General features: G+C 39.6%; 186 protein-coding genes, 2 pseudogenes and 1 riboswitch (1 of these 189 only partly in view). Of the genes and pseudogenes, 100 read left to right on the forward strand and 88 right to left on the reverse strand.

All coding sequences use genetic code 11. The features are described from left to right. The 4 genes and pseudogenes from ESV85_RS06310 to ESV85_RS06325 form a co-directional block, all read right to left on the reverse strand. On the reverse strand, window positions 1–749 hold the 5' portion of the coding sequence (locus ESV85_RS06310) for a DUF1080 domain-containing protein (RefSeq protein ID WP_146915819.1). 52 nt of this gene lie to the left of the window's left edge; only the first 749 of its 801 coding nucleotides appear in the window; it begins with the start codon at window positions 747–749; its stop codon lies off the left edge, out of view. Window positions 750–780: 31 nt separating this feature from the next. Continuing rightward, complete coding sequence (locus tag ESV85_RS06315) at window positions 781–1,542, reverse strand: PIG-L deacetylase family protein (protein ID WP_146915820.1); 762 nt, start codon at window positions 1,540–1,542, stop codon at window positions 781–783. A gap of 5 nt (window positions 1,543–1,547) precedes the next feature. Further along, window positions 1,548–2,306, reverse strand: a complete 759-nt coding sequence (locus ESV85_RS06320; protein WP_146915822.1) for an SDR family NAD(P)-dependent oxidoreductase — start codon at window positions 2,304–2,306, stop codon at window positions 1,548–1,550. A 102-nt stretch (window positions 2,307–2,408) separates the two neighbouring features. After that, window positions 2,409–2,636 (reverse strand): annotated as a pseudogene (locus tag ESV85_RS06325) (MazG nucleotide pyrophosphohydrolase domain-containing protein); the annotation flags it as partial. Window positions 2,637–3,039: 403 nt separating this feature from the next. Here ESV85_RS06325 and ESV85_RS06330 point away from each other — a divergent pair. Continuing rightward, a complete protein-coding gene (locus ESV85_RS06330) occupies window positions 3,040–4,290 on the forward strand; it encodes a protoporphyrinogen/coproporphyrinogen oxidase (protein ID WP_146915826.1) in 1,251 nt (416 codons plus the stop codon). Window positions 4,291–4,365: 75 nt separating this feature from the next. Beyond that, entirely contained in the window at window positions 4,366–4,707 is a 342-nt protein-coding gene (locus ESV85_RS06335; RefSeq protein ID WP_146915828.1) for a zinc ribbon domain-containing protein YjdM, read from the forward strand. A gap of 81 nt (window positions 4,708–4,788) precedes the next feature. Here the strand turns inward: ESV85_RS06335 and ESV85_RS06340 are convergent, their stop codons facing one another. Beyond that, window positions 4,789–5,715, reverse strand: coding sequence for a ThuA domain-containing protein (locus tag ESV85_RS06340; RefSeq protein WP_146915830.1), 927 nt, complete (start codon window positions 5,713–5,715; stop codon window positions 4,789–4,791). Window positions 5,716–5,795: 80 nt separating this feature from the next. On the opposite strand from ESV85_RS06340, the gene ESV85_RS06345 reads away from it, so the two are divergent. The 5 genes from ESV85_RS06345 to ESV85_RS06365 all read left to right on the forward strand — a co-directional run bounded on the left by ESV85_RS06345 (window position 5,796) and on the right by ESV85_RS06365 (window position 12,217). Then, window positions 5,796–6,764, forward strand: a complete 969-nt coding sequence (locus ESV85_RS06345) for a PmoA family protein (protein WP_146915832.1) — start codon at window positions 5,796–5,798, stop codon at window positions 6,762–6,764. A 101-nt stretch (window positions 6,765–6,865) separates the two neighbouring features. Next, a complete protein-coding gene (locus tag ESV85_RS06350) occupies window positions 6,866–8,236 on the forward strand; it encodes a Gfo/Idh/MocA family protein (protein ID WP_146915834.1) in 1,371 nt (456 codons plus the stop codon). 12 nt (window positions 8,237–8,248) lie between these two features. After that, window positions 8,249–9,619: a putative oxidoreductase C-terminal domain-containing protein gene (locus ESV85_RS06355; RefSeq protein WP_223275922.1), complete on the forward strand. Its 1,371-nt coding sequence runs from the start codon at window positions 8,249–8,251 to the stop codon at window positions 9,617–9,619. A 54-nt stretch (window positions 9,620–9,673) separates the two neighbouring features. Continuing rightward, window positions 9,674–11,080: an NAD-dependent epimerase/dehydratase family protein gene (locus ESV85_RS06360; protein ID WP_146915835.1), complete on the forward strand. Its 1,407-nt coding sequence runs from the start codon at window positions 9,674–9,676 to the stop codon at window positions 11,078–11,080. Between the two features lie 183 nt (window positions 11,081–11,263). Further along, the gene (locus ESV85_RS06365) at window positions 11,264–12,217 is read left to right on the forward strand and encodes an aldo/keto reductase (RefSeq protein WP_146915837.1); all 954 of its coding nucleotides are present in this window, start codon (window positions 11,264–11,266) and stop codon (window positions 12,215–12,217) included. A gap of 79 nt (window positions 12,218–12,296) precedes the next feature. Here ESV85_RS06365 and ESV85_RS06370 read toward each other — a convergent pair whose 3' ends face one another. Then, window positions 12,297–12,917, reverse strand: coding sequence for a phosphoribosylanthranilate isomerase (locus ESV85_RS06370; RefSeq protein WP_146915839.1), 621 nt, complete (start codon window positions 12,915–12,917; stop codon window positions 12,297–12,299). Between the two features lie 128 nt (window positions 12,918–13,045). Here ESV85_RS06370 and ESV85_RS06375 point away from each other — a divergent pair, with 128 nt between their 5' ends. The 10 genes from ESV85_RS06375 to ESV85_RS06420 all read left to right on the forward strand — a co-directional run bounded on the left by ESV85_RS06375 (window position 13,046) and on the right by ESV85_RS06420 (window position 27,387). Then, complete coding sequence (locus ESV85_RS06375) at window positions 13,046–13,705, forward strand: hypothetical protein (protein ID WP_146915841.1); 660 nt, start codon at window positions 13,046–13,048, stop codon at window positions 13,703–13,705. Next, window positions 13,692–15,356 carry a S8 family serine peptidase gene (locus tag ESV85_RS06380; RefSeq protein ID WP_146915843.1) on the forward strand — a complete coding sequence of 555 codons (1,665 nt, stop codon included), beginning with the start codon at window positions 13,692–13,694 and terminating at the stop codon, window positions 15,354–15,356. The genes ESV85_RS06375 and ESV85_RS06380 overlap by 14 nt, the downstream gene beginning before the upstream one ends. A 54-nt stretch (window positions 15,357–15,410) precedes the next feature. Next, window positions 15,411–16,070: a ribulose-phosphate 3-epimerase gene (gene rpe, locus ESV85_RS06385; protein ID WP_146915845.1), complete on the forward strand. Its 660-nt coding sequence runs from the start codon at window positions 15,411–15,413 to the stop codon at window positions 16,068–16,070. 113 nt (window positions 16,071–16,183) lie between these two features. Then, on the forward strand, window positions 16,184–16,693 hold the full coding sequence (locus tag ESV85_RS06390; RefSeq protein WP_146915847.1) for a hypothetical protein: 510 nt from the start codon (window positions 16,184–16,186) through the stop codon (window positions 16,691–16,693). A gap of 94 nt (window positions 16,694–16,787) precedes the next feature. Beyond that, on the forward strand, window positions 16,788–17,810 hold the full coding sequence (locus ESV85_RS06395) for a hypothetical protein (RefSeq protein ID WP_146915849.1): 1,023 nt from the start codon (window positions 16,788–16,790) through the stop codon (window positions 17,808–17,810). Between the two features lie 96 nt (window positions 17,811–17,906). Then, window positions 17,907–20,477 carry a DNA gyrase subunit A gene (gyrA, locus tag ESV85_RS06400; protein WP_146915851.1) on the forward strand — a complete coding sequence of 857 codons (2,571 nt, stop codon included), beginning with the start codon at window positions 17,907–17,909 and terminating at the stop codon, window positions 20,475–20,477. A gap of 27 nt (window positions 20,478–20,504) precedes the next feature. Further along, window positions 20,505–21,716 carry a tetratricopeptide repeat protein gene (locus tag ESV85_RS06405; protein ID WP_146915853.1) on the forward strand — a complete coding sequence of 404 codons (1,212 nt, stop codon included), beginning with the start codon at window positions 20,505–20,507 and terminating at the stop codon, window positions 21,714–21,716. 176 nt (window positions 21,717–21,892) lie between these two features. Then, complete coding sequence (locus ESV85_RS06410) at window positions 21,893–23,023, forward strand: acyloxyacyl hydrolase (RefSeq protein ID WP_191321950.1); 1,131 nt, start codon at window positions 21,893–21,895, stop codon at window positions 23,021–23,023. Window positions 23,024–23,105: 82 nt separating this feature from the next. Further along, window positions 23,106–25,562 carry a PIG-L family deacetylase gene (locus ESV85_RS06415; protein WP_146915857.1) on the forward strand — a complete coding sequence of 819 codons (2,457 nt, stop codon included), beginning with the start codon at window positions 23,106–23,108 and terminating at the stop codon, window positions 25,560–25,562. Window positions 25,563–25,665: 103 nt separating this feature from the next. Next, entirely contained in the window at window positions 25,666–27,387 is a 1,722-nt protein-coding gene (locus ESV85_RS06420; protein WP_146915859.1) for a sodium:solute symporter, read from the forward strand. A gap of 190 nt (window positions 27,388–27,577) precedes the next feature. Here the strand turns inward: ESV85_RS06420 and ESV85_RS06425 are convergent, their stop codons facing one another. From ESV85_RS06425 to ESV85_RS06445, 5 genes are all read right to left on the reverse strand, one after another. Continuing rightward, complete coding sequence (locus tag ESV85_RS06425; RefSeq protein WP_146915861.1) at window positions 27,578–28,369, reverse strand: queuosine precursor transporter; 792 nt, start codon at window positions 28,367–28,369, stop codon at window positions 27,578–27,580. Next, window positions 28,366–29,283: a ribonuclease Z gene (locus ESV85_RS06430; RefSeq protein WP_146915862.1), complete on the reverse strand. Its 918-nt coding sequence runs from the start codon at window positions 29,281–29,283 to the stop codon at window positions 28,366–28,368. The genes ESV85_RS06425 and ESV85_RS06430 overlap by 4 nt, the downstream gene beginning before the upstream one ends. Further along, window positions 29,280–29,660, reverse strand: coding sequence for an STAS domain-containing protein (locus tag ESV85_RS06435; protein ID WP_146915864.1), 381 nt, complete (start codon window positions 29,658–29,660; stop codon window positions 29,280–29,282). Before ESV85_RS06435 ends, ESV85_RS06430 begins: the two co-directional genes overlap by 4 nt. A gap of 125 nt (window positions 29,661–29,785) precedes the next feature. Continuing rightward, on the reverse strand, window positions 29,786–30,724 hold the full coding sequence (locus ESV85_RS06440) for a phosphoribosylaminoimidazolesuccinocarboxamide synthase (protein ID WP_146915866.1): 939 nt from the start codon (window positions 30,722–30,724) through the stop codon (window positions 29,786–29,788). Window positions 30,725–30,784: 60 nt separating this feature from the next. Beyond that, window positions 30,785–31,870 (reverse strand): toxin-antitoxin system YwqK family antitoxin, encoded by a 1,086-nt coding sequence (locus ESV85_RS06445; RefSeq protein WP_146915868.1) that lies wholly within the window; start codon window positions 31,868–31,870, stop codon window positions 30,785–30,787. 606 nt (window positions 31,871–32,476) lie between these two features. Between ESV85_RS06445 and ESV85_RS06450 the strand changes: the two genes are divergently transcribed. From ESV85_RS06450 to ESV85_RS06460, 3 genes are read left to right on the forward strand one after another with little or no spacing between them, the layout of a single operon-like run. Further along, complete coding sequence (locus ESV85_RS06450; RefSeq protein ID WP_146915870.1) at window positions 32,477–33,871, forward strand: TolC family protein; 1,395 nt, start codon at window positions 32,477–32,479, stop codon at window positions 33,869–33,871. A gap of 15 nt (window positions 33,872–33,886) precedes the next feature. Further along, window positions 33,887–37,156, forward strand: coding sequence for an efflux RND transporter permease subunit (locus ESV85_RS06455; RefSeq protein ID WP_146915872.1), 3,270 nt, complete (start codon window positions 33,887–33,889; stop codon window positions 37,154–37,156). 46 nt (window positions 37,157–37,202) lie between these two features. Then, window positions 37,203–38,315, forward strand: a complete 1,113-nt coding sequence (locus tag ESV85_RS06460; RefSeq protein ID WP_146915874.1) for an efflux RND transporter periplasmic adaptor subunit — start codon at window positions 37,203–37,205, stop codon at window positions 38,313–38,315. Window positions 38,316–38,353: 38 nt separating this feature from the next. Here the strand turns inward: ESV85_RS06460 and ESV85_RS06465 are convergent, their stop codons facing one another. The 4 genes from ESV85_RS06465 to ESV85_RS06485 all read right to left on the reverse strand — a co-directional run bounded on the left by ESV85_RS06465 (window position 38,354) and on the right by ESV85_RS06485 (window position 41,845). Beyond that, a complete protein-coding gene (locus ESV85_RS06465) occupies window positions 38,354–39,532 on the reverse strand; it encodes an acetyl-CoA C-acyltransferase (RefSeq protein WP_146916142.1) in 1,179 nt (392 codons plus the stop codon). A 92-nt stretch (window positions 39,533–39,624) separates the two neighbouring features. Further along, entirely contained in the window at window positions 39,625–40,245 is a 621-nt protein-coding gene (locus tag ESV85_RS22220) for a hypothetical protein (RefSeq protein WP_191321951.1), read from the reverse strand. Continuing rightward, the gene (locus ESV85_RS06480) at window positions 40,235–40,879 is read right to left on the reverse strand and encodes a hypothetical protein (protein WP_092897752.1); all 645 of its coding nucleotides are present in this window, start codon (window positions 40,877–40,879) and stop codon (window positions 40,235–40,237) included. Before ESV85_RS06480 ends, ESV85_RS22220 begins: the two co-directional genes overlap by 11 nt. Next, entirely contained in the window at window positions 40,880–41,845 is a 966-nt protein-coding gene (locus tag ESV85_RS06485) for a VWA domain-containing protein (RefSeq protein ID WP_146915880.1), read from the reverse strand. Between the two features lie 142 nt (window positions 41,846–41,987). On the opposite strand from ESV85_RS06485, the gene ESV85_RS06490 reads away from it, so the two are divergent. The 9 genes from ESV85_RS06490 (at window position 41,988) to ESV85_RS06530 (ending at window position 51,346) form a co-directional block, all read left to right on the forward strand. Continuing rightward, window positions 41,988–44,390 (forward strand): TonB-dependent receptor, encoded by a 2,403-nt coding sequence (locus ESV85_RS06490; protein ID WP_146916143.1) that lies wholly within the window; start codon window positions 41,988–41,990, stop codon window positions 44,388–44,390. 1 nt (window position 44,391) lies between these two features. Next, the gene (locus ESV85_RS06495) at window positions 44,392–45,228 is read left to right on the forward strand and encodes a DUF4249 family protein (protein WP_146915882.1); all 837 of its coding nucleotides are present in this window, start codon (window positions 44,392–44,394) and stop codon (window positions 45,226–45,228) included. Window positions 45,229–45,474: 246 nt separating this feature from the next. Beyond that, window positions 45,475–45,849, forward strand: coding sequence for a BlaI/MecI/CopY family transcriptional regulator (locus ESV85_RS06500; protein ID WP_092897761.1), 375 nt, complete (start codon window positions 45,475–45,477; stop codon window positions 45,847–45,849). Then, a complete protein-coding gene (locus ESV85_RS22475; protein WP_146915884.1) occupies window positions 45,846–47,117 on the forward strand; it encodes a TonB family protein in 1,272 nt (423 codons plus the stop codon). Before ESV85_RS06500 ends, ESV85_RS22475 begins: the two co-directional genes overlap by 4 nt. Window positions 47,118–47,282: 165 nt before the next feature. After that, complete coding sequence (locus tag ESV85_RS06510; RefSeq protein WP_146915886.1) at window positions 47,283–47,708, forward strand: energy transducer TonB; 426 nt, start codon at window positions 47,283–47,285, stop codon at window positions 47,706–47,708. Window positions 47,709–47,815: 107 nt separating this feature from the next. Then, on the forward strand, window positions 47,816–48,253 hold the full coding sequence (locus ESV85_RS06515) for an energy transducer TonB (RefSeq protein ID WP_146915888.1): 438 nt from the start codon (window positions 47,816–47,818) through the stop codon (window positions 48,251–48,253). Between the two features lie 170 nt (window positions 48,254–48,423). Continuing rightward, complete coding sequence (locus ESV85_RS06520) at window positions 48,424–48,873, forward strand: copper resistance protein NlpE (RefSeq protein WP_146915890.1); 450 nt, start codon at window positions 48,424–48,426, stop codon at window positions 48,871–48,873. Between the two features lie 228 nt (window positions 48,874–49,101). Next, window positions 49,102–49,869 carry a DUF1080 domain-containing protein gene (locus ESV85_RS06525; RefSeq protein ID WP_146915892.1) on the forward strand — a complete coding sequence of 256 codons (768 nt, stop codon included), beginning with the start codon at window positions 49,102–49,104 and terminating at the stop codon, window positions 49,867–49,869. A 136-nt stretch (window positions 49,870–50,005) separates the two neighbouring features. Next, window positions 50,006–51,346, forward strand: a complete 1,341-nt coding sequence (locus tag ESV85_RS06530; protein WP_146915894.1) for a Gfo/Idh/MocA family protein — start codon at window positions 50,006–50,008, stop codon at window positions 51,344–51,346. A gap of 213 nt (window positions 51,347–51,559) precedes the next feature. Here the strand turns inward: ESV85_RS06530 and ESV85_RS06535 are convergent, their stop codons facing one another. Further along, window positions 51,560–52,231: a CAP domain-containing protein gene (locus ESV85_RS06535; protein WP_191321952.1), complete on the reverse strand. Its 672-nt coding sequence runs from the start codon at window positions 52,229–52,231 to the stop codon at window positions 51,560–51,562. 345 nt (window positions 52,232–52,576) lie between these two features. On the opposite strand from ESV85_RS06535, the gene ESV85_RS06540 reads away from it, so the two are divergent. Continuing rightward, window positions 52,577–55,831: a S41 family peptidase gene (locus ESV85_RS06540; RefSeq protein WP_146915898.1), complete on the forward strand. Its 3,255-nt coding sequence runs from the start codon at window positions 52,577–52,579 to the stop codon at window positions 55,829–55,831. Between the two features lie 201 nt (window positions 55,832–56,032). Here ESV85_RS06540 and ESV85_RS06545 read toward each other — a convergent pair whose 3' ends face one another. Continuing rightward, the gene (locus ESV85_RS06545) at window positions 56,033–56,389 is read right to left on the reverse strand and encodes a DoxX family protein (protein WP_146915900.1); all 357 of its coding nucleotides are present in this window, start codon (window positions 56,387–56,389) and stop codon (window positions 56,033–56,035) included. A 114-nt stretch (window positions 56,390–56,503) separates the two neighbouring features. Here ESV85_RS06545 and ESV85_RS06550 point away from each other — a divergent pair, with 114 nt between their 5' ends. Continuing rightward, window positions 56,504–56,896: a winged helix-turn-helix transcriptional regulator gene (locus ESV85_RS06550; protein WP_146915902.1), complete on the forward strand. Its 393-nt coding sequence runs from the start codon at window positions 56,504–56,506 to the stop codon at window positions 56,894–56,896. A gap of 1 nt (window position 56,897) precedes the next feature. On the opposite strand, the gene madM is transcribed toward ESV85_RS06550, so the two are convergent. Genes madM through ESV85_RS06565 form a run of 3 tightly spaced genes read right to left on the reverse strand, consistent with a single transcriptional unit; the run spans window position 56,898 to window position 59,492 of the window. After that, complete coding sequence (madM, locus tag ESV85_RS06555; RefSeq protein ID WP_146915903.1) at window positions 56,898–57,656, reverse strand: malonate transporter subunit MadM; 759 nt, start codon at window positions 57,654–57,656, stop codon at window positions 56,898–56,900. A gap of 1 nt (window position 57,657) precedes the next feature. Then, entirely contained in the window at window positions 57,658–58,017 is a 360-nt protein-coding gene (gene madL, locus ESV85_RS06560; protein WP_146915905.1) for a malonate transporter subunit MadL, read from the reverse strand. After that, entirely contained in the window at window positions 58,017–59,492 is a 1,476-nt protein-coding gene (locus ESV85_RS06565; protein WP_146915907.1) for an acyl-CoA synthetase, read from the reverse strand. Before ESV85_RS06565 ends, madL begins: the two co-directional genes overlap by 1 nt. A gap of 230 nt (window positions 59,493–59,722) precedes the next feature. Between ESV85_RS06565 and ESV85_RS06570 the strand changes: the two genes are divergently transcribed. The 5 genes from ESV85_RS06570 (at window position 59,723) to ESV85_RS06590 (ending at window position 66,368) form a co-directional block, all read left to right on the forward strand. Further along, window positions 59,723–60,184, forward strand: coding sequence for a GbsR/MarR family transcriptional regulator (locus ESV85_RS06570; protein ID WP_146915909.1), 462 nt, complete (start codon window positions 59,723–59,725; stop codon window positions 60,182–60,184). A 70-nt stretch (window positions 60,185–60,254) separates the two neighbouring features. Next, the gene (locus ESV85_RS06575; protein ID WP_223275923.1) at window positions 60,255–61,622 is read left to right on the forward strand and encodes a TolC family protein; all 1,368 of its coding nucleotides are present in this window, start codon (window positions 60,255–60,257) and stop codon (window positions 61,620–61,622) included. A 123-nt stretch (window positions 61,623–61,745) separates the two neighbouring features. Continuing rightward, window positions 61,746–62,798 (forward strand): efflux RND transporter periplasmic adaptor subunit, encoded by a 1,053-nt coding sequence (locus tag ESV85_RS06580; RefSeq protein ID WP_146915911.1) that lies wholly within the window; start codon window positions 61,746–61,748, stop codon window positions 62,796–62,798. A gap of 3 nt (window positions 62,799–62,801) precedes the next feature. Further along, entirely contained in the window at window positions 62,802–65,960 is a 3,159-nt protein-coding gene (locus ESV85_RS06585; RefSeq protein ID WP_146915913.1) for an efflux RND transporter permease subunit, read from the forward strand. A 177-nt stretch (window positions 65,961–66,137) separates the two neighbouring features. Further along, window positions 66,138–66,368, forward strand: coding sequence for an acyl carrier protein (locus ESV85_RS06590; protein ID WP_146915914.1), 231 nt, complete (start codon window positions 66,138–66,140; stop codon window positions 66,366–66,368). Window positions 66,369–66,469: 101 nt separating this feature from the next. On the opposite strand, the gene pckA is transcribed toward ESV85_RS06590, so the two are convergent. Continuing rightward, complete coding sequence (pckA, locus tag ESV85_RS06595; RefSeq protein WP_146915916.1) at window positions 66,470–68,068, reverse strand: phosphoenolpyruvate carboxykinase (ATP); 1,599 nt, start codon at window positions 68,066–68,068, stop codon at window positions 66,470–66,472. 346 nt (window positions 68,069–68,414) lie between these two features. Between pckA and ESV85_RS06600 the strand changes: the two genes are divergently transcribed. Beyond that, the gene (locus ESV85_RS06600) at window positions 68,415–69,914 is read left to right on the forward strand and encodes a peptide MFS transporter (RefSeq protein ID WP_410488851.1); all 1,500 of its coding nucleotides are present in this window, start codon (window positions 68,415–68,417) and stop codon (window positions 69,912–69,914) included. A gap of 117 nt (window positions 69,915–70,031) precedes the next feature. Here the strand turns inward: ESV85_RS06600 and ESV85_RS06605 are convergent, their stop codons facing one another. The 8 genes from ESV85_RS06605 to ESV85_RS06640 form a co-directional block, all read right to left on the reverse strand. Further along, window positions 70,032–70,733 carry a TetR/AcrR family transcriptional regulator gene (locus tag ESV85_RS06605; protein WP_146915920.1) on the reverse strand — a complete coding sequence of 234 codons (702 nt, stop codon included), beginning with the start codon at window positions 70,731–70,733 and terminating at the stop codon, window positions 70,032–70,034. Between the two features lie 147 nt (window positions 70,734–70,880). Then, window positions 70,881–72,173, reverse strand: a complete 1,293-nt coding sequence (gene tyrS / locus ESV85_RS06610) for a tyrosine--tRNA ligase (RefSeq protein ID WP_146915922.1) — start codon at window positions 72,171–72,173, stop codon at window positions 70,881–70,883. A 443-nt stretch (window positions 72,174–72,616) separates the two neighbouring features. Further along, complete coding sequence (locus ESV85_RS06615; protein ID WP_146915924.1) at window positions 72,617–73,582, reverse strand: c-type cytochrome; 966 nt, start codon at window positions 73,580–73,582, stop codon at window positions 72,617–72,619. 403 nt (window positions 73,583–73,985) lie between these two features. Next, entirely contained in the window at window positions 73,986–74,831 is an 846-nt protein-coding gene (locus tag ESV85_RS06620) for an alpha/beta hydrolase (protein WP_146915926.1), read from the reverse strand. After that, the gene (locus ESV85_RS06625; RefSeq protein WP_146915928.1) at window positions 74,831–76,030 is read right to left on the reverse strand and encodes a C45 family autoproteolytic acyltransferase/hydolase; all 1,200 of its coding nucleotides are present in this window, start codon (window positions 76,028–76,030) and stop codon (window positions 74,831–74,833) included. The genes ESV85_RS06620 and ESV85_RS06625 overlap by 1 nt, the downstream gene beginning before the upstream one ends. Before the next feature lie 103 nt (window positions 76,031–76,133). Next, window positions 76,134–76,583 (reverse strand): GNAT family N-acetyltransferase, encoded by a 450-nt coding sequence (locus tag ESV85_RS06630; RefSeq protein ID WP_146915930.1) that lies wholly within the window; start codon window positions 76,581–76,583, stop codon window positions 76,134–76,136. Between the two features lie 40 nt (window positions 76,584–76,623). After that, a complete protein-coding gene (locus tag ESV85_RS06635) occupies window positions 76,624–78,063 on the reverse strand; it encodes an alpha-L-fucosidase (RefSeq protein ID WP_146915931.1) in 1,440 nt (479 codons plus the stop codon). Between the two features lie 592 nt (window positions 78,064–78,655). Then, the gene (locus ESV85_RS06640) at window positions 78,656–79,366 is read right to left on the reverse strand and encodes a hypothetical protein (RefSeq protein WP_146915933.1); all 711 of its coding nucleotides are present in this window, start codon (window positions 79,364–79,366) and stop codon (window positions 78,656–78,658) included. A gap of 48 nt (window positions 79,367–79,414) precedes the next feature. Here ESV85_RS06640 and ESV85_RS06645 point away from each other — a divergent pair, with 48 nt between their 5' ends. Further along, window positions 79,415–79,942 (forward strand): HEAT repeat domain-containing protein, encoded by a 528-nt coding sequence (locus tag ESV85_RS06645; protein ID WP_146915935.1) that lies wholly within the window; start codon window positions 79,415–79,417, stop codon window positions 79,940–79,942. A 127-nt stretch (window positions 79,943–80,069) separates the two neighbouring features. Beyond that, on the forward strand, window positions 80,070–80,627 hold the full coding sequence (locus ESV85_RS06650; RefSeq protein ID WP_146915937.1) for a hypothetical protein: 558 nt from the start codon (window positions 80,070–80,072) through the stop codon (window positions 80,625–80,627). Here ESV85_RS06650 and hrpB read toward each other — a convergent pair. Then, entirely contained in the window at window positions 80,624–83,110 is a 2,487-nt protein-coding gene (gene hrpB / locus ESV85_RS06655) for an ATP-dependent helicase HrpB (RefSeq protein ID WP_146915939.1), read from the reverse strand. The two genes, ESV85_RS06650 and hrpB, sit on opposite strands and share 4 nt — an antisense overlap. A 337-nt stretch (window positions 83,111–83,447) precedes the next feature. Here hrpB and ESV85_RS06660 point away from each other — a divergent pair, with 337 nt between their 5' ends. The 4 genes from ESV85_RS06660 to ESV85_RS06675 all read left to right on the forward strand — a co-directional run bounded on the left by ESV85_RS06660 (window position 83,448) and on the right by ESV85_RS06675 (window position 88,104). Continuing rightward, on the forward strand, window positions 83,448–84,074 hold the full coding sequence (locus ESV85_RS06660) for an ion transporter (RefSeq protein WP_146915940.1): 627 nt from the start codon (window positions 83,448–83,450) through the stop codon (window positions 84,072–84,074). 386 nt (window positions 84,075–84,460) lie between these two features. Further along, window positions 84,461–85,690, forward strand: a complete 1,230-nt coding sequence (locus ESV85_RS06665; RefSeq protein ID WP_191321953.1) for an FAD-dependent oxidoreductase — start codon at window positions 84,461–84,463, stop codon at window positions 85,688–85,690. A 6-nt stretch (window positions 85,691–85,696) separates the two neighbouring features. Continuing rightward, on the forward strand, window positions 85,697–86,659 hold the full coding sequence (locus tag ESV85_RS06670; RefSeq protein ID WP_191321954.1) for a glycosyltransferase family 2 protein: 963 nt from the start codon (window positions 85,697–85,699) through the stop codon (window positions 86,657–86,659). A 680-nt stretch (window positions 86,660–87,339) separates the two neighbouring features. Continuing rightward, window positions 87,340–88,104, forward strand: a complete 765-nt coding sequence (locus tag ESV85_RS06675; RefSeq protein ID WP_146915946.1) for an SDR family NAD(P)-dependent oxidoreductase — start codon at window positions 87,340–87,342, stop codon at window positions 88,102–88,104. Window positions 88,105–88,332: 228 nt separating this feature from the next. Here ESV85_RS06675 and ESV85_RS06680 read toward each other — a convergent pair whose 3' ends face one another. The 3 genes from ESV85_RS06680 to ESV85_RS06690 are packed head-to-tail and all read right to left on the reverse strand — an operon-like array spanning window position 88,333 to window position 90,652. Beyond that, the gene (locus ESV85_RS06680; protein WP_146915948.1) at window positions 88,333–89,178 is read right to left on the reverse strand and encodes a glycosyltransferase family 2 protein; all 846 of its coding nucleotides are present in this window, start codon (window positions 89,176–89,178) and stop codon (window positions 88,333–88,335) included. Continuing rightward, window positions 89,175–89,822, reverse strand: coding sequence for a hypothetical protein (locus ESV85_RS06685; RefSeq protein ID WP_146915950.1), 648 nt, complete (start codon window positions 89,820–89,822; stop codon window positions 89,175–89,177). Before ESV85_RS06685 ends, ESV85_RS06680 begins: the two co-directional genes overlap by 4 nt. After that, complete coding sequence (locus ESV85_RS06690) at window positions 89,819–90,652, reverse strand: 3-keto-5-aminohexanoate cleavage protein (protein WP_146915952.1); 834 nt, start codon at window positions 90,650–90,652, stop codon at window positions 89,819–89,821. The genes ESV85_RS06685 and ESV85_RS06690 overlap by 4 nt, the downstream gene beginning before the upstream one ends. Before the next feature lie 445 nt (window positions 90,653–91,097). Between ESV85_RS06690 and ESV85_RS06695 the strand changes: the two genes are divergently transcribed. Continuing rightward, window positions 91,098–92,714 (forward strand): M28 family metallopeptidase, encoded by a 1,617-nt coding sequence (locus tag ESV85_RS06695; RefSeq protein ID WP_146915954.1) that lies wholly within the window; start codon window positions 91,098–91,100, stop codon window positions 92,712–92,714. Between the two features lie 213 nt (window positions 92,715–92,927). Then, entirely contained in the window at window positions 92,928–95,453 is a 2,526-nt protein-coding gene (locus tag ESV85_RS06700) for a cation-translocating P-type ATPase (RefSeq protein ID WP_146915956.1), read from the forward strand. Between the two features lie 212 nt (window positions 95,454–95,665). Here the strand turns inward: ESV85_RS06700 and ESV85_RS06705 are convergent, their stop codons facing one another. The 19 genes from ESV85_RS06705 to ESV85_RS06795 form a co-directional block, all read right to left on the reverse strand. Beyond that, window positions 95,666–96,172, reverse strand: a complete 507-nt coding sequence (locus ESV85_RS06705) for a DUF2911 domain-containing protein (protein WP_146915958.1) — start codon at window positions 96,170–96,172, stop codon at window positions 95,666–95,668. A 281-nt stretch (window positions 96,173–96,453) separates the two neighbouring features. Continuing rightward, window positions 96,454–97,602 (reverse strand): Gfo/Idh/MocA family protein, encoded by a 1,149-nt coding sequence (locus tag ESV85_RS06710; RefSeq protein ID WP_146915960.1) that lies wholly within the window; start codon window positions 97,600–97,602, stop codon window positions 96,454–96,456. A 267-nt stretch (window positions 97,603–97,869) separates the two neighbouring features. Then, the gene (locus tag ESV85_RS06715) at window positions 97,870–99,003 is read right to left on the reverse strand and encodes an MBL fold metallo-hydrolase (protein ID WP_191321957.1); all 1,134 of its coding nucleotides are present in this window, start codon (window positions 99,001–99,003) and stop codon (window positions 97,870–97,872) included. Window positions 99,004–99,252: 249 nt separating this feature from the next. After that, window positions 99,253–101,178 (reverse strand): c-type cytochrome, encoded by a 1,926-nt coding sequence (locus ESV85_RS06720; RefSeq protein WP_146915961.1) that lies wholly within the window; start codon window positions 101,176–101,178, stop codon window positions 99,253–99,255. Window positions 101,179–101,196: 18 nt separating this feature from the next. Beyond that, window positions 101,197–102,984 carry a DUF1080 domain-containing protein gene (locus ESV85_RS06725; protein WP_146915963.1) on the reverse strand — a complete coding sequence of 596 codons (1,788 nt, stop codon included), beginning with the start codon at window positions 102,982–102,984 and terminating at the stop codon, window positions 101,197–101,199. A 294-nt stretch (window positions 102,985–103,278) separates the two neighbouring features. After that, on the reverse strand, window positions 103,279–103,842 hold the full coding sequence (locus ESV85_RS06730) for a helix-turn-helix domain-containing protein (RefSeq protein ID WP_146915964.1): 564 nt from the start codon (window positions 103,840–103,842) through the stop codon (window positions 103,279–103,281). 162 nt (window positions 103,843–104,004) lie between these two features. Continuing rightward, the gene (locus ESV85_RS06735) at window positions 104,005–104,322 is read right to left on the reverse strand and encodes an antibiotic biosynthesis monooxygenase family protein (RefSeq protein WP_146915966.1); all 318 of its coding nucleotides are present in this window, start codon (window positions 104,320–104,322) and stop codon (window positions 104,005–104,007) included. An 85-nt stretch (window positions 104,323–104,407) separates the two neighbouring features. Beyond that, window positions 104,408–106,960, reverse strand: coding sequence for a PAS domain S-box protein (locus ESV85_RS22480; protein ID WP_146915968.1), 2,553 nt, complete (start codon window positions 106,958–106,960; stop codon window positions 104,408–104,410). Between the two features lie 15 nt (window positions 106,961–106,975). Beyond that, the gene (locus ESV85_RS06745; RefSeq protein ID WP_223275924.1) at window positions 106,976–107,413 is read right to left on the reverse strand and encodes a response regulator; all 438 of its coding nucleotides are present in this window, start codon (window positions 107,411–107,413) and stop codon (window positions 106,976–106,978) included. 585 nt (window positions 107,414–107,998) lie between these two features. Next, window positions 107,999–109,276 carry a TIM barrel protein gene (locus ESV85_RS06750; RefSeq protein WP_146915970.1) on the reverse strand — a complete coding sequence of 426 codons (1,278 nt, stop codon included), beginning with the start codon at window positions 109,274–109,276 and terminating at the stop codon, window positions 107,999–108,001. A gap of 199 nt (window positions 109,277–109,475) precedes the next feature. Continuing rightward, window positions 109,476–109,667 carry a hypothetical protein gene (locus ESV85_RS06755; RefSeq protein ID WP_146915972.1) on the reverse strand — a complete coding sequence of 64 codons (192 nt, stop codon included), beginning with the start codon at window positions 109,665–109,667 and terminating at the stop codon, window positions 109,476–109,478. 2 nt (window positions 109,668–109,669) lie between these two features. Next, window positions 109,670–111,097 carry a purine-cytosine permease family protein gene (locus tag ESV85_RS06760; RefSeq protein ID WP_146915973.1) on the reverse strand — a complete coding sequence of 476 codons (1,428 nt, stop codon included), beginning with the start codon at window positions 111,095–111,097 and terminating at the stop codon, window positions 109,670–109,672. 257 nt (window positions 111,098–111,354) lie between these two features. Next, window positions 111,355–114,135, reverse strand: a complete 2,781-nt coding sequence (locus ESV85_RS06765; RefSeq protein ID WP_146915975.1) for a glycosyl hydrolase — start codon at window positions 114,133–114,135, stop codon at window positions 111,355–111,357. A gap of 11 nt (window positions 114,136–114,146) precedes the next feature. Continuing rightward, window positions 114,147–114,464 carry an L-rhamnose mutarotase gene (gene rhaM / locus ESV85_RS06770; protein WP_146915977.1) on the reverse strand — a complete coding sequence of 106 codons (318 nt, stop codon included), beginning with the start codon at window positions 114,462–114,464 and terminating at the stop codon, window positions 114,147–114,149. A gap of 57 nt (window positions 114,465–114,521) precedes the next feature. Continuing rightward, window positions 114,522–116,024, reverse strand: a complete 1,503-nt coding sequence (locus tag ESV85_RS06775; protein WP_146915978.1) for a rhamnogalacturonan acetylesterase — start codon at window positions 116,022–116,024, stop codon at window positions 114,522–114,524. 228 nt (window positions 116,025–116,252) lie between these two features. Continuing rightward, on the reverse strand, window positions 116,253–117,326 hold the full coding sequence (locus ESV85_RS06780; protein WP_146915980.1) for an acyl-CoA dehydrogenase: 1,074 nt from the start codon (window positions 117,324–117,326) through the stop codon (window positions 116,253–116,255). Next, the gene (gene pnuC / locus ESV85_RS06785) at window positions 117,304–117,930 is read right to left on the reverse strand and encodes a nicotinamide riboside transporter PnuC (RefSeq protein WP_146915981.1); all 627 of its coding nucleotides are present in this window, start codon (window positions 117,928–117,930) and stop codon (window positions 117,304–117,306) included. Before pnuC ends, ESV85_RS06780 begins: the two co-directional genes overlap by 23 nt. A gap of 31 nt (window positions 117,931–117,961) precedes the next feature. Beyond that, a riboswitch (TPP riboswitch) is annotated at window positions 117,962–118,074 on the reverse strand. Window positions 118,075–118,248: 174 nt separating this feature from the next. After that, window positions 118,249–120,615: a S9 family peptidase gene (locus tag ESV85_RS06790; RefSeq protein ID WP_146915983.1), complete on the reverse strand. Its 2,367-nt coding sequence runs from the start codon at window positions 120,613–120,615 to the stop codon at window positions 118,249–118,251. 27 nt (window positions 120,616–120,642) lie between these two features. Continuing rightward, the gene (locus ESV85_RS06795; RefSeq protein WP_146915985.1) at window positions 120,643–120,978 is read right to left on the reverse strand and encodes an Hpt domain-containing protein; all 336 of its coding nucleotides are present in this window, start codon (window positions 120,976–120,978) and stop codon (window positions 120,643–120,645) included. A gap of 180 nt (window positions 120,979–121,158) precedes the next feature. Here ESV85_RS06795 and ESV85_RS22245 point away from each other — a divergent pair, with 180 nt between their 5' ends. Then, window positions 121,159–121,317: a hypothetical protein gene (locus ESV85_RS22245; RefSeq protein WP_191321958.1), complete on the forward strand. Its 159-nt coding sequence runs from the start codon at window positions 121,159–121,161 to the stop codon at window positions 121,315–121,317. Window positions 121,318–121,387: 70 nt separating this feature from the next. Beyond that, window positions 121,388–122,035: a hypothetical protein gene (locus ESV85_RS06800; protein ID WP_146915987.1), complete on the forward strand. Its 648-nt coding sequence runs from the start codon at window positions 121,388–121,390 to the stop codon at window positions 122,033–122,035. A gap of 681 nt (window positions 122,036–122,716) precedes the next feature. On the opposite strand, the gene ESV85_RS06805 is transcribed toward ESV85_RS06800, so the two are convergent. Further along, window positions 122,717–123,334 carry a deoxynucleoside kinase gene (locus ESV85_RS06805; RefSeq protein ID WP_146915989.1) on the reverse strand — a complete coding sequence of 206 codons (618 nt, stop codon included), beginning with the start codon at window positions 123,332–123,334 and terminating at the stop codon, window positions 122,717–122,719. 6 nt (window positions 123,335–123,340) lie between these two features. Beyond that, window positions 123,341–124,231: a 3-hydroxybutyryl-CoA dehydrogenase gene (locus ESV85_RS06810; protein ID WP_146915991.1), complete on the reverse strand. Its 891-nt coding sequence runs from the start codon at window positions 124,229–124,231 to the stop codon at window positions 123,341–123,343. Between the two features lie 282 nt (window positions 124,232–124,513). On the opposite strand from ESV85_RS06810, the gene ESV85_RS06815 reads away from it, so the two are divergent. After that, window positions 124,514–125,350, forward strand: coding sequence for a S1 RNA-binding domain-containing protein (locus ESV85_RS06815; RefSeq protein WP_146915992.1), 837 nt, complete (start codon window positions 124,514–124,516; stop codon window positions 125,348–125,350). Here ESV85_RS06815 and ESV85_RS06820 read toward each other — a convergent pair. Further along, the gene (locus tag ESV85_RS06820; protein ID WP_146915994.1) at window positions 125,328–125,702 is read right to left on the reverse strand and encodes an arsenate reductase family protein; all 375 of its coding nucleotides are present in this window, start codon (window positions 125,700–125,702) and stop codon (window positions 125,328–125,330) included. The genes ESV85_RS06815 and ESV85_RS06820 overlap by 23 nt on opposite strands. A 110-nt stretch (window positions 125,703–125,812) precedes the next feature. Here ESV85_RS06820 and ESV85_RS06825 point away from each other — a divergent pair, with 110 nt between their 5' ends. Both ESV85_RS06825 and ESV85_RS06830 read left to right on the forward strand, forming a co-directional pair. Beyond that, complete coding sequence (locus tag ESV85_RS06825; protein ID WP_146916151.1) at window positions 125,813–126,301, forward strand: YkgJ family cysteine cluster protein; 489 nt, start codon at window positions 125,813–125,815, stop codon at window positions 126,299–126,301. A 46-nt stretch (window positions 126,302–126,347) separates the two neighbouring features. Further along, a complete protein-coding gene (locus ESV85_RS06830; protein ID WP_146915996.1) occupies window positions 126,348–127,280 on the forward strand; it encodes an ROK family protein in 933 nt (310 codons plus the stop codon). On the opposite strand, the gene ESV85_RS06835 is transcribed toward ESV85_RS06830, so the two are convergent. Next, window positions 127,261–127,647, reverse strand: a complete 387-nt coding sequence (locus tag ESV85_RS06835) for a hypothetical protein (RefSeq protein ID WP_146915998.1) — start codon at window positions 127,645–127,647, stop codon at window positions 127,261–127,263. The genes ESV85_RS06830 and ESV85_RS06835 overlap by 20 nt on opposite strands. A gap of 2 nt (window positions 127,648–127,649) precedes the next feature. Further along, the gene (locus ESV85_RS06840) at window positions 127,650–128,882 is read right to left on the reverse strand and encodes a sterol desaturase family protein (RefSeq protein WP_146915999.1); all 1,233 of its coding nucleotides are present in this window, start codon (window positions 128,880–128,882) and stop codon (window positions 127,650–127,652) included. A gap of 115 nt (window positions 128,883–128,997) precedes the next feature. Here ESV85_RS06840 and ESV85_RS06845 point away from each other — a divergent pair, with 115 nt between their 5' ends. From ESV85_RS06845 to ESV85_RS06870, 6 genes are all read left to right on the forward strand, one after another. Then, window positions 128,998–129,492 (forward strand): DNA topoisomerase IV, encoded by a 495-nt coding sequence (locus ESV85_RS06845; RefSeq protein ID WP_146916001.1) that lies wholly within the window; start codon window positions 128,998–129,000, stop codon window positions 129,490–129,492. A gap of 23 nt (window positions 129,493–129,515) precedes the next feature. Beyond that, the gene (locus tag ESV85_RS06850; RefSeq protein WP_146916002.1) at window positions 129,516–131,417 is read left to right on the forward strand and encodes a DNA topoisomerase IV subunit B; all 1,902 of its coding nucleotides are present in this window, start codon (window positions 129,516–129,518) and stop codon (window positions 131,415–131,417) included. Window positions 131,418–131,518: 101 nt separating this feature from the next. After that, on the forward strand, window positions 131,519–132,148 hold the full coding sequence (locus ESV85_RS06855; protein WP_146916003.1) for a SatD family protein: 630 nt from the start codon (window positions 131,519–131,521) through the stop codon (window positions 132,146–132,148). Beyond that, entirely contained in the window at window positions 132,132–132,461 is a 330-nt protein-coding gene (locus ESV85_RS06860) for a hypothetical protein (RefSeq protein WP_146916004.1), read from the forward strand. The genes ESV85_RS06855 and ESV85_RS06860 overlap by 17 nt, the downstream gene beginning before the upstream one ends. Then, window positions 132,458–135,079: a DNA gyrase/topoisomerase IV subunit A gene (locus ESV85_RS06865; RefSeq protein WP_146916005.1), complete on the forward strand. Its 2,622-nt coding sequence runs from the start codon at window positions 132,458–132,460 to the stop codon at window positions 135,077–135,079. Before ESV85_RS06860 ends, ESV85_RS06865 begins: the two co-directional genes overlap by 4 nt. A gap of 17 nt (window positions 135,080–135,096) precedes the next feature. Then, a complete protein-coding gene (locus ESV85_RS06870) occupies window positions 135,097–135,801 on the forward strand; it encodes a TrmH family RNA methyltransferase (protein WP_146916007.1) in 705 nt (234 codons plus the stop codon). Here the strand turns inward: ESV85_RS06870 and ESV85_RS06875 are convergent. From ESV85_RS06875 to ESV85_RS06885, 3 genes are all read right to left on the reverse strand, one after another. Further along, the gene (locus tag ESV85_RS06875) at window positions 135,798–136,403 is read right to left on the reverse strand and encodes a hypothetical protein (protein ID WP_146916009.1); all 606 of its coding nucleotides are present in this window, start codon (window positions 136,401–136,403) and stop codon (window positions 135,798–135,800) included. The two genes, ESV85_RS06870 and ESV85_RS06875, sit on opposite strands and share 4 nt — an antisense overlap. Before the next feature lie 133 nt (window positions 136,404–136,536). After that, window positions 136,537–136,974: a peptidylprolyl isomerase gene (locus ESV85_RS06880; RefSeq protein WP_146916011.1), complete on the reverse strand. Its 438-nt coding sequence runs from the start codon at window positions 136,972–136,974 to the stop codon at window positions 136,537–136,539. A 534-nt stretch (window positions 136,975–137,508) separates the two neighbouring features. Continuing rightward, window positions 137,509–138,039, reverse strand: a complete 531-nt coding sequence (locus ESV85_RS06885; protein WP_146916013.1) for a PRC-barrel domain-containing protein — start codon at window positions 138,037–138,039, stop codon at window positions 137,509–137,511. A 436-nt stretch (window positions 138,040–138,475) separates the two neighbouring features. On the opposite strand from ESV85_RS06885, the gene ESV85_RS06890 reads away from it, so the two are divergent. The 15 genes from ESV85_RS06890 to ESV85_RS06960 all read left to right on the forward strand — a co-directional run bounded on the left by ESV85_RS06890 (window position 138,476) and on the right by ESV85_RS06960 (window position 163,887). Beyond that, window positions 138,476–138,937 carry a hypothetical protein gene (locus ESV85_RS06890; RefSeq protein WP_146916014.1) on the forward strand — a complete coding sequence of 154 codons (462 nt, stop codon included), beginning with the start codon at window positions 138,476–138,478 and terminating at the stop codon, window positions 138,935–138,937. Window positions 138,938–139,575: 638 nt separating this feature from the next. Beyond that, window positions 139,576–140,163, forward strand: coding sequence for an RNA polymerase sigma factor (locus ESV85_RS06895; RefSeq protein ID WP_146916016.1), 588 nt, complete (start codon window positions 139,576–139,578; stop codon window positions 140,161–140,163). A 94-nt stretch (window positions 140,164–140,257) separates the two neighbouring features. Next, window positions 140,258–141,241, forward strand: coding sequence for a FecR family protein (locus ESV85_RS06900; protein WP_146916018.1), 984 nt, complete (start codon window positions 140,258–140,260; stop codon window positions 141,239–141,241). A 117-nt stretch (window positions 141,242–141,358) separates the two neighbouring features. Beyond that, window positions 141,359–144,877: a SusC/RagA family TonB-linked outer membrane protein gene (locus ESV85_RS06905; protein ID WP_223275925.1), complete on the forward strand. Its 3,519-nt coding sequence runs from the start codon at window positions 141,359–141,361 to the stop codon at window positions 144,875–144,877. Between the two features lie 19 nt (window positions 144,878–144,896). Next, on the forward strand, window positions 144,897–146,645 hold the full coding sequence (locus tag ESV85_RS06910; protein ID WP_146916019.1) for a RagB/SusD family nutrient uptake outer membrane protein: 1,749 nt from the start codon (window positions 144,897–144,899) through the stop codon (window positions 146,643–146,645). Window positions 146,646–146,665: 20 nt separating this feature from the next. Further along, window positions 146,666–147,832 (forward strand): Sb-PDE family phosphodiesterase, encoded by a 1,167-nt coding sequence (locus tag ESV85_RS06915; RefSeq protein ID WP_223275926.1) that lies wholly within the window; start codon window positions 146,666–146,668, stop codon window positions 147,830–147,832. Window positions 147,833–147,848: 16 nt separating this feature from the next. Continuing rightward, window positions 147,849–148,622, forward strand: a complete 774-nt coding sequence (locus ESV85_RS06920) for an endonuclease/exonuclease/phosphatase family protein (RefSeq protein WP_146916021.1) — start codon at window positions 147,849–147,851, stop codon at window positions 148,620–148,622. A gap of 31 nt (window positions 148,623–148,653) precedes the next feature. After that, window positions 148,654–149,490, forward strand: coding sequence for an endonuclease/exonuclease/phosphatase family protein (locus tag ESV85_RS06925; RefSeq protein WP_146916156.1), 837 nt, complete (start codon window positions 148,654–148,656; stop codon window positions 149,488–149,490). 333 nt (window positions 149,491–149,823) lie between these two features. After that, a complete protein-coding gene (locus ESV85_RS06930; RefSeq protein ID WP_146916022.1) occupies window positions 149,824–150,009 on the forward strand; it encodes a hypothetical protein in 186 nt (61 codons plus the stop codon). A gap of 12 nt (window positions 150,010–150,021) precedes the next feature. After that, the gene (locus ESV85_RS06935) at window positions 150,022–150,273 is read left to right on the forward strand and encodes an ArdC family protein (protein WP_146916023.1); all 252 of its coding nucleotides are present in this window, start codon (window positions 150,022–150,024) and stop codon (window positions 150,271–150,273) included. Window positions 150,274–150,310: 37 nt separating this feature from the next. Then, window positions 150,311–150,526, forward strand: a complete 216-nt coding sequence (locus ESV85_RS06940; RefSeq protein WP_223275937.1) for a hypothetical protein — start codon at window positions 150,311–150,313, stop codon at window positions 150,524–150,526. Further along, window positions 150,523–150,771: a hypothetical protein gene (locus ESV85_RS06945; protein WP_191321960.1), complete on the forward strand. Its 249-nt coding sequence runs from the start codon at window positions 150,523–150,525 to the stop codon at window positions 150,769–150,771. The genes ESV85_RS06940 and ESV85_RS06945 overlap by 4 nt, the downstream gene beginning before the upstream one ends. Before the next feature lie 73 nt (window positions 150,772–150,844). After that, window positions 150,845–151,444: a hypothetical protein gene (locus ESV85_RS06950; RefSeq protein WP_146916026.1), complete on the forward strand. Its 600-nt coding sequence runs from the start codon at window positions 150,845–150,847 to the stop codon at window positions 151,442–151,444. Between the two features lie 360 nt (window positions 151,445–151,804). Further along, a complete protein-coding gene (locus ESV85_RS06955; RefSeq protein ID WP_146916028.1) occupies window positions 151,805–154,495 on the forward strand; it encodes a cation-translocating P-type ATPase in 2,691 nt (896 codons plus the stop codon). Window positions 154,496–155,196: 701 nt separating this feature from the next. Continuing rightward, on the forward strand, window positions 155,197–163,887 hold the full coding sequence (locus ESV85_RS06960) for a GH36-type glycosyl hydrolase domain-containing protein (RefSeq protein ID WP_146916030.1): 8,691 nt from the start codon (window positions 155,197–155,199) through the stop codon (window positions 163,885–163,887). A gap of 449 nt (window positions 163,888–164,336) precedes the next feature. Here ESV85_RS06960 and ESV85_RS06965 read toward each other — a convergent pair whose 3' ends face one another. The 3 genes from ESV85_RS06965 to ESV85_RS06975 all read right to left on the reverse strand — a co-directional run bounded on the left by ESV85_RS06965 (window position 164,337) and on the right by ESV85_RS06975 (window position 167,864). Beyond that, window positions 164,337–166,640, reverse strand: coding sequence for a DNA topoisomerase 3 (locus tag ESV85_RS06965; RefSeq protein ID WP_146916032.1), 2,304 nt, complete (start codon window positions 166,638–166,640; stop codon window positions 164,337–164,339). A 140-nt stretch (window positions 166,641–166,780) separates the two neighbouring features. Then, window positions 166,781–166,921 (reverse strand): cation transporter, encoded by a 141-nt coding sequence (locus ESV85_RS22740; RefSeq protein ID WP_410488852.1) that lies wholly within the window; start codon window positions 166,919–166,921, stop codon window positions 166,781–166,783. A 43-nt stretch (window positions 166,922–166,964) separates the two neighbouring features. Next, a complete protein-coding gene (locus tag ESV85_RS06975) occupies window positions 166,965–167,864 on the reverse strand; it encodes an LEA type 2 family protein (RefSeq protein WP_146916035.1) in 900 nt (299 codons plus the stop codon). Between the two features lie 122 nt (window positions 167,865–167,986). Between ESV85_RS06975 and tnpA the strand changes: the two genes are divergently transcribed. Both tnpA and ESV85_RS06985 read left to right on the forward strand, forming a co-directional pair. Continuing rightward, complete coding sequence (tnpA, locus tag ESV85_RS06980; protein WP_146916037.1) at window positions 167,987–168,361, forward strand: IS200/IS605 family transposase; 375 nt, start codon at window positions 167,987–167,989, stop codon at window positions 168,359–168,361. Window positions 168,362–169,094: 733 nt separating this feature from the next. Further along, on the forward strand, window positions 169,095–170,063 hold the full coding sequence (locus ESV85_RS06985; RefSeq protein ID WP_146916039.1) for a hypothetical protein: 969 nt from the start codon (window positions 169,095–169,097) through the stop codon (window positions 170,061–170,063). Window positions 170,064–170,152: 89 nt separating this feature from the next. Here ESV85_RS06985 and ESV85_RS06990 read toward each other — a convergent pair whose 3' ends face one another. The 5 genes from ESV85_RS06990 to ESV85_RS07010 form a co-directional block, all read right to left on the reverse strand. After that, window positions 170,153–171,481, reverse strand: coding sequence for an MFS transporter (locus tag ESV85_RS06990; RefSeq protein ID WP_146916041.1), 1,329 nt, complete (start codon window positions 171,479–171,481; stop codon window positions 170,153–170,155). A gap of 300 nt (window positions 171,482–171,781) precedes the next feature. Then, window positions 171,782–173,053: a hemolysin family protein gene (locus ESV85_RS06995; protein WP_146916043.1), complete on the reverse strand. Its 1,272-nt coding sequence runs from the start codon at window positions 173,051–173,053 to the stop codon at window positions 171,782–171,784. Window positions 173,054–173,343: 290 nt separating this feature from the next. Further along, complete coding sequence (locus tag ESV85_RS07000) at window positions 173,344–174,294, reverse strand: TerC family protein (protein ID WP_146916045.1); 951 nt, start codon at window positions 174,292–174,294, stop codon at window positions 173,344–173,346. Window positions 174,295–174,507: 213 nt separating this feature from the next. Continuing rightward, a complete protein-coding gene (locus tag ESV85_RS07005; RefSeq protein ID WP_146916046.1) occupies window positions 174,508–175,140 on the reverse strand; it encodes a DedA family protein in 633 nt (210 codons plus the stop codon). A 41-nt stretch (window positions 175,141–175,181) separates the two neighbouring features. Continuing rightward, window positions 175,182–176,627: a dicarboxylate/amino acid:cation symporter gene (locus tag ESV85_RS07010; RefSeq protein WP_146916048.1), complete on the reverse strand. Its 1,446-nt coding sequence runs from the start codon at window positions 176,625–176,627 to the stop codon at window positions 175,182–175,184. Between the two features lie 2,053 nt (window positions 176,628–178,680). Here ESV85_RS07010 and ESV85_RS07015 point away from each other — a divergent pair. The 3 genes from ESV85_RS07015 to ESV85_RS07025 all read left to right on the forward strand — a co-directional run bounded on the left by ESV85_RS07015 (window position 178,681) and on the right by ESV85_RS07025 (window position 181,865). Then, window positions 178,681–180,174 (forward strand): TrkH family potassium uptake protein, encoded by a 1,494-nt coding sequence (locus ESV85_RS07015; protein ID WP_223275927.1) that lies wholly within the window; start codon window positions 178,681–178,683, stop codon window positions 180,172–180,174. 7 nt (window positions 180,175–180,181) lie between these two features. After that, window positions 180,182–180,874, forward strand: a complete 693-nt coding sequence (locus ESV85_RS07020) for a potassium channel family protein (protein ID WP_146916052.1) — start codon at window positions 180,182–180,184, stop codon at window positions 180,872–180,874. A 724-nt stretch (window positions 180,875–181,598) separates the two neighbouring features. Continuing rightward, entirely contained in the window at window positions 181,599–181,865 is a 267-nt protein-coding gene (locus ESV85_RS07025; protein WP_317130771.1) for a hypothetical protein, read from the forward strand. A 60-nt stretch (window positions 181,866–181,925) separates the two neighbouring features. On the opposite strand, the gene ESV85_RS07030 is transcribed toward ESV85_RS07025, so the two are convergent. The 12 genes from ESV85_RS07030 to ESV85_RS07085 form a co-directional block, all read right to left on the reverse strand. Then, window positions 181,926–183,596: a bifunctional metallophosphatase/5'-nucleotidase gene (locus tag ESV85_RS07030; protein ID WP_146916053.1), complete on the reverse strand. Its 1,671-nt coding sequence runs from the start codon at window positions 183,594–183,596 to the stop codon at window positions 181,926–181,928. A gap of 641 nt (window positions 183,597–184,237) precedes the next feature. Next, entirely contained in the window at window positions 184,238–185,737 is a 1,500-nt protein-coding gene (locus tag ESV85_RS07035; protein WP_317130772.1) for a vitamin K epoxide reductase family protein, read from the reverse strand. Between the two features lie 41 nt (window positions 185,738–185,778). Then, on the reverse strand, window positions 185,779–186,816 hold the full coding sequence (locus ESV85_RS07040) for an NAD-dependent epimerase/dehydratase family protein (RefSeq protein WP_146916057.1): 1,038 nt from the start codon (window positions 186,814–186,816) through the stop codon (window positions 185,779–185,781). 114 nt (window positions 186,817–186,930) lie between these two features. Continuing rightward, the gene (locus tag ESV85_RS07045) at window positions 186,931–187,335 is read right to left on the reverse strand and encodes a hypothetical protein (RefSeq protein ID WP_146916059.1); all 405 of its coding nucleotides are present in this window, start codon (window positions 187,333–187,335) and stop codon (window positions 186,931–186,933) included. Window positions 187,336–187,597: 262 nt separating this feature from the next. Continuing rightward, window positions 187,598–188,182 (reverse strand): hypothetical protein, encoded by a 585-nt coding sequence (locus tag ESV85_RS07050; protein WP_146916061.1) that lies wholly within the window; start codon window positions 188,180–188,182, stop codon window positions 187,598–187,600. A 281-nt stretch (window positions 188,183–188,463) separates the two neighbouring features. Then, a complete protein-coding gene (locus tag ESV85_RS07055) occupies window positions 188,464–189,846 on the reverse strand; it encodes an NAD-dependent succinate-semialdehyde dehydrogenase (protein ID WP_146916063.1) in 1,383 nt (460 codons plus the stop codon). 1,084 nt (window positions 189,847–190,930) lie between these two features. Continuing rightward, window positions 190,931–192,223 carry an APC family permease gene (locus ESV85_RS07060; RefSeq protein ID WP_191321961.1) on the reverse strand — a complete coding sequence of 431 codons (1,293 nt, stop codon included), beginning with the start codon at window positions 192,221–192,223 and terminating at the stop codon, window positions 190,931–190,933. Between the two features lie 915 nt (window positions 192,224–193,138). Continuing rightward, window positions 193,139–194,635, reverse strand: a complete 1,497-nt coding sequence (locus ESV85_RS07065; RefSeq protein ID WP_223275928.1) for a trypsin-like peptidase domain-containing protein — start codon at window positions 194,633–194,635, stop codon at window positions 193,139–193,141. Between the two features lie 209 nt (window positions 194,636–194,844). Further along, window positions 194,845–197,142: a catalase/peroxidase HPI gene (gene katG / locus ESV85_RS07070; RefSeq protein WP_146916066.1), complete on the reverse strand. Its 2,298-nt coding sequence runs from the start codon at window positions 197,140–197,142 to the stop codon at window positions 194,845–194,847. A 59-nt stretch (window positions 197,143–197,201) separates the two neighbouring features. Further along, on the reverse strand, window positions 197,202–197,753 hold the full coding sequence (locus ESV85_RS07075; RefSeq protein WP_146916068.1) for a ferritin: 552 nt from the start codon (window positions 197,751–197,753) through the stop codon (window positions 197,202–197,204). A gap of 367 nt (window positions 197,754–198,120) precedes the next feature. Then, a complete protein-coding gene (locus tag ESV85_RS07080) occupies window positions 198,121–198,435 on the reverse strand; it encodes an HPF/RaiA family ribosome-associated protein (RefSeq protein WP_146916070.1) in 315 nt (104 codons plus the stop codon). 30 nt (window positions 198,436–198,465) lie between these two features. Beyond that, window positions 198,466–199,548, reverse strand: a complete 1,083-nt coding sequence (locus ESV85_RS07085) for a hypothetical protein (protein WP_223275929.1) — start codon at window positions 199,546–199,548, stop codon at window positions 198,466–198,468. Between the two features lie 1,078 nt (window positions 199,549–200,626). Between ESV85_RS07085 and ESV85_RS07090 the strand changes: the two genes are divergently transcribed. The 3 genes from ESV85_RS07090 to ESV85_RS07100 all read left to right on the forward strand — a co-directional run bounded on the left by ESV85_RS07090 (window position 200,627) and on the right by ESV85_RS07100 (window position 203,119). After that, window positions 200,627–201,922 (forward strand): serine hydrolase domain-containing protein, encoded by a 1,296-nt coding sequence (locus tag ESV85_RS07090; RefSeq protein WP_146916074.1) that lies wholly within the window; start codon window positions 200,627–200,629, stop codon window positions 201,920–201,922. 256 nt (window positions 201,923–202,178) lie between these two features. Then, window positions 202,179–202,538, forward strand: coding sequence for a hypothetical protein (locus ESV85_RS07095; RefSeq protein WP_146916076.1), 360 nt, complete (start codon window positions 202,179–202,181; stop codon window positions 202,536–202,538). 284 nt (window positions 202,539–202,822) lie between these two features. Beyond that, the gene (locus tag ESV85_RS07100; RefSeq protein WP_146916078.1) at window positions 202,823–203,119 is read left to right on the forward strand and encodes a hypothetical protein; all 297 of its coding nucleotides are present in this window, start codon (window positions 202,823–202,825) and stop codon (window positions 203,117–203,119) included. A gap of 169 nt (window positions 203,120–203,288) precedes the next feature. Here ESV85_RS07100 and ESV85_RS22485 read toward each other — a convergent pair. Both ESV85_RS22485 and ESV85_RS07110 read right to left on the reverse strand, forming a co-directional pair. Then, window positions 203,289–203,522: pseudogene (locus ESV85_RS22485) on the reverse strand (type I restriction-modification system subunit M N-terminal domain-containing protein); the annotation flags it as partial. Between the two features lie 305 nt (window positions 203,523–203,827). Further along, window positions 203,828–204,682, reverse strand: a complete 855-nt coding sequence (locus ESV85_RS07110) for an ice-binding protein (protein ID WP_146916080.1) — start codon at window positions 204,680–204,682, stop codon at window positions 203,828–203,830. Window positions 204,683–204,940: 258 nt separating this feature from the next. Between ESV85_RS07110 and ESV85_RS22250 the strand changes: the two genes are divergently transcribed. From ESV85_RS22250 to ESV85_RS07135, 5 genes are all read left to right on the forward strand, one after another. Beyond that, entirely contained in the window at window positions 204,941–205,324 is a 384-nt protein-coding gene (locus ESV85_RS22250) for a hypothetical protein (protein WP_191321962.1), read from the forward strand. 304 nt (window positions 205,325–205,628) lie between these two features. Then, complete coding sequence (locus ESV85_RS07120) at window positions 205,629–207,419, forward strand: restriction endonuclease (RefSeq protein WP_146916082.1); 1,791 nt, start codon at window positions 205,629–205,631, stop codon at window positions 207,417–207,419. Between the two features lie 357 nt (window positions 207,420–207,776). Beyond that, window positions 207,777–208,655, forward strand: a complete 879-nt coding sequence (locus ESV85_RS07125; RefSeq protein ID WP_146916084.1) for a hypothetical protein — start codon at window positions 207,777–207,779, stop codon at window positions 208,653–208,655. Between the two features lie 207 nt (window positions 208,656–208,862). Further along, window positions 208,863–209,750, forward strand: coding sequence for a DUF488 family protein (locus ESV85_RS07130; RefSeq protein ID WP_146916086.1), 888 nt, complete (start codon window positions 208,863–208,865; stop codon window positions 209,748–209,750). Window positions 209,751–209,753: 3 nt separating this feature from the next. Next, window positions 209,754–210,596 (forward strand): hypothetical protein, encoded by an 843-nt coding sequence (locus tag ESV85_RS07135; RefSeq protein WP_146916087.1) that lies wholly within the window; start codon window positions 209,754–209,756, stop codon window positions 210,594–210,596. Window positions 210,597–211,191: 595 nt separating this feature from the next. Here the strand turns inward: ESV85_RS07135 and ESV85_RS07140 are convergent. Beyond that, window positions 211,192–211,635 (reverse strand): hypothetical protein, encoded by a 444-nt coding sequence (locus ESV85_RS07140; protein ID WP_146916089.1) that lies wholly within the window; start codon window positions 211,633–211,635, stop codon window positions 211,192–211,194. Further along, entirely contained in the window at window positions 211,619–212,242 is a 624-nt protein-coding gene (locus ESV85_RS07145) for a hypothetical protein (RefSeq protein ID WP_146916091.1), read from the reverse strand. Before ESV85_RS07145 ends, ESV85_RS07140 begins: the two co-directional genes overlap by 17 nt. 85 nt (window positions 212,243–212,327) lie before the next feature. Between ESV85_RS07145 and ESV85_RS07150 the strand changes: the two genes are divergently transcribed. Beyond that, a complete protein-coding gene (locus tag ESV85_RS07150; protein ID WP_146916093.1) occupies window positions 212,328–212,534 on the forward strand; it encodes a helix-turn-helix domain-containing protein in 207 nt (68 codons plus the stop codon). Between the two features lie 82 nt (window positions 212,535–212,616). Continuing rightward, window positions 212,617–212,781, forward strand: a complete 165-nt coding sequence (locus ESV85_RS22640) for a very short patch repair endonuclease (protein WP_262713334.1) — start codon at window positions 212,617–212,619, stop codon at window positions 212,779–212,781. Here ESV85_RS22640 and ESV85_RS22495 read toward each other — a convergent pair. Next, window positions 212,713–212,910, reverse strand: a complete 198-nt coding sequence (locus tag ESV85_RS22495) for a hypothetical protein (RefSeq protein WP_223275940.1) — start codon at window positions 212,908–212,910, stop codon at window positions 212,713–212,715. The two genes, ESV85_RS22640 and ESV85_RS22495, sit on opposite strands and share 69 nt — an antisense overlap. A gap of 157 nt (window positions 212,911–213,067) precedes the next feature. On the opposite strand from ESV85_RS22495, the gene ESV85_RS07160 reads away from it, so the two are divergent. Continuing rightward, window positions 213,068–215,062, forward strand: a complete 1,995-nt coding sequence (locus ESV85_RS07160) for a T9SS type A sorting domain-containing protein (protein ID WP_146916094.1) — start codon at window positions 213,068–213,070, stop codon at window positions 215,060–215,062. A 646-nt stretch (window positions 215,063–215,708) separates the two neighbouring features. After that, complete coding sequence (locus ESV85_RS07165; RefSeq protein ID WP_223275931.1) at window positions 215,709–216,179, forward strand: very short patch repair endonuclease; 471 nt, start codon at window positions 215,709–215,711, stop codon at window positions 216,177–216,179. Here ESV85_RS07165 and ESV85_RS07170 read toward each other — a convergent pair. From ESV85_RS07170 to ESV85_RS07180, 3 genes are all read right to left on the reverse strand, one after another. After that, a complete protein-coding gene (locus tag ESV85_RS07170) occupies window positions 216,169–216,453 on the reverse strand; it encodes a hypothetical protein (protein WP_146916096.1) in 285 nt (94 codons plus the stop codon). The genes ESV85_RS07165 and ESV85_RS07170 overlap by 11 nt on opposite strands. Before the next feature lie 260 nt (window positions 216,454–216,713). Next, window positions 216,714–218,540 carry an AIPR family protein gene (locus tag ESV85_RS07175; RefSeq protein ID WP_146916098.1) on the reverse strand — a complete coding sequence of 609 codons (1,827 nt, stop codon included), beginning with the start codon at window positions 218,538–218,540 and terminating at the stop codon, window positions 216,714–216,716. Further along, a complete protein-coding gene (locus ESV85_RS07180) occupies window positions 218,537–218,809 on the reverse strand; it encodes a hypothetical protein (RefSeq protein WP_146916099.1) in 273 nt (90 codons plus the stop codon). The genes ESV85_RS07175 and ESV85_RS07180 overlap by 4 nt, the downstream gene beginning before the upstream one ends. A gap of 374 nt (window positions 218,810–219,183) precedes the next feature. Between ESV85_RS07180 and ESV85_RS07185 the strand changes: the two genes are divergently transcribed. The 12 genes from ESV85_RS07185 to ESV85_RS07235 form a co-directional block, all read left to right on the forward strand. Beyond that, window positions 219,184–219,378: a hypothetical protein gene (locus ESV85_RS07185; protein ID WP_146916101.1), complete on the forward strand. Its 195-nt coding sequence runs from the start codon at window positions 219,184–219,186 to the stop codon at window positions 219,376–219,378. A 245-nt stretch (window positions 219,379–219,623) separates the two neighbouring features. Beyond that, window positions 219,624–219,794, forward strand: coding sequence for a hypothetical protein (locus tag ESV85_RS22255; RefSeq protein ID WP_191321963.1), 171 nt, complete (start codon window positions 219,624–219,626; stop codon window positions 219,792–219,794). A 36-nt stretch (window positions 219,795–219,830) separates the two neighbouring features. Further along, window positions 219,831–220,265 (forward strand): DUF6266 family protein, encoded by a 435-nt coding sequence (locus tag ESV85_RS07190; RefSeq protein ID WP_146916103.1) that lies wholly within the window; start codon window positions 219,831–219,833, stop codon window positions 220,263–220,265. Window positions 220,266–220,392: 127 nt separating this feature from the next. Next, complete coding sequence (locus ESV85_RS07195; protein WP_146916105.1) at window positions 220,393–221,139, forward strand: hypothetical protein; 747 nt, start codon at window positions 220,393–220,395, stop codon at window positions 221,137–221,139. Between the two features lies 1 nt (window position 221,140). Beyond that, the gene (locus tag ESV85_RS07200) at window positions 221,141–221,605 is read left to right on the forward strand and encodes a DUF5675 family protein (protein ID WP_146916107.1); all 465 of its coding nucleotides are present in this window, start codon (window positions 221,141–221,143) and stop codon (window positions 221,603–221,605) included. Beyond that, window positions 221,581–221,814 (forward strand): hypothetical protein, encoded by a 234-nt coding sequence (locus ESV85_RS07205; protein ID WP_146916108.1) that lies wholly within the window; start codon window positions 221,581–221,583, stop codon window positions 221,812–221,814. Before ESV85_RS07200 ends, ESV85_RS07205 begins: the two co-directional genes overlap by 25 nt. A 110-nt stretch (window positions 221,815–221,924) precedes the next feature. Next, complete coding sequence (locus tag ESV85_RS07210) at window positions 221,925–222,167, forward strand: hypothetical protein (protein WP_092897962.1); 243 nt, start codon at window positions 221,925–221,927, stop codon at window positions 222,165–222,167. A gap of 504 nt (window positions 222,168–222,671) precedes the next feature. Then, window positions 222,672–223,340: an RNA polymerase sigma-70 factor gene (locus tag ESV85_RS07215; RefSeq protein ID WP_146916110.1), complete on the forward strand. Its 669-nt coding sequence runs from the start codon at window positions 222,672–222,674 to the stop codon at window positions 223,338–223,340. A 294-nt stretch (window positions 223,341–223,634) separates the two neighbouring features. Then, window positions 223,635–224,528: a FecR family protein gene (locus ESV85_RS07220; RefSeq protein ID WP_146916112.1), complete on the forward strand. Its 894-nt coding sequence runs from the start codon at window positions 223,635–223,637 to the stop codon at window positions 224,526–224,528. Window positions 224,529–224,676: 148 nt separating this feature from the next. Next, a complete protein-coding gene (locus ESV85_RS07225; protein WP_223275932.1) occupies window positions 224,677–228,015 on the forward strand; it encodes a SusC/RagA family TonB-linked outer membrane protein in 3,339 nt (1,112 codons plus the stop codon). A 10-nt stretch (window positions 228,016–228,025) separates the two neighbouring features. Continuing rightward, window positions 228,026–229,528 carry a RagB/SusD family nutrient uptake outer membrane protein gene (locus ESV85_RS07230; RefSeq protein WP_146916114.1) on the forward strand — a complete coding sequence of 501 codons (1,503 nt, stop codon included), beginning with the start codon at window positions 228,026–228,028 and terminating at the stop codon, window positions 229,526–229,528. Between the two features lie 147 nt (window positions 229,529–229,675). Then, window positions 229,676–230,228, forward strand: a 553-nt coding sequence (locus ESV85_RS07235; RefSeq protein WP_317130773.1) for a DUF2231 domain-containing protein, incomplete at its 3' end; no start/stop codon positions are given.

Below are 230,228 nucleotides of genomic sequence, written 5' to 3' on the forward strand. Positions count from 1 at the left end.
CCCTCAGATTGAATTTGAATGCGACCTTTACTTGGTTTTACATTGGAAGCATGATTTACCAAAATCCCATTGAGGTAAATCGTTATTTCGTTTCCCTCAACTATACATTCCACTTTATTCCACTCACCCACCGGTTTCTCCACATCCTGAGCACCACGGAAATCAATCACATCTTTCCAGTTTGGATCACGTCCATACCAATTGATCCGGCCACCATTTATAGTTGCGAGTTCCCCGTCGGGTTGAAAAATATAAGAACTGCCCTGCTTTTCCGGAGCTACAGGACTCGTAATGCTGAAATTTTCACTTCCATCTCCAACCACAATAAAATCCCCCGTTCCACCTTCAATCAGCTGGCATTCGATGGAATGCATCCATATTCCATCTGACGCTCCATCTTCTCCTACTGAATGCAAGAGAATTCCAGAATCTCGGGCATTTTCCAGTCTGGGAGCAAAGGTTTTTCCGCCCCATTTGAACTCAACGATGAGCCGATAATTCTCAAATTCCTCATTGGAAGTGATCCCTCCCCACTCTTCACCAGAAATCCGGATCATCCCATCCTGGACAGTGAATACCTTTTTCGGATCAATGTCACGTCCTCTATTTTGCACAAAAGTGTACCAGCCATCGAGGTTTTTACCGTTGAAGAGGGTGACTTTATTTTTGATGTCTGATTTTGATTGGCTTTGGGAAAAGACTGTTGAAGTCACAATCAACAAAAGCGATAAGAGAATAATTTTTTTCATTAGTTGTATTGGGTTTTAAAGCAAAGGTCAATTACAGGATTGAGGAGGGAGAGTTTTTGCCATTGAGTTTGACAAAAGCTTCGGCAGCTGGCACACCGGCTTCCATCCCTCGAAACTTCTCCATCGCTTCATGCCCGCAGGCATAGATTCCGACAGGATCCTGACTTACATGACAGAATAAAGCCTTTCGTTTGGTTTCCTGTTCATTCGAAATATCCACATAATCTGTGGGATGAAATGTCATTGTTTGCTCACCGGTACAAACTTCGTAAAAATAAATCTGGAATTCCCTCTTAGTTCTCAATCCTGCTTGCATGGTCAGCATACTTGCTGCCTGATGATCTCTATGAGAATCTATGGGCCACTGCGTAAAAACCAAATCCGGTTTTTCGTTTTCCATGAACTCAGTCATCTTGGCTATCCACTCATTATTTACCATCGTGTTGCCATCTACCTGGCCGAGAAAGGAATGCTGCACTTTTAGAATCGCACAAGCTGCTTCCGCTTCTTTGGTTCGGATACTTGCAGCCTCATTGGCTGATTTTCCTTCAATTCCTCCTTCTCCACGGGTCAGATACAAGACTTTCACATCATGGCCTTTTGCACTAAACTTTGCCAAAGTACCTCCACAGCCGCTTTCCGGATCGTCCGGATGGCCACCGACACAAATCACTTTCAGTTTGGTGATTTGATTTTCTGGTTTTGTCTGAGCAAGCGCAGAAAGAGGCAAAGTCGCCAAACTTACCAGTGATGCTTTTTTGAAGAATTGTCTTCGTGTAGTTTTTTGATTCATGGCTCTTACTTTACTAAAATTCCCCCATCAATTGTGTAAGCCGAACCGGTTATCCAGGATGCTTCATCGGAAACCAGAAACAAAGCCAGCGAAGCAATATCTTCCGGACGTCCAAGGCGCTTCATCAATGTATTATTGGCTGTTTGCTGCACGATGGTATCAGGGTCGTCAAATGCTTTGGCTGAATCCCAAATCAAAGGGGTATCGACCGGACCGGGACAAATTGTATTCACACGGATTGTTGGTCCATAATCCAATGCCATTTCTTTCACCAACGCAACCAAAGCTGCTTTGCTCGCACAATAGGCTGCATGGTTGGGGAAACTTTTAAACGCTGCAATTGAACTATTCGCGAGGATAACTCCCTTGCCATTTTTCTGCATCTCAGGAATCGCGAACCGACTCAGATAAAATACGGAATTCAGATTGGCACTTATGGTTTCATTCCATTCTTCAAAGGAAATATCCGTCACCGATCCCAATCCTAACTTTCCGGCATTTGTTACGACTATATCCAGCTTACCGAAATTTTGAATAGCCTCTCGAACCAACGTTTCATTTATAGCTATTTGAGAAATATCCCCTTCAATAAAAACGGCCTTTCCACCCTGTTGAATTAGATTTTTTTCCAAATCCTTACCTCGAAGCTCATCACGACCACTCAAAATTACGGAAGCCCCTTCGCTGACAAATCGTTCGGCCATGGCCTTTCCCATTCCACTTGTAGCTCCGGTTATGATGGCTGTTTTTCCTTTCAATCTCATTTTTTGGGGTTTATTAAGAAATGACTTTTTATCCTAAAGTCGTGTAGTGACATGTGCAATAGTCTCGTGCCAGCATGTAATTTACTTCAATTTCTCATTATTCTAATAACGATCCAGATCACGGACATTTTCCTTCTCGAAGTTCTTTTTCAAAGCTTCGGTCAGATCCACACCTGTCTGATTGGTAAGACAAATCAAAACCCAAAGCACATCAGCCATTTGATCGCCCAGGTCTTTTCGGTTGTTCGATTCTTTGAAGGATTGTTCTCCATAAGTTCTCGACATAATCCGAGCGAGCTCCCCTACTTCCTCCATCAGGATCGTCATATCCTGATAAAGTAAGTACTGAGGCAAATCTATCATTGTCTCAGTGTTCGCTAGAAATTGCAAAGAAAAAGGAGGTCTGCAGTATTGCTTCTCTGATTTTGGAAATCTTACAATACGATATTGAAAATCTGGGAAATGTTTTAGTACAATATTATTTGTTAGGGATTCCTTAGGGGAGTGGTGATTTTTATAGATAATTTACCTTGAGATGCTGAAGTTCTTTATGATCGGAAATACAATAGTTATGGGATAGAGCATCTTATGAGACTTTCTCATGGCTTTAAGTACTCTTCAATAATTATCTTTTTTGAATGGTAGAATTCAATAAACAATAGCTACAGGAATGTGTTAGGTTTTAGATTAAACAAAGCACCCTAATCGGCTTATTTACTTAGAATATGAATTCATGAAAGATCAAAAAATATATATTATCGGTGCTGGTGTAGCAGGCTTGGTTGCTGCAATAGAATTGGAGAAAGCTGGGTACTCGCCGGTGATTTTGGAAGGAAGTCAAGGGATTGGTGGTCGCATGAAAACTGATGAAGTGGATGGTTTCCTCTTGGATCATGGCTTTCAGGTACTATTAACAGCCTATCCCGAAGCAAGAAAGTATCTGGATTTTGCGGCTTTAAATCTTAAGTATTTCGAGCCAGGAGCAATAATATTTGGACCTACCGATACTTTCATAGTTTCTGATCCCCTCCGAAACCCGCTTAAAGTGGTGAACATGGCATTTTCACATGTAGGTAGTTTTTTTGACAAGGTGAAAATATTTAGCCTTACTCAGTTGCTCAAGAAAAAGAGCTTGGAAGAAATATTCAATGAACCTTCCATTCCTACCTATCAGTATTTGAAGGAGTATGGTTTCACAGAGCAGATTATTACTAATTTTTTCAAGCCATTTTTTCGCGGGATATTCTTGGAAAAAGATCTGAAAACTTCCTCCAGAATGTTCGAGTTTACCTTCAAAATGTTTTCGGAGGGAATGGGAGCGATACCTTCAAATGGTATGATCGAGATTCCAAAAATGCTCAAGAAGCGTTTGTACTCAACAGAGTTCTTATTCAATACTAAAGTAAAAGCCATTCAAGGAACACAGATTGATTTGGAAAATGGAGAGCGTATTCAAGCTGATCGCATAATCATCGCGACACAGCCAGATAAGTTTATGGCGCAATTGGATGGTCAATTTTCTCAGCCTAAGTCAGTAATCACTCTTTATTTTTCCTTACATAAATCATTCGTGAATAGAGCGATGTTAGGTCTGATACCTGGAGAAAACCATCTGATCAATAACTTGGTGTTTATGAGTGATGTTTCACCTGCATATTCCAAAAATGGAAGAGCATTGCTTTCTGTATCAATCTTAGCAACTGATCTGAAAGAGAAAGAGTTGATTAAAGCCGTGCAGTTAGAGTTGGAAACACTTTCCCGTATCAATGCGGAGTACTTCAAATTTGTAAAGTCTTATTATATCAACTATGCTATTCCTACGGTTGACGATGTGAAGGGTACTATTCCATTTACGGAGTGTAAGATTTCTGATCAGGTATTCTTGGCGGGTGATTACCTATTGAACGGTTCGATAAATGCAGCAATGGCTTCAGGAAGAATAGCGGCCGAGGCTGTGGTGCATAGCTACATGCCAGTTTATTAAGGTTTTTGACGCGTAGAATCTAATTGGGCCTAGCCAATTTCCTCGGCTACTGAAATTTTCCATTAACTTCGCGGCATGGAAAATATACCTCCTTGCCCCGCATGTAACTCGCCTTATGGCTACGAATTGGATGAAAAGCTAATCTGCCCAGAGTGCGGTTTTGAATGGACTCATGGCGAAGTTCAAGAAGAAGTAGCTGAAGGACTAGTAGTTAAAGATGCGAATGGAACTGTACTGGCTGATGGTGATGCGGTGACTATAGTCAAGGATTTGCCGGTAAAAGGAGCTCCAAAACCAATCAAAGCAGGTACAAAAGTAAAGAGTATTCGCCTAGTAGAGGGTGATCACAACATCGACTGTAAGATCGACGGTTTTGGTTCTATGGCGCTGAAGAGTGAGTTTGTGAAGAAAGCTTAATCCAAATAAAAAGTTTGAATTACGAAGTAGGAATTTTATAGCTCGTACCTCGTATTTCAAACTTCTCTTTTTTAATTTTTTTTACTTACCAATCGGTGTTTCATCCACTTTTAAATCTCCAGCTACATACTGAAGTGCATCCAAGAAATAGGCAAGAATAGCAGCATTTTCAAAGCTTTGCGCATTGTGAGAAGTAGAAATGTACATCGCTCTTCCTTTGCCGTCTTTTCTGATCCAAGACACATAAGTTTTGCCTGAAGTTTTCTCCTGACCCTTTCTCTGACCTTCGATCTCAGCATTGTTGAAATATGTCAATGGATGGAAATCCAATTCATCATATGCATTCTTGTAGAAGTAAGGCTCGTCCACGTGATTATAACCATCAGCTGGAAGTGATTTAGTCAATGGATGAGTAGGATCTTCAATTCTTACTTGGAATGCTTGCTGTTTCGTATGATAATCGAAGCTACCACCTGTTAGTTTGGAGAACTCCATAGAGTTATTAAGCATGGTATCACCGCCGTGAACAAGCAGGATTCCTCCTCCTTTTTTCACATATTCTATGATGTTGTTCTCCAATTTATTTGCTTGAGCCCATACTGTAGCGCTATCCAATGAAGCATCTTCACTGATCTTATCGACGAATAAGTTTCTGTATTCAGGCTTGGAATTAGTATTGTTAAAAACGACTGCGTCAAATTCCTTGAGTTTGTCTTTTTCCATCATAGCGATGTCCGTACTGGTAGTCACATCGAATGTCCCGCTTTTGTCAGAAATAATCTGAATCATCGCTTGCGTGTGGGGATTCACCCAATGCCAGAAGCCTGTATGCATTGAGAAGACAAGGATTTTCTTTTTCTTTTTAAATGGAAAATTGGCCTTTTCTGGAGCTAGTTCACTGATTTTGTCTTTCCAGGCTTGATCCAACGGAATCTCTTTTGGGTTTTGTGCAAGAGCAATATTGACACTGGCTAGGAAAACGATTCCGTAGATAATAATCTTCTTCATGAGGTAATTGGATGAATGGGTTAATCGATAATTTAGAATTCTATATCTTTAAAATTCAATCCCAATAACCTGATTTTTATATGATATTCAAAAGAATTTTCTGTGTACCAGCGATTTACCTATGTTTAATGGGGGTCGCTTATGGGCAAAAAGTAGAGTTAAAAGAGACAACTAACGGAATTGATTTCGTGATTGGTAATCAGTCTGTTCTGACTTATCAAACGGCTACTGAAGACGTACCTGAAGGCATTAAAAAAGATTTTGCAAAATCCGGATTTATACACCCATTAAAATCCCCATCAGGACAAGTTCTCACTAGAATCCAGCCAAAAGACCATTATCATCACTATGGAATTTGGGGTCCATGGACCCGTGCTACCATCAGTGGGAGAGAAGTTGATTTCTGGAATCTAGGAGATGGAAAGGGGAGAGTTGACTTTTCCCATGTGCTTTCTAAAAAAGAAGCAGGTGGAGCAGCTGAACTTAATGTGAGACAAAATCACATTGACCTTAAAGCTCCAGAGTCTGAGCGTTTAGCTATTGCTGAAGATCTTCGCATCAAAGTAAAACCGGCTGACAAAGGTCGATATATGGTGGATTATACAAGTACCATTGAGACTAAAATACCAGGAGGGATCCTTCTCGATGATTATCGCTATGGAGGTGGAATAGGATTCCGTGCCACTGAAAGATGGGGGAAAGATAATAGTACCGTTCTCACTTCAGAAGGGGATCAAAGAAAGACAGCAGACGGTACCAACGCCAAATGGGTCATCGTACAAGGTGAAACAGATGATGCATCTGGAGAAAGTGGTATTTTGTTTCTAAGTCACAACACCAATAAATCCCACCCTGAGCCACTTCGTGTTTGGCCGGAAGATCAATATGAGGGAGAAAGTAATATGTTTGTTGAATTCACGCCGATCAGACATGAGTCTTGGGAGATAAAGCCTAATCAACGCTACACGCTAAAATACCGGATGATTGTCTATGACGGTAAGATGACCGCAGATGAAGCAGAGTCCTATTGGAGAGCATTTGTAAAATAGTTCTGACACTAAATAGCGCAGCCCTTATTCCTAGTATTGATTTGCGCATGTGTTACCAAGAAAAAATAACAATAAAACCGCACTAGTAACCCCTATCAACTATGAAAAGAAGAGAATTTATTAAGAACAGCGCCCTAGCTAGTGCAGTAATCGGATTTCCTACGATTGTTCCGGCTTCAGTTTTCGGAAAAAATGCACCTAGTAATAAAATCAATATAGGTCAAATTGGTTGTGGTAGAATAGCTCGTGAACATGATTTACCAGGTGTGTTGCGCCATGATGTGGCGCGAATTATTGCTGTATCAGATTTGGATAGTAACCGTATGGCTGACGGTAAAAAGCTAGTGGAAGATTACTACACCAAAAAAATGGGTAAAGCATACCTTGACGTAACTCAATACGGAGACTACAAGGATATGCTTCAGAATAAGGATATAGATGCAATCGTAATAAGTACCCCGGATCACTGGCATTCCCAGCCAGCCATGGAGGCTTCCTTGGCAGGTAAGCATGTCTACGTGCAAAAGCCAACTTCCTTGACTATTCGAGAAGGTAGACAACTAGTAGATGCTGTGAAAAAATCTGGAACTGTACTACAATTGGGTACACAGCAAAGATCCAGTGAGCAATTTAGAATCGCTGCAGAACTAGTAAGAAATGGTAGAATTGGAAGACTTCACACAGTGAAAGTTGGTCTTCCTGGAGATCCAGCAGGACCTGAAGCTGCCGCAATGCCAATTCCTTCAAATTTGAATTACGACATGTGGTTGGGGTCAACTCCAGAAGTACCTTACACTGAAATAGGTGTTCATCCAGCTACAGGCTATGGCAGACCAGGTTGGTTGAGAAGAGAGCAGTTTGGTGCAGGGATGATCACTGGCTGGGGTCAGCATCATTACGATTCTGCAGCTTGGGGAATGGATACAGAATTGACTGGTCCGCGATATATTCAAGCCGTAGCTGAGTTTCCACAATCAGGACTTTGGGATGTCCATGGGGATTTCATGGCTAAAGCTGAATACGACAATGGCATCACCATGTATACTAGTGGTGGTTATCCAAATGGTATCCGCTACGAAGGTACAGAAGGATGGATTTGGGTGTCTCGTGGTAGTTATGTAGCTTCTTCTTCTGATCCAGTAGCCCAAGGAAATAGCGCCAAAGCGTTAGACGCTTCTGATCCTAAGATCTTGCAATCGGTGATTGGTCCTGACGAAATTCAGTTGATAAGAAGTGATGAGCATCATGGCAACTGGCTTGGAGCTATTCAGGGTAATAATGAATTGCTTTCTCCGGTAGAAATTGGTCATCGCTCTTGTTCTGTTTGTTTGCTTACTCATATCTCTATGAAGTTGGGTAGAAAGCTAGAGTGGGATGCTAAAGCGGAGAAATTCATTAACGATGCCGAAGCAAACTCAATGTTGGAAAGACCACAGAGAGCACCTTATGGTACTAATTATGTGAAAGTTTAATTATAAATTATTTTGAAAAATACTACTCTAGTAGCTATTGCAGCAGGAATATTATTTTCCTGCGAAAATAAAGAAAGCGTGAGTCAAGCAACTGAATCAACTTCTGAGATCACGATTATGTCCTTGGATCCGGGGCATTTTCACGCAGGCCTGATTCACAAATCCATGTATCCACAAGTAGATTCTACCGTCTACGTTTTTGCGCCTGAAGGAGCAGAACTGAAGGACTATATGAATCGCCTTGCTGGCTACAATAATCGTGAAGTAGAGCCTACTGCCTGGAATTTGCAGGTGAGCACTGGTGATGATTATTTGGAGAAAATGATCTCTACCAAGCCTGGAAATGTAATGATGGTAGCAGGTAAGAATGATCGAAAGATTGATTATATCTCTGCCGCCATTTCTAATGGAATCAACGTCTATGCTGATAAGCCTTTGGTGATTAATAAAAGTGGGTTTCAGAAGTTGGTAAAGACTTTTGAAGAAGCTGGCAAAAAGGATCTGCTGCTTTACGATATCATGACTGAGCGTTTTGAGATCAGTACTATATTGCAGAAGGAGCTTTCTATGGTTCCTGACGTTTTCGGAGAATTGGAAAAAGGAACCCTTGAGAATCCTGCGATTACTAAAGAGTCTGTGCATCACTTCTTCAAGTATGTCTCTGGAAATCCCTTGATCAGACCAGATTGGTTCTTTGATACGGATATAGAAGGAACAGGTATCGTGGATGTGACTACTCACTTGGTGGATTTGATCCAGTGGGAGGCTTTTCCAGGCGTCACACTAGACACAGCTGATGTGCAGATGCAGACGGCAAGGCTTTGGTCTACAGATCTGGATTTGGATCAATTTAAGCTCGTAACTGGCGAGGCTGAGTTTCCTGAGTTTCTGCAGAAAAACGTATCGGATAATAAGCTCAGCGTCAACAGTAACGGTGAGATGAATTATACCCTGAAAGGAGTTCATTCCAAAGTAAGTGTGATCTGGAATTATCAGGCACCGGAAGGAGCTGCGGATACACATTATAGCCTGATGCGTGGCACAAAGGCGAATCTGATTATTCAGCAGGGTGCTGCAGAGAAATATGTCGCTACTTTATATGTAGAGCTTTTGGATGGACAGGACGAAGCATTGAATAGCCTTGTGAAGGAGAAACTTCAAGGTCGTTTTCCAGGTTTGGATTTAGAGAAAATCAGTACTGGAAAATACAAAGTGATTATCCCAGCAACCTATCACAATGGCCATGAAGCTCATTTTGCTCAGGTCACTGAGAAGTATTTGGAGTATTTCACCAAAAAGAATATGCCTTCTTGGGAGGTTCCAAATATGATAGTAAAGTATTTTACTACTACAGAAGCTTTAGTAAAAGCTGAAGAAAACTAAGGTTATCCTAAACATGAACACCAATTAATAGGTTGGTTAGTTAAGCTATTACTTATGGAATTAACTGATCAACCTATTTCTTTGTCTAAACCAACTGTAGCCATAGCAGGTGCGGGAGGATATGTGGGCCGTTGGTTCATTCATCATTTTCGCCACAAATACAATATCGTTGCCTTAAGTAGAAGCAAGGTCAAGGATAATCCATATCCGGAAGTGACTTGGAAACAGGTAGAATTGTATTCAATATCCAGTACGGTTGAGGTTTTGAAAGGAGTGGATGTAGCAATTTATTTAGTGCATTCTATGAATGCGTCTACTCGTTTGAATCAAGGAAGTTTTGAGGATACTGATTTACTTTTAGCGGATAATTTTAGTCGTGCTGCGCATATAAATAATGTAAAGCAGATTATTTATCTGGGTGGTCTTTTGCCCAAGGAAACTGGTGAAAGTCTATCCAGACATTTGAAAAGTCGCTTGGAAGTAGAGCAAACCTTAGGAGCTCGATCCGCCAAGCTTACTGCTATTCGTGCTTCAATCATCGTAGGTCCTGGTGGTTCCTCTTTTGATATGATTAAGAATCTGGTAAAAAACCTACCGGTTCTTATGTGCCCGCAGTGGACTGAGTCTTTGACTCAGCCAATCTCACTTCGGGATACTTTGGATATTATTGATACCTGTGTTGGTAATGAAAATGTATTTGGGAAGGCAATAGAAATAGGAAATCCCGAAGTGATTTCTTACAGAAATATGCTGGAAGTCACAGCCAAAGAGTTGGGTAAAAAGAGATTGGTTTTTTCCGTTCCAGTCTTCTCTTTAGGGCTTTCCAAGCTCTGGGTCGGTTTTTTTGGTGAATCCCCACCTCAATTGGTTTCTCCATTAGTGGAAAGTTTAAAGCATACTTTGACGGTGTCAGAGGAATTGAAGTTCAAGGAAAAGCCTATTGATTACCTATCCTATGAGGAGTCAGTAAGAGCAGCACTTGATTCAGATATCGAACTGAAAAATCCAAGTTTTTATCCTTTGGAAAAAGTCAAGAATACGGTTCGCAGTATTCAGCGTATGCCAAATCCTCATGGAGACTCTGCGACTTGGGTTGCACATAGATACAACATCTGGCTTCCTACATTTTTCAAGTTTTGGATCAATGGAAAAATGATGGATAGTGGAGAAATTGCTTTTTTTCTCCTCTGGAGTAAAAAGCCAATGCTACAGCTGACGCTCATCCCTGATAGAAGCGAGGTAAATCGTCAGTTGTTTTACATATCCGGAGGCTGGCTTGTGCAGAGATTTGATCATGGTTGGTTGGAGTTTCGTGGAGTATTGGACAATAGATATATTATTTCAGCCATCCATGAGTTTGTGCCAAGATTACCTTGGCTTATCTATGTAAATACCCAGGCTAAAATTCACCTTTGGGTAATGAATAGATTTAAGAAATATTTGGAGAATCGAGTGAACTAAGAACAGGGTTATTTGCTTTATATTAAACTCATACCAAAAATCTAAATTTTTAAAAACATGAAATCGAGCCTGCATGAGGCAGACAGGCATGACTCAGGACTCATACACGGGAATTATTATTTAGCATGCGAGATTCCTCGCGATGGTTATCGAGATGGCCTTTAAAAAACAAATTTTAAACATATGAAATATTTAAGCTTTAAAAACGGAGATAAACTTCCGATTGTAGGATTAGGGACTTGGAAAAGTAAGACTGGAGAAGTTAGTCAGGCCGTTTACTGGGCTATTGAGGCTGGCTATCGACATATAGATTGTGCGGCAGTTTATCAGAATGAAAATGAAGTAGGAGAGGGCATAGCAAAAGCAATTTCCGAAGGACTAGTGAAGCGGGAAGAGCTTTTTGTGACTTCCAAGCTTTGGAATAATTCGCATAAAAAAGATCAGGTACTTCCAGCTTTGGGAAAAACACTTTCTGATCTAAAATTGGATTATGTGGATTTGTATTTGATTCACTGGCCGATAGCCTTTAAGGCAGAAGTTGGATTTCCAGGCAGCAGAGAGGACTTTTATACCTATGATGAAGTGTCTATTTCTGAGACTTGGAAAGGCATGCAAGAGTTAAAAGAAAAGGGTCTTGTAAAGCATATTGGTGTTTCGAATTTCAACAAAAACAAGCTCAATGAATTGTTTGAGGTAGGTGGTCAAAAGCCTGAAATGAATCAAGTAGAAATGCAACCTTATCTTCCTCAAAAAGGCTTGGTTGAGTTTTGTGCTGAGCATGGAATATTGATGACTGCATATTCACCTTTAGGTTCTCCTGATTCTAGGGCTGAGAGACATGAAAACGACCCGAAGTTATTGGTAGATCCAGTCGTTAAAGAAATAGCAAATAAGCACAAAGTTGGTGTGGGCCAGATTCTTATTGCTTGGTCAATAGCCAGAGATATAGCAGTGATTCCAAAGTCAGTAAACCAAGAGCGAATTATCGGCAACTTGGCAGCTGCTGAAGTCAAGCTTGATGATCACGATATGATGGAGTTACGTGACATTGGAGTTAATCACAGGTTTATAGATGGTGCATTATTCATAGGCGATAATAGCCCTTATGAATCTTCGGATTTGTTCGATCAAGAGTAGTTTTCAAAGTAAAACGATATCAAAAAAGGCTATTGGATCCAATCCAATAGCCTTTTTACTGATATGTACTAATGAGAAATTAATCCTCAATCTCCAGTGCTTCCAAAATATCCGCAAGCTCATCAAAGTCTTTCAGGCCAGGTTTGATTTCATTTCCGCCGGTAAGAGAGATGCCATATAGATTTAGCGTATCAATTAACTCCTGTACATTCTGAGCAGTTATTCCTACTCCCAATACAACTCTGCAATGTGCGCTGATTAGCTTGATCGCATTCAAGTCCTCTTCATCCAGTTCTTCGTGATCTGAGGTGATATGAAAAATGATTCCGGATTCATTGAGTTTCTCAGCCACTTCTTGTTCTATTTGTCTGACTTCTTGCAAATCCATTTTATAGATCAAACCGTATCCTTTGCCTTCAAACTCTACAAGAGGTTCGATTCTATCGTGTTCGATCCATTTTACACTTGGGTAATTCACCAGCGTTTCCTGAACTTCAGGTAATTTGTAGGTGACAAATTCGCCGACAAATTCAAGACCGGAAACCCATCCCGTAATTTCATTAAACTGAGCAGGGGTGATGAATATATCAGATTCTCTTTCTAGGGAAAAGCCCAGTAAATCCACATACATTCCGGCACAATACCTAGCATCAGAAAGATTGGTAATACCGCTTATTTTTACAAAAGTGCTTAAAGCCATGGTTCAAATTTTGAATCGGCTAAGATAATCAGGATGATTGGCTAGAAAAAAGTATTTCGAAACTGTATCAATTCGTCCTTACCTGATAATTGAGAAAATCCTAGTATTTTTAGTCATTGAAAGGCACAATGAATAAACTCCTATCCATACTTGTATTAGTAGTACTTACATTTTTCACCGCTTGTGATCGGGAAATAGAAGAAGGACAAGTGGATCAAGGCTATGAATTCCAGCCTTTGGAAATTGGCTTGTTTTGGGTCTATGAGGTAGATCAGACTACTTATTTTGGTGAAAATGATTCAGAACAGATGCAGTTTTATTATAAAGATCGGATCAGGAGTTTTTATACAAACGAGGAAGGCGAAGTAGTGTACATAGTGCAACGTTCTAAGTCTTCTACGAATACAGAATGGAGTAATATCTTGGAATACACACTGATTCAGCGGGATCGTGGACTGGTGAGGACTATAGAAAATCAACCATTGGTTACCTTGGTGTTTCCACCGAAAAATGGATCAGTCTGGAACGGAAATGTATACAGAAATCAAGCAGAAGATGAATTTGAACTTATCAGTTCCGGTAATTCTATTCGGGTGAATCAGGAGGAGAGTGATGACCTGGTGACGTATAGAGATATCCGTTATGAAGTGTATGAGAAAGGTGTAGGATTAGCGGAAAAGTATGATGAAGTATTGACTTACTGCTCTAGAAATGATTGTTTGGGAGATATGTTGATAGATTCAGGTTTTAAAGTTCATATGAAATTGATCGAAAATGGGAAAGATTAAATTTTTAACCTGTTTCTTGATTGGAATAGCATTTTCTTGGAATGCAGCTGCGCAGGATCGTTATGCTGTGTTCTACAAGTTTAAGCCTCAGGAAAGTCTTTCCCTTTCCCAACCATCGGAATTTTTAAGTCAAAAAGCATTGAATCGTAGAAGTAGAGAAGCTGTGGCTCCTGATAGTTTGGATCTTCCTGTTTCGCAGAAATATGTGGATGCCGTCTCCGAGAAGGCAACTTATATCCTCTACTCCAGCAAGTGGTTTAATGCTACCCTGCTCGTGACAGATGAAGCCGGAGTAGCAGAACTAGAAGCCTTGCCGTTTGTGGATAGAGTAGAGTTGGTGGGTAGAGGCTTTGTTCCCAATCCAAATGCTAAAATTGAAGCAAATAGTAATATTGCTGGTAAGAGTAAACTTCGTATGCCAACTAGCGAAAGCGCACGTGTTTTGGCAACAAATGAAGAAACATATGACTTCCAAAATTCACTGCTTGGGATAGATAAAATGCATGAGGAAGGTTATACCGGCAAAGGTGTAACCATCGCAGTTTTTGACGCAGGATTTCCGGGTGCCAATACTGCTAGTCCTTTGGTTCATTTGCAAACAAATGGACAGATCATCGCCACCAGAGATTTTGTGAGACCATGGAATCAGAATGTGTATTCCGACAATCAGCACGGGACAAATGTACTCTCTCTCATCGCTTCCAAAGAACCAGGGAAAATGCTGGCTGGAGCACCTGATGCAACTTACATACTTGCGATGACCGAGGAGATTGCTACGGAATATTGGGTGGAAGAATACAACTGGGTTCGTGCCGCAGAATATGCAGATAGCCTAGGTACAGATATAATCAGTAGTTCTGTTGGGTATTGGGACTTCGATGATCCGACGATGAACTACACAGTGGCAGATTTGGACGGGGAGACTACTATCATCGCGAGAGGAGCCACTATCGCAGCGAGCAAAGGAATACTTATAGTAAACAGTGCAGGAAACAGTGGTCCATCCCAATCGACATTAAATTCACCTTCAGATGCCAAAGGAATTCTAGCGATTGGATCTGTTAATAAAGAGCTGAATGTTTCTAGTTTCAGTTCTCGCGGACCGACTGGAGATGGAAGAATCAAGCCTGACTTGGCAGCTTTTGGAGATGGTACAGCATTGATCAGATCAACTGGTGATGTAGGGTTTTCGAACGGAACATCCTTTTCTGCTCCTCAGATTTCGGCTATGGCTGCAGGACTTTGGGGAGCTAAACCTGAGTGGACAAAGGATGAATTAATAGAAAGTTTGTTGAATAGTGGAACACAAGCCTCAGAGCCAGATAATATGTTAGGCTTTGGTATTCCAAATTTCCTAGCGGCACTTTATGGAGAAATACTGGCTGTGGATGATAATGAAGAAGTAGTGTCCTGGAAAGTCTATCCCAACCCGATTCTAAGTGATGAGTTGAATATCCACTTTGGTACTAGTCTAAGAGCAGAATTTTCGCTTATCGATCTTAACGGTCGAACATTACAAAGTGAAACTCTTAACAGATCAACTGTCCAAGAACCTTTCAGAATTCTTTTGGAGGGAGTCAAGTCAGGAATATATGTGATTCAGATGCATGACTCCACTTTGATCAAGCGAAGCAAATTAATAAGACAGTAAGAATTTGGGCACGGCCTAATATTTTACCTTTTTTACAGAAACAAAAACATACGCATGTCTCCTTTAATAGCCCCATCCATTCTAGCTGCTGATTTTGCAAATCTTCAAAGAGAAGTAGAAATGCTGAATTTATCTGAGGCTGATTACATCCATGTGGATATAATGGATGGCGTCTTTGTTCCGAATATTTCATTTGGTATTCCAGTGACGGAGGCAATTCATCGTCATGCCAAAAAGCCTCTGGATATACATTTGATGATTGTGAATCCTGACAATTACTTGGAAGCTTTTAGAAATGCAGGCGCAGAAGTGATATCAGTCCATTATGAGGCATGTAATCATCTTCATCGCACGCTACAAGCCATTCACGATTTAGGAGCAAAAGCTGGTGTAGCCATCAATCCTCATACGCCAGTGGAATTACTCTCGGACGTAATTCAGGATATTGATCAAGTAATTATCATGTCGGTAAACCCTGGGTTTGGCGGACAGAAATTTATTGAAAATACCTATTCGAAAGTATCGAGATTGAAGGATTTGATTCTTGCCAAAGGAGCTAAGACAAAGATTGAAATTGATGGGGGAGTGAATCTTCAAAATGCTCCCAAGCTGCTTACCGCAGGAGCTGATGTATTTGTAGCAGGAAGTTTTGTGTTCAATTCCTCTGATCCCGTTCAGACTATCAGCCAGCTTAAATCAATTCGCTTGGTTTGACCTTCACACTGACCATTTATCATAAAAAACCTTAAAAAGCATCATCATTATTTGAATTTTTGGCTTCAGAGCTTTTTATTGAGCATTATACAGAAATTAAAATCAGATAGTTTATGAAAAAAGTATTGTTGTTTGGAGCGCTATTCGCGTTCCTTGGACTTGCTGCTTACGCACAAGATGAGGAGAAAGTCACAGATGAAGACTTGGCTAAATATGCAAGTATGGAGGTTCAATTTTATGATTTTCTAAATTCTAGAACTGAAAAAATGAAATCCATGATTATGGAAAACGAGATTTTCCAAGGTGGTGCAAGATATAATGAGATCAAGGCTGCTTGGGGTGATGAGGCAAAAATGACTGAAGCTAAAGTTACTGATGAAGAAAAAGCTGCTTATGAGGAAATTCAAGCTTTTCAAGATTCTCAACAAGGAGTTTTAAAAGAATTTAAAACAAATTTGATTATGGACGAGGAAGTCCTTGGAGCAGGTACTTACAATAAAGTATTGGCTGCAACTAAAGAGGATCCAGCTGTAAAAGAGAAATTAGACAGTATGATAGCTGAAATGAAAGCTAAGCAAGAAGCTGAGAAAGAAGATACTCCTGAGCCTAAAGACGGAAATTAGGATTTAATTCAAGATATTATGAAGATGCCTCCCAATTGGGAGGCATTTTTTTTTAATTTCACACCAAGAGTATCAAGCCTTCGTTTATAAAAGTATGAATTTCAAAAAGCTACCCCTTTCCATTATTCTTTGTTTTGTTCTAACAGCTGTGTTTGCACAGGATGACGATATTTTTGGGATATCCCAGAAAGCCAAAAGCCCTAAAAGTGAGTCTGGCCTAGGCAATGTTGCTAGGAACGTGTTGGAAATGTTCAGTGTCGAGCTTTCTGGAGGTGGTGCCTACCAGCAATTTGGTACTAGCTTTTATTCAGAAGCACCAGCCCTTTACCCTTTTTCTCGCTATCAAAATTTAGAAGGGGATCCTTTGGATATTTCTGAAGAAAAACCGCTTGATATGACAGGTGGAGATTGGGTAATTCCAAACTGGAACGGTGGAATGAGAATTAACCTTTTCAATCTTTTGACTATTGGTGGAGGTTTTGGTCAGGAATGGGGAAATCTGGCACCGATGCAAGGCGGAGATTATCAGTTTGATTTTGAAGGTGCTACATACCAGGTGAACAAACTCTACGGTACTGTGGGACTCGTGCTTTATGATGCCAATAGAAGAAGGGCATTTTTGAATTGGAGGTATAGAAATTACTCTTCTTCCAATCTTTACATGATGTCGGAACTAAAGCAGAGAGCTAGACAGAATTATCCTTGGCGTTTTGTGTTTGAAGCAGAATTTGGAAAGTTGAAGCTGAAGAACGCTTATGATGCAGCATTAGACGGTGGCCCTAATCCTTATGTGCCAAGACTGGCCGTATCTGACAAGAATTACTATGGACTTGGACTTAGAATCGAACGTGATTTCTCTGACTACACCAAAGTCTTTATAAAAGGAGGAGCAGATTTCCGCAAATTCACCTACGCGGCATCTGATTTTTCGGAGGTTCAAGACCTTGATCAAAAAGTATATGCAATGCAAGTTGGGGTGGCAGTTACATTTCCTGGAACTAAGCGTTGCAAAATTGGAGGCTGTGGAGTTGTGATGAAACATATGCACAATGGAATCGAGGTTAGAGGTAGCGGAATTTTCAATTTTCAGAACAGGAAAGTCGGACAGTGGTACTAAAGTCCTGATTATCCTGTTTGGTCTTTGTAATCTCTTTTCAAAACCAGTCTGTTTTTACTATCTTGCAGCCTTAATCGACCCCGTGAATAGCATTATATGGCTCAAGGAGAAAACGAGAACATCATACCCATTAACATTGAAGAGGAAATGCGTGGTGCCTACATCGATTATTCGATGTCGGTTATTGTTTCAAGAGCGCTTCCTGATGTCCGTGACGGACTAAAACCAGTACACCGTAGAATCCTTTTTGGGATGCAGGAACTGGGAGTATTACATAACAAGCCCCATAAGAAATCGGCCAGAATTGTCGGTGAGGTACTCGGTAAGTATCACCCACATGGTGACTCTGCTGTTTACGAAACGATGGTTCGTATGGCACAGCCTTGGTCTCTGAGATATCCTTTGGTGGATGGCCAGGGTAACTTTGGTTCTGTCGATGGAGATAATCCTGCAGCGATGCGTTATACCGAAGCTAGACTGAAGCGTATTGCCGAGGAGCTTTTGGTGGATATCAACAAGGAGACAGTAGATTTCCAATTCAACTTTGATGACTCCCTAAAGGAGCCAGTTGTATTGCCAGCAAAAATTCCAGCACTTCTATTGAACGGTGCATCAGGTATTGCTGTAGGTATGGCGACAAATATGGCCCCTCACAATCTTGGAGAAGTAATTGACGGGATTGCAGCCTACATCGACAACAATGATATTACTATCGAAGAATTGATGGTGCATATCGTTGCTCCTGATTTTCCTACTGGAGGAATTATCTACGGTTATAATGGAGTGAAAGCTGCGTTTGAAACTGGTCGTGGAAGAGTAGTGATGCGTGGCAAAGCCAATGTGGAAGTCAAAGATGGTGGAAGCAAGGAGATGATTATCATCACCGAGATTCCATACATGGTGAATAAGGCTAGCATGGTAGAGAAAACTGCTGCGCTAATCAATGAAAAGAAAATCGAAGGGATCTCTGCAATTCGTGATGAGTCTGATCGCTCAGGAATGCGAATTGTTTATGAACTGAAGCGCGACGCTATATCTAGTGTTGTACTAAATAACCTTTATAAGCATACACAGCTACAGACTTCATTCTCAGTGAATAATGTTGCCTTGGTAAAAGGCAGACCTTATACGCTGAACTTGAAGGATATGATTGTTCACTTTGTCAATCACCGCCATGAGGTAGTGATTCGTAGAACTGAATATGAATTAAGAGAAGCAGAGAAAAGAGCACACATACTCCAAGGTTATTTGATCGCATTAGATCATTTGGACGAAGTGATTTCATTGATCAGAAATTCTGCAGATCCTGAGACAGCTAGAAATAGCTTGATGGAGAGATTTGAATTGAGTGAAATTCAAGCAAGAGCTATCCTCGATATGAGACTACAGCGATTGACTGGAATGGAGCGCGACAAGATCATTAAAGAGTATGACGATATCATGGCTCTGATCGGAGAACTCAAAGAGATTCTTGCCAGCGAAGATAGGAGAATGGAGATCATCAAAGAGGAGCTTGCAGAAATGAAAACTCGCTATGCTGATGATAGAAGAACTGAAATAGAGCATAATGCGGAAGATTTCAGCTATGAAGATATGATTCCAAATGAGGAAGTGATTATCACTGTTTCTCATGAAGGATATGTGAAGCGTACTGCGCTTTCAGAATATAGAACACAAGGTAGAGGAGGAGTTGGATCGCGTGGTGTAAGTACCAAGCAAGATGATTTCACGGAGTATTTATTTACTGCATCTACGCATAATTACCTATTGATCTTTACAGATAAAGCGAAATTATTCTGGTTAAAAACCTACGCTATTCCTGAAGGATCAAAGACTTCTAAAGGAAGACCAATTCAGAACTTGATTAGTATCGAGCAGGATGATAAGATACGTTCTATCATTCAGGTAGCAGATTTGAATAATCAGGATTATCTGAACAACCACTTCCTAGTGATGGTGACTAAGCGTGGTATTATCAAGAAGACTACGCTAGAACAATATAGCCGTCCAAGAACCAACGGTATCATTGCATTGAATATACGTGAAGATGATCAATTGGTGAAGGTAGAGATGACGAATGGCAATCAGCATATTGTGATTGCTGCTAAATCCGGAAGAGCCATTCATTTCAACGAAACAGCTGTGAGACCTATGGGGCGTACAGCTACAGGGGTAAAGGCTATCAAGTTAAATGATGATAACGATTATGTTATTGGCATGGTATGTGCATCTGAAGAAAATGCAACGTTGCTCGTAGTTTCCGAAAAAGGTTACGGTAAGCGCTCTAGTCTCGACGAATATAGAATCACCAATCGTGGAGGTAAAGGAGTGAAAGCAATGAGTGTAACAGAGAAAACCGGAACGCTAGTTGCAATCAAAGAAGTAGTAGAGACTGATGATTTGATGATCATCAACAGATCGGGGATCACCATTCGTATTTCTGTGGATGGACTTCGAATCATGGGAAGAGCTACTCAAGGAGTAAGATTGATTAAAATCGGAGAAAATGATGAAATTTCTTCCGTAGAGAAAATATCAAAAGAAGAAGTGGAGGAAGTGGAAGATGCAACAATAGTTACAGATGAAAATTCTGAAACAGCTACTGATGAGTCTTCAACTGATGAATCCGAAGACTCTTCCGATGAGCCAAATGAAATAATCGAATAACCAACCAAACAAGAAAAATACGCTAAAATGAAGAAGCTAATTCTATCAATGGCCTTGATCGGTGCAACGACTCTGGCTTTTGCACAAAAAAAAGTGGTTCGCTCCGCTGAGAAGAACTTCAAATCTGGAGATCTTGCTGCTGCGATGACCGATGTGGAGGCTGCAAGTAACGATCCGGAAACTGGAAGTGATCCTACCACCTATCTATTAAAAGCTCAGATCGAAACCAAAATGTTTGGTTCTGATTCTTCCAATACAGAATCAACTTTAAAAATAGGAGAAGCTGCATTGGCTACCTTTATGAAGGCATTCGAAATGAGTGGAAGTAACAAATCAGAAGGTGTAGGTAAAGATATCTATGCTGATGATCTACCAGGTGTTCCTGAAAACCTTAGACCTTACACGATCAATACATTTAAAAATGTAGCGTTCGATAAAGGAGGAGAAAGATATAATGAAGATGATAAAGAAATGGCTTACCAATTCTTTGACTTAGCTGGCCAAGTAGATCTAAGTGATACGACCATTCATTACAATGCTGGTTTCATTGCAAATGATCTAGGGATGTTTGACGAAGCAAAGAAACACTTCGAATACCTACTTGAAGTTCCAGAATATAACAAATTGACTGTTTACTACTTACTGGTTCAAATTTTAAGTGGTGAAGAGCAAAATCCAGAAGCATCTTACGATATGGTAATGGCTGCTAGAGAAGAATATCCTGAAGATAAAATCCTTGCTGAGTATGAGATCCAACTATTGCTTCAATTGAACAAAATGGATGAGGCAATGGCGTCAATTCAAGAGGCTTTGAAGAATGATCCAAATAATGCTGGAATCCTTTTGAGATCAGGTTATTTGAAAGAGCAGTCTGGAGATATAGATGGTGCGCTTGAAGATTACAAAAAGTCTGTTGTAGCTGATCCAACTTTCTACGATGGTAACTATTACACTGGTGCACTATTGTTGGAGAAGTCAAGAGAAATTCTTGCTGAATTGAATTCGCTTTCTGATGATCAATGGGAAGCTAGATCTAAATCAATGGGAGAGGAAGCAAACCTTCACTACCAAGAGGCGGTTCCATATTTCGAAAAAGCATTGGAAATCAGACCTGATAATACTGACTTGATGGCCATATTATTTAGAGTTCATGCTCGATTGAAAAACGATGCGGAAGCTGATAAGTACAACAAGATGTTGATCGAATTGAAAGGTGCCAACTGGCAAGAAAATATGTAATTCTTATATTACTATTTGAATTAAAGCCTCTGAATATAATTCAGAGGCTTTTTTATGTGGGGATATTTCCAAAATCAGTTAAGTCAAGCACTCTATTGACTTTGGGTAGCGTATAAAATTGATAGGCTGGCTTTTACAATATCTATATCTTTACCAACAGAATGTTCACAGTATCTATGCGATTGCAAATAGGGCCGATTTTAACTTGTATACTTTTTGGATTAATTTCCTGTCAAGTTGCTGCGCAATCAAAGAAGTTTATTGAAGTTTCTTACGATCAAGGACCAATTGTCGGAAACCAAAAGGATTGGGCTGAAGAACTGATTAATAAAATTGCCTATTCAGGAGTGGATGCTAGACTTGGCTGGAGGAGTGATAAGAACACTTACCTCAATTACATTAATAGATACCCAAGCTATGGCTTAGGCTTTACGTCTGCCCTAAATTACTACTCTGAAATAGGCAGGCCCATGGGAGTTTACGCGTTTGGCGAATTTCCCTTTGGCAGGAATGATTTCCATCGTAAACTCAATTTTAGCTATTATGCTCAAATTGGATTGGGTTTCAATATGAATCCATACGATGCTGAAACAAATCCTATGAATGGCTTCGTAGGTACGGCAGTTAATGCACACATTCACTTTGGGTTTAAAGCTTCTTATCAATTTTCTGATTCTTTTGGAGCCTTCACTTCTGTGGGTACCAAGCACTATTCTAATGGTTCGATTAATAAGCCAAACGCAGGTATTAATTTTATTCCCATTGCGATTGGACTTCGAATGAATCTAGATAAGGAAGAGTTCAATCCCGGTCCTAAGCCTCAGTTTCCTGCATTAGAGAAAAGAGGATATTGGAATATTGCCGCTTACACAGGAGTGAAAAGCTATGATGTGGGACAGAGAGCTTATTTCAGAGGTGGTTTGGGTGTGAATTACCTATGGGAACTTTCTCATAAATATAGAGGTGGACTTGGAGTAGATTGGTTTTATGGAGCCGGAGCGCGAGACAGATATCCTAACGAGAATATTACATTTTTAGACTCTAACTCCTTCGCAGTGGTAGGCTCTTGGGAATGGAAACTAACAGACCGATTGTATATGCCCGTAGCAATAGGTGTTTATGTAAACAAAGCGCATTATAATCAGGAAACAACCAGCTACTACGAGAGAATAGGTGTGAGATATAGGATAAATACAAACGTGTTCGCAGGGGTTCAGATCAAAGCACATAAAGCAAAGGCTGACTTTTTTGAATTTACTTTAGGGTATACCATTCCAGGTAAAGTGCAAGAAATTATACATCGTTAAGAGATTGTAGCTCCTTTAATCAAAAAACATTTTTATTTCCATTAGGCTTGTTCTAGCTTGTAGCTATAAATTACACCCATTTATGACCAAGCCTATTTTGCTTAGATATTTAGCATTTCTCTCCTTCTCGCTAAGCAGTTTGATCTGTGTTTCCCAAACTATTCCATCCTCGGAGATTTACCATCAGCTATTACAGCTCAAGGAAACAAAAAGAGTGTTGTACATCGCTGCACATCCAGATGATGAAAACACCCGCTTGATTGCTGCTCTTGGTAATGGGGAGCATGTGCAAGTTGCTTATTTAAGTTTGACTCGGGGAGATGGGGGACAGAATTTGCTCGGGAAGGAACTAGGAATTGAACTTGGTCAGATCCGAACTCAGGAACTATTACGTGCCCGCGAAACGGATGGCGGTAGACAATTTTTTACAAGAGCCATGGATTTTGGCTATTCAAAAAACCCTGATGAAACCCTGCAAAATTGGGATAAAGAAAAAGTGCTTTCAGATGTAGTTTGGGTTGTAAGGAATTTTAGGCCTGATATTATTATTACACGATTCAACACTGTGCCAGGAGGCAATCATGGACATCACACCACTTCAGCTATTTTGGCTGAGGAAGCGTTTGAATTGGCGGCAGACGCAAATTCTTTCCCAGAGCAGTTGAAATATGTGGATACTTGGCAGCCCCGAAGAATCTTTTGGAACTCATATAATTTTGGAGGGGAATTTAAAGCTATAGAAACTGAAAAATATGCTGTATTCCAGGTTGGCGGATTTAATAGCCTCTTAGGAGAAACCTATAGCCAAATTGCTGCAAATAGTCGAACCATGCATAAATCACAGGGTTTTGGAGCTACAGCCGGAATAGGGGGAGCTGAAGATCATCTACAATTTATCAAAGGTGAATCATTTGAAAAATCTGCCTTCGAAGGGATTCCAGACCGCTGGAAGGAGATACCTGGTGGTATCGAAATAGAGACTATGATCCAAAGTGCAATTGATAAGTTTGACTTTAAAAATCCTCCTGTCAACCTGAAATCAATGATGGAGATTCGATCTAAACTTTTAGCTCTTAATTCCAAAACCTCATGGGTTTTGGAAAAGAAAGCGAAACTAGATGAATTGATTTTTGAGGTCTTAGGATTGAAAATGGAGTTCGTGACAAATCAAGAGCTGGGTTATGCAGGAGAAACAATCAAAGCAAACCTGATGCTTAATAATCCCTCTGTTGTATTGATTACAGATGTTTCTTTACAGGTAAATGATACTGATTATCATGCAATTAGCAATACCGTTGATAATAACAAGCCATTGCAAATTCCTGTCGAATATAAGATTGCCGAAAAAGCCCCTTTGTCACAGCCTTATTGGCTTGTAAATCCAGTAGTAGATGCGATCTATGATGTGAAAGATCAGCATATGATTGGCAAGCCCTTCAATGATATGAAGGTTGGTGGTGATTTAACTTTCAAAATTAATCTGCAGGAGTTCAAAGTTTCCATTCCATTAGAGTACAAATACAATGATCAGGTGGACGGAGAAGTGAAGCAACCATTTACCATAGTTCCAGAAATTGATTTGGAAGTCTCTGATGAGAACGTGTTTTTGATTTCTGGAGTAAATCCAATTGTTACTGTGACAGTGAATTTCAGTGATGATGTAAAGAAAGGAGAATTGTCATTCAAAAATCTTAAGAAATCTGAATTTGAAATTGTAGGAATAGAAGACAATATCAGTCAAAAGAAAAAGGTCTACAGTGTTTCTTTCAAGCTAAATAAAAATGAAAAGAGAGAAGTAGTAGCTCAGTTTACCACTGCTGATAAGAAGGTTTATGATCAAATCACTCATCGGATATCCTATAAACACATTCCTAATTTGACGTATTTTTCACCTGCTTCCATGAATTTAATTCAGGAGGATTGGAAGGTGTCTGGTGCGAAAATTGGCTACATCATGGGAGCAGGGGACGACGTACCTGCAGTTCTTTCTTCTTTGGGTTATCAAGTGACTCAGATCTCTGATTTTAGTTTAGCAAATCTTTCTCAATACAAAAGTATTGTGGTGGGAATCAGAGCTTACAATACGAATTCAGAGCTGGCCGCCAACCAACAGAACTTAATGGCGTATGTTGAGAATGGAGGAACTGTAGTAGTGCAGTACAATGTGAGTCGACCATTATTGATAGAGAATCTTGGGCCTTATCCTTTTGAGATTAGTAGAGATCGGGTTACAGTGGAAAATTCTCCTTTTACAGCAGACTGGGAGCATCCGATTTTGGCTGGACCAAATCAGATAACCACAACTGATTTTGATGGATGGATTCAGGAAAGAGGATTGTATTTTGAAGCAGATATAGCTCCGGAATATTCCACTCCACTTACATTTCAAGATCCAGGTGAAGATCCTCTGAATGGCTCCTTGATCTATGCGAAGTATGGTAAAGGAACATATATCTATACAGGTATCTCATTCTTTAGAGAGTTACCGGCTGGTGTGCCTGGCGCGACTAAATTATTCATCAATTTGATCGAGCAATAGTTTTGGAGGAGAAACAGATACGTTGGAAATACCTTTACGCTGGGTTGATAGCATGCCTTTTTATTTTGATGGCCTTATTTTATTGGCTTAAAGTAGCCTACGCATGAGTACATTAGATTGGGTAGTACTTTTTGGGACTTTGGCACTCATTGCCACTTATGGTATTTACAAAACTTACGGGCCAAAGAGTCTGGATTCTTACTTACGCGGTAAAAATTCAATGAACTGGTGGTCTATAGGTTTGTCGATCATGGCGACTCAGGCTTCGGCAATTACTTTCCTAAGTACGCCAGGACAAGCATACGAGGATGGTATGAGGTTCATACAATTCTATTTTGGTTTACCGCTTGCCATGATTATCATCTCGGTGGTTTTCATTCCGATTTATTACAAGCTGAAAGTATACACCGCGTACGAGTTTCTGGAGAACCGATTTGATCTCAAAACGCGAACTTTGGCTGCTTTGCTTTTTATCATACAGCGAGGCTTAGCGGCAGGAATTACCATCTATGCTCCAGCGATTATACTTTCGACCTTACTTGGTTGGAATCTAACGGCTACTAATATTCTGATCGGGTCTGTGGTGATTCTTTATACCGTTTCAGGCGGCACAGAAGCGGTGTCTATCACGCAAAAGCAGCAAATGGCTGTGATGATGGGCGGGATGATTTTGGCCGGAATAATCGTTATTCAAATGCTTCCTATTTCCTTCCAGGAAGCTATGCATGTCGCGGGAAAGATGGATAAGTTGAACATGGTCAACTTCGAGTTTGATATCTCTGATCGTTATAACGTTTGGTCAGGAATGACCGCAGCAGTTTTTCTTTTCCTCTCTTATTTCGGTACAGATCAAAGTCAGGTACAGCGCTATCTTTCTGGTCAGACACTTTCCCAGAGTAGGATGGGCTTGATCATGAATGGATTCTTAAAGATTCCCATGCAGTTCATTATTCTATTTATAGGAGTGATGGTATTTGTGTTTTATCAATTCTTTTTGCCTCCTGTAGTATTTAATACGGTGCAAACAGATAAGCTTCGCCAAAGTGAATATGCTGGTGAGTTCGAGGGATTGGAAGCGGATTACGCGGAGAACTTTGAAAAAAGTAAAGCATCCTATTTAGATATGCTTGATGCAATAGAGCAGGAAGATTTAGGAAGAGAAACTGAAATTCGTGAGAAATTAACCATCTTAAAATCAGAGCAGAAGGCGATCCGTGATGATGTGAAGGATTTGATCGTAACAAATGATCCTGTGGCTGAGACCAGAGATACGGATTACGTATTTATGCGCTTTGTAATGGATAATTTACCAAAGGGAATCATAGGGCTGCTCTTTGCTGTGATCTTCTCTGCAGCGATGTCTTCTACAGCCTCTGAGCTCAATGCGCTTGGTTCAACTACCACCATTGATTTGTATAAGCGATCCATCAAAAAAGGGGCAAGTGATAAGCATTACTTGAAATCCTCGAAGTTATTTACTGCATTCTGGGGACTTGGTGCCATACTCTTTGCTACTTATGCTTCTTTGTTTGAGAATTTGATACAGGCTGTAAACCTACTCGGATCTCTGTTTTATGGGACAATTCTTGGTATTTTCTTGGTTGCCTTTTTTATGAAATGGGTGAAAGGTCAAGCAGTATTTATAGCTGCTTTGCTATCTCAAGCACTGGTTTTATTTGTGCATTTCAGTAATGGAGACTTGGCTGATGGTAACCTTTGGGATATTGGATTTCTTTGGTACAATCCGATTGGATGCCTTGCTGTCATGCTCTTTGCTGCTGTGATTCAATTGGTGATTCCAGGTAAAACAGCTTCTGAGGAATAAGTATAAGTTGTGTCAATCCTAGCGGAGTCGAGGATCCTTCGATTTCGAGACTCTCGTCTCTCAAGTGCTTAGGACGACATAAATCTCGATTCAAAAACCGTCATCTCTCTTTTGTAAATACAATATTTTATTACTCAACCTGACAATCTTGTGTGTTACCTTACGCTGTGATTATAAGGGCAATTTCACCTTACAAAAAAGCTTTGTTCTCACTAGCTTCCTCGATCATTTCCTCCGCGAGTTCTTTCCCAAGGTATCGGTCTATCATGCCGTGAGCTACATAAAGTAAAGGTGTGAGTACAATCGCTACAGTCATTTTATAGATGTAATTCATAATGCCTACAGCAATAATTTGACTGAAGCTCCAATTTCCAAAAACATAAAAAGCAATTCCCAATACTACGAATGAATCTATAAACTGGCTGACCAAGGTAGAACCAGTCGCTCTGAGCCAGATTTTACCTTCTCCTGTTACAGCCCTTAGCTTTTGGAAGACATAGACATCGATTAACTGACCTATTAGAAATGCAGTGAGTGAGCCAATGATGATTCCCATTCCCTGTCGGAATATGGTATTGAAGGCGTAGCTGATATTAAAGCTCTCACCGTCGGGTGTAGTAGCATTTACGTCCAGCCAGAAGTCTGCTGGTGTCAAAGCAGTGACTACGCTGATGATTATGAATGCATAGGCAATCAGTCCGGCTGTCAGAAAAGACATTTTCTTGACGCCTTTTTTGCCAAAATACTCATTGATAATATCGGTGGTGATAAACACCACTGGCCAGATTATCGCACCAGCTGTAAGATTGAAGTCCAATAAGTACTCTCCGAAAAATGTCCAGTTTACCGGATCAAAACCGAGCGTTTTCTCGGCAGAGAAAATCTTCACTCCGATGATTTCTGCCAAAATCGCATTGGTCAGGAAGATGCTTCCCAGGATGATAAAAAGATTAGTCTTTCTGGAGTTTTGAGACTTGTTCATAGAGAATAAGTTGAGCCTTCTTCGCTTAATACGGAATTTTTAAAAACAGTTTTCGCCTCATCTAAGAGTGGCTCCAGATGTGCATATCGTGAGGAGTAGTGACCCAAAAGCAACTTTTTCACTTGACTCATTTTTGCTATCTCAGCAGCTTGCTTTGCTGTACTATGAAATGTGACGGCCGCTCGCTCTACATTATCTTCCATAAAAGTCGATTCGTGATAGAGTAAATCTACATTTTGGATAAATTGTTTTACTTCCGGATTGAAAATCGTATCAGAGCAGTAAGCATAGGAGCGGAGAGGGGGAAGCGGTTGGGTGTAGGCTTTGACTTTGTAAAGCTTACCGCTTTCGTCTTTGTAGTCTATACCTTGACGCAGAGAAAGAATAGCAGCTAAAGGCACTTCATTTTGCTGCAATTTCTCTTTAATCATACTACGAAGCCCATGTTTTTCTTTGATGAGAAAGCCAGTCGTAGGTAATCTATGTTTGAGAGGGAAGCTATACACTTCAAATCTTGGATCGTCCAGAAGAAGGTTTATGCCATCATCATGAGTTTGTACAAAAGTGAGCGGATAGTTCAATTTGGTATTGCTCCAGCGAAAATGTGTGGTGATGATTTCGTCTAACCCTTGAGGACCAAAGATGGTGAGCGGAGTTGTTCTTTTGCCTAAGTGATAGCTAGAGAGTAGTCCGACTAAACCTAAGTAATGATCTCCATGAAGGTGAGAAATGAAAATATGATTGATCTTAGAGACTTTGATTTTGAAGGCACGAGCCTGTAGCTGCATAGCCTCACCGCAATCTATCAGTAAAAAATCCTGCCCAAATCGAACGACTTGGGCAGTATGATGCCTTCCATGCACAGGGATGGAAGACGTGTTTCCTAATATGGTGACTTCAAAGTCAGGTATCAACCTTCCTCCTCTTCTTCTTCTCCGCTTTCGATAGCATGCATGAAGATAGCTTCACTTGCTTCTTCAAGCGTGCTCACTAAGTTTAATTTCTTATCCAACATGGAGATTTTCAACAGTTTCATGACATGATCCTGAACGCCTGAAATAATGAAAACACCACCATTTTTACCGAATTCACGATCCCCAACTAGCAATGCGCTAAGTCCTGAGGAATCTACATATTTCACTTCGCTCATGTCCAAGACAAGATTTGTGAAGCCTTCAGCGTGAATCGTCAATAATTCAGATTTCAAAACTGGAGCAAGCAATGAATCCAATTTCTCTTCCTGTGGAGTGAAGATGACGTATTGTTCTTTTTTATCAATTGAATATTTCATGTGTTTATTTATTTTTTATTGGTCATCCCGATAGCTATCGGGAGGAATCTCGCAGGCTAAATAATCATCTCAGTGTGCGATGTAATTCGTCGTGCTCGATTTCATAGTATGATTTGATTATTCTTTTAGCCTAAATGTGTAAGAATTGCTTTCTCTATTCTAGACTCAATTTCTGTTGTATTTGCTTTTTGGAAAGTCTCTCCAGTGATTTTTTCGAATAGCTCAATATAGCGATCAGAGATGCTTTCTACAATTTCATCTGTCATTTCAGGTACAGATTGTCCGTCTTTGCCCTGAAAACCATTTGAAATTAACCATTGTCTCACAAATTCTTTGGAAAGTTGCTTCTGCGCGATTCCTTTTGCCTGGTTTTCTTCGTAGCCATCTGCATAGAAATAGCGGGAGGAATCCGGCGTATGAATTTCGTCGATCAAAAGAATTTTATCTCCGACTTTACCAAATTCATACTTGGTATCGACCAAGATCAAGCCCATTTCATTAGCCATTTCTTGACCTCTTTGAAATAATGCCCTGGTATACTTTTCCAGTTGTAGGTAGTCAGCCTCACTTACGATTCCTTGCTTTAGGATTTCTTCTCTAGAAATATCTTCGTCGTGTCCTTGATCAGCTTTGGTAGTAGGAGTGATGATTGGCTCAGGAAAAGGGTCGTTTTCACGCATATGCTCTGGCATCGCTACTCCGCAAATGCTTCGCTTTCCTTCCTTGTATTCTCTGGCCGCATGTCCAGACATATATCCACGAATCACCATTTCCACCTTGAAAGGTTCGCATCGAGTACCGATCGTCACGTTAGGATCTGGAGTGGAAGTCACCCAGTTAGGCACTATATCTGAAGTCGCAGCTAGGAATTTGGCAGCGATTTGATTCAGGACTTGGCCTTTGTATGGAATTGGACAAGGTAATACTACATCGAAGGCAGAGATTCTGTCAGATGCGACTACAACCAATTCTTTGTCAAACATATAGACATCACGAACTTTACCTTTGTAAAATCCCTGCTGTCCTGGGAATTGAAAATGGGTTTCTTTGATTGCGTTACTCATCCTTTTATTGTTTGGGCAAAAATAGAAAAAGCTTTTCCTTTCTTCCCCTGCACGATCTATTTATTTATTGATTTTGTTACCCTTTTCATAGAATTCTGTAATGATAAGCGTTTCTTTCTCATCAAAAAAATCCCGTTTACCGGTCATTTTCCCATCCTTAAACCTTCTTATTTCCTCCAAAGAGCCATCTTCTCTGTAAATCCTTACCTCGCCTTGAGCTTCGTTGTATAGGTAATTAATGGCAGAATGGACTTGACCATTTTCAAAGTAATTGATTTCTAAAACTGGGCTACCCAGTTTATCAAAAGTCTTTTTCTGTTGAAGTTTGCCAGAAGTATAATACTTCTCTGTCGGTTGTATAGGAATTCCTTTTTTGAAAACAGCCTTTTCTCTCAGTTCACCATTCTGGTGATAAGACAATAATGCACCTTCTTCATAGCCTTTTTTATAGTTTCCTCTTCGCTCGGGCGAGCCATCTGGATAATTCAATTCATAGATTCCATCTAAAATTCCTTTGGAATAATCAATCACGGATAATACTTGCCCATCTTCATAATATTGGGTTTCTCTTCCATCCAGAACTCCATTTAGGTAAGTAGCTGAAATTAAAAGTTGACCATTTTCTGCATATTCTTCAAAAAGTCCATCGTATCTACCTTCAGAGAAGTAAACTTTGGAAGCTTGCTTTCCAGACTCATAGAAAGTTTGGCTGAGTCCATTTGGCTTGTTGTGTTGGAAATTGGTTTTGTCGCTAATCTGACCTGATTCATAATAAGTAATCACTTCGCCAACGATCTGATTATCCTGATAAGTAGAAGTTTGCTTGAGCTTTGATCCTGGAAAAAAACTTTTCGATTCACCAGACCTACTATTGTCCACGAAAGGGATAATCCTCACTGTATCTCCTGAAAGTGGGTCTAAATCAATAAACAGCCCATTTCTTTGATCATCTTTCAAGTGTCCAATTTGAACGAGATATCCTTCTTCATCAAATCGCTTGATTTCTCCATTCGCTTTGCCATTCACCATCAAATATAATTCCTTGATTAGGGTTTCTTCCTGATCATGGTACGTGCGTATGGTATCTTGGGCAAAGACTTGTGGAGTAGAAACAAGAATCAAAAAGAGTAGAAAAATTTTTCGCACAATTAAATGTATTGGATGAATAGGCAAGTTGCTAAATGTCTGGTAATATTTTAATGTTTTCAGTAAAACGAAAAGTTCCTGATCGGGTCCTACATAAACAAGTCTACCTCCGATTTGATAGTTTTACGTGCTTGCTGGATCATATGTTAACCGATAATTTTTAATCCTTGCCATGATTTTCTTTCATGGATATAATTATCCATCTGTAAAAAAGTTGGTAGAGCCCATCACTGATTTAGTAAAAGAAATGCAATATGGTGGTATCATGCGTACAGGATAGATGTATACACACTTACTTTAGGTGTCTGGTCAATCTCCTTATTGCTTACTCTTACATATGTCTATATCAAGTTTCCAAATTATTAGGAGATGAGACTAAAATAATAAGCCCATTTATGGTTCGAATTAGTTCTAAAGATAACTTTCTTGGTTTAGAACTGAGAAGAATTACCTACAGTTGTTTTGGTTCATTTGCTCCTAGGGAAAATTGCTTTGAAACAAACTGGTCTATGTCCTCTTTTGAATAAATTTTCTTGTCAATTTCTACTGTGATAATTGCAGGTATAAACCTGTTTGAATAATTGTTCTAGAATGAAACTATTACCCATGAACAAACTCTTTCATAGGGCATTTATTGCTTTATTTCTTTTGGGAGTCACATTAAATCAAGGGCAGGCTCAAGAAGTGCTCACGATTCAGGACGCTGTCCAGTTGTCACTTGATAACTATGGAGCTATTCGGGCAAAAGAATTCTACGCAGAGTCATCCAGCATGCTTGCAGATAAAGCTAAGCGTGATTACCTCCCAAACCTCACGCTTTCAGCTCAGCAGGATTATGGTACTGTAAATGGAATTATAAGTCCACTCTGGGGTTTTGGCGGATATGGCGTAGCCTCTTCAGGCCTACCGCGAAGTGAGCAAAATTGGGACGCTGCCTTTGGGGCTTCTTATGTAGCGAATGTTAATTGGGAGGTGTTTTCTTTTGGCAGAGCAAAAAGTAGCATTCAAACCGCTGAAGCAGTTGTAGATCAAGATCAAAAAGACCTTACGCAGGAAATTTTCCAACACCAGATCAAAGTTTCAAGTGCCTACCTAGATGGCGTGGCAGCCCATAAACTCACTGTTTCTTTTCAGAAAAATATGGAAAGAGCAGCCACCTTTCAGCAAATTGTGAAAGTGAAAGCTAGAAACGGTCTGATAGCTGGGGTAGATTCATCGCAGGCTGATGCTGAATATTCTAATGCAAAAATTGCCTACCTGAAATCTCTTGATCGGGAGCTTGAAGCGGAAAATGTTCTCATGAATCTATTGGGTGTAATTGATCAGGAATACATTCTTGACACCTTGTTTCTTGCTAAAATTCCTCATGAATTCACAGAAGATACCAGTATTTTCAATCACCCAATATTGGAATGGTATCGTGCTAAAGTCAATCTGAATGAGCAGCAAACGGCTTATTTCCGCACTTTTAACTACCCTTCGATAGCGCTAATAGGAATCGTCCAGACGCGTGCATCCGGATTTGGACCTACCTATAATGTTGACAATACAGATTTTTCACATTCCTATTGGGATGGGATCAATCCTACACGATCCAACTACTTGCTAGGAATAGGACTTACCTGGAATCTTTCCCAGATCCTGAGAACCTCAAAGCAGGTTCAATCTCAGAAATTTATCAGTGAAGCACTTTTAGAGGAATATCGACAGGCTGATCAGAGGATTCGGTTACAGGGCGATTTATCAGACAAAAAGCTTCAAAATGCATTGGAAAGTGTAAAAGAAGCCCCTATTCAGGTGACTGCGGCATCGCAAGCTTATCAGAGGCAGCTAGCACTGTATGAAAATGGGCTGACGGATTTGGTAAATGTTACCCAGGCTTTTTACCTCTTAATCCGGGCAGAGACAGATGAAGCCATTGCAACTAATAATGTATGGCAGGCTTTGCTTTTTAAAGCTGCTGCGGCTGGAGATTTTAGCCTTTTCGAGGACCAACTTTAAACCTAAGCGACTGAAATGGAATTGATACGTTTTGCTTTAAGAAAACCGATTACAATTTTAGTAGTGGTCGTTGGGCTGTTATTCTTTGGGATTAAGGCCGTAAGCACGATTAAGATTGATATTTTTCCTGAGCTTGATCTTCCCGTGCTTTATTTGTCCCACCCACATGGAGGCTACATGCCTGAGCAGATGGAAGCTTTTTATGGGAAAAGGTATGTGAATATCTTCCTGTTTGTCAATGGGGTAAAGCAAATAACTACTAAAAACATTCAAGGGCTAACCTTGATGAAAATTGAGTTTTATCCAGGTACAGATATGGCTCAGGCAGCTGCAGAAATCTCGGCCTTTTCCAATAGAATCCAAGCTGTATTTCCACCAGGATCCAATCCGCCCTTCATCATTCGTTTTGATGCCTCGACATTGCCGGTTGGTCAGCTTGTTTTAAGCTCGGACACCAGAAGTAATAATGAGTTGCTGGATATCGCGAATATCAATGTGCGTTCGACTTTTACTGACATTCCTGGCCTGGTTTCTTCACCACCTTTTGGAGGTAGCTCCAGAACTGTCGTAATCAAAGTAGACCCTCAGAAGCTCCGAGATCATAACCTAACTCCAGATCAGCTAGTCGAGGCTATGCGGGTCAATAACATCACAACTCCTTCTGGAAATGTGAGGATTGGGGATATTAACTACCTGACTCCGGCAAATACAATATTGAATACCGTTGAGGAATTTGGAGATATTCCTTTGTTCAAAGAGGGGGTTCATAATCTCTACATGAAAGATGTCGCCACTGTGGAAGATGGGGCTGACATCGCTTCAGGATATGCGTTGGTTAATGGCAGGAGATCTGTTTACCTCAGTATTGCAAAAAGTGCTGACGCCTCCACTTGGGAGGTTGTGCAAAATCTGAAGAAATCCATACCGGATATTCAGAATCAATTACCTGAAGATGTAAAACTCACTTTTGAATTTGATCAGTCTGAATTTGTGATCAATTCCGTGGATAGCTTAATCCATGAAGGAATAATCGGTGCGATTCTCACAGGTTTAATGGTACTTCTGTTTTTGGGCGATGCCAGAGGAGCATTGATCGTGATTTTGACGATTCCTGCCTCCATCATTACTTCAGTGTTGTTTCTGAACCTTTTTGGGCAAACCATCAATATCATGACCTTAAGTGGTTTGGCTTTGGCTATTGGAATTTTGGTTGATGAAAGTACGGTAACCATCGAAAATATTCACCAGCATTTTGATATGGGCAAACCGAAAGCTTTGGCGATCTGGCATGCCTGTTCAGAAATCGCTTTTCCAAAATTGCTCATTTTGCTATGTATCCTGGCCGTATTTGCTCCGGCATTTACTATGGGTGGAATTCCTGGTTCACTTTTCCTTCCTCTTGCTTTGGCAATTGGATTCAGCATGATAGCATCCTATTTTCTTTCCCAGACCTTTGTGCCAGTTCTGGCAAACTGGCTGATGAAAGTGAAGCATCATTTGAAGCCTGATGGAAGTCAAATGACTGATAAAGAAGAGATGGCTTTGGCTGGATTAGACAGATCACAGGAAAGTAGCCATGAGCAAAAAGTAATGCTGGCAGAGCGGGTGGATATAAATAAGGATGGGAAAATCAGCCTATTTGAGCGATTTAGAAAAAGCTATCTGGGTTTGATTGAATCCTTGCTTCCTTATCGTAAACCTGTTTTGATAGTGTATTTGATCGTCAGTATCGGTTTGGTAGCACTCTTTGTGAATGGAATTGGTAGGGATGTGTTGCCGAGAGTAGATGGTAATCAGTTTCAGCTGAGAATGAAGTTGCCTGATGGCACTCGAATGGAAACTACTGAGGCTGAAACCATCAAACTTCTGGCTGGAATTGATGAAATAGTCGGCAAAGAGAATGTGTCTGTGACTTCAGCTTATGTGGGTTTGCATCCTCAGCTTTATTCCATCAATCCAATTTTCCTATGGATGTCCGGTCCGCATGAAGCAGTACTTCAAGTAGCACTTAATAGCGATTTTGAAGTCAATTTGGATGAACTCAAAGATGCTATCCGCAAAAAGGCTACGACGATCAATTCAGGAATGACTTTGTCTTTTGAACCGATAGAATTGACCGATAAAATTCTAAGTCAAGGTTCGCCAACGCCAATTGAAGTACGTTTTGTTGGCCGGAAAAAAGAAGTGAACCGAGAGTACGCCAGAAAGCTGATGGATAAGCTGAAAACCATCGATTACCTCCGGGATATTCAGATAGGTCAGTCGGTAAACTATCCAACTATAAATATTAAAATCGATAGGCTTCGCGCTTCTCAGCTAGGAGTGGATCTCTCTGATGTGTCTCGATCTCTCATAGCTTCTACCTCTTCCTCCAGATTTACTGAGAAAAATGTCTGGGTAGACAAACCTAATGGTAATACCTACAATGTGCAGATTCAAGTGCCAGAAGGGCAAATGAACAGTATAGAAGAAATCGGTCAGATACCAGTCAAAAGGAATTCTGCTAGACCGGTCCTTAGTGATATTGCTACGTTTGAAGAGGGGAGAACAGAAGGTGAAATAGCAGACCTTGGTGCCAATCCAATGCAAACAGTAACGGCTAATCTAAACGAAATGGATTTGGCTACAGCCGCTGCCGATGTAAATGAAGCCATTGCTTCACTGGGTGAGTTGCCAAGGGGACTGAAAGTAGAGTTGATAGGTATGAGTGCTACTTTGATCGAAACGTTGGATAGTCTGGAAGGAGGACTTTTGGTTGCAATCATTGTAATTTTCCTTATGCTTGCTGCAAACTTCCAATCCTTCAAAGTTTCGGGAGTGGTATTGGTAACAGTTCCGGCGGTATTGTTGGGATCATTGCTGTTACTGGTTGCTACTGGTTCTACATTGAATCTTCAATCTTACATGGGGATAATCATGTCAGTTGGGGTTTCTATTTCGAATGCCGTTCTCCTCATTACCAATGCGGAAGAGCTGCGATTGAAAAATGGGGATGCAACCAAGTCCGCATTGGAAGCTGCTTCCTTGCGTGTGAGGCCAATTGTGATGACAGCCATGGCAATGGTCGTAGGTATGATTCCAATGGCTATAGGAATGGGAGAGGGTTCTGAGCAAACTTCTCCTTTGGGAAGAGCTGTCATCGGAGGTTTGATCGCTTCTACGGTTGCTGCATTGATTATTCTCCCGATTGCATTCTCATGGGCTCAGGCTAAAACAACGACTCAAAGTGTCTCTCTTGATCCTGAAGACGAGCAAAGTATCCATTACATTCCTCAATCCAATTAAGTTTTTCAACCTTTTACTTATGAGAGCTTACCTAACTGGTCAAAAAATGAAACGATATAAAAAGTTTGCAATTCCTCTTTTTGTAGTGGTTGGACTGGCTTTTCAAAGCTGTAAATCTGAAGACAAGAAGTTCTCAGATGATGCCACAGAAATAGCGGTAGTGACTCATGAGGCTTTCAGATTAAAGAAGGGAGCTGTAGCTTCTTCATTCAGAATTCCGGGTGAATTGGTAGCAAACCAGCAGGTGGATATTTATGCAAAGGTTAGTAGTTTCGTCGAAAAGCTGTTAGTTGATGTAGGGACTGAAGTGAAAAAGGGACAGCTTTTGGTGACATTGGATGCTCCGGAAATTAGTTCTCAACTCGCTGGTGCTGAATCAAGGTTGAAGTCTTTTGAAGCGGTTTATTTAGCCAGTAAATCACGCTACGATCGGGTTTTGAAAACCAGTAAAACACCGGGTACCATTTCTCAAAATGATCTGGATATGGCTTTTGCAGATCAGCAGTCGGATCTAGCCAAGTGGGAATCTGCGAAAGCAGCTTATCGTGAAATCACTGATGCAAAGAATTACCTGGAGATTCGTGCGCCATTTTCAGGAGTAATTACTTCGCGAAATGTAAGCGCCGGTGCGTACGTAGGGCCTTCAGGTCGAGGTTCTGAAATGCCACTTTTTACCCTTTTGGAACAGAAAAATCTTCGATTGGTAGTAAATGTGCCTGAGCTATATGCCTCTACTTTGCAGAAGGGGAGTGCTGTGGAATTTACTGTGCGTTCAATTCCTGGGAAGATATTCAAAGCGGAAGTTTCCAGACTGGCAGGAGCATTGGATGATCGGCTACGGGCTGAGCTTGTAGAAATGGATGTCAATAATGCTGAGGGAGAGCTGTTGCCAAAAATGGTGGCAGAGGTTACCATTCCTGTCAATACTGACGGAAATAGTTTTGCAGTTCCTCAGTCAGCGGTTCTGAATTCGACCTTGGGGATGTTCGTGATAAAAGTGGAAAATGACAGTTCTATTTGGGTTCCAGTGAGTGTGGGTAGAAGTGGAGGGGGCTTAATTGAAGTTTTCGGCGAGCTAAGCGATGGAGATATTTTATTAAAAAGTGTGTCTGAAGAAATAAGAGACAAGGCTCCTGTAAAAGCAGAAATCACCGAGTAAGTACCCGGTGATTTCCATATAATGAATGTGAATTATAATTACATTTTCTCAATTACCATCGCTGAAGCTCCGCCACCGCCATTGCATATTCCAGCAACGCCGATCTTGCCATTTTTCTGATGCAATACAGAGTTCAATGTGCTGATGATTCTAGCTCCAGAGGCTCCAAGTGGATGTCCTAAGGAAACTGCTCCTCCAAAGACATTTACTTTGTCGTTATCTAGGTTTAATTCTTTTTGATTAGCTAATGCAACGGCTGCAAATGCTTCATTGATCTCGTAGAAGTCAATATCCTCAGCAGTTAATCCTGCATGCTTGATTGCTTTTGGGATAGCTAGGGCAGGAGCAGTGGTGAACCAAAGTGGATCAGTGGCTGCATCTGCAAAACCTCTGATTTTAGCCAATGGCTTCAATCCTAATTCCTCTGCTTTTTCCTTGCTCACCAAAACCAAAGCAGAAGCTCCGTCATTCATGGTAGAAGCATTTGCTGCAGTGACAGTTCCTTCTTTATCAAATACTGGTCGAAGCGAAGCGATCTTGTCAAACATGACATTCTTATACTCCTCATCCTCGTCGATGACGATTGTTTCGCCTTTTCTACCTTTCATTTCTACAGGTACCACTTCATCTTTGAAGTATCCTTTGGCCCATGAATCTGCCGAGCGCTGATAAGATTGAATAGCGTAAGCGTCCTGATCCTCGCGGGAAATGTTCATTTCCTTGGCAGTATTATCTGCACAGTTTCCCATTGGGAATTTATAATAAGCTTCGAAAAGGCCGTCTTTAACCAAGCCATCCACGAATTCAGCATTGCCATATTTGTAGCCAAATCTAGCTTTAGGTACATAAAAAGGCACATTTGACATACTTTCCATTCCGCCTGCTACGACTACATCATTGATGCCTAGCATGATGGATTGAGCGCCAAACATAACGGCTTTCATTCCTGAAGCGCATACTTTATTGACTGTGGTACAAGGGACATTGTATCCGATTCCAGCACCTATAGATGCTTGACGTGCAGGTGCTTGTCCAAGGTTAGCGGAAATTACATTTCCCATAAAAACTTCCTGAACTTCCTCAGCCTTTACGCCGGCTTTTGACAGGGCACCTTTAATAGCAGTACTGCAGAGTTCTATAGCTGTAAGTCCAGCTAATTTTCCTCCAAAACTCCCCAAAGGAGTTCTAACGGCTGAGACGATATATACTTCTTTGATCATGATATTTGGGTTTTGTAGATGTTAGGTGACCAATGTAGGATGTCCGGTGTACCCTTCATCGGTCATCGGTCATCCAACTTCAGACATTCTTACCAATCTGGAATACCTCTCTTAGGTCTCTCCGTGGCTTTTTTCTTGTTTTGTTGGATGTAGCGTAATTCTGCAGCATTCATACTTTCGAGTATTTGCGCAGCTTGCTCAGGAGTGAGGTTCATCGCTTTTAGCTTCTCCTTGAATTCGTCCATAGCCTTTTGCTTATCAGCTAGATTAGCATCCATCTGATCGTTTGCATTTTCGCTAGGCTTGTCATCACTTTTATCGGATGGATCTCCAGCTTGGGATTCTTTGGCTTTATCCTCGTTGGTCTTTTCGCCATCTTCTTTGGATTCCTGCTGTTCCCCGTCTTCACCTTGACTTTTTTGATCTTCCTGCTGTTGTTTTTCTTCCTGATTCTGCTGGTCTTGCTTCTGCTGATCCTGTTTATCTTGCTCTTCCTGTTCTTTTTCCAGCTTTTCTTTCAAAGCCTGTAGTTTCGCATCCGAAGGAAATTTAGTCAAACCGTCCTTAACTGTAGCCAATGCTTGATCCTTTTCAGTTTTGACGTAGGAACGAGCAGCTCGGTTAAAGTACTCACCGGAGGTTTGGGCTTTAGCGGTGGATAGGCTTAGGGTGAAAGCAAATCCTAGAAGTATTAGAAGTTTATTTCTCATCGATCTCTGTGATTTCTTGAAGACTCGTCATAAAATCTTTATACGCATCAACGGTTTCATCTTGAAGCCTGGCTTCATTCATTAGGTTCAACGCATCTTTGAAGCGGAATTGTTCCACCATTCGATCAGCTTCTGCTTTTTTACGCTTTGCAAAATCCGATGGCTCGGGTTTATTCTGGTCTTCATTCTTACGTTCCTCATCACGTTGCAACCATCTTGCCAGCAATTCATAATTATGTCTGGCTACTTCATTGTTTGGATCTTGAATCAGAGCGGACTTGAATTTACTCAGCGCCGGTTCGTATTCTTTCTTATTTCCCAGAAGCACTCCTCCTTGATTGAATGCAAAGGATGCAAGCATCTTGTTCGGAGCTATTGAAGCTTTATCGTAATAGCCAACGGCTTCATCTACTTTTTCTGCATACTGATTGCTGAGGCCAAGATTATAATCTAGCTCCGGTGAAGCATATCCAAATTCATCGATGAGAACCTGATGATTCGTAATTGATTGCTCGTATTCAGCTTTGGCGTAGCTTTCTCCTGCCAAGTCAATGGCGGAATTCAGCCTGGAAACTCGAGTCCAAGATGCGGGAATCAGAAGGAAAACTGCTAAGGTTAGCTTACTCCAGCTCATTTATAGTTTGATAGTTTTAATCGGTAACATCATGTCCAGCAAAGAAAGAACTAAGCCAGCCAATAGAAAATAAAAATACTTATTTGCAGAAGCTTCGACAACTCTAGATCCAGTGACTCCGCCTTCTACACGCTCCAAAGCAGCAGTTAAATCTCCAATTTCCTGAACTTCATCAGAAATCTCAAAGTATTGGCCATTTGTCTCAGCAGCAATTTGCTGAAGGGGTGCACGGTCAAGAACTGTTTGCGCAGGTTTACCTGTTTGTGGATCGATCACCAAGCCATTACCTCTAGGTATGCTGCTTCCACCAGTGGTACCGACGCCAAGCGAAAATACTTTTATTCCCTCATTGCTTAATCGGGATCCAATATCCTCCAGATCATCGCCAAAGTTTTCTCCATCCGAGATCAAAATAATTGTTTTAGACTTCACCTCTTGACTTTCATCATTGAGGAATCTTTCCTCAGCCATCCTTAATGGACCATTGAGATCCGTTCCGAAATTAGGAACCAGGCCAGTATTCAATCCATCGATGTACAATTGGAGTACACTTTGATCGAAGGTGAGGGGACATTGCATGAAAGCTTCTGAACTGAAAATGATCAATCCGATTCTATCTGAAGGAAAACTTTTCGTTAAGTTTTTCAATTCAAACTTTATTCGTTGAAGTCGACTAGGACCGATGTCAGCCGCATTCATCGACTGAGATAAATCCACAGCGATGAAAATATCTTTGCCTTCATCTTGGATTTCCTTCAATGAGGTACCAATAGAAGGCCCTGCAAAAGCAATAAGAAACAGCACAAAATACGTAGTTCGGATGACCACCTTAGTGAACAGCCTACGCTTCTCTACTTCCAGCTTGTGGTTGATCTTCCAATAGCGAAATAGATAAATAAAATACAGCAAACCGAAAATGCCGGCTAGCAAGAGGGTGAGTTTTACGTCCGGATAAGCCCAAATCATGACCTGAAATTATAAAATAAAGCTTACTTTAAAAGGGTGAATGCGATAAGAGGTGTCCCTAATTTGAAATGATCTTGATAATTAACAAACATTAATTTTTGTGAAGCGTCTAGTTTTGGGGTACAATCCTTATTTATGTAGCATGAGGTTAACTGCCAAACCAAGTAATTTCCTTTTCATTTTCCTTTTCACTTTCCCTTTTTCAGAGCTTATAGCTCAGGAAACGAAGGTTTTTGTAGCGCAAGTGCTAGATGTAACAAACTCATCGCCGCTGCCCGGAGCTAGTGTTTATTGGGAAAACGATGTGTCTTCAGGAGTAGTTTCTGAAATCGATGGGACTTTTCAAATAGGTATTAAAACCTTACCCGCCCGTCTGGTAGTTTCTTTTATAGGATTCGAAACTTCCATTAGAGTGATTACTTCAAAGGATTTCGATAAACCGCAGCGATTTTTTCTCAAACCAGAAGATTTGTCGCTTGATGAAATCATCATTCAGGAGACAAATCCGGATCAGTCTGTTCGGAATATGGAGACAGGAAAAGCAACAGTCCCTATTGCAACTATTAAAAATATACCGGCCCTTTTTGGTGAAGTAGATCTGCTAAGAAGCTTACAATTGCTGCCTGGCGTGCAGACTGCGGGAGAAGGAACCACAGGACTATTTGTGCGTGGTGGTTCAGCTGACCAGAATCTGGTGCAGTTAGATGGTGCACCGATCTACAATCCTTCTCATTTCTTTGGATTTTTCTCTGTCTTCAATCCGGATGCATTGGATCAAGTGGAGCTGTATAAAGGCAATATGCCTGCTTCTTTCGGAGGCAGACTTTCAGCTTTGATAGATGTTTCACTTCGAGAGGGAAATAATGAGCAGATCCATGGAGAGGGAGGAATTGGTACGATATCTTCCCGATTGACCTTGGACGGACCGCTTTTTTCAGAAAAATCGACCTTTGTTATTTCTGGTAGAAGAACCTATGCAGATATGTTTTTGAAGCTTTCAAGTGATCCTGATATCAATAATAACAAACTTAATTTCCATGATTTGAGCGGAAAGCTGTCATTTAAATTGAGTGAGCGCGATAAACTAACCGTTTCCAGTTATCAAGGAAGTGATTTTCTTGGTCTTGATGATGAGTTTGGTTTGGGCTGGACCAATTGGATTTCATCGGCTCAGTGGAGTAGAAATATTTCTGATAAGCTATTCTTTGATCTGGATGGATATCACTCCATGTATAACTACAGCGTGGAATTTGATGATCCTGATAATGGCTTTGAATGGAAAAACAATCTTTCCGAATCGGGAATGAAGGGAATTTGGACTTTTCTTAAAAGCGATGCCTTGCAAACTTATTGGGGATTTCAAAGCCAGTTTTATCATTTTGCCCCTATTAGACTAGTTCCATCTGTAGATAGTAATATTGATCCGTTGGCGACTAGCCCTAAGAATGGTGTGCTGAATAGTTTATTCGCAGGAATGACCAATGAGATCACTCCTAAATTAAGCACAGAAGTAGGACTGAGATGGGGATTCTTTAATCAAGTAGGGAAAGGAGTAGATTACCTTTATGAAGGAGGAGTGCTCGATCCTGCTTCATCTATTATAGATTCCGTGAATTATAAGAGTTTCGAAAACATCAAGTTCTACCAAGGACTAGAACCGCGAGTTGCTTTCCGATATTTATTCAATGATGAGTTTTCTGTTAAGGCAGCCTACAATCGCAATTTCCAATATGTGCAGATCGCTTCAAATAGCTCTGCCGGATTGCCCATAGATCGATGGATTTTAGCAGGAACTTATGTACCTCCTATACGTGCTGATCAGATTTCGCTTGGCCTATTTCGCAATTTCGATAATAACCGCTGGGAGTTTTCTGTAGAAGGTTATTACAAGGATTTCAAGAACATCATTGATTTGAGAAATGGTGCTCAAATTCTATTTACTGATAAAATAGAGACCGAAATCCTCAAAGGAAATGGATGGGCATATGGTACGGAATTTATGCTGCGCAAGAATGTAGGAAAGACCACAGGTTGGCTGGCTTATACATGGTCTCGATCTTGGCGCAAAACGCCTGGAGTTTCTGAGGGATTGAAATACAACCCACGCTATGACCGCCCGCATGATTTGACTTTGGTGCTGAACCATGAGTTTTCGCCTTCTTGGTCAGCAGGATTAACGTTCATTTATACTACAGGACAGGCGGTTTCATTTCCGATTGGCCTTTATGATGTTGATTTGCAGTCAGTCCCGCTTTATTCTAAGTATAGGAATGAGGATAGATTCCCTGATTACCACAGAATGGATGCATCCGTCACTTGGAAAAATGCCGACAAGGGAAGGAAATGGAAAGGGAGCTGGAACTTCAGTATTTACAATCTGTACGGTAGGAAGAATCCATTTGCCTATGAATTCAGAGAGATCTACAATGATAATATCAAATATAGTAGGGCCGAAGATGGGCCAATAGTGACTTCCAGACAAGGAGTTGTCATGACTTACCTCTTTACATTCTTGCCATCGATCACTTATAATTTCCAATTCTGAAATGAAGAGAATTTGCATCATACTATTAGCTGTCGCTAGTTTCTCCTGTCAGGAAGAAGTTAATCTTCCTTTGGGAACAATTGATTCTCCTGTCCCAGTTATTGAGGCTATCTGGTCAGATAGGCCATTCTATAATGAAGTGAAGATTACGCTAGCGCAAAATTATTTAGATAATTCGGAAATAGATGTGGTGAAAGACGCACAGGTGTTTATCATTAATACACGAAGTAAAGAGGTAATTCCATTTCGTTTTGATCAAGGAAACCTTAGCTATATACCCGTTGAAACGACTAAAAGAGCTGAAATTGGAGAGAGTTACCAATTATTTATACAGTGGAAAGACAATCAATTTACTTCAAGTGGAGAGATGCTGGCTCCACCTATTGTAGACAGCCTCACTTATAAATACGAGAAGGAAAGATTATTTCGAGATGAAGGATACTATATTAAAGTGTATGGTAAAATCCCCTACCAAGAAAACAATTACTATCGTATACGTGTGATAGAAAATGACACCCTTAAGAATGATCGTGATGACTACTTACTTTTTGATGACACGTTTGGGCTTACTTTTTTTGAAAATGGTCTGGAGTTGAACTACGATTTTGCAGAAGGGGATAAGGTGCGACTGGAGCTATATAGATTGAATAAGGAGCCTTACAATTACTTCACTCAGTTAGTAAGTTTACTTTATAACGATGGAGGGCTTTTTAGTCCTCCACCTCAAAATCCAGATACAAACATCGAGGTGATTTCTGGGAGCTCTGACGTATTGGGATATTTTAGTGTGGCTTCTATTTTGACAGAATCAGTAGCTATTGAAGGGAAAGATGATTGATACTCTGCTATCCTAAGAATATAGTGTTTAGATAGATACAATTTCTAACCTTTATTATTTTTTAGCATTCAAAAGCAAGGGAGGTAGTAATTAGGTGATTCTTCCGTTCTCCAGCAGGTAATTTATCGGACTGAAAATCTGGAGGATAATCTTGGTAAGACATTCATTTTTTTAGATCTCTTATTTTTATCGTAGTAATACGAAATAATCGTAGGATTATTAAAAATTCGTTTTTACCTTAGGGCTATGGACGAATTAAATAACAACGAAGAAAGGATCATGCGAATTTTTTGGAGACTCGAAAAAGCGCTTGTCCGAGATGTTCTTGATGAACTACCAGATCCGAAGCCGCCTTATACCACCTTGGCATCTTCCATTAAGCTACTTGAGAAGAAAGGCTATTTGGATCACAAAGCTTACGGCACCACACACCAGTATTTCCCATTGATCTCACAGGCTGACTACAGCAAGAGAAGTGTAAATCAATTGGTGAAGCATTATTTCGAAGGTTCGGTGGGGAATTTCCTCTCTTTCATGGTGAAGGAAAATAAGATTTCTGATAAGGAAATTGAAGACTTACAGAAGATGATCGATGATATGGACAAGCCCACAGAGTCATGAATGCTATCCTAATATATCTACTTGAAGCAAGTATTTGTGTTGCTATCACGGTGCTCTTTTACCGAATTGTATTGAGTGAATTGACATTTTTCACGTTGAATCGTGTGATTTTGATTGGTATGTTGATGCTTTCATTCATCATTCCTATGCTCTCATTTAAGCTTGGAATCACCTCATTGGGCACTGGAGAAATAACGCTTCCCGAATTCCTAGTAGGTAAAGAAGTCGCACAGGAAGCAGTAAGTTTTACTTGGCAGGAACTTGTTTTTTACACCTACCTGGCGGGAGTAGTTGTGATGACAGCACATTTGATTTTGGGATTCTTTACTTCTCAGCGATTGCTGGGTAAGTCCAGATTGATGCGTTATCAGGATTACTGGATAGCGGTTCATCCTAAGTTCATTCCGGCTTCCTTCTTCAGTTACATTTTGCTGCCAGACTTCAATCCTGACAGATCTGAACAAAGACAAATCGTCCTACACGAGTCAGTTCATGTACGCTTGAAGCACAGCTGGGATCTGTTGTTGATCCAGTTCGCTAAAATCATCTTTTGGTTCAATCCTTTGATCTACCAGTTCGAAAGATCACTTAGAGAAGTGCATGAATATCAAGCGGATCAAGGTGTGACCTCTACTTATTCCAAAAGAGAATACTCCGGACTATTGCTTCAGATGATCACTGGAGGACAAGGCTGGCACTTCATGAATAATTTCAACCAATTTCAAACCAAAAAACGAATTATTATGATGAGTAAACCACAATCCCAGAAAAGGGAAATGCGTAGGTTCTTGCTTGCGATTCCTGTATTGGCGGCGTTGTTCTTCGTATTTTCTTGCGAAATAACGCCTGAAGAAGATATTGAAGGCCCCACTATGAATGGTGTGAAGGAAGTCGTAAAAATAGGGCCTTCTGACATAACAGCACGAGTGATGGAAATTGGCAAAGACGGCGAGCCAATTTATGATGTTGTAGAAAAGCAACCAGATCCTGTAGGAGGAATGGCAGGATGGAATGCCTATCTAAGCGAAACCTTAACTTATCCAGCGCAGGCCAAAACTTTAGGAATTGAGGGGACTGTGATCCTAATGTTTACAGTCAATTCTGATGGCAGTCTTTCAGATATAGAAGTACTTCGAGCAATTGGAGGCGGTGCAGATGAGGAAGCAGTTAGAGCAATAGAAAATGCACCGAATTGGACTCCAGGTTCTCAAAAAGGAGTAACAGTAAATACGAGAATGAGATTGCCTATTAGATTTAAACTAAGTTGAGTTGGCTTATAGGTATTAAAACCTCACGTGACACCAACAAATGATTTTCCACAGACCATTGAAATTCCAGTTTCTAATTAAGTCTCTTAGTTAAAAAGTCTTTTCAGAAATTCTGCAGAACTGGATTCTTTAAAGAATAAATGAAATACACCTAAATCAAAATCTATGAAACTATCAATTCTTAATTTCCAGTTTAAAGTAATTCCAGTATTCTTAATTGCTTTTCTCTTTTTCGCTGCACTCCCTATTCTATCTGCACAGGGTCAAACTGAAGGAGAGGATGTCTTAATGGAAGTAGACGAAATGCCTAAGCCAAAAGGAGGAATGGAAGGATGGAATACCTACTTGGCTAAAAACCTGACCTATCCGAAAGCTGCTAGAGAAGCGAAAGTAGAAGGTACTGTGATCGCCACTTTTGTAGTTGATGAAAAAGGAGAAGTAAGTAATGTGGAAATTCTCAGAGGCATAGGTGGTGGCTGTGATGAGGAAGTGATGCGACTGGTAAAAGAGTCGCCTAATTGGACCCCTGGAAAAAAGGACGGTGAAATAGTCAAAGTAAGAATGAGGCTTCCTATTAGATTTAAATTATAAGTTAAGTTTTAATTAGTCGAAAAAACATCCGAAGCTTCTTCGGGTGTTTTTTAGTTTATAAGCAAAAAGAGTTAGTTTAGACTACATTTTCAACAACCACAAATTCTATGAAATCAACAAAAAGGTCATTACTGTTGGCAGGTACTGCGCTGATGTTTTTCACTATTCTTTCATCCTTTGATGGGGGTAATATAGGGCTGGATAATTATCCCTCATCTTTCGCAGATACTGTAAAATTTGTAGAAGTCCAAGAACTTGACGTTCCGCCAAAACCACAAGGAGGAATGAAAGGATGGAATAATTACCTTTCGCAAAACCTGAAAGTTCCGCAAACAGATAGAGGAAATGGAACTGTCATTGTTGTTTTTTTGGTGCAAGAAGATGGAAGTGTCACTGATGTGGAATTGCTTAAAAGTGTTTCCAAAGGCTGCGACAAGGCAGCAATGGATGTGGTGAAAAAGTCCCCCAAATGGGAACCAGGAGAATTGGATGGCAAAAAAGTAACTTCAAGAATGAGGTTGCCTATTCGATTCAGTTTTAATTAATAACTTTCTGTTTTATGAAATCATGGCGCCACTGGGTTTAGCTCAGTGGTTTTTGTTTGAAGTGATATAGGACTTTGACTTTAATATAATCCACCTTGCGTTTTCTTACTTCGATTAAGGATAATCCTAGTAATTTCGAACAAATTCAGATCTAAAAATCGATTCATTAGATGAACCAAATCAAACCATCAAGTCACAGTAAGCCTACTTTTTTATTGAGTATTTCCATGCTGATTTTATTGTTCAGTATGTTTTCCTGTGGTGGAAGCCTGGAAGGAAAATTAGTTGGCAAATGGAAAGGAAGTGATCATATGTTTGTCAAAGATACAGGACCTGACTTGGTAGCCACCGTTGACGGGGGACTAGCAAGACATATGGCTAGTACTTTAAATCTCAATGAAGATGGGACTTACCAGAAACTTGTAGGCGAATATGACAATGGGTCAGGTATATGGATGTTGGAAGACGATAACTTGATCTTATTGGATAATAATGGAAACGAGTTGAAATACACCCTTCTCAAAGTCACCGAAAATGAACTGGTTACTATTCATGACGTAACTATGGACACACCTAGTGGAGAATTGTCTGGCAAAATAACTTTGTCTTACACTCGATAGGAACACTAGAAATAGTAAAAACCTAAAATGTTTTATTTTTTGAGTCTTGAGCACCAGCTCAAAATGTAATTCCACAACCCATTTTAATGACTTTTAGAAGTTTGGCTTTTTTGCTGAAAAGCCAATGAATCTATCTTCTGTTTCATAAAATCCATCAACGGTTTTTTGATTGAAGGGAAATTGGAGTAATTTATCCTCCTAAGTTCTTTTCCCTAAATAATCTAACCTATGAACATGAGAATCTTAACACTTGCATTTACAGCTGGTGCATTGACTTTGAGTTCTTTAGCAAACGCTCAAGAGAAAACTCCACCTCCGATGAAGCCTGAGGCTACGGAATTCTACACTCCAGTTCCCCCGAAAGTAACTCCGGGAGCACACAATACTGCACCTCCTTCTGATGCGATTGTGCTTTTTGACGGTACTAGCCTGAATGGGTTTGTAACTGCAAAGGACGGTTCAAGTCCAGCGGCTTGGACTATTGAAAACGGTGAATTGGTAGTTACCAAAGGAAAAGGTGATATCCAGTCCAAGTTGCCATTTGGCGATGCCCAATATCACTTAGAGTGGTCTGCGCCAACCGAAATCGTAGGCGAAGGCCAGGGTAGAGGTAACTCAGGTTTCTTCTTGATGGGTATTTACGAGGTACAGGTATTGGATAGCTACGAAAGCAAAACGTATACAAACGGTCAAGCTGGAAGTATCTATAAGCAACATACTCCATTGGCTATGGCATTGAGACCTGCTGGTGAGTGGAATTATTACGACATCATCTTCAAAGCTCCTCGCTTCAATAAGGATGGGATTTTGACTTCGCCAGCTACAGTTACTTTGCTAATGAATGGTGTATTAGTTCAAAACCATGTTATTCTAAAAGGTCCAACCGAATACATTGGTATTCCAAATTACAAGGCGCATCCAGAAAAATTGCCAATCAAACTTCAGGATCATGGAAACCCTGTTAGATTTAGAAATATCTGGGTGAGAGAGCTATAATATGTGATAAAGTCGGAAAATTTCCGTTTTATAAATAAATGAAAAGTAAGTAGTTAGGTGATTTGTTACCAAAATTACTTACTTTTTTTCTTTGACATCGAATTACTTTTTATTCAACTTAACAACCCAAAATACTATGTCCTCAAGAAGAAAATTTATTCAAAACACCATGCTGCTAGGAGCAGGGTTAGGCATGCCTAATATTCTCACAGCGGCAGATTTCGGGAGGTTTACCCGAAAAATCAAACCCTCAGATCAATTGAATTACGGCTTGATAGGCTGTAATGGAATGGGTTGGTCTAATATGAACGCACATCTCAAAATGCCACAGGTGAACTGTGTAGCTCTGGCAGATGTAGATCAAAGTGTATTAGATAGAAGAACAGAAGATGTATTCAAGCTTCGCGGAACCCGTCCAAAGCAATACAAGGATTATCGAAAGCTACTGGAGGATCCCGATATAGATATTGTGATTGTGGGGACGCCTGATCACTGGCATTGCCTGATCATGTGTGATGCGGTATCTGCTGGCAAAAATGTGTATGTAGAGAAACCAATTGCCAATACTATTGAAGAGTGCCAGTTGATGGTGAAAGCTCAGGAGCGCTATGGGAAAATTGTCCAGGTAGGACAGTGGCAGCGATCTGGATCTCAGTACGCGGAAGCAATCGACTATGTGAAATCCGGTAAGCTAGGTCAGATTCGTCTGGTGAAATGCTGGGCATATCAAGGCTGGATGAAACCTGTGCCTGTATTGCCAAATGGACCAGCGCCTGCTGGCGTTGATTATAAGATGTGGCTAGGTCCAGCACCCGAGAGACCATTCAATCCTAACCGTTTCCATTTCAATTTCCGTTGGTTTTGGGATTATGCGGGAGGTTTGATGACCGACTGGGGAGTGCATGAGATTGATATTGCACTATTCGCAATGGGAGTAAAGGCTCCGAAATCTGTGATGGCATCAGGAGGGAAGTTTGCCTATCCAGATGATGCTTCCGAGACTCCAGATACCTTACAGACCGTTTATGAATACGAAGGCTTCAATATGCTATGGGAACATGCCACTGGTATCGATGGAGGTAACTATGGGACAACTGAAGGAATTGCATTCATAGGAAATAATGCAACCTTGGTCGTGAATAGGGGTGGGTGGAAAGTGATTCCAGAAACTGAGACTAAAGATGGGGTTCGTACTAATAAAGTCGAAGAAGTACCTCATAATAAACCAACTGGAAATGCACTTGACCTGCATGCGGTGAACTTTGTGGAGGCAGTTACTGCCAACGATCCAAAGCTTCTGAACTGTGCGATTCAAACAGGAAGTATTGCAGCTATTAATGCCCAGATGGGTAATATTGCTTACAAGACTGGAGAGAAAGTATATTGGAATGCAGAGAAAAACCAGTTTACATCTTCGGCTGCCAATGATTTAATGAAAGCTCATTATCACAATGGGTGGAAATTGCCTAAAATTTAATTTAAAGTTAGATTACAAAGCTGCAGAGATCGATCTCTGCGGCTTTTGATTGTTTGATACTTCTTTCTTAAAAAGCTAGCGCTGCAAGTCCTAGTTTACTTTTAAATGGATTGATGGATTTTTAAATCTTTCCGGAATATTTTTTCAGTAAATCGTTTACTAATAAGCTAGTGAGGAATTTTATGCTATTGCAATTTTATAATAGAGTCTAGGTCATTTTTCGCTGCCAAAGCATTGCACTCCCATTAAATATGGGACATTGAAAAATTCCCGGTTGCTGAAAACCTGAGATCCACATCCAAGTTGCTCGAAATTTGGGTTAAGAATACTTTTTCTGTGCGAAGGTGAATTCATCCAGAGCTGTACCGCTTCACGCGCATAGCTTAAATAGGTATGAGGAAGTATTACCTCTCGTGTTGAATTGGCATAGGTGTACATTCCTCCACTGCGTGGAATATTGATCTGTCGGCCATCTTGATATTGCAAGCCTATACTGGAACTGATGTTCTCGCCTATTAGCATTCGTTTAAGGCCTTCGCGCGAAAATCGGTCACCAATAGTTTCCTTTCCTTTCACTCTACTAACATGTGAATAGAAGTTGTAATTGACCATGTCGTTGGCGTGCTCAGAAGCTACCTTTTCCATTGCATCGGAATGAGAAAATGGCTTAAGACCATATTTGATCCTTTCCTCATTTGTCAAATAGAATATTGCGGCTTGTAGCAGCCCTCTATCTAGTTTCTTGTAATTGATGGTTTGATTTACCGCCGCAAGCTGGAAAAATTGGGCTGGTGTAAAGCGATTGTAATCAGAGGGAATCCAGGTTTGAGCGACCAGTGAATTTGAAATAAAAAACAATAATATCGAGAGAAATCGTAAAGCCAAGATGCGGATGTCTAAAGTAGGTTCAAGAGAAATAATCTTAATATTAGACGAATTGTTGGCTGGAATATTTTATTCCAATTGAACTGTTTGAGTAAAATCGAACAAAAATACTGTTCGGAATTGTGACAGTGAGATTTAAGAGGAGATTTTTAGCATACTTAGAATCAATCACTTAAATTGATTATGCATGTGATGGTATTGTTTTTTCTATCTATAAATAAAACATGCTGAAATTACTGGCCTATCCATGGGTATCTGATGGACTATTGGATCTACCAAATTTGAAATTTTGAATGTTTATTAGCCATTTAACCTACTAGTTCTTAATCCAATTATTTACTGACTATGAGAAAACTCATTCTAGGATTGTCGCTTTTGACAGCCCCATTGTTATGCCAGGCACAGACAGATGCTCGGCTCATGCAATTACCTGATGTGTCTGATACACAGATTACTTTTACTTTTGGAGATGATATTTGGGTAGTTCCTAAGCAAGGAGGCCTCGCGCAGAGACTTACTTCGCCCCCAGGACCAGAAATGTACCCAAGGTTTTCACCAGATGGCAAGCAGATCGCCTTTTCTGCCAATTACAACGGGAATTATGATGTATATGTGATGCCAACTGCGGGTGGAGTTCCTGCACGCTTAACGTATCATGGGATGCCTGATATCGTGCAAGGCTGGACTCCTGATGGTAAATCTGTATTATTTACTTCAGGGCGGGAGAGTGGCAAGGAACGCTTTTCCCAGTTTTATACCATCGCAGCCACTGGTGGACTTCCAGCTAAGCTTCCAGTTCCTTATGGGGAGTTTGCATCTTATTCACCTGACGGAAAAAGATTTGCCTATACCGACAGAAGTAGAGTAAATAGAAATTGGAAAAGGTACAGAGGTGGTACTGCTCCAGATATCTTGCTTTTTGATTTGACCGGATTCAAAACGGAAAATATCACCAACAATGCCGCTAACGATGAACTTCCAATGTGGATCGGCGATGCGGTATTTTATATGTCAGACAATGGTCCTGAGGGCAGAAATAATCTTTGGAAATACGATCTGAAAACCAAGCAAAATACCCAACTGACGGAGTTTACTGACTTTGATATTACTTTTCCTTCCAATAGTGAAAAGGAAATCGTTTTTGAAGCTGGTGGAAGTCTGTATTTGTATGATATCGCTTCGGCTGAATCCAAGCGAGTAGAAATACAGATTATTTCCGATCAAAAAGCGATGATTCCTAAGATCGTGAAAACTGAGTCTGACTTGATGGCAGCAAGTATTTCACCGGATGGTAATCGTGTGATTGCAAACGCACGTGGGGAGATTTTCAGTTTGCCAGCCAAGAAAGGTTTTGTCACCAATCTTACCAATACTTCAGGAGTAGCTGAGCGCTATCCGGAGATGGCTCCAGATGGTAAAAAAATTGCGTATTGGTCAGATGCTACAGGCGAGTATCAGCTTACCACCAAATCACTAGGAGTGGATTCGCAGACGAAAACACTTACAAATTTCAAAGATGGATTTGGTTACAATATTTTCTGGTCACCTGATAGTAAGAAAATCGTAAGTGTGAATCAGGCTATGGAGGTAATGCTTATCGATGCAACTTCAGGAGTGGTGCAAGTAATTGATAATGGCAAGTACATGTTTGAAGGCAATTTGGAGGGCTTTAGTGTGAGCTGGTCACCAGATAGTCGATTCATCTCCTATAGCCTTTCGAAGAAAAACAGGGCTACTTCAGCTCTATATGTATTTGATAAAAAGTCAAACAAGGTTTCGCAAATTACCTCTGGTTTCTACGCTGACCAAAGTCCGACTTTCAGTGAGGATGGAAAGTATCTCTTCTTCACTACCAACCGTAATTTTGATCCTCAATATTCCGATATCGATAATACTTTTATTTACTCAAATACATCTGGGGTAGCAGTAGGGACCTTGAATCAGTCGATTACATCCTTGATATCTCTGGAAAACGATGAGATAAAAATGGATGAAGAGAAGACAGATAAGGAAGAAGAGAAAAAAGACGACAAAAAGGATAAGGAAAATGAGAAACCAATAGGAGTAGAATTTGAGACTTCCTCCTTCGAAAACAGAATAGAGATGTTGGATATTTCCAATGGAAATATTGGTGGTTTGGCTTCTCTGGAAGGAAAACTTCTATACGTGCGTAATCCAAATACAGGTGCTGGCGATGATTCCAAAAGCAGTTTGGAGCTGTATGATTTTAAAGAAAAAGAATCAAAGACAGTCATTGAAGAGGTAAATGGGTTTTCTCTTTCTGCAGATCGAAAGAAAGTGATGGTGTTCTCTAATGGCAAACTTGCCGTGATCGACCCAGCCTCAGGGCAGAAAATCGAAGAAACAGTACCTCTAGGCGATATGCAGATGACGGTGGTTCCTGCTGAAGAGTGGAAGCAGATTTTCAATGATGTTTGGAGATTTGAGCGGGATTATTTCTATGATCCGAATATGCATGGAGTGGATTGGAATCTTATGCGGAAGCGCTACGGAAGTTTGGTGGAGCAGGCGGGATCTAGACGTGATGTGAATATCATCCTTGGAGATCTTATTGCAGAACTGAACGCTTCACACACCTACAATAACGGAGGAGATTTGGAGTCGGGTCCTTCTATGTCAGTTGGGTATTTGGGGGCCAATTTCGTGCTTGAAAACGGAGCTTATAAAATCGCCAAGATTATCAACGGAGCACCTTGGGATGTGGAAGTTCGTTCACCGCTGTCTAAGCCTGGAGTAGAGATCAAAGAAGGAGATTACCTACTCGCAGTCAATGGTCAGCTAATTGATGCGACTCAATCAATTTATGCTGCTTTGCAGGGTCTTGCAGGAAAAACCGTTCAGCTTACGGTGAATAGTTCTGCTACGATGTCGGGTGCCAAAACTGTGTTGATAGAACCACTTGGATCAGAAGCTAGACTACGAAACCTGTCCTGGATTAATGATTTCCGTAAAAGAGTAGAAGAAGCTACAGATGGAAGAATTGGTTACATATTCGTACCAAGCACTGGAGTAGATGGACAAAATGAGCTTTTCCGCCAGTTTTATGGGCAGATGGAAAAAGAAGGAATGATCATAGATGAGCGCTTTAATAACGGTGGTCAGATTCCGGATCGATTTGTTGAATTGTTAGATCGTAAACCACTTGCATTTTGGGCAGTGCGTGATGGACAGGATTGGGCATGGCCTCCATCTGGCAACTTCGGGCCAAAAGTGATGTTGATCAATGGATTCTCAGGTTCTGGTGGGGATGCTTTTCCTGATTATTTCCGTAAGAGAGAGATCGGTCCACTGATAGGAACAAGAACATGGGGAGGATTGATTGGTATTTCCGGTGCGCCAAGTCTGATCGACGGTGGGTCTGTGACTGTGCCAACTTTTAGAATGTATGATCCAGATGGGACTTGGTTCAAAGAAGGCCATGGTGTAGATCCTGATATCGAAGTAGTAGAAGATTTTGAGAGTCTTGCAAAAGGCACAGATGCTCAATTAGAGGCAGCGATCAAAGAAGTGATGCGTCTCTTGAATAGCAGTGATCGTTTTAAAGTGCCTGCTAGGCCTACTTACGAAAAGAGAAATTAATGAAATTTTGATTTAATAAACTCCCCTTGGATTGCACTCTTAGGGGAGTTTTTGGTTTAGAGGCATTTCAGAAATGTATTTTAATCATGACTACTGTGAACACATTTGAATATAAGGACTACCTGCTCTGTATGACTAAAAAACTATCCTAAAAAAGCGCTCAAGTCTGTAGACAAGAGCGCTTGATTGACAAAACTTTCCTTAGCTGATTTTCGAAAGAAATATTCTTGAAGTTGCTAGAAAAACTAAAGCGACTATCGGCATAATCATAGCGGAAACAGGATCTCCATTTGCAGAGTGAGCTATAAATGCAGAGATAAAGGTGATTCCAAAACCTGCATAAGCCCATTCTTTAACAAGTTTATGAGTGGAAGGAATTAGTAAAACGAACACTCCAAGTATTTTGGCTATGCCTAATTCAATTCGGAAAAAATCCTTAAAGCCCATTGCAGTAAATCCCGCTGATACATTTGGATCTGTGAAATATGCAAATGCGCTGAAAAGCATCATGAGTGATATTAAGCCTGTGGCGGTCCAGTAGATAATTTTATTTTTCATAGTTTGATTATTTGATGCAAACCTAGGGTAATTAGCTATACATTTGTAAGTACTATACTGAAGTATAGTGCTATACTTTGGTATAGTTTAGGTTAAACCATTAATAAAGAGGGTATGAGCAAAAAAGAAAACTTAAGTCCAGTGAAGTGCAAGCTTGTGATTCGTCCTGTTCAGGATGCGTTGGATGTGCTTAATGGCAAATGGAAATTACCAATTATCGTTGCGCTACTTCATGGAGTGAAACGTTTCTCGGAGATTTCAAGGGAAATCCCAGGCATTACGGACCGTATGCTTTCGAAGGAACTACGAGATCTGGAGCTAAATCATCTCGTGAAAAGGACTGTCTATGATACCTTTCCTGTGACCGTCGAATATACAATGACTGAGTATGGAGAGACATTAAAGGATGTAATTGGCGCGCTTCATTTTTGGGGAGAAAACCATAGACGCAAAATTTTTGGGGATGACTTATTGCAAGAGCCGGTTAATAAGGATCATCTTGGGTAAGCTAGAGTAAGATTTCGATTAGATAATATAAAAGTGAAGGACAAAGCAGGCATCCCAAACCTGTATAAAAAGTAGCAGTTACTGCTCCATAAGGAACGAGTTTAGGATCTGTGGCAGCTAATCCAGCAGCAACTCCGCTGGAGGTGCCCATGATTCCTCCAAAGGCCATAGCTGACCCGGCATCGTTTAGACTGATTTTTTCTGCTAGGATGGGAGTGAAGATTGTCACTGCGATCGTCTTCACCACTCCAGCTGCAATACTTAAAGCGATCACTTCAGAACTTGCGCCTAAAGCAGCTCCTGTCACTGGCCCAACTATATATGTACATGCTCCAGCTCCAATGGTAGCTAAGCTCACTGCATCTCTATATCCCCACAGCCAAGCCATGGCTACTCCAGAAATAAAGAAGATTAATATTCCAAAAATCAAGGATATGAGACCTAGTACTCCAGACTTCTTGATGAGAAGAAAGCTTGCACCCAAAGCGGTAGCTACTATGGCAAAATCCCTAAACATGGATCCTCCTAAAACTCCAACTCCACGGAAAATGGGGATGTCGGACAATCCCTTGTCTCCACCTGTAAAAACTCCTCCTACATATCCCAAAACCAATCCCAAAAAGATGGCAATGGCAGATCCTGGGATTCGACCATTCAGTACTTTTTTAGAAAATAAATCAGAAAAATACGCCAGCAGTCCAACAGCAAGAAAGCCTACGATCAATGCATTTTTGTCAAAAACCTTCAGCAGTTCTTCCATTTCAGTTATGCTTAAAAGCTCTCATTAGAAATGGAAAAAATGCAAAGGCGAGAATCACAGGGATAATGCCAGCGACGATGGCTAAATTCCCACTTGAAATCGCTGCTTTTACATTTAGGCTCGCAGCCATCGCAATCACCACAGGGATGTACATTTTATTCCAAAAATCGATACCTGAGATCATTTCATGTTTCCACCAGCCTTTTCGCTCAAATAATTCTTTGAGTAACATTAGAATGATCATGGCAAAACCGACGCCGCCTACATTGGAATTTATACCAATGAGTTTACCTAGAAGCTCACCTAGCCACTGACCTAGCAGATATGAAAAGGAGAGAAGTGCTACACCGTATATGAGCATCAGAAAAGTTTTTTCAAGTCATTTTTGGTCACTTTTCCCATGGCATTTCGTGGTAAATCTTCTATGAAAATATATTTACGTGGTGTCTTGTAGGCGGGCATTCGCTCACGCATCCATTGACTGAGTTGTTCTAGGTTTGGATTTTCTTCACAGACTAAAGCCGCGACTACCAGTTCTCCCCATTCTTCATTTGGAATACCTAAGACTCCGCTATCCTTGATGCCTGGATAGGTACGCAAGACTTCTTCTATCTCCAAGGCTGAAATTTTGTATCCCCCAGATTTGATGATATCGATAGAATCCCGACCAAGAATCCTAAGATATCCATCTGTATTGACTGCAATATCTCCAGTAAGAAACCAGCCTTCGTCGGTGAATGCTTTCGCGGTGGATTCAGGCTTCCCCCAGTATTCTTTGAAGACTGAATCGCCTTTCACCTGAATTTCTCCGGGTTCTCCATCGGCTACCGGCTGATTATTTTCATCTACTAATCTAAACTCTACACCAGGAAGTGGCTGACCAATATGGCCTGCTCTGCGTTCCCCGATATATGGATTGCTGATTGCCATTCCTATTTCGGTCATTCCATAGCGCTCGAGTAAATAATGATCGGATATTTCTTTCCATTTTTCCATGACAGACACGGGCAGAGCTGCTGAACCTGAAATCATCAATCTGAATTTCGCCATGGCCGCAGTTAATTCTTTCTGCTCTGCAATGGATAGACTTTCGAATTCCGAAATCAATTTGAAATAGATCGTAGGCACTGCCATGAAGACATTGAGTTTGCCTTCTTTGAAAATTCTAAAAACCTCTTTTGCACTAAAAGGATTTAAGAATTGAACTGTAGCTCCAGACCAAAGCGCACAACATAGCACATTGATAATTCCATGGACGTGATGAAGAGGGAGTATTTCAAGAATATAATCTTCGGATGTCCATTGCCAAGCTTTCACCAGTGTACTGATCTGCGATTCAATAATTGCATGAGTAGTCAATACTCCTTTGGGAAGTGAGGTAGTGCCAGAAGTATAGAGGATCATTGCTCCTCGTGAAGGGTTAATTTCAGGAAGGGGAATGTTGGAGTCCGACTTCAGTTCTTCCAAACGTAAATATTTCGTGTTTGTATTTTCTTGATAGGGAAGTAGCAGCTCTTCAAATTCTGGTCCTACAATTAGATATCCGGCAGTTGTGTCTTCGATCACATATTTCAAAGAGGGAAACGGATAGGAAATACAGAGTGGAACGGCAATTCCTCCAGCTCTCCAAATGCCCCATTGGGTAGCTACATAGTCTATTCCGGGAGAAACTATGAAAGCAACTCTGGCTTCATTTAAATCAGAACGATCGTTAAGTAAAGCTTCACTGACACCATGGCTTTTTTCTAATAGATCTTGATAGGTATAGTTACCTTCAGAGTCAATTACGGCAGTTTTTGAAGGAAACTTAGAGGCGTTTGCTACAAGTTGAAGCATGAATAAAACTTTATTGGGTTTTTATTTTTGGAATGGAAGATAAAAGCTAATGTTTAGAAATGAAAAAATAGTAGTTGATTTCAATCATAAATGAATTATGCTACTCTAAATCAGGTAATTGGAATAAGGAGTAATAAAAATATGAATTTTATTGGTTCTGTGTTTGCAGAACTAACTGAACTTTGTTTACCTTTGGTCCGTTACTAGCCCATAACCCAAATACATTGAATATGGTATTGACTGAAAAACACAAGGAACTGATCGAGAGAATCGGAGTTTTCCATGAGCATAAAGGTATGCAGCCATTAGTTGGTAGAATTATCGGATTGCTATTGGTTCACGAAGAAGGTGAAGTTTCTTTTGATGAAATCGTAGAGCAGCTCGGTGTTAGTAAAAGTGCTGTGAGTAATGCTTTGACTTTTCTACAGGCAAAAGACAGGTGTATATACTCTACTCGGCCTGGCGACAGAAAGCGATATTTTGCCTTGAAGTTGAGCGATTGGAGAGAGGATTTTGCAAAGGAACTAGAGAACATCGCAGAAATTCAAAAATTCATCGATCAAGTGTTAGAAGTAAGAACTGAAAAGAATCATGAATTCAATTGCAAAATGAAGGATTTCTCTGATTTCCTGGGCTTTTTCAAAAAAGAAATTCCAGCCTTGTTTGAACGATTTAAAAAGCAACAAGCTTAAAAAAATTTAACTATTAAGTTCATAAAAAACAGAACCAACTATATATTTTATAACCAACTATTATTCAGACATGTTAAAGAAGTATTTAACGTATGCATTTTTCTTAATAGCTCCAGTAATGGCTATGGGGCAGGAAACAGTGCCGGAATTTACCCTTCCAGATACGCTTACATTGAAAGAGAGTATTCAGATCGGTTTGGAAAACAATCGAACGCTGAAGAAAGCCATACTTGATGAAGAGAAGGCTAAGTATCAGAGAAATGAAATAAGAGGAGCTGGTCTTCCGCAGTTTTCTGCTTACGGGCAGTACAGCAACTTCTTGGATGTATTCCCGCAGGCAGTGCCAGGAGGGATTTTTGGAGGAGACCCTAATGAACTTCAGGTGATTTCTTTAGGTGTTCCTCAGTCCTTAAAAGCTGGGTTTGAGTTGAATCAGTTGATTTTTAGTAATTCCTATTTGATAGGTTTGAAAGCTGCAAAAACAGGGGAGGAGTTTTACAGAATTTTGTCTGAACAATCTGAACAAGATGTAATTCACGAGATCACTATGAATTACCTAGGAGTGATTCAATTGGAACTTCAGAAGGAAAATTTGCAGGCAAATATCGACCAGCTACAAAGCCTTGAGAAAATACTTCAATCACAATACGACAATGATCTAGCACGTAAGGTGGATCTAAACCGTGTGAAGGTGAACTTGACTTCCATTCGAAGTGAATTGGATAACCTTGAGATTTCAATTTTTCAGCAAGAAGGTTATTTGAAGTTATTGATGGGCATTCCGATAGATACTGAGATTAATCTTGATCAATCAGTAGCGGATATGGATGAGAAAGTGAAAGATTTCCAAATTCAGGATTTCAACATTTTTGATAGAAAAGATATTCAGGTTCTGGGCATTCAGGAGCAGTTGTATGAGTACGAATACAAAAATATCAAAGCGGCTCATCAGCCTCAATTGGTTGGATTTGCTGATTTCAACAAGAATGCTTTCTCTCAGAATTTTGATTTTCTAAGCCAGAACAAAGTTTGGTTTCAGGGATTTTTAATCGGCTTGAAATTACAGATTCCTATTTTCGATGGGATGCAAACCAAATACAAAGCTGCTCAATCAAAAGTCAATGCTCAACAGTTAAACCTTGATCGTCGTCAAGCAGAAGATGCAGCAGAACTGGAATACAAAAATGCACTAAACAAATACTACAATTCACTGAATACTCTGGCTGCTCTGGATAGCAATTTAGATCTCGCAGATGATGTGTTTAGCGAAACAACCTTGCTTTACAAAGAGGGATTAAGTCCACTTACGGATTTGCTGGATGCTGAGACCACGCAGAGACAAGCAAAAGCCAACTACAACAATCAAATAATACAGGTTCGGATCGCTCAATTGGAGATTCTGAATTCAACTGGAAAAATATCTAATCTTTTATTGTAACCGAAAACTCAAACCAACAATGAAATCGAGCATGTCTCAGGCGCTCCACACTGGGATTGTTTTCAGACCTACGAGATTTCTTCCGATAGCTATTGGGATGACCATAAAAACACATTTAAACACATGAAAAAGTTAATCATCGTAGCCCTGCTCCTTGTAGGAGTGAGTGCTGTAGCTTTTACGCTATATACTAATAAGGCAGAAATGAACGAAGCTGCTACACTTGCCATGAAATCCAGCGAATACATCTCGGTGACTGTGGAGAAGGTGGAGGAGAAAACTGTCAACAGAAATTTTCAAGCAAACGGAGTTTTTGAGCCATCTCAGGAATTGAAACTCATGTCTGAGACTTCTGGAGCGATTGTCAAGATCCAAAGAAGAAAAGGTGATTATGTACGTAAAGGTGATTTACTGGTACAGATTGATGACCGTCTAATCCGCTCTGAATATACTATTGCGAAACTGAATAGAGATCAAGCAGAGAAAGACTTGAAGCGCTTTGAAAACCTAGCGACAACTGATGCAATCACTAAGAAGCAATTGGAAGAAAATGAGAATGCTTTCAAAATCGCTGATGCTCAATTAGGAGCATTGAAGAAAAGACTGGATGATACGCAGGTGACTGCGCCGATTGCTGGCTTTATCAACGAAGACTATTACGAGTTGGGAACCTTGGTAAGTCCTGGTATGCCACTGGCAGATATCATCAATAAGAACCCATTGAAATTAGTAGTGAATGTCACAGAAACTGAAATCGCCAAAGTAAATAAAGGTGATCAGATCGCAGTAAGAGTGAATGCAATGTCTACTCAGGAATTCACAGGAAAAGTGAATTTCATCTCCGATATGGCTGATGCTTCATTTAAATATGAAGTAGAGTTGACCATGAACAGCAAAAATCAAGATCAAATCAAGCCAGGTATGTTTGGAACAGCTCAGTTTGAATTTTCTCAGGAAGAAAAAGTACTGAAGATTGACAGAAAATCTATCTCAGGAAGCTTGAAAGATCCAGGAGTTTACTTGATCAAAGACGGAGTAGCGGTTTATCAGAAAGTGAAAATCAATCCTTTGGATGATGGAACTGTAGAGATTTTGGAAGGTCTAAAAGCCGGTGACGAAGTGATCGCTTCAGGTTTGATCAATGTGAAAGAGGGGACAAAAGTCAAAGTTCAGTAAACTATGCAAATCACTAAAATATCAATACAACGGTCGACCATGGTGGTTGTACTGTTTACCGTACTGACATTGCTGGGAATTTTTTCCTATTCACAGCTTTCATACGAGCTTTTGCCAAAGATGGAAACCAATGTGGTAACCATTGCTACAGTGTATCCAGGAGCTGCTCCTTCCGAGGTGGAAACTTCTGTAACTAAGAAAATTGAGGATGCGGTTGCTTCTTTGGAAGGGATCAAATCCATGAATTCCATCTCTCAGGAAAGTATTTCCATCATTACGATCGAACTGGAAGCCGGAGAAGATGTGGATTATTCCATGCAGGATGCGCAGCGAAAGATCAATGCAATCCTAGGAGATCTTCCTGATGATGCAGATCCTCCAAGTTTGGGCAAGTTTGACTTGGACGATTTACCGATCATGCAGTTGGCGGTTTATTCTAATCTGAATCCTTCGGACTTTTATGATTTGATCAAGAACAAGATTCAGCCTTCATTGGCTCAGATCAAAGGTGTAGCTCAAGTGAATATGTTGGGTGGTACAGAGCGTGAGATCAAAGTAAACTTGGATAGAAACAAACTGGACGCATACGGTATTTCACCGATTTCTGTAGCTCAGACTATCAATGCAAGTAATCTTGATTTTCCTACTGGCCGATTGAAAGATAATGAAGGACAGGTTTTGATCCGTCTTGCGGGTAAATTCCAAAATATTCAGGACATAGAGAATTTGGTGATTGCTTATCGCGAGGATGAATCTCCGATTCAACTGAAAGAAGTAGCAGAGGTAGAAGATTCTTACAAAGAAGAGGATATCCTAACTAGGTTAAATGGCAAATCAGCGATTGGTCTGACTGTTCAAAAGCAATCTGATGCTAATGCAGTGGAGGTATCTGAAATTTTGGAACATGAGCTTCATATCCTTGAGCAGAGTTATGCTTCAGAAGGGGTTTCTTTCCAGATATCTCAAAATACCTCTGAATTTACTTTGGAAGCTGCGAATGACGTAATCAAGGATTTGATTATAGCTATTGTGTTAGTGGCTTTGATTATGCTCTTGTTTCTACACAGTATCCGTAATGCGATCATCGTAATGGTGGCTGTGCCAGCATCGATTGTGGCGACATTTACTGTGATGTTTCTGGCTGGTTTTACACTGAACTTGATGTCTTTGCTAGCACTATCACTTGTGGTAGGCATTCTGGTGGATGATGCTATTGTGGTTATTGAAAACATCTATCGTCACCTGGAAATGGGTAAAACTATAGCCCAGGCTTCTTATGATGGTATTCGTGAAATCGGTTCTACAGTAGTATCGATTACTTTGGTGATCATCGTGGTATTCGTGCCGCTTGCAATGACTGGAGGGTTAATTGGAGGTATATTATCTCAGTTCAGTATCACAGTAGCCACGGCAACTTTGATCAGTTTACTGGTTGCATTTACCTTAATTCCTCTGCTCACATCGAGGTTCTCGAAGCTGGAACATTTGGACAAAAATTCCTTCTTTGGAAAAATCGTCTATGGTTTTGAAGCTGGTTTAGACGCTTTCGTGGATTGGTTAGTTGGGATTTTGAGATGGGGTTTTGCACACAAGGCTGTGTTATTAGGTTTGACATTCATACTCTTTATTTCTTCTTTCTTCCTAGTGATCAAAGGCTTTATCGGTTCTGAATTCGTTTCTGAAGGTGATAGAGGAGAATTCTTGCTTAGACTGGAGCTTCCAAAAGATGCGACGCTAGAGCAGACCAACTTTAAAACCCGGGAAGTGGAGGATTACCTGAGAACGTTACCAGAAGTCACTGAGGTGTTTACTACAGTAGGTGTGGCCTCTGGTCAATTTACAGGATCGCAATCTTCTCCGTTTACTTCTGAGATATTGGTGAAACTTGTTGGTCCAGAATATAGAACTATGTCAGGTCCTGACTACGCTAGGAATCTAGAGAATTACTTGGAAGAAAATATTACAGGAGCCGAATATACTGGTGTTCCGATTTCTATCATGGGTACTGCGAATGATGCACCTATTCAAGTAATTGTTTCAGGGCCAGATAAGGATTCCATACGTCTGGTTTCAGAGAAAATCGAAGCCATATTAGCCGGTTTAAAAGGCACCCGAAAAATCGAAAGCTCTCTTGAAGACGGTAATCCTGAAATTAGAGTAGAAGTGGATCGTTATAAAATGAATGAGCTTGGACTATCTATGGACATGGTAGGTGGAGCACTTCAAGTAGCTTTTAATGGTAACGATGATTCTAAATACACTGACGGAGACTACGAATATGACATCTTGGTGAAGTTGAATGAATTCGATAGAAGATCAATTTCTGATGTTCAAAACCTTACGTTCCTAAATAGAAATGGAAAACTGGTAAAGCTAGAGCAGTTTGCAACAGTAAATCAGTCTGAAGGTCCAATTAAGTTGGAGAGAAGAGATCGTGTTTCTTCGGTCAAAATCACCTCTCAGGTTGCCGGTGTTCCTTCCGGAACGGTAGGTGCGGAATTGACTGCCGCGATAGATGCGATGACACTTCCACAGCAGGTACAGATCAACTATGACGGTGATATGAAAAACCAAAGTGAGGGTTTTGGATCCTTGGGAATAGCGCTTTTGGCCTCCATCATTTTGATTTACCTGATCATGGTGGGATTGTATGATTCTTATGTCTATCCACTAGTGGTGATGTTCTCTCTACCGATGGCTTTGATAGGATCCTTACTCGCTTTGGCACTGACTAAAGGAACGTTAAGTATCTTCTCTATCATGGGTCTGATCATGTTGATGGGTCTGGTAGCTAAGAATGCTATTCTGCTAGTCGATTTCACGAATCAGTTAAAAGAAGCTGGAGTTGAAGTGAAGGACGCACTTGAAAAAGCAGTGAAGATCCGATTTCGTCCGATTCTGATGACTACGATAGCGATGGTGATTGGTATGATGCCGATTGCTTTGGCTACCGGTGCTGGTGCAGAGTGGAAAAACAGCTTAGCCTGGGTGATCATCGGAGGATTGCTTTCCTCTATGTTCCTGACTTTGATCGTTGTGCCTGTGATCTATTATCTGTTCGACAGATTTATGGTGAAAATAGGTAAGAGCGAAAAGAAGGTAATAGAGCTTGAAGACACAAATATTGAAGAGTTTGAGTCTGAAGCAGCCGCTTACGTTTAGACTAAAATTGAATACAGGACCCTTGCTGGTCAGCAAGATTTGCAAGGGTTATTTAACTACATACCCGATGAAATCGAGCCTGCTTTATGCAGACAGGCATGTCGTTTCCGACACGCACCGCTATGATTATAAACCATGCGAGATTCCATGTGGCCATAAAAAAACAATAATAATCACATGAAAAATTATACTGATTTACGCAAAATCTCAAAGGTCTTCCAACAATATGGCATAGATCTGACAGGTAAAAGAAAGTACGCATCCTTCGAAAGCGATTTGAGAATGGATAAGGTATTTGTCTCAGGTTTGATCTTCGAATTAGAATACGAATTGAGAAAACAGATCGCGGATGATAAGGTTGAGAAGGTGCAAGCACCAGCTCAAATAATAGAATTGTTGATGAGTTAATTAATGTAGGGGCGAAAAATCTTTCGCCCGTACTATCGAAAAGAGTCCCACAAGTGCGGGACTCTTTTTTTATGTGAATGTTGGGTTAAAGTTGTACACTTTTAAAGTGGAGCTCCCATCATAATGTCGTCAGAGGCAAAGTCCTTGAATTTCTCAAAATTCGTTTTAAATGCAGCTGAAAGTGCTCTTGCTTGCTTATCGTACCCCTCTTTATCCTCCCAAGTGCTTTTTGGGTTAAGAATCTCAGAAGGTACATTTGGGCAATCCTGAGGCACATCCATTCCGAAAACTGGATGTTTCTTGTAGTCAACTTGATCTAATTTCCCCTCCAGTGCAGCAGTAATCATTGCTCTGGTGTAAGCTAGTTTCATTCGAGAACCTACACCATAAGAACCTCCAGTCCAGCCGGTGTTGATTAACCACACGTTGGTGTCATGCTCTTCCATTTTCTTACCAAACAGGCTAGCGTACTCTGTTGGATGTAGAGGTAAGAAGGCTGCTCCAAAACAAGCTGAAAATGTTAATTTCGGTTCTGTGACTCCCATTTCAGTGCCCGCAACTTTAGCAGTGTAACCCGAAATGAAATGATACATAGCCTGGCTTTTATTCAATTTAGAGATAGGAGGGATCACCCCAAATGCATCTGCTGTCAAAAAGAATATGTTCTTAGGAATGCCAGCAATCGAAGGATTCAAGGCATTAGATATGAATTCAATAGGATAAGCCGTTCTTGTGTTTTCAGTGACGGACTTGTTCGTGTAATCTATTTCCCTGGAATTTCCTTTGAATCGGGTGTTTTCTACAATTGAACCAAATTTAATAGCATCCCAAATTTCAGGTTCCTTGTCTTTGCTGAGATCAATGACCTTTGCGTAGCATCCGCCTTCGAAATTGAAAACACCATTTTCTGTCCATCCATGCTCATCGTCACCAACCAGACTTCTTTTTGGGTCTGCTGAAAGTGTTGTTTTGCCCGTACCTGATAATCCAAAGAAGATCGCGGTGTCTCCTTCTGCTCCCACATTTGCTGAGCAATGCATGGAAAGCACATTTTTTTCATGAGGAAGGATGAAGTTGAGTACAGAAAAAATTCCTTTCTTCATTTCACCTGCATAGGCCGTTCCACCGATCAGGATAATTCGTTCGCTGAGATTTAAGATGGCAAAGTTTGGGTTTTTTGTGCCATCAGTTTCAGGATTAGCCTGAAATTCTGGAGCACAAATGATCGTGAAATCATGTTCGAAATTTTTCAATTCATCCTCAGATGGCCTTAAAAACATGTTATGGCAAAAGAGATTATGCCAAGCCTTGGTGTTGATTACTTTCAATTTGAGGCGATGATTCACATCTGCTCCAGCATAAGCATCACGGACGAAAAGTTCTTTGTCCGCTAGAAATGCTTTCATTTTTTCCAGAAGCAAATGGAATTTCTCGGTATCAAAAGGGATGTTGATATCACCCCACCAGACAGCGTCTTTAGTTTTATCGTCTAATACGATGTAACGATCTTTAGGGGATCTTCCGGTGAATTTACCGGTGTCGGCCATCAGCGCGCCAGTAGAAGTGAGTTTACCTTCATTTCGCGCTAAAGCAATTTCCACCAGTTCTGCTGGTGGAAGATTGGTGTGAACTTTTCTGAAAGCTGTAGAGCTGAGAAAAGCCAGGGGAGAAGTCTGGGTGTCCAGATCTAGTTCCTGCATACATATTTGGGTTTACAATCTGAAAATTGTCTCCACAAAACTAGTAAAATCTGTAATACATAAACCAATAAAATATGCTTTATTTTTAATTACAATCGATTGCATGTAGAAAACAGCTTATTATTTGGTTATGATTGTCCCATTGATTTGGACTAATCTGTTTTCCATTTTCCAACTGCTTATTATTTAGAGATAAGCTTATAATTCAGCGGCTTTAACTTTGGAAACAAGGGTTAAAAAGGTTTATCATTGTAAAATTGATTTCACCCAAATAAAACTATCCTTGGAAAAACAACTTACTCCTGAATTTGATGGGCCAACTATTTTTGGCCATCCAAAAGGACTGATGACACTATTTTTCACAGAAATGTGGGAAAGATTCAGTTACTATGGCATGCGTGCCTTGCTCATTTTATTTATGACCATGGCAGTAGCTGAAGGCGGACTGGGCTTCGATGATCAGACTTCTGGTGCTATCTATGGTTTATATACCATGGGAGTTTATTTGTTGGCTTTGCCTGGCGGATGGCTTGCTGATAGACTTTTTGGACTGAAAAAATCCGTCTGGTACGGAGGGATTATTATTGCTATAGGGCACTTTACTATGGCTCTCCCTGGTGTGATGGCTTTGATTACTGGAGATCACTCGATCAAACCTGAATTGAGTACGCTTGATACTTCATCCTTCTTTTTGGGTTTGATATTGATTGTATTGGGAACAGGTCTTTTGAAACCTAATATTAGCTCTATAGTAGGTCAGCTTTACCCTAAAGGAAGTACTAAGCGAGACGCAGGTTTCTCTATCTTCTATATGGGGATAAATATCGGTGGCTTTATAGCTCCGATTGCTTGTGGTACGCTAGCTACTTATGATATGCACCTTGGCTTTGGCCTTGCGGGTTTAGGGATGGTTTTTGGATTGATTCAATACAAACTTTCAGGTGCTCTATTAGAAGGTCATGGAGATGTACCTGTTTTTGAGACAGAAAAGGAGGTTTCTAGTCAAAAGAAGCTTAAATCTATCGTTACCTATTTGGGAATTGGGTTGGTTGCTGTTGTTGGTGTACTATTTATGGGAGTGATTCCTATCAATGTATCAGCGATTGCAGGCGCATCAGGGACAGTCATTGCCCTGGTAGCTTTCGGCTACTTAGGTTATGTGATAGCCTTTGGAGGATTGGATAAAGCTGATAAAAACAAGGTGGGGGTAATCGCTATACTCTTCTTGTTTTCTGCAATGTTCTGGTCAGGTTTCGAGCAAGCAGGATCTACCTTGAATCTTTTTGCCGATCGTTTTACAGATAGAACCATACTAGGTTGGGAGATTCCTACCAGTTATTTCCAATCTGTTAATTCACTTTTCATCATCATTTTCGCTCCATTTTTCGGAGCTCTTTGGATCTGGCTTGGTAGAAGAAATATGGAGCCAAGTTCTCCAATGAAATTCACCTTCGGTCTTTTGCTACTGGCTATTGGTTTTTTCGTAATGTATTTCGCTACTAAAATTGCTGCTTCTGGTGATTTGGCTGCCCCGACTTGGTTGTTGATCACTTACATGCTACATACGTTTGGCGAGTTGAGTTTATCTCCTGTAGGACTGAGCTTAGTAACCAAACTAGCTCCAAAAGGCTATGGCGGACAAATGATGGGTATCTGGTTCCTTTCTGTAGCGCTTGGTAATTTGATCGCTGGACTGATTGCTGGAGAGGCAAGTGGCGGAACAGAAGAAGCTCTTGCTCAAATGCCAGATCAATACATGTTGATCGTTTACACAGTGTTTGGATCTGCTGCACTCTTGTTCCTTTTGAAGCCTTTGATCAGAAGGATGATGGGAGATGTTCATTAGTAAATAGACATTTTCAAATCTCAATACTTAGTAACATTAAAGGCTGTCGATATATTTTCGACAGCCTTTATTGTTTGTGGTCTATGCTAATTGAGATACTTGAAAAGCAAAATGAATTTAGAATAGACTTGTTTGTACTGTAGTTTTCTTAGTGGCTTGAATAGTTCCTTTCAGCATTTCTTGCATCAATCGAAGGAATCCAGGCTCCCAGTTTTCGGAGTGGATTTTAAGATCCTTGCCTTCGTATTCGATTGGTCCCAGCATTTTCTCATAGCCAATGATCATACTCCAGATAGTGTAAAAAGTGATGTCTGGCTGAAGTTCAGGACGTATACTTCCATCCTTAATACCCTGACTTACCATCATAATCCCGATTTTGGCAGGCTCATGATGGATTTCTAAGAGTTTCTGAAAGTGTACAGATTCCAAGGTTTTCGGATCTATTAACTTCCGGCTTTCTGGATTGTTGTATTTCTTAAGAAGGTCTAGAAAATTAAGAATAGAATCGTAATAGACTTGATTTGCTCTTGCAAAGGCAACGACTTTTACCAAAAGGTCAGAAAGCATTTCCAACCCATTTTTCCCCTTATTTCTATTAGACCATTCATCACGGAACTCATCCTTGAATTGGTCGAAGGCTTTTTTGGTCAAAGCCATAAAAAGATCCTCTTTGTTTTTGTAATAAAAGTAGGTGAGGCCTTTACTTATCCCAGCGGATTTGGCTACATCCTCCATTCTGGTGGCCAAATAACCTTTAGATTTGAATAATGAAACAGCTGAATCTAAAATGAGTTTTTCTTTATTTTTCTCTCCTGCCATGAGTTATTTACTTTTTCCAAAAATTGAAATCAAAGATATTAAACTTGGGTCAAATACTGGGTTTTACTCACTTTATATTTAGCTTAATTTCATAAAAAAAGGCTTTAGGGATTTCCTAAAGCCTTTTTTCGTATGAGTATCACTGACTTACTTCACTTCCACTATGTAATAGTTTTTCTTGCCTTTTTGTACCAGCAAGTACTTGTTTTGAAGTAAAGTCAAGTTTATAGCTGCATTTGGATCACTGAGCTTCTCTTTGTTAATACTTACTCCTCCACCTTGGATCATTTTCCTGGCTTCTCCTTTAGAAGCAAACACAACTCCTTGAGTGATGTCTCCGAAAAGATCCAAAATTGAGCCTAAGGAAGTGTATTCACTTTTGTCTATCTGAACCTGAGGAACACCTTCAAAAACCTGAAGGAACGTACGCTCGTCCAGAGCTGCCAAGTCTTCAGTAGATGATTTCCCAAACAGAATATCAGAAGCTTTTACCGCCATTTCAAAATCAGATTCGCTATGAACCATGATCGTGATTTGCTTGGCAATTTCCTTTTGCAAGATGCGTAGGTGAGGGGCTTCAGCGTGCTCTTTTTCCAAGCTCTCTATGGTGGACTGATCTAATACTGTGAAAATTCGAATGTATTTGGAAGCATCTTCATCAGAAACATTCAGCCAGAATTGGTAAAATGCATATGGAGAAGTTTTCTCAGGATCAAGCCAAACAGAACCACCTTCAGTTTTACCGAACTTAGTACCATCAGCTTTTGTGATCAAAGGTACAGTCAATGCATAAGCAGATCCGCCGCCCATTCTTCTGATCAGTTCCGTACCAGTGACGATATTTCCCCATTGATCAGAACCACCAAGCTGTATAGAGCAATTCTCATTTTTCCAAAGATGATAGAAATCATAGCCTTGGATCAATTGGTAGGTGAATTCAGTGAATGAAAGCCCATTTCCATCCTCAAGACGTCTTTTTACAGAGTCTTTGGACATCATGTAGTTTACGGTGATGTGTTTTCCTACATCTCTGATAAAGTCCAAAAAGCTAAACTGAGACATCCAGTCGTAGTTATTGACTAACTCGGCTTTATTGGTAGTGGAACCAGCGAAATCAAGGAATTTGGCAAGCTGATCCTGAATACAAGAAATGTTGTGGTCCAGCGTGTTTTTATCCAATAGATTACGCTCTGCCGACTTGAAAGAGGGATCACCGATCATTCCAGTAGCTCCACCGACTAAGGCAAATGGCTTGTGACCAGCTCGTTGGAAATGTAAAAGAGTCATCACTCCAACTAAGTGACCTATATGTAGAGAATCTGCCGTCGGATCAAAACCTAGATAGGCAGAAGCCATTCCTTTAGTAAGGTGTTCTTCTATATCCGGCGTCATGTCCTGTAGCATGCCTCTCCAGCGTAATTCTTCTATGAATGAATTCATCTAATAGTTGATTTTTCGAGGTGCAAATATAGTCTTGTCTGCGAAAGGAAAGAAGGAATGGGGGTAAAGGCTTGGCGATTATTTGAAATTCAAAGTTTCTATTATTCTCACTTCGTTTAAATGCCACTATTTCAATTTGGACTTTTGCCTACTTTCAGGATTAGATCAATTTTATAAATACTTAGAGAGCAGGACTTTATTCCCTTTATTTGTACTTAGGTAGGTGTACTCTCAAACCGAGTTGAGAGCTAGTCAATCTACATTTGTTTATTCATGGTTAAATAAGGTTGGTATTTTATATGTGCTTGAATCTGATAAGATCATTGAAAAGAGTTCAACAACATATTTGTAGTGCATTTAGACTACTATTCTTATCAAATGAAGAAGCCAGAATTACTTCCGGCTTCTTCATTTGATAAGATTATATGATTTTGTTCGATAGTTTAGTCTTTCATTACAACAGTTTTTTCGATCAGATTTTTGGTGGGAGGTAGGGACTTCAAGTACATGTAGATTGCTTTTACATCCACTTCATTCATCATGGCAAAGCTCGACCATGGCATAGGAGTACCTTCATGTATTGGTCCAGATTTAAAACGCTGGATAAACGTATCTTCTGTCCATGTTGCTAATACTCCTGTCTCGGGGTCTGGAGTAAGATTTGGGGTAGTAAAAGTGGCTGCTGTTTCTTCAAAAATCAATCCTCCTGAAAATTTTGGTCCAGTAAACTCTCCACTTTTTAGATCTCTTGGTGAATGACAACCTGCGCAATTGGCTACTGAATTGGCTAAATATTCCCCATAGACCACGGAAGCTTCTTGCTTTAGTGCTTTTTTGGGCGTCGCGCCTGGTTGGATTGGTTTGATCATTCCGACGGCCAGAACAACTTTTCCTAAGAATGTATATTCTGTGGCTTCGATTTTTCTAGAGACTGGAGGTCTTGACCTTAAAAACGATATGATAGAATTCAAATCCTCTTCCGTCATATTTTCAAATGGCATGAAAGGAAACAAAACTCTTCCATCATGTCCCACTCCAAATCTCATTACTCTAGCCACTTCCTCATTTGTCAAAGATCCAATGCCAGTTTCTATGTCAGGCGTAAGATTTCTTGGTCTGAATGTACCCGGTGGTATAATTATTTCGCTACCGCCAGCTATGGGTACCAATTCTCCTGCACTCATAGCATCGTAATCAGATGGATCTATATGGCAAGTGGCACAATGTGCGGGTCCATAAACCAAATATTGTCCACGCGCAAGAACTGTTGAATCTGAGCTTATTGAAATAGGTGGATAGGGGGCATCATAAGCCTTTTTCCATGTCATAGAGACAATGGCGAAAAGGGATATTCCAATTAGTAAAACACCTACGAATAGGTAACCAAGGTATTTGAAAATCTTTTTCATAGTACTGCCAGTTAAAAATTTAAATGAAAAATTATAAATAGAGGCTCCTTAGGTAGGCAAGGAAAATCCTCATTATTTCACTGTGGCAAAAAATAGTGGTTGTTAGGATATTCTATAACAACATTAATATAAGTATAAAAATAATTAAAATGCTATTTATTTCTCCGAATAGTACAACTAAGGTCTTTTTTAATTAGGCTGTTTTTGTAACATAAGATAGGGCCTAGATATTTTGTGACATTGGAATATGAATAACAGGAGCAAAATGATAAGGTGCTTTATATCAATCTTGCTAGCATGTAGGGTAGAATTTGTAAATCCTAAATAAAACTAAGTAACCTGGATATATATACTGATAACTAGCAATAGGATGTCACTTAATTGGAGTACATCGAACATCTGCTTATTCTATTTTTACCTCTGGATCTTTTTGAAGATACCCTAAGGACTGAAGGAAGTCATCTGATGCTTGAACCGTCATCTTGTAATTTTCAAAATTGCTGTAATTGAAGAAACCATGAGGTTGGTCTTGGTACAATATCAAATCACATCTACTCCCCACTTTCTCCATCACCATCTGATAATATTGTGCAGTCACTACTGGAACAAGATTGTCATTTGTGCCCAACAAAAACAGGGTTGGCGGAGCGCCTGATTTGATATTGTGTAGAGGAGAAAAGTTTTTGTAATGATCCCCAATTCTCTCGTAGCCGTAACCTCCTGGGCCATTGTCTATGACAGGGTTGAAAAGTATTAAAGCATTCGGCACTGGGCTGATTTCCAGATTATCAGTACTTTCATTATAATCTTCGATTAGTGCTGTGGCAGCTGCCAAATGAGCTCCGGCAGAACCTCCTGAAGCGATTATTTTATCAGGAGCAATATGAAATTTACTGGCGTTTTTCCTCAAATATCTTATAGCTGATTTGGCATCTGATACTGATTCAAAAGGAGAGGTTTTATGCTGATTTTTGGTTCTGTAGTCTACCAAAAAGCAAACCATGCCTCGTTTGGCGAAGTAAGCTGCCTGATGCTCAAACTGCGCTCTGCTACCTGAATTCCAACCACCACCGAAAAAGAAAACCAAGGCTGGATATTCGTCCGAGGTATTCATATTATCAGGATAATATACTTCCATTAAAAGCTCAGTGGTGTCCACCGTTTTGTATGAAAACACCTCCTGGGCAAAAGATGTACTTGTCCAGAATAGGAGCGTGATAAAACAGATAAAAGTGGAAGCAGTCTTCATTACCAGTTGATTTCTATGTATTCTTTTTCATGTGGTTTTCCTGGAGCAATGATGAACCTAGGTTTGTCCGATAATTCGTAGATCACGCTTGCATAAGTGTTTCTGTTACTGACTACATCAGCCCCTTCATTATCTCTGGAGCTAAGCACCTTTTTGATATCTTCGATTCCAATGCTTTGAGTAGTTTCTGTAAATCTACTTTGAAAAGACTTGATTCGCTGACATTCATAGAGACCTTCATCTGCTGTTTTATTGTTAGCAAGTAGCATCGCTTGATAGTTACTACTATAATCTTTGTTACTCATAGGATGATTGGTGTGGTATGCAAAAATCGAATTGGGAAAGGGACGGAACTCCACGACTTGGGTAGCAGAACATTCCAGGTCATATACTTTCTCAGGACCTCCAATGATATAGTTTTGGCCGGAAGCATGCTCGATCTCTTTCAAAAATGTCAGAGCTTCTTCTTGAGTGCTTTTGCTTAAAACTCCTCTGACGATAAATGTTACTGGTAGTCCGGTTTTCCCATAATTCAGTTGCATCAAGGTGTTACAGTTAATTGAAATAGATTGATTGTTCATACCGGTAATACCAAGATGTCCGGGGATAGTCAAATACATCTGCTCCTTGTCTGAATTGGGGTCTTTGGAGTGAATAACTGTTTGGAATCCATGGTAGTATTGAGGGATATCCATGTTTTGGGCAGTGATGCTGGGTAGGGAGGATGTCTTATCTACACCGAATGAACTACAACTGTGAGCCAGTACATCTTTGGTATTGAACCAATATTCATCTCCCAACTGATGCATAAAGATTGTTTCCAGATCTACTTCGGAGCCTTCAGAGATGCCCCTTACTTCTTCCATCAATTCTGGTGTGTATTGCATCACAGCAGACTTATAATCTGTTTGTGCTAAAAATTCTCTAATAAATTCATCAGGATCTTTCTGCGTAGTGGCTTTGATATCTTCCTTGAATAGCCGGATAACTTCCTGAATTTCTGTTTTCAAAGCCTTCCCGTGTGCCAATCCTCGTTCATAAGGAGTGCCGTTCAGTTCCAAAAAAAGAAGATCTCCATTTGCTAATAGTTCTAGGTTAGCATCAGAATTTTGAAGATCAAGATTCTCTTGTTTTTCTTTTTGAGAACAAGAAATCTGTAAGGCACTGATAAGGCAAAAAAGGAGTAAAATACGTTTCATCGGTCTTAGTAGTATTAGGAGATTCCTAAGTTACTAAAAGTGAAGCGCTTTTGAGCTGATATCTCGTTGCATCAGGCTGAGTGTCTTATAAGATACTGATTATCTAAACCTGAGTAATCATTTCTATATGCTCGATTCCGTCTTCTAAATAAGTTTCTCCAGCATTCTCAAATCCAAGAGATTTATAGAATTCGTTTAAGTAAGTTTGGGCACCAATTCTAACAGTACAAGACCCATACTTTTCTAAAATATAAGCAAGTGAGTCCTTCATCAACCTTCTTCCTGCGCCAGTTCCTCGGGCTTTCATATCACTAACTACTCGTCCTATTGATGCTTCAGCAAAAGATGCTCCTGCAGGTAATACCCTTGAGTAAGCAACCAAAAAATCATCAGCCATAATCATGACGTGATCTGCAAATTGGTCCTTATTATCAGCATCCTGAAACACACAATCCTGCTCTAATACAAATACTTCATTACGAAGTCGAATGATAGCATATAACTCATGATTGCTGAGCTCCTCGAAAGATTTTATTACTGTAGTCAATTCCATTTATTCGTTTCTTGTTTGAAGGCTATCTGTGAGAATTACTTTATTCAGAAATGTAGGTCAGTACAATAGCAGGAGAATTTGTAAGTTTTTGCTGAAGATTCTTTGGAAACGAAACAACAGTTTTTCCGTTTTCTGTCTTCCATTTGAGAGATTTATTCTCACCTAGAATTGTGATTTTGCTTCCTTCTTTTGGTTGATTCAGAGTCCAAGTGATTGTTTCACTTAGCTTTTCTCCTTCTTCCAAAGGCATAAGAGCATACATTTCTTTGGCTTTGCCTTGGGTGAAATAGAGTTTACCATCCTGGAAATTTTCAATTGCTCGAGTGCCGTAGATTCCTGCACCGTTTATTTCCAACCATTTCCCTATTTCTTCCAGTCTGGATACCTGTTCAGGTAAGAAAAGACCATCGGCAGTAGGTCCAACTCCCAATAATAAATTACCGCCTTTAGTCACAATCTCTATCAGCAAATGGATCACTTTTCGTGAAGGTTTGAATTTATCGTTAGGAACAAATCCCCAGGCTCCGCCCAACGTGATACAGCTTTCCCATGGGTCAGGAGACATTTCAGATGGAATTCCTTGCTCTGGAGTTCGGTAGTTTTCAAATGGCCCATGAACTGTTCGATCCACGATCAAAATTCCTTCTTGATTTTCTCTTACCATTTCTGCCACTTTCGGCATATTGATTTCCTGATCAAAATCTGGAATCGGTGCTCCCCAGCTCAGTACTTCATCATTGATAGTAGACTTTGGTCTTACCCAACCTCCATCTAACCATAGTATATCTATATCTCCATAATTGGTTGTGATTTCATTGAGTTGGTTATGCGTGAACTGCACGTATTGATTCCATCTCCAAGGGTGCTTGCGGATATCATAATTAACATTGCGATCTGGGGTAGCTCGGTAATCCCACCAGTAATATTGAGAATGCCAATCTGGCTTAGAAAAATAAGCTCCAATCATCATGTCCTTTTCGCGGAATGCATCAAAAACGTACTTGGTTACATCAGCTTTTGGATTGCTTGCAAAAGGTCCATTACTGATTTTGTAATCTGTAAACTGGGTGTCAAACATATTGAAACCGTCGTGATGCTTGGTGGTGAATACCACGTATTTCAATCCGGCTTTATCCGCAGCTTCAGCCCACTGATTTGGGTCAAATCCCTGTGGATTAAACTTTTCACTCAATCCAAAGTACCACTTCTTATATTCCTCATAGCTCTGGGTCGTATCTTTTCTATTGATCCAATCCTCATTATTGATACTCCAGGATTCTACAATTCCCGGCACAGCATAGATGCCCCAGTGAATCAAAATGCCAAATTTTTGATCTCTCCATTGCTCGAGTTTCTCTACTACTTTGGGATCAGTAGGGTATTCGTACTCCGAGGAAGTAGGGTGAAGGGTATTTTGTGCGTTGGCTTGAAAAGTAATAACAAGAGCAATCACGAGTAGCCAATTGAATCTTTGGGACATGGGAAAAGAAATGGTGAATGAATGAACTCTTAAAGGTAAAATGGAAAGCAAAGAGTCAAAAGGGAAATCTATTCTAATTGTTCTACTCTGATACTATTCATTGGTCAATTTGAAAATATATTTTACCTCAAAAGGCACAAAGAAAACGCAAAGATCACTGGTGTTTTGCAGCCTTTGAAACTTGAATTTGAACATTGATCATTGATTTTTTTAAACCACATAGCCACATAGGGAAACATAGAAATACGCCCACATCATTGGGAATCAATCCCACTACATAATACTTTATGATCATTGTTCCTTTGTGGTGAAAAATTAATACCACAAAGGCATAAAGAGAGCAAAGGAATGAAGTTCGTATTAAAGCGTAATTTTACCATTTCAGGCTATGAAAATCTATGTTTCTATGTTGTAAAATTTTCCTGCATTAGTTGGTCTTCGGGGATGAAAATGAAAGTCTGAAGACTTCATTGTTTTAGGTCCAAGTCAGGAGACTTGAACCACTTAATTTTTTAACCACAAAAGAAATAAAGAGAACAAAGGTTTTTGATCATTGAATTTGAAAATTGATCATTGAAAATTGTTCATTCTCTCACCAATCATCCTCCTCATTAAGCTTATTTGATTCTGTGGTATCTGGCTGATCAAAAATCTCTTGCCCTTTTTCAGAAAGTGTCAAATGAATCCCATTCAACTTCTTGTGGATTTCCTGTAAGGTTGCAAAGTCAGGTTGCTGCACATGGAAGGGGATGCTGATCAGGTTTTCTGCATTCTTCGAAAAAGGAGTAGGCATATCACTTCCGAAGAAGTACGGCCACAGGGTTTTGCCACAGCTGATTCCCCAAGTGGTGATAGCATATTCTTTATGATACTGCTGTAGTCGCTCGTTGATTTCCTCAAAAAACTGCTCCGATTCTCCCAGTCTCAGTCTGGAGCCAGCTCTTGATTTTCCTTTTGTTTTCAGGTATTTGATCTGACTTTTTCCTTGCTTTTGGCGAACCATATAGGCTCGGAATACTTTGTGATCCAGCATTTCACCGTTGTGAAAGTATCCGGTAACGGCAATTCCGGCTCGGATCATTACTAAGGCCAAATGGAAATCGTCCTTTACAGATAAAATCCCGGATGCACTTGTCTGCATATTCCAAGGAAGTGAAACTTTGGCTAGCCAAGCTTCCGAATCAGAAATTACCCATTGATGCTTAGCCTCTTGGAAGGTTCCCTTCAACCCTTTCTTTTCGGATACTGCCAGAATGGACTGGTACTTTTCAAGACTAATTAACTTTGGGTTACCGGAAATCATAGCGGGGGAGGCTTTTCGATTATATTTGCACAAATAAACCGAAAAATCATGGACGAGGAAATCCAAGGCTTAATCAAGCGTATGAGCGATCCTAAAGAAAAGGAAGCTTTCTATTTTGCAGACAAACTGGGAAAAAATCTGGATGAAAGCGGAAGAGATAAAGTGATCGAACTAGTGAAAGGCGACAACTGGGAAGTTGCGTATCTGGCATGCCGGGCACTTTCTCTGTCTGCATTCAACGAGGAGTCTCTCGACGCGATTTTTGAGGCTATTAATGATAAGAAAAATAGAGCGCATCAAGGAGCATTTGTTCAGGTGTTGGAAGAGTTTGATTTAAGCCAACGCTTTGTAGATATTTTTAGAGTTTTTCTCTTCGGTAATTTCAAAGCACAAACCCTTGCCAAGATGTACCTGGACGAAGTGGAATTTGATATGACTCCGCGTACACTTAGAAAGGCTGAAAAACACTGGAATCACTACCTACACAATCCAGAGGATGAGGGTAGTTTGGAACTGAAAAAACTAGAGATAGAACCAATTTTAACAGAGATTAGAGAATTATTTTCTGAGGATTAAACAACATTCGCATCATTATTGTGTTTATTAATACAATAAAAAGAATTTCATCATGCGAAAAATGGATGTCGTCTGTTTGCACTCAGAGTTTTTTATAGATAATGGCTTTGTGTTAAATCAATCTCAAATGCTATTTGAGAAGGTTTATCCTCATGGTAAGCAGGTTATTTTCGTGCATTTTGCCGAAGGATCGGCGGAAACTTATATTGAGTACCATTTAGGTATTCGTATAAATGCTGTCGAAGAGTTGATCCATAAATACATTCCTACGCTTAATAATTACGCTGAACAATCAATTACTCTGGTCCAGACTCCGGACATTTTGGGGGATATGTACCCTAAAAAAATTATACTATCTGACGACATCGAATTACCTGAAGCGATTATTTCTTCCGAAAACTTCTTTTTGGATACAGGGTTCAGATGGTTGGATCAAATGATTGATCCTATAGTGCTAGAGCAGGAATTTCTACATCACAAAGAGAACCCTTTTGAAGCTTGTAATTTGGTGGAATCAGCTTTTCGTTCTACCGCACTCAGCAGATTATATAATCCAGAAGACTATCCGATTCTTCGTCAGTCATTCTTGGAGAAAATAAATTGTGACGAAATGACTCCATTCACAATAGCCTCATTCCTTCAATTTCTCGATTACTTAGATAAACCGGTCTTAGTGGAGGTTTAATATTTTCTCTTCACTCCCCGTATGGCCTGAGCATCCAATGGATTCTCGGGCCATTCGTGTTTTGGGTAGCGTCGTTTCAATTCCTTTTTCACTTCAAAATACCCATTCTGCCAAAAGCTTTTCAGATCCTGAGTAAGCTGAACTGGCTTATAACCCGGAGAAAGCATCTCAATAAGCACATTGACTTTTCCATTATTGACTTTGGGAGTTTCCAGCAGACCAAACAATTCCTGTAGTCTCACCGACAGTAGCGGAATGTCCTCTTTTCTATATTCAAGTTTGATCTTGCTTCCCGAAGGAACTTCTACCGTTGCCGGAGCCAATCGGTCGAGTTGTTTTTGAAGTTCAAAATCAAGACTGCTAAAAAGAATCTGAGCTATGTCCAGTTTCTTGAAATCGTCATTTTTGGTGATGTTTTGCAGGTACGGTTCAATCCAAGTTTCCGGCTTTTCGCAGAGAGTAGCTACTGACCAATCGGGCCAGTTCTGATCTGCATACCAACTTTTCATGCTTTGTACTCGCAGAATCAATTGCTCGACATGTTCAGTGAAATCCAACAAATACTCACCATCCTCGCGGATAGCTTGCATAATCGCTTCGGTCACATCTCCAGAAGCATACTTTGCCAAAGGCCGAGTTCCCAGAATAATCGATCCAATTCTAATCTCTGAATGAGCCTGCAAACCGCCTTTCTTTCTATCCCATTTCAATACCTCCTTGGTCTTCAGCATAGGAGCCAAATCTTTGGGATTGATAGGAGCAGCCATCCAGATTTTACCCATTCCTTCTCGGGCATCTACATGTGCAACTGCAAGCCAAGATTCGTGCGCCAGATCATCCTTGTGACCAATCTGAGCTATTTTTCCATTGGCCAACTGGAACTGAGCATTGTTACCAGGTCGAGCTGCTGCGATCCGTTCAGGATAGGCATAGGCTAGGAGTAAGCCCGTCTGCCAAGGATCAACTGGGCCGCTTTCTGGCTGAATAGCAAACATGCGTCGATACGAAGCCGCCATCTTTTCGATCTTCTTTATGCCAGCTATGCTAACATCATACTTTCTATATCTGCGAAGCGCTTCTATTCTCAAATTCAAATCCACTCCGGCATCTGGTCCTAGAGGATCACGCTCGTCCAAGATCGCCGCGATATCTGTAGCCAAACCCAGCTGATCTATTTCAGCCGCATTGATCAGCATGTGAGCAATTCGTGGATGGGTTGGCAACTTGTGAACCTCCTTACCATGTGGCGTCAGTTCTCCTTCTACTATAGCTTCTATGGACTCCAGTGTCTTTTCTGCTAAAGCTAAAGTGCCAGCCGGAGGAGGAGTAAGCCAAGTCATGGAGCGAATTTCCTGCTTGCCCCAGGCTTTCATATCCAGAACCAAACCTGTTAGGTCTGCTTCCATCAACTCTGGCGTGCGGTACTCATTTAGCTGATTTTGAATGGCTTTCGTCCAAAGCCTATAGCTATGACCGGCAGTCAATCGACCTGCACGACCGCTTCGTTGATCTGCGGAATCCTTGCTGATTCTATGTAAAACCAAGCGTGATAAACCTGATCTTGGATCAAACTTGGATGATTTGGCGAAGCCTGAATCAACAACCACTTTCACTCCTTCAATAGTCAAAGAAGTCTCCGCAATGTCTGTGGAAAGCACAATCTTCCGCTTCCCAGAAGGATGAGGCATAATCGCTCTGTTCTGATCTGCTGGGGATAGCTGTCCATATAAAGGAAGCACGAGATCATCAGGGAGTGCTTTTCTAAGAATTTCCTGTGCCTTTCGGATCTCTCCTTGCCCAGGAAGGAAAACCAAAAAATCCCCCTCATGAACTTTGGTCAATGGAATAATCTGTCGCGCCGCATCTTCCCCAATGGAATATTCATCCACAACATTCATGTAATTCACTTCCACAGGATACTGACGACCCTTACTTTCGATCACGGTGGACTTAAGCATACCGGAGAGAACCTTGGCATCTATAGTCGCAGACATCAGCAGTATTCTAAGATCAGGTCTTAGTACTTGTTGCACTTCACGGATCAATGCCAAAGCTACTTCAGAGTGAAGATTTCGCTCATGAAACTCATCGAAGATCACCAAGCCCACATCTTCCAGCGCATTGTCCGAATGAAGCATACGGGTCAAAATTCCCTCTGTGATTACTTCCAGTCTAGTATTGGCTGAAATAGCTGATTCAAAGCGAATTCTATAGCCGATCAGATCTCCCAACTTGGTATCCGTCATAGATGCCATGCGCTGAGCAATGGTCTTGGTAGCCAATCGCCTAGGCTCCAGCATAATGATCTTCTTCCCAGCTAGCCAAGGTTCATCTAGTAAAGTCAAGGGCAGGAGTGTACTCTTTCCCGCACCTGGAGGTGCCTGGATTATTAAAGAATTAGCGGTAGAAAGCTGGGATTTAACTTGAGGAATAATCTCCGCTACAGGGAGATCAAAGGATAATGGATCGAAATCTTGAAGCATGCGGGGCAAAAATAGGGATTCTGGGGTAGAAAGGGAATTTTGGGGGATTTGAGATCTTGGAATTATGTCACTGCGAATGGTGGGGTATGAATATGAAGCAGTCTTTACATAATTTACGACTTACGACTTACGATTTGCGAGGTCAATTGGAGAGTGGAGATTTCTTAAGATCTTAGGAGACTGTCCACGATTTTCTAATAATTAGTAGCACTTATTCAGTATTGAATTATTTACCTCAAAAGATCTTATAGAAATGACGGCTTTGCTTAAAGAACTTTAATGTCAAAATATATTTTTCAGTATTTTAGAGGTAAATATTATTTAAGTGAATTGATAAATGACAAAACCCAATTTTTTTAACGTCCTGATACTTTTTCTGTCAGTCTATATTCTAGGAGCATTATTGATAGGGGTTATCGTAGACCTACCACCAGAAACTCAGAAGTTGCTCCAAATCTTTGATTTTGCGATATGCATTGTGTTTTTCTTGGACTTCTGTGTTCAATTTTATCAGGCTGAAAGCAAATTGAAATTCATGCGATGGGGATGGGTAGATCTAGTCGCTTCTATTCCAATGATAGATATATTCCGAATTGGTAGACTTTTACGTTTTGTAAGGATTCTTCGCGTAGTAAAAGCATTTAAATCACTCAAGGATTTCCTAGATTCTTACTTTGAGAATAAAGCGCAGGGTACATTGAATTCCGCAATTATAGTAGCTGTATTGATGATCATTTTTTGCTCTATTACTATTCTTCAGGTTGAACGGACTCCAGAAAGTAATATTACCACCGCCGGCGATGCACTATGGTGGGCATTTGTGACTATTACCACCGTAGGATACGGAGATCATTATCCCGTGACGTTGGAAGGGAGGCTCATTGCTGCCGTGCTAATGACTACTGGTGTAGGTCTATTTGGAACGTTCACAGCTTATGTAGCCAGCTGGTTTGTCAAAGGGTGAAAATGTCGCATTTAGTGAATTATAGATAATGTTACTTCTCTGATAGAAGTTTGTTAACTGACAAGCAGAAAGATTTGCTAATGGTAACAGCAATAAATTTTTCGCCCATCTCGGGTGTTTTATTCTATTCCTATCCGGCTTCTGGAGAAGCAGGATAACAGTCAATCTTCTACAAACAATTTTTCATTATCAAAGCCAAAAAAATCTAGGTATTTGAATCCAACTTTTAAAAAGGTCAACATTTGAATAAACGGAAAAGCCTGATTACTAAATTCGGATGTGGCGAATTAGACCGTTTATATAGATTATAGTGGGATTAGGGCTCAATTCGCCTAATTTTGAGTCGAATGATTGATGATTTTTAACCTATAATAAGACTTCACAAATTGAAAAATAAGAGAATTGCAATCCTTGGTGCTGGAGGATTAGGTGTTTGCACAGCTTTGGAGCTAGCAAATCGTGGATATACAGTTGATGTCTATGAAGAAAATAATGCTCCGGTAAAAAAAGCAAGTTATGTCCAAGAAGGAAAGATTCACCTAGGACTGATATATGCGATGGATCGAGATTTTCATACTGCTAAAGAGATGATTAATGGCGCATTACACTTCATTTCCTATTTGAAGCGATGGGTTGAAATCAACCCTGAAGATATTATTTCTACACCTTTTCACTACGGTGTTCACACCGGTTCATTGATGAGCCCAGAAGAAGTATCCGCACATTATCAGCGTTGTAGTGATTATTTTGCCGAGGCTAGAAAACATTTCAAAAAAGACTATCTCGATCTATTTGAATCTTTAGAAGTCTCAAGGCTGGCAAACTCCCAAATTGGAGATATTGCGAATCCAGAATATATGTCTGCAGTTTTTCAGACTACCGAATACGCGGTAGAGCCAAGAATTATTTCTAAAAAGCTTACAGAAGCGATTGATTCGCACCCAAATATTAATCTATTTCTCAACACCAAAGTCACGGCAGTTTCTGAACAGGGAAATAGCCTAAAAGTGCATTTTCTTCGGGACTCCAAGGAGGATTCGGAGAGCTATTCCGAGGTGATTAATGCTACATGGAATGGGTTGCTTGCTATAGACAAAACCATGGGTATCGAACCTCCTCAGAAATGGTCACATCGTTACAAATTTGGAAATAAGATCTTCATCCCATTAAAAGCTGATGATTTACCATCTCTCACCATTGTACAAGGTCCTTTTGGGGACACTGTAAATTTCAAAGATAGAGGGCTTTTTATGTCTTGGTATCCAGTTGGGAGAACAGGCTGGTCTGAAGATTACCGGGCTCCAGACTGGGATTCTCAGTATTCTGAAGAGGAACGAATGGAAGTATTTGAAAAAAGCTTGGCTAAAATTGCACTTCGGATTCCGAAGTTGAGTAAGCTCAAATTCGAACCTAAAGACATCAGTCCTGTGGGTGGCGTGATATACGCCCATGGCAATAAAGATGTAGATTCTGCAGAAAGTAAGTTACATACCCGGTCTGAAGTGGGCATGCGATCCTTTGGTAATTACCACACTGTCAATACTGGTAAGTACACCATTATTCCTTTGCTGGCTGTTACAATTGCTAATCAGATTACTGGAAAATCCCTAAACTAAATCTCGTTGAAAAGTCCGCTGATATCCATTATAGTAGCTACCTATAATTCCAGTCATGTGCTTCGCTATGCGATGCAAAGTGTGCTCGATTCAGATTATCAAAATTGGGAGATGATCGTGATTGGAGATTGCTGTACTGACGATACAGAGGAGATGGTCCTAGGCTTTAATGATCCTCGGATTTCCTTTTCAAATTTGGAACAAAATAGTGGTCAACAAGCAAAGCCAACCAATGTAGCACTCGGAAAAGTGAAAGGAGAGTACATTGCTTTCCTGAATCAGGATGACTTTTACTTTAAAGACCATTTAAGTAAGTGTGTGGTGGAAATCATGCAATCTCAAGCAGAGTTCATGATTGTTCCTGGGATCAAGATTTCTCCTTCTACTCCCCAAGACCTAGAAAATAATTCCTTTGCTGCCGAAATGTATGCGGTACATCCTCAAGGGAAATTTTCAGCACACATTTTTAGTATTGCCTCTACTTGGTTTGTGCATCATTCTGTTCCTAAAAAAATTGGAGATTGGAAAATGGAGAAGGAATTGTTTGTCACTCCATCACAAGAATGGCTTTTCCGTGCACATACAAAAGATATTGCTTTCCATTTTCCACGGCGAGTGGGAGTTATCATTATTCATAGTGCAGAACGAAAAGGTTTTTATACAGAGAATAACAGCTTCGAACATGATTATTTTTTCTCTAGAATACATGATCTGGCATTTAAACTAAGCTTATTAGAAAAAGCAGCAGTAAAAAGCTCAAGTGACTACAATCATCAAGTTTTCAAGAACCGTAATAATCCTATTCGAAGAATTATAGCTAAGCCTTTTCATCGAATTTTGAAAAGCTTTGGTATTCACCCAACTACTTTTCGACTTTATTTGAAATGGAAAAAAAGAGGTAAATTCATAGGACACTTAAAAGCTATTGCTGAGCAGCCTAAAGAGGAGGGAGTAAATGAAAAGTCCTAATGGAGATTTCTCTAAATTCTAATAATTGTTTTCAAATACTTCTTGAAATAATAACCCCACTAAGCGTAAATGCTTTTTAGAGCGCTAGGTGTAATTTGTAATTACACCTTTCTATCCTTTAGAATTTGCTATTCTGCAACTTCGATTTCATACCCAACTACCCTCTGAAGCTGATTAATTACCCAAAATAGATACTCAGGTATGTTCGGAGGATAACTTGTTTACCTCGGACAAAAGGTAGCTTTCCTCGTCTGACTCTCAGTTCTCCTCAGAGCGCAGCTTTTTAACATCAGAGGTCAGTGAGTTGTGTGAAGAAGGAAGCTACTTCACCTTGTAAGGTAACTACACCTTACTATCACTTAGAATTTGTAATTCGAATGAGCCCAATAAAACCATTAAAATGGTTTCTTTAGAACTTTGCTATTTAGGTAGAAACCTGACAGAATAATGGCTTCAGCCATTTACGATTGCTCATAGAAATACCTGACGTAGGTTGTGAATATGGCAGGTCCAATTTGCAATTCGCGTGAAGACTTTCTTTTCGTAGGTAATGGCAGATTAAACCAATTGAGAATCAGTAATGGGATTAGAGAAAATATAATTGGTAGACATGATTTATGTCAGGACTTTTCCTCATCTAACTGGTTAAATTGATTAGATCGAACCAAAAAAACTATATCATGGAACTGAAAGATAAATTCGCAATTATTACAGGAGGAGCAGGGGGAATAGGACTTGCCACTGCCAAACTTTTTCTGAAAGAAGGAGCGAAGGGAATAGCTTTGGTAGACTTCAGCCAGAAAAATCTGGATGAGGCTAAAAAGGAACTTACGGGAAAAAATGTCCTTTTCATTCAGGCAGACGTGTCCAAATCTGCAGATGTGAAGCGATATACAGATGAGGCGCTCAAAACCTTTGGAAAAATCGATGTGATCTTTCTCAACGCAGGTGTAGAGGGAGTAGTCAAACCTATGTCGGAATATCCTGAGGAGGTTTTTGACCAAGTAATAGGAGTGAATGTCAAAGGAGTTTGGTTGGGAATGAAATATGGTTTTGCCGCTCTCAAACAAGGAGGCGGAGGTTCCGTGATTATCACTTCTTCGGTGGCGGGACTACGGGGAACTGCACAGGTTTCAGCCTATGTCGCCAGTAAACATGCAACGATAGGATTGATGAGAACGGGAGCTTTGGAAGGTGCGCCTGATAACATCCGGGTAAATACAATCCATCCTTCTCCGGTAGATAATCGAATGATGCGTTCTTTGGAGGAAGGTTTTGCACCGGGAGCTGGTGAAGCGGTCAAAGAAAGTTTTATAAAAATGATTCCTCTTGGTCGCTATGCAGATAATAAAGACATCGCTGAAATGGCTCTCTTCCTTGCATCAGACCGAAGTAAATTTGTTACAGGATCCACCCATGTTGTCGACGGAGGTTTTACAGCTTAGAGAAGACTTCAACCGGAAGTAGTTTGTGAGCCCTGCCGAGATTTAATCTCTACACAAGAGCCCAATACTATTATTAAAATGGTTTTTTAGAACTTTGCTAAAACATAGCCCAGGGTTTACTCCGATAGCCATCGCAGGCCTGGGCTATGATTATGCTAATCTAACTAGAGAATAGCTTTAGCAATTTCTTTGTAAACCTTTGTGCCCACCTAATCTTAGTTTGCCTACTTAACTTCCGAAAATTGCTATCAAATACCTTTTAATAAAATACCCTGTTCCGCTTGTAAAAAGGGTTTTGATATCACGATGGATATATATGAAAAAATAAAAATGTATCATAGCAAAATCTCTCGCAGATTCCACTTTTTTCTTTGAGCGAAGCATTCCCGAAGCATTGTATCGGTAAAACGAAGAAGTAAAAGACTGCCCAGCTATTTTCCCTTTAATTTTAAAATAAGCAAATAGAACCATATCCATTGCGAAGGCTTTATAGACAATAGGATTTGACAAAAGTGATTGAAGGTCATTCCTAAACATCCATGTAGAAACATGCCCTAGATAATGTATGGTTTTTAATTCTTCAGGTTCAAGTATTTTCTCTTCAACTGGCTCAATAACACTGCTAAGGTCTTGTCTTTGATGTGTATAGCTCGAATAGACTAAACTGACCTTAGGATTTTCATTTAAGAAATTGTATTGCTTTTGTAATTTCCTAACGTTCGTCCAATAGTCGTCCCCATCACAGAGACATATGTATTTCCCTCGAGCTGCCTTTAAATTTTCAAGGAAGTTAAACCGCCCGGTTTTTTTTCCTCGAATGGAAATCTTGTTTTTTGGATCTCTTTTGAACAAACGGATTTTGTCCGGATATTTTTTCGCAAATGAATCACAGATTTCGGCCGTACGGTCCGAACTGCCATCCTCACCAACTATAATTTCAAAGTTAAAATCTGTTTTTTGGCTTAATAGGCTATCCAGACACTGGGCAATGAATTTTTCATGTTGATACGTCTGCACGCAGATGGATACCAAGGGAGAAGAAGTTATTGGATGGACAGAATCGTTTGAGATCATTTTTGGCGAACTACTTTGCAGGGATTGCCGAATGCGATGCAATTGGCAGGAATGTCTTTGGTCACTACACTTCCAACTCCAATAGTTGTGTTTGCACCTACACTGATATTGTCTTTTAAAACTGCACCGGAACCAATTAAACAACCTTCTCCGATGTTGATCATTCCAGAAAGTATAACTCCTGGATTAATATCGGTATACCTACCAATCGTATTGTGATGCCCAATTCTACAGCCACGCTTTAGGGAAACCCCAAAATCAATTTGGCTCTGGGCGCTGATGATTACTCCAGGCTCTATTAATACAGCATTTGAAATTAAAGCAGAAGGAGCGACGTATGCACTTGGGTGTATTAACTGAGTATATCTTGACTCTGAAATTCCATGAGAATGCCAGAAATCTTCAAAAATTGCCAGTTTATTTTCAGGACCTGTTGCGCCAAAGAATAGCTCATCTTCCTCAGGGGGACAACTTCCAGCTTCTTTGATCTCAATAGAGTAGGTTTTAATAGGCATAAAGGGTTCTATGCCGAAGTCCTTATTTGGATAAAACACAAACTCCTTTTGCAAATTCAATTCGGAAATAAGATCCAAAAAAATCGCTGCACTGTCTTTTGAAATCCCAACAAAGCTTATTCTCTTCATTTTTTACGGTTGTAAAAGCCTAGCTCTCCAAGCTCCTTTGGTGCAAAGAGTTCTTTTGAATGTATGCTCATTAATTCATGTAAACGTAGTAATAGCTCATTGTTGGTAGCTAATTTTCCCCCCTTATGGTCAAACCAGATATTGTCTTCCAAACCTACTCTTACTCCATAACCCAAGGCAATTGAAGCACCATTAATTGTAAGTTGGTTTGCCCCTAATCCCGCCAAACTGATATAATGATCAGCTGGAATTTCCCGAATAGCTGTTCCCATATGTGAGAAATTAGCCTGCATCCCGGCAATATTTCCAAACAACAGGTTCCAGTAAAATGGGCCTTCAATCAAATTCTTTTTGATCAGGTACATACCATAATTAATCATTCCCAAGTCAAAACATTCTAATTCAGGTACGACTCCATATTCTTTCATCTTGCTGGCCAGACCTAGGATTGTATCCGGCGCATTAGTAGAGGCTTGGTGTTGAAAATTCAGAGAGGAAAGAGTCAGAGAGCACATATCTGGCTTGAGTTCAATCACCTCAGATCTTTTTTCCAATTCAGGGACATTTCGTCCTGAACTACTTCCGCATATGATCAAGTCAGGACAATGCTTCCTTACTCCTTCAAAAATTTCCTGATAAACAGACTTTCGATAAGTTGGTGCAGCATCTGAATCACGGGCATGAAGATGGGCAATGGTAATTCCTATCTCGTATGCCTCGTGAGTCTGTTCAATAATTTCTGAGGGACTAATAGGCACATGTGGTGTTTCTGATTTGGTAGGAACCATCCCCGTGGGGCAAAAATTAATTATTGTTTTACTAGAATTCATATGTGAAATAAGGCTGTAGAAATCAAAAATTTCTCCTAAAATGGTTTTGAGCTAGATTTACCACTAAAAATCCTATCTAGGTCTCCAAAAGGCTAGCAATTTATAAAGATTGATGTACAAAAGTGCTTTTTCCTTATACAAAATGCGTGCTTTGTCGAATTTTGTGACTAGTATTTGAAACATCTTACATTCTTTCGCAGCCTATATTTACACCATTTTATGAATTAAAATTTATACATCTCTTCTTACTTAAATCGGCTTTATTGAATTACCTTATTGGCCACATGAGATGATTTCCATTCTGATATATTTGATACTTTGTTGCTGATTTTAAGTTGTTTACCGGTAAAAAATTACTAACATTGATTTTTGAGTATACTGCATAAAGCAGGAAAGAATTACGACTTAATAACCACCAAATACTAACTTACTAAAACCATTTTCTATGAAGAATTACTTGAAATTTTTAGTCCTTCTACTCTGTATTAGTTGTGAAAACGATTCAAATGAATCTACAGTATTGGTTCAGGTGGACCAAGCAACCATTGCCACACATATAGCCCAGCTCGCTTCGGATGAGTTTCTTGGCAGAAAACCCTTTACTGAAGGAGAAGTCTTGACTGTGAATTATTTAAAAGATGAGTTTGAAAAACTCGGACTATTGCCTGGCAATGGAGATAGCTATTTCCAAGATGTGCCTATGGTAGAGATAGACGGAACTCCTTCTAAAAAGATGGTTATTTCCGGAGGAAATGGAAGTTTCGATCTAGAAGTATTAAAGGATTTCGTAGCCACCACTAACAAAGCAGAAACCGAAGTTAGCCTCGAAAATTCCGAACTTGTTTTTGCAGGATATGGCATAGTGGCTCCAGAATATGGCTGGAATGATTATGAAGGGATAGATTGGAAGGGAAAAACAGCAGTAGTTCTCATCAATGATCCGGGATTTCAATCTGGGGATTCAACCCTGTTTAAGGGAAATGAAATGACCTACTACGGCCGCTGGACTTACAAATATGAGGAGGCAGCCAGACAAGGAGCTGCTGGACTTATCATTATTCATGATACTGAGCCAGCTTCTTACGGTTGGAATGTAATTGAATCCGGTTGGACTGGTGCCCGATTAGTTATTGCAAGTGATGTACCTCTACTAAATGTAGAGTCTTGGGTAAGTGGTGAAAGTGCTCAAAAAATTCTTGATGCCTCAGCTATGAAAGGTCAGGATTATAAAGCTATTTCTAGGGACAAGAACTTTAACCCAATCCCATTAGATCTACAAGTATCCGTCTCTATTCAAAACAAGATCAAAAAGGATGTATCAAAAAACGTAGTGGCAATGATTCCCGGTATGGACAGAAAAGATGAAGTGATCATTTACTCTGCACATTGGGATCATTTGGGAGTGGGAAAAGCGATAGAAGGTGACTCCATCTACAATGGTGCTGTAGATAATGCTTCTGGTACTGCTGGGTTACTGGCTCTCGCAGAAGCTTTTAAGAATGGAAAGGCCACCAAGCGTTCTATTGTTTTTATCGCTCTTACTGGAGAAGAACAAGGTTTATTAGGATCAGCTTTTTATGCTGAAAATCCGATTTTTGACCCTAAAAAAACCGTAGCAAATATCAATATGGATGCACTGGATAGTCCCGGAAAAATGAAAGATCTTACGATTACGGGTTACGGTCAATCAGAAATGGATGAATATGCCAAGGAAGCAGCGCTTACACAAGGGCGATACATTATCCCAGATCCAGAAGCTGAGAAAGGATATTTCTTCAGATCCGATCATTTTAACTTCGCCAAAATTGGAATTCCTGCTTTATATGCAAGTGGTGCTTATGAGGGATTCGATAAAAGTAAGGAGGAGATAAAAGCGTATAACGATTTTTATCGCATCAATAAATACCACCAACCATCTGATGGATACAATGCTGAAACAATGGAATTGAGTGGGGTGCAATTGGATTTGCAATTGTTTTTCAGTGTAGGATTGAAATTAGCCAATGAAGATTATTTCCCGAAATGGTACGATGGAAGTGAGTTTAAGGCTGCTAGAGAGTAAGCTGCCTTCTTTCAAAGGAGTTGGCTAATCTAATATTTTTTTCAGCTCATAGTTTTAGAAAAGGTATGGATATGAGTTCATACCTTTTCTATGCTTAGCAAAACTCAGCGAGTAAGTAGGAGCGAAAGGTTTTTCGCTCACTTTCGCGCGAGTTTCATTTACTTCCTTCAGTGCAAATCTGTTTGTATTTTGTGAATAAGACTATCTTTAGAAATGCCACCGAATAATTTCGACATACAAGGTTTAAGTAATGAGCAAGTAGCTTCTTCCCGGGAGAAATACGGGCAAAACAAACTAGACTACAAAAAGGAAAATGGCTTCTTAGACACCTTAAAGGGTATTCTTAAGGAACCAATGTCGATTATTTTATTGGTAGCCGCTTCCATCTACTTCATCACTGGCAATACTGGAGATGGGATTTTTCTTGTCGTTGCCATCATCTTTATTACATCCATTTCACTATACCAGGATTCTCGAAGTAAGAATGCATTGGAAAAGCTAAAGGACTTTTCTCAGCCCACTTGTAAAGTCATAAGGAATGGGGTTGTCCAAGAAATAAAAAGCGAAGAGTTGGTGGTTGGCGATAGCCTATTGGTAGAAGAAGGTACTTCAATTACAGCCGACGGCGTCATCGTTCATTCGAATGATTTTTCTGTAAACGAATCAATACTCACAGGAGAATCTTTTGCGGTTTTTAAGGATAAGTCTCTAGAAGATAATATTATCTATAGTGGTACCACAGTTGCGAGTGGTTTGGCAATAGCGACTATTACAGGCATCGGTAAGGATACTAAACTCGGGAAAATAGGAACGAGTCTAGAAAGTATCACTGAGGAAAAAACACCACTGGAAAGGCAGATTGCGAATTTTGTAAAGAAGATGGCAATTGCTGGCGCGGTAGTTTTTGTAATTGTTTGGGCTATCAATTACTGGCAATCTCGTGACCTATTGAATAGTTTGCTTCAGTCGCTCACACTAGCCATGAGTATTTTGCCTGAAGAAATACCAGTTGCTTTTACCACTTTCATGGCGCTCGGTGCATGGCGATTGATGAAAATGGGTATTGTGGTAAAACAAATGAAGACTGTAGAGACTTTGGGCAGTGCCACGGTCATTTGTACTGATAAAACAGGAACCATTACCGAAAACAAGATGAGCCTGGCAAAACTCTTTTTGCTTTCATCAAACAAGATATATCAACCTAAAGACCAGCTAACCGAGGATGAAAAGAAGCTGATAGTATTGGCAATGTGGGCTAGTGAGCCCATACCCTTTGACCCGATGGAGGTAGCATTGCACGAAGCCTATAGTGAGGTTTCCCAGCTTGACAAACGTCCAGATTTCAATCTTGTACATGAATACCCACTGGGCGGAAAACCGCCTATGATGACCCATGTCTTTGAAAACTCGGAAGGCCAGAGGATTATAGCTGCTAAAGGTGCGCCTGAAGCTTTGATGAATGTTTCCAATCTTTCGGCTACCGAAAAGCAACAAATAAATGATGCCATCCAAGCCTTAGCTACAGATGGATATAGAGTGCTAGGAGTAGGGGAGTCAAAGTTCAGCGCTGATAATTACCCTACCGCCCAGCAAGAGTTAAGCTTTGAATTTATAGGAATAGTTGCTTTTTACGACCCACCAAAAAAGAACATTGGAAAAGTACTGGAAGGTTTTTATACCGCAGGAATAGCTGTTAAAATCATAACGGGTGATAATGCTGCTACTACCACAGCCATAGCTAAGCAAATTGGATTTTTGGGTTATGAGAAAAATATCTCAGGTGATGAATTAATGCTGTTGCCTGAGGGGGAATTGGAAACTTGCGTGATGGAGACAAGTATTTTCACACGGATGTTTCCTGAAGCTAAATTGAAAATTATTAATGCCTTAAAAGCCAATCAGCAAATCGTGGCTATGACAGGTGATGGGGTCAACGATGGCCCAGCATTAAAAGCGGCTCATATTGGTATTGCAATGGGCAAAAAAGGAACTGAAATTGCTAAGCAAGCGGCATCCTTGATCCTTTTGGAAGATGATTTATCCAAAATGGTAGATGCCATTGCGATGGGCAGAAAGATATATACCAATCTGAAAAAAGCTATTCAATACATCATATCCATACACATCCCTATTATACTCACAGTATTCATTCCCTTGGCTCTGGGTTGGATTTACCCAAACATTTTTTCACCTATACACATTATCTTTTTAGAAATAATAATGGGTCCAACCTGCTCTATTATTTATGAAAATGAACCCATGGAAAAAAATACCATGTCGCAGAAGCCTAAGGCTTTGACAACTACATTCTTTAATTGGAAAGAGCTGTCCATTAGTGTTCTACAAGGATTGGTGATCACTGCAGGGACTTTATTTGTGTATCAGTATGCTGTCAATTCTGGTTATGACGAAGCATTGACTAGAACTATGACCTTTACTGTTTTAATAGTTGCGAATATTTTCCTCACACTCATAAACCGCTCGTTCTATTATTCGATACTTACCACCATGCGCTATAAGAATAACTTGGTCTTATTTATCATTTTTATAACCATCGCCATAGTAGGTATTATTCTTTATGTTAACCCTTTGACCACCTTTTTCAAATTTGAAACATTGAATCTAATGCAACTATCAATCTGCGTTGCCATTGGCTTTCTTTCTACCAGTTGGTTTGAACTCTTAAAGCTTGCTAAAAGAATAAAGCAAAACATGAAAGGTGTAAGTAGTTCACGATAAACGCTTTATAAGTAAACGTTACCATGCTCATTTAAAAAGAGTATGATTACGGTCATTGTATTGTTTAGAGGGAGTTTACACTATAAATCCAATTCGGAAAGTCTAGATAGCTGCGTGGCTAGCTTGAAATAGGATAGATACCCTTAGGGAAAATCTTCCGACACAAAAAAACCACGAGAAATATCCCGTGGTTTCAAATTCTATTAGAAATCTTATGAGCCTAGCTTAGCTGAAGCTTTTCCATATTCCCATCTGATCTCGAAGCTGGAAGGTTTTACCTCATATACCAGACGCTCTTCCATAGTTGAAGTTTGTCCAGAAGGAACAGAAACTCTCAACACATCTGCTTCTGAGCTGTAATCAAATGCTCCCCATTGCTTAGCCACTTTGTTGAAAATAAAAGTAGAAGTAGTCTCACCTGGGATCACAAAGAAACCATAAGTTCCTGCTGGCAATTTCTTGCCTTCTACCATGATGTCCTTAGTAGTAGTGAAGGTAGTCGCTTCATTTGCGCCAGCTCTCCAAACTTCACCTAAAGGAACCAAATCACCCCAAATCATACGGCCTTTTACCGCAGGAGAGGAATAGTTGATAGTAACTTTCGCATCACCTACCATTCCTTCTGTAGTTTTGGCTGGGCTAGCTTTCTCTTGAGCAAACGCCGCAAGTCCGATAAAGGCAAGTAGGGCAGTTGCTAGTAAACTCTTTTTGAAATTCATTGTCGTTAGTTTTTATTGTTAGATAGGAAAAATAAAGAAATTAATTAATTCCTTTATTCTCCAAACTGACATTTCTGTCAAAAGGTTACTGGAATTGAAGAATAGGGTAGGATGTCTTGTGTTGGATGACGGGTGACCGATGCTTAATCAGTGTAGAGTTCATGTTCATCGTATAAACCTGAAGATGACCGTTTTAGATATAATTTCTTTCATCCAAAAACTAAATATCTTCTTAGCTTATGTTACACCGGTCATCAAACATCAGTCACCCAGCAAGCCAATTAAATCTTCACCCAAGCTTCGCTTGCGTTACTTTCCACGATAGCATCACCGATGATCAACTCTCTCAAGCCGTCAGCGAACGTCGGGAACGTAGGAGACTCAGGCTGCTTGCCTTCTCTCACTGCTGCATATACTTCTTTGAAAAGCTGCTTAGATGTATCTGGGAAGCCTTCTTGGTGACCTCCTGGGAAGCTTACCAAAGAACGAGCTCCTTCGTCTACTAGGGAAGGATCTTTCATCAATATGGAATTGGCAGTTTCTCTCTTACCAATCCAAAGTTCGTTTGGCTTCTCTGCATTGAACTCAAAGCTGGACTTAGAACCAGAAACCTCAATGTTTAGACGATTTTTACGACCTGCATTGATTTGGCTGACGGTAATAGAACCTGTACGTCCATTGTCAAATCGAAGGAGGATAGTTGCATAATCCTCAGAAGTCACATCGTACTCTTGGTAATCAGAAGGATCTAGCGCTTTTCCAGAGAAAGATTCAACTGCTTTCAAAGGCTTCAGACGCTTAGGGAATACAGTGGAAAAATCAGCCATAACTGCGGTGATTTTCAAACCAGTAACATATTCAGTCATGTCCAAAAGGTGAGAACCTATATCTGCTACCGCTCTGGATCCTCCAGATTGCTTAGGATCCAATCTCCAGCTGTAGTCAGTTTTGAAGAATAGCCAATCCTGTAGGTAAGAACCCATCACAGAATAAACTTCTCCCAATTCACCTTTCTCACGCATTACTTTCATCTGGCGAACCATTGGGTAATAGCGAAGATTGAAGTGAACAGCATTGATCAAGCCTGTTTCTTTTGCTAAGGATACAAGCTCCTCGGCTTCTTCTACAGTTACTGACAATGGCTTCTCACATACCACGTGCTTTCCAGCTAGCATACAGGCTTTTGCCTGCGGGAAATGAAGGAAATTAGGCGTACAGATATGTACTACATTGATGCTGTCATCCTTCAGCATATTATCAAAAGTGTAAGCATTTGGGATTCCAAGCTCTGCTGCTTTGGCATCTGCTACCTCCTGATTTACTTCTACAAGGCCTGTCACCTCGATATTAGGAATTCTTCTTAGTGCTTCTAAATGAGCCGGTCCGATAAATCCGGTTCCCACGATTGCAGCTGTGATTTTCTGGGGCATAGGTTTTTTAGGTTTCTTTAAATATTGATTTTGAATTGATATCCGCTTTATAGCCAGTCAAATAACGAAGCATTATAGAATTTGCTAAACTTTTACATTTAGCCTTCTTCGGTCTTCCAATAGCTATCGGATGAGGACAATTATATATTTTCAAATGTCAAATTAGGAAAAATGCCTCAAAACTTTCCCATTCCTAAAAGTTGATTTCAATACAATTTTTACATTGAACAGGAAAAGGTATTGGAATAACTGAAATCTAGATTTCTATTAGTTGGAAATCATTTGGTTAGATGAGCTTGTGGGCTCCAGCCACCATTTGTGGGTGGTCACCAAATTTTTATCCAATTCTATGAATTCCCCGATTTCAGGTACATAGATCGGCTGATTTATTTCAATTGACTTGGCCATTACTCTTTCCACAGGATCCCTCCAGGAGTGCATGGCAAGCGTAAAGGCCGCCCAATGTATAGGCATAAATACTTTTGCGTTAACATCTTTTGCTGCCTGTGCAGTTTCTTCCGGGATCATGTGTATATCCGTCCAGCGCTCATTATACTGACCACATTCCATCATTGCAAAATTGAATGGGCCGTATTTTTCTCCGATTTCCTTAAAGTGAGGCCCATAGCCACTATCTCCACTGAAGTAAATGTTATCACTTTTGCCACGGATTACCCAGGAACCCCAAAGTGTAGCAAAGCGATCGTTCAAACCCCGTCCGGAAAAATGGCGTGCAGGCGTGAGTGCTAGGAGTAATCCACTCGCTTGGATCTCATCCCACCAACCCAATTCGTTGATTTTGGAAGAGTCTACTCCCCATTCTTCGAAGTGTGCTCCCATACCCAGAGGCATGTAAAAAGCCTTCGTTTTTTCCTTCAATTTCTGAATAGATCCATAATCCAAGTGATCATAGTGATCGTGAGACATGATGATCATGTCGATATGTGGCAGCTTTTCTACTTCAATAGGAAGCTCTTTGCTATAGCGCTTTTTGCCCAAAAGTGGATTTGGGGCAGGTACTTCCCCAAACATTGGGTCTATTAGAATTGTCTTTCCATCGATTTGAAGCAGAAAAGTAGAGTGTCCAAACCAAACCAATCGGGTAGGGTGATCTTTGGTCACCAACTCAAGAGAATCTCTATGTGCAATAGGCAATTCAAAATCAGGTCTTCTGCTTGGATCGTTTTTGAAGAACTCAGGAAGCATCTTGATAGCTTCCGAAAAATCCATGTCCATATTGGTAGGCATGAGGTTACTGAATTTTCCGTCTTCGAAATAGTCCAGTTTTTCAAATTGAGCTAATTTCTGTTTGGATTGACTACCACCGAATTCTGGGCTAAAACTCACAAAAAGTATGATTATAATTACGAGAATCAGTACAATGGAAATTAGGGTAAGCATAATGGTTTTCAGTGTTTTAAATAAAAACTTTAGCATAGTGAGCCATAAAAGCTAGGGGATGAACTTATTGGCTTTAACTGCAAAACCGCCTAAAAGGTGCACAATCAAAGGTTTTTATTAAAATATGTGTAACCAATAATCCGCAGAACTGATGTTATTGGAAGACTATATGCACCTAATAAAAAAAGGCTTAGCGAATTAATCGCTAAGCCTTTATATGCTATGGTATTAAAAACCAGAAACTATATTCTATCTCAAGGAATTAATCCATTTCGCGATTTTCATTGCATCTTCTTTAGATACCTGAGCCATTGGAGGCATTTCAGTTGCATAATCAGGCCAGTTTTGAGGCTGAGGATTATAGATCAATTCGACGATTTTCTCGTCAGAATATCTTCTTTTCGCAACATCTTGATAGGCAGGGCCAATTACCTTTTTGTCCTTCATGTGACAAGCTGAACAGGTGTTTTTAGCCAAGATAGCTTTGATCTCTACATCTGTAGGAACTGCAGAAGCAACTGTAGCAGTTTTTGCAGGAACAATTTTGGTTGCTGCTACTTGCTTAGCTGGTTCTGGAGTTGCAGGAGTTTTGATCACCATTTTGGCACCAGAAGGAATACTATTCAATGTGTAGTAAGCATCTGGGTGCACCAATGAGAAGCTTCCGTCCACAGCTCTCACGCCATTAAGGCTGATCTTGTGAACAAAATATGGTCTTAAACCATCCACAGCAATTCTAGCTGACATACCATCGGCTGCAACTTCCACACCTAGAACTTTCAGGGTTTTGTTGTCCACTGGAGGACTACCGTAAACTGGGTGATACTTGTAAGTGAAGCTTTCTACAGCGTAAGAAGTTAAATCTTCCGCTGAAGCTTTGTTCACAGGTTTGGTGAATTCGATTAGGAAACCATCAGGTTGAGCCTTTACCGTTCTCATTTCGAAAGGAATGTTGTGATTCCAAACTAAGCGCTGAAGACCTTCATTTGCCTCACCCGCAGAACCCCAACCACGGTTGGTCTCACCGATAAACAAAGACTTATCTGGCGCCCAAGCCATTCTCAAGATACCAGACTGGAAACCAGATCTGAAATCTATAGAAGCACCTTGCATCACACCATTAACTTCCTCAAGCGTAAGACGCATGATTTTACTTTGTCCTTGATCACCTACTAGAACCTGGCCTCCGAAAGGGCCGAAGTTTCCTTCAGGAATTACGATTGGCTCAGAGTTGGAAATACCTTGAATACCATGAGGTAACCAAACTGCAGGAAGCTTCAAATCAGGAAGTTTTTCCTTGGCTTGAGCCATAGTGATGTAAGGAGTGTCCATTACATTTTCAGGCTTCAAATAGCCACCGGTTCCATTAGCTACCTTTTGTGGATCAACTACCTTGTTGAATTCCTCAGTAGTCAATTTCAAAGGAGAATTAGGAAGTCCAGTCCAAGCCAAACCTGCAGGATGACCAGTGAAGTCACCTTTCTCGATGAACCAAAGTCCACCCGAACCCATGTAATCACCTTGGTTTTCTGTATAGACTAACTTGTCTCCAAGCATACCTATACCCGCTGGAGATCTCATCCCAGTAGCGTAAGGAACCATAGTTCCATCACGTTTGATATTCATGATCCAGCCTCTCATTGGTACCCGGCTTTCGCCTCTCCACCACTCTTGGTCACCAAAAGCAACGTTTGCAGACACGAAGAAAGATCCGTCAGGACCTACTTTAGGGCCAAAGCTATATTCGTGATAATGTGCAGAAATAGGCCAAGCGTAAACTGTCTCATATAAGTCAGCAGTTCCATCCTGATCAGTATCTACCAACTTGGTTAGCTCGCCTCTTTGTGCCATATAGAATGCGCCATCTTCGTAATGAAGTCCTAGGATTTCATGAAGACCTGAAGCGAACTTTCTGAAGAAAGGCTTAGAGCTAGTAGGGTTTTCTACGATAAATACGTCACCTCTACGAGTGGCTACACCTAGATCACCATTTGGCAATACGGTCAAACCACCAACTTCTAGAAGTGTTCCTTCTGGAGCAGTTACTCGCATGATCTTGAAGAAATCCTCTTCTTTAGGGGATTCCTGAGCATCTACCTGCCCAGGCATCAGCTGAATTACAGCTGCTAGTCCAAAGGCAATTTTTGTGAATTTATTCTTTAGTAATGTTTTCATCTTTGCGCTGTCCTTGGATTAAAAGAGAAGATTGTAAACGATGTTTCCCTTTGCAGGCAAGAAAATACCGGCATTGCCATCAGTAGTATGTGCTACTGGAGCACCATAAGTAGCCTCATCGTATTCCAGATACAAACCAGTTTCAGGCAATAAATAATAGCCTTTGTTGATCTTTTGAATCTCAGTGCCAGCTGCTATTTTGTAAAAGCCATTGCCAATACCAGAAACAGATCTATTGATTCCTTTGCCTGTTTCCAACACTTTGATTTCATCCTTAACTGATTCACCATTAAGAAGGTAAGAGAAAATAATATCTTCAGAACCGTTCTTTAGCTGGTAACCTTTTGTTCTGAATTCTTCTGAAGCGCTGTAATCGCTGCTTACAGCATTTACTGCAGGAGTGGTTAAATTGATCAATGCACCACGAGGGATAGATACGCCATTTCCACGGCTATTCCACATAGGAGTAGCGTCCAAAAACAATCCTCTCCATACTTGGATCAATGTACCAGTTTCCATGTCGTATGCGTAGTTCACTTGCTCTTTGCTGGCAACAGAAACTACATGACTCAATCTCTTATGATTTGGAATGTCTCTGAAGCTTCGCAAAACTGGAGTTTCATCTACATCTACTAGGATAGGATCGGTATCTTGATTTGCACCAGCGGCAGAGACCAGAAGATTTGTGCTTCTAAGTCCTGGACCGGAAATAGCCAAGTTGAATCCGTCAACTGACCAATTTCTGTTTTTGGAAGCAATGATTTGAATAGGATTGTCTCCAGCTTTCAATTGCTTTTTGACTCTTACACCTCTATCGGATAGATTAGAAATGCTTTCACTACCAGTAGCGAAACCAGCTAATCCACCTGGAACCTGAAGTGTGATTTGGTATTCACCAGCTTCAGCTACATTCAAGTTCGCAGTGTATTTGGTCAAATTGACATCAGATACAGATGCAGGAACTTCACTTAGAGAAGCAACGCTCCCTTTAGCGATCGACGACTTGCCTGATAGCTCCTCAAGGTTATTGAATGAACCTTGGAATGTTTCATAGTTCACTTTAGAAACAGTAGGAGTCTTGGCATTGAATGGTGTGATTTCAATATTTCTGAAAGCCACTGCACCATGATCACCTTGAATTCTTAGTGGACCTTCAGCTACATCTTTACCGGACATTGCGCCACGCGTAGGGCCGAAAACTTCCACATTTTCGTGAATAGTCACTCCATTAAGTTTTATAGAAAGGAATCGAGCATTCTCGATTTTGCTTCCGGAAGCATCAAATTTTGCTGCTTGGAAAGATACTTCCAGCTTTTGCCAAACACCCGGTGCTTTGCTTGCATTTTGACGAGGAGCATAACCTTGGTAGCCTTTTTGGTCCTCAGGTTTGCTCTCGTCCCAGCGTTGATAGATTCCGCCATTGTCACCAGGTTTGGTGTTGGTGGTAGTCCAGCTATCTAGGATTTGAATTTCATAGTTTCCTTGAAGGTAAACTCCGGAATTAGATCCAGGAGCAACCATGTACTCCAAAGAAAGATCTACATCTCCGAATTTATCAGTAGAAATAATATCTGCACCATGGGTTTTCTTGGTTGGAAGATTAGCCATGATGCCAGAGCCATCGGCGAATTGAAGCTCATTAGGAATGGCTGGATTAGCCCAGACCTTTCCTACTTCTGCCCAGCTACCTTTATTTCCTTCGAAGGAACCTAGGTTTAGCTTAACAGGATTTTGTTGTGCTTGCACGATACCCAGCTGTAAAGCTAAGGCAGCGGTGAGCAAGCCTACATGTTTGTTCAAAATCATGTGAAATTGGGGGGTTAATTGATAGAACGAGGTTTATTAGAAAAATGCAAAATAGATACTCCATGCATGGCTTCGAAGAGTTGAAAACCACACGAATTTAAGCTTTACACAAAGATTTTAATAATCTGACTAGCGAATTTTTCTTTCGGGCTTAAAGATAAACGCTCTGTTTCCTTCTGCAAGTAAATCTCAATTGATAGATCAATTCTCACTATGTTTCAGAGATTTTCTCAATTCACTTTTTAAAGTGGAGCTGACCTTTTTAGAAAAAAATAATACAGTGATAAAGGAGATTCAAATCTCATCAAGCCCCTTTCGAGCTGGTTTTGTTTGCTTTTTAAAGTCGGAGGGAGTCATACCTGTTTCCTTTTTGAACTGTGAAGAAAGATAGGCCATGCTGGAGTACTTGAGTTTATCTGCAATCTCAGAAAGACTCAATTCATCATAGATCAGAAGCTCCTTCACTTTTTCTGTTTTCTGCTGAGTGATGTATTTCTCTATAGTGATCCCTTCTACTTGAGAGAATAGCCGACTCATCGAAGAGTATTCCTGTCCGATCTCCTGTGATAAAAAGGTAGAGAAATTGACATGTATTAATTTGTCTGAATGATGAATTTGAGATACTATGAGCGCTTTAATCTGGGAAATCAATGCTGCACTCTGGCTTTCCAATAATTCAAAACCTTTACTTTTGAGAATACCCATCAGTTTTTTCTTCTGCTCGTTCCCAAGGTCTTCCTGCAGTTGTACTTTTCCTAATTCCACAGAAGTGAAGCCAATTCCTTCCTGAGCAAGTGCATCTTTTACAGCAACTATACAGCGTGGGCAAACCATATTTTTGATATAAATCAGTGACATTTTTGGATAGCGGAGTTAGGAAACAAATGTATTCAATGCGATTAAAGTTCTTTTTGAGCGAATTTAGGGTTTAGGAAAATCCTTTTAAAATAAGTTAGCAGTGGTGTCATTACTTCCACTTAACGAATTGAAAGCACTGGAACTGAAATCTAAGCTCTATTTCTAAATAGAAAACCCATAATCCCGCTCGACTAAGCAAATTCTTGTCTTATAGGCTGCATACCATTTTTCCCTGCCTATTCTTTGGGCTATGAGGTGATCCGTTTGTTGTTTCCAGTTTCGGATTGCTTCCAAATTCTGCCAATAACTTATGGTGATTCCTAAGCCATCTCTGACACTTTCATGTCCCAAATACCCTTCTTGAGCTTCGGCTAAGCTTACCATTTCTATAGAAGTTTCGGCGTAACCTTCTTCAATTTCAGTTCTAATATTAGTGAAAATCACTGCGTAGTAAGGAGGTTGTGGAGTTAGGGCGATCATTTTTTACAAGATTGTTTATACCCTTAAATTAGTGGAATATATCTGTCATTCTTTGGCTAAGTGCAGTCTAGCGGATACACATATTTTATTTATAGGGAATGTAAATATCAAAGGTTGCCCCTTTGTTTAGTTCGCTCGTTGCGGTAATTAAGCCATTGTGATTCTCTACAATCTTTTTCACGATGGTAAGTCCTATTCCTGTGCCTTTTATTTTTTCTTTATCGTGGAGACGTTTAAACAATTCAAAAATGTTGTCTTTATACTTCGGTTCAAAGCCGATTCCGTTGTCGGTAATAGTAATGTGGCTGTATTCTTTTTGGGATAAAAGTTTCTGGTTATTCTCTTCGCTGCCTATTATTATTCTGCTTTTTATGATAATGTGCGGTGGTAAATCGTGTTTTGCAAATTTCAGTGCATTGCCAATAATGTTGTCCAGAAGTTGGCGAAACTGAAAGAGAATAATATGTGCATCGCACATTTCAGATACTTCAATGATTGCGTTTTTTTCCTCAATGGTATCTGCGAAATCTTTTTTTACTGATTCAATTATTGTGCTGAGATTGACGGTTTCAAATTTTCGTTCCGTAGAAATAGTGCGGGAGTATGAAAGTAAATCTGCTATCAGCCCTTGCATACGGTTGGCGGCATCCTCCATTCGCAAAATATAATCTTTGCCTTTCTGAGACAAATTTTGCGATTCATCCGTGATAAGACATGATGCGAAGACTTGAATTTTTCGCAATGGCTCTTGTAAATCATGGCTGGAAATGTAATTGAATGCTTCCAATTCCTTGTTTGCAACGACTAATTCTGCTGCTCGTTTTTCTTTCTCCTCATTTTGAAACGCGAGCTCTTTGTTCGCAATATCTAACTCCGCTGCGCGCTTTTCTTTCTCTTCATTTTGAAATGCAAGTTCTTTGTTCGCTACGACTAATTCTGCCGCCCGTTTATCTTTCTCCTCATTTTGAAACGCGAGCTCTTTGTTCGCTACGACTAATTCTGCTGCCCGTTTATCTTTCTCCTCATTTTGAAAGGCGAGCTCTTTGTTCGCAATATCTAACTCCGCTGCGCGCTTTTCTTTCTCTTCATTTTGAAATGCAAGTTCTTTGTTCGCTACGACTAACTCTGCTGCCCGTTTATCTTTCTCCTCATTTTGAAAGGCGAGCTCTTTGTTCGCAATATCTAACTCCGCTGCGCGCTTTTCTTTCTCTTCATTTTGAAATGCAAGTTCTTTGTTCGCTACGACTAACTCTGCTGCCCGTTTATCTTTCTCCTCATTTTGAAACGCAAGCTCTTTGTTGGCAACGACTAATTCTGCTGCCCGTTTATCCTTCTCCTCATTTTGAAACGCGAGCTCTTTGTTTGCAATATCTAACTCCGCTGCGCGCTTTTCTTTCTCTTCATTTTGAAACGCAAGTTCTTTGTTCGCAACGACTAATTCTGCTGCCCGTTTATCTTTCTCCTCATTTTGAAACGCGAGCTCTTTGTTCGCAATATCTAACTCCGCTGCCCGTTTTTCTTTTTCCTCATTTTGAAACGCAAGTTCTTTGTTGGCAACGACTAATTCTGCTGCTCGTTTTTCTTTTTCCTCATTCTGAAAAGCAAGTTCTTTGTTGGCTATTCGTAAATCTTTCGCCCATTTTTGCTCTGTTACATCCCGGGCAGCAGCAAAAACGCCAAGAACATTGCCTTTATCATCTTTATAAACTGATGCATTATACAATACATCTGTCAGGTTGCCATTTTTATGTTTTATCGTTAGCGGGTAATCTGCCACAAAACCTTTTTCAAAAACCTGCCGATAACCTTCCTGTGCTTTTTTAGATTCGGTAAAATAATTTGAAAAGTCTGTTCCAATCAGTTTTTTGCGAGACACACCGGTTACTTTAATAGATGCCTCATTCACATCTAATATTTTTCCTTCGGCACTGATAGTAACCAGGGGATCTAAACTTGCTTCAATCAAACTACGGGCATAATTAGCAATGATCAGCTCCGCTGACCGTTTATCTTTCTCCTCATTCTGAAAAGCAAGTTCTTTGTTCGCTTCGACCAATTCCGCTTCGCGCTTTTCCTTCTCTTCATTTTGAAAAGTAAGTTCTTTGTTTACAATTTTTAATTGCTCTTCGGATTCTTTGAGTTTGGTAATATCTACTCTGATAGCAAGAAATTGATAGGGTTTGCTTTGTTCATTCAGAAATGGAACGATGGTCGTGTCTACCCAATAAAATGTTCCATCCTTGGCTTTGTTTTTTAATTCACCGTTCCATACTTTCCCGCTGGCAATTGTTTCCCATAAATCACGAATAAACTCTTTCGGGTGATACCCTGAATTAATAATGCGATGGTCTTGTCCGATTAGTTCGTCCTCTCTATATTTTGATATTTTACAAAAATTGCTATTTGCCTTTTTAATAATTCCATTTTTGTCAGTCAGTGCTATTATAGTTGTTTCATCCAATGCACTTATATAATCAGATACTTCCTTTAAACTGTTCTTTAGAAGTTTTTCTGATTGTTTAAGTTCTTTGTTGGCAATACCTAATTCTGCGGCTCGTTTTGCTTTCTCCACATTTTGAAAAGCAAGCTCTTTCCTTGCAACAACTAATTCTGCTGCTCTTTTTTCTTTTTCTCCCATGATTGCTTATCTGTGTTAGGTGATTTTTAAGAAAAAATTTTCTTTGGCAGGTCGTGTAGTTTGCTTCATATCAAGAGTTAAAACCATTTCAATGGTTTTAACTAAAAGCCGAAACGAAGAGGGTTTGCAGATATAATAATTCGCCCCCTGCTGGTAGGTATTGTCAAGGATATTGTCATTTACTGAAGTCGTAAATATGACAACAGGAATTTTCTTAAGCTTTGGAGATTCTCTGATTTCCTTCAAACATTCAAGCCCGTTCTTGAATGGCATATTCAGGTCAAGAAAAATAACATCGGGAGGTGGATGCGCCGTTAAAATTTCAAGGTTGCTCATCAACTCTAACCCATTTTTTGAAATGGTGAGTTGAGTGGGGGTGTTTATTATTTTAAGTGCTTTTTCAAAGAACATGCGGTCGTCAGCATCGTCTTCTGCAAGAAAGATATTTTTCAATTGCGTCGGGATTGGACTTGGTACTTAAATGTACGAAAGAAGCGGGATATGAAATTGGTTTTCTTTGAGATAACAGAAATGCATCTAAATGCATAATTCGATATAAAGTGGAAACCCATGCCGGATTTACATCCTCACTTTACTTGATTGGTCCCAAGCTATCCCCCAAAAATAGATTTGGAAATGCTAATGAATAGCTGGGGCAGGACAACGTTTAGAAATGATTCTTTTGGATCATGTTAGCATTGGGTCGGGTTGCAGGTTGAGCAAACCACGCTCCGTCCAAGGAGAGTTCTTGACAAGCGAGATTCTGCGTAAAAATGTTGGAGATTTGATCTAAATTAAACCACTAACAAAAAAGTAAACTTTTAGCCTTGAATCTTATGAAAACTATTATCTGATTACTTTTAATGGGGCTTTTGCTGACTTCCTGGAGTGAGGAATTTTTAATTTTTAATCTTGAATATTTTAGTTTGTATCATCTCGTAAAACAGTTTTTATAGGAATTATTCAGCTAAATATCTTTTTAAAATTCATAATTGATTCTTATTTATTATGAAAGTGCATTTGGTTTACAGTAAGAAATTACAATCCAGAAGCGATTGATTTTAAGCCTCTTTCTTGGATTAGTGTTTCTCTTACTTTAAGTGATCTAAATCCCTTGATTGGATCTATAGCTCCGCCAGATCTGCGCATTGCTTCTGCAAGTAGAGGACGCAAATCAGTTCTAAAAGCATCCTGTAATATTTCCTGAGCACCAGCTACATCATGTATTTCCTGAGCGGCTTCCAAGGATTTACTATCTACCAATAATGCCTGAGCGTAGGAGAGTTTGATAGCCTGTACAGATTGAATCAGATCTTCCATCGGGTCTTTTAGATTATGACTCGCATCGATCATCCAGGAAAGTGGGGGATTATTCGTTTCGCTAAATCCCTTTACCAGTTCCTGAAAAATCAAGAATAACTGATACGGTTTCACACTTCCAACAGTCAGGTCATCATCTCCGTACTTGGAGTCATTGAAGTGGAAACCACCCAATTTCCCCTCTGTCATCAGGGTAGCCACGATCTGCTCGATATTTGTATTTGGCAGATGGTGGCCAAGATCCACAAGTGTAAATGCCTTTTTACCAAGCTTATTTGCCAAAAGGAATGATGTTCCCCAATCCTGAATCACTGTACTGTAGAAGTTTGGCTCGTAAGGTTTGTACTCAATAAGGAGTTTCCAGTCTTCGGGAATGTCCTTATAAATCTCTTGAAGAGATAAGTGTGTGTTTTCCAGCGCTTTTCTCAAGCTATGTTGACCTGGAAAGCTACTTCCATCTGCTAGCCAAACGGTCAGTGCTTTAGAACCTAATTTCTCTCCAATTTCAATTACCTGCTTGTTATGTTCTACAGCCAACTCACGAACGGCTGCATCTGAATTAGCTAAAGAACCGAATTTGTAGCTATGTGACTGATTAGCTTGGTCCTGAAAAGTATTAGAATTCACTGCGTCAAAGCCGATTCCAACTTCTGAGGCAGAGTCTTTGATGGCTTGATAATCACTTGGGATATCCCATGGAATATGAAGTGAAACGGCGTTGCTGGATTGATTGAGGGCATGAAGAATTCCTACATCTTGGATTTTTTGGATCAAGGTCGCAGGTTCACCACCTCCGGAAAATCTCCCGAATCGTGTTCCGCCTGTTCCCAATGCCCAACTTGGTATCGCAATCTGCAAGGCTTGAAGCTTGGAAATCAGTTCTTCTACGTTATTTCCTTTTTTCTCTAAGCTTTCGGCAAGGAATTCGAAGCTTCGGGAATGCTCAGCGCTTTGAGAGTTATTTTGATTTTGTATTTGGTCGAGAGTAAGTTTCATTGTTGTTGTTGTTTAACCGCAGAGGACACAAAGGTCACCCAAAGGGCGCGGTTTTATTGTTCAAAGTTGTTGTTGTCCCGCTTCTCCAGAAGCGGGGCTTATAGTTTTTTAACCACAGAGGACACGGAGTTCACGCGGAGGGCACTGAGTAATATTAGGATTCTCTGTTCTCCTGCTTCTCCAGAAGCTGGACTAATAATTAGTTCTCAGCTTCTTCATTTTCGTCAGATGCATTCATCCAAAAAGATGCGGAGACAAACCAAACTATCGTCCCTATAAACATCAATGTTTTGGAAAGTTCGGGAGTGATGATTCCCTTAAAAACCAGAAAGGAAGGAACAAGTGTAACTGCTAAAGCTATAAATGATATTATTTTAAGTAATGATTTCATAATCAATAATTTAATTCAGTGTAAGTGGCTGTCTTTATTAGGCTTTTCTTTTGAATAACTTTCGAAGCAATAAGGTAAACGATCACTGCTACAAACCAGCCAGGGAGTCCCAAAAAGAATATTTCGATACCTCCATATATATTTAAGCCAAGACAGAAGATCAGAGAAATCACCCAAGTGATTCCAACTGCAGGATTGAAATGGGAATGTGTCAATTCAGCATAATTGCTGGCTAGCCCCATTTTACGAAGTACAAAAACATCCAAGAATATCACGGCGCCAAGTGGCATCAAAATCAATCCATAGAGTGCAACAAACTCTAACAACTGCATCACTAAAGCAGGGAAACAAGCTGCGATGGTTGTTACCAAACCTACAAATAGAGTCACTTTCCATGTCTTCCATTTTGGGTTGATAGATTGAATGGCAAGTCCAGCGCGATAAAGCGTAGGGTTTGCAGTGGTCCAACCAGCGATTACTACGCAGACAGCTCCCGCTATTCCTGCGGCTTCATAGGCGATAGGCCCTGGAGCAAAAACCAAACTTCCTTTTGATTCGATCAAGAATAAGGAATACAAAATGCCAGAAGCCATCCAAGCGATAAAATGCCCTAAAAACATGCCTGTAGCTGATGAAAAGCCATAAGTCCATTTTTTTGCATAGCGTAAAAGCGACATGTCTGCCATCCCTATATGCATGCCCATATTACAGAACCAGGCAAAGAACATAATATGCCAGAAAGTGAACTTGCTTTGGCCTTCCAGCGGAACTCCATTCCAAATAGTAGTTTCAGCAACTGGCCAAAAATCAGAGAATGAGTTGATTCCCAATCTAGGCAAAACGCCCACTGCAGCTGCGATAAAGATCATAATCATCCATGGCGCAGCGATATTGGCGAATTTCGAGATTACGTTGAAGCCAAACATGGCCACTACAGTGGTGATAGCACCTATCCCGAAAACAGTAACAACCCAACCCACACTATTCGGATAAACGTCAGTAAGAGAAGGCATTGGAAGGTTAAAAGGTATTCCAACTGCTGTAGCTGAAACAGCGATCATGGAACCTGCCAAGAAGCAGAATAGCGCAGCGTTTACTAAATTATATACTAGCGTAAATCGGTTACCCGCAATTTTCTCCAGCTGGTAATAAAGCGTTGTCCTTGTCTTAACGGCTACTTTTCCCGTGAGAAATGCCCAGCTGAGAACGGCAAGAATATTCCCGACAATTAAGCCGCTAACCAAATCTCCTGCAGAAGCTCCGTGAGCTACGAAAAGTGGCCCAAGTACAAACTCAGTTCCTGCGGTATGCTCTCCGGCGTAGGTTCCTATAAAGCTTTTCCAGCCTTTGAGTTTGTTTTTGGGGATGGGAGTTCGCTCGTATTCGTTGACAGCTTCGAGCCGCTGCTTCAGGTTTTGGGTGGATGACATAGGTTTTCTTATGGGCTTGAAGTTCAAATTATACTAGTGACAGTTGTCATGTATCCTGTGCTATATGGGTCATAATTATTAAGATAATACTGCGAAATGATGTCAGTTACTACAATTTCTTTGCTTTACTGGACAGAAGACCGAAGACGGGAGACCGAAGAGGCCTTCGTAGAGTTGAGCGAATTTTTTGCTGCTTTACCCTTTTTTTTATTAGAAATCAGATAAAATAAAGAGTAATTTATTTGTGATTCGTAAACTTACTCATACGCCGATATCTGTACTTTTCCATACAATCCAGATGGCATGGTTTTCCAGTTACTCGCGTCAAATGGTTTATAATCGATATTGACAAAATTGATTTCATGGTAATTTCTCCATTCAATCTTATTTCTATCCAAATACCGAATGCTATTCGCCATCAGATTGGCAACTTCTATTTTGATCGTGTTTTTACCATTTACTAAATGCTCGGAGATATCCAGTTGATAGGGGATGCTCCAGCTATTGCCTGCATATTCTCCGTTGATCCAGATTTTTGCACTTTCATACACCTTGTCTATAGTCAATAAATAATGCTTTCCTTCTGACTTTTTGAAATCAAATTCAGAGGAATAACTTGCCTGACCAGAGAAATCATCTGCTTCAGAATCACCATTATTTGTCCAAGGTTTGATCTGCTCCATGGATCGTGCAGTAGGAAGTTTTGGTTGGCCGTTAGTAAAAGTGAGTTTCCAGTTCTTAGAAATATCTGTGTTTGTTGCTGATTTGCTGTAGTCTGGCCAAGCAGGGATTTCTAAAGCCACCTTGTCATCAAAAGTCTTCAGGAAAATCGATTCTCCTGATTTTAGGAAAAGATTAACGCTTGTTCCATCTGCAGTGCTTTCTGAAGACATAGTGCCTCTCTTGCCCGTTAGGGGATCCATTGCCATCACTGTACCAGCTTTTGTGTTTAGGGAAATGGTTTGAGAAATAGTATTAGCGCTATGGTTTACTAGAAAATAGTAAGTCCCGTCAGCTACTTTTCTACGGATAAAATCAAGTCCTGAATCTACTAGCTTTTCTCTATAGATTTCTAATTCTTTCAAGGTCTTGCTTAGATCATCGGAAAGGTAGATCTCGCCTTTACCAAACATGAATTTTCCTTCTTCAAATGCAATTGAAGCCCATAATTGATTGAAAGTACTTTCTTTTGACTTTTGGTCAGCATGATAGCCTGGAATTGATTTTGGCTTGGATTGGAAGATGACCTTCGCACCATTTTCAGCCAGTTTGAGAATGTTCTGTAGAGTTTCTATCGGTATAAACTCTGTCTCAGGAATGATCAGAACCTTAGCAGAATTTTGTGCTGAAGTTTGAATCAATCCTTTGCTAACCTGAGATTTTGAAATCATTTCGTCTGATATGAAATCCAGAGAATACCCGGATTCCATCAGTTGCTTAGACTGCTTATAAAATTCAGTAGGATGCAGCCATTCGTCGACAGCATGTACTGTGATCATTTCCATTTTGCCTTTTGGCTCCGCCCAAACGTCGTAAACAGGCCAATAAACCAGCAATTCATTATCTGCTTGGCCTGCTTGTAAAATTGCCTGTGATCTAGCGATGAAGTCATTGAATCCCTTGAAATGTGGCCAAAGACTGTTTTGCTGGGTAAGATTCAGCGAAGCGTAAAACAACCAACCTGGATAGGAGACATCTTCAGGACTATAGGTGACCCCATGATAGAAAATGTGATTCACACCAGCCAAAAATGCCTGCTCTACCTCAGGTTTCATCTGTGAGAAGGAAGATTTGAAATGCTCTCCCAACCAAGTGAAGGTTTCAGAGGAAACAAGGTTTTTCCCAGTCAAATGAGCTGCGGAAGATGCAAACTTCAACATGATGGGATCAGGATCTACATTTCTGATATCAGCACTATCTCTGCGTAGTCCGGGAATTGGGAAGTAGCTGGATCCGAAAGTCTCACATTCAGGAATATCAACTGAGGCGTAAAGATCAAGAAGGTTTCCCGGCGAACCGTGAGCTTGATTCTTAGTGAGTTTGGATTGACTATGAGCCCAATCAGTCCAGTTCTTAGTAAAATTGTTCAGCAGAAGATCATTGATTGTTTCCCGATAGTCGGACTTTACTCTACGCACTATCTCCGTATTTTCCTCACTCTCTAGATATGGAAGAAACTCTTTCAAATCATATCCTCTACGTTTCTGGAATTCTTCAAATAGGCTAGTTGTAAAATCTGCTCCATAGACTTCGAAGCTGTCATTATAAAATGACCGGAAACCATAGTCCTTTCCAGCAAATGCTTTCTCAAAATATGAATTATAGGAATCAACTGCAGATTCGCTGAAGTGATCTAAGGTAAAGCCAACTCCACCTGGGGCTGCCCGCTTTACCATTTGACCCGTTTTGTCTAAGAAAATAGCTTTGATCTGATAGTTCCCAGCTTTATTCCAATTGAGTTTACCCTCCTTATCTAGATACTCGGTGATTTCTGTGGCCTTATTATTCAAATCATACGCCATCACTGCTACCAATTGTGCATCAGGCTGAGATTCTTTTTTCTTCTGGAAAATAATGGGAGTGGCTAATGCCTTTCCATCTACTTTCTCATAATCCTGAATCACCATTCGGGTTGCAGCATTCTCTAAGCTAACCTGTGGTCCTCCATAAGGCCAACCGGTTCCTTGGGTCATATCGACTCCCATTCCAAGTGAATGTGCCTTAGTGACTGTAAAGTCTAACATGCTAAGCCAGTCTTCAGAAAGAAAATCTAGGTAACGATCTTCATATCCTTTTGCTCCATAAATAGGCGCGATTTCAACTCCACCAAGTCCAGCGTCGTTGTACGTTTCCAGCAGTTTGGATAGATTCTTTTCATCCACAGCATTCCCCATCCACCACCAGCGAGTCCAAGGTTTGGCAGTTTGGGTGATCTCTGGCCAATTACTGGAAGGAGGATTCTTTCTCTCCTGAGATTGAAATGCTAATATTAAAAATATAGGTATTAGGAAAAGGAGGTATTTGGATTTCGAAAGCATTTTGGGTTGGGTTATTGAAGGTCGAACACATTGGGAAGTTCTACTGAAATAGGAGAGTTGTCTGCATTGGTTTCCATTATATCCGCCATGTGTTTCCACCAGCGTTGTACGATTTCCGTACTTCCCAAATCCTGAGAATTTGCATTTCCTTCTATTATTTGAAAAGCAAAAAGGCAGGAAGTTTCTTTGTCCAAAAATATCTGATAATCAACGATTCCCGTATCCTTGAGTAAAGTAACTAGTTCAGGCCATATCTCACGATGTCTTCTCTGGTATTCTTCTTCAAAACCTGGAATCAGTTTCATCCGAAAGGCTAGTTTTTGAGGCATTTTGGGTTGAATTTTTATATTGAAAAAAGGAAACTGTGCTGCACTTTTATCTTCAAGCTATTCATTTTTTAAGAATTCTTTTAGACCTATTTCATTTAGACCATTAATGGCCTTAGCGACGATTTTGGCATTGAGTTCGGCTCCTTCCTCGATAGTATGTGTGTGATCCTTGTCATTGAAGAAATGGGCTTTTACATAAGTTTCCCCCAACTCATCATACTGATCAGCCACCAACTGGTTCAAATCTATAAAGGCGGTTTCGGTGTCTTCAGAGACTTGTTTTGCCCAAAGACCATAATCATTTTCAGCAGTAACGACTTTTCCATCTTTCCAGCTATTTCTAGGAATCAAAGAGCAGACTATAGGAGTGACGCCTTTTGCTTTTGCTGCTAAAATCATCTGGCGTAAATACTGTCCGTAGGAATAAACCGTTTCCTGACTTTTTGTGATGGGGTTGTAAATGTTTTCTGCTTCCAAACCTGCACTTTTGATCGTGCCTCGAGCTCTTGCCTCATCGTCAAGCGGACTTGAGTCGTTGTGCCCGAATTGCATAATCAAGTAATCTCCTGGTTCTAATTTGTCCAGAACTTTCTGCCACATCCCGTAAGTTTGGAATGTACGGCTACTGGTACCACCTAGTGCATGGTTCTGAACTTTGATTTTGTCGAGATCAAAATATGGAGCGATGAAATCTCCCCAACCCCAAAGTCCTCCAGCACCGTCACCTTGTCCATTTTTCACGGTAGAATCTCCGATTAGGAAAAGTGTCGGTTTATCCTTTTTCAGATAGTCCTTGAGATCGTAGTCTCTTAATTCCTTCAAACCTTCTGTTACAGACCAAGCATTAATTCTAGCTCCAGCTTCATTGGTATGGGTATGATCTCTTTCAAAAAACCCTTTTACAACTTCCTGACCCCAGATATCATATTGATCTGCAACGATTGAATTCAGGTCAACGAATGGAACTCCGTGTCTTCTTGCTGCGTCTTTAGCCCATTTCCCAAAATCCTGATTTGCTCGTTCGACCTCCCCATCATTAAATTTGTTGCGGGGAATCATGGACGCTACGATAGGAATAGCACCTTTAGCTTTGGTATCCTTTATGAATTTTTCCAGATACCAACCATAGGTGTGTACAGTTTCTATTGTGCCATCTGGCCATGTGAGTTCTTTTGTTTCATCACCCATTCCGCGTAAAACACCTCTATAACCAGCTTTTGTGGTGTCAGGAACTGAGCCTTCATTATGGCCAAATTGCATGATTACGTAATCGCCGGGCTTAAGTGTTTCTAGGACTTTTTCCCATCGGCCTTCTTTGATAAAGGTTCGGGTACTTCTTCCAGCCATGGCCTGGTTGCTTACTTCAAGTTTGGTACTATCAAAAAAATCCTGGAGAACATTGCCCCAACCACGCTGTAAATTTCCTTCTCCACCATTTCTTACCGTAGAATCTCCGATGAGATAGAGTGTTTTCTTTTCTTCCCTGTATTCATGAAAGGCCGTGAATAGGAGGGCTAAAACAAGAATTAATACAGAATTAATGGGTTTGCTGAAGTTCATCGATACTAGTCTGAGCTAAAAGAATTATAAATTTTATGTTGCTCAATTTAGCAAAAGAATAGTAGGAGAATAACCTGTAGTGACATAAGAAAAAAATCCCGCAGATTGACGCGGAAAAATAACGCAGATATTCGCAGATTTTATAGTCGCCAAATTCTACAACACTTCATCAGCGTAAGCCTGCGAAATGATCTCCGAAAATCTGCGGGAAACTGGTCATTTATTAATCTAAAAAGGAAATATCAGTAAAGCATGTTGCCCAACGGTATTGAAATCTCGCCAGACACGATTCAATTCAGTATGCGTCTTAGCAGCTTCCAATCCGGAGAATGGATAAAGCTTTCCGTTTATCTCTCTACACTGTTGAGTAAGTTTTCGGCTGATTTTGCTAACTTTCTTCAATCGTGAATCAGAGATTTTGCCCTTTTCCTCCAGTTCTTCCCAAGAAGAATTTACTTGACCGTAAAACTCATCTCTGAGTTTGTGAAGCTTTTTATCTTGCTTAATAAGTAGATCCTGGAAGTAGCTGAGGTGTTTTTTGTCATACTTCCTGTATTCGTGCCTTTTATAAAAAGACTGCTCAATTAATTCTTTCAGGTGTTTAGAAATACCTAGAATATTCGCAGCTAAGGTTGCCTCGGCTAATTGGAGAAAGGGGTATTGGTAAACTGGAGCTTTCAATTGAGCTTTGTTAGGAAGGATTTCAAAGCAGCGATTTACCGGAACGCTTAAGTTTTCACAACGAAAGGCATGACTCCCTGTAGCTATCATGCCCATGTAATTCCAGCCATCAAGAATCTCCACGTCTTTTCTATCCAATAAAAAGGCTTTTACGACCGGCTTTCCTTTTTTATCCAAAAGCGCTTTTCCATTTTCATAAATCTCACAGTTGGCCGTAAGATGTGTAGCATGCAAAGCTCCTGATGCATAAGTCCAGCTTCCGGAGATCTGATACTTTTCTCCGATTTTATCAGCTTTTCCACCTACAAATCCACTTCCAGCAAGGCAGAGATGTTCATCTGGAAAAATGTCTTTTCGAACTGACTCATCCATAAAACCCACAAACCAAGCTGCACCCGCGCAAAGCGTCACTGTCCAGCCTAAGCTTCCGTCGAATTTGGCTAGCTTTTCCTCGATTTTCAGAGCTTCTGGCAAAGTACATCCCAATCCACCTAGATCGGTTGGCACGAAAAGTTTAAACCATTTTTCAGCATAGATCTCAGTCAACCATTTATCTGGCAGGTAACCAAGTTCCTCAGCCTTTGCTGCTAGTTCGTGATTAAACAGATTTGAGTTGTTCATTGGGTTGGTCTAGTTCTCTCTTCCAATCGAAGTATCCGAAAATAGCTACAACAAAAAGGAAAATGGTAAGTAATGAAATTAAAATCAGCTCTTTATGAAAGAGTAAAGGGATCGCAATAAGATTCGAAACATTGAGCCAAATCCAGTTTTCAAGCTTTCTCTTTGCTAAGAGCCACATGCCTGCCCAGGCAGTAGATGAAACGAAGGCATCTACGATCGGAACATCTGAATCAGTGAAGTTGGTAAGCATAAAATACAGGAATGCCCATCCACCGAGAGCAATGGCCCAGGTGATCTTTTTTTCTCTTGCGGAACTTCTGGAGATTTGGGAAGCACCAGACGCCGATCTGTTTCTCCACATTGCCCAACCGTAAATACTCATGACTAGATAATAGGCATGAAGCAGTGTTTCGGCATAGAGCTTGGCGTCCACTAGCAGGAAGCCAGAACACAAAATACCGATAATACCTGCAGGATAGAGCAGAACGTTGTTTTTGCGAGCGAGCAGGACTTCGGTGACTCCAAAACTCACAGCAACCCACTCCAATAAACTGGTGGCTTTGATCTGCTCAGCGAGCAGACTTAGGTCAATAGCTAATAACATTTGAATAACGTTTTATGATTATTCAAAAAAGGGAGAACAGTAATCTAATCCCTACGCCGGCATTACCCGGATCAGGTGCTCGGTGATCGCTCACCGATGGGTATGATCTCAGCCCGTAACTTTTAGGGCACCCCTCATTTGATGGCGCTAATATAGAGATTAATATTTCTTTTATCGAAGCAGTAAAAAGGCATCTGCTCAGAGGAGATAGAGATAGTATGGTTGTAAGACACGGGGCAGATTGAACTTATGAATGTTCAACATTAAAAAAAATGGCTGATCGTATGACCAGCCATTCTGTATTCTTAAAATTGATATCTAATCCTCAATTAGTGTTTCATTGAATAGTTTGAGAATTCTCTTGTACTCATCCGTCCAAGAACTAGGTTCTACAAATCCGTGATCTTCTACCGGATAGATTGCCATTTCCCAGTTGTCTTTTCCTAGTTCGATAAAACGCTGTGAAAGTCTTACTACATCCTGGAAGTGTACATTCACATCGACCATTCCATGGGCCATCAGCAAGTTTCCTTTTAGGCCTTCGGCGAAGTAAATAGGAGAAGAACGACGGTATGCGATCGGATCTTCCTCTGGAGTGTTCAATATGTTGGCAGTATATCCATGATTGTAATGTGCCCAATCAGTAACCGAGCGAAGAGCTGCGCCAGATTTAAAGGTGTCTGGCGCATTGAAAAGCGCCATCAAGGTGATAAAACCACCGTAGCTACCACCGTACAAACCAACTCTCTTGGGATCTACTCCATGAGATTCAACAAGATATTTTACCCCATCTACCTGATCAGAAAGGTCTTTTCCACCCATGTGGCGATAGATTCCTGTTCTCCAGTCACGACCGTATCCAGCGGATCCACGGTAATCAATATCTAAAACAGTGTATCCCAAATCTGTCAACAGGTTGTGGAACATGTATTCTCTAAAGTAGCTGCTCCACCATTTATGGACGTTTTGTAAGTAACCAGCTCCATGAACGAATACCACAGCTGCACCATTATTTTTAGCAGGATCAGGAGTATACAGTCTAGCAGGTACTTGAGCTCCATCTTCTGCAGTGAATCGTACTATCTGAGGATCTCTCCAATTATAGGCTTTGAATTCTTCGCTTTGACCAGAAGTCAGCTGCTCGGCTTTTGCCCCAACTTTATTGTCTTGAAGATATAGTTCAGCAGGTTTGTTACTATAGGAGTATATGATTGCCAGCTTTTTCTCATCTGGAGAAATAGAAACCTCATTGTTACCTGTCATGGAAGTCAGCTTATCCATTTTCCCACCCATTACAGGCATCTTATAGAAATGGCGCTCACCTGGATCTACTTCAGAAGTTGTCAGGTACCATGATTTTTTGTCCTTGGAAAGAAATGGATCAAATACTTCATACTCACCTGAAGTAAGTGCTTTCTTTTTACCAGTGGTCACATCTAGTAAGTAGAGATGCGAATAACCTGATTCTTCAGACTGGAAATAGATGTGTTTATTATCTGGTAACCACCCCAGTGTTCCACCATAGAAAGATCTGCCAACTCCTGGGCCGGATATCCATGCTTCATCTCTTTGACGATCGAGGGTTGTCAATTTACCTGTCTGCAAATCTACAGAAGCAATCCAACGGTCTTTGTTATCTGCGGAGCCGATATTGACGATTGCATTTTTTCCATCAGGAGAGAAGTAAAGATTGGAGAACATCACATCTCTTTCTTTTTCTTCCCAGGTTTTATCCGGATAATCAGTGACGTAATCAGGCAAATCCTTGATGCCTGGAAGCTCTGCCGCACTTAAGAAATAGACAGTGTCTCGTTGTAAATCATAAATTCCAATTTCAACCTTAGTAGGAGAGTTGCCTACTTTCGAACGTGCATTTAGATCGACTGTATATCCGGAAGCATCCACATAATCTGGTACTTTCGTGTTTTTGTTGGAGCCTGAGTTATAGATTGAAAAGGAGGCAAACTTGCCGTCTGGGGACAATTGGAGGTTACCTGGAGATTTCCCCTCTGTGTAATAGACGAATTCTTCTTTTTCAGATTGGTTGAAAGCCTCTCTGTAATCACTACGCATCTTAGCGTTTTCCTTGCGCTCACGTACTACGTTGAGCAGATTAAGATTCTCAGATTCTAACCACTCTACTTTATCATCGTCTTTGGATTTATCTTTAGGTTTTGACTCAGTGGAGATATTGGTTGCTTTTCTTACAGACTTACTAGCTCTGTTCCAGATATAAATATTACCCTTAGAAGTGAAGGCAATTTCTTGCTCATTTGCCAAGAACTCCGGATTGTTGAAATTCTCCGGCCATTCCAAAAGCACTTCTGAAGTCCGGGAAGACATATTCTCCAGCATAAGTTTTTTATCCTCCTGATAGACTCGCAGTGACCTGTCAGTATTAAATTCCTGTCCGTCACGTTCGTTGGATTTCATTTCTGTCCAACCCACTTTAGAGATTGCTCCTTTGCTAGACAAGGCTAATTTGTATAAGGAATCTGCAGGATCTTTAGCTTGATTATATCTGAAGTAAATGGTTTGGGAATCATCGCTCCAGGAGGCATTGGAAGGGAAAGTTCCCATCCAGACCGGATCTCGCATGATGTATTCTACACTTAAATTTGACTGCGCCTGAGCTTGCAAAAAGACAATGCATAGCAAAGGCAGAAACAGTAGTTTTCGCTGCATATTCGTATGGGTTTGTTTATTCTGTAATCAATTAATTGCTTCAAGGAACTGATGTAGCTCAGTTTCAATTTCGATAAGTTGAGCTTGAAGGTTTTCGTTTAGTTCCTGATAATCGTCTAGGCTTTTCTCAATTTCTTCCAAAATTTTACGGGTTTTTTGAGCTCCTATATAGATCATAGTAGGCTTCGCTTTGTGGCAGCGTTTTTTGATGGTACTAAAATCATTTTTTTTATAAAAATCATCTAGTTCCTTCAAATCCTGTATGTTCGTTTCTAAAATTATCTGAACCATCTCTCTAATCATTTCAGGCTCATCTTCGCCAAAATAATGATAAATCGATTGTTCACTTATAAGTTGATACATAACTGGGTGAAAAAGGGTCTAGGCTGTAAAAAAATGATTTAATCCTTCTTCATAAAATTAGACACATTTTTGAAAAAGTATAATTTAAAACTAATGTCTTTCAAAAATTCATGAACATTTATCTTAAATAACCCATGATTGGCTAATTTTGCTCTCCATCTAGTCAAAAATCAATTTAAAATGCCAAGGAATAAAAAGATATTTTTGATTCTGTTCGTGATATTCATGTTGATCATGTGCTATATCGGATATGACATTTCGCAGAGAACTACTTTCCCAGGTTCCAAAGGAAATCTGGAGCAGCGAATAGGTGATGAATTAGAGAATGGAGGAAAGTAGACTTTACATACTCTTTTTCGCTGAAGGGATTACACGTACTCGGTAGCCTTACTGAGATAAAACTAACTCAATGGATAACTTAATGACTCGCCAACTTGACCTTATTTTACGTGAGGGAGAAGTGGATTTTGAGCGAGATTTTGAATTAGAATTAGAACCAAAATACTTGGATAAAAAAGGTCGGAATTGGCTAACTGAAATCTACGGGGATTTGGGTGGTGTGGGTGAGTTTCCATTGTTGGAAAAACTAAAATTTGACTTCAAAATCGGCCGAAATTTATTTGTGTACAACGAGGAATTACACTTCAATAGATACAGACTAATTACCTTTAGATCAGATCTTTATTCAGAGTTAAATTTTCCGTTCACTGAAACTCAAAAGCGTCTATCCAGAAGCTATGAGAAGGAATGTCTGAAGGTGGGAATGCAGCACAGAATCTGGAATGGAGCACCTATTGCCAAGCATTGCTTTGGCGAAGCAAATGAGCCTGGAGACTTCTCAGGAAATGGTGCAAGTGGGTGGAAACTTACTGCTTACAACGATGCTCAATTTGATCTGCAGACTAGGATTCATGGGTATAAACTTTTCCGAATCACACCATTCGAAACGCTCATGACTGGAGGTTCCTTGAAGCGATTGGATCAATTGCTTATTAATCCAAAAGAGGAACAGCGGGCTATGCTTTTAAATTGGTTTAATCGAAAATACCAAGGGTAAAACTATTGCAGTTGACGACATAAAAGTTAATGCGCGCTGTAAAACCTGAAAGCTTTATGCCCTTTGTTCCTTCTGTGGTTCAAAAAATTCTACCACAAAAGGAATAAAGAGAACAAAATAGGTAGGCTTCTTACATGTAGATCATGTGCCATTTTTAAGACTATGAAAACTATGTGGCTATGTGGTTTAAAAATTACCGCATAGTCACATAGAAAACATAGAAAAATGATCTGTGAAAACTTTATGCCCTTTGTGACTTTTGTGGTTCAAAAAATTCTACCACAAAAGTCACAAAGAAAACAAAGCTACGGGATCTGCTCTAGGTGATGCTTTGCCATTTTCTAAGCTATGAAAACTATGTGGCTATGTGATTTAAAAATTACCACATAGTCACATAGAAAACATAGAAAAATGATCTGTGAAAACTTTATGCCCTTTGTGACTTTTGTGGTTCAAAAAATTCTACCACAAAAGTCACAAAGAAAACAAAGCTACGGGATCTGCTCTAGGTGATGCTTTGCCATTTTCTAAGCTATGAAAACTATGTGGCTATGTGATTTAAAAATTACCGCTTAGCCACATAGAAAACATAGCCAATAATCTTACGACATAGGTCAATGGTGTAGCTTCAAAAGCTTTATGCCCTTTGTTCCTTTTGTGGTGAAAAACCTTTAACCTAGCTTAAGAAAACAACCCAAATATTTCCCGCTCGACTTTTTCCACCACGAAAGAGAAATCATCCGGATTCTCTACAAAATCCAAGTTATTTACATCTATAATCAATAGTTTCCCCTCGGTATAGCCAGCGATCCATTCCTCGTAGTGCGTATTGAGGTTTTTCAGATAGTCTATGCGCATCGTAGTCTCATAACTTCTTCCTCGTTTTTCTATTTGACCCACGAGCTTAGGAATGTCTGCTTTCAGATAGATCAGCAGATCTGGCGCTTTCACATGTGCAATCATACTAGAAAATAGGCTTTGGTAATTTTCGTAATCTCGCTCAGTCAGAAGCTGACTTTTGTAGAGATTAGCAGCGAAAATATACGCATCTTCATAGATCGTTCTATCCTGAATGGTTGGCGTTTTGCTCTCCTGAATTTTCTTTATTTGATTGAAACGAGAGTTGAGAAAATATACCTGTAGATGAAAAGCCCACCTCTTCATATCTTCATAAAAGTCAGGGAGATAAGGGTTATTGTCTACAGCTTCAAATTCAGCTTTCCAACCATAGTGTTTGGCGAGTTTTTCGGTAAGCGTAGTCTTGCCACTACCTATATTTCCGGATACAGCGATGTGCATTATTTCTTATTTTGTGAAGCGAGGTGAAACGACAGAATCTTTGCTTCCAGCAGCGTATTTATAAAATCCTTCGCCTGATTTCACTCCTTTGAAGCCTGCTTCTACCATATTAACTAACAATGGGCAAGGAGCATATTTTGGATTGCCAAAGCCATCGTGAAGTACTCTTAATATAGAAAGGCAAACGTCTAATCCGATGAAATCTGCTAATTGAAGAGGGCCCATAGGATGTGCCATTCCAAGTTTCATTACCGTATCAATTTCGTGAACTCCAGCCACCCCTTCGAAAAGTGAATATATCGCTTCGTTGATCATCGGCATCAAAATTCTATTTGCCACAAATCCAGGGTAATCATTCACTTCCACTGGATCTTTAGAGAGCTTGCTGGATAAAGCCATGATTTTAGCCGTTACCTCATCCGAAGTCGCATAGCCACGAATCACTTCCACGAGTTTCATTACGGGAACTGGATTCATGAAGTGCATACCAATGACCTGTTCAGGTCTCTTCGTTGCTGCTGCTATTTTTGTAATAGAAATGGAGGAGGTATTACTTGCTAGAATAGCCGATTCAGGGCTGAATTGATCTATTTTTCTAAATATTTCAAGCTTGAGATCCATATTCTCAGTAGCCGCTTCTACCACCAAATCAGCAGATTTAACTCCTGCTTCCAAGTCAGTGAATGTTTGTATTCTCCCCAGCGCTGCATTTTTCTCGTCCTCCGAAATCAATCCTTTACCTACTTGTCTATCTAGATTTTTGGTGATTGTAGCCAATGCTTTGTCCAAAAATTCCTGCTTAATATCGATCAGGCTGACGTTATAGCTATGTTGCGCAAAAACATGCGCAATGCCATTTCCCATAGTTCCAGAACCAATGACGGAGATGTTTTTCATAATGCGGTAATAAAATTTAAAGTTACAATTTGGGTCTTCTTCAGTGGATATATCCAGTTGAAAGGCTCAAAGCTACTCCTGACTAATAGTATATCCAATTTTTTAACTTTCAATTCCTGACTTTGTTTGTCACAGAAGTTCAGTTTCAAACTGCGATTATTGCCTACCTTTAGGCCATGAAATCGAGCATTACTTAACCGTCACACAGTGGGATGATTATTTACCATGCGAGATTCCTCCCGATAGCTATCGGGATGACCTTCGAAAGAAAAATACATACACATGAAAGAACTTGGTTTAATCTCAAAATTACCCATCAATAGATTTACAGACTTCGGAGCTTATTTAGCTTTGAGTTCTGGAGAAGAACTTTTACTTCCTAAAGGATACCTTCTTGGCGAGGAAAAAGAGGGAGATGAGATCGAAGTGTTTGTGTACACTGATAGTGAAGATCGTCCTGTCGCTGTGACTCAAAAACCACTGGCATTGTTAGATGAATTTGCTGTTTTGGAGGCCAAAGAAGTTACTTCCTTTGGTGCATTTGTAGATTGGGGACTTCCAAAGGATCTTTTTGTTCCAAAATCTGAAATGGGTAAAAACATGGAGGTAGGTCAGAAATACCTGATCAAGATTTGTGTGGATTTCAAGACAAATAGACTCATCGGAGTCAATAAGTACAGAGATTTCTTGCGTTTGGCTCCCTTTGATTGGGAAGAGGGGAAAGAACTCGAAGGGATGATCTTTGAAGAAACTGACCTTGGCTTCAAGGTTTTGATCGATAGTGAATTCGAAGGCTTACTCTTCAAAAATGAGGTTTTTCAGCCCTTGGAGATTGGTGAGATCCGAAAAGTATATGTGAAAAAGAACCGTGAAGATGGTAAACTTGATTTGCAATTATTATCTCCTGGCCGGGTGAAGTATGACGAAGGATCAGAAAAAATACTTGCTATTTTGGAATCAAAAGGTTTTTTGCCTTTGCATGATAAATCAACTCCTGAGGAGATTCAGGAGCAATTGAGTATGAGCAAGAAGCATTTCAAACAATGTATTGGTCAACTGTACAAAGCCAGAATGATCCAAATCGAAGCTGACGGGATCAGACTAAACGCATCGAATTAAGCTTCAAGATATCAGTGGGAGTGAGGCAGAGAATTGCATTTCTTCGAAGACAAGCTATGGGAGCCTTGATCAGATTAGGAGATTTGATCAGGATATTCAGCCAGCTTTCATCATCCCAGTTTTTTCCTGCAATGAATCGCTGGTAATCTGGATGAGCTCTGTTGAGTAGATCCTTAGCTCTGAGGTTTAATTTTACTAAAAGAGTATTCCATTGGGTAGCCGTTAGCTTTTCCTTACTCAGGTCAATTGTATTGACAAAGGGAGAAATTGACTTAGCATAAGCTAGTGTCTGCTTATCTACCAACTGCGTAGGAGAATGATAGAAATACAATTCTGAAGGGTGAGTTTTCATAGCTATTAGGGTTTATGTTTCTCATAAGATACTGAATATCTATGTTTTATAAAAGAGTTAATTTTCTCTATTAGCAGATAAACATCATTTAACTTTCATAAATATTGGAAATTGACCTTGAAAATTTCGGTAAAGAGAGTAGATCAGAATATTCTTCTCATCAAAAATTAAGAGCTAGACTTAGAAAAGTAAAGCCTAAAGTTTTGGACGAAAGGTTTGAAGAATTACATGAGGAGGCCTTCAGCGGAATAGATTGTTTGGACTGTGCTAATTGCTGTAAGACCACAAGTCCTATTTTTCTGAATACAGATATTGATCGCTTGGCGAAAGTATTTCGAATGAAAAGCAGTGCTTTTATAGATGAGTATCTGCATCGGGATGAGGAAGGAGATTTTGTATTGAATTCTTCTCCTTGTACTTTTCTTGGTGCCGATAATAAATGTTTGGTCTATGAAGATCGACCCAAGGCATGCCGGGAGTATCCACACACTAATCGAAAAAAAATGCATGGTATTTTGGAGCTTTCACTTAAAAATACGCTCGTTTGTCCTGCAGTTTTCAAAATTTTCCAGCAGATTGGGAAGGATTATAGGAAGTAATGCAATTCTTTTGCTTTTTTGAAACCGTAAACCTATTAATAATATTATGCAAAATCAGGAAGCACATTTCCTAGGAGTGGATGTGGGGGGAACTCACTTGAAAATTGGCCTTGTAGATAGAGAAGGCAATATTTTAGACTTTGTGAAAGAAGATACCACTTCTTATCGTGATCATCCTGAGGGATTTGGAACTGCTTTTATTGCAGGTTTGGAGAAGTATCTTACCAAATATCCCCAAGTAAAAAATGTTGGAATCGGCCTTCCTGGCATGATTTCAAAAGATAGAACCACTGCTCTAGAGATCCCTGCAATACCAACATTGAACGGGTTTAACCTGAAAGGGAGCTTAGAGGAAAAATATCCTAATTATGAGTTTGCCCTTGAGAATGATGCTGCAGCAGCTGCAATAGGTGAGTTTTATTTTGGCAAGGATGATCCTTCTCAAAATTTCCTGTTTATCACTATGGGAACTGGGATTGGTAGTGCTTTGGTTTTGGACGGACAGGTGTTCAAAGGATCCAGAGGCAACGCTATGGAAATGGGGCATATGCTTTCTAAAGGAGCTGCAAGACTGGAGACTCTTATAGGAAGACAAGGCATTTTGAATATAATGTCTCGCCTCATAGATGCTTATCCTGAGAAGGCCGGCGTATTAGTTGGTGCAGAATTAGGTACGCATCTGTTGGTGGACACAGCTAAAGCTGGAAATCCAGTTTCCTTGATGGTTTTTGAAGAAGTAGCAAGAATTTTGGGAGAGGCGATTGTATCGGCTATCCGAATTCTAGATGTGACTGACGTGTATTTTGGCGGTGGAATCTCAGCAGGACTGGAATTTATGATGCCTACACTTGACCGCACGATCAAGCAATATTTGACACAGTATTATGGCAAGGACTTGGTTTTGAAAAAAGCTACTCTTGAAAATAACGCAGGTACGCTGGGAGCAGCGGCATTGTGTTTTATGGGTTCTGGGTTGTAATCGTTACCTCAGAAACTTTACTTATAGCATTCAGTCGAAAAAGAACTCTTAGGGGTTCTTTTTCTATTTCTACTCCTTCACAAGCATTACTAGGTTCCAGGAAGTAGAAGAAAAAGGTTTGGCTTTTATCCACCAATTCTACACGGTCAGGACGACCAAAAGTCTTGATCAAAGCCTGATTATCTATTCCTAAAAAACTGTGCTTAAGGCGCTCAAGTTCTTCCAAATCTTGCATTCTCAATCCTTTGCAGCCATAATGATCAGCTTTCCAGTTTTCAATGTTCATATTTCCAGTGTCTCTTTTGGAGCTGCAGGAAAATGCGAAGGAAAGAACTAAGGCAGAAAGAAGTAGAAAGCTTTTATTCATGATCAAAGGGAAATGGAAGGGATTTGTGATTTAAGCTGCTGATTTTTCCACAGCCAAAAGAAAGAGCCTAAGCAATACATGCCTAAAACTCCCGCTAGAATCGGCAAAGGTAGGAGAGATTGAATTAAGAAAAAGACAACAGCCACAAAAGCCAGAATTCTTGCTATTTCTTGGGGTAGATACCAGTTTCTTTTTTCAAATACTCCCGAAAAACTAACCGTAGTCCATATGATTATTGCACTTACAAGTACTTTAGGAAGCCAGGTAAATGTCTCTACTTGGAAGAGAAAGAATCCGGTTAGCAAGAGTAGAAAGATGTATTGAGTGAATACATACCAATTCAGTGAAGTAGGGACTACGGAGTCGAATTTCTGATAATCAGCCTCTACTTCGTGTGGGGCTCGATAGCCACCGAGTGAATCAGGTAACCATCCAGGTTTGTAGAAAAGGTATTTCATGCGATCTGACCAATTAGGGATCATCTTCAGTTCCTCTTTCATAGTAGAATAGTGCGCGAGATTGACCCAGATAGGATTCCAGCTTTTCACAGGAGTGGTTATCCCGTAGGTTGGTTTTTCTTCTTCAACTTGAAATGTGCCAAACCACTTATCGAAAATGATAAACGTCCCAGCATGATTTTTATCGATGTACTTGGGATTGCGGCCATGATGCACACGATGATGAGAAGGTGTATTCATGAATTTTTCCAAAATGCCCATTCTATCTATCGCCTCAGTATGAATCCAGAATTGATATAGCAAATTGATTCCTGATGCTAAAACTAGCAAGACAGGATCAAAGCCAAGAAGAGCAAGCGGGAAATAGAAGAAAAAAGTCCAGAATGTTTGAGTGCTACTCTGACGAAGTGCCACGGACAGGTTGTACTCTTCGCTGGAGTGATGCACGACATGGCCTCCCCAGAATAGATTGATCTCATGGCTCATCCGATGTGCCCAATAGTAGCAAAAGTCATACAGGAAGAACAAGAGGAAAAATGTCCAGACGTTATTTGGGATATGAAAGAATGCGAAATGCTGATAGATCAACGTATAAATACCGATGGAAAGAACTTTGATGAAAACTCCGGTGACTTGAGAGATCACTCCGCAATTGATATTTGTAATAGCATCATTTAGTCTATAACCAGGATGTTTTTGAAATCTGAGCGCAATCATTTCTATTGCCATCAGGATGAAATACATCGGGATCGCGATCACTACTGGGCTGAGGTTCATTATTTTGGGTGTTTTTGCGAAGCTACTTGTCAAAGATAAAGATAAAAGGATCATTGATAAGTCGGATTCAGTTTGTCCAAATCCTTTATATTAGCGCATTCAATTCCCCTCAATTATGTATTACCGATTCGGAAAAGCCTTTTATTTCCTCAGTGTTGCCCTCTTCATTTTCTTTCTCCTGTATTTCTATTCAGCATTGCCGGAGAAAGTCAGTTACAATTTCAATGAAAATGGATTATCGCCCGAAAAGCTGAGTAAGGGCTCGTTTTTCTATGGAATGATTGCCATTTTCATACTAATGAATGTGATTGTTCTCTTACCTCCAAAATTACTGGAAACCAAAAATCACAAAGGATTGATCCGTGTTTTTCCGATGGGAGATAGGTTTCGGGATTATTATCTGGGATGGTTTTATTCTTTCGGAGGGATTCTGAATATGAGTTTAGGTATGTTGGTGTTTTACACCCATGCTATTAATAATCAGGATGTAATCGCTGCGAGTCAATTCAATTTCTTCTTTTATCTCATCCCAGGACTTTTCGTCTTATGGGTATTTGGATTGTTTGCCATCCTCGTAGGCAAATTCAATCAGGTAAAAAATAAATCTTGAGCATAATAAGTATCAAATAGACTATGGCTGAAGAAGTTAAATATACAGAAGACAGTATCAGATCCCTCGATTGGAGGGAGCATATCAGACTAAGGCCTGGTATGTATATCGGTAAATTAGGTGATGGTAGTGCGCAGGATGATGGTATATATGTGCTTGTAAAAGAGGTGCTTGATAATTCCATCGATGAGCATATGATGGGGTATGGTCGTACTATCGAAGTCAAAATTTCTGAGCATAAAGTAGAAGTTCGTGATTATGGTCGTGGTATTCCGCTAGGAAAAGTAATCGACTGTGTATCCAAGATCAATACGGGTGGTAAATATGATTCTGGAGCATTTCAGAAATCTGTAGGACTAAACGGTGTGGGTACCAAAGCTGTAAATGCTTTGTCTGATTTTTTCAAAGTACAAGCATACAGAGATGGGGAGACGAAAGTTGCTGAATTCGAAAAAGGGATTCTTGTAAATGACGCGCCGATAGCCAAATCATCTGATCGAAATGGTACCAAAATGGTGTTTACTCCCGATGCAGCTATTTTCAAAAACTACCATTTCATACCAGAGTATTTAGAAAACCAGATCTGGAACTATGCCTATCTGAATGCTGGTCTTACGATCAATTTCAACGGCAAGAAATTTTTCTCAGACAGAGGGCTTTTTGATCTTCTTTCCAACAAAATAGACGAGGAAACGCAGCGATACCCGATTATTCACCTGAAAGGGAACGATATCGAAATGGCCCTTACACACTCCAATCAGTACGGAGAGGAGTATTACTCTTTTGTCAATGGTCAATACACTACTCAAGGAGGTACGCATTTGGCAGCTTTCAGAGAGGCAGTTGTCAAGACCATAAGGGACTTTTTCAAGAAAGATTACGATGCATCTGACATTCGTCAAAGTGTAGTAGCAGCTATATCCATTCGTGTTCAGGAACCGGTTTTCGAATCACAAACCAAAACCAAACTCGGATCACAGTCTATTGGTCCTGATGGGCCGACTGTCCGTACGTTTATCAATGACTTTTTAAAGACCGATCTGGATAATTATTTACATAAGAATCCGGCAGTTGCAGATGCGCTTTTGAAGAGAATCCTTCAATCAGAGCGCGAGCGAAAAGAGATTTCGGGCATTAAGAAACTGGCCAACGACCGAGCGAAAAAGGCAAATCTTCATAATAAAAAGCTGAGAGATTGTCGTGTTCATTATGATGATCCAAAGGCAAATGAAGAGGTGAAGAATAACACCATGCTGTTTTTGACGGAAGGGGATTCAGCTTCAGGTTCTATTACCAAATCGCGTGATGTGCAGACTCAGGCAGTATTTTCTCTTAGAGGAAAACCTTTGAACTGCTTTGGGATGACCAAAAAAGTAGTGTATGAAAATGAAGAATTTAATCTACTTCAGCATGCTCTGAATATAGAAGATGGAATTGAGAGTCTTCGGTATAGAAAAATTGTGATTGCAACAGATGCCGATGTAGATGGTATGCATATTCGCTTGCTCATCATGACCTACTTCTTGCAGTTTTTTCCTGATTTGGTGAAGAATGGACACTTGTTCATTCTTGATACACCTCTATTCCGGGTACGAAATAAGAAAGAAACTATCTATTGCTATTCAGACGAAGAGCGTCAACGCGCCATTCACAAACTAGGAAACAAGCCTGAAATCACTCGATTTAAAGGACTTGGAGAGATTTCCCCAGAGGAATTTGGAGGATTTATAGGAGAAGATATCCGTCTAGAGCCAATCATTCTGAACAAGGAAACTAAGATCGTTGACTTGCTTACTTTCTATATGGGTAAGAATACGCCAACACGTCAGAATTTTATTATTAAAAATCTCAAGATTGAGAAGGATCTGGCTCTTGAAGACCCTAAAAAAGAAGAAGAAATTGACGAAGAGACTGAAGCGGCTTAATTTGTATTAAATATGCAATAATTGACAAAATTGTATAAAAAGTGCAAAAAATATTGAAATTGCTTTATATTCACAATGTATGTTTGTGTAAATAATGCTATATGAAAGAGTGGATTGTAATGGGGGATGTGGTCAAAAGCAGTGATGCAGATCAAGTAACCTTACAGAGGAATTTCGCTGAGCTAATTAAAATGGTTAACGAAGCATTTAAAGAGGTATTAGCTTCTCCATTGACAATTACATTGGGTGACGAGTTTCAGGGGATTGTGAAATCTCCAGAGGATGTTGCCTTTGTTCTTGTCGCTTTGGAGGAATATAGATGGAAACTAGAGATTCCTATTTTGATAAGATACAGTGTGACACTGGGACAAATTGATACAGATATCAATCCAGTCATCGCCTATGGGATGCTGGGATCAGGTTTAATGGAAACTAGAGAGGCATTATTAGAGATGAAAAAGGAGGATGATAGGTTGGTTCTGAATGGGGATTTCCCAAGAAAGCGCCAGATGTCCTTGTCACTCAATTTGCTCTTGGAGCTACAAGAGCAATGGAAATGGAAAGATCGCGACATTATCAAGGGATATTTTAAGTTTAAAGACTACAAGAAAGTGGCTAAAGACTTAGACAAAGATGTATCGCTAATGTGGAGAAGGTTTAGATCCTTAGATTTCGCTTCCTATCAAAAAAGGAAGAAGCTTGTCAATCTGATATATGGAGACAGAAATTAGGTTTATCGGTTTTTATCTGGTTTCAGAAGTTCTGGCTTATTTTATTTTTAAGCTAGTTCGGATTAAGTATCTGAAAAATCATGATTCCAAACGTCCTATGTGGAATGGAATCATAGAGCGAATCTTTGTCTATCTCTGCTTGATCACTGGCGTTTACCATGGATTGACATTATTTGGCGCTTTGAAAATCGGTACGAGAATTAAAGCAGATGAAAACAAAATTTCAAATGATTATTTCCTAATTGGAAATTTGATTTCTGTTGGACTGGTTTTATTGACCTTCCAACTTTATACATACTGGAATACACTATGAGTGACGAAAACAACTTACCTAAGAACGGAGATGAATCCCTGCACACATCTGTCCCGGTGACAGGCATGTACAAGGAGTGGTTTCTGGATTATGCTTCTTATGTAATCCTAGAGCGAGCTGTTCCTGCTATCGAGGATGGATTGAAACCAGTGCAGCGGAGAATCATGCACGCGATGAAGGAGATGGATGATGGTCGATTTAATAAGGTCGCTAACATCATCGGTCAATCCATGCAGTTTCACCCACACGGAGATGCTTCTATTGGTGACGCTATAGTAAATATTGGTCAAAAGGAGCTGCTTATAGAAACTCAAGGAAACTGGGGCGATGTCCGTACGGGGGACCGTGCAGCTGCTGCTAGATATATAGAGGCTCGGCTTTCCAAATTTGCGCTGGAAGTAGTGTTTAATGCTCAGACTACCGAATGGCAACTTTCATATGATGGTAGAAAAAGAGAGCCAGTAACGCTTCCCGTTAAATTCCCGCTATTGCTTGCTCAAGGGGTAGAAGGTATTGCAGTAGGTCTTTCTACCAAAATCCTTCCACACAATTTTATTGAGTTGATTCTTGCTTCCATTGAGATTCTCAAGGGAAATAGATCCAATGTTCTTCCTGATTTTATCACAGGAGGATTTGCAGACTTTTCTGAGTACAATGAGGGCCTTAGAGGTGGCAAAGTAAAAGTTCGGGCAAGAATTGAAGAAGAAGATAGTAAAACCCTTTTAATTAAGGATATACCTTTTGGAGTGACTACGGATACGTTGATTGATTCTATCCTGAAAGCTAATGATAAAGGGAAGATTAAGATCAAGAAAGTAGTCGATAACACAGCCAAAGATGTGGAGATCGCTATTCAGCTAGCACCTGGAGTTTCTCCGGATGTTACGATTGATGCGCTATATGCTTTCACTGATTGTGAGGTTTCCATCTCACCAAATGCTTGTGTGATTATCAAGGATACCCCAGTTTTCCTTACGGTAAATGATATTCTTGATTATAACACCAAGCAGACCAGGGCTCTCCTTAAGCGTGAGTTAGAAATCCGCAAAGGGGAGTTGATGGAGAAGTTGCTTTTTTCTTCTCTTGAAAAAATATTCATCGAGAATAGAATTTACCGAGACATCGAGGAGTGTACTACTTGGGACGATGTTTTGAAGGCTATTGATCTAGGATTGGATCCTTATAAACCTGACTTTTACAGGGAAATCACGACAGACGATTTGGTTCGTTTGACTGAAATTAAGATCAAGCGAATTTCGAAATTTGATACGTTCAAGGCTGATGAGCTGATGAAACGCCTTCAAGATGAGCTGAAGGAAGTGAATCATCACTTGAGGCACTTGACGGATTATGCGATAGCATACTATGAAAACCTACTTACAAAATACGGTAAGGGTCGCGAGCGTAAGACTGAAATCAGGACTTTTGACGCAATACAAGCTAATACTGTAGCTGCAAGTAATGCGAAGCTTTATGTGAATCGAGCAGACGGATTTGTGGGTTACGCACTCAAAAAGGATGAGTTTGTTTGTGATTGTTCTGACCTCGACGATATCATTGTAATTCGTAAGGATGGCGTATGCATGGTTTCCAAGATCCAGGAGAAGAATTTCATGGGTAAGGATATTTTGCATGTGGCAGTTTTCCGAAAGGGTGATGAGCGGATGGTCTACAATTACATTTATTTAGATGGTACAAGTGGCCGTGCCATGGTGAAACGCTTCCAGGTTTTGGCTGTGACTAGGGATAAAGAATACCTACTTACCAAGGGAAGCAAGGGAAGCAAGCACCTTTATCTGACTGCAAATCCTAATGGTGAAGCAGAGATTATCACAGTTTACCTGACTCAGGGGGCAAAGGCTCGTGTGAAAGTTTTTGATTTTGATTTTTCTACAATTGAAATTAAAGGACGAGGAGCAGGAGGGAATATTCTTACTAGATACCCGATTCGAAAAATTCAATTGAAGATGGAAGGTGTTTCCACTTTGGGAGGAATTGATATTTATTATGATCCGATTGTTGGCCGATTGAATACAGATGAGCGTGGAAAATTGATTGGTAATTTCCTTGGTGATGATAGGATTTTGGTTTGTTACAAAAGTGGTGATTATGAGCTGACTACTTTTGAATTAACCAATCGATATGATGTCGCCAATGTTATTTTAATAGAGAAATTTAATCCTGATAAAGTACTGTCAGCCATATACTTTGATGGCGCTAGCAAAACCTATTATATAAAACGTTTCCAGGTAGAGACTACAACATTAAATAAGAATTTCAATTTTATTTCGGATCACAAACAATCGTATTTGAAGCTTGTTTCCACTGAGAAACAACCGCAAGCTAGAGTCACTTTGATCAAAGGAAAAGAGGAAGAAGTGATGGAATATGATTTGGATATGCTCATCGATATCAAGGGTTGGAAGGCACTGGGTAATAAGCTAAGCACTTATGAAGTGAAAGATTTGAGCTTGATTGAATCCAAAAAAGCTGAGGTGAAAAAAGAAGCTGAGCAGACTGATGAAAACGAATCTGAATCAGAAGATGATATTGAAATCGGTTCGACCATAGATTTATCAGTGAAAAAAGACGATGAAGAACAATTGGGGCTATTTTAACTAGCCTCATTTTTTAAATGGAGAAAAAAAGTCAATTAGAACCTATAGACCAAGGCTGGCTGGATTATTTAAGCCAATACATCACTGACCATAAGAAGTCGGTGATGGAGAAAGTCCTTACTCAAAGAACCCGCTTCCTTACGGTCGTTTTAGAGGATATTTTCAAACCACACAATGCCAGCGCAGTTTTACGAACCTGTGATTGTTTTGGTATACAGGATGTGCATGTCATAGAAAAAGTGAATATGTATAAGATCAATCCTTTTGTCACGCGTGGAGCATCTCAGTGGATTGATCTGCATAAATATCACAACAAAGAAGGTTCTGCAGTTCAGGATTGTTTTTCTGCATTGAAACAAAAGGGATACAAAATTTATGGAACTAGTCCATTGCCTGGTTCAATTTCCATTCATGATTTGGAACCGGATGAAAAGATCGCGTTAGTATTTGGAAATGAGCATGAGGGTATAAGTGCAGAAGTTCAAGAAAATGTGGATGGGTTAGTTCATATACCTATGTTGGGTTTCACAGAGAGTTTTAATATTTCCGTGGCTGCATCCATTGCTCTTTACGAGCTTGTTAAAAAAGTAGAGAATTACGATCATCCGGATTTCTATCTGACGGAATATGAGAAGCAAATCCTTCGAATGAAATGGTATAGATCTGTGGTAACCAGACCTGAATTGCATGAAAAAGCCTATTTGAAGACTAGGAACGTTTAATTCTTCTTCTGGAAAATAGAGTTGATTTGCTCACTTAAAGGCACTTTTCTCGATTTGTTCTTGGCTTTTTTTCGTTGTCTTTGCTTTTTCTTTTGCTCCTTACTTTTCACCAATACCATTCGCGCCGATATTCCCATTTGTCCTCTATAAAAATCCTCGCGTCCGACTAGGTTTATATTCGGTTTGTAGTCCAAGGAAATGACGGTATTCAAGACCGTGAGTTCCAGTCCACCGATTAGATCTACTCCTGCAGTTGAATTACCGTAAGTATGTAAGATTTGCTTGCTTTCTTCGTCTTTCACAAAGCTTTCTTCTACACCAAAGGATGCACCAGCGCCATAGTAATAATTAAATCGCTTGGAGATAATGGGGTGATGTTTTTCCACCAAGGCTGTAAAAGTTGTATTCAGCTTAAAATCTGACTGAAGAATAGCCTCGATTGAAACCTGCTTGGTAATTCGTTGCTGAGCAGTTAGTCCTACAGTTCTATACTGGTTATTGTTTCCAAATCGAAGTCCCACCGCAGTGCCATAGCGTTGGGCATGAGTCAAAGAAATTGAAGAGAAGATGAGAAGGGTAAGTAGAGTTAGACGTGCTTGCATAGACTATTATCAAAGGAAATGACCCTTATTCAATAACTATTCCAACCTTTGAAAATTAAAAAATGAGCAAAAAAAAATGCCCTCTAAAAGCGAATAGCTTTAGAGGGCATTTATTAATTGGTCCTAAAATCTATTAAGATTCTGAAACTATAATTTTTTCTATTTTGTCGCCTGCTTTGATCTCATCGATAATATCCAATCCTTCTACTACTTTGCCGAAACACGTGTGATTTCTGTCTAGGTGAGCAGTATTGTCTCTACTATGACAAATAAAGAATTGAGATCCTCCAGTATTTCTACCCGCGTGAGCCATAGAGAGCACACCTCGTTCGTGATGTTGGTTTTCGCCATCTAGTTCACATTTGATGTGGTAACCAGGGCCTCCAGTACCGTTTCCCTTAGGACAACCACCTTGTATCACAAAATTTGGAATAACTCTATGAAAGGTCAGTCCATCATAAAAACCCTTGTTGGCAAGGTCAATGAAATTCTGGACTGCGAGAGGTGCATCCTTCTCGTAAAACTCCACTTTCATCGTGCCTTTTTCAGTAATCAATTCTGCTGTCTTCATCTTTTCAGGTATTTGTTATGTTCTGATCTGTCATTTTTTTGAATTCTAAGCTTTGCAAAAATATAATAATTCAGGAAAGAATTAGCACTTGATTAATAGATAGAGTGCTTTTCATAACTCCCAATAGTTTTATTGATAGCTGTTTTAATGAGATTTGAAAAGATGTTTTTATAAATCAATCTTACTAATAAATAGGTAAATGACTTAAAATCAATGGATAATAAGTTTTAAAAAAAGCTTATAAGATTAATTGAATAATCGACTTTTGATTGAAAAAAAGATTACCTCTTCATCAAAAGTATTATTTGAATGGAATTTATGGTAGTAAGATATTTCTTTGAATTCACCCAGAATTGTCGGTTGAAGACATAAGTTGCTACGTTTTTTCAAATTCTTTGACACGGACTATCAAGAGGTATGCTGCTAAGACAGATAGGATATTTGGATGTAGTCATTAGTGATGAATAAATCTTAGTACCCAAAAAAAGGCTAATCCAATGCTGGATTAGCCTTACACAAGTACTGGAGCAGCAATTATAATAAAGGACTTCCTCCTCTTCGTATGTCTGATTGTCTTTGCCCACGGTGGTCCATTTCCAAGAAACCATCACCGGATTGTCTGTCTCTAATTTGCTTCGATTGCATATCAAATCGATCTTCGTCACTGTAATATGATCTGTTTTCGTGATCGTATCTTCCGTATAGACTACGGGATTCCTCACTATAGTAGGTTCGCATATCATGGATAAATTCGGCTTGAGGTCCAGATGGCCAGTTGTCATGGTCAAAACCAGGGGCGTTTTCCAGGGTTTCTTTGATTTCCTTGACGATAATTACATCATCCTGTTTTGGATTAAACTCGAACGATTCCATGGGTAGGGCAAGAAGCTTAGAACCTAGGTTTAAGAAACCTTCGTCTACTTTTAGAACGACATAATCAACATGACCTGTTGAGGTATTGATCATGATATCTTTGATTGATCCTACAGACTCATCTCTCGCTGTTTTTACTTTACGTGAAGTAGCAGTTGAGCTACTGATTTGGGAATGATTTGAGATATTCATTTTGTTAGTTGGTTAGTGAATTAATTATTTGATTCACTATATCCTAGATCTGTGCCATAGGCTAATTCATAGATTGAAGTCCCTTAAGGTACTTTTATCTCTTACAGGGTGTGAATGACTTTCCCTTTTCGTGGAATGAAATCCCATCTGTTGGGGGTTTTTAGTTAAATTCATGTTCCTATTTTTCTACACAATTGACTCCCACAGACTTATCAACAACTAGCCACCAAGAATTCAATGGATTTCATCAATAGGCCCGTCCTTAATACAATAAACTCAGGATAATTGCGGATATTTCGCCTTTCAGGATAGATTCAGAGTTCGTTATTTTTTTCAAAGAAGCATTCTACAGATATGGAATTCTTCATTTTGGGACGAATTGCTAAAGCCATTCTTGAAGACATCAACAAAAGCGTAAAAAAATTCCTTCTTCACAATGGCAGTCAAAAGCACTCCTGTATCTCAAAATTTAGCATTTAATACACATGTTGATCACGTTGCAAAAGAATTTAATTTCTTAATCTCAGAGTTTGGATATGCTATTTCCAAAAATGAATTTGTAGGCAGAGAGTTTTGGATAGTGTATTCAAAAGAGCTGATTGATATTGAGATATTGTTTGAAATAGGGGGGCTTCCATTTGTGACCTTGAGAAATAATAAGCTGCATCACGATGAAGCCAACTACATCGATAATGGAGATAGTGTAGAAGAGTTTAGCCAACGAGCTCAGCAAATTAAGAATAGCAGATACGAAAGAAGGGAAAAGGATAATATCGATGTAAGTGATGATTACTCCTTATATGGGCGTGATGAGCATATTGAATATTTGAAAGAAGCTGCAAGAACTGTTCGTGAAAACATTGAGTTGAAAAGAGGGAATTTGGGAATGAGAGGCTAATGAAGATTCTTTAATAACCTAGAATTCCATAAATATTAAAATGCCTGCTCTTCAACATGGGAAAAGGATATAATTGGGAATATTGTATCAGTTCAGGTGTTGAGGGATACTGCCAAACTGTCTTGTCCTGATAAAACTTTACACAAATCATAAACTTTCCTAAGAGGAAAAGTTATATAGTATATCCTTAATCTATGATTAGCGCACTTGAATTTCCAGAGTGGATTTGTTAAATCATTTTTATTTTTTCTATTCCTTCTTCCGCTAATTTAACCTGATCCCATCACTCGAGGCTATAGCTTAAGGTATAAAGCCAGCGCTCTTGCCTTTGCTTGTTTATACCGTTTCCTCTTGCAGGTAGTGCTGCCGTCAGGAATACAGAAATATCAAAACAGAGTTCCTTATCTGAAAAATACTTTTGTGACGATTTAGCTCCACTGCCATTTTCATAGATAGAATCATCCAAAAAGAATGGTACATCGAGATCTTAATTGATAGGCTTTTCGAGTTAATCCACATGTCAACATTTGATTTATAAATTACGATGAATGGTTATGGCTCTAATCATAACCAATTCTTAACATGATTATCTGCACATACGGGAATGGCTGTAATAACTTTACTTCAAATAAAAGTGCATGAAATCGATTCTTAATGAACAGCAGCTTCTTCGTGAAATTCAAGATGAGGACGATAATACATCGTTTAAATTGCTGTTCGATACCTACTGGGAAATGCTTTTTCTGCTTGCGCTCAAGAAAACCAAATCGCATGATTTAGCGCAAGATCTGGCTCAGGAAACTTTTATAAATTTTTGGAAGTACAGGAAGCGAATCGGGGAGATACAAAATATTAAAAACTACTTGATTACCATGTTGAAATATCAATTTCTCAAAGGGATAGATCAGGAGAAAATTGTATTTGATGAATTGGATTCTGTCATACCGAATACTTTTTACTGTGATTCTGCTGATGGTTTTAAGATCATGGAATTTAATGAACTCTATACTTTTTTGATGGACAAAATCGATGAACTGCCGACTAGAAGTAAGCAGATTTTTTTACAGAATAGATTTGAAAATAAAACCGTCAAAGAGCTGGCTGAGAAATATAGTATAGCGGAGTCTACCGTGAGAAACCACCTGAGTCAGGCGAACTCAAAGATCCAGAGCCAACTGGAAAACAACCTGATGGCAGTTTCTATATTATCTATAATTATCTCTTAATTCCTTTATCAATTTGTTATCAATTTGATTTTTTTATTCACGATTCAATAATGGAATTGGAATAGACAGATGTGACAAATAGGGTCTCTTACCTATGAAGAGAGACTTTATGGATTCACAGAAAATCAAAGAACAGGTAAGAAAGCTTTTTAATCAGGAAGCAAAGGATCAATCGAATATTGACCGATTGAATCATTGGTATCAGTCGCTCAATGAGACAGCCTCAAAGCCTGATGATATTGATCAGATCAGAACGGATTCTTGGGAAAGTATTCTCGATGCTATCCAGCCTTTCGATGGTCAAAAGGAAAAGGATAGTAAATCAATTTTCGGGAAATGGATTTGGAAAGCTGCAATTCTGCTGCTGCTTTGTGGAGGAGGATATGGACTATTGTCTGTTCTTCCTGACAAGGAAACTGAAACCTTTCTTGGAGCAGGGTTATATACCAATGATATAGGAAAGGTATCCACTTTTTTTCTTCCTGATGGCACTAAGGTTTGGCTAAGCACTGGTTCACAAGTAGAATATGCGGAGGACTTTCCCAAAAATCGTCAAGTGAGATTGTCTGGAGAAGCTTTTTTTGAAGTAGTGCGTAATCCTGATTTTCCTTTTGTGATTACCACAGGTAAGATTTCTACACAGGTACTGGGTACCTCTTTCAATCTCAAGTCTTACGAAAATGCAGGCGTTGAGCTGTCAGTGTATTCTGGTAAAGTGAAATTTTTCAATCAGAAATCTAAGCTTGATTCTGCTATTCTTCTAAAAGGGGAAAAAGTAACCTGGACATCTGAAAAAGGCATAAGTGACATTGAATTATTTGATATAGAACAACTTCCTGATTGGAGACAAGGCAAAATATCTTTTGATAATGCCGGGATAGATGTCATACAGTCCACCTTAGAAAGATGGTATAAAGTAGATATAAAGATTGAAGGCAAGGGAAGAAACTGCCATTACAGCGGGGAATTTACACAGGCAAGCTTGGAGCAAATTCTAGAAACGCTGAGCTATGCGCTTAACCTAACCTATAAAATAAATGATACCAATGTAACAATCCATACAAAACCATGTGAATAAAAAAACCGGTGATTACGAAAACCACCGGATCAAAGATCGAATGAATTATCTGACTTATTGGTGTACAATTTTGGCGATGCGGCACCTCCAAGTCTCAACCTTTTATTTATCAAAATTATGAAAAAAAAACTACTACAACTCATGTGGGATACATCCAAGTGCCTCATGGTAGTCTTGATGATGACCTATTGCCTGAGTGGATTGGCTTTAGCCAATGATACATACGCGCAACATCTTAATCTGACTAAGATTACAATTCAGTCTAAAAGAACTTCAGTTCTGGAGTTTTTTCATCTGGTAGAAAAGCAATCTGACTTTCGGTTTCATTTCAATCCAGAAGTGATAGAAAATAAGCATCTATTGCTTTCTGGAAATTCTGATCTTGAAACCTTGCTTTACGAAGTAGCAGCACAGACTAAATTGGGCTTCAAGCAAGTCAATGAGTCTATCGCAGTAAAACCTGCTTTGAAAAAATCCCAAGAAGCTATTGAAGTTAAAATTAAAATCTCAGGTAGGATTTTAGATTCGGAAACTCAAGAACCGATCATGGGAGCAAGTGTATTTATCAATGAAACCAGTCAGGGAGCTATTGCTGATTTGGATGGTAATTGGTCCTTGGAGATTGAAGAATACCTAGTTGGCAAAGAAATCAAAGCCTCTGCATTGGGGTATATTCCTACAGTGATGATTATTGGAAATGGAGATATCATTTTCAATCTGATTCCTCAGCAGTTGGAGGAGGTTGTGGTCGTAGGTTATGGCACACAGAAGAAAATTAATTTGACTGGAGCTGTATCGCAGATTGGATCAGAAGCTATTGAAAATAGACCATCGCCTAATCTTACCAGAATGCTTCAGGGAGCACTACCAAACCTAAATATCAAAATGGTGGATGGTAGTCCAACTCGCTCAGCAGCATTTAACATCCGTGGAGCTACCTCTATAGGAGCAGGTGGTGATGCCCTCGTGCTGATTGATGGGGTAGAAGGCGATGCAAATTTGGTAAACCCGAATGACGTTGAAAGTGTCACAATATTGAAAGATGCTTCCTCGGCTGCAGTTTATGGTTCTAGAGCGGCATTTGGTGTAGTCCTTATCACGACAAAAAATCCAGTGAAAGGCAAGACTAGCCTAGATCTGAAAATAAGTAGATCAGTCAATGAACGTACCGTAGTTCCCAATTTAGTTACCAACGGATATGAATGGGCGAAAAACTTTGATGAAGCATTTTTTGCTTGGTATGATTACAAGACTCACCCTATTTCTGTCAATGCGAATTTCCCATTCTCTTTAGAGTACTTAGATCGTCTCAAAGCACATAATGATGACTCTTCTTTGCCAAAAACTGAATTCAATGAAGAACTAAACAGATACGAATATTATGGAAATACCGATTGGTTTCAATTACTTCATCGGGATAAAATGCCCGCTTTGGAAGCCTCCCTTTCTGCTTCAGGAGGAAATGATAAAGCAAGGTATTTCATTTCTGGATTGTACTATCACCAAGACGGAATATTTAGATACTCTCCTGACAAATTTGATAAATACAATATTCGGGCAAAGGGTGAGGTGGATTTGAAGTCATGGCTTTCCTTGGAAAATAATTTTGACCTAAGTACCTATAAGTATGAATACCCATTGCTAGCCAACGGTGATGCAGGAGTTTGGAGATATATGGCTGTAGGTGGATTTCCTATGTCTATGATGAGCAATCCCGACGGGACTTTTACCCAGCAAGGGGTGAATACAGGAGCCTCATTTGTAGAAGGAAGCAGCAAATCTAATCAGTCTAAATTCTATGTGAGAAACACTCCTAGCTTGACGGCAAAACCTTTTGGCGATTTCTTGACCTTCAAAGCAAATTTCACTTTTGCCAAGACTTTCAATACTGATAAGCGCTTCAATAACTTTATAAATTACAGTAATGCTCCAGAGCATACTGCTCGATTTGGCCAAAGTCTTCTCAGACAGCTTTCTGACGAAACTACTTATTGGGGATCCAACATTACAACTGAACTAAAGAAGACCTACAACGATGTGCACAACTTTACCTTATTGTTGGGCTATAATGTGGAAAGCAATCGCTATCTAAATACAGACTCTCAGCGCGATGGACTACTTGTGCCTTCCAAACCTGATTTCAACCTACTTGATGGCTTGAATTACAATATTTCCGGAGGCGGAAATGAATGGAAATATGTAGGGGCATTCTACCGACTGAACTATGCATTCAAAGAGAAATATTTGTTAGAATTCAACGGGCGATATGATGGATCATCCAAGTTTCCTAATGAACAGCGATTTGGCTTCTTCCCATCTATGTCTGCAGGTTGGAATATTTCCGAAGAAGGATTTATGTCGAACGCCAAAACTTGGTTGGAAAATCTGAAAATCAGGGGTTCCTACGGAACATTAGGAAATGGCAATGTGGCTCCTTACCGTTATATGGAAACTATGTCGGTTGGAAAGACCAGCTTAATTCTAGAGGGGGTGCAAAAAGGGTATACTTCCCTGCCTGGTGTTATTCCTACAGGGTTGACGTGGGAGAAAGCCACCACCTTCGATATTGGTTTGGATGCTTCCTTCTTCCAAGGAAAGATAAATTTTACTTATGATTGGTACAATCGTATCACTACGGATATGTTTACCTACGGACCGCCACTACCGAACGTATTCGGAGCAACGGTGCCCTATGGTAACTACGCAGATCTTTCTACCAAAGGTTGGGAATTTTCGGTTACTTGGAGAGACCAGTTCAATGCTGGTGGAAGTCCTTTGAAAGTTAATTTCACTGGTTCGCTGTGGGATAATCAATCAGAAATCACCAAGTTCAATAACCCTGAGAAAATCATCAGTAGCACCTATTATGAAGGAAGTAAAATTGGTGAGATCTGGGGTTATGAAAGCAGGGGTTTTTTCACTTCAGAAGAAGATGTGGCTAATCATGCAGATCAGTCTTTCTTGATAAATTCCAACAATAGACAATGGCTCCCTGGTGATTTGAAGTTTGCAGATACTAATGGCGATGGGGTGATCAATCAAGGACAAAACACAGTGGCTAATCCTGGTGATCGAAGAATTATTGGAAACAATACCGCACGCTATCAATTTGGTTTTAATTTTTCTGCCAATTGGAAAGGCTTTGGCTTGAGTGCTTTCTTCCAAGGAATTGCTAAGAGAGACTGGTACTTCGCACCTGAAGCAGATCTATTTTATGGACCTTATAATAGACCCTACGGATTTCAGCCGGAAATCATGATGGATGACTATTGGACTGAAGAAAATCCCGATGCTTATTGGCCAAGACTTCGAGGTTATACTGCTTTGGGTACCAATCGATCCTTGGGAGCACCTCAGACAGGCTATTTGCAAGATGCCAGTTATTTGAGACTGAAAAATGTCACACTAGATTACACATTCCCAGCACATTGGATAGAGAAGGCAGGAATGAAAAATGCCATGATCTATGTAAGTGGACAGAACATCCTGACTTTCTCAGGTTTGTACAAACACACGGACAACTTTGATCCTGAAATCATCGAAAATCCGTCCGGCGGAATGACAAATAGCCATGGACAAGGCGATGCCTATCCTATGCTGAAGACCTACACGGTCGGACTCAATCTTTCTTTCTAATCCATTGAAATCAATGATCATGAAAAAATCAACCTTAGTTATATTGCTCCAACTGTTTCTTGCGCTCGCGTTTACGTCCTGTGAAGAATTTCTCGATACTGAGCCTTTTGATAAGCTAGTTCCAAACACCTTTTTTCAAACTGAAAAAGATCTGGAACTCTATACCAACTCTTTCTACCAGCGAATGATCCCTGGTGGATTGGAAGTTGTACAAAGTGACGAATTGGGAGAATTTACTTCCAAAAATCAAAGTCCAACGTTTATTTCAGGTTCCTATTCATCGGTGAATGAAGGTGCTTGGAACTGGACAGACTTAAGAAATATCAATTACTTTCTAGAAAACTATAACAAAGAGCAAATTCCTGAAGAAGCCAGAAACCACTATGCTGGTATTGCCCGTTTCTTCCGAGCTTGGTTTTATTTTGATAAAGTTAAGCGTTATGGAGATGTGCCTTGGTATGACAGAACCCTAGCAACAGATGATGCTGACTTGTTTAAAGCCAGAGATTCTCGAGAACTAGTGATGGATAATGTGATGGCTGACCTCAATTTTGCAGTGGAAAATATCCGGGATACCAAGGACAACCGCGCATCTATGATTACTAGACAAGTAGCTCTTGCATTCAAATCCAGAGTCGCCCTATTTGAAGGAACCTATCGCAAGTATCATACTGAATTGGGATTAGCTGGATCTGATGAAATGTTGAGGGAAGCTGCGGATGCAGCGCGAATGGTAATGGATGCCGGCCGTTATAGCTTGTATAGCAATGGTGCTCCGGAGTCTGACTATCGCAACTTATTTATTTCTGAGAATCCAATCAGTCAAGAAGTAATGCTAGCTGTGGTGTACAATAATTCACTTAGGAGATGGCATAACATTACCTGGAAATTTAATTCTGCTACCTATGGTGCACGATGGGGTTTGAATAAGCAGTTTATCAATACTTATCTGATGACAGACGGTTCGCGTTTTACAGAACAGGCAGGTTTTGACGAGAAAGTATTTGTGGAGGAGATGGAAAATAGAGATCATAGATTGGCACAGACTGTACGTTCTCTTGGCTATACTCGAAGTGACGGAAGTGCGGCTCCTCCTAATTTCGGATATACCTATACAGGCTATCATATTTTGAAATTCAGTTTGGATGACAAGCGTTACGATGGGATAAGTGAAGCATACAATTCAATTCCCTTAATCAGATATGCAGAGGTGTTATTGAATTATGCGGAAGCAAAAGCTGAACTGGGTGAATTTGATGTATCCGTATGGATGGAAACTATTGCTCCTTTAAGAGAAAGAGCGGGAGTAGATCCCGTTATTCCTTCTGTGGCTGATTCTTATCTTCAAGCAGTTTATTTTCCAGAAATCTCCGATAAATACTTATTGGAAGTTAGAAGAGAACGTGGGATTGAACTATGCTATGAAGGTTTGAGATATGATGACCTGATGCGTTGGAAGAAAGGTGATCTGGTAGAAATGTCATGGAAAGGCATCTATGTTCCTGCATTAAATACTCCTATGGATTTGGATGGAAACGGAACTCCGGACGTATCCTTTGTGCAAACTGTTCCTGCAACGAAAGTTCCTGGTGTGATATACTTTGTAATAGATGGCAAAGCCTCTAAACTTTCAGAAGGAACCAAAGGTCATTTGATTTGGAGAGATGATGAGGATAGGGAATTCCCTGATAAAAAGTACCTGCATCCTATCTCTAACACTGATATCGTATTGAATCCAGAACTAGCGCAAAATCCAGGATGGGATTGATCCGTCATATCCAAGAATCGATGAAACTGAAACTTAGAATTTCACTACTGATGACGCTCGTCATCAGTAGTGTTTCCTATGCTCAAGAGAGCAAGGTGATTATACCGGATATCCCTGGATATTATACACTTAAAGGGGATTTTCACATGCACACCGTGTTTTCTGATGGGCACGTATGGCCTACATTTCGTGTGAATGAAGCCATACGGGATGATCTGGATGTGATTTCTCTGACAGAACATATAGATTATGAGGGATTTCCTAACATCATTGACCAAGACTATAATAAGTCTTATGAAATCGCATCAAAAGCTGCTACTAACAAAGGTTTGATCATTATCAAAGGAGTGGAAATATCTCCACGTGTAGCACCCTATCATCACAATGCCCTGTTTTTGGAGGATGCCAATATTCTGCCAACGGAGTACATGAAAAGTGGTAAAGCTGAATTTGTGATGAAAGACAGCATAACTCATGATCAGCTGATGGGGCCATTTCTGGCAGTGAAGAAGCAAAATGCTTTTGTATCATATAATCATCCGAGCTGGGGTTGGTGGGATACTAAAGACACGGTTTTGTTCACCTCATTTCATCAGGAATTATTGGACGCTGATATTCTCAAGGGCGTAGAGGTGGTCAATTCTGGTAATTACAATGTGATTGCACACAGAATGGCTCTGGAGCATGATCTGACAATGCTGTGTAATACGGATGAGCATTACGATAATCATCCCAGGTATAAGGATACGCATCGCCCGATGACACTGGTTTTTGTAAAGGAAAGGTCTGCGGAAGGAGTAGAGGAAGCGCTCTTTAACAAGAGAACAGCACTATATTTTGGGGATTATGTGATCGCCAGACAGCCGGAAGCCGAAGCGCTATTTAAATCTTCTGTGAAAGTTACTACTGAGCGAAAATTGAGAAAAGCAGAACCTTTGTTGATTGTAAACTTTGTAAATAACTCGGATATTCCTTTTGAAACTAAGATGAAAGCTGAATATGATATAGAAGGATTTCCTATGGGGCAGGTAGTGATACCCCCTCATGATACTACTCAAGTGATTCTGAAAGCGATCTGGAAATATCCAGCCAAAACTACAATCAAGGTGACCGTAGAGAATATTCTGGTCACTCCTGAATCTGGTTTGGAAACCGAATTCCTGCTTTTTATTGAAGAAATTAATTAGCGTGAAACTGCATCTGATGAGGTTTAAAATTTATTTCATTGTGTTTTGTCTTCTTTTTCTGAAAACACAGGAGACTAGCGCTCAGTCACTCAAAGTTATGTCCTACAATATTCATCATGGGGCTGATCAGAATGAAGTGAATACACTCGAAAAAATGGGTGAGTTTATCCGGAATTCGAATGCTGATCTGGTAGGCTTGCAGGAAGTGGACAGCGTTTGTAATAGATCTGGAAATGTAGATCAGATGAAAGTTCTAGCCGAAATCACCGGAATGCATTACGCATTTCTTAGGCACTTTGAATATGACGGAGGTGCTTATGGACTGGGTATTTTGTCCAAAAAACCGATTATCAGTCAGCAAAATAACAAAATCACTTCTATAAAGAATGGAGAGAAGAAATCTCTAGCATTGCTATCTGCGAAAATTTCACTTCCTGAAGGGGAGGAAATGCGCTTTGCCACCGTTCATTTTGCACTGGATCAAGCTACACGTTTGATCCAGGCAGGTGAAACCTTAGCTCATTTGGATTCAGATCTTCTTGTAGTTCTTACGGGCGATTTCAATGCAGAACCTGGCACTGAAGAAATGGAACTGCTGTCACAGAATTACACAATGGCGGATGCAAATCTTGGTAATACTTTCCCAGTTGTAGATCCAGTAAAGAAAATTGATTACATCTGGGTCAGTAAGAATTGTTTCTTGGAATCACCCAAAATTCAAATTCCTAATGCTGTCAAACATTCCGATCACCTTCCACTTATGGCAGAAATTGTACTCATTTGTAACTAGCCCAAGTGATTATCTAATGCAAAAACTACTTATGAAAAACTTACGAATTGGACTCTCTATATTTTTAATTTCTCTTTTTGGTTCCTGTGCTCAAGCTCAGGAGCCCTCAGTCAGTACGGATCGTGATGAGCCAATTGAGAATACGGAAGGGTTTGAATTGAAGGTTCTTAGCTATAATGTTCATCACTGCAATCCGCCAAGTAAACCAGGCTTGATCGATGTGGATGGAATTGCTAAAGTGATTATGGATTCCAACGCTGATTTGGTGGGTTTGCAGGAAATAGATGTGAACAACGAGCGCTCGGGAATGCATCTGGATCAGGCCAAAAAGCTGGCTGAACTTACTGAAATGCATTTCTATTTTTCCAAAGGGATCGATTATAAGGGGGGAGAATATGGCACGGCGATTTTAAGTAAATATCCAATTTCGCAGATGGAGACAATTCGGTTGCCTGAAGAAACCGGATCAGAGAGACGTACACTTTCTGTACTTACGGTAGATTTGCCTAACGGCAAGAAGGTGAGATTTGGAAATACACACCTGGATTTTACGAGTGATGCAAATGCCCTTGCACAAGCAAAAGCAATTACGACCTATTTTGAAGATGAGGAGTTACCAGTCGTATTGGTCGGGGATTTTAATGTAGAAGCATCGAGTCAGACAATGGCTCATTTGGATTCAATATTTGATAGAACATGTGAGCAAGGTTGTCCACCAACTATCCCTGTGGTCAATCCTCGAAAGGCAATTGATTTTATTCTGTATTCACCTGATTTTGGAATTCAAACCATGTTTCATGAGGTCATTCAGGAGCATTATGCTTCGGATCATTTACCTGTTTTGGCGAAGCTGAAATTTAGAGATTGAAAATGTGAAATAACGAATCCATTCGAGTAGGAACTTTTCACCCAATAGCTTGACACAAATTTTAAACTTGTCACAGCTGAAAATTCTAAACAGATAATTCCTAAGTTATGTATTCACTCATCAAGTTTTTAGGAAGACCATTGTAGATTATTCTTATTTTTTCTATTCCTTCTTCCGCCAATTTAACCTGAGTATAGCACACGAGGCAAGAGACTACTGCATAAAGCCAGCGCTCTTGCCTTTGCTTGTTTATTCCGTTTCCTCTTGCAGGTAGTGCTGCCCTCAGGCTGGTAGAGCTTTATACCTATTTGTCTAACCAAAACACAAAAGACTATGAAGACTGAAGCAAAAACATCATCAAAGAGATCATCTCAAACATCTGCAAAAAGAAGCGGGCGAAATGCCTTTCCAAGTGAGTGGAGCAATTCGAAAAGTACAAATGGATCATCCGATATCTATGAGAAGTTTACCGATCTGATAATAGAGAAACTGGAGCAGGGAGTTATTCCCTGGAAGTAACCCTGGAATAATATGGGATTGCCTGCAATTTACCCGACCAAGAAACCCTACAAAGGCATCAATCTATGGTTGTTATTATCCTGCAGACATCAGTATCCTTATTACCTGACTTTCAAACAGGCCAACTCGCTGGGAGGGAGAATCAAGAAAGGAGTGAAGTCTATACCTATCTGCTACTGGAACTTTGCTTTTAGAGATAAGAAGATGGGGAAAAGTGATCTGTTATTCCTTTTTGCCGGAATTCTCTCTGAACAAAGGAGCTAGCTGGACCAGGGATGATGTTCCTGATGCGTAGATTTTGGTGGATCCACCACAAGTAGATGCGCTTACCCTTTATACGTTTATCCTAACTGTTTCCGGAACCATAGACGATTTGAAAGCTGATCTCAAACGCATCAAAGCAATGGGGTTCACTGCCATACACTTGCTTCCAATTACTGTAATGGATACTTCTGTAAGTCCCTATTCCGTAATCTTACACAGTTGGAAGAATATATCGAAGAGGCCAAGGCAATGAATATCCGTTTGTGCTTTGATTTGGTTATGAACCATGTGGGCGTAAATAGTAAGATGGCGCAACGGGCTCCTGATTGGATTGTCGAAGACGTCAATCAACCCAATGGACTTCAACGAGCTAAATATTGGGAAGGAAAGGGGTGGAGTTTTTGGAACGATCTGGTTTTGATTAACTATGTGCATCCTTCCGAAGAAATCCGTTCTGAAATGTGGAACTACATGACAGACTACGTGCTTTTCTGGTAAAATATGCCAATGATACGGGGGATTTGTACGCTTCGATAACTTGCATAGCAGTGATCCTCATTTTGTTGGGTCAATGACCAAAGCATTACAGTTAGAATACCTTTTATACATACTCCGGGTTTCTAAGCAGATTCTTTACTTTATGCCAATCACCTCTCACGATTGTGGTGTTCCTGCACAGGAATTTAGTAGTGCAGATTCCACTGTTCCCCGTTATGTTGCGGCTGCCTTATTGGGGACAGGAGCTACGGGAATACCGCAGGGAGTGGAGTTTGGTGAAAAGGAAAGAATATATTTTAAAGGAAAAAAAGCAAAGATGAATTACCCGTCAGAGACGAGTTTTGGGCTTTTTATCGGTAAGGTGAATGATATTTTGGTAAAGAATACGGCTTTCCAATGTGGGGAAAACTGTCAGTTTGTGGACGATGGTCACGATGCGATTATAGCGGCATTCCGGCGGGAAGTAGCAGTAGAGACGATTGGATTTCTCATTGTATGTAATTTCGACATCAGTAGCAACCAACATATTTCCTTTGACCTGGAGACCATTCTTGGCACAAAAGCCCCCTTTTCTTGCATCGAATTGTTAAGTGACAAGAGTTCACATTTCCAGAACAGGACCATCGAACTCCAGCTTACTCCCTGTAGTGCACAGGTTTTGAGATTTTTCTAGGGCGAGGGAAGGGATGTTTAGCCAAGTGGCTTGAATTCTGAATGGCATGACCCTTTTTTTAAACAGCTTGAGTTTTTACAAATAGATTGGCGGTTTTCTTAATTAGGGGATTGGAAGTTAAAAGTACCCTCACTACTCCCAGATATTGTTTACACTATGATCCAGTGTATTTACATGTATCACACATCAGTATATTGAGTGGGTAATTATGTGTACCTTAAGAACAACTATGTATCCATTCTTGATCTTCGCTTTTAGTGGTAGTTCTTTCAGAATCAATCTGTTTTGTTTGAACAAGACACTTACTATTGAAAATGGAGATTTAGCGCATACGCTCAACGAGGCAGTCTAGCTAAGCCGATGAATATCAAATATCCTCTTGAAAATGTCCAAACATTGTCTGTTAAGGAGATTGTAACTTCTTTTCAAACTGATTCCGATAATGGACTCACCATGTCCGAAGCAACAAATCGGACAAAAGTATTTGGAACTAACATTTACCAGATTCAAAAAGAAAAGAGCATTTGGCATATACTTTTGCAACAATTTATAAGCCCTATAGTCTACCTGCTGGTTTTCGGTGCCGCTGTTTCTTTATTCTTTAATGATTATCTGGATGCTATTGCAATTGGGGTTGTCATTTTCATTAATGCACTTATCGGGTTTTTAATGGAAATGCAGGCACGAAGTTCCATGCACGCCTTGCGAAAGATGGATGTCATCAAATCTAAAGTGATACGGCAAGGAAAAGTCATGGATATTGCTGCAGACAAGTTAACGCCCGGAGATGTCATCATGTTGGAGGCAGGCGACGTCATCCCTGCAGATGGCAGACTTATCGAAGCAAATCACTTACAGTGCGATGAATCTTCCCTTACCGGAGAGTCCCTTCCTACCGTAAAGAATACTGATGAGCTTACAAAAGATGTCCCGTTGGGAGATCGGATAAATATGGTTTTCAAAGGAGCATCAGTAATGAATGGCAATGGCAAAGCCGTCATCACCGGCATAGCTCAACATACCCAATTGGGATCGATCACTTCATTAGTAGAAAGCTCTGCCTCTTCAGCCACACCTCTCGATAAGAAACTCAACGCGCTAAGCAAAAAGCTGATTTGGATCACCTTGGGTATGACATTGATCTTTTCGACCACAGGAATTATTCAGGGGAAGGCATGGAAATCGATTTTGGAGACCTCCATTGCATTGGCAGTGGCCGCTATTCCGGAAGGACTGCCTATCGTGGCAACCATTGCTCTTGCCTATGGAATGTTGCTGATGGCCAAACGTAATGCCATTGTAAAAAAACTTTCTGCCGTTGAAACGCTGGGCAGCACGAGTGTGATCTTAACAGATAAGACAGGAACCTTAACAGAGAATAAGATTTCTGTGGAAATGCTTTCTTTCCCAGGAGAGCAGGTGCAGGTTAAGATTGAAAATAGTGAGCTGCGCTTCGATGATGGACAAATTGAACGAAGTAAAGAGAATTTTGAAAAGCTGATACTAATCGGAACGTTGTGTAACGATGCTAACGCTGAAACTGAAAAAAAGAAAGCAACGGGTGACCCCATAGAAATTGCACTTCTTCATCTTACTGCTGCCTCCGAAGCAAATGCCGAAACATTAAATAATGAATACGAGCGCCTGAACGAGGTGCCCTTTAATTCAGTCACTAAAATAATGGGCACTTTGCATCAAGGCCCTGATAAAAATTTTGTTGCTGCGAAAGGTTCAGTGGAAGACATGCTTGTCAAATGTAGCAAGGTGCAATCCGGAACATCCATTACGGATCTTACCTCCACTGAAAAAAGTAATATACTCGCTGAATCCGAAAAGATGTCTGCAAATGGTCTTCGCGTATTGGCCTTCGCCTATAAGGAAGGAACATTTCAAGACGAAAATTATTTATCCGATTTGATTTACGTGGGTATGATTGGATTTTTGGATCCGCCCCGACTGGATATTAAAGAGACGATCCTTAGTTGTAGAAAGGCAGGGATACGGGTCGTGATGATTACAGGAGACCATCCCCTCACGGCACTTAACATCGCCAAGCGGACAGGCTTGGTGGAGCAGGACGAAGAGCAGGTAATTACAGGTAAAGATCTTCCTGCTATGGATAAGCTTACCGAAGAATGGAAGAAAAAAATCCTTAGCACTTCCGTATTTGCGCGAACTACTCCTAAGCAAAAACTAGAAATAGAAGATGTCTATCAAAAGGCCGGTAACATTGTGGCAATGACAGGAGATGGTGTAAATGATGCTCCTGCACTCAAGAAAGCAGACGTTGGCATTGCCATGGGATTGAGAGGTACAGCGGTTGCCAAGGAGACTGCCAGCATTGTCCTCAAAGATGATTCGTTCACTTCGATCACCGCAGCCATAGCACATGGGCGTGAAATTTTTCAAAATATTCAAAAGTTTGTCATCTATCTAGTCTCTTGTAATATGAGTGAGATTCTGATCGTGACTGCGCTTGGTTTGTTTGTTCCTGCAGCTACTTTAATCCCCCTACAAATACTTTTCCTGAACATTGTCACTGATGTATTTCCCGCACTGGCTTTGGGATTGGGTAGGGGAGATCTTACTGTGATGCAGCGCCCTCCAAGGGGTTTTAAGGAAAATATAATCTCTACTAGGGACTGGATTGTTATTTCAGCCTATGCATTAACCCTCACGCTGTCTGTGATACTGGCCGTTTTGTATACAAAGCATTTTATTACTGAAGATGAGATTGTATTAAACAATATGGCTTTTATCACCTTAACATTTGCTCAGCTCTTTCATGTATTCAATATGTCTTCGCTTCATTCAAAATTGATTGTAAACGAAATTACAACCAACAAATTTGTATGGTTTGCCTTGCTGCTTTGTGTGGGTTTGTTGGCGCTGGTTTTTATAGTGCCTGAGCTCCGCTTGGTTTTGAAGCTGAATGTACTCTCTCCTCAGCTATGGATTGTTGCCATCATAGCAGGAGTGCTCCCATTAATTGGAATTCAGATTTACATGTCGATTTGGAAAAAAATTCAGAGCCATAAATCATCTGCCTAGCTGAAAGATTTAGTAGTGGCATAGGTAACCATTAATTTCCCTATCTGGTGAGATTATTAAAACCAAACCACCACTGGCTGCACCTAACCCAAGAAATCTAATTAGAAAAAGATCAGTGTTTCAAAAGAATTTAGACTACGCCTTCGTTTCTTGTTTTCCTTACCTAATTACTCAATCTTTTGGAGCACCTGCTTCATTTTCACATCTCAATTGATGAGTATTTACAAGCTGTTGAACACGCTATTACCATGAATAAAGCCATTTTTAATACTTAAACTAGGTGCTATGGAATCTTCTTATTATTAAGATTACTTTCTTTTCCAATTTTAATGGCTTTGGTGTCGACATTTTTTAGGAAAAGGAAGGTTAGAATTTCTATCCGGAATTAGTCATAATATGAAGAAGTAATCGACTAAGTCGTAATTATCTTTAAGTCAGCTGTTTATCGGGTAATAATCTCTTAAGATTGAAAGGTAGTGTCATCTTTAAAGTTGAGCTGTTCAAAAGATAGAATGACCTAAGATTTAATTGCGTTGGATTTAATTGCGTTGGATTACAATATTTATATCCAGTATTAATAGTGTCAGTCAAGATTTAGTCTGATAAACACTAATATTTTCCACATCAATTTAAAGGCTATTAGATAATTGAAGATATAATGATTATCATTTGTTTTTGTCGCAAATCATTACCGTTTGATTATGATGCTTAAAAGCAATACAGTTTTTGAAATGCTATCCAATATGCGTGAGTATTTTCAGAAGGGTAATTCCTTTCTGAATTCAAATGCATCAGACCCTATACGATCAGAATTATACAATTTTAATCAAATGAACGCCCATGCCGAAATAGTGGCCCGTTCGCACCAGATATTTAAAGGGAAAAGGGAGGATAAGCTTTTAAAAAGATTGGATGACAATGAAAAAACCCTCGTGGACGTACGTAACCTGTTGGTTGAAAGCATCCAATCCGGGCAGTCAATCACTCCAGCAGCAGAGTGGCTGTTAGACAATTTCTATTTAATAGAAGAACAAATTGTAACGGCGAAAAAACACCTCCCTAAAAAATATAGCGAAGGATTACCGTATCTGGCGAATGGGAATTCTAGCGGTATGCCCAGAGTTTACGACATCGCTCTAGAGATAATTTCACACAGTGATGGTCATGTAGACTCTAATGGATTAAGAGGCTTTATATCATCCTATCAAACAGAGAAAATCCTTACGCTGGGAGAACTATGGGCTATCCCGATCATGCTAAAACTTGCTGTCATAGAGAACCTAAGAAGGATAGCAGAAAATACAGCTCTTGACATGATTGACAATAATCTAGCAGATTATTGGAGTGATCAAATGATAGAAACAGTCAATAATGATCCTGCTGATCTAGTATTGACCATCGCTGATATGGCGAGATCAAAGCCTGTTTTGAATAGTCCTTTTGTTGCTGGATTTACTCGCAAACTTCAAGGAAAGGGTCCCACGTTTGCTTTACCAATCAGCTGGCTAGAACAGCAGTTATCCAAAGTAGGAATAGCAGGAACAGACCTAGTTTGGAATGAAAATCAAAAACAAGCTGCTGATCAGGTATCAGTAAAAAACAGTATAGTCACATTGAGATTTATAGGTTCAGCTGATTGGCGCAAATTTGTTGAAGTATCAAGCATAGTTGAGCAAACCTTAAGGAAGGATATTACAGGAATTTATGCACAATTAGACTTTGCAACCAGAGACAGGTACAGGCATGTGATTGAATCTATCGCGGCACACTGTCCTCTGTCCGAAACAGAAATTGCTGAGAAAACTATTGAATTAACAAAAAGACATCCTTTAGATAAGGACCGTTTTTCTAGAGAACAACATGTAGGGTATTATTTAATAGGTAAAGGTTTAGTCGTATTGCGGAAAGAATCGCAGATGCGCTATACTATTAAACAAACATTGACCAGCTTCATGGAGAAAAGGCCAGTGTTTATTTATCTTTTTTCAATTGGAATTCTTACGCTATTCATCGCTCTGGGCATGCTTTCTATAGCCTGGATCTATGGAGATTTCAGTGCGTTCATCTTGTTCTTGGTGGGTGTATTATGTTTGGCAGGTGGCGCACATCTGGCTATTTCCTTCACTAACTGGTTGGCAACGATTTGGGTAAAACCAAGAATTCTGCCAAGGCTGGATTTTTCAAATGGTATCCCAATAGAATACCGCACGCTTGTAACTATTCCTACGATGCTTTCGAGCAAAAATGAAATTGAAGAGAATGTTGAAGCGCTTGAAATTCGGTTTTTAGCAAATCGAGAGAAAAATTTATACTTCAGTTTATTAACAGATTTTACTGATGCGGACTCTGAGACAAAGCCTTATGATCATCTTTATGTCGATTTGGTAAAGGAAAGAATTCGACAATTGAATGAGAAATATAAGCAAAGTGAACAGCCAGATATTTTTTATCTTTTTCATCGCCCTAGAAAATGGAATCCTAAAGAAGATAAGTGGATGGGGTACGAGCGCAAGAGGGGAAAACTCTCTGCTTTAAATTCTCTTTTAAGAGATGGTACTAGAGATGAGTTTAGTCATATAGTTGGTGATTATAGTGCCCTGAAAGGAATAGAATATGTAATCTCTCTTGATTCAGATACTCAACTTCCAAGAGAAGCAGCTTGGAAATTGATCGCCACAATGGCCCATCCCCTAAATCACGCCGTTTATGACGAAAGCAAAAAACGAGTCTTGGATGGCTATGGAATTCTTCAACCTAGAGTAGCTTCCGATTTTCCTAAAAATAAAACTTCCCTCTATCTACGTTTACAAGGGGACATGAAAGGTATTGATCCATATACCAGGGCATCCTCTGATGTTTACCAGGATATTTTTGAGGAAGGTTCTTTTATTGGAAAGGGCATCTACGATGTGAATGTGTTTGAAACTGTCTTAAGAAATCGTTTTCCTCAAAACCGTATTTTAAGTCATGATCTCTTGGAAGGTTGCTATACCCGCTCAGGCTTGGTAAGCGATGTTGTATTATATGAGAACAATCCTTCACATTATGAGGCAGATATAAAACGGCATCATCGCTGGATCAGGGGAGACTGGCAAATAGCTTCATGGATATTGCCTTTTGTAAGAAATGCAAGCGGAAATTTGGTTACAAATAATCTTTCTATTTTATCTCGTTGGAAAATAGCCGATAATCTTCGTAGAAGTTTATTGCCCATTTCTCTACTATTAATCTTAGTCCTTGGTTGGTCCATATTACCAAAACCCTGGTTTTGGACACTTGCCGTCACCATAATAATATTGTTACCTGTGATGGCTGCAGCATTTCTGCAGTTGTTTCACCGTCCAGAGGATTTGGACTTTAAGGCTCATATTACCGATGTAGGTAATTCGGTCAAGGAGGTATTATTACGCTTTATGTTTGGAATAGCAATATTGCCCTATGAGGCTTACCGCTTTACAGATGCTATATTCCGAACTAACTGGAGAATGCTTGTAAGCGGAAAAAAACTATTGGAATGGACACCCTCCGCCACTGCTTCCAGCCAATCAAAAAATAGTTTATGGTTCATTTCTAGGAAAATGTGGATAGGGCCAGTTTTAGCGTTTCTGTGTCTCTTACTATTTCTAAACTCCAATTCACCTGCATTTTTTGTTTCCATACCTATTCTCATTTTATGGTTTCTATCCCCTTCTCTTGCTTGGAGATTAAGTCTTGTAGAGAAAGAGAATGCACCAAATCTTAACCTAGATGAAAAAATATTTCTGCGTAAAACAGCAAGAAAAACATGGGGTTTTTTCGAACACTTTGTAAATGAAGGAGAAAACTGGCTTCCTCCTGACAATTTCCAAAAACACCCAGACCCTGTAATTGCACACAGAACATCTCCAACAAATATCGGCCTGTCATTGCTTTCAAATCTGACGGCCTACGACTTCGGGTATATTGTGATGGATGAGGTGGTTTTGAGGTGTGGCAACACGATTAAAACTTTAAATAAAATGGACCGCTATAAAGGTCATTTTTATAATTGGTATGACACTCGCTCCTTATCAATTCTGAGGCCTTCCTATGTGTCTACGGTTGATAGTGGAAATCTGGTGGGACATCTTTTGATTTTGCGTCAAGGGATTCTAGCTTTCAAATCCAAACCCATTTTCAATATAGAAAGCTATAAAGGTATACATGCTACACTAGGAGTGTTTCGGGATTTGTTGAAGGAAAGTACTCAAAATATAGAAGATTTAGAGAATTCGCTGGTTAAGGCTATTCGTAAAAAAAGTAATTCCTTATCAGTTATAAAACAAAATTTGGATGAGCTGGCAGCCCTGAGTGAGAAGATAAGTGATTATGATGAGCACACTGAAATAGGTAAGTGGGCCCTAAATTTAAAAAATCAAATTAAAAATATACGGGAAGATTTATATAGTCAGATTCCGTGGCTGAAGTTATTACCTATTCCGGATTCGTTTACTAGTCTATCCAAAATGGATTACAATCATTCGCTTCTCACTCTTCAGGAAGTAAGTGTTGACCTGACTTCGCAGATTGAACAATACAAAAAAGAGACAAGTCAAGAGTCAGACTTTGAATGGTTGATCAAAGTAGAATCTATTCTTGAAAACGGTCTTGATTTTATTCCGGAAAAACTCAGACTACTCGAGGAAATGGCTGAGGAACTGGAGCAATTTAGTATAGTAGAATATGATTTTCTACTCAACAAAGACACCAGTCATCTTTCGATTGGTTATAATGTGGACGAGCTGAGAAGAGATGAAAGCTTTTATGATATGCTTGCGTCAGAAGCTAGGTTGGGCATTTTTGTAGGTATTGCTCAAGGATTATTGCCACAGGAAAGCTGGTTCTCTTTAGGGCGTTTATTGACTGAATCAAAAAATGGTCCTGTTCTCCTGTCATGGAGTGGGTCTATGTTTGAATATTTAATGCCGCAGTTAGTAATGCCAACCTATGAGAATACGCTGTTGCATGCGACAAATCGGGCCATGGTAAAAAGGCAGATAGATTATGCTACAAAACGCGATTTGCCTTGGGGAATTTCGGAATCCGGCTACAACAGGGTGGACACAAGTTTAAATTATCAATACCAAGCATTTGGAGTCCCGGGGTTAGGATTAAAGCGTGGATTGGAGGATGACCTGGTGATAGCACCCTATGCATCTATGCTCGCGCTAATGGTTTCTCCTAAAAATGCAACATCGAATTTGAAGCTTCTAGCTGAACTAGGTTTTGAAGGAGAATATGGCTTTTATGAAGCTATAGATTATACGCAAACACGCGTTCCTCGTGGGGAAAACCATGTAGTTATCAATTCCTATATGGCTCATCATCAGGGGATGGGTTTTTTGTCTATCGCATATGTTTTAGTAAACAAACCAATGCAAAATCGTTTTGCGGCGGAACTACGTTTTCAAGCCACATTATTGCTATTACAAGAGCGCATACCTAAGACATCCATTTTTCAGGCGCATACAGCTAAAGTGAACGATATACTTACAGCCAAAACCGATTCACAGTTAAGAATTATAAATACTCCAAATACTCCTACACCAGAATTACAGTTGTTAAGTAATGGGAATTATCAAGTGATGGTCACAAATTCCGGAGGAGGATACAGCCGCTGGAAAAATATCGCAGTAACCAGATGGAGGGAAGATGCTATTAAGGAAAATTATGGAATCTTTTGCTATATCAAAGATATCAATAGTGGGAATTTTTGGTCAAATACTCATCATCCAACACTCCAGCCTGCAAAGAGTTATGAAACAATATTCTCCCAGGGTACCATAGAGTTTCACAGACAAGATTTTGGTTTTGAAACCAAAACCCAAATTGTGGTATCTCCTGAAGATAATGTTGAAATAAGAAAAATAAGGATTACCAATCGCTCTCAAGTCCCCAAAGTTCTGGAAGTCACCAGCTACAGCGAGATTGTTTTAGCTTCCCAAGCATCAGATGAGGCGCATCCGGCATTTAGTAATCTTTTCGTTCAAACGGAGATCAAACCTGAATACAGTGCCATATTTGGCACTAGAAGACCACGTTCCAAAGACGAAGTACCACCTCATCTTTTCCACTTAACCGATGCCTATGGATGTGAAGTGGAGGAAGTTTCCTATGAAACAGATAGAATGCAATTCATTGGTAGGGGAAGAACCTTAGAACATCCCTTGGCGCTGGACTCTAGAAAATTAGCCGGCAATCAAGGTGCGGTGCTAGATCCTATCATGGCTACCAAATACCGTATTACGATTAATCCCTTTAAGACTGCTACGATAGATCTTATTTATGGAATCTGCGAGAGCCGTGAAGCAAGTGAGGCGCTCATGCATAAGTACAGGGATAAAAACTTAAAGAAACGAGCGCTGGATCTTTCTTGGACACACAGCCAAGTATTGCTGCGACAGATCGACGCTTCAGAAGCAGAGGCGCAACTCTTTGGGAAATTGGCTGCATCTGTTATTTATTCAAATCCAGCTTTACGTGCCAATGAATCAGTAATAAAAAGTAATTATAGGGGGCAGTCCGGACTTTGGAGCCATTCAGTGTCTGGAGATCTTCCAATAGTATTGCTACAAATAGTTGACCAAGAGAATCTGAGCTTGGTGTCACAAATGATTAAGGCTCATGCTTACTGGCAATTGAAAGGATTGGCCGTAGATCTGATGATCTGGAATGAAGATCATGGTTCATATAGGAATGAATTACAAGACCAGATTGTTGGAATGATCTCAGCTTTAAATACCCTAACTGGACATATTCCTGGGAAAATATATGTAAAATCTACAGATCAAATTTCTTCTGAAGATCGAATCCTTTTTGAAAGTGTTGCAAAAATAATTATTACTGATAGTTATGGCACCTTATCAGATCAAGTATCTGGAAGGTTTAGAGAAATAGGTTCATCCCCTTTATTAGAAGTTAAGCCTCAAGTTCAAGACAAAATAGGTTTTGAAAACCTACTGCTTCCAGAGGACCTGAAATACTTCAACGGAACAGGAGGATTCTCAGCAGACGGGAAAGAATACAAAATTAAAACTGATAGGAATACATCTACTCCTGCTCCTTGGGTGAATATTATTGCAAACCCAATTATTGGAACAGTGGTATCTGAAAGCGGTTCAGCTTATACCTGGGCTGTGAATGCCCATGAATACAGAATTACACCATGGCATAATGATCCGGTAACTGATACGAGCGGAGAAGCTTTTTATCTTCGTGACGAGGAAACTGGATTATTTTGGTCACCAACTCCTTTTCCTGCAAAAGGAGAAGCGAATTACATTACAACACATGGATTTGGATATTCCCAGTTTGAACACGTGGAAAACGGCATAGCCTCCAAGATGAGGGTTTTTGTGGACAAGCTGGAGCCCGTTAAGTTTGTAGTGATTACAATCAAAAATAAATCAGACCGCTTGAGAAAGATTTCCTCTACAGGATACATGGAAATAGTATTGGGGAATGTGCGGTCAAAAACAAATATGCATGTTCTCTCAGAGCACGATGTGCAAAATGAATCCCTGTTTTTTCGTAATAGATATAATGATGCATTTGCTAATCGAGTTGCATTTTTCAAACTGATAGGAGCAAGTAAATACAGTTACTCCACTGATAGGTCAAAGTTTATTGGTAGAAATAGAAATCTTTCAAACCCTCAGGCCTTAGCGCGTTTAGATCTCAGAGGAAGAATTGGGGCGGGGCATGACACCTGCGCGGCTTTGCAGGGAAAATTCGATTTGTTACCTGGAGAAGAAAGAGAGATTGCTTTTCTGATTGGAAGTGCTGAAGACACAAACTCTGTTATTAAACTAGTCCAGAAATTTTCAGACCTAAAAACTATTAATCTCTCATTTACTGAGATAAAAGATTATTGGAATGAAATAATTGATAAGGTCCAAGTTCAGACCCCTGATGAAGCATTGAATCTTTTAGCAAATGGATGGCTTACTTATCAGACTATCGCTTCCAGACTATTTGCAAGAAGCGGATTCTATCAGTCCGGAGGAGCTTTTGGTTTCAGAGACCAGATCCAGGATGTACTATCCTTATTGCACAATAAGCCAGAACTCGCTAGAGAGCAAATACTTCTGAACGCTTCCCGTCAGTTTAAAGAAGGTGATGTTCAACATTGGTGGCATCCTCCAGAGGGAAGGGGTGTACGTACAAGATGTTCGGATGATCTCTTGTGGCTTCCGTTTGTGCTTTATAGGTACTTGAATGCCACGGGTGATATAGGGATTTTGAAAGAGCAAACAGGGTTTTTAGAATCTAGACCCTTGCATGAAGGAGAAGACTCCCTTTATGATTTGCCGGTAAGTGGAAGTTTAATTGCTGATTTGTACCATCATTGCCGTTTAGCAATTATACATAGTCTCCGTTTCGGAGAACATGGTTTGCCTTTCATGGGTTCTGGCGATTGGAATGACGGAATGGATCAGGTAGGGAATGAAGGTAAAGGAGAAAGCGTTTGGCTAGCATTCTTCTTTTATGATATTCTGTTGAATTTTGAGAAAGTCGCCAATAATTATGGCGATGTAGAGTTTGCATCAACTTGTAAACAAGAGGCGATTCAATTGCAATCAAATATCGAAAGATCGGCATGGGACGGTGAATGGTATCAGCGCGCTTGGTTCGATGATGGAACACCCCTCGGTTCAAAAGTTAATGAAGAATGTAGCATAGATGCGATCTCCCAAAGTTGGTCAGTTTTGACAAATGCCGCACCTGAGGAAAGAAGAAATCAAGCTATGGATTCCTTAAATAAATATTTGGTGAATAGAGAGATGAAAATCATCCAGCTGCTGGATCCTCCATTCGATAAATCTGATTTGAATCCAGGGTATATCAAAGGTTACGTGCCAGGAGTTAGGGAAAATGGAGGGCAATATTCCCATGCTGCTATTTGGACCTTGATGGCATTTGCAGCGCTAGGTGATCGAGAGCGAACCTATGAACTCTTTAGTATGATCCAGCCAGTGAATCACGCTTTAAATAACGAAGATGTACAGATTTACAAGGTGGAGCCTTATGTGATGGCAGCTGACGTGTATGCAAATGAAACCCATCGTGGCCGTGGAGGATGGACTTGGTATACTGGTTCTGCTGGATGGATGAATCAATTTATAATTGGTTCCTTACTGGGGATGGAGCTGTTAGTAGACAAGCTCAAATTCACACCTTGTTTTCCTGAGGAATGGCCTTCAGTTACGATCAATTATCGTTTTAAAACTGCTACTTATTCTATCAAAGTTTTTCAGGCGAAAAATATGGAAGATTCGTGGTGGAAAATAGACAATGAGCAAGGGAAAGGAAATGTGATTCCTCTTAAAGAGGATGGATTGCACCATGATGTTGAGGTTCATGTTTTAATCTAATTGGTACTAAGTTTTACAAACCTTTAAAAATTAGAGTTTACAACTATTAGCCAAATGTTAAGGAAGAACTGCAAATTCAAATAGGGACTCTTATTTTTTCAGAAAAGGAAATGGCATCGTAGGGCAAGCTAAAAAATATAGGTAGTTATCGGGAGGAATCTCGCCTGGTTTATAATTATCCCAGTGTATGTCGCTCTCGACATGCCTGTCTGCCTTAGGCAGGCAGGCTCGATTTCATCTGAAGCAAAAATACTTAAAATAGAATAAGCTCAGCGGAGGACAAGGTGTTAAGAAATCTTCCTTAAGAAGATTTTGGACATGGGCCCGGAAGGCAAACCCTAATCAGTCCCGATAACAATCTGACTACACCTAGGTGAGGGGGTGAGGTCAACCACCAAAGCTGGAGCCAGACACTCAAGCCAAACCCGCGATATCATTCATTCTACAGTTTAAACACCCACACTCTCCTTCAATAAAGATGTCACTAGCTCAACGGTTAATGCTTTCTTGTTCGCCTTTTCCCGGAGGGTATCAAAAGAGTATCTAAAGTCACATCCTTCTTTGTAGGCACTGCATCCATAAGCTGTTTTACCTCTTATTATTGTTCCTTTATTGCACAATGGGCAGGGAATGACTGGAGGCGTTTTTTTAGAAGACTTAGCTACTTTCTTTTCTTCCAAAACGAGTTGAAAATGATCATTGAAACGTATCAATCCTTCTTTATCTCCTGTCGTCGTTTTAAATCCTTTCAAGTTGACAGTAGATCCTTTCTGGAGCAAACGTAAATACTGATTCTCTGATATATTCTTTCCTTCGTACGAAAAAGGAAGTAAAAAGTCGCATCCGGTTTTATAGGCGCTGCATCCGTAACTCGATTTTCCTTTGAGCAGCGAGCCTTCCTTGCATTTTGGACAAGAGCTTCCCACTATCGCAGTTGCAGTTGTTGATTTTTCTTTTTCAGGAACCTTGGTTTCAGTGCTGTGAGATATTTTAGCATGGCTTTCTTCCCTGATAACTTCGTAGACCAAATGCTCCACCATACTTTTCATGTTCTTCACAAAAGAGCCCGCGTTAAAATTCCCTTTTTCTATCTCTTTCAATTGTTTTTCCCACTGCCCTGTGAGTTCTGCAGAGGTCAGCAGGTCATTTTTAATGATATCGATCAATTGCACTCCTGTTTCGGTGGGCAAAATTTGCTTTTTATTCCGTTCAATATATTGTCGCCTGAACAGGGTTTCAATAATATTTGCCCGAGTAGAAGGACGACCAATGCCATTCTCTTTCATTAACTCCCGCAACTCTTCATCGTCAACTTGCTTACCGGCAGTTTCCATACCTCTTAACAAAGTCGCTTCAGTATATTGATGAGGAGCTTTGGTTTCTTTCTCCAGGAACGAAGGTTCATGCGGCCCTCTTTCTCCTTTAGTAAAGAGCGGGAGCTCATCTTTCTCCTTTTTATCTTTGCCGTCAGCAGTTTCAAAAACAACCCTCCAGCCTTTTTCTAAAATGACTTTCCCGGTTGTTTTAAACGGAACCGTATCCACTTTTCCTAATACTGTGGTATTGGCCACCAAACAATCATCATAAAACACGGCGATGAATCTCCTGGCAATAATATCATATACTTTTAAGTGATTCCCGTGCAAACTGCTTTGAATTCCTGTAGGAATCATGGCATGGTGATCGGTTACTTTTTTATCATTGAAAACCTTGGTAGACTTTTTTAATTTTTTGCCCAAAAGTGGTTGAGTCAACGAGTTATAATTCGTTAGCTTCTCTATAATTCCTTTTGCTTTGGGGTAAATATCATTCGGTAAAAAAGTGGTATCCACTCTTGGGTAGGTGATTAATTTCTGTTCGTATAGTTGCTGCGCTATCTTAAGTGTTTCATCGGCAGAAAGGCCAAACTTATTATTGCAATACACCTGTAATCCTGTCAAGTCAAAAAGCTTAGGTGCGTAATCCTTCCCTTTTTTATTAGCAATGGAGACGACTTCAAAGTCATGTTCTTTTACCACGTTGGCAAAAGCCTCACCATCTTCTTTCTTTAAAAATTTCCCTTCTTCACAATTAAATACGGTCTCTCTATACACCGTTTGTAATTCCCAAAAAGGTTGTGGCTGAAAATTTTGAATTTCTTTAAACCGGTTAACAATCATAGCCAGTGTAGGCGTTTGGACTCTACCGATGGACAGTACCTGTTTGTATCCGCCATGTTTCACCGTATATAAGCGCGTGGCGTTCATTCCCAACAGCCAATCCCCGATTGCCCGGGAATATCCAGCATAATACAAATTATCGTACTTAGCAGAAGGTTGGAGTTTTTCGAAGCCTTCCTTGATGGCTTCTGTGGTCAAGGATGAAATCCATAAGCGTTTGACTTCCCCTTTATACTCCGCTTGTTCAATTACCCATCGTTGGATCAGCTCTCCCTCTTGTCCAGCATCACCACAGTTGATAACTAGTGTGGCTGTGTCAAATAGCTTTTTTACAATGTCAAATTGCTTCTTGATCCCTGCATTATTAACGATTTTAGTTTTGAACTTTTCGGGAAGCATCGGAAGGTGACTGAGGCTCCAACTCTTCCAATAGGGGTCATAATCGTTCGGCTCAAATAAGGTACAAAAGTGTCCGAAGGTATAGGTAACTATATACCCATTCCCCTCATAATATCCATCGTGCCTAGTATTAGCTCCTAGAACAGAGGCAATTTCACGGGCTACACTTGGTTTTTCAGCAATACAAACGATCATCTGAAGCAAAAATAGTTAAAATAGCATAAGCTCAACGGAGGACAAGGTGTTAAGAAATCTTCCTTAAGAAGATTTTAGCCTTGGGCCAGACAGTAGGGGAGGAAAATTCCGTCCAGTCACTACGAGTGATTTGACTATACCTAGAGGGGGCATCCTTGAGGATTCAGATGAACTTCTGCCGCTGCAACATCGGGCACTTTTAATAATGCCTGTTTTACATTGCTCACACACCCAACACAACTCATTCCTATAATTGATAACTCTTTTTCATTTAGTTTGATTTATTTTAAAATTATTATTCAATATTCATTCACGTCAGTTTGGCTATTCCTTCACTGCTTTCAATAAGGATTTCACCGATCCTGAGCTTTTAAGAATCACTTTGCTGTTCTTCACTGATTGATTCTCAGAGTCAATCCTAAATGTGAGATCAAGTTTATATTTCACATCCTTGCCATTCTTTAGCAAATCGAATAGTGTTTTACCTACCTCTTTGAAAGATAGCCTTATGGGGATTTCAAGGTCAGTGATGCTTTGCTCTTTAATGTCGGTAACTCCGGGTATCTCACCTTCTATCCAATCATGGTCTTCTATGGCAAACTTATAAGCGATGTTCTTTGCTTTGATTGAAAAAACGTTTTGATTTTTTATAGAAATATTTAGTTGGATAGCAGCTCTCGAAAAATTAAGGGAATCAACCTGAATATGTTTCGAAGTAAGTTCAGGGATATAAATCAGCGGAAGAAGACGATTGACATCCACGTCAAATTTCTTTTTAAAAACTATGTCGGTGAAGAAGGTTGCGTGTAATCTATATTCAACCGAATCAATTTCCTTTCGCTCACTGGCTTTTAGGATTGAGGTAAGGTGATGGTTTAGAATGGTAAGCGGAAGTGAAATCAAACTGGCGTCATTGCTCTCTAGTGAAATTGTCTTTTTGTAATGACTCTTGATTACTTCTACATCGTTTATAAAAATGCTGTATTGTAAACTATCTGCGGTAAATGAAAAAGGAAGTTGATTTTTCAAAAGCACTTTTACTGTCATCTCTGTCTTCTCTGCGGTGAGTGACGTTATTTCCATAATGGAAAGCTCAACACGAGGTAGCAAAAATGTTTTATAAGGACTTGTCTCTCGTTTATAGCTAACAAATCGCCAAATAAAAAACACTGCCAGACTGGCTATGATTAAAAACAGAATCGTTAACAGTATTTTCTTTGTCATGATTATTTCCTCATTTTATTCTCCATTATCTTAATCTCTGTATTCTCCTTTTTAATTCACCTTAGAAATCCGCCTGCTTTGCAGGTGGTCATGTCCTAGTAGCTATGCTTAATATTTGGGCTATGACTAAATATAGGAAATTAAGCCATGTAGTTTTCAAATGTGATTATCATATCGTTTGGGTTCCTAAATTTAGGTTTCGCATTTTGAAGAGTGCGATAAAGGAGCTGGTTGCTCATGATATAATGATGCTTTACGAATGGAAAGGCTGTATTGTTGAACAACTTAACGTTCAGGAAGATCATGTTCATTTGTTGGTTTCTGTTCCTCCAAAGATTTCGATTTCACAATTGATGGGCACATTGAAAGGAAAGATAGCTATCAAGCTTTTCAAGAGTTATCCAAAACTGAAGAAGAAGCCCTATTGGGGAAATCGGTTTTGGGCAAGGGGCTATTTTGTAAATACAGTAGGCCTTGATGAGGAGATGATCAAATGATATGTAAAATATCAAGAGAAAGAAGAGCGAAAGGAAGAAGATCAGCAACAAGGTTTTGATTTCTAGTTTTAAGCCCAACGCCCCTTACAGGGGCTATTCAAAGCCACCTTCTAAGAAGCTGTGTTATTTACTGATGTCTTGTCCTAAAATAGGTTTACACAAATCAATTTTATTTTTTCTATTCCTTCTTCCGCCAATTTAGCCTGATCCCATCACACGAGGGAAGAGACTACGGCATAAAGCCAGCGTTTTGGTTTATTCCGTTTCCTCTTGCAGGTAGTGGTAGCCTCAGCCTGGTATAGCTTCATACCTATTTGTCTAACCAAAACACAAAAGCTATGAAGACTGAAGCAAAAACATTATCAAAACGGAATGGCCGAAATGCCTTTGGAAGCAAGGGCAACAACCCACAAAGAACAAATGGATCATCGGATATCTATGAGAAGTTTATCGATCTGATAATAGAGTTTCGCTCAATTTTTAGTAAATGCGACAGTTAAGGCGTTGCTCTCATAAAAAAAAGTATGTCACTATTACTTACTGAACCTTAAAAGACAAAGAGCGAACAAGTAAGCCAATTCTGAAAAATATATCATTGATATTTAATTTATCACTAGAGAAAATTGCCAATTTTGTACATATAAACTCATTGTGTTTACCGACTATTTTACTTTCAAAGTTATAATCAATCCCATCGGAAAAATGGGGCAAAATCTACTTCTCTTAGGACACAATGAATTTACAACAGGTCATACCTTTGATTGCCTTTATTTTGGCAACCTATTCTGTTATAGGTAATGATGTCATTCAGACATTAGGGACATTTCTTACTTCTAATCATAAAAAGAAATGGTGGGTTTTGTGGTTCTATGCAGGATCCATTTTAACAATAGTGCTGGTTTACGGTTGGATTACACATCAGGGAGACGTTTCCTATGGTAGACTGGACATGATTCCGCTTCCGGAAAACATGCCTTATTGGTATATAATCCCGCCTATAGTTTTGATCATCCTTACCAGGTTTGGTCTTCCGGTTAGTACCACTTTTATGATCTTAAGTGTTTTTTCATCCCAGACTGTAATTGAAAAGATGATCCTGAAGTCAGTTTTGGGATACGCAGTAGCATTTGTTTTTGCATTTGCGATTTATCTTTTGATCGCCAAGCGATTTGAGTCAAAAGAAAGCATTTCCAGATCAGAGAAAGATAAAGCAAAAAAAGGCTGGCTCGTAGCGCAATGGCTGTCCACTGGTCTGTTATGGTCTCAATGGTTGGTTCAGGATTTTGCCAATCTTTATGTGTATTTACCTCGGCAATTGACATTGACAGAACTGGTCACTTCCTTAATCATCATTTTGGTTTTAATGGCTCATCTCTTTAGATCCAGAGGAGGTAAGATTCAGGAAATTGTGCACTCCAAATCCAACACCGAGCACATTCGGTCGGCCACCTTTATAGACCTTACCTATGCCATCGTATTGTTTCTGTTTACAGAGTTGAGCAACGTCCCCATGAGCACCACTTGGGTATTTATCGGGATTTTGGCCGGCCGTGAAATTGCGATCAGTTACCGTCTCAACAAAAACGAAATCGGTAATTCCAGAAAGCAAATTTTCAGGGATCTTTATAAAGTCAATATAGGATTGATTGTAAGTATTTTGCTGGCGTATGCAGTCGGAATGTTAAACGTAATGGAAGTATAGCAGGCACAATTTTGATCTCGGACAAAGGTTTTAGGTTTCAATATGGAATGTTTTCTGCCCTTGGAATGACTTGCTTTTCCCTTGTTCATTTATGGGTTTATGGGTTTTAATTTTGGGGCTAAGACCTGAACCAAGATTAGGGCAAAGAGATAAGAAACACTGGCAATAATGAATATAGGGACATAGCTTCCTGTCTTTTCAAGTAGATAGCCAGTTGCTGTAGCAATTAACATTCCCCCAACAGCTCCGAACATTCCTCCTATTCCCACAACAGAGCCCACTGCATTTTTTGGAAACATATCGGAAACCAGGGTAAATAAATTAGCTGACCAGCCTTGGTGGGCAGCTGTTGCCAGGCTTATTAAGCCTACAGCAATCCATAAATTGGCGGTCTGGGATGCGAAAAATATAGGAAGAACAGCCAGCGCACAAATAAGCATCGTGGTCTTTCTGGCGGAATTAACGCTCCAACCTGTGTTGATTAGAAAAGAAGATAACCAACCTCCGGCTATACTTCCGAAATCTGAAAACAAATAAATAGCCACTAGTGGCAGTCCTATTTTGTCCAAGGTTAGACCGTGTGAGGTATTCAGATATTTAGGCAACCAGTAGAGGTAGAACCACCAGATCGGATCGGTCATGAATTTTGCCAAAGCAAAAGCCCAGGTTTGCCGATGTGGAAACAACTTAAGCCAGGGAATCCTTTCCACATTTTCTTCCGCATCAGATTGAATGTAATCCAGCTCAGCTTTTGATACTTTCGGATGTAATTCCGGCTTTTTGTAAGTGACTAGCCAAAATACTAGCCAGATAAAACCCAAGGCTCCGGTAATTATAAAGGCCCATTCCCATCCAAAACGTAAGGCAATAAAAGGAACTGCCAGAGGAGCCACAATTGCGCCAATATTGGCTCCGGAATTGAATATCCCAATCGCTAAAGACCTTTCCTTCTTGGGAAACCACTCCGACACAGTTTTTATTGCAGCAGGGAAGTTTCCTGCTTCACCAATGCCTAATCCAAATCGGGCTAGCCCAAAAGTAAAAGCTGAACTAGCAGCGGCATGAAGCATTGCAGCAAAGCTCCACAAAACAACAGCAAATGAGAATCCCTTTCTGGTTCCAAATCTGTCCATAATATTACCCATAATCAGAAAGCCAAGGGCATAGGCAAACTGGAAAGCAGTAATGATATACCCATATTGGACTTCTGACCAATTCATATCGGTCTGAAGTTGAGGAGCTAAAATTCCTAATACCTGTCTATCTATGTAATTAATTGTGGTCGCAAAAAACAAGAGCGCGCAAATCCTCCATCGGAAATTCCCGACTTTAATAGGTGTCTCCACAAGGTTAACATTTCCTGGATTCACGAGAAATTCGGCACTAATTTCAGAAGTGATTTTTTTTAGTGGTTTCATTAGCTAGTGAAGAGCATTGGATAAAGTTCTGTGAAATTTAATAGATGGGTATGCTAATGGTGATATGGTAAGGATGTTGACTAAATACTGTAAGGAACCTTTGGCCTTTTATTTTACTTGGCGGTACACTTAAAAAAAAATTGTTTGATATTTTGGATCTTGATTATAGTGTATTGAATGGAACTTTGGAAATCATACCTGTTTAGTAGCAGTAACCTAGTTGAAGTATAATTAATTAAGGCGGATTACTTATTTTATATGAATAGGGTAGCTCTTGAAGAGTAATCCAGTGTGAATAAGTTATATTTTCCTCACCAGTACTTTGTCAATACGAGGTCCATCTTTGTCTATAATTTCCAGCCTAAATCCTTCAAAATCCACATAACTACCTTCTTCAGGAATAGTTTGGGACATATTAAGTATTAAGCCTGCTAACGTAGTATAAGATTTGTTTCTAAAATCAGTTCCGGTGTTAAAGTACTTTTCAAAATCGTGAACAGGAAGTTGGCCATCTATTAGCCAGGTACTATCTTCCCGCTGATAGATCTTAAATTCTTCTTGGCCAGGTTCAGAAGTATCGCCAAATATTGCATCTACTATATCATCCAATGTTATGATTCCTATAGTGACTCCATATTCATCTACCACAATTCCATAATGGAGCTGTTTGACCTTAAATAGTTCCAAGGCCTGAAAGGCATACATGGTTTCATTTAAGTACAATGGCTCATGTGCAATTGTACGTAGATCAAAATTGGCTGAAAGCTTTTTATCGAACAGGTCTTTTACTAGAACCAATCCCACAATATTGTCTAAGTCATTATTAAGACAAAGTGGATAAGCGGAATGCTTTTCAAGGCTGATTTTATTTTTGATGGTTTTTTCATCGTCTGCAATATCAAAATAAATCAGTTCATTGCGATGTGTGAAAAGGCTGTTAATCCTCCTGTCACCAAGTTCAAATACACGTTCCACTATATCATGCTCGATATTCATTATTTCACCTCCTTGAGCACTATGACGAAGAATAGATTTTATTTCTTCTTCTGATACCGCATTTTCTGACTTATTTTTTATTCCAAAGAGCCTTAAAAGCAGATCATTTGATGAGGTGAGCAACCACACAAAGGGACTTGTGATTTTGGATAGTATTATCATGGGGCGGGATACCAATGCAGCAATTGTTTCGGGGTAAGTCATCCCCATGCGTTTAGGGAACAATTCTCCTAGAACTATGGAGAAATAGGTGACCATAATTACAATTCCTCCCACTGCCAAAGTATTGGCATAAGGTGCAACAAATCCTATATCTGAAAGCCATAATGCAAAATCCTCTGTGAGATTTTCCCCGCTATAAACACCTAAAAGAATGCCAATTAAGGTTATACCGATCTGGACAGTTGATAAAAATTTCCCTGGGTTTTCCGAAAGCTCTAATGCTGCCTTCGCCCCAGAAATACCTCGTTTCTTTTGGTTTTCTAACTTAAATTTCCGGGATGATACAAGTGCCAGTTCTGACATAGCAAAAACCCCGTTAAGTAGTATTAAAAAAACAATGATCAAGATTTCCAAATTGTATTAGTTTAAAGTGATAATAAAGTTAGCTAATTGGTAATTTTCTTTTAAGGATTTATTCATAGTCTTAAAAAACGGACCACTTGAGCAGGTTATTCTAGCGAGTATAACTTCCTAATAAGTAGAGAATTGCAATTTTTTGGAAAGGTGGAGTTAACTATCAAAACAACAAGCTGGCTTTGTAAGAAATCATCAATGCAGGTGTAGTATTTAAGAAGAGTGAAACCCTAATAAAACCCATTCAATTGATATCTGCTTATAATCTGAATAAAAAATCGTATACTCATTTAACCACTTTCACCCGCCTTTACAGGAATTAGCACTGAAGCCAAAATACCCCCTGCCAGCGCGAGAGATATTACTACTAATGATAGCCATTCGGGCATTTCTACATGATGAGAGATTATCATTTTAATACCCACAAAGGCCAAAATACCCACCAGAGTGAAATTAATAAATCGAAATTTATTGAGCATGCGGAAGATCAGGAAGTACATTGATCTTAATCCCATAATTGCAAGGATATTCGAACTGAAAACTATAAAAGGGTCGGCTGTTATAGCAAGAATGGCAGGAATACTATCAAGTGCAAAAAGAATATCAGTGAGCTCTATAATGATCAAAGCCATGAATAGTGGTGTGGCTAATCGTATTCCCCTTTTTTTAATAAAGAAATGTTCCCCGTTCATATGAGCTGTAAAAGGAATTACTTTTCTCAATTTTTTGAAAACAAATGATTCCTTAGGGTTGAACTCAGATTCATCCGATTTCAGCATTTTATAGGCAGTGAAAATCAGAAAGGCACCAAATACATATACTATCCAGTCAAATTTGTTGATAAGAGCCACACCGAAAATTATCATCAGGGCCCTAAATAAAATTGCTCCAATTATGCCCCAAAAAAGTACCCTGTGCTGATAAATGGCTGGAATACTAAAAGACCTGAAAATAACCGCAATCACAAAAATATTATCTATGCTAAGAGATAACTCAATTAAATAGCCTGTCACATATTTAAGGACTGCAACTTCAGGTTTTAGATCGGTAGGATTTGGAATGAGCTCATTGGAAAAAAGCCACCAAATGACCCCTGAAAATAGTAAAGCGATAGTAACCCAGATTGCTGTCCAAATTGCTGCCTCTTTGGTCTGAATTACATGGGCTTTTTTGTTAAATACTCCTAGATCTAAAGAAAGAAAAAGCAATATACTTGCGATGAAAATAATCCACACATTCATAGTTACAATGGCTGTTTCTACTGTTTAATTGATGATATAAATAAGTTGTTTTGCTGAGGTAAAAGGAGTTTTCTTTCCTCCAAATTGAGATTAAAAGAGAGTTCATGATTTGATATCAACACGATTCTCCTAATAACTAAATCTAAAGCACTAATTCCAAGTTTGAGAATAATACCAATCCAAATTTTTGTATCCATAGAATTATGATGTTGGTTAAGCACCTTGATCTTTTTTAAAACTTAAATATTGCCTAAGCAATGGAATAGTTGTAAGCGCGACTATAATCACAATTATCCATTCGATATAATCTATAAGCTCTGGAAAAATAAGTTTTAACATATATCCCGCTAGCACCAGGCTTGAAGTCCAGAGTAGTGAACCCATGAAATTATAGACCATAAATATCTTGATATCTGATTTTATCATACCCATGCAAAGCGGTAGAAAAGTCCGGATAACCGGGATAAATCTACCTATAATCATTGCCCCTTTATGTCTCTTTTCAAAGTAAGCTTCGGCCATATTAACATACTTCGCTTTAAAGAAAAATGAGTCGGGTCGGGCAACTAACCAGTTACCAAATTTTGCTCCCACTGCATAGGATACCATATATCCTAAGAAAGCCACTAAGGTAATGCAAGATATCAATGGCAAAATGTGAATATTTAAAACTGGTAACCCACAAAGCATCCCCGCCAGAAACAACAGAGAATCTCCAGGTAAAAAGAACCCAAAGAACAGTCCGTTTTCTGTAAAGATTATAACAAGTAGAAGTATGAGCCCGCCCTTATCAATTATCAATTCAGGGCTCAGAAGCGCTAAAATGTTTTGTATAAATTCATACATGCTATAGTTGGTTTAACTCTGAATAGATTTTTAGGGATGGATTATACACGCTCAACCCGATTATTCAACATCTCCTGAATCTCCTTATTCAAGGCGGGTTCAGTGGAAACAAAATCTAAGTCTTTAGATGAAGGAAGATCAAATTCACCTTCCCATTTTGCTATCACACAGGTGGCCAGACAATTTCCAATCACATTGACTGATGTTCTTGCCATATCCATTAATTCATCGATTGCCAGGATCAAAAAGATAGGTGCCATTGGTAAATTAAAGCTAGCTGCAGTTCCCATCAGAATGATCAAGGAGGCTCTTGGAATTCCAGCTACTCCTTTGCTAGTGAGCATTAAAGTGAGCACCATTAAAAGCTGATCTTCTATCCCCATATTTATCCCACCTACTTGGGCAACAAAAATTGCTGCTAGGGACAGGTATAGCGTCGTTCCGTCCAGATTGAAACTATAGCCAGTTGGCATAACAAATGCGACTATTTTGCGGGGAACACCAAATTTTTCCATCGCCTCCATCGCTTTGGGAAGTGCCGCCTCCGAACTGGTGGTTGCAAAGGCGATAGAAACCGGCTCAGAGATTGCCTTTAAGAATTTTAATACAGGGATTTTAAGAATAAGCGCGATAGGAAGTAAAACCAGAAGTAGGAATGCTAGCAAAGCAACATACAGTGTGGCCAACAAATGAAATAGATTAACCAAGATTCCCAAACCCATTTCACCTACTGTGTATGCTATTGCGGCTCCAACACCGAAGGGTGCGAAATACATAATTACACGGGTAAAATTGAACATAACCTCAGAAAGACTTTCAGTGAAAGAAAGCATGGTTTGCTTCTTTTTTTCATCTTTTACCAATGCCAAGCCTATCCCAAACAGAATACTGAAAATGACTATTTGAAGAATCTCTCCTTCAAAAATAGATTTTGCGATATTCTCGGGGAAAATATGTTGAATCACCTCCTGCCAAGTTCTTGCTGTACCTTGAATAGGAACTTCGCCCACAGGCAGCTCAATACCGACACCTGCTTTGGATATATTGATTGCCAATACTCCGATCAACAAAGCAAACGTAGTGACCACTTCGAAATATAGAAGTGACTTCCAACCCATTCTACCAACTTGTTTTAAGTTGGAATGTCCAGCTATACCTACGACCAGAGTGGCGAATAGGAGTGGGGCAATCACCGTCTTAATCATTCTGAGAAAAATCTGACTGACCACTTTTAGATTCATCGCTAGCTCAGGAAAATCCATGCCTATGGCAGTTCCTATAAGCATACTGCCAAAAATCCATGAAGTAAGGGAAGCTCTTTTCAGGCAGTACACTACAATTGCCAGCAAGCCTAGCCACCGACTTGCCATTAGTATGGAATCAGAAACAAGTCCAGGCCAAAGCATATGGAGCACAATAAAAATTGCGGCTTGTGTACCCACTGTGGCTATAAAATAAGAAATATAGGATGTTTTTTTAAGTTTCATGATGCGGAATCTTATCGCTTATATAATTAGGAAGAATTGATAGTTGAGGGTATTGTTATTCAACACCGATTGAAAAGGTTTACTACTTAAAGCCTGATTTTTAGTTTTGGCACTTATTTGCAAAGAGGATATCCCAAAATGCAAGTAGTTGGAATGAATTAAGGATAATCTCCCTTTAGTATTCTCACTTTTTCCTTACCAAAGAATTCTTCCTAAATAGCCTACAATTGGAATTATTCCTCTCTTCTTATATGACAAGTAGATGGTTTTGAGAATTGGTAGTGCAAGATTTGAAAGGAGCGCAGTCTGATTTAGTCAGGCCACAGCCAATTAATCATTCAGAAATGGAATACAGGTTCTTGACCAGAACAGGTACTAATACAAGTCGACTGATGAAATTAAGCATGGCCGATTGCTGCAATTCTTGTCTCATTTGGAAAGTCAACTTTCCAAAAAGATGTAATTGGATGTGTTAAAGTATTATGCTGCGTTCCAGGTCAAAACCCTGACTTGTAGCTTTTTGCTAAGTGAAGTAATGATGGGGAAAAACGATTAAAAAAGCAGGTAAGTTTGCGTCTATTGTTAACGCGGTCTTTTTATAATTCTGTTCAATTGTTTGGCAAAATGCCGATAAACCTGAAAAACTGCTTCGTAGGAATTGGGATTTAAAAAAACAAGGAGCAGTCCTAAGAACCAATGTTTCCGAGATAATCCTGATAGTAAGAGCATCTCCCAATTCTAAGAATGAACTTTGCTCAATAGAAAAGGTAGCTTGTGGTAATTCTCGGGTTGGCTGAAGAGTCGAGTCTAAGCTCACAGGTATATCACCTGCCCAGAAAGTTACCGAAGCAACTAGATTAAGAAATAAGAATAAGACTGCTAAAATCCTCATATGATCTATCTGATGCTAAAGCTAGCTGAAATAAAATTCACTTTGTAAAGAGCGCAATTATTTATTAATGGTAATAAATAGGATTATTAGTTACGTGATAATTATGAAGTGTTAGGGATTATTTCCAAAACATTATCCTACTTAATTCTCTATAAATTAATGGGGTAATTAGACTTTTTTACCCCTGAATTCTTTAAAAATTTGGCCTTAGGAAGCCTAGCAACCAGAGGCTTCCGGCATAATTCCGCTAGCTCCGCTGTGTTTTTCTTGCCTCTTGCAGGAAGTCTCGGTCTAGGCTGGTGCTGCTTCATACCAATATGTCAGATTTGTCTAACCAAAGAACAAAAGCAATGAAGACTAAAAAAAACATCTGCAAAAGGAATTGAGCCAAATACCTTTGGCAGCAAGGTTAATAACCTGCAAAGAGCAGATGGATCACCGGATAACTATGAGAAGTTTACGGATCTGATTAATATTTACAGATCTAATCATAGGCATAGTCGGTAAATTTGTTTCAGGGCAGGTAAAGGGAGATTCTGCCAAGAAATTATCAGATAGCATTGGTAATATTATGTAGGATAGACTGAGTCTTTCAATTAACAGGGCGGGTATACTTATCAGTAAGTGCAAGCAGTAGAAGTAGGGATTTCCAACATCCACGATTTCTTCACTTTCTTGCGTGGGATTTGTAGGAATGGTTGTTTATAGTGTGTATGAAATGTTTTTCACTTCTATTATCTCTCAAAGGAATGATTTGAAGCACCCTCATTCTATTTAATAACTTTTGGATCTCATTTATATTTTTTCAGGATTGATATTTAATGGTCCTCCATTGGAGTAGGTACACATATCAATTTACCAAGATTTTGCCGTTGGAAAATTCCTTTGATTAAATACCTTTGACGAATGAAATTCGATTTGAAATATTTAAACAAAATTGCATTTTGGATTAGTGCTCTGGGAATTTTTGCTCTCATTTCCGATTTTGGTTTTTTTCAGGAAAGGTCAACACAAAGTTTTTTTGACGGATTTTTCTTTTTTGTTCTGGCCATAGGAATTGTTTCGACAATCTCCCGATATCTCAGTATAAATAAGAGAATAAAGAAGAGTGTATTTGTTTTTGATTTATTTTCAGTTGTTTTCACTTTGTGGATCTATTACATGTACCTGTTTGTAGGGGTTCCATTTGAAACAGATCTGCTCCTCGAGAATCCGATTTGGGTTCGCATAGCAGTCCTTGCCACTTTTATCAGAGAGTTTTCCGAGTTAAAAGTGAGTTATAAAAGGACGATTTTGAATCCGGCACAATTGTTTGTTGGAAGTTTTTTTTTGATAATCCTTTTTGGTACTGGAATGCTAATGCTTCCAAATGCCACATATAATGGGCTATCGTTTATTGATGCACTTTTCACATCCACTAGTGCTGTATGTGTCACAGGCTTGGTGGTAGTGGATACAGGAAGCTACTTTACCGAGTTTGGGCAAGTAATTATCATGTTGCTGATACAGATTGGGGGATTGGGTATTTTGACTTTTGCTAGTTATTTCAGTTATTTTTTTAGTGGTGGTGCTACCTATGAAAACCAATTGGTGTTGGGTGATATGAACAATTCAAAAAAATTAGGTGAAGTATATTCTACCTTAAAGAATGTGATCCTGATTACGTTTGGAATTGAATTTTTCTCTGCAGTTTCGATATTTTTTAGTTTAGATACACAGAATTTCCCGTCCCATATTAATAGGTTCTTTTTCTCCGCATTTCATTCTATTTCCGCTTTTTGCAATGCTGGTTTTTCAACGTTACCAAACAGCTTATTTGAAAAGGGATTTAAATATAATTATTTCCTGCACCTTGTTATTATTGCAACTTTTGTATTGGGAGGATTGGGATTTTCTATTGTTTCAAATATTTTAAACTACCTGAAATATAGATCAAAGAAGATTCTTTTCAATAGAAAAAGAAATTTTGAATCTAGACCATGGGTATTAACTATCAACAGTAGAATTAATTTAATTACCACGGTGAGTATTTCGCTGGTGGCCTTTGCAATATTCTATATTTTGGAATTTCATAATACACTGGAAGGACATACTAGTTTTGGCAAAATTGTTACGGCTTTATTTGGTGCTACTACTCCAAGAACTGCGGGCTTTAACTCAATTGACACTGCCTCCATGCTATTTCCAACCACGATGATGGTGTTTCTTCTGATGTGGATTGGAGCATCCCCGGTTTCAACCGGTGGTGGTATCAAGACTAGTACTTTCGCGATTGCCACTTTAAATATTTTAAGCTTGGCAAAAGGAAAAACACGATTGGAGGTTTTTAGAAGAGAAATTGCAGACATTTCTGTCAGAAGAGCCTTTGCTACCATTTCTCTTTCATTGATTGTTATTGGTTTAGGCATCATGTTGATTTCCTTATTCGACAGTGAGAAGAATTTAAAGGATATCGCATTTGAATGTTTTTCTGCCTACAGTACAGTTGGCTTAAGTTTGGGTATTACTGCAGATTTATCGGAGCCAAGTAAATTTATCATCATCGTAATCATGTTTGTGGGTCGGGTTAGTATGTTGTCTATCATCATTGCATTTTTCAATAAAGTCAAGCATAAGAATTATAGATACCCAACAGAAGAAATTACAATAAACTAAAGATTAAATGAAATATATAGTTGTAGGTCTCGGGAACTTCGGTTCCTCACTTTCTCAAAAATTAACAGCTCAAGGAAATGAGGTGATTGGGATTGATACAAGAATGGAGAAAGTTGATTTATATAAGGAAAAAATTTCTCATACCATCTGCATGGATGCTACTGATGAGTTTACAGTTTCGGGTTTACCGCTGGAAGATACTGATATTGTAATAGTGGCTATCGGAGAAGATCAGGGTGCGAATATTATGTCAACTGCTATATTTAAAAATATGCAGGTTAAGCGATTGATTAGCAGGGCAATTAATCCACTTCATGAAAAAGTTTTAAAAGCAATTGGAGTGGATGAAATTGTCCATCCAGAAGAAGAAACAGCGGAGAGATGGTCAAAAAAACTATGTATTAAAAATGTAGTAGATTCTTTTGAGCTAAATGAACATTTTAGTATTGTTGAAGCAAAGGTACCTAAGGAGTATATCGGGAGGACCATCAGGGAAATTGGGTTCCGAAGTAAATTTAACCTATTGGTATTAACTATCATGAAACAGTATGAAGTAAAAAGTTTGCTGGGATCTCAACAAACCGAATTGAACATACAGGGAATAGCAACTCCGGATCAAAAGCTTGAGAGTACGGATATTTTGGTTCTATATGGGTCAAATAAACACATCAAAGAATTTTTTAAGTTTGAGAAAATGTGATTTGAATTGGTATGTAATAATGGTTATTTCTTATTAATCCATTTTCAAAATAAAATGATCGGCTAATTCTTCAATTTCAAATTATTGGACCTGATCCTTCACCAAGGATATTGAATTATATTTGTTCATTTCATTAGGCCATTTTGATATGAATGTATGTTATTTAAAGATAGTTTGAGTACTGCAGCTAGGAGTTATCAAGTGTACACTACTTTAGGAATTCATGATCTATGTCTTGTCCTAAAATAGGTTTACACAAATCAATTTTATTTTTTCTATTCCTTCATTAGCCAATTTAGCCTGATCCCATCACACGAGGCAAGAGACTAAGGCATAAAGCCAGCGCTCTTGCGGTTGCTGATTTATTCCGTTTCCTCTTGCACTTAGTGCCGGTCTCAGGCTGGTGCAGCTTCATAAGTATTGTCAAACCAAAACACAAAAGCTATGAAGATTGAAGCAAAAACCTCCTCAAAAATACCAGTAGAAAAGAGAGTCCGAAATGCCTTTGGAAGCAAGAGCAACAACCCATAAAGATCAAATGGATCATCAGATATCTATGAGAAGTTTACCGATCTGATTATTGAGAAACAGGAACAGCGAGTTATTTCTTGGAATCAACTTTCTGGATGATTCTGGTTTAGGGACTGTTTATCAACCTACAGAATTTCGGGATTAACCAAACTATATACAGCGCTACATTACTGCCAAAACTGAAAAAAAAGCGGTGAAATCTACCTGGCAGGGAAGCTTACTTTATGTTCCTGTTTCCTTACTTTTCTTCTTTATAGGTACAGCTCTTTTTTCTTATTATCAAGCATATCCTGACTTGTTGCCAGCTGAATTGCAGCTAATGGAGAATGCAGATAAAGTCTTTCCTTATTTCATAGTATCAGGACTTCCTAAGGGAGTGACGGGGATTTTGATTGCTTCTATTTTTGTAGTAGGATTTTTACTAACAGGCTTGATTTCGAGAAAAAGTAGAAAGACATAAAAAAAGCCGATCATTCGATCGGCTTTTGGGGTGAAAACAACTTATTCTTTTTGATTTTTCTTAAGTAAACTCATAGGGTACGCCGTGAACTTGTGTCAGCAAGGTCTCGGGAGCATCAAGCGCAATAGCTGATTTTGGTGGAATTGGTGTAACTGGTGAGTTTTCAGCTAAGTAATTCTGAATAGCTTCATGAAGCGTGTATTCCGTATTTTTTGTTTCTTTGACTCCAACGAATCTACAGAGGATTTCATCTGGATCTCCTTCTCGTTCGCAGGCAGAGATAGTATACGTTTTTGTTAAGTCGATCGGCTTTCCAGCTATTTTGAGTTCTTTTACTCTGTCTCCTTCTTCTCCAAAAGCATTGAATTCCACATACATTCCTTTGAATTTGACTACCCATCCTCCAAATCGTTGTGAGGCCTCTTTAGCAAAAACATTATTTAACTCTTTCTCTAGCCAGAACCTGATTTGCTCGCCAGTCACCTTTCCTGTTCGGATATTTGAATTCACCGGGAGCATATCGTAAATAAATCCATTGGTGATAGGAATATTTCCAGTATGATCTGGCGTAGATCGAGGAGGGCAAAACCTGAATCCATTGGAAAGTATAATATCTATATCCGGATTTTGCCAGCTGATCGCATCCAGGACGAGGGTGTCGATGGTGTTTTCTATCACAAAATATCTGTAAAGCGGGATAGTAGAATACCCCACCACTTTCTGAATATCGGCTAAATAGGGACCCTCATTACTTTTGATGAGTTGTGTCATTTCTGGAGCAGCTGGATATTTTTCGGCATTGACTTCCATTAATTCATACTCATCAGAAATCAATTTTCCGTGTTCAAATTCCAATTCAAGCTTTCCTACAAAAGATCCGAAAGCACCGGGCTCCACCACTTTGGTATAGGTAGATTGAATTGGCGTTCTAACACGCTCATGTGTATCACCTCCAAGGATGTAATCTACACCTTCGCAGGCAGGCAGATTTCCTAAATGAATCTGCTGAGAAAGACCCAAGTGAGCTACTATCGCCACAAATGCGCATTTCTCCTGATTTCTAAGGACATCCACATAATGAGCCAAGTTTTCTTCGGGCTTGGTATAGACAATGCCTTTACTATAATTTGGTGACTGTCGCTTTGGAACCAAATGATCTGTATAGCCTAGAAATCCAATTTTAACCCCGTTTATGCTCCAGATGTAATATGGAGGGAAAATCAATTCTCCTTTCGTTCCATCTCCTAGATCATGGTACATATTTGCACAAACCTTAGGGGCTGTCAATGAGCCCAAAAGGTGTTGCATTGTTTTCTTATAATAAACGACTTCCCAATTTCCGGGAAGATATAGATCATAACCTAGCGAATTCAAAATAGGGAGCATGGCTTCTCCTGTAGTTTTCACGGATAGCTCTGAACCCTGAAACATATCACCAGTATCAATCAAAAAGCTATTTTCAGTTTTCTTGCGCTCCTGATCTATAAATGTTTTTAGATGTGCATAGCCTCCAGTTTTACGAAATACTGCTTTTTCATTTTCCCAGAATAACTCATCATGTGCATGGATTTGACAATGCACGTCAGTAGTTTGGAATATTGTAAGCTTGAATTTTTCAGGGGTTGATTTTGAGGGGTTTGCTATTGCTTTGGAAGTGGTTAGTCCTAAAAGACCAGAACTTGCGCCTAAAGCACCTATTTTCGTAAGAAACGTTCTTCTTGATTTTTTCATTTAGTTATTTTGGGTTAGTTCCTGATCTCAACCTTTTGTGAATTGTATTTCCAAAACAGTTAAAACTCATATTTCATGTGATATTAAGTATTCAGGTCTCTTGATTTTGGTGACATTCCTCACATTACTAAAAAACAACCCGAAAAAAAAACCGAAGGATTAGCTTGGGAACCAAGTTTTTGCGAGTAGTAGCTTTGAGATTTTTATCCAAAAAACTTGATTCAAATTGTTCTTAAAAGAGATTTTATTTGTATCCTCTTTTCTTCCAATTTAGAAATAAAAGCTATAAATGAAGTGGTTAAAGTTAGCATTTTGTCCACTGGACGTACACAGGAAATCTATGCGGGTGAAAGTCTGAAACTGCAGGACAATTCCCTGAAAAATATAAAAGCGGAGACGCAATCTACGCTTAGTGGGGTAATAGAATTGTTACGTAATGGCTGAAGCAATACTTATAAGTAAACAGGTAAAAGAATTTTCTTTTCTGTAGGGTTGTACTGTGTAACCTTCCAAGCAATGGGCAAGGCCAATATAAAAAGCCAAAGTATCTGTATGGAGAGTGTCATTAAACTAAATGTGTCAATGCGCTATTAAAATCCTGATATAGACTACCATCTTACCTTTCTCAATAAGCATTTTTTTCACACCACATATTTATCCCAAAGCCCATACGTTTCATTGATTTTTCCTTTTGAAAAGGAGAGGGCCATAATAGTAATTCCGGACAGGCTACTGCTGATTGTGAGGGACATACCACTATCCTCCAGCAACCAGGGCATAACTGCTAGTGCAAGACCTAACAATACGTTGAAGTAGCGAAAACTTCTGAGCACCTCGGCCATAGCCACTACCGCAAAAACAATCACGAGAGCTCCTCCCAAGTGATTCAGATTAGCATAGGATGTTTCTATTCCCATCTGAAAAACTGTAGGTGAAAACATCAGCCAAAGCCCAATGATTACAGAAATAGTCAATTGCCAAGGGGCAGTCATTCCCCATATGGATGATTTAAAAACCTTCCACGGATTGTCAACAAATGTTACCAATTCAGGGGAACGTTGATCCATTTCTGTAGAAAGTGCATCGCCACCTTTCCAGAACACTTTCCATAACGAATCTCCTTTTTGTTTCCGCTGTACCATGTGCTGCCACATGGCAATAACTTCATCGATCTGTAAGGGAATCATGGGAAGCATAACAATGGCAGAAAATAGGCAAAAGGCACACCAGGCACCTACTGCAAGCGGCTGTGATATCACCAAGAATATGCTCACAAAACCTAGTGGAATGACCAAAATACCAAAAAAGGTGACCATCCAGGGCATTGTACGCCATCTGGAAGTACCTCCCATAAATCCCATCAGAAATTCCAGCGTGTAGGCGAGCGTGCCTAAGGCTGCATCTGAAATCGGCCAACTATGTGACATATCAGAGTTCAAAACGTTTAACGTGCCTTCCCCAAAAAATGGATCCCAGACAGTATCAATATAGCCTAATTGAAATGCTCCCAAATAACGAGAGGCCAGCCACCCGATGAATGCCAGGCCAATCATAAGTGAGCGCTGTGGCCAGCTGGAGGGATTGTAACTCCAGCCAGTGGGTACATTGCCCCCCATTTTCATAAATAGGATCATGTTGGGCATGCCAGGTATAAGGATGGATAAGGCAATAATTAAGGCCCCAACCATGGTGCTGTTATAATAAGCTATGGCTGTTGGTGCCCAAAAAATGAACGGGGCCATACTGATCCATATTCCAATAAAACATATAATCCAAACACTATAAGGACGATTAGGCTTGAGTGATCGCCAACCAAAAATTATAAGTAATATCCCACTGATAATATCGCTCCAATACATAGCGGCTATGCGATCGCTAAGCGACAACCAGACAGATCTTCCTCCGGCAGGTGATACCACATTCTTCCCATAATCAAAAGTGAGTGGCGAAGCAATCATCCAAACACCCAGTAATACAATTACCCAGTAGACCCAGAGCGTCTGTTTGTGATGATCCTTCAGCATTTTCATGCGGTCAGCTGCGCTCATTTTCATGGCACCCATGTCCATATTTTCATGACCTTGCATGGTATTGTGCTTTTCCATGTCCATCATAGGGCGGGTGACACCTCGCGAGCCCATACCTTCCATTTTTTTAGCATGATCATCCATGATTTTTCTAGTTATTCCAGTTTATTAACTTGATAGAATTTCTTAGGATCGTCCTTTAAATTTTCAATCATTTTAGGTAAGGTTTCTCGCAAACCGTGTTTGGGTTTCCAGCCCAATAACTTTTTGGCCTTTGAACTGTCCATTTCATAATGGTCATCGGCCAAGTCAATCATCCAAGGTTTGATAAAGGCTTTGCCAAAAAGATTTAGCATAAATGCCCCAGTTTTGGCAAACCACTTTGGAATGGCGATGATGGGCATTTTATTACCATGAATTTCGGTACTGATAATGTCTTGTAGTTCCTTATAGCTCAGGGTTTCGTCATCGCCAATATTCATCACAACTTCCTTGGGAAGATCATTTCTTTTTTCAATTGTCAAGGCAATAGCATTAATGACATCATCTCGATGTACATAGGTGCTACCATGGGCGGTATTTGCTGGATAAAGTTTTGCCGATAGTTGCTTTTCATAGATGCGCTGAACCTGATTGGTGATGGGGATTGAATTACCTTCTTCACTATACACACCTGCTATGCGCATCATCACAATTGGAATTTCGCCCCGTTTTTCATTCATTACTTTTTCGGTAGTGACTTTCGATTTCGGATAATCCCACTTAGGTACTAAAGGAGATTCTTCAGTGATCAAAACGCCAGGGGAGGAGGGTTTATAAACCAACATGCTACTTGAAAAAACAAATTGTTCCACTTCAAAATCCTGTAAATATTTCAGCATGCGCGCTGTGCCTTTCACAGTCACTTTATCATATAGATCAGAAGGTTCTCCTAAGAAGTCATAATAGGCAGCCAGATGTATAACCGAAGCTATTTTGTTTCCATAAGCGTAGCGAACCCTTTTGAATGCGAAGTCCATTCGGTCATCGCTGGTGAGGTCTACACTTACACATTCTGCCTCTGCCGGAGGGAAAGGGTAGCCATCATGGTCAAATCCAATAACATGGTATTTTTCGGCAAGCTTATGAATTAAGGCAGAGCCTATCATTCCACTGCTTCCCGTCACAATTACCACTTCAGCTTTGTCTTTCATTTTCGTCTTCTAAATCTTAAAAAATAGAGGACTACTACGATGATAAGGATTGGAATAAACCACATTCCCCAGCCCATTCCCATTCCCCAATTCCAAGTATTATCGTGCATGATGTTATTTAGTATTGGTTGTAGATGTCATTTTCATGACCTTGTTCCACATTTGCGGTTTGTCTTTCATCATCTGAATCATGTTATTAAACATGATGCTGTCATTAGCCGCCATATTGACCATATGGTCCATCGTACCCATTATTTTTGCAGGGTCGCTCATCATCATGCCAATCATTTCAGGTCTACCCACCATTCTTTGGCCCATTATGTTCCTACTACTATCATTGGCCATCATGGCATCCATCATCTCCATTCTATAGGCTTGGTTATTGATAAAGGAGGTTATGATTTCAGAACGTTGTACATCATTTTTTAGTAATTGGTCTACGGGTTGTTTGGAATCGCAGGCTATAAATAAGAATATAGCACTTGCCATTAGCATTGAGGTAATCAGTAATTTTTTCATCTTATTCTTAGTTTAAATTTTTAATAGTGGTAGCTATGTCACCGAGTTTTCCTTGTTTCATTTTAGGATTTGACTAAATGCTTACTTTCCTCTGAGTAATCATCTTCTTCTGCGCGACCTGAAAAAGAATGTCCCAAACAAGAGTACTACTACAATTATGAAAAACCACCAGCCAAGGTGCATTCCCATATATCCATAATCTCCATTGTACATCATAGCTATTGATATTTTATTTAATGAAATTATTATTGATGTTATCAGTTTAATTGTGATCCATTTCCTTCATCTTCATTCCCTTATTTTTCTCTTTCATCTTCTCCATCATCTTTGCTTTCATTTCAGGATTCTCCATCATTTTTTCCATCATCTCTTCCATCATCGCAGGGTTTTCTTTCATTTTTTGCATCATTTTTTCTTTCATTTCCCCTTGCATCTCTTTGTTTTCATGCATTTTCTGCATCAACATCTTTCTTCCTTCCGAACTTCCAGACATTTTATCGAGCATCATCATTTGCATTTTTTCTTTCATTTCAGGATTCTCCATCATTTTCTGCATATGCGATTCCATCTTCTGTTTCATTTCAGGGTTTTTCTCCATCATTGTTTTCATCTTTCCAGATTCCATCATTTGCATATGGTTCTGCATCATTATCTTTTGTGCACCTTCATTCTGTTGTGCCAAATCGATAAATTCGCTGAATTGGCTCTGGTTAGAAATGATCTCTTGATAAAGCGCATTTCTGTTTTCCTGATTTTCCATCGTTTCGTAAGCATTAAAGGTGGATTTACAGCTCATTAATGAGCCAATCACACTAAAAACGAGTAATGTTTTTACTATAGTTTTCATGTTACTTTGATTTAGATTTAATAATATTTTGTTGACAGTTTTAATTCATCAATGATTGCTATTTTATAGTATGATTATCCGCATCCGATAGCTATCGGATGATGCCAGTAGCGATAGTTTCTTTGCTTTGCAGGACGGAAGACCGATGACCGAAGTGGCCTAAATGCCAACTTTTACCATATTATAAGTCGCTTTTAGGCCTTTACTGGTGCGATTGCGGATTTACATATTTTGTGTTTTTCTTTTATAGCAAAACCACTACTAGTACCATTATTCTACAATTAGAAAGGATCATTCAATTTGCTTACCCGAATGAGTTTCTTATTAACAAACTCCTGTATCCCCAACTCTGAGAGTTCACGTCCAAAGCCAGACTGCTTGGTTCCACCAAAGGGAAGATCGGCTTGTGTCCAGGTAGGGTGGTTGATAAAGACCATTCCGGTATCAATCTGATCCGCGACTCTTTTACCACGTTCGACGTCTTGTGTAAACACTGATCCGCCCAAACCAAAATCAGAATCATTAGCCAGATCAATAGCAGCCTGTTCGTCTTTTACTACATAGAAGGATGCCACCGGACCAAATAATTCTTCGTGATATGCTGCAATGCCGGGCTTCAGATCGGTGAGTATGGTAGGTTCCATGAAGGCACCTTCACGATTGGCGCGTTTGCCTCCCAATAGAACCTTAGCACCTTCCTCTACAGATCGTTTCACCTGGTCGGCTAAATGAACTGCAGCTTCTTCACTACTCATTGGACCTAATTCTGTTGTGGGATCCATGGGATCGCCCACTTTCATTTTTGATAATGCATCCTTGAACTTTTGGATAAACTCATCGGCTATTGCTTCCACAGCAATAAACCGCTTTGAGGCTACACAGCATTGGCCGTTGTTATTCATTCTGCCAACAACTGCCCATTCTACCGTTTTATCCATATCGGCATCTTCCAGTATAATGAACACATCATTACCACCTAGTTCCAGCACGACTTTTTTCAAATGTTTTCCAGCTTCAGCAGCTACACTAGCACCGGCTTCTTCACTTCCCGTTAGGGAAACGCCTTTTATCCTTTTATCAGAAACTAATGCTGATGCACGTTTTCCGGAGATAAATAGGTTAGTATATAATCCTTCAGGAGCGTTTGCTTCTTCGAAGAGTTCTTCGATAGCAGCAGCACATTGTGGTACAATGGAGGCGTGTTTTAATAGGATAGTATTACCTACCATGATATTAGGGGCTGCAAAGCGGGCTACTTGATAGTACGGGAAATTCCATGGCATCACGCCTAACAACACTCCAATGGGACTATTGCGAACGAGGGCTGTTCCATATTCCGGATTGAGTACTTTATCTGCAAGAAACGCTTCAGCATGATCAGCATAATAATCAATGATATCGGCACTCAAATCAATTTCTCCCTCAGCCTGAGCAATGATTTTGCCCATTTCTAGGGTGATAGTTTTAGCTAATTCAGACTTCTTGATACGCATAAGCGTAGCTACCTTATAGAGCAGATCGGCTCGCTGTTGGTAGCTGGTTTCTTTCCAATCGGCAAAAGCTACTTGCGCTTTGGCTACCTTGGCATCAACCGTCTTTTGTGTCATTTCTTCAAATGACTTTACAGTCTTATTTGTGTTTGGATTTACTGTTTGTATGGACATATTTTATAAGCTTAGATAGAATTTATTTTGTTAAACAAATTCTAAAATTATTAAAGTATGAAATTTAGATTTAGTTCTGACTATAACCTTTTTCCAATTCTGATTTAGAGCTACTGCTTGAAGCAAATCTTCATAATAAAGCTGCTTGTAGTTGAAATTATATCGATACCCTAGTTGAAAAATAAAGTATATAATTCACACATTTTCAGAATTGCATATGACCTCCAGTCAAACTATATCTATTTCTCTCATCTTATCCCAATATTTATACCCAATAAAAAAAATACGGATCATGATCGATGAGGGCATTATAATTAATTATTCTTTAAAAAATAAGAAGTAGTTGGGGTATAATATGCTGATTAATTGGGGTAATAGTTACCGATTAATTAATCATATTATTATGCTCAATACATATAATCTAGCATAGCGATTTTAACTACATAGTATAAGGAATGTCCTGTTCAAGCCACTAATGCAACAGTTCTGTAAGTTACTAATTTGTCTTTAGGCGATAAGTAATTAAACTTTTTGATAGACCTGTTATTGATTTTGTTTTCTATTTCCGCAATTGTATCATCGGAGATTTCATTTAAGTCAGTTTTTTTAGGTAGGAGTGCCCTTATTAGTCCAATTCTGTTTTCCACCGTTCCTTTATTTTGAGAAGTATAGGGTAAATTGAAGTAGGTTTTGATTCCAACCTCTTGGGCAATTTTATGGTGTAGTGGAAAGGCCCGATATAAAAGCAGCTATCAAAAAAATGAGGGGAATAAAAAATTTTTCGAGTTCTGCTACTTACCTCAATAGAGCAAATATTGATGTCCCGATCATCATACTAAGTAAGAAAGCAAAAACAGCCTAAAATAATAAAAAGAAGGGTTTAGCGTATCATCGTAAATGTAATTACTTCCCGATACTGTAAGTGTTAACTGTTTGGTTTTTTGCTATTTATATATCTGAAGTTGTACGGAGGTGGTACAAATTAGTGTGCTAAGGGGATTTTAAATCAATTCCTGATTGATATTTTAGTTTAGGATTGTTTTTTTTTTTAGTACAGTCCGTGAATTTTAATTTGTATGCTCTGCTAAGGATTACTTTTAGCAACTTTTCTATTAATCAATAATCTTATCATCAATTCGATCAAGAACGATAAAGCAAGTATTCCAACAAACAAAAAAAGTATAGTATAGGAGCCCTTAATAGAATAGATCAAAAATAAAACGATAACAGTTAATGTTGTCAGCAAGGCTGTACCAACTAAAAATTTTGAGGCTTTAGTTTGATGTATAATTTTAAGATGGCCTAAATGAGTTACCGTGTGAATAAACAATACGGTAATGGAGCCTACAGCAGCTATTTGTAATAAATCCAGGAATATTATTAGCAAAGCAGTTATGACCAAGCTAACGAGTAATCCCTCTCTGCTGTATCCGAGTTTTTTGGCAAAAAATCCTGGCAGCTGTCCGTCTTTGGCCATTTGATAAGAGATATTAGTTGTGGCATATAATACCGCATTGATAGATGACGATGTAGCGAAAAGTGCCGTAATTGAAATAATAGTGAAGCCGAGTGCACCAAAAATAGGTTTCGAGGCTTCAGCCAAAGCATAATTCTTAGCTTCGATTACCTTGTCAACTTCCAAGTTGCCAAAAACAGCAAACGCCAACGCAGTATAGATAACCATGGTTATTCCAATGGATATGAAAATTGCTCTTGACAAGTTTTTCTCGGGATTAACAATATCTTCAGCGGTATGTGTAATTATTCTAAATCCTTCATAGGAAAAGAAGGTAATGGCAATACTGAACAAGATTTTATCGGATGAAGGATATAGTGCCGGCGCCATTAATTCAGGCTTTACATAGATCAGCCCCACTGTGGCAAATGCCACCAATATTACCAGGGTAATTATCACCGCTACATTCTGAAACTTAACCACTTTTTTTACTCCAAAAAACTGAATGGTTCCAAGTATTGCCATTATTGCTAAAGCAAAAATATTGGTGTAAATCAGCGATCCTTTTAAATTAAATAAGGCTGCAGCATAACTGCCAAAAGCCTTCGCTAAAAGTGAAAGTGCCAGTATGGATGATAAATACAACAAGACGCTTACCCCTCCGGAAAAAACGTTTACTCCAAATGCCTGAACAACATATTCTACGATACCTCCAGCTGCAGGAAAACGGGCTCCTAACTTTGCCAATGAATATCCGCTAATTGCGGCAACTATCCCGCCTGCGATAAAAGATATATAAACTGCTTTGCCAGCAATCGCACCGGCCTGTCCCATTAGTGCAAAGATCCCAGCTCCAATCATTGCACCAACTCCGATTCCCACTGCTGACCATAAGCCAATTTTATTTTTTGATTTATCCATTTTCTCCATGACGTATTTCTTCGTACACTTCAGCTTAGTAAAACCATTACTTGTTCACCCTTTTATCATTCAAACTTCTATTCATTTCTCAGTGTGAATTACAGTCTGATGCGGCCAATAATTCCGAAAGTATCTTTCAATCGTTTTTAAATGTGGCCTAATAGCAGATACTCCTCCAGCAGGTTAGTCATAAGCACGCATGCTTCGAAATAGCTTGACAAAAATTTGTAGAATGCCTTTCAGCAACCTTGTAAAGGTTAGTGCATTACAAAAGGAAAGTGTTACGCATGGATTGGCAATAGTTACATAATTCTCACTTTATATAGGCTTAAGGACTAAAGCCTAGGGGACGTGAACGGCGATACACTAGTTTAATTGCCATTCGTGAAAACACGAACGGCGGCTATAGAATGACCACGAAGTAGTCAAACCATAAATAACTTGCCCGCCGTGGCGGCGCCATGGCCCTGATAGCTATCGGGGTCATGGTAAATAGTGACTCGTCCTAAAAAAAGTTTACAGGTTAAAGATTAAGTACTGTTATAGATTTACAATTTTAATTAGTCCTGCAATGAGTTTACAAGAGTACGATTTTTAGTGTAATAGTTTTTCCACAACCTTTCAGTTTTTTGATTGGTCTGCTGGACTTGTTCTGGAGTTAAATTTCCAATAGTCTATGGGCTCACGCAAAACCTCTTCGTGCGTAACCGTTCAGGCAATGCACGCAATGGCTATTGCCTATATATAAAGCCAAAGTATTTTTATAGAGACTGTCGCTGAACTTAATGCACCACCTTGTAAACCTTAACAATGCCTGATAAGCAACTGAAGATCAATCATTCTTGATTTCATTTTCTTTCATTCAATTCTGTTTTAGATACTTAAATATTTTCAATACGATGTACGCTCTTTACTTTAAGTTCCTAGCGAGAAATTGAATACCACCCTGGAGCCATCTGGTGCAATAGCGAGTATTTGAATGATCCCATTTTGTGCTGAAAGCAAAGCCATATCAATCTCTTCTGAGTTATCAACTGGCTTACCATTAATGAAGACGATTATCGTATTCTTGGGAATTCCGATCTGTTCAAAAAAACCTCCTCTTCGAACATCCGTTACGATGACACCTGAATACAGATTTAATTGTTGTTTCTGATCTCTCGTTAGCGATGTAAACTCAGCTCCGAGTTTATTGTGTATAGTTTCAAGAGATTCATTTACGTTGCTTGCAGTCTTTACGGACTCATCTCCTTTTAAAGTAACGGAAGTAGTATAGGTAGTACCTTTACGTAAATAATTCAGTTTAATAATATCGTCAGGTTTATGCCTCGCGATCCTTTCCGAAAATTCCGCTGATGATGTCATTTGTACGCCATCAATACTTTGAATGATATCACCTTCCTGCAATCCCGATGCTTCTGCTGCGCTTTCTCTTAGCACACTCGTTATATAAACGCCTTTTACTTTTGCCGGATCAAGTCCCTGTTGCTTGAAAAATTGATCTTCTGCAATGGGAGCGGGAAATGATACACCTAGTATACCCCGTTTTACAATGCCATACTTTTTTAAATCATCCAGAATTTTTTTAGCAAGATTTACAGGAATTGCAAATCCATAGCCTGAGTAGCTGCCGGTCTGTGAAGCAATAGCACTGTTAATGCCGATTAATTCACCATTTAAATTCACCAGTGCCCCACCGCTATTTCCAGGATTAATGGCTGCGTCAGTTTGAATAAAGGATTCAACAGCCGTGTTCATGTTTGGAGAATTACCGTCACTATTATTACCTGGTCGGTTAATAATTCCGATGCTTCTTGCTTTTGCGCTCACAATTCCAGCCGTAACCGTTGTATTGAGTGAGAATGGGTAACCAACTGCCAATACCCATTCGCCTATTTCTACAATATCAGAATTTCCAAATTTTACTGCAGGAAGCCCCGTAGCATTTACTTTTAATAATGCCAGATCTGTATTTGGATCAAGGCCAACTAATGTAGCGGTGAATATTCTTTTATCGGGAAGTATAACTTCAATCTCATCAGCATTTTCTACAACATGATTATTTGTAGCGATATAACCATCTGCTTCAATAATTATCCCAGAACCTGAGCCCATTGCAAAACTGCTTTTGCCAGGTACCCCATTAAATTGCTGTCCAGAATTTTCGGATGTTTCTGATCCTTCGTAAATCGTTTTAATATGCACTACTGATGGTGTAATTGCCCTCGATGCCGTGACAAAATCTCCCATTACATTTTGTGATTTTTTGTAATGAATACTATCGTTCGACAAGGATTGAAGAATTGTATCCTTTGCAAATTCTTCAGTGCGACTGTTTTCAACTGAATAGCTAGCCAAACTTTGGTGGCTAATTAGCATCGTTGCAATGATCAATAAAGATTTGTATTTCATATGATTATAATTTGATTTTTATAGGTCATATGCCTGCCCGGCTGACGCCATTCGGACGGGGAATCTCGCAAAGCTGGTTATCATACCAGTGTGTGACTTTTGAGTCATGCTCGATTTCATATGATTATAATTTGCTTTTCTATTGTTACATGCTCGATTTCAATACAAATGAAACTGGGCATTTCCATAGCCTTCTTTTTATAGAAATTTTATTCGTCCTTCACGTCATAGCGATCAAGCATCATTACTTTATTCCAGGCTGATACGAAATCGTTCACGAAGCGATCTTGTCCATCATCAGCTCCGTAAACTTCAGCGATGTTGCGCAGTTGCGCATTGGAACCAAATATCAAATCGCAGCGGGTCGCTGTGTATTTTGTAGTTCCACTTTTCCGGTCATTGACGTTGAACAGCATTTCGTTTTCACCTTGAGGAACCCACTCGTAGTCCATACTGGTTAGAACACGGAAAAAGTTATTAGATAATTGTCCGGGGTGGTCAGTAAATACACCGTGTTTGGAGTAATCGTAATTTTGGTCCAATACACGAAGGCCACCTACTAAAACCGTCCATTCTGGTGCATTCAATGTCAATAGTTGGGCACGGTCAAGGAAGATTCGCTCTGACGGCACACGGTATCCTATTTTATCATTATGGTAGTTTTTGAATCCGTCAGAAACAGGCTTCAAGTAATCGAAACTTTCTACATCAGTTAGTTCTTGAGTAGTGTCCATTCGTCCTGGGGTAAAAGGCACCTTAACGTGATTACCAGCATCTTTGGCTGCCTTTTCAATAGCTGTACAACCACCCAGAACAACTAGGTCAGCCAGAGAAACTTCCTTGTTACCTGATTGATTAGCATTGAAATCACTTTGAATTGCTTTAAGCGTATCAAGAACCTTATTAAGCTCAGCAGGTCGATTCATTACCCAATTGTTCTGTGGTTCCAGCGCTATGCGTGCTCCATTGGCACCACCTCTTTTGTCAGAATGGCGGTACACAGCAGCTGCAGACCAAGCTGCAGAGACTAAAGCTGATACGCTTAAATCACTCTCGAGGATCTTATTTTTCAAAGCGGCTATGTCACTATCGTTTACCAATTCATGATTACAAACCGGAATCGGATCTTGCCACAGCAAATCCACTTTTGCTACTTCAGGGCCCAAATAGCGAACTCGAGGACCCATATCTCGGTGCGTTAATTTATACCAAGCTTTTGCAAAGGTTTCTGTGAAATAATCAAAGTCATTTAAAAATTTTGTACATACTTTACTATAGGCAGGATCTACCTTTAAAGCAATATCAGAAGTCATCATCATCAAATCCTCCATCTTTCCATTTAGATGTGCATTTGGGGTTTTTGGAGCCATTGGATCTATCGGAGTCCATTGGAGGGCTCCAGCAGGACTTTTAATTTTTTTCCACTCGAATTTGAACAGGTTGATTAGGTAGTTATTGTCCCACTGCGTAGGATCAGGCGTCCATGAACCCTCAATCCCATTGGTCATTGCGTACTGGGCAAATCCGGTGCCTTCCGGGTTCTGCCAGCCCATGCCCATGGCCTGAATAGGTGCTGCTTCTGGTGCGGGACCTATCTTATCGGCAGTTACCATACCGTGACTCTTTCCGAATGCATGTCCACCTGCAATTAAGGCTACCGTTTCTTCATCATTCATCGCCATGCGCTTAAATGATTCCCGAATGGCTCGCGCAGAATCCATAGGTTCCCCGTTACCACCAGGTCCTTCTGGGTTTACATAAATTAATGCCTGATGGGTAGCGGCAAGCGGATTTTCAAGGTCTCGATTCTCATCCGAAGGTTCTCCTTCCCAGCGGAGCGTTTGGGTCACCATTTTATCGGGATGACCGTCGAAGTATTCACCTACTTTTGATTCCTTAAACGGCTTGCCTTCCCAGAATTCCGGACCCCAGTAGGTACTGCGGTCTGGTTCCCAGGCATCACGTCGGCCACCACCAAAACCATAGGTAGGAAAATTCATGATTTCTAAAGCACAATTTCCAGTCAAAACCATAAGGTCTGCCCATGATAGTGCTGCGCCATACTTTTTCTTTATTGGCCAAAGAAGGCGACGGGATTTGTCAGTATTTCCATTGTCCCACCAGGAATTGATAGGAGCGAAGCGCTGCATCGCTTGTCCTGCACCGCCTCTTCCATCTGCGATACGATAGGTACCAGCTGCGTGCCAGGCCATACGAACCATTTGCGGACCGTAATTGCTGTAATCTGCTGGCCACCAATCCTTTGAATCAACAAGTAAAGCCTTGATATCCTGCTTAAGTTGATGGAAATCAATTTTATTAAAAGCTGTTTTATAATTCTCGTCACTCATGGGATTGGCTGCCGGCTGATCCTGATGCAGCAGCTCCACCTGTAAACGGTTGGGCCACCAATCGTCAACCTGGGGATGCGTTCCAATTGCTCCTCCTATTCGGGTACCCCGAAATGGACACTTGCCGAGATTTTCTGGATTATCAATGTCTGTCATAATAATTTATATAATTGTCAACGCATTCATAATGATTTTTCTGGTAACTCCTTCAAATTTTAGGGGTTCTCCGTAGTCACATCTTCAGCTGCAGTTACTTCATCAGATGCTTTTTCCATATCTCTGTCAAATGTGTACATAGCATTACTACTCATTTTTTCACCACCAGCTATTTTCATTTTATCTAATAAGTTCATCGCGAGGGTTTCTTCTTCCACTTGTTCCTTAACAAACCATTGCATAAAATTCCATGTAGCCCAGTCCTCCTCATCAAGACTTTTCTTTACTAGTTTGTGTACTGCTTTTGTATTATCCACTTCGTGCTCAAATACTTTTTCAAAGCAGTTGTTTAGACTTACCGGATTCTCTGCTGGAGCGGGAATAGCTGACACCACTACTTCAGCACCTCTTTTTAAAATATATTCCAATATTTTCATCATGTGGTTCCGTTCTTCTTGTGCATGTCTAAAAAGAAAATTGGCTATACCACCGAATCCCTGTTTGTCAGCCCATGCGCCATAGGATAAATATATCTGCGAAGCATGTGCTTCCTTGGTCATTTGTGTATTTAATGCTGTTTCAATACTTTTTGAAAGTCTGTTCGTTTTCATATGATCTTATAATTAAGATGATAATTAAAATACTTCTTTGACAATTGATTTTTTATCCTTTGAAATCAACTAATGCTTTTCGATAGCTTTCACCAATGGGGGAGGATCGAAGAGATAAAAGAGTTTGTCTATTCTATTACTGTTTGCTTATAAAAACTATATAGTATTTGTCCGGTGGAATATTATTCCACTTTTTATTTAGATAAAATATCTCTGGAATTATCGCTTAATAGTTTGTCAAATTCCCCTTCCAGGATAATATCATTCTTTGTTTTGTAGGCAAAAATGAGCGTGTTATTTCAAATTTTATTTTAGGATTCAAGGTCCCTTAAAATAGAGATGAAGAGAGTAACTACAGCTCCTTTTGCTAGTGATTACTCAACCGTCCCATTATGGTGTGTAGTGATGTAGTCAACTTATCAAGTGCACCCGAAACGGCCTCATCAAGGGTATCTGCCTGATCGGTAACTGCCATGGGTTGGCGACCCTCGACTCGGGCTTCAATCATACATCGCATGGCGTTTAGTCCATTATTATTACCGTCTTCATCGCTAAGATGAACCTCGATACGTGTAATCTGATCACTATACCTGCTTAGTTCTTCTTCTATTTGAGCGATATAGGAAGCCGTAAACTCCTCGGTTCCGTTGATGTTTTTGTCTGTGTTAAATTGAATAATCATGTTTTTTATTTTAATAATGATGACTATGAATTAGTAGCGGAATATGGCTGCTAGACCTGTTTGCGAGGGCATTTGGTCTTTGGGCACAACAACTACCGAACCGCCCATTTTATGGACCAATTCACCTAATTCATCCAGGTGATCGACTAATAATGGTTGCGTTAAATCAGCCATTTCATACGTACCTGTTACTTTATTTCTTAATCTGTCGGCAATGACCCGATGTGCTTCCAAAAGAATGGTTTCTACTCTGCCGGCTTCCGCGGCTTCGAGTACCTCATCCATACTATCGCTACCTAAGCCTTTTGACTTTACCTGATTGTATTTTTCTGCCAGTGTCTCCAGTTTTTTTAGATATACCGGTTGCATCACTTCCCACGATAGTTCCGTCAGCTTTTCTATTGAAACAGATTCGGGATTGATGTCAATTCCTTTCGGCAGCATGAATGGATTTTTATCTACCTGGCTATAAAGAGAATGATGTTCGGGCAAGGTGGCGAGAATCAAGGGTATCCCTTCAGGGTTTGAGTAACGCTCATAAACAGCATCGGATACCACACGAAAAAACCGTTCCGCATCATTATCTACTTCCTCTTTTTTACCGCCTTGTCCGTGATGCATGTTTGCGCTATGGCCACTTACACCACCATAAGAGGCTACGGTAGAATGTTTCTCCGTCAATTCCTTGCCCAGTGCTGCTTCCATTGCTTTTGGAAAATCATCGGGAAGATCGATTTCATGGAGTGAATACCTATTGCCTTCATAAAAATGGATGGCATCCTGGGTTAGGGCCAGTACATGATAACGATCTATTGACTGCAGAATATTCCGCAGCGGTTTGGTGTGGAAGCTATCGGCTACCATCACTAGGGCTTCAACAGGTAGCTGCATGCGAATCACTTCGAAATGTTTGGAAGAACCCAACACCGCAAGGCCATTGCTCGCATGATTCCAATATTCATGATCCATGGCAAGTGCTTCAAAAGGCTCCAATAACTTATCAATGTCGGCAGTAGGATATTTTTCAGTTACCGACTCCCTGACTTGTTTGACTAAATTTTTGTATCGAATCAAATCCTGCTTATTTTCAGGATGCGTCCGATGGGTGGGCATGTAAAGGGAGATGCACGGTGCTTCTGTAGCAGATAGCAGTTTATTAAGTACTTCTTGTGTGACTGATTGTATTGGCATTTTATTGATATTTATTGTGAGGTGATTATTAATATGAGACTCCATCATGCATTTGTTTGCTGTTAATGCACTTTAGGCTCCTTACAAAGTCTTATTTGTGTTTGGATTTACTGTTTGTATGGACATATTTTATAAGCTTAGATAGAATTTATTATGCTAAACAAATTCTAAAATTATTAAAGTCTAATAATTTAGATTCAGTCCTGACTATTACCTTTTTCCAATTCTGATTTAGAGCTACTGCTTGAAGCAAATCTTCATAATAAAGCTGCTTGTAGTTGAAATTATATCGATACCCTAGTTGAAAAATAAAGTATATAATTCACACATTTTCAGAATTGCATGTAACATCCAGTCAAACTATATCTATTTCTCTCATCTTATCCCAATATTTATACCCAATAAAAAAAATACGGATCATGATCGATGAAGGCATTATAATTAATTATTCTTTAAAAAATAAGAAGTAGTTGGGGTATAATATGCTGATTAATTGGGGTAATAGTTACCGATTAATTAATCATCTTATTATGCTCAATACATATAATCTAGCATAGCGATTTTTACTACATAGTATAAGGAATGTCCTGTTCAAGCCACTAATGCAACAGTTCTGTAAGTTACTAATTTGTCTTTAGGGGATAAGTAATTAAACTTTTTGATAGACCTGTTATTGATTTTGTTTTCTATTTCCGCAATTGTATCATCGGAGATTTCATTTAAGTCAGTTTTTTTAGGTAGGCTTAAGCTGGCAAGTGCATCATTGCTTATGATAGAGTTTCCCTCGCTATCACACAGTAGCCAACTGAGATTATAACATCCACTTTGTAATGTTCAGGTTTGCTAGTTTGCGTTTTTTCTTTGTTAGCGCCGTGTTGAGGGTTGTCGCAAATTTTGCAACAACCACTTCCTTCACCAATTCAAGCAAGAAGACCACTCATACTATAGCCAGATATTTAGCCGAAGATTTTTGCATATTTAGGAATAAAACTAGTCCACAATGAAAAAATTAGTGCTTTCGTTTTTCTTAATTACTTCAGTGATGCAACTTGGATTTGCTCAACGGGAACTGATCCATGCCAAGCCGGCTACTCTTGGATTTGATGAAGATTTCATCAACCATCAAGTGGATTCTATTATGGAAATGGGCATAGACAGTTTGGCTTTTCCAGGAGCACAAGTGTTGGTAGCAAAGAACGATACGGTTATTTTTCATAAAGCCTATGGTTATCATACTTACGACAACATCCAACCTGTAGCATTGAACGACTTATACGATTTAGCCTCGGTGACCAAAATTGCTGGGCCTTTACCCGCTATAATGAAGTTGGTGGATGAAGGGAAGCTTGATCTGGACAAACCTTTCAGCAACTATTGGAAACCTTGGAGAAACCGAAAGGACAAAAAAGACCTAACGCTTCGGGAGATTTTGACCCATCAGGCGGGTTTAGTCCCCTACATTGTGTTTTTGGATGAAGTCGTTCGGGAAAATGGCCAGATCAAAAGAAGATTTGTGCATCATTCGCCCGATAAAAAATTTCAAGGACAAGTATACGATGGGTTATATATAAACGATCGTTTCGAACGGAAAATGAACCGAATCATCAACCGATCCGAAGTATCCGATGAAAAGAAATACTTGTATTCGGGACTCACTTTTCTAATTTTTCCTTCTTTGATTGAGCAACTCACAGGCACCGACTATCAAACCTATTTGGAAGAGAATTTCTATCAGCCTATAGGTGCTCATACCTTGGGATATTTACCTACCGGAAAAAATTATGTAAACGACATAGTACCCACCGAAGTGGATTCCCTTTTTAGAAAAACCTTGGTAAAAGGATGGGTACATGACGAAAACGCAGGACTAAAAGGAGGTGTTTCGGGTAATGCAGGCTTGTTCGCTACCGCTGATGACTTGGCCAAATTGATGATCTTTTATCAAAATTATGGCAGAGTGGAAGGCTTACAGCTTATCTCAGCCGAAACCGTGAAAGAGTTTACTAAAGTACAATTTCCAGAAAACGAAAACCGCCGCGGGCTGGGTTTTGACAAACCACTCTTGAACAATGCCGAGCTTCCCTTGGCAGAAGCTTACCCTTCACCTTTGGCAAGTCCCGAAAGTTTTGGTCACTCTGGCTTTACCGGAACTTTTGTCTGGGCCGATCCCGTAAAAAAGCTCACGTATATATTTCTATCCAATCGGGTTTATCCGTCCAGAGTTCACCAGAAATTGTACAGTTTGGGTATTCGAGAAGCTTTGCAAGATGTTTTTTATCGGGCAGAGCAAGAGTAGAATTCTAATGTGGATACACTAGTCTAGTTTTTTTAACCACAAAGGAGCAAAGAACTCAAAGAATTCCGCAAAGGAGATTATTGGTGCATTTAGCTCCGTAGGAACCATAGGTTTGTTGCTTAAATAATATAAATGAGGACAGTATGACTACGAAGTAGTCAAACCATTAATAACTTGCCCGCCGTGGCGGGGCCATGGGTGGAACCCATGGTATATTGGTCAACAAATCTCTATGCCTCCCGCCCAAAGCCTTCTTTTGGAAACCTTATTCATTGCGGGAGGATGGAAAAGGATTTTATTTTCTTTCTTCTTGTTCTTTTGCCTTGATGCAAAAGAACCAAAAGATCAAGACACAGCAAAGCTCCCACCGCACATGCCGGACGCTGGCCCGCTTCCTCCTTCGGCGGACAGGGCCACGTCGTCCCACCGCGCCCACAAAACAAGCGATTGTGGTAAATGGAATAAGCGAATGTTTTTATGCTCCATAATTACATTTTCCCATGATACAGGTTCGAGATTGAATCCCGACAATCATCAAGAAAAGAACATCATTAATATTACGAATGACTACGAAGTAGTCAAACCATTAGTAGCCATGGGTTTTAACCCATGGTAAAGAGGTAACCACACAATTCACCTCCCGCGCAGGATTTCATATTGTAAGAGGAATATAGTTGCGGGAGGATGGAAACGAGGTTCATTTGGTCCATTTTCTTCTAAAGGTGCTTAGCCACCTTTTTATTGTTCTTTTGCCTTGATGCAAAAGAACCAAAAGATCAAGACACAGCAAAGCTCCCACCGCACATGCCGGACGCTGGCCCGCTTCCTCCTTCGGCGGACAGGGCCACGACAGCCCACCGCGCCCACAAAACAAGCGATTGTGGTAAATGGAATAAGCGAATGTTTTTATGCTCCATAATTACATTTTCCCATGATACAGGTTCGAGATTGAATCCCGACAATCATCAAGAAACGACCATCATTAATATCCCGAACGACTACGAAGTAGTCAAACCAGTCAGTCCCGTTCATATTTCCATCCAAGATGGGAATGAAGTAGCACTATTATTTGAAGTTGAAAACGTGGACACTTACATGCATCTTCTTGATACCGAAGGGCCAGGTGCGATGGCAAATGATGGCGTTATCAAAGAGACGGTGAAGATATTCGTAATGGACAAAGAGTTTCATCTATAGAATCCTCACTAGATCACTTCCTTTATGTAGCTGAATACTAGGCGTAATTTGTAATTACGCCTTTCTATTTTATGGATTTGTAATTCCGTTTTTTCTAATAAAATCATTTCACTTTCAGTACTAACTCTATCTACTTCTCGCAGTTTTTGATGGGTTTTTCATGCTTTAGCTAGAAATGCAGGAAAGATTGACTCGTACAAGCTAATAATACGAAGACACTGAGTAGGAGATGAAATTCAGGCAGTTTTGCATATTCTGAATCACCTTCAGACTCTTGTAGCGCAATCCCAAATTCCTCATGGTAGACATCTGATATTCTTTTGAAAAATAGGAGAGGGAAGATGTAAATCTTAAAGTCGAAAGCATCAATAGGTCCTTTCAGAATCCAAGCTGCTTTTGAAAGGTATTGCTCTAGCCGTCAGAAAGTTCACCTCGCTCTTTTTTAATTTATTAAATATCTGAGTCACTTCTAAATCAGACAGCTATTAGGTCTAAATTTTTTCTAATAATTCTTCTTTGTAAACCTAAAGGGCCGGTAAGCAGGTTCTTCCTCACGAAAGACACCCTTGCTCTTGGCTTAACGATAGCTATCGGATCCCATTGGCAGGCTCGTTTGGGATTTGCACCCTATAGATATATGGTATGCGTAGCGCACAAAAAAAAGGCAATCTTTTCAGACTGCCTTTCTAGATGGTTGCTTGGTATAACTTATTCTGGTTTGTTAACCGTATTCATTTGTAAAGTTACTGCAGTTTGCGCCAACATTCTTCCGTTTATTGTTGCTCCTGTTTGCATATTGATTCCTGTTTGCCCAAGAATGTTTCCTTCAAAATGTGATGTTGTCCCGAAAGTTACGGCACTAGCTACTTGCCAGAAAATATTTTTTGCTTGAGCACCACCTTCTAAAGTAACTCTTACTGCAGAACTCATGTCAAGAGTTCCGGCAACCTGAAATATCCAAATATCGGTTGAACTTCCGGCAATTGTAATATCTGTTGGGATGTTAACTGCACTTGTCCATTTATACAAGCCAGGAAGAAGAGTTTGGCCACCAATAGTTCCGGCTCCTAAATTCAAATAATCAGGATTAGATCTTCCTGCTGCGTCAGTGTATGCAGTTTGCATATCACCAATAGCTGAAGTTAACATAGTGGCACTTGTAGTTTTACATGCAGGACCTGCAGCATTTACTGAGAATACTGAACCTGTTACTTCTGTACAATCTACTACCATAGCAGCACCAGTGATTGGGCTAGTTCCTATATCACCGATAATTGAAGATTTATAAACACTTGTAATTCCTGATTTTGAAAGAATTACAAAGTCACCGGCAACGCCAAGATTTACACTTTCCAATCCATTGCTTTTTGAAATTCTAGCATTTGATTTTGAATCATTGGCAGCAGCTTCTGCATTAAACGTTGAAACTTGTAATGAATCGTCTACTTCTGCAGTCAACGTTGAAATTTGAGAAGAATCATCTATATCATTTGAACAACTTTCAAGACCAATTATACCGAATAATAGTATTGCAGCTATCGGGACTATTTTTTTTAGTTTCATTTTGATGGTTTTTAAACTGTGACTTAGTTGTTCCAGCTATTAAGATATTAATTGATATAACGTTTTCGTTGGTTGAATAGTATTTTGTTTTTATCGAATTATAAAATGGATGAGTATAAATACCGTCTACAGTTATTGTAAATGCATATAAATCAATTGATTGGCTGAAAAAGTAAACAGAGTCGGCAGATAACTAAATTACATTTCGGATTTTGTGGGCTTAAATCCGGAAATACTTCTGAACTCAATCTAACCCAGATGTACAAACTTCTGTACGGCTTCCTCTTTATTGCCTTCTTTCTGCTAGCTTCTCAGCTAAGTGCGCAGACGGTCTTCATCACTAAGACAGGAGCGAAGTATCATAAAGAATCCTGTCGATATGCCAAAACAGGCTGGGCTTCGGATCTGGCAGCAGCAAAGAAGAGAGGCCTAACTGCCTGCTTGGTTTGTAAACCATCCAGTACTGAAACTGGGGAAGCCAAACCTTTTCCTTTGTCTTCAGAACAGAGTAAAGTGGAGCCAAAGAAGCAAACTCAACCAGCGCAAGCATCCAGTCAGTGCAAAGCAACTACTAAAGCAGGGCCAAGGTGCTCAAGAAAAGCTGCTTCTGGAAGTAGTTATTGTTGGCAGCATGGGGATTGAGAGTAAAGATTTGTATAAGACTGCATAGTTAAATAATTAGCAGGGCCGAGCGCCTTCTCCTAAAGGAGAAGGATATAATGAGGTAGCAAAAATACCCTGTATAGGGTATGTTCTCCTATCATTTTATTCCCTTTCTTGTCCTTGTTCTTTATCACCTAAAGCTCTCATTCCTGAGACTGGAAGGATTCGGGAACTATGCCAACTTTTATAGTACTGACCCGGGCTTAAATCTGGAAACAATCACACCTCGAAATTCTCGAGACCATAATAAGCGATTTTTATTGACAGTTATAAATTAATTGGAATGGGTTACGATTATTCAAGTCTTCATGAAATTGATGATTCTACGGAGTATACGAGAAGCTATGATATTAGGCACATAGCAGAAATTAAGCATATAGGCTTGGGTACATACAGGGTTTTAAAGGATTTAGATAATTACATCCTTGACAAAAAGATCGAAGCTCAATTTTCGAAATGGGACGAGCAATGGAATAAAATAGAGCTTCGTAATAAAGCTAATTCTGAAAAGGAGAATAATTTGAGTGTTGCTGAGGAAAAGAGTTTGGAGGCTAAAGCTCTGCAAGATGCTGTTGCAAACATTCTTCATCATACACTGGATATAGATGATACTGTAGACTGGGAAAGCCTAAAGGATTTCAGGAAATTCAAAACGCCAAATCCATTGATTGAGTTGCCCAACGAATTGAAAAGGCTAAAGGAACCAAGCTCTCCCATTTTTAGAGAGAAAAGTACCCAACCTAAAAGCTCTTATTTTGATCCGAAGCTCACTTTTATTGATAAAATCATCCCTGCTTTCCGCTTAAAGAAGGAAAGTAAAGCTAATGAGGAATTTAACAGAGCATTTGCATCTTGGGAGAAGAGTGTGAAAGAAACAGAAGCTTATAATAATTCCTTACAATCAGAATACGAAAGAAAACTATTAGCTTTTGAAGAGGGAAAAGATAATGTTAGAGCCCAATTCAAAGAATTGGAAAAAGAATGGATGTTGCAGCAGGAGGAGTTCTATAATCAACAGAAAGAGCATAATGGGCAAATTGAACTTTTAAAAGAAAAATATTTCTTAGGTGATCTACGGTCAGTAATTGAGTACTGTGAGATGGTACTGAATAACTCTGAATATCCTGATAATTTTCCGAAGGATTTTGATATCGATTACAACCCCGAAACAAAAATTCTGCTGGTGGAATATGTTTTACCATCTCCATCACAAATACCAACATTGCTGGATGTAAAATATATTGCTACAAGAAAGGAGTTAAAGGAATCTCATCTTTCAGAAGCTCAAGTTGCCCGGATTTATGACGAGTCAATTTACAAAATTACCTTGAGAACAATTCATGAACTTTTTGAAGCGGATCAGACCAATGCTCTGGATGCGATAATATTTAATGGTTGGGTTGAAGCAATTAATAAAGCCACAGGAAAATTAGTCAATAATTGCATTGTTTCTATTCAAGCAGGGAAAACAGAATTTATTGAAATAAATCTAGCGCATGTCGATCCCAAAACGTGCTTTAAGAACCTTAAAGGAATAGGAAGTAGTAAATTAAGCGGAATAGTAGCAGTTCAGCCCATCGCTCAAATCAATAAGGATGATAGGAGGTTTGTTTCTTCTTATGATGTCGCAGATAGAATCAACGAAGGAGATAACTTAGCTTCGATGGATTGGGAAGATTTTGAACACCTACTGAGGGAGATATTTGGAAAAGAATTTAATTCAAATGGTGGGGAAGTTAAGGTAACTCAAGCAAGCCGAGATGGGGGAGTAGATGCAATTGCTTTTGATCCTGATCCTATTAGAGGTGGTAAAATTGTGATCCAAGCTAAAAGGTACACCAATACAGTGGGGGTCTCGGCGGTAAGGGACTTGTATGGAACTGTATTAAATGAAGGGGCCACCAAAGGAATTTTGGTTACAACCGCTGATTATGGTCCAGATGCCTATGAATTTGCTTCAAATAAACCCATCACTCTTATGAATGGATCGAACCTACTTTATTTGCTTGAAAAGCATGGGCACAAAGCTAGAATTGATTTAGCTGAAGCAAAAAGAATTCAGAAAGGGATTTAATATAAGTAGGATTCACTAAAAAATAATTCATTCAACTCACGAGCAAATAGCAAATTGGTATGGATATCAGGGTAGGCCAAGGCGTCAGGAAATGATTCACAAATCATTTTAGCCTTGGGCGAGGCTGCAGGGCGGTCAAATCCCACCCAGTCACCACAAACGATCTGACTACACCGAGAGGGGGACCTATTATGAAATGATCGCGACATAATTAAGTTTAGTTTTTCGCGAAGTTTACGATCAGAGTTATTTCAAAAGTTTTTCGCGACAAAAGTTATGTCGCGATGTCGCAAAAAAGTAAAGATAAAATTGCTTCCATTTATTAGGTACAACTTTTAGAAAATTAAATATACTAACATGTTAAATTGGCTATTTGGGAAAAAACCTTCAGGACAAAGCAAAACAGGCATTTATAAGGTGGATAATCGAGCTTTAGTCGAACTGGAGGAAAGTCCTGGGAATGGATCTGTTAATTCTATTATTGAATATTTAGGATTTGATACAAGTCAAGTTCATACGGTTTTCACTTTTGACTCACCATTGATTGAGATTATAGGTTTTAAAGTTTTTACCGAAAAACCGGTTTTTGCTGTAGCAAAGAATAAAGCAAGGAGAGTTGATTTAGGAAGCTTGAATAAGGAGATTAAAGGTATTGATTGGAGATACGAATATTCCAGTCACACAGTTGAGGATACTTTAACTGAAGGTATTGAGAGAGAATCATTCTCAATTGACTTTTTAAGCTCAGTGCTTTTACTTAAGCATGAAGGGGACGATCTTTATCAAGCTCCGAAAATTGGGCTTTATTTAAAGTTTGAAAATGGGTTATTAAAAAGCTTTACCTCGTCTGATTGGTCAAACTCTGCATCCAAATGGTTGAAAGATTTCAATAGTGACATGTTTGAAGATATGCTATCCGAGGCAATGCAATACCATAGAAATGAGATCGAAGCCATGGAAGAAGTAAATTTGCAATGTGAATCACTAAGAGGGATCCCGCAGGCTATTCAAAATGAGTTCATATACCTTCATGAAAAAGTCAACGGTAACATCAATTTTTTCAATCTGTTGGCAGCACACTATAATCTACTTGATGGTGAAAGGATAAAAATAGATGATTTCAAAACTGTCAATAAGGGCAGATTTGTGGCTATTGAAGAAAATATAGTTAAAGTCGATCAGTTTGCCTTTCGGTTTGACACAGATGGGTTTCTTTTGGATGCTAAAACCAACTAACTCATGGATAAGATTGACAAACATATTAGGGGAATTACAAATCCCACGCAGTAACCATGACGAATTGACTACACCTAGACTAGGGAGCTGATTAGGACTAGAGAATATGGTATGGCGAATTTTGAGACAGATATAGCCGCCTTATTTGTTGAATTATATAGAGAGCTTTCATCTTAATAAGAAGTAAGGGCTACCTTTGCAGAGATTATGATGTATTACAGAAGGAAAATAGTAATGGCGATTTTGGAAGCCTTTGGAGGTGAGCTAGAAAAACTTCAGCTTCAAAAGTTACTCATGCTTTTTACTACCTACCAACAGGAAAAGAGTTTTCATTTTGTTCCCTATAAGTTTGGCTGTTTCTCATTTCAGGCAAATGCGGACCTCTCTACAATGAAGAAGTATGAGCAGGTTACCGAAGGAGAGAAAACATGGAGAAAACTAGATCAAACGTCTTATTGGCAAGTTCTAAAGCCGGAGGATAGATTAGCAGTTACCAAACTGAAAACGAAATTTGAGGGAAAGACTTCCAGAGAACTTATTCGCTATACCTACGTCAATTTCCCCTATTATGCCATTAATAGTACGGTAGCAGAGCGATATCTGAATACAGCGGAAATGGAAATAGTTAACGCTAAGAAGCCTCTATCAGCCAAAAAGGTGCTTTATACCATCGGATATGAAGGAATTAGTTTGGAAGAATACATAAACAAACTTCTGGCTGTTGATGTCAAGGTACTTTGTGATGTGAGAAAGAATTCCTTAAGCATGAAGTACGGCTTTAACAAATCCCAATTACAAATGGCTTGTGATGGTGTTGGGATACGGTTTTTACATATTCCTGACGTTGGAATAGTTGCTGACAAAAGAAAGGAACTAAATACCCAGAAGGATTACGATATACTTTTTGAAGACTATAAAAAGACAGTCTTACCTGAGACGATATCGCGACAGGAAGAAATACTGGAATTGATTAAAACCCATGACAGGGTTGCTATCACCTGCTTTGAGGCAAATATTTGCCAGTGCCATCGCAAGCATTTGGCAGAGGCAATTTGTGAGCTTCCCTCCTTTGATTATGAACTGATACACTTGTAAGCTATGCCCAGAGAGAAAATCCTTTTGACTGTCACCACTTATCCTTTGCCTTCAAGAAGCTATGATGAATTGGTTTGTACTGCAGGGATGAGAGAGGATGGCACTTGGATCAGAATTTACCCTATGCCACTCAGTTATCTCAAAGGAATGAAATCTACGGGCAAAGTTAAATCCAGAAAATATACATGGATAGAGTTGGATCTGGTAAAACGAACTGATGATTTTCGTCCGGAAAGTTATTCTCCTAAGGATTATGAGTTTAAAGATATTGTAATAGGAGATACAATAGACACCAAAAACAACTGGAAAGTCAGGAAATCTATTTGTCTTCAAAATGTATATACCAATCTTACTAAGCTTATAGAAGATTCAAAAGCCCCTAAGAATGTTTCTTTGGCAACTTTTAAACCTACAAAGATCAATCGCTTGATCATTCAGAAGGATGAGGCTGATTGGAAACCTGTATGGAAAGCCCTTCAAAAGCAAATGGATATGTTTAATGAACCCAAAGCAGAAGCAAAAGAAGCATTTCCGAAAGTTCCTTGGAAATTCAAGTATGAATTTGAAGATGATGAAGGTAAAGTCTCCAAGCTTATGATAGAGGATTGGGAAATTGGGCAGCTGTACTGGAATTGTCTCGAAGGTGCTAAAGGAGATCCACAAATCGCTTTGGAAAAAGTGCGGCAGCAATACGAAAAGAATTTTTTGGAGAATAAAGATCTTTATTTTTTTCTCGGTACTACCAAAGAATGGCATACCCGCAGAGCAAATAATCCATTTGTTATAATTGGAGTATTTTATCCTATGTTACCACCCAAGCCTGATCCTACCCCATTGTTTGGCTAGCATGTCATCTGTCCTTATTGGGAACACAAATATTTAATTTCAGCAGGATTGTTCACTTTCTACTAAAGTGCCTGTCCCGATAGCGAAGCGTATCGGGAAGAGGGATGGGGTGAGGTAGACTTAGCCAATTGCAAATTGATAATGATATAAGGGTGGAATTACAAATCCCACCCAGTCAAAATGACGATTTAACTACTCCCAGGTGGGGTAAGTAAAATCTAAAAGAGCTTATACCTTAACCCAATCACCCCGCCGATAGCTTTGCCGATGCCTGGTAAAGAACAGGGGGAATGGGGTCGTTAATTTCCGAGTTAATACTCATAGGCTTCGAACCATAATGATCCTGAAGATTTCCTTCCCCTATAAACACTACATAATTTATAGGAATGCGGCTATAGCCCATTCCTATGTGGAATGAATACTTGGGCTAAAGCCGGAAAAAGATGGCCGAATTTTTTTTCCCTCCATCTGAAGATGGAGGGAATTGATTGGGCACTGCTCCGATTTTAGTTTGGCATTGCTATCAATAGGAATGTGGCTTCAGCCCATTCCTAATTGTAGATAACATTCCCAAACGGGGCTTTAGCCGAACCCTTTAAAAATAAATTTTTCCAGTCTGGTGTTTAAAAGAATTCAACAGCAATTCCCCAGCGGTCAATTCCCCGCTTTCATCTTCTAGCATTACATGGATGTTCAAAGTTTGGAGGGGTGCCTTGGCATTTTCCTCTTCCAGAATATGGACTATTTTTCCGGACACATTCGAACCTGTTTTAGTAAGTGCAGTGGCATGATGCCCTATTAGCTCTGAAGTATTCCAGTTTACAATTTCCAAGTCCTCCAGATTCACTTTACTGATAGGAGGAAAGGAAAATCCTGTACCCAAGGCTAGAATATCTGCCCGAGTTTTGTAGATATCATTTGACTCAAATACCTCGAGAAGTAAATACAACTGCTTTGGATCTTCGTCATGGTATGGTGTATGAAACTTGACCAAATGACCACGTCTCGGAGTATTAGGATTTTCAACAGATGGCTTCATACTGTTGGGATTTAATACATTCAGCAATGCTAGGTCTTAGATCATCTATAAGCTGGAATTTTTCATTGGTAAGTAAGCCGCCTTTAAATTCATGGAAGGGCAGGTCTACAGTTTTCAAAAAGTGAAGAATTCGCTCTATAGCTGCTACTGAATAGGTCGCGGAAGTTCTGGTTAGAGATAACCTGCTGTACAGATAGCCTTGATTAGCATCATCATGATTTACAGCTACATCTTCAAAATATCTTTGGATTATATCCTTTTGATCTTCTGTCCCCATACAGATCCACACTTCCAATGTCAAAGGGATAAATTTGCTGCAATTATCATTTATCCATTCCATAAGTGTCAAAGCCGATTCAACACTTTCTTTTGAACTTTTAAACCATTCCGGCCATTCGAGGCTTTCAAAATCATATCGGCCAAGAATCCCCTTAAGTTGGCTTAAGCTTAAGTAATAAGGCTTTTCAGGATTGTCGTATTCGTGTTTCATGATAGAAACCAAGAATTCTCCATTATGTCCAAGGAATTCCAGGTATTCGTTGTCCTGATCTATTTCGCTAATGAGCCAATTTTCAGGAAGGGGATGAGGTAGATAGTCTAGGAACATAAGATTTTGTTATTTTTAGTACCAAATGAAGCTATCTTAAGATAAGAAATAATTCACAAAATGTTTACTATAGTAAACAAAATATATGGGTATTAAACAGACTTTTGGGCAGAAAGTGAATGCCTTAAGAAAAGGTAAAGGCCTATCGCAGGAGGACTTATCAGAAAAGTCCGGGATCAATCGTCCCTACATCTCGGCCATAGAGCAGGGGAAGCGAAATGTCTCGCTCGAGGTAATGGAGAAGCTCGCTGAAGCATTGGAAATTCACATTAAAGTACTCTTTGAAGAATAAACCCTACATAAGACCCAAAATAGCAATCCCCCAATTCTGCGAGGAGAATGGCTTTTACACCACCAAAGGCAGGTCTTTCAATATGTCCCAAATCAAAGGAAAGGACACCAAACCGGAAAAACTCCTGAAGAAAGCCTTATGGCAAGCAGGAGTGAGGCATAAAACTCAAAAGAAGCCTCTATTTGGGAAACCTGATGTCAGCCTCAAAAAATACAAACTGGTCATCTTTGTAGACGGGATCTTTTGACATGGATACAACTGGGAGGATAGGAAAGAAGCCATCAAATCCAACAGGGAATTCTGGATCGCCAAGATCGAACAGAATAGAATCAGAATGAGGCAAAGCCAATCGCTTTTCAATAATTACCTCTCTCATCTATTGATATATAATCCCATTTATGGAAAAACTTTAAAATTAATATCTTCGAATAAGATTAAAAATTAGTTATAGGATTAGTAAGCATATGTATCTTTCGGGAGCCAAATAAATGAGGACTTAGATCTCATAACAGAGGGTTTATAGCTTACAAGTAATGAATATGAAGAATTTTAGAAAGGTTGTCCTACTACTAATCCTATTATTTGCCTCAATTCAAGCCCGTTCTCAAGTGTGGGACTCGGGAATCAAAGCAACAGGTGATAATCAATTCCCATATGAACCCTCAGTTGAGATTAATGTTGATTATTACGGAAACAGAGTGATAGCAGGTCACTTTCAACGGAGCTTTTCGCTTGGGCCACATTCAATAATTACAGAGGATGACTATTATTCTGACATTTTTCTAAGTAGGATAAATAAAAATGGAGAAGTTGAATGGCTTAAACACATAGAAGGAGGTAATTCATACGCTGACGATATTGGAGTGACTGTTGACGAAGATTCAAATATTTACCTCACAGGAAGTGAAGGAAACATTTTCGTCTCTAAATATGATTCTCTGGGTAATCTTGTATGGCACCAGGATTTTGAGAAGGAACACGCTGGATATGGAGCATCAATTGCAACTGATCAATTTGATAATGTATATGTAATAGGAGAGAATGGTTGGGAATTTTTTATGGCAAAACTGGACTTTGAGGGTAATCCTATTTGGAAAAAGGATTTTTGGTATAATTCCTCTGCTGCGGTAAACTTAAGTGATATGGCGGTTGACGCTCTGGGTAATATTTATTTTAGTGGAGTTTTTGGAATTAAAGTCCTGAAAGTGGATGATGTTGAATTAGTTCATGATGTAACCGGGGGAAATGATACATTTTTCGGTAAAGTTGATTCGCAAGGAAATGTGTTGTGGATCAAGTCCTCTACCGGACGAACTAACAGTGAACCACAGATCGCGTTAACTGCAGATAATCATATTTACCTAAGTGGTGCGCTATTTACTGGGTTATCTTTTGAGGATATTTTTATTGAGGGCATTTGCTGTCAGAATCCAAAACCTTATATCGCAAAATATACCACAGAAGGTGAACTAGTTTGGGCTAAGGAAGGCTTTACTACCTATTCCGAAACAGGGGCAACGTGCGACATAAAGAGCGATTATGATGGGAATCTTTACCTTACTGGAACCTATTTTACATGCTATGGCTGTACAGAAACTGACTTTTATCTGGAAAAATATAATAAAGAAGGTGATCATTTATGGAGAGTAGAAATGAACATGGGTAGTTCAGATTATTCCCATTCAATAGATATTGACAATAACGGATTTCTATATAACATTGGCTACAACTATTCTGCTGATTTCATTGATCCGGAAAACTATGTTGAGTTAAGAACAATTGGTTTAGGTAAGCTATCAACCGGATCTACAACCAGGAAAAGAACTCCTCGGCCCAGAAGTGAGAGATTTGTACAGGTGTGTGATATAAATGAGACAATTAACCTGGAGGCAAAAGGCGAAAATATCAAGTGGTATAGCGATCCTTCTATTACTAATGAAATTGAACAAGGTAATACTTATAGTCCGAGTACAATTTCTGATACCTTATATGTAACTCAGACACTCAACCAAATTGAAAGTTGGCCAAAACAAGTGATCATTTATGTTTCCGAAATTCCTGACTCAAAAATAATGGTTGAAAATGATACCCTAAGGGCGCCAAAAGGTATTAATTATCAATACCAGTGGCTGTATGAAAACGATACTATACTTAATGCAACTGAGAGTTTTGTCTCATTAGACAGTACACAGAATTATTCTGAATTTAGCGTTATTGTTACAGATATAAACTGTAGCAGAATATTGGATCAAGTTGATCTTATAACTTCAATTGATACGTCAGAAGAAGATCATGGCTTCTCAATCTACCCAAATCCCACCACTGGAATTCTTAATTTAAATTATTTGGATAGAAATGCAGACCTCATGGTATCTGTTATAAATGTTTCAGGAAAGGAAGTTTTTTATGGTAAAATAGCGCCATTTGATCCCCCCTATCTGAACTTAGAACTTTACCCAAATGGGATCTATTTGGTTAGAATTTTTGATGGAATGAAAATCCATACAGTCAAGGTTTTAAAACATTAACTATCCACAGTTCCATAGCTAGCCAGCGAAGGCTATCAGCCAGGGTTGAAAATGATATGGATCTCAAAATCATCCTTAAAATTGCTCTGATTAGTAAAACCATACCTCTTCAAATATGATCAAAAGCTAAAGGACAACTACACCGCCGTTCGTGTCATCACCAGCGGTATTACTAACCATTTCTCATTTCCATTCCCCGGAACGCCCTCTCGTTTCCAAAAGAACTGCCTGCTCCGAGGACATGGCTTATGTAATAATTCCGCACCTCGGGTTGAAAACCGAGGCTCTATTGTCCGAGGCTGTCTAAAATAGGCTTGAAGTTGTCAGCCTGAGTCTTAAATATTCTACGAACATACAAAAAGGAAATGACCGTAATTTGGTTTGCAACCATAATCAGGGTCACCTTGAGCGAAGTCGAAAGGTTCTCGACTCCGCTCGAACTGACCAGCTTTCGTTGTCCTCAAATCAATCTGTCATTGGTAGCGGAGTCGAAGGCCATTTGCAGCAATTATAGCCGCATGTCGAATTCGATAGATGTGACAAACAGCTCTTTTGAGACAGCATCTTTTAATGATGGACTAACCTATTATCCTCAAATACGATCAAAAGCTATAGGACAACCAGAACTCTCCATTTTATTAACTTCTTGAGTCAAAGACCCTACATAAAACCCAAAATAGCGATCCCACAGTTCTGCGAGGAGAATGGCTTCTACACCACCAAAGCTCGATCCTACAATATGTCGCAAATTAGGTCAAAGAATACCAAACCTGAAAAGCTTCTAAAGAAAGCCTTATGGCAAGCAGGGGTGAGGTATAAAACTCCAAAGAAGCCATTATTTGGGAAACCGGACATCAGCCTGAAAAAACACAAACTTGTCATCTTTGTAGACGGCACCTTCTGGCATGGCTACAACTGGGAAGAGAGAAAAAACACCATCAAATCCAACCGTGAATTCTGGATAGCGAAGATCGAACGCAATATGCAGCGGGATCTGGAAGTCAATGACTACTATCAATCAAAAGGCTGGACTATAATGAAGTTTTGGGATTTTGAGGTGAAAGGGGAGTTGGGAAAGGTTTTATATCAAATCTTAACAGCTACTTCTAATATTTAACCCCAAACTTCTTCAATTTTTTAATTGAAATATCAACTATTTCCAACCGTTTTAAATCAATATTTTCCTCTCTCTTAATTTTCTGGAAAACTGTTTTTATTACACTTAATTCATTAAATCCTAAAGTTTGAGTTTGCTCTCCCAGATCAATAATTCTTTTCCAGTCATCATTACTCAATCTTTTTAGTCTATTGTATAATGCAACAGGGTCTATAATTTCTTTGTCATTTAGTTTACTAAGAGCTATAACTTTTTCAAAATCTATTTTTTTCATTGTCAAAAAGTCTACTATATCAGATCCCTTTTTTATAAGTTGATCAGTCATAGTACCTGATTCTCTTAATATCTTTTTTATCATCGAAACATTACTGTGCTGATAATTTGACAAGACATCAGTATTTAAATTATATAAGGATAAACCATCCCAAAACCGAATCCCGAGTGAAGTAATCTTCTGCAGTTTATTGTACTTTTCAGCTTCTTCTATGTCCGAATGATCTGATTCATACCGGATTTTAAATGCGCTATCACTTATTAAGTATTTATTATTTCCATGTTCATAGGATAAACCTTCTTTTCAGTTAAGCTCATCCAGGTTTTTTCAGATTTTGCTGCTTCACTTATCAAGGCAACATTTAGACTATTTAAAAAGTCATACACATACTTCATCCCTTTTTTTAGTTCTAATTGGAGCTCATCAGGTATTGTCTGTGTTTCCCATATTTTTTCAAGATTTAGAAGATTGCCTGTTAGGAAATGTAAATAAGATAAAGAATAGGCTACAGTCTGAGATTTAATGTTAGTATCCCCAATTGGATTTTGATTTTTCCTACCAAATAATTTATCCGTGACTTGAAATAGAATAGCATTTGCTACAATATCCTGCCAGTAAACACGACCTGGTTTTTTCTTTTTGTGTTTTTTTTCAATCTCTTTGAGAAACTGATTGTAATTTTTCTGAGCACCTTTAGCGACATGGAAAGGTTGTAGCCCATAGATATTCAAGTATTTAGCAATCTCTGATTTTACGATTACTTGATTACGAGGATATTTGAGTTTAAATGCATCCTGTTTTCCTTTTGTAGGTTCCTTATTCAGTGCTTCTCTATATTGCCCCTTAACACGTTCAAGAAACCAAATAGTCTGTTTATTACTATCATCGGGATCAATGGCGAATGTGGTTCTAGATAACTCTTCAAGTCTCTGAAGAAATGGGTTGTTGGAGGTTAGGTCGAGCTCGGAAACAGGGTTCTGAGAATTTGCATACCGGGAAATGAAAGGTACGGTTTCGTTCTTTTTATCTTCATCCTTAATTACCGTTAACTTCATCTGAACAAAGACCTGTGATAAGTCAGATTTGTATTTTTTTTCCGTATGAAATAGAGAAGCTGTTGTCTGACCTCCATTCACAATCTGAAAATCTTTTACTCCGGTAATTACGAACTGGCCATCTTCTTGTATTTCGGTCTTTACTTCTTGGGCTGTAGTTGCTATCCCGTTATTATAAGGCAAAAACATATAGGGTTCCTGCCTGATTGTTTCTCTAATCCCTTTATTGATTTTACCGTTTTGTTGAAGAAATGCTCTCACATTGCTTTCCAATAGCCTCGTGCCGTAATTTTTGTAGAGAGTAGAAAGTACTGTGCCTGGCATGATTGCGAGATAGCATTCATATAAGCTATTTTCAGAAGGCATTGCCAAGCAAGGAATGGAAATACCTAATGTTTTTCTGAAATCAATTTCTATTGGTTCGCGATTGTATTTAGACTGGGATAGTCTGTGAAGCCTCTCTGCATCCCAAACATGAAAGTTAAAGGTTAAATCTTCAAGGCCTTTTACACTAAAATTAGTGGGAGGATCATGCGGGATATTTCCATTTGAAAGAATAAAAACATTAACACGAATAATTTCTTTATGGTTATCTCTGATGAGCGAAGCAAGGCCATATGCCTCAGTTGAAGGTTCAATATCCTGTAGATGGCCTTTAAATGCGGCATTAAGGAATCCAACTGGCCACTTGATCAGTTTGTCAAATTCTGGTTTACCTAATCTATATAGTTGGTTAGTATCTAAATTGTGTGTAATAAATATGTCCAATGTTTCAAACCCTTCCTCAATTGCATAGCCATTGATTTTGAACTGAATATTCTCTAGCTTATTTTCCTTTAAATACGGGCAAAGTCTAATACTTTCAGTTTCGCCAGCTTCTGAAAGTAATTCCATAATATATTCAGTGAACTTATTTTCTTTTGAAGCACCATCTTCATCAGCATACACAAGTGAATTTACTTCATGATAAAGTTCAAGAAGATATTGTTCTAACTCAAAGTCGGTATGGATTTTTTCTCGTGCTTGAATCATATTATTGCTGTTAGTACATCTTCTTCAGGAATTTCAAATGACTGGCAGGATGATACATCAATCTGATATTTGATATTAAATACTGCGTCACTTTGAAGCTTTTCTTGCTGATGTTTGGTTAGATTGCTATACTTTTTTCCTTTTATGGCTAATGCAAAATCGGGAGAGGAATAGGTTATAGCTTGTATAATTTGCTCCCAGTTTTTTTCTATGTCTTCTTGATTTCTGGGGTCAAAAGTGAGTAAGGGGGTTCTAAATAGAAAGTCCATCTGTTTTTAGCTAGAAAATGCGACTTGTGACCTAGCTAAGTAACTTATGGGGACAAATGACAAGGTTTTGATAAGAACTGGGTCAAACAGCTTGCTGTTTTGGATGAAAGCTAACTTTTAGATACCTCAATAGTAGACAAGAATTTTTGCTGAACTACTCTGAGACGTGAAGTACTGCATTCAAAGCAAGTCCACAGATTCCACATATTTCATTAAGTCCACAGAATCCACAGAATCTATAAATTCCACAATGAGTTTGATCATTCACCTAAGTATGTAAGATTTGGGAACTTAATTTATCGTCCACAGGCGGAATGGAGGAAGTATCAAACAGAGAAATGGATTTCTTCACCCGCTATAAACATCTTCAAATCATGCCAAAGAAAAGATGCATAGTTTATCCTAAAGATGTACAGAACATCACAGGAAGAAGCGAGCGCTACGGACAGTTGCTACTTCAGAAAATCAGGGTTTTCCATAACAAGAAACCTCATCAATATGTCACTATAAAAGAATTTTCAGATTTCTCCGGAATACCACCTGGCGATATCAGCGACTATCTGTACTAGAAAAGGTAGCCTAGGTAATGATAAGACTTAGTGCTGCCCATGCCGCAGTAAATCCCCAGTAAATAATCATTCGGGGTTCCTCCCAGTCTTCTCCCATTTTGCCTCCACCTATTTCCCTTTGGACTGGGAGTAGCTCGGGTATAGGGTAAAAGAAGTGTAGTGATATATACAAAGCGGGAATTACTGCGAATTCACTTGCAAAATATCCATCTAATAATCAGTTGTTCATTTTAAAAATCTAAATAATGGGAATAATACATAGCAGCCTATTGGGGACAATAAACGGATCCATGGGCAATCTGGTGTTTTACCAGTTGAACGGAAAAACAGTGGTCAGACAAAAGCCAGGCCCAAGAAAGAAACCTGCCAGTGAAAGGCAGCTTTACCAGCAAAAGGCTTTCAGTATTGGCCAGTAATTCGTGACTCCGCTTAGGGAAGCATTGAATTTTACGATGAAAAAAAAGGGTTCAAGTTTTGAATCCGGGACCAACAGGACACTGAGTTGGCTTATTAAAAATGCCATTCTCCCTGAGGAAAGCGCTCCGGTGCTTTATCCGGAACGCGTCAAAGTATCCAAAGGATGGCTGGTGGGTCTTGAGCAAGGATTGGCAGTACGGGAAGGTGCGTCTATAAGAATCACATGGCAACCCAATGCCTGGCAGGGTTCAGGAAGAGATGAGGATAGTTTGTTTGTTATTGCTTACGCACCTGGATCAAAGCGAGTGTATACGTTATATAAAGGCAATTATAGAAAAGCAGGTGTTCAGGTGTTGGACCTACCATGGAGTGAACCTGAACTTGGACAGGTGTTTGTATACGTAGCCTTTTACGCCCAGGATGGCTGTGTTCGTGAGTTTTCAGATTCTATTTGTCTTGGCAAGATATGAGAAGGCTGCGTTAAATAAATCAAAATCCTCCTTTTTGCGAAGCTTGCGAACAAAACGCACATTCAATTGATAGCCAATGTGATAAAACTGAATTTTCCTGCATGTTACACTTAAAACCCATATACATATGGCAAAACAAGCAGGAGTAATTACACTAAATGGAAAAGTAGGAAGACTCTCTTTCTACAAAACCAAAGACGGGTATCTGGCCCGTGAAAAAGGAGGGGTGAGCAAGAGCCGCATCATGAACGATGCCCGCTTTGCTCGTACCCGGGAGAACCTTAAGGAGTTTGCCGACAATGCGTCCTCGGCCAAACTATTCCGGGATGCACTTCGTCCAGTGATCGCCAAGATCGGAGACAGTAGACTGAACCTGAGGGTAACCCAGGTGATGATGAAAGTCCTTCAGTCAGATCTGGTCAATAACCGAGGAGAACGTATGGTGAGAGCAGGAGACTGGACTTTGCTGAAGGATATGGAATTGAATGCTGCAAGTTCACTGGGAAGTACGCTCTTTTTGGAGAATACCTACACAGATTCTCCATCGTCATGGGGTGTAAGCATCCCGGCATTTGTTCCCACTGACTTTGTGGCCTTGCCCAAAGGAGCTACCCATATTAGGATTACAGCCACAGGAGTGGGGCTGGATTTCACCACTGGTGCGAGAGCAGTGCAGACCAGTATATCTGGCTTGCTTCCAGTTATAAATCCGTCTCTGGCAATTAGTCTTTCTGTGGATAAGGCATTGTTGCCAGGTACTCATCGCGCCTTTGTGCTAAGTGTGGAATTTGTTCAGATGGTGAATGGCAGTGAGTACTCCATCAACAATGGAGCGCACAATGCTGCCAAGATCACTGGAGTAGAGCAAGTCTAAGATGAGACTGGTACTTCACAGAAAGTACAAAGCAACTCTAACCCTTGGGAGATTATTTCTCGGTCAAAAGCAGATTTGGTTTACCCGGGAGCCTCCCAAGGCTTGCTTTGGAAAAGATATAGCATGTCTGGATGAAGGTGTCTATGAATTAGACCCGATTCATTCCGAGGAAAAAGGCTGGGAGATAGGGATTGGCGAAGGAGGCAAAATCTCCAGCCTCGGTCTGTGTCCTCACAGACCGAAAGGTGAGATAAAGGAAGGTGTGTATCAGCTTGAATCCAATTCCATTTATCCTGTAACCAGCTACCGTGCTGATGGTACTCCTATGTTTACCAAACTCGCATTTCTCAAGCTGATGGAAAGGCTGGAGCGGGAATGGGAGCGGGGAGAAATAGTTGAGTTGCAGATTGTATCAGAACCAGTTCCTTATCTCCTGAAATCATGTCTGCAGCAGAGCTATTGCTGAGTTTGGCGGGAGGAACAATTGTACTCCTCCTTTCTGTCATCGCCTATTTTCTGAAACTTTTGATTCAGGATTCCAGGCAGATGAATACCGAGCTATCCCGAATGAAAGAATCGTTTATCCGACTGGAAGCAGAACAAATACTGATGAAGACTATCCTTCAAAGGAATACCAAGTCCACTTCCCGTAACCGAACTCTCAAATGGGATTGAAATCAGTTTGTTGTACCCGACACCGGACATCCGACATCCGACATCCAACACCGGACATCCAACACCTGTCCGCCGTGGCGTAACAAACAACAAACAACAAACAACTAAAAATGAACATACTAACCGAAATAAAAGACCGGGCATTAGCCCCTACACCGCCGTTTTTCCAGAAAGTGAAAAAGGCCGGATTGATCATCGCAGCTATTGGCACCGCAGTGCTGACAGCACCAGGATTGGTGCCTGCCGTATTGCTAGCCTACGCTGGATATGCCGTGACAGCCGGAACAGTCTTGGTGACGATCTCTCAATTAACCGTCGATGACGGAGCTTTTGAGAAGTTGTTGATGAATTAACTAGAATCAATTGGTAATGTTAAACCGGAGGGGATTCCTCTCCGGTTTTTTTGTTTCCAAGGTTTGATGAAGCTTCATAATTCATTGTTCCACAAAAACGAAAAAGATTAGGAAGACTCAGGAAAGAAAAATTGATTTGTTTGAAGTAGACGAGATCAAATTGAGCTATAGTGCGGAATGAAACACCAAATGCCGAAAATCCTAATAACAGATATAGACAACAGGGACAAGGTATCTATGTTTATTTTTATAAATCAACATTCCTTATAGATAGGAGCCTTCATTCAAGTCATGTTTTTATGTTCTTAGCTATGAATTATGAATTCTTCGAATCAATGATTTTATGCAGAACCCCTATAGCACAGGATAGAAAAAGTGAAATTTTAATAAATATTAAGCATCTCTATACCTAGTACTCTCCTTTTTCTTGGCTCACTTGAAACATTTCTTTTATCACTATTGGAAGCTAAATATAAAAATTTTGAAAACTTACTGGGAAACCCTATGACCTCTACAGAGACTAATAAAATTCTTCTAAATAGAATTTCAGTCAATTCAGACAAAACTGCTTTCTCAGAACTTTTTAAGAGGTACCATTCCAAACTGGTATCATTTGCAACCTGTTTTTTACCTCATTTTGATGAGGCAGAAGATATGGTTTCAGAAGTGTTTATCAGGCTACTTAAAAATCATAAGAATTTAAAAGATATTGAGAATTTTGAAGGATATCTTTATTATGCGGTTAAAAACCAGTGTCTGAACCAACTTAAAAAAAATAAAAGAAAAAATAGTTTGTTCACTCCTCTTGATATACAGGACTGTCGAACCGGAGAATATACACAGCCCCTCGAACAATTGTTGACCTCTGAACTGCGTGAGAAAATTGCAGATTGTGTAAATCGATTGCCTCAAAAGCGAAGATTAGTCTATAAGATGATCAAGGACGATGGTCTAAGTATAAAGAAAACAGCGAACCTATTGGATATTGCAGATAAAACTGTGAAAAAACACTTGGAACTAGCAGTAAGAGAAATTAGAATTGAAATTCAACAGTACCTATCCAATCACAGTGCAGTTGCTAAAGTTATTCCCATATCAGCTAAATTAAGCAACTTAGGAGTGATTGTATTAGGCGCTTGGCATTTTTTGAGATTACCAACTAACACACTTTAATTCCATAAGCTCATACCACTATTACAGGTGGAAATTTTATGGATTAAACATCTGTTTTATTTTATGTATTTGTACTAATCCAATTATTTATTCTGAATAAACGCATGATTAAGAATTAATTTTTTGAAAATTTATCAAAATGCGTTACGCCCTTTTTAGACTTCGATTGTCTATTAAGATGTGAATGTACCGAAAGATCAGATAGATAGAATACTTGCCAAGTGGCTGACTAATACTGCCAGTGAAGATGAACTTGTGATTCTTAAGAATTGGGTTGGTCAAAGCGAGGAGAATTTGGAACTCATTGAAAACATTCAAAAAACATGGAGAGAGGACACTGCTGAACCCATTTTGGTTAACGTTGACGCAAAGGCAAATGAAATTTGGACTAGCGCAATGATGGAACAACCAAAGCAAGCATGGAGGTGGGATTTGTTTTTTCGATATGCTGCTGCAATCCTTTTTTTGGCTGGATCATTATTCTGGGTATTGAGTACTGCTGATTTTGGAGAATCTGAGCAGATTGATACCTTATCAATAGCGCCTACTTTTATTTTAAGAGAAAATATACCTGGGCAAAAAACAAAGGTTTTTTTACCTGATGGCTCAATTGCTTATCTGAACAGTAGTTCCAGTTTAAAATATTTAGAAAATTTTGAGGGCCTTGAAAGAAGGGTTGTTTTAATTGGTGAAGCATATTTTGAAGTTTCCAAGGATGAAAAAAAGCCATTTATAGTGGAAAGCAAAAACATTGAAACGGTTGCACTTGGTACAGCTTTTAATGTAAATACTTTTAATCTCAATGAAATCCGAATCTCCTTAATTGAAGGGAAAGTTGGGATAAACCACACAGAGTCTACTGATAAACTGGCTACGCTTAATCCTGGAAAAGAATTACTTATCAACCCAACTACACAGCAATTTTTAGAGCAATCCTTTGAGATTGAAGATGTGATAGGTTGGAAGCTGGGAAAACTGGTGTTTAATCATGCCAGTTTAGAAGAAGTTTCACGCAGACTAGAAAGGTGGTATGGGGTGAAAATTACCGTAAAAGGTAGCGTTTCCGCTGCTTGGAAAATATCCACAGTGTATGAAAATCAATCATTAAAAAATGTATTAACTGATCTCCAATACTCGAAAAAATTTGCCTATGAGATAAAAGATTCTAATGTGACCATCACATTCTAAAAAACAGAACCAATGGGATTGCGCCCCATTGATTCTGAGACGGTTTAACCCATTGCTTAGACACAATTTGGCTAAACCTATTAAAATACTTGTCAGTACTCTATAACCCAAAATTATGATAAATAAACCTATACTGCTAATTCTGAAAATGACAAAATACACCCTATATGGTTTTTTGTTTCAGATGCTTGTGTTGAATGTAATTCTTGCTCATACAATTAAAGCTCAAAAAATCAATGAAGTTTTTGTGAGCGTTTCCTTTAGCAACGAAAAGCTTATCAATGTCCTCCAAGTGATCGAAAACGACACAGAGTTTAACTTCACTATACATGAAAATGAAAAATATCTAAGGAAAGAGGTATCAGTAAATCGATCAAATATTTCTGTGGAAGATTTACTGATAGAAATTGGAAAACAAACAGGATTGAATTTTCAACAAGTAAACAGGAACATTTCCATGCGGCTGGCCTCCAGTCAAAATAGCTTAGAATATAAAAGCGTTATTGAAACTCAAATTAATATTACTGGCGTAATTAAAGATAACCTCGGGGGACCACTACCCGGAGTGACCATTATTGTAGAAGGGTCTACATCAGGAACTGTATCCGATATAGATGGAAAATATTCTATTTCTGCCTTATCAGAAGATCTTTTAGTCTATTCATTTATTGGCTTTATACAACAAAAGATTGAAGTTGGTAACCAGGTAGAGATTAATGTCACTATGGTTGAAGATGAACAGGCATTGGATGAAGTGGTAGTAATGGGATATGGATCACAGAGAAAAGCCGATATAACATCCGCTGTTTCTGTCATTGACATGGAAGCAATCGGAAATATCCCTACGACAAATGCATCAAGACTCATTCAAGGTCAGGCAGCAGGCGTCCAGGTACAGCAACAATCAGGCACGCCTGGCCAAGACATGAAGATCACAATCCGTGGAATTGGATCCTTAGGTGCTGGAAGCGATCCATTATTTGTTGTAGACGGATTTCCAGTAGGGACATCTATAGGTAACATCGTAAATCCAGCTGATATTGAAAGTATTACAGTGCTTAAAGATGCCGCTTCCACTGCTATCTATGGGGCAAGGGGATCAAATGGGGTTATTTTGATCACAACAAAATCTGCTAAAACTGATGTGGTAGGTTTTCAATTATATCTTAATCAAGGGATTACAAATGTTCCGACTTCTCGACGGACAAAAATGATGAGCGGAAAAGAATTTGCTTATTTTAAAAATGAAAGTTTTGTAGACAAAATCAGATATTTTGAGAATCGTGAACCAAGTATTGAAGAAATCCCTGCAGAATTTAGATATCCAGAGGAGACTACTGTTAACACTGATTGGTTTGAAGAAATTTTAAATCAAAATGCAAGCTTTACGAATGTCAATGGAACGCTTACCGCCGGAAAGGGCGCTCTAAAGACCATCGCATCCCTAGGCTATATTAACCAACAAGGTGCTGTGATAAACACTGATTATAATCGTTTTAATGCGAGAGTAAATGTTGAAGGGCAAATCACTGATTATCTGAAAATAGGTTGGAATATGTCAGCAGCACATATAGAGGAAAATTACGCCCCAACAACAGGACGAGGTGCAGTGATAGGTCGTGCGCTTTGGGCAGACCCAAGATATTCTGTATATAATGAAGATGGAAGTTATAACACCTATATCGGAGGAACCAATGGGGTTTTTGGTACTGCAAACATAGTCCAAGAGCTGAATGAATTATCAAGAACTAGAGTTGGCAACAACATCCTAGGTAACGGGTTTGTTGAATTGTCATTTCTAAAGAATTTTAAATTCAGAAGCTCTGTCAATGCGATCTACAGCGGCAGTGAGCAAAAAGAATTTAGACCATCAACGCTTGCCGGAACTGGCTTTAACCAACCTCCTCCTCGCGTAGCTACGCTATCACAGTCTTCCTATAATACTTATAATATATCTGGTGATCAGCTGTTAAGCTATTCCAATACCTTTGAAAACCATAGGATAGAAGGCCTTATAGGTTTCTCAGCCCAACAAGAAAATACTACGTTCCTTCAGGGGAATGGAAATACATTTCCAAATAATGAAAACAGATATTTAAGCGCCGCAACTGTACAAACAACAAATTCAGGAGAATATGGATGGAGTTTGCTGGCATATTTTATACGGATGAATTATTCCTATAAGGATAAATATCTTGCTTCAGCCTCCTTAAGAAGAGAAGGAAGCTCTAGGTTTGGTGCTAATAATAAATATGGAAATTTCCCCGCACTTTCTATTGGATGGAGGGTTTTTGAAGAAGACTTCTTTCCAAAGACAAAATGGGTATCAGATCTAAAACTACGAGGAAGCTTCGGAGTAACTGGTAACAATGCAATTGGAAATTATTCAAGTTATTCTAACCTACGGATTTCTAATTATGTGCTAGGTGGCGTGCTTGTGAATGGCCAGGTGTTGTCGAATTTCGGTAACAACAATCTAGGATGGGAACAAAGCCAGCAAACTGACATTGGACTAGATTTGGCATTGTTTGATAATCGTTTGGTCGTAACGGCAGAATATTACAACAGATTAACCGACAACATGCTTTTGTCTGTGGAAATGCCATCCGTATCGGGCTTCACTCAGTCACTCGACAATGTTGGTAAAGTGAAAAACAATGGATTTGAGCTTGCGCTCGATTTTAGAACTTCAGTTAAGAAATTAAACTTAAGGAGTAATTTGAACTTCACTGTAAACCGAAATAAAGTACTGGAAATCAGGGGCGAAAATGATGCGATTTGGACAGGAGGATTCTATGACACCTATAATGTCTCGAAAGCAGGAAGACCCATGGGAATGCTATATGGCTTTAAAAAAGTAGGGATATTTAATACTGATGAAGAAATAGCTAACTGGCCAACCCAAGATGGTGCTATACCTGGTACATATAAGTATGAGGACACCAATGGAGATGGAGTGATCTCATACGACACTCAGGACATGGTAGAAATCGGAAATCCGCACCCTAAATTACTAATGGGCTGGACTCTTGGTGGTGATGCTGGCAATTTTGATTTCAATGTGTTGTTTACAGGCGCCTTCAATTATGATGTATTTAGAAATATTGAAGCTACCACAATGAATATGGATGGAGTTTTCAATATTCTACAGTCCGGAGTCAATAGATGGAGATCTCCAGAAAGTCCAGGAGATGGTGTTGGTGCAACTTCCAGCACTTGGAAGTGGGAAAGAGAATCTAATTCTAGGTATGTATATGATGCTTCACACGTATGGCTACGTAATATCACAGTAGGATACACAATTCCCGTCAAAAACCTCAAAAACAATCCCCGCATTTTCCTAAGCGGAGAAAACGTATTTCTATTCAGTAAATACCCTGGTTCGAACCCAGATGTCAATACAAGAGGAGGGGTTAATCTAGGAGTTGACGATGAAGCATATCCCGTTCCGAGAGTTTTCACAATTGGCGCAAGTATCAACTTTTAATATCTAACTCATGAAACTTCTAAAGAAATTCATATTAATACCTATCACGCTCATTTTTGCTTCATCATGCGACGGTTTTTTGGATAAAACAGATCCAACCGTTTTAGTTGCTGATAAGTTTTACAAAAATGAAGCTGAAATCGAACAGGCTGTGAATGGAGTCTATGCACTTCTTCAAGATTACTTTAATAGCCAATGGCAGTTTACTGAATACATTAGTGACAATACCACCTTACAGTTTAACGTAGGAGATCGTGGTCAGGGACCATCATTGGAAGCTTTGGAATATTGGCAATACAATCCTGGGACTCAAAATTTTTCTTCACTGTACAATACGTCTTACTATATAATTGCAAATATAAATACGCTATTATACAATTTAGAGCAGATCGAAATTGACCAAGAAGTAAAGGATCAAGCAATCGGACAGGTAAAGTTTATCAGAGCACAGATGTACTTTGACCTTGTACGCTCCTTCGGAGATGTAGCAATTATTGATATTCCGATCAAGAGTCCTGAAGAAGCTTTCTTAGCAGCTAGAAAACCTGAGACTGAAGTTTATCAGTTTATCCTTACAGATCTTCAAGATGCAGTCCAAAAACTACCCACAAGTTATCCTGAAACTAAAGCAGGAAAAGCTACAAGAGGTGCAGGATTGACTCTTCTTGCTAAAGTATATTTAACACAAAAAAATTATACTGAATGCTTGAGCACCTTGAACAAAATACTTCCACTCGGATATACATTGGTCGATAATTATGCAGACGTATTCGAAACGAACAATAAAAACAACAGTGAATCAATCTGGGAAATCCAATACTTAGGATTAAACACTGGAGGCGTCAACAGTTCATTTATCTATACTTTCGCACCACGCTCATCGAATGGTTCAGTGATTAATTTCCCTGGACAAGATGGTGGTGGATGGAACATACCTACCAATGAAATAATCGCGCTATATGAAACTGGTGATGCAAGAAAGGAAGCCTCTTTGAAAGAGGGGTATTTCAATCAATCTGACGAGTGGGTTCCGGTGCCTTATATTAATAAGTACAACCATGATCATTCAGTTAGAGGAGCCTCTGACGATAACTGGCCAGTATACCGCTATTCGGATGTTCTCTTAATGCTAGCAGAAACCATTAATGAAGTTACTGGGCCATCAAGTGAAGCATTTGAGTACCTAAATATGGTGCGAGAAAGAGCCAAGCTCCCAGCCCTTTCGGGATTGGACAAAAGCGAATTTAGGAAGGCCATATGGAAGGAGAGGAGAATTGAACTAGCCTTTGAAAATCACAGGTGGTTTGACCTGAAAAGAACCCATTCAAACTCAGAGCTTATTGATTTACTAAAAGCTCATGGGCGTTCTGAAATAGCTAAACCCACTACTGACCGTGGGGGAATCCCTTTTTCAAATGGAGATTACCAAATTGAAGAATATCAGTTGCTGTTCCCAATTCCAGCTGATCAAAGAAGAATTAATCCCAACATTCAACAAAACCCTGGGTATTAATTTCTACAAAGGTGTAATGCTAGCTTGAAAATATTAGCAATGAATACCTTTTTGGTAAATAAATAAATTGAGAAGCCGGACTCTCTACTTGCCTGCTATTGGGTAGTGAATTTGTCAGCTTTCATAAGTAATTAATAAAATAAAGTAATGCAAGAATCTGCTTTTTGGCTGTGGCAATTCATGGGGAGACTCCATCCGCTGATTGTCCATTTTCCTATTGCTTTGATTTTAGTGGCGGCATTAATGGAGTTATTTACTTTTGGTAAATTCAACTCTAAGATCAGGCCTGGTATTATCATTTTAGCAGCCGTAGGGGCAGTAAGTGCTTTACTTGCCGCCCCTATGGGTTGGCTGCTGGCAACCAATGAGGGAACAAGTGGAGAGCTTCTCGATCTGCACAAATGGATAGGAATCTTTACCGCAATTTTAAGCGTAGTTATCTTATTTCTTCTTCCTAAAACCCGCCGTAAACCTAATGCTTTACAAATAAAAGTTTTTAGGACGACTCTATTTGTGACTGCTCTTGGTGTTTCACTCACGGGGCATTTTGGCGGATCACTTACGCATGGGGAAGATTTCCTTACGGAAGTTTTACCTAGCAGTATCGATGATGAATTAGAAATTGAAAAAACTCCGATAAACCTTGCCTCTTACGAAACAGAACTTTCCCCTGAGAAAGAAATGAAACTGATCGGGGAAG

It is taken from the genome of Algoriphagus aquimarinus (assembly GCF_007997215.1).
In the GTDB taxonomy this organism is placed as follows: domain Bacteria; phylum Bacteroidota; class Bacteroidia; order Cytophagales; family Cyclobacteriaceae; genus Algoriphagus; species Algoriphagus aquimarinus_A.

Bases quoted from the DNA above. Each gene is read 5' to 3' on its own strand.
- ESV85_RS06315 (WP_146915820.1), bottom strand. From the start codon at position 1,542: ATGAATCAAAAAACTACACGAAGACAATTCTTCAAAAAAGCATCACTG.
- ESV85_RS06320 (WP_146915822.1), bottom strand. From the start codon at position 2,306: ATGAGATTGAAAGGAAAAACAGCCATCATAACCGGAGCTACAAGTGGA.
- ESV85_RS06330 (WP_146915826.1), top strand. From the start codon at position 3,040: ATGAAAGATCAAAAAATATATATTATCGGTGCTGGTGTAGCAGGCTTG.
- ESV85_RS06335 (WP_146915828.1), top strand. From the start codon at position 4,366: ATGGAAAATATACCTCCTTGCCCCGCATGTAACTCGCCTTATGGCTAC.
- ESV85_RS06340 (WP_146915830.1), bottom strand. From the start codon at position 5,715: ATGAAGAAGATTATTATCTACGGAATCGTTTTCCTAGCCAGTGTCAAT.
- ESV85_RS06345 (WP_146915832.1), top strand. From the start codon at position 5,796: ATGATATTCAAAAGAATTTTCTGTGTACCAGCGATTTACCTATGTTTA.
- ESV85_RS06350 (WP_146915834.1), top strand. From the start codon at position 6,866: ATGAAAAGAAGAGAATTTATTAAGAACAGCGCCCTAGCTAGTGCAGTA.
- ESV85_RS06360 (WP_146915835.1), top strand. From the start codon at position 9,674: ATGGAATTAACTGATCAACCTATTTCTTTGTCTAAACCAACTGTAGCC.
- ESV85_RS06365 (WP_146915837.1), top strand. From the start codon at position 11,264: ATGAAATATTTAAGCTTTAAAAACGGAGATAAACTTCCGATTGTAGGA.
- ESV85_RS06370 (WP_146915839.1), bottom strand. From the start codon at position 12,917: ATGGCTTTAAGCACTTTTGTAAAAATAAGCGGTATTACCAATCTTTCT.
- ESV85_RS06375 (WP_146915841.1), top strand. From the start codon at position 13,046: ATGAATAAACTCCTATCCATACTTGTATTAGTAGTACTTACATTTTTC.
- ESV85_RS06380 (WP_146915843.1), top strand. From the start codon at position 13,692: ATGGGAAAGATTAAATTTTTAACCTGTTTCTTGATTGGAATAGCATTT.
- rpe (WP_146915845.1), top strand. From the start codon at position 15,411: ATGTCTCCTTTAATAGCCCCATCCATTCTAGCTGCTGATTTTGCAAAT.
- ESV85_RS06390 (WP_146915847.1), top strand. From the start codon at position 16,184: ATGAAAAAAGTATTGTTGTTTGGAGCGCTATTCGCGTTCCTTGGACTT.
- ESV85_RS06395 (WP_146915849.1), top strand. From the start codon at position 16,788: ATGAATTTCAAAAAGCTACCCCTTTCCATTATTCTTTGTTTTGTTCTA.
- gyrA (WP_146915851.1), top strand. From the start codon at position 17,907: ATGGCTCAAGGAGAAAACGAGAACATCATACCCATTAACATTGAAGAG.
- ESV85_RS06405 (WP_146915853.1), top strand. From the start codon at position 20,505: ATGAAGAAGCTAATTCTATCAATGGCCTTGATCGGTGCAACGACTCTG.
- ESV85_RS06410 (WP_191321950.1), top strand. From the start codon at position 21,893: ATGCGATTGCAAATAGGGCCGATTTTAACTTGTATACTTTTTGGATTA.
- ESV85_RS06415 (WP_146915857.1), top strand. From the start codon at position 23,106: ATGACCAAGCCTATTTTGCTTAGATATTTAGCATTTCTCTCCTTCTCG.
- ESV85_RS06420 (WP_146915859.1), top strand. From the start codon at position 25,666: ATGAGTACATTAGATTGGGTAGTACTTTTTGGGACTTTGGCACTCATT.
- ESV85_RS06425 (WP_146915861.1), bottom strand. From the start codon at position 28,369: ATGAACAAGTCTCAAAACTCCAGAAAGACTAATCTTTTTATCATCCTG.
- ESV85_RS06435 (WP_146915864.1), bottom strand. From the start codon at position 29,660: ATGAAATATTCAATTGATAAAAAAGAACAATACGTCATCTTCACTCCA.
- ESV85_RS06440 (WP_146915866.1), bottom strand. From the start codon at position 30,724: ATGAGTAACGCAATCAAAGAAACCCATTTTCAATTCCCAGGACAGCAG.
- ESV85_RS06450 (WP_146915870.1), top strand. From the start codon at position 32,477: ATGAACAAACTCTTTCATAGGGCATTTATTGCTTTATTTCTTTTGGGA.
- ESV85_RS06455 (WP_146915872.1), top strand. From the start codon at position 33,887: ATGGAATTGATACGTTTTGCTTTAAGAAAACCGATTACAATTTTAGTA.
- ESV85_RS06460 (WP_146915874.1), top strand. From the start codon at position 37,203: ATGAAACGATATAAAAAGTTTGCAATTCCTCTTTTTGTAGTGGTTGGA.
- ESV85_RS22220 (WP_191321951.1), bottom strand. From the start codon at position 40,245: ATGAGAAATAAACTTCTAATACTTCTAGGATTTGCTTTCACCCTAAGC.
- ESV85_RS06480 (WP_092897752.1), bottom strand. From the start codon at position 40,879: ATGAGCTGGAGTAAGCTAACCTTAGCAGTTTTCCTTCTGATTCCCGCA.
- ESV85_RS06485 (WP_146915880.1), bottom strand. From the start codon at position 41,845: ATGATTTGGGCTTATCCGGACGTAAAACTCACCCTCTTGCTAGCCGGC.
- ESV85_RS06490 (WP_146916143.1), top strand. From the start codon at position 41,988: ATGAGGTTAACTGCCAAACCAAGTAATTTCCTTTTCATTTTCCTTTTC.
- ESV85_RS06495 (WP_146915882.1), top strand. From the start codon at position 44,392: ATGAAGAGAATTTGCATCATACTATTAGCTGTCGCTAGTTTCTCCTGT.
- ESV85_RS06500 (WP_092897761.1), top strand. From the start codon at position 45,475: ATGGACGAATTAAATAACAACGAAGAAAGGATCATGCGAATTTTTTGG.
- ESV85_RS22475 (WP_146915884.1), top strand. From the start codon at position 45,846: ATGAATGCTATCCTAATATATCTACTTGAAGCAAGTATTTGTGTTGCT.
- ESV85_RS06510 (WP_146915886.1), top strand. From the start codon at position 47,283: ATGAAACTATCAATTCTTAATTTCCAGTTTAAAGTAATTCCAGTATTC.
- ESV85_RS06515 (WP_146915888.1), top strand. From the start codon at position 47,816: ATGAAATCAACAAAAAGGTCATTACTGTTGGCAGGTACTGCGCTGATG.
- ESV85_RS06520 (WP_146915890.1), top strand. From the start codon at position 48,424: ATGAACCAAATCAAACCATCAAGTCACAGTAAGCCTACTTTTTTATTG.
- ESV85_RS06525 (WP_146915892.1), top strand. From the start codon at position 49,102: ATGAACATGAGAATCTTAACACTTGCATTTACAGCTGGTGCATTGACT.
- ESV85_RS06530 (WP_146915894.1), top strand. From the start codon at position 50,006: ATGTCCTCAAGAAGAAAATTTATTCAAAACACCATGCTGCTAGGAGCA.
- ESV85_RS06540 (WP_146915898.1), top strand. From the start codon at position 52,577: ATGAGAAAACTCATTCTAGGATTGTCGCTTTTGACAGCCCCATTGTTA.
- ESV85_RS06545 (WP_146915900.1), bottom strand. From the start codon at position 56,389: ATGAAAAATAAAATTATCTACTGGACCGCCACAGGCTTAATATCACTC.
- ESV85_RS06550 (WP_146915902.1), top strand. From the start codon at position 56,504: ATGAGCAAAAAAGAAAACTTAAGTCCAGTGAAGTGCAAGCTTGTGATT.
- madM (WP_146915903.1), bottom strand. From the start codon at position 57,656: ATGGAAGAACTGCTGAAGGTTTTTGACAAAAATGCATTGATCGTAGGC.
- madL (WP_146915905.1), bottom strand. From the start codon at position 58,017: ATGCTCATATACGGTGTAGCACTTCTCTCCTTTTCATATCTGCTAGGT.
- ESV85_RS06565 (WP_146915907.1), bottom strand. From the start codon at position 59,492: ATGCTTCAACTTGTAGCAAACGCCTCTAAGTTTCCTTCAAAAACTGCC.
- ESV85_RS06570 (WP_146915909.1), top strand. From the start codon at position 59,723: ATGGTATTGACTGAAAAACACAAGGAACTGATCGAGAGAATCGGAGTT.
- ESV85_RS06575 (WP_223275923.1), top strand. From the start codon at position 60,255: ATGTTAAAGAAGTATTTAACGTATGCATTTTTCTTAATAGCTCCAGTA.
- ESV85_RS06580 (WP_146915911.1), top strand. From the start codon at position 61,746: ATGAAAAAGTTAATCATCGTAGCCCTGCTCCTTGTAGGAGTGAGTGCT.
- ESV85_RS06585 (WP_146915913.1), top strand. From the start codon at position 62,802: ATGCAAATCACTAAAATATCAATACAACGGTCGACCATGGTGGTTGTA.
- ESV85_RS06590 (WP_146915914.1), top strand. From the start codon at position 66,138: ATGAAAAATTATACTGATTTACGCAAAATCTCAAAGGTCTTCCAACAA.
- pckA (WP_146915916.1), bottom strand. From the start codon at position 68,068: ATGCAGGAACTAGATCTGGACACCCAGACTTCTCCCCTGGCTTTTCTC.
- ESV85_RS06600 (WP_410488851.1), top strand. From the start codon at position 68,415: ATGACACTATTTTTCACAGAAATGTGGGAAAGATTCAGTTACTATGGC.
- ESV85_RS06605 (WP_146915920.1), bottom strand. From the start codon at position 70,733: ATGGCAGGAGAGAAAAATAAAGAAAAACTCATTTTAGATTCAGCTGTT.
- tyrS (WP_146915922.1), bottom strand. From the start codon at position 72,173: ATGAATTCATTCATAGAAGAATTACGCTGGAGAGGCATGCTACAGGAC.
- ESV85_RS06615 (WP_146915924.1), bottom strand. From the start codon at position 73,582: ATGAAAAAGATTTTCAAATACCTTGGTTACCTATTCGTAGGTGTTTTA.
- ESV85_RS06620 (WP_146915926.1), bottom strand. From the start codon at position 74,831: ATGAAGACTGCTTCCACTTTTATCTGTTTTATCACGCTCCTATTCTGG.
- ESV85_RS06625 (WP_146915928.1), bottom strand. From the start codon at position 76,030: ATGAAACGTATTTTACTCCTTTTTTGCCTTATCAGTGCCTTACAGATT.
- ESV85_RS06630 (WP_146915930.1), bottom strand. From the start codon at position 76,583: ATGGAATTGACTACAGTAATAAAATCTTTCGAGGAGCTCAGCAATCAT.
- ESV85_RS06635 (WP_146915931.1), bottom strand. From the start codon at position 78,063: ATGTCCCAAAGATTCAATTGGCTACTCGTGATTGCTCTTGTTATTACT.
- ESV85_RS06640 (WP_146915933.1), bottom strand. From the start codon at position 79,366: ATGATTTCCGGTAACCCAAAGTTAATTAGTCTTGAAAAGTACCAGTCC.
- ESV85_RS06645 (WP_146915935.1), top strand. From the start codon at position 79,415: ATGGACGAGGAAATCCAAGGCTTAATCAAGCGTATGAGCGATCCTAAA.
- ESV85_RS06650 (WP_146915937.1), top strand. From the start codon at position 80,070: ATGCTATTTGAGAAGGTTTATCCTCATGGTAAGCAGGTTATTTTCGTG.
- hrpB (WP_146915939.1), bottom strand. From the start codon at position 83,110: ATGCTTCAAGATTTCGATCCATTATCCTTTGATCTCCCTGTAGCGGAG.
- ESV85_RS06660 (WP_146915940.1), top strand. From the start codon at position 83,448: ATGACAAAACCCAATTTTTTTAACGTCCTGATACTTTTTCTGTCAGTC.
- ESV85_RS06675 (WP_146915946.1), top strand. From the start codon at position 87,340: ATGGAACTGAAAGATAAATTCGCAATTATTACAGGAGGAGCAGGGGGA.
- ESV85_RS06680 (WP_146915948.1), bottom strand. From the start codon at position 89,178: ATGATCTCAAACGATTCTGTCCATCCAATAACTTCTTCTCCCTTGGTA.
- ESV85_RS06685 (WP_146915950.1), bottom strand. From the start codon at position 89,822: ATGAAGAGAATAAGCTTTGTTGGGATTTCAAAAGACAGTGCAGCGATT.
- ESV85_RS06690 (WP_146915952.1), bottom strand. From the start codon at position 90,652: ATGAATTCTAGTAAAACAATAATTAATTTTTGCCCCACGGGGATGGTT.
- ESV85_RS06695 (WP_146915954.1), top strand. From the start codon at position 91,098: ATGAAGAATTACTTGAAATTTTTAGTCCTTCTACTCTGTATTAGTTGT.
- ESV85_RS06700 (WP_146915956.1), top strand. From the start codon at position 92,928: ATGCCACCGAATAATTTCGACATACAAGGTTTAAGTAATGAGCAAGTA.
- ESV85_RS06705 (WP_146915958.1), bottom strand. From the start codon at position 96,172: ATGAATTTCAAAAAGAGTTTACTAGCAACTGCCCTACTTGCCTTTATC.
- ESV85_RS06710 (WP_146915960.1), bottom strand. From the start codon at position 97,602: ATGCCCCAGAAAATCACAGCTGCAATCGTGGGAACCGGATTTATCGGA.
- ESV85_RS06715 (WP_191321957.1), bottom strand. From the start codon at position 99,003: ATGCTTACCCTAATTTCCATTGTACTGATTCTCGTAATTATAATCATA.
- ESV85_RS06720 (WP_146915961.1), bottom strand. From the start codon at position 101,178: ATGAAAACATTACTAAAGAATAAATTCACAAAAATTGCCTTTGGACTA.
- ESV85_RS06725 (WP_146915963.1), bottom strand. From the start codon at position 102,984: ATGATTTTGAACAAACATGTAGGCTTGCTCACCGCTGCCTTAGCTTTA.
- ESV85_RS06730 (WP_146915964.1), bottom strand. From the start codon at position 103,842: ATGTCACTGATTTATATCAAAAATATGGTTTGCCCACGCTGTATAGTT.
- ESV85_RS06735 (WP_146915966.1), bottom strand. From the start codon at position 104,322: ATGATCGCCCTAACTCCACAACCTCCTTACTACGCAGTGATTTTCACT.
- ESV85_RS22480 (WP_146915968.1), bottom strand. From the start codon at position 106,960: ATGGGAGAAAAAGAAAAAAGAGCAGCAGAATTAGTTGTTGCAAGGAAA.
- ESV85_RS06750 (WP_146915970.1), bottom strand. From the start codon at position 109,276: ATGAAACTTACTCTCGACCAAATACAAAATCAAAATAACTCTCAAAGC.
- ESV85_RS06755 (WP_146915972.1), bottom strand. From the start codon at position 109,667: ATGAAATCATTACTTAAAATAATATCATTTATAGCTTTAGCAGTTACA.
- ESV85_RS06760 (WP_146915973.1), bottom strand. From the start codon at position 111,097: ATGTCATCCACCCAAAACCTGAAGCAGCGGCTCGAAGCTGTCAACGAA.
- ESV85_RS06765 (WP_146915975.1), bottom strand. From the start codon at position 114,135: ATGCTTTCGAAATCCAAATACCTCCTTTTCCTAATACCTATATTTTTA.
- rhaM (WP_146915977.1), bottom strand. From the start codon at position 114,464: ATGCCTCAAAAACTAGCCTTTCGGATGAAACTGATTCCAGGTTTTGAA.
- ESV85_RS06775 (WP_146915978.1), bottom strand. From the start codon at position 116,024: ATGAACTTCAGCAAACCCATTAATTCTGTATTAATTCTTGTTTTAGCC.
- ESV85_RS06780 (WP_146915980.1), bottom strand. From the start codon at position 117,326: ATGAACAACTCAAATCTGTTTAATCACGAACTAGCAGCAAAGGCTGAG.
- pnuC (WP_146915981.1), bottom strand. From the start codon at position 117,930: ATGTTATTAGCTATTGACCTAAGTCTGCTCGCTGAGCAGATCAAAGCC.
- ESV85_RS06790 (WP_146915983.1), bottom strand. From the start codon at position 120,615: ATGCAGCGAAAACTACTGTTTCTGCCTTTGCTATGCATTGTCTTTTTG.
- ESV85_RS06795 (WP_146915985.1), bottom strand. From the start codon at position 120,978: ATGTATCAACTTATAAGTGAACAATCGATTTATCATTATTTTGGCGAA.
- ESV85_RS22245 (WP_191321958.1), top strand. From the start codon at position 121,159: ATGCCAAGGAATAAAAAGATATTTTTGATTCTGTTCGTGATATTCATG.
- ESV85_RS06800 (WP_146915987.1), top strand. From the start codon at position 121,388: ATGGATAACTTAATGACTCGCCAACTTGACCTTATTTTACGTGAGGGA.
- ESV85_RS06805 (WP_146915989.1), bottom strand. From the start codon at position 123,334: ATGCACATCGCTGTATCCGGAAATATAGGTAGTGGCAAGACTACGCTT.
- ESV85_RS06810 (WP_146915991.1), bottom strand. From the start codon at position 124,231: ATGAAAAACATCTCCGTCATTGGTTCTGGAACTATGGGAAATGGCATT.
- ESV85_RS06815 (WP_146915992.1), top strand. From the start codon at position 124,514: ATGAAAGAACTTGGTTTAATCTCAAAATTACCCATCAATAGATTTACA.
- ESV85_RS06820 (WP_146915994.1), bottom strand. From the start codon at position 125,702: ATGAAAACTCACCCTTCAGAATTGTATTTCTATCATTCTCCTACGCAG.
- ESV85_RS06830 (WP_146915996.1), top strand. From the start codon at position 126,348: ATGCAAAATCAGGAAGCACATTTCCTAGGAGTGGATGTGGGGGGAACT.
- ESV85_RS06835 (WP_146915998.1), bottom strand. From the start codon at position 127,647: ATGAATAAAAGCTTTCTACTTCTTTCTGCCTTAGTTCTTTCCTTCGCA.
- ESV85_RS06840 (WP_146915999.1), bottom strand. From the start codon at position 128,882: ATGAACCTCAGCCCAGTAGTGATCGCGATCCCGATGTATTTCATCCTG.
- ESV85_RS06845 (WP_146916001.1), top strand. From the start codon at position 128,998: ATGTATTACCGATTCGGAAAAGCCTTTTATTTCCTCAGTGTTGCCCTC.
- ESV85_RS06850 (WP_146916002.1), top strand. From the start codon at position 129,516: ATGGCTGAAGAAGTTAAATATACAGAAGACAGTATCAGATCCCTCGAT.
- ESV85_RS06855 (WP_146916003.1), top strand. From the start codon at position 131,519: ATGAAAGAGTGGATTGTAATGGGGGATGTGGTCAAAAGCAGTGATGCA.
- ESV85_RS06860 (WP_146916004.1), top strand. From the start codon at position 132,132: ATGGAGACAGAAATTAGGTTTATCGGTTTTTATCTGGTTTCAGAAGTT.
- ESV85_RS06865 (WP_146916005.1), top strand. From the start codon at position 132,458: ATGAGTGACGAAAACAACTTACCTAAGAACGGAGATGAATCCCTGCAC.
- ESV85_RS06870 (WP_146916007.1), top strand. From the start codon at position 135,097: ATGGAGAAAAAAAGTCAATTAGAACCTATAGACCAAGGCTGGCTGGAT.
- ESV85_RS06875 (WP_146916009.1), bottom strand. From the start codon at position 136,403: ATGCAAGCACGTCTAACTCTACTTACCCTTCTCATCTTCTCTTCAATT.
- ESV85_RS06880 (WP_146916011.1), bottom strand. From the start codon at position 136,974: ATGAAGACAGCAGAATTGATTACTGAAAAAGGCACGATGAAAGTGGAG.
- ESV85_RS06885 (WP_146916013.1), bottom strand. From the start codon at position 138,039: ATGAATATCTCAAATCATTCCCAAATCAGTAGCTCAACTGCTACTTCA.
- ESV85_RS06890 (WP_146916014.1), top strand. From the start codon at position 138,476: ATGGCAGTCAAAAGCACTCCTGTATCTCAAAATTTAGCATTTAATACA.
- ESV85_RS06895 (WP_146916016.1), top strand. From the start codon at position 139,576: ATGAAATCGATTCTTAATGAACAGCAGCTTCTTCGTGAAATTCAAGAT.
- ESV85_RS06900 (WP_146916018.1), top strand. From the start codon at position 140,258: ATGAAGAGAGACTTTATGGATTCACAGAAAATCAAAGAACAGGTAAGA.
- ESV85_RS06905 (WP_223275925.1), top strand. From the start codon at position 141,359: ATGAAAAAAAAACTACTACAACTCATGTGGGATACATCCAAGTGCCTC.
- ESV85_RS06910 (WP_146916019.1), top strand. From the start codon at position 144,897: ATGAAAAAATCAACCTTAGTTATATTGCTCCAACTGTTTCTTGCGCTC.
- ESV85_RS06915 (WP_223275926.1), top strand. From the start codon at position 146,666: ATGAAACTGAAACTTAGAATTTCACTACTGATGACGCTCGTCATCAGT.
- ESV85_RS06920 (WP_146916021.1), top strand. From the start codon at position 147,849: ATGAGGTTTAAAATTTATTTCATTGTGTTTTGTCTTCTTTTTCTGAAA.
- ESV85_RS06925 (WP_146916156.1), top strand. From the start codon at position 148,654: ATGAAAAACTTACGAATTGGACTCTCTATATTTTTAATTTCTCTTTTT.
- ESV85_RS06930 (WP_146916022.1), top strand. From the start codon at position 149,824: ATGAAGACTGAAGCAAAAACATCATCAAAGAGATCATCTCAAACATCT.
- ESV85_RS06935 (WP_146916023.1), top strand. From the start codon at position 150,022: ATGGGATTGCCTGCAATTTACCCGACCAAGAAACCCTACAAAGGCATC.
- ESV85_RS06945 (WP_191321960.1), top strand. From the start codon at position 150,523: ATGAATATCCGTTTGTGCTTTGATTTGGTTATGAACCATGTGGGCGTA.
- ESV85_RS06950 (WP_146916026.1), top strand. From the start codon at position 150,845: ATGACCAAAGCATTACAGTTAGAATACCTTTTATACATACTCCGGGTT.
- ESV85_RS06955 (WP_146916028.1), top strand. From the start codon at position 151,805: ATGAATATCAAATATCCTCTTGAAAATGTCCAAACATTGTCTGTTAAG.
- ESV85_RS06960 (WP_146916030.1), top strand. From the start codon at position 155,197: ATGATGCTTAAAAGCAATACAGTTTTTGAAATGCTATCCAATATGCGT.
- ESV85_RS06965 (WP_146916032.1), bottom strand. From the start codon at position 166,640: ATGATCGTTTGTATTGCTGAAAAACCAAGTGTAGCCCGTGAAATTGCC.
- ESV85_RS06975 (WP_146916035.1), bottom strand. From the start codon at position 167,864: ATGACAAAGAAAATACTGTTAACGATTCTGTTTTTAATCATAGCCAGT.
- tnpA (WP_146916037.1), top strand. From the start codon at position 167,987: ATGACTAAATATAGGAAATTAAGCCATGTAGTTTTCAAATGTGATTAT.
- ESV85_RS06985 (WP_146916039.1), top strand. From the start codon at position 169,095: ATGAATTTACAACAGGTCATACCTTTGATTGCCTTTATTTTGGCAACC.
- ESV85_RS06990 (WP_146916041.1), bottom strand. From the start codon at position 171,481: ATGAAACCACTAAAAAAAATCACTTCTGAAATTAGTGCCGAATTTCTC.
- ESV85_RS07000 (WP_146916045.1), bottom strand. From the start codon at position 174,294: ATGAATGTGTGGATTATTTTCATCGCAAGTATATTGCTTTTTCTTTCT.
- ESV85_RS07005 (WP_146916046.1), bottom strand. From the start codon at position 175,140: ATGTATGAATTTATACAAAACATTTTAGCGCTTCTGAGCCCTGAATTG.
- ESV85_RS07010 (WP_146916048.1), bottom strand. From the start codon at position 176,627: ATGAAACTTAAAAAAACATCCTATATTTCTTATTTTATAGCCACAGTG.
- ESV85_RS07015 (WP_223275927.1), top strand. From the start codon at position 178,681: ATGTACCTGTTTGTAGGGGTTCCATTTGAAACAGATCTGCTCCTCGAG.
- ESV85_RS07020 (WP_146916052.1), top strand. From the start codon at position 180,182: ATGAAATATATAGTTGTAGGTCTCGGGAACTTCGGTTCCTCACTTTCT.
- ESV85_RS07030 (WP_146916053.1), bottom strand. From the start codon at position 183,596: ATGAAAAAATCAAGAAGAACGTTTCTTACGAAAATAGGTGCTTTAGGC.
- ESV85_RS07035 (WP_317130772.1), bottom strand. From the start codon at position 185,737: ATGGGCTCGCGAGGTGTCACCCGCCCTATGATGGACATGGAAAAGCAC.
- ESV85_RS07040 (WP_146916057.1), bottom strand. From the start codon at position 186,816: ATGAAAGACAAAGCTGAAGTGGTAATTGTGACGGGAAGCAGTGGAATG.
- ESV85_RS07045 (WP_146916059.1), bottom strand. From the start codon at position 187,335: ATGAAAAAATTACTGATTACCTCAATGCTAATGGCAAGTGCTATATTC.
- ESV85_RS07050 (WP_146916061.1), bottom strand. From the start codon at position 188,182: ATGAAAACTATAGTAAAAACATTACTCGTTTTTAGTGTGATTGGCTCA.
- ESV85_RS07055 (WP_146916063.1), bottom strand. From the start codon at position 189,846: ATGTCCATACAAACAGTAAATCCAAACACAAATAAGACTGTAAAGTCA.
- ESV85_RS07060 (WP_191321961.1), bottom strand. From the start codon at position 192,223: ATGGATAAATCAAAAAATAAAATTGGCTTATGGTCAGCAGTGGGAATC.
- ESV85_RS07065 (WP_223275928.1), bottom strand. From the start codon at position 194,635: ATGAAATACAAATCTTTATTGATCATTGCAACGATGCTAATTAGCCAC.
- katG (WP_146916066.1), bottom strand. From the start codon at position 197,142: ATGACAGACATTGATAATCCAGAAAATCTCGGCAAGTGTCCATTTCGG.
- ESV85_RS07075 (WP_146916068.1), bottom strand. From the start codon at position 197,753: ATGAAAACGAACAGACTTTCAAAAAGTATTGAAACAGCATTAAATACA.
- ESV85_RS07080 (WP_146916070.1), bottom strand. From the start codon at position 198,435: ATGATTATTCAATTTAACACAGACAAAAACATCAACGGAACCGAGGAG.
- ESV85_RS07085 (WP_223275929.1), bottom strand. From the start codon at position 199,548: ATGCCCACCCATCGGACGCATCCTGAAAATAAGCAGGATTTGATTCGA.
- ESV85_RS07090 (WP_146916074.1), top strand. From the start codon at position 200,627: ATGAAAAAATTAGTGCTTTCGTTTTTCTTAATTACTTCAGTGATGCAA.
- ESV85_RS07100 (WP_146916078.1), top strand. From the start codon at position 202,823: ATGTTTTTATGCTCCATAATTACATTTTCCCATGATACAGGTTCGAGA.
- ESV85_RS07110 (WP_146916080.1), bottom strand. From the start codon at position 204,682: ATGAAACTAAAAAAAATAGTCCCGATAGCTGCAATACTATTATTCGGT.
- ESV85_RS22250 (WP_191321962.1), top strand. From the start codon at position 204,941: ATGTACAAACTTCTGTACGGCTTCCTCTTTATTGCCTTCTTTCTGCTA.
- ESV85_RS07120 (WP_146916082.1), top strand. From the start codon at position 205,629: ATGGGTTACGATTATTCAAGTCTTCATGAAATTGATGATTCTACGGAG.
- ESV85_RS07125 (WP_146916084.1), top strand. From the start codon at position 207,777: ATGTTAAATTGGCTATTTGGGAAAAAACCTTCAGGACAAAGCAAAACA.
- ESV85_RS07130 (WP_146916086.1), top strand. From the start codon at position 208,863: ATGATGTATTACAGAAGGAAAATAGTAATGGCGATTTTGGAAGCCTTT.
- ESV85_RS07135 (WP_146916087.1), top strand. From the start codon at position 209,754: ATGCCCAGAGAGAAAATCCTTTTGACTGTCACCACTTATCCTTTGCCT.
- ESV85_RS07140 (WP_146916089.1), bottom strand. From the start codon at position 211,635: ATGAAGCCATCTGTTGAAAATCCTAATACTCCGAGACGTGGTCATTTG.
- ESV85_RS07145 (WP_146916091.1), bottom strand. From the start codon at position 212,242: ATGTTCCTAGACTATCTACCTCATCCCCTTCCTGAAAATTGGCTCATT.
- ESV85_RS07150 (WP_146916093.1), top strand. From the start codon at position 212,328: ATGGGTATTAAACAGACTTTTGGGCAGAAAGTGAATGCCTTAAGAAAA.
- ESV85_RS22640 (WP_262713334.1), top strand. From the start codon at position 212,617: ATGTCCCAAATCAAAGGAAAGGACACCAAACCGGAAAAACTCCTGAAG.
- ESV85_RS22495 (WP_223275940.1), bottom strand. From the start codon at position 212,910: ATGAGAGAGGTAATTATTGAAAAGCGATTGGCTTTGCCTCATTCTGAT.
- ESV85_RS07160 (WP_146916094.1), top strand. From the start codon at position 213,068: ATGAATATGAAGAATTTTAGAAAGGTTGTCCTACTACTAATCCTATTA.
- ESV85_RS07170 (WP_146916096.1), bottom strand. From the start codon at position 216,453: ATGAAAAAAATAGATTTTGAAAAAGTTATAGCTCTTAGTAAACTAAAT.
- ESV85_RS07175 (WP_146916098.1), bottom strand. From the start codon at position 218,540: ATGATTCAAGCACGAGAAAAAATCCATACCGACTTTGAGTTAGAACAA.
- ESV85_RS07180 (WP_146916099.1), bottom strand. From the start codon at position 218,809: ATGGACTTTCTATTTAGAACCCCCTTACTCACTTTTGACCCCAGAAAT.
- ESV85_RS07185 (WP_146916101.1), top strand. From the start codon at position 219,184: ATGCCAAAGAAAAGATGCATAGTTTATCCTAAAGATGTACAGAACATC.
- ESV85_RS22255 (WP_191321963.1), top strand. From the start codon at position 219,624: ATGGGAATAATACATAGCAGCCTATTGGGGACAATAAACGGATCCATG.
- ESV85_RS07190 (WP_146916103.1), top strand. From the start codon at position 219,831: ATGAAAAAAAAGGGTTCAAGTTTTGAATCCGGGACCAACAGGACACTG.
- ESV85_RS07195 (WP_146916105.1), top strand. From the start codon at position 220,393: ATGGCAAAACAAGCAGGAGTAATTACACTAAATGGAAAAGTAGGAAGA.
- ESV85_RS07200 (WP_146916107.1), top strand. From the start codon at position 221,141: ATGAGACTGGTACTTCACAGAAAGTACAAAGCAACTCTAACCCTTGGG.
- ESV85_RS07205 (WP_146916108.1), top strand. From the start codon at position 221,581: ATGTCTGCAGCAGAGCTATTGCTGAGTTTGGCGGGAGGAACAATTGTA.
- ESV85_RS07210 (WP_092897962.1), top strand. From the start codon at position 221,925: ATGAACATACTAACCGAAATAAAAGACCGGGCATTAGCCCCTACACCG.
- ESV85_RS07215 (WP_146916110.1), top strand. From the start codon at position 222,672: ATGACCTCTACAGAGACTAATAAAATTCTTCTAAATAGAATTTCAGTC.
- ESV85_RS07225 (WP_223275932.1), top strand. From the start codon at position 224,677: ATGACAAAATACACCCTATATGGTTTTTTGTTTCAGATGCTTGTGTTG.
- ESV85_RS07230 (WP_146916114.1), top strand. From the start codon at position 228,026: ATGAAACTTCTAAAGAAATTCATATTAATACCTATCACGCTCATTTTT.